Source organism: Gluconacetobacter johannae (genome assembly GCF_014174305.1).
GTDB classification, from domain to species: domain Bacteria; phylum Pseudomonadota; class Alphaproteobacteria; order Acetobacterales; family Acetobacteraceae; genus Gluconacetobacter; species Gluconacetobacter johannae.
Genome location: NZ_JABEQH010000006.1, coordinates 1 through 190,272, shown reverse-complemented (window position 1 = coordinate 190,272; position 190,272 = coordinate 1). Strand labels below are relative to the sequence as shown.

At 68.5% G+C, this 190,272-nt stretch carries 178 protein-coding genes and 1 other RNA gene; 126 read left to right on the top strand and 53 right to left on the bottom strand.

Translation table 11 applies throughout. The annotated features are described in order from the left end of the window. The 9 genes from HLH21_RS06110 to thiD all read left to right on the top strand — a co-directional run. A partial coding sequence (locus tag HLH21_RS06110) for an energy transducer TonB (RefSeq protein WP_182942329.1) occupies window positions 1-678 on the top strand: 678 nt, incomplete at its 5' end. Window positions 679-722: 44 nt separating this feature from the next. After that, on the top strand, window positions 723-2,081 hold the full coding sequence (gene tolB / locus HLH21_RS06105) for a Tol-Pal system beta propeller repeat protein TolB (RefSeq protein ID WP_182942327.1): 1,359 nt from the start codon (window positions 723-725) through the stop codon (window positions 2,079-2,081). Between the two features lie 247 nt (window positions 2,082-2,328). Further along, the gene (pal, locus tag HLH21_RS06100) at window positions 2,329-2,808 is read left to right on the top strand and encodes a peptidoglycan-associated lipoprotein Pal (protein ID WP_182942325.1); all 480 of its coding nucleotides are present in this window, start codon (window positions 2,329-2,331) and stop codon (window positions 2,806-2,808) included. A gap of 150 nt (window positions 2,809-2,958) precedes the next feature. Continuing rightward, window positions 2,959-3,816 (top strand): tol-pal system YbgF family protein, encoded by an 858-nt coding sequence (locus tag HLH21_RS06095; protein WP_246379288.1) that lies wholly within the window; start codon window positions 2,959-2,961, stop codon window positions 3,814-3,816. A 16-nt stretch (window positions 3,817-3,832) separates the two neighbouring features. Then, complete coding sequence (tilS, locus tag HLH21_RS06090; RefSeq protein WP_343065120.1) at window positions 3,833-5,224, top strand: tRNA lysidine(34) synthetase TilS; 1,392 nt, start codon at window positions 3,833-3,835, stop codon at window positions 5,222-5,224. A gap of 137 nt (window positions 5,225-5,361) precedes the next feature. Next, the gene (gene ftsH, locus HLH21_RS06085) at window positions 5,362-7,293 is read left to right on the top strand and encodes an ATP-dependent zinc metalloprotease FtsH (protein ID WP_281375015.1); all 1,932 of its coding nucleotides are present in this window, start codon (window positions 5,362-5,364) and stop codon (window positions 7,291-7,293) included. A gap of 85 nt (window positions 7,294-7,378) precedes the next feature. Continuing rightward, window positions 7,379-8,452 (top strand): dihydropteroate synthase, encoded by a 1,074-nt coding sequence (gene folP, locus HLH21_RS06080; RefSeq protein WP_182942323.1) that lies wholly within the window; start codon window positions 7,379-7,381, stop codon window positions 8,450-8,452. Between the two features lie 7 nt (window positions 8,453-8,459). Then, window positions 8,460-9,818 carry a phosphoglucosamine mutase gene (gene glmM / locus HLH21_RS06075; RefSeq protein WP_182942321.1) on the top strand — a complete coding sequence of 453 codons (1,359 nt, stop codon included), beginning with the start codon at window positions 8,460-8,462 and terminating at the stop codon, window positions 9,816-9,818. Window positions 9,819-9,830: 12 nt separating this feature from the next. Continuing rightward, window positions 9,831-10,634, top strand: a complete 804-nt coding sequence (thiD, locus tag HLH21_RS06070; RefSeq protein ID WP_182942319.1) for a bifunctional hydroxymethylpyrimidine kinase/phosphomethylpyrimidine kinase — start codon at window positions 9,831-9,833, stop codon at window positions 10,632-10,634. Window positions 10,635-10,647: 13 nt separating this feature from the next. Here the strand turns inward: thiD and HLH21_RS06065 are convergent, their stop codons facing one another. After that, window positions 10,648-10,968, bottom strand: a complete 321-nt coding sequence (locus HLH21_RS06065; RefSeq protein WP_182942317.1) for a hypothetical protein — start codon at window positions 10,966-10,968, stop codon at window positions 10,648-10,650. 534 nt (window positions 10,969-11,502) lie between these two features. Between HLH21_RS06065 and HLH21_RS06060 the strand changes: the two genes are divergently transcribed. From HLH21_RS06060 to argE, 8 genes are all read left to right on the top strand, one after another. Next, the gene (locus HLH21_RS06060) at window positions 11,503-12,252 is read left to right on the top strand and encodes a response regulator transcription factor (protein WP_182942315.1); all 750 of its coding nucleotides are present in this window, start codon (window positions 11,503-11,505) and stop codon (window positions 12,250-12,252) included. 405 nt (window positions 12,253-12,657) lie between these two features. Continuing rightward, on the top strand, window positions 12,658-13,953 hold the full coding sequence (locus HLH21_RS06055) for an NAD(P)/FAD-dependent oxidoreductase (RefSeq protein ID WP_182942313.1): 1,296 nt from the start codon (window positions 12,658-12,660) through the stop codon (window positions 13,951-13,953). A gap of 46 nt (window positions 13,954-13,999) precedes the next feature. After that, on the top strand, window positions 14,000-15,526 hold the full coding sequence (gene amaB, locus HLH21_RS06050) for an L-piperidine-6-carboxylate dehydrogenase (RefSeq protein ID WP_182942311.1): 1,527 nt from the start codon (window positions 14,000-14,002) through the stop codon (window positions 15,524-15,526). Window positions 15,527-15,554: 28 nt separating this feature from the next. After that, window positions 15,555-16,460, top strand: a complete 906-nt coding sequence (locus tag HLH21_RS06045; RefSeq protein ID WP_182942309.1) for a delta(1)-pyrroline-2-carboxylate reductase family protein — start codon at window positions 15,555-15,557, stop codon at window positions 16,458-16,460. 5 nt (window positions 16,461-16,465) lie between these two features. Continuing rightward, window positions 16,466-17,323, top strand: a complete 858-nt coding sequence (locus HLH21_RS06040; protein WP_182942307.1) for a DNA/RNA non-specific endonuclease — start codon at window positions 16,466-16,468, stop codon at window positions 17,321-17,323. 6 nt (window positions 17,324-17,329) lie between these two features. Further along, window positions 17,330-17,587: a hypothetical protein gene (locus HLH21_RS06035; RefSeq protein ID WP_182942305.1), complete on the top strand. Its 258-nt coding sequence runs from the start codon at window positions 17,330-17,332 to the stop codon at window positions 17,585-17,587. 160 nt (window positions 17,588-17,747) lie between these two features. Beyond that, the gene (locus HLH21_RS06030; RefSeq protein WP_182942303.1) at window positions 17,748-19,160 is read left to right on the top strand and encodes a purine-cytosine permease family protein; all 1,413 of its coding nucleotides are present in this window, start codon (window positions 17,748-17,750) and stop codon (window positions 19,158-19,160) included. Then, on the top strand, window positions 19,157-20,314 hold the full coding sequence (argE, locus tag HLH21_RS06025; protein ID WP_182942301.1) for an acetylornithine deacetylase: 1,158 nt from the start codon (window positions 19,157-19,159) through the stop codon (window positions 20,312-20,314). The genes HLH21_RS06030 and argE overlap by 4 nt, the downstream gene beginning before the upstream one ends. A 102-nt stretch (window positions 20,315-20,416) precedes the next feature. On the opposite strand, the gene HLH21_RS06020 is transcribed toward argE, so the two are convergent. The 5 genes from HLH21_RS06020 to ada are packed head-to-tail and all read right to left on the bottom strand — an operon-like array spanning window position 20,417 to window position 25,186. Then, a complete protein-coding gene (locus HLH21_RS06020; protein WP_182942299.1) occupies window positions 20,417-21,334 on the bottom strand; it encodes a LysR family transcriptional regulator in 918 nt (305 codons plus the stop codon). Window positions 21,335-21,394: 60 nt separating this feature from the next. Next, the gene (locus HLH21_RS06015) at window positions 21,395-22,693 is read right to left on the bottom strand and encodes an Hsp70 family protein (protein ID WP_182942297.1); all 1,299 of its coding nucleotides are present in this window, start codon (window positions 22,691-22,693) and stop codon (window positions 21,395-21,397) included. A gap of 54 nt (window positions 22,694-22,747) precedes the next feature. Beyond that, window positions 22,748-23,413 carry a DNA oxidative demethylase AlkB gene (gene alkB / locus HLH21_RS06010; RefSeq protein WP_182942295.1) on the bottom strand — a complete coding sequence of 222 codons (666 nt, stop codon included), beginning with the start codon at window positions 23,411-23,413 and terminating at the stop codon, window positions 22,748-22,750. Then, entirely contained in the window at window positions 23,403-24,107 is a 705-nt protein-coding gene (locus HLH21_RS06005; protein ID WP_182942293.1) for a 2OG-Fe(II) oxygenase, read from the bottom strand. The genes alkB and HLH21_RS06005 overlap by 11 nt, the downstream gene beginning before the upstream one ends. Next, a complete protein-coding gene (gene ada, locus HLH21_RS06000; RefSeq protein WP_182942291.1) occupies window positions 24,104-25,186 on the bottom strand; it encodes a bifunctional DNA-binding transcriptional regulator/O6-methylguanine-DNA methyltransferase Ada in 1,083 nt (360 codons plus the stop codon). The genes HLH21_RS06005 and ada overlap by 4 nt, the downstream gene beginning before the upstream one ends. Window positions 25,187-25,420: 234 nt before the next feature. On the opposite strand from ada, the gene HLH21_RS05995 reads away from it, so the two are divergent. Further along, entirely contained in the window at window positions 25,421-26,863 is a 1,443-nt protein-coding gene (locus HLH21_RS05995) for an APC family permease (protein ID WP_182942289.1), read from the top strand. Between the two features lie 29 nt (window positions 26,864-26,892). Here HLH21_RS05995 and nhaA read toward each other — a convergent pair whose 3' ends face one another. After that, window positions 26,893-28,131, bottom strand: a complete 1,239-nt coding sequence (gene nhaA, locus HLH21_RS05990) for a Na+/H+ antiporter NhaA (protein ID WP_182942287.1) — start codon at window positions 28,129-28,131, stop codon at window positions 26,893-26,895. A gap of 233 nt (window positions 28,132-28,364) precedes the next feature. On the opposite strand from nhaA, the gene HLH21_RS05985 reads away from it, so the two are divergent. The 3 genes from HLH21_RS05985 to HLH21_RS05975 all read left to right on the top strand — a co-directional run bounded on the left by HLH21_RS05985 (window position 28,365) and on the right by HLH21_RS05975 (window position 31,570). Further along, window positions 28,365-29,393, top strand: coding sequence for an MYG1 family protein (locus HLH21_RS05985; protein WP_182942285.1), 1,029 nt, complete (start codon window positions 28,365-28,367; stop codon window positions 29,391-29,393). 153 nt (window positions 29,394-29,546) lie between these two features. After that, the gene (locus HLH21_RS05980; RefSeq protein ID WP_182942283.1) at window positions 29,547-30,494 is read left to right on the top strand and encodes a phosphorylase family protein; all 948 of its coding nucleotides are present in this window, start codon (window positions 29,547-29,549) and stop codon (window positions 30,492-30,494) included. Then, window positions 30,491-31,570 (top strand): alpha/beta hydrolase, encoded by a 1,080-nt coding sequence (locus HLH21_RS05975; RefSeq protein ID WP_264811941.1) that lies wholly within the window; start codon window positions 30,491-30,493, stop codon window positions 31,568-31,570. The genes HLH21_RS05980 and HLH21_RS05975 overlap by 4 nt, the downstream gene beginning before the upstream one ends. A gap of 3 nt (window positions 31,571-31,573) precedes the next feature. On the opposite strand, the gene hglS is transcribed toward HLH21_RS05975, so the two are convergent. Both hglS and HLH21_RS05965 read right to left on the bottom strand, forming a co-directional pair. Beyond that, window positions 31,574-32,962 carry a 2-oxoadipate dioxygenase/decarboxylase HglS gene (hglS, locus tag HLH21_RS05970; RefSeq protein WP_182942281.1) on the bottom strand — a complete coding sequence of 463 codons (1,389 nt, stop codon included), beginning with the start codon at window positions 32,960-32,962 and terminating at the stop codon, window positions 31,574-31,576. A gap of 83 nt (window positions 32,963-33,045) precedes the next feature. Next, window positions 33,046-33,966, bottom strand: a complete 921-nt coding sequence (locus HLH21_RS05965; RefSeq protein WP_182942279.1) for a LysR family transcriptional regulator — start codon at window positions 33,964-33,966, stop codon at window positions 33,046-33,048. A 237-nt stretch (window positions 33,967-34,203) separates the two neighbouring features. Here HLH21_RS05965 and HLH21_RS05960 point away from each other — a divergent pair, with 237 nt between their 5' ends. The 7 genes from HLH21_RS05960 to HLH21_RS05930 all read left to right on the top strand — a co-directional run bounded on the left by HLH21_RS05960 (window position 34,204) and on the right by HLH21_RS05930 (window position 42,112). After that, the gene (locus HLH21_RS05960; protein ID WP_182942277.1) at window positions 34,204-34,881 is read left to right on the top strand and encodes a DUF1028 domain-containing protein; all 678 of its coding nucleotides are present in this window, start codon (window positions 34,204-34,206) and stop codon (window positions 34,879-34,881) included. A 121-nt stretch (window positions 34,882-35,002) separates the two neighbouring features. Beyond that, window positions 35,003-35,542, top strand: coding sequence for a flavin reductase family protein (locus HLH21_RS05955; RefSeq protein WP_182942275.1), 540 nt, complete (start codon window positions 35,003-35,005; stop codon window positions 35,540-35,542). A 20-nt stretch (window positions 35,543-35,562) separates the two neighbouring features. Continuing rightward, window positions 35,563-37,020 carry a 4-hydroxyphenylacetate 3-hydroxylase family protein gene (locus HLH21_RS05950; RefSeq protein WP_182942273.1) on the top strand — a complete coding sequence of 486 codons (1,458 nt, stop codon included), beginning with the start codon at window positions 35,563-35,565 and terminating at the stop codon, window positions 37,018-37,020. Between the two features lie 31 nt (window positions 37,021-37,051). Next, on the top strand, window positions 37,052-37,459 hold the full coding sequence (locus tag HLH21_RS05945; protein ID WP_182942271.1) for a RidA family protein: 408 nt from the start codon (window positions 37,052-37,054) through the stop codon (window positions 37,457-37,459). Between the two features lie 142 nt (window positions 37,460-37,601). Beyond that, window positions 37,602-39,722: an FUSC family protein gene (locus HLH21_RS05940; protein WP_182942269.1), complete on the top strand. Its 2,121-nt coding sequence runs from the start codon at window positions 37,602-37,604 to the stop codon at window positions 39,720-39,722. Between the two features lie 288 nt (window positions 39,723-40,010). Then, a complete protein-coding gene (gene dinB, locus HLH21_RS05935) occupies window positions 40,011-41,111 on the top strand; it encodes a DNA polymerase IV (RefSeq protein ID WP_182942267.1) in 1,101 nt (366 codons plus the stop codon). Between the two features lie 74 nt (window positions 41,112-41,185). Then, entirely contained in the window at window positions 41,186-42,112 is a 927-nt protein-coding gene (locus tag HLH21_RS05930) for a 2-hydroxyacid dehydrogenase (protein ID WP_182942265.1), read from the top strand. Window positions 42,113-42,211: 99 nt separating this feature from the next. Here the strand turns inward: HLH21_RS05930 and HLH21_RS05925 are convergent, their stop codons facing one another. Further along, the gene (locus tag HLH21_RS05925; protein ID WP_182942263.1) at window positions 42,212-44,689 is read right to left on the bottom strand and encodes a TonB-dependent receptor; all 2,478 of its coding nucleotides are present in this window, start codon (window positions 44,687-44,689) and stop codon (window positions 42,212-42,214) included. Window positions 44,690-45,162: 473 nt separating this feature from the next. On the opposite strand from HLH21_RS05925, the gene HLH21_RS05920 reads away from it, so the two are divergent. Both HLH21_RS05920 and HLH21_RS05915 read left to right on the top strand, forming a co-directional pair. Beyond that, complete coding sequence (locus tag HLH21_RS05920; RefSeq protein ID WP_182942261.1) at window positions 45,163-47,307, top strand: putative bifunctional diguanylate cyclase/phosphodiesterase; 2,145 nt, start codon at window positions 45,163-45,165, stop codon at window positions 47,305-47,307. 74 nt (window positions 47,308-47,381) lie between these two features. After that, a complete protein-coding gene (locus HLH21_RS05915; protein WP_182942259.1) occupies window positions 47,382-49,940 on the top strand; it encodes an ATP-binding protein in 2,559 nt (852 codons plus the stop codon). 90 nt (window positions 49,941-50,030) lie between these two features. Here HLH21_RS05915 and HLH21_RS05910 read toward each other — a convergent pair whose 3' ends face one another. The 7 genes from HLH21_RS05910 to HLH21_RS05880 form a co-directional block, all read right to left on the bottom strand. Further along, on the bottom strand, window positions 50,031-51,005 hold the full coding sequence (locus tag HLH21_RS05910) for a crotonase/enoyl-CoA hydratase family protein (protein ID WP_246379286.1): 975 nt from the start codon (window positions 51,003-51,005) through the stop codon (window positions 50,031-50,033). 174 nt (window positions 51,006-51,179) lie between these two features. Next, on the bottom strand, window positions 51,180-52,199 hold the full coding sequence (gene galE, locus HLH21_RS05905) for a UDP-glucose 4-epimerase GalE (RefSeq protein ID WP_182942257.1): 1,020 nt from the start codon (window positions 52,197-52,199) through the stop codon (window positions 51,180-51,182). A gap of 15 nt (window positions 52,200-52,214) precedes the next feature. Beyond that, window positions 52,215-53,678, bottom strand: a complete 1,464-nt coding sequence (locus tag HLH21_RS05900) for a mannose-1-phosphate guanylyltransferase/mannose-6-phosphate isomerase (protein WP_182942255.1) — start codon at window positions 53,676-53,678, stop codon at window positions 52,215-52,217. Between the two features lie 282 nt (window positions 53,679-53,960). Then, window positions 53,961-55,067 carry a glycosyltransferase family 4 protein gene (locus HLH21_RS05895; protein ID WP_182942253.1) on the bottom strand — a complete coding sequence of 369 codons (1,107 nt, stop codon included), beginning with the start codon at window positions 55,065-55,067 and terminating at the stop codon, window positions 53,961-53,963. Continuing rightward, window positions 55,000-55,554: a hypothetical protein gene (locus tag HLH21_RS05890; RefSeq protein ID WP_182942251.1), complete on the bottom strand. Its 555-nt coding sequence runs from the start codon at window positions 55,552-55,554 to the stop codon at window positions 55,000-55,002. Before HLH21_RS05890 ends, HLH21_RS05895 begins: the two co-directional genes overlap by 68 nt. A 291-nt stretch (window positions 55,555-55,845) precedes the next feature. After that, the gene (locus HLH21_RS05885) at window positions 55,846-56,256 is read right to left on the bottom strand and encodes a YidB family protein (protein WP_182942249.1); all 411 of its coding nucleotides are present in this window, start codon (window positions 56,254-56,256) and stop codon (window positions 55,846-55,848) included. A gap of 39 nt (window positions 56,257-56,295) precedes the next feature. Next, a complete protein-coding gene (locus tag HLH21_RS05880; protein ID WP_182942247.1) occupies window positions 56,296-56,466 on the bottom strand; it encodes a hypothetical protein in 171 nt (56 codons plus the stop codon). 266 nt (window positions 56,467-56,732) lie between these two features. Between HLH21_RS05880 and HLH21_RS05875 the strand changes: the two genes are divergently transcribed. Continuing rightward, window positions 56,733-57,761 (top strand): lysophospholipid acyltransferase family protein, encoded by a 1,029-nt coding sequence (locus HLH21_RS05875; protein ID WP_182942245.1) that lies wholly within the window; start codon window positions 56,733-56,735, stop codon window positions 57,759-57,761. A gap of 13 nt (window positions 57,762-57,774) precedes the next feature. On the opposite strand, the gene HLH21_RS05870 is transcribed toward HLH21_RS05875, so the two are convergent. After that, on the bottom strand, window positions 57,775-58,011 hold the full coding sequence (locus HLH21_RS05870; RefSeq protein ID WP_182942243.1) for a hypothetical protein: 237 nt from the start codon (window positions 58,009-58,011) through the stop codon (window positions 57,775-57,777). A 254-nt stretch (window positions 58,012-58,265) separates the two neighbouring features. Here HLH21_RS05870 and HLH21_RS05865 point away from each other — a divergent pair, with 254 nt between their 5' ends. The 4 genes from HLH21_RS05865 to HLH21_RS05855 all read left to right on the top strand — a co-directional run bounded on the left by HLH21_RS05865 (window position 58,266) and on the right by HLH21_RS05855 (window position 59,665). Then, complete coding sequence (locus tag HLH21_RS05865) at window positions 58,266-58,634, top strand: hypothetical protein (RefSeq protein ID WP_182942241.1); 369 nt, start codon at window positions 58,266-58,268, stop codon at window positions 58,632-58,634. A 59-nt stretch (window positions 58,635-58,693) separates the two neighbouring features. After that, window positions 58,694-58,870 (top strand): hypothetical protein, encoded by a 177-nt coding sequence (locus HLH21_RS05860; RefSeq protein WP_182942373.1) that lies wholly within the window; start codon window positions 58,694-58,696, stop codon window positions 58,868-58,870. A gap of 141 nt (window positions 58,871-59,011) precedes the next feature. After that, window positions 59,012-59,146, top strand: a complete 135-nt coding sequence (locus HLH21_RS17140; RefSeq protein WP_264811940.1) for a hypothetical protein — start codon at window positions 59,012-59,014, stop codon at window positions 59,144-59,146. A gap of 87 nt (window positions 59,147-59,233) precedes the next feature. Beyond that, window positions 59,234-59,665, top strand: coding sequence for a CHRD domain-containing protein (locus tag HLH21_RS05855; protein WP_182942239.1), 432 nt, complete (start codon window positions 59,234-59,236; stop codon window positions 59,663-59,665). Window positions 59,666-59,726: 61 nt separating this feature from the next. Here the strand turns inward: HLH21_RS05855 and HLH21_RS05850 are convergent, their stop codons facing one another. From HLH21_RS05850 to cobT, 3 genes are all read right to left on the bottom strand, one after another. Continuing rightward, entirely contained in the window at window positions 59,727-59,879 is a 153-nt protein-coding gene (locus HLH21_RS05850) for a hypothetical protein (protein WP_182942237.1), read from the bottom strand. A 120-nt stretch (window positions 59,880-59,999) separates the two neighbouring features. Beyond that, the gene (cobS, locus tag HLH21_RS05845) at window positions 60,000-60,755 is read right to left on the bottom strand and encodes an adenosylcobinamide-GDP ribazoletransferase (RefSeq protein ID WP_182942235.1); all 756 of its coding nucleotides are present in this window, start codon (window positions 60,753-60,755) and stop codon (window positions 60,000-60,002) included. After that, window positions 60,752-61,801, bottom strand: a complete 1,050-nt coding sequence (gene cobT, locus HLH21_RS05840) for a nicotinate-nucleotide--dimethylbenzimidazole phosphoribosyltransferase (RefSeq protein WP_182942233.1) — start codon at window positions 61,799-61,801, stop codon at window positions 60,752-60,754. Before cobT ends, cobS begins: the two co-directional genes overlap by 4 nt. A gap of 51 nt (window positions 61,802-61,852) precedes the next feature. Here cobT and cobU point away from each other — a divergent pair, with 51 nt between their 5' ends. The 3 genes from cobU to fumC all read left to right on the top strand — a co-directional run bounded on the left by cobU (window position 61,853) and on the right by fumC (window position 65,819). Next, on the top strand, window positions 61,853-62,407 hold the full coding sequence (gene cobU / locus HLH21_RS05835) for a bifunctional adenosylcobinamide kinase/adenosylcobinamide-phosphate guanylyltransferase (RefSeq protein WP_182942231.1): 555 nt from the start codon (window positions 61,853-61,855) through the stop codon (window positions 62,405-62,407). 677 nt (window positions 62,408-63,084) lie between these two features. Then, a complete protein-coding gene (locus tag HLH21_RS05830) occupies window positions 63,085-64,131 on the top strand; it encodes a hypothetical protein (RefSeq protein ID WP_182942229.1) in 1,047 nt (348 codons plus the stop codon). Window positions 64,132-64,367: 236 nt separating this feature from the next. Then, a complete protein-coding gene (gene fumC / locus HLH21_RS05825; RefSeq protein WP_182942227.1) occupies window positions 64,368-65,819 on the top strand; it encodes a class II fumarate hydratase in 1,452 nt (483 codons plus the stop codon). A 23-nt stretch (window positions 65,820-65,842) separates the two neighbouring features. On the opposite strand, the gene HLH21_RS05820 is transcribed toward fumC, so the two are convergent. Beyond that, window positions 65,843-67,291 (bottom strand): carbohydrate porin, encoded by a 1,449-nt coding sequence (locus HLH21_RS05820; protein ID WP_182942225.1) that lies wholly within the window; start codon window positions 67,289-67,291, stop codon window positions 65,843-65,845. Window positions 67,292-68,177: 886 nt separating this feature from the next. Here HLH21_RS05820 and HLH21_RS05815 point away from each other — a divergent pair. From HLH21_RS05815 to HLH21_RS05770, 10 genes are all read left to right on the top strand, one after another. Then, window positions 68,178-68,864, top strand: a complete 687-nt coding sequence (locus tag HLH21_RS05815; protein ID WP_246379307.1) for a gluconate 2-dehydrogenase subunit 3 family protein — start codon at window positions 68,178-68,180, stop codon at window positions 68,862-68,864. Window position 68,865: 1 nt separating this feature from the next. Beyond that, window positions 68,866-70,650, top strand: a complete 1,785-nt coding sequence (locus HLH21_RS05810) for a GMC family oxidoreductase (RefSeq protein WP_182942223.1) — start codon at window positions 68,866-68,868, stop codon at window positions 70,648-70,650. Continuing rightward, a complete protein-coding gene (locus HLH21_RS05805; RefSeq protein WP_182942221.1) occupies window positions 70,650-72,002 on the top strand; it encodes a c-type cytochrome in 1,353 nt (450 codons plus the stop codon). The genes HLH21_RS05810 and HLH21_RS05805 overlap by 1 nt, the downstream gene beginning before the upstream one ends. 142 nt (window positions 72,003-72,144) lie before the next feature. Further along, entirely contained in the window at window positions 72,145-72,588 is a 444-nt protein-coding gene (locus HLH21_RS05800; RefSeq protein WP_246379283.1) for a GlcG/HbpS family heme-binding protein, read from the top strand. Between the two features lie 96 nt (window positions 72,589-72,684). Continuing rightward, a complete protein-coding gene (locus HLH21_RS05795) occupies window positions 72,685-73,341 on the top strand; it encodes a sorbitol dehydrogenase family protein (protein WP_182942219.1) in 657 nt (218 codons plus the stop codon). Between the two features lie 3 nt (window positions 73,342-73,344). Next, on the top strand, window positions 73,345-75,003 hold the full coding sequence (locus HLH21_RS17220; RefSeq protein ID WP_182942217.1) for a GMC family oxidoreductase: 1,659 nt from the start codon (window positions 73,345-73,347) through the stop codon (window positions 75,001-75,003). Next, on the top strand, window positions 75,000-76,415 hold the full coding sequence (locus tag HLH21_RS05785) for a cytochrome c (RefSeq protein WP_182942215.1): 1,416 nt from the start codon (window positions 75,000-75,002) through the stop codon (window positions 76,413-76,415). The genes HLH21_RS17220 and HLH21_RS05785 overlap by 4 nt, the downstream gene beginning before the upstream one ends. A 51-nt stretch (window positions 76,416-76,466) precedes the next feature. Beyond that, window positions 76,467-77,654 (top strand): L-dopachrome tautomerase-related protein, encoded by a 1,188-nt coding sequence (locus HLH21_RS05780; protein WP_182942213.1) that lies wholly within the window; start codon window positions 76,467-76,469, stop codon window positions 77,652-77,654. Between the two features lie 61 nt (window positions 77,655-77,715). Beyond that, window positions 77,716-78,792 (top strand): quinone-dependent dihydroorotate dehydrogenase, encoded by a 1,077-nt coding sequence (locus HLH21_RS05775; RefSeq protein WP_373319681.1) that lies wholly within the window; start codon window positions 77,716-77,718, stop codon window positions 78,790-78,792. Next, window positions 78,792-79,646: a TIGR01459 family HAD-type hydrolase gene (locus HLH21_RS05770; RefSeq protein ID WP_182942355.1), complete on the top strand. Its 855-nt coding sequence runs from the start codon at window positions 78,792-78,794 to the stop codon at window positions 79,644-79,646. Before HLH21_RS05775 ends, HLH21_RS05770 begins: the two co-directional genes overlap by 1 nt. Window positions 79,647-79,667: 21 nt before the next feature. On the opposite strand, the gene HLH21_RS05765 is transcribed toward HLH21_RS05770, so the two are convergent. Next, a complete protein-coding gene (locus HLH21_RS05765) occupies window positions 79,668-80,252 on the bottom strand; it encodes a YqgE/AlgH family protein (protein WP_182942211.1) in 585 nt (194 codons plus the stop codon). Window positions 80,253-80,404: 152 nt separating this feature from the next. Between HLH21_RS05765 and HLH21_RS05760 the strand changes: the two genes are divergently transcribed. Genes HLH21_RS05760 through HLH21_RS05750 form a run of 3 tightly spaced genes read left to right on the top strand, consistent with a single transcriptional unit; the run spans window position 80,405 to window position 82,581 of the window. Beyond that, window positions 80,405-81,163: an SDR family NAD(P)-dependent oxidoreductase gene (locus HLH21_RS05760; protein ID WP_182942209.1), complete on the top strand. Its 759-nt coding sequence runs from the start codon at window positions 80,405-80,407 to the stop codon at window positions 81,161-81,163. Between the two features lie 6 nt (window positions 81,164-81,169). Continuing rightward, window positions 81,170-82,120 (top strand): polyphosphate kinase 2 family protein, encoded by a 951-nt coding sequence (locus tag HLH21_RS05755; protein WP_182942207.1) that lies wholly within the window; start codon window positions 81,170-81,172, stop codon window positions 82,118-82,120. After that, window positions 82,120-82,581 carry a DUF3465 domain-containing protein gene (locus HLH21_RS05750; protein ID WP_182942351.1) on the top strand — a complete coding sequence of 154 codons (462 nt, stop codon included), beginning with the start codon at window positions 82,120-82,122 and terminating at the stop codon, window positions 82,579-82,581. The genes HLH21_RS05755 and HLH21_RS05750 overlap by 1 nt, the downstream gene beginning before the upstream one ends. A 102-nt stretch (window positions 82,582-82,683) precedes the next feature. Here the strand turns inward: HLH21_RS05750 and clpA are convergent, their stop codons facing one another. Then, window positions 82,684-85,017, bottom strand: coding sequence for an ATP-dependent Clp protease ATP-binding subunit ClpA (gene clpA / locus HLH21_RS05745; protein ID WP_182942205.1), 2,334 nt, complete (start codon window positions 85,015-85,017; stop codon window positions 82,684-82,686). Window positions 85,018-85,186: 169 nt separating this feature from the next. After that, window positions 85,187-85,585 carry an ATP-dependent Clp protease adapter ClpS gene (gene clpS / locus HLH21_RS05740; RefSeq protein ID WP_182942203.1) on the bottom strand — a complete coding sequence of 133 codons (399 nt, stop codon included), beginning with the start codon at window positions 85,583-85,585 and terminating at the stop codon, window positions 85,187-85,189. Window positions 85,586-85,958: 373 nt separating this feature from the next. Here clpS and HLH21_RS05735 point away from each other — a divergent pair, with 373 nt between their 5' ends. The 3 genes from HLH21_RS05735 (at window position 85,959) to ggt (ending at window position 89,792) form a co-directional block, all read left to right on the top strand. Further along, complete coding sequence (locus HLH21_RS05735; RefSeq protein WP_373319682.1) at window positions 85,959-87,005, top strand: D-alanyl-D-alanine carboxypeptidase family protein; 1,047 nt, start codon at window positions 85,959-85,961, stop codon at window positions 87,003-87,005. A gap of 125 nt (window positions 87,006-87,130) precedes the next feature. Continuing rightward, window positions 87,131-87,940: a type I methionyl aminopeptidase gene (gene map, locus HLH21_RS05730; protein ID WP_182942201.1), complete on the top strand. Its 810-nt coding sequence runs from the start codon at window positions 87,131-87,133 to the stop codon at window positions 87,938-87,940. 46 nt (window positions 87,941-87,986) lie between these two features. Further along, on the top strand, window positions 87,987-89,792 hold the full coding sequence (gene ggt, locus HLH21_RS05725; protein ID WP_246379281.1) for a gamma-glutamyltransferase: 1,806 nt from the start codon (window positions 87,987-87,989) through the stop codon (window positions 89,790-89,792). Window positions 89,793-89,839: 47 nt separating this feature from the next. On the opposite strand, the gene nudC is transcribed toward ggt, so the two are convergent. Beyond that, on the bottom strand, window positions 89,840-90,793 hold the full coding sequence (nudC, locus tag HLH21_RS05720; RefSeq protein ID WP_182942199.1) for an NAD(+) diphosphatase: 954 nt from the start codon (window positions 90,791-90,793) through the stop codon (window positions 89,840-89,842). Window positions 90,794-90,859: 66 nt separating this feature from the next. On the opposite strand from nudC, the gene ffs reads away from it, so the two are divergent. The 7 genes from ffs (at window position 90,860) to HLH21_RS05685 (ending at window position 96,121) form a co-directional block, all read left to right on the top strand. Continuing rightward, window positions 90,860-90,956: signal recognition particle sRNA small type (gene ffs / locus HLH21_RS05715), an RNA gene on the top strand. Window positions 90,957-91,024: 68 nt separating this feature from the next. Beyond that, on the top strand, window positions 91,025-93,061 hold the full coding sequence (locus HLH21_RS05710; RefSeq protein ID WP_182942197.1) for a DNA polymerase III subunit gamma/tau: 2,037 nt from the start codon (window positions 91,025-91,027) through the stop codon (window positions 93,059-93,061). A gap of 13 nt (window positions 93,062-93,074) precedes the next feature. Then, complete coding sequence (locus tag HLH21_RS05705) at window positions 93,075-93,398, top strand: YbaB/EbfC family nucleoid-associated protein (protein ID WP_182942195.1); 324 nt, start codon at window positions 93,075-93,077, stop codon at window positions 93,396-93,398. Between the two features lie 33 nt (window positions 93,399-93,431). Then, window positions 93,432-94,025: a recombination mediator RecR gene (gene recR, locus HLH21_RS05700; protein WP_182942193.1), complete on the top strand. Its 594-nt coding sequence runs from the start codon at window positions 93,432-93,434 to the stop codon at window positions 94,023-94,025. Window positions 94,026-94,032: 7 nt separating this feature from the next. Beyond that, window positions 94,033-94,824, top strand: coding sequence for an SDR family oxidoreductase (locus HLH21_RS05695; protein ID WP_182942191.1), 792 nt, complete (start codon window positions 94,033-94,035; stop codon window positions 94,822-94,824). Between the two features lie 11 nt (window positions 94,825-94,835). Continuing rightward, on the top strand, window positions 94,836-95,237 hold the full coding sequence (gene folB, locus HLH21_RS05690) for a dihydroneopterin aldolase (protein WP_182942189.1): 402 nt from the start codon (window positions 94,836-94,838) through the stop codon (window positions 95,235-95,237). Continuing rightward, complete coding sequence (locus HLH21_RS05685) at window positions 95,234-96,121, top strand: DMT family transporter (protein WP_182942187.1); 888 nt, start codon at window positions 95,234-95,236, stop codon at window positions 96,119-96,121. The genes folB and HLH21_RS05685 overlap by 4 nt, the downstream gene beginning before the upstream one ends. Window positions 96,122-96,164: 43 nt before the next feature. On the opposite strand, the gene HLH21_RS05680 is transcribed toward HLH21_RS05685, so the two are convergent. Further along, window positions 96,165-96,491 (bottom strand): TIGR02300 family protein, encoded by a 327-nt coding sequence (locus tag HLH21_RS05680; protein WP_182942184.1) that lies wholly within the window; start codon window positions 96,489-96,491, stop codon window positions 96,165-96,167. A gap of 185 nt (window positions 96,492-96,676) precedes the next feature. Between HLH21_RS05680 and aroA the strand changes: the two genes are divergently transcribed. The 3 genes from aroA to rpsA all read left to right on the top strand — a co-directional run bounded on the left by aroA (window position 96,677) and on the right by rpsA (window position 100,643). After that, window positions 96,677-98,026, top strand: coding sequence for a 3-phosphoshikimate 1-carboxyvinyltransferase (aroA, locus tag HLH21_RS05675; protein ID WP_182942182.1), 1,350 nt, complete (start codon window positions 96,677-96,679; stop codon window positions 98,024-98,026). Beyond that, entirely contained in the window at window positions 98,023-98,679 is a 657-nt protein-coding gene (cmk, locus tag HLH21_RS05670; RefSeq protein WP_182942180.1) for a (d)CMP kinase, read from the top strand. The genes aroA and cmk overlap by 4 nt, the downstream gene beginning before the upstream one ends. Before the next feature lie 248 nt (window positions 98,680-98,927). After that, the gene (rpsA, locus tag HLH21_RS05665; protein WP_182942178.1) at window positions 98,928-100,643 is read left to right on the top strand and encodes a 30S ribosomal protein S1; all 1,716 of its coding nucleotides are present in this window, start codon (window positions 98,928-98,930) and stop codon (window positions 100,641-100,643) included. 155 nt (window positions 100,644-100,798) lie between these two features. Here the strand turns inward: rpsA and HLH21_RS05660 are convergent, their stop codons facing one another. Both HLH21_RS05660 and HLH21_RS05655 read right to left on the bottom strand, forming a co-directional pair. Next, entirely contained in the window at window positions 100,799-101,590 is a 792-nt protein-coding gene (locus HLH21_RS05660; protein ID WP_246379279.1) for a glycoside hydrolase family 16 protein, read from the bottom strand. A 281-nt stretch (window positions 101,591-101,871) separates the two neighbouring features. Further along, entirely contained in the window at window positions 101,872-104,580 is a 2,709-nt protein-coding gene (locus HLH21_RS05655; protein WP_182942174.1) for a M16 family metallopeptidase, read from the bottom strand. A gap of 147 nt (window positions 104,581-104,727) precedes the next feature. Here HLH21_RS05655 and HLH21_RS05650 point away from each other — a divergent pair, with 147 nt between their 5' ends. The 3 genes from HLH21_RS05650 to HLH21_RS05640 all read left to right on the top strand — a co-directional run bounded on the left by HLH21_RS05650 (window position 104,728) and on the right by HLH21_RS05640 (window position 106,827). After that, window positions 104,728-105,897, top strand: coding sequence for a serine hydrolase domain-containing protein (locus HLH21_RS05650; protein ID WP_220789696.1), 1,170 nt, complete (start codon window positions 104,728-104,730; stop codon window positions 105,895-105,897). Window positions 105,898-106,001: 104 nt separating this feature from the next. Further along, window positions 106,002-106,238 carry a (2Fe-2S)-binding protein gene (locus tag HLH21_RS05645; protein WP_182942172.1) on the top strand — a complete coding sequence of 79 codons (237 nt, stop codon included), beginning with the start codon at window positions 106,002-106,004 and terminating at the stop codon, window positions 106,236-106,238. Window positions 106,239-106,305: 67 nt separating this feature from the next. Then, entirely contained in the window at window positions 106,306-106,827 is a 522-nt protein-coding gene (locus tag HLH21_RS05640) for a hypothetical protein (protein ID WP_182942343.1), read from the top strand. 12 nt (window positions 106,828-106,839) lie between these two features. On the opposite strand, the gene HLH21_RS05635 is transcribed toward HLH21_RS05640, so the two are convergent. Beyond that, complete coding sequence (locus tag HLH21_RS05635) at window positions 106,840-107,010, bottom strand: DUF1674 domain-containing protein (protein ID WP_182942169.1); 171 nt, start codon at window positions 107,008-107,010, stop codon at window positions 106,840-106,842. A gap of 97 nt (window positions 107,011-107,107) precedes the next feature. Here HLH21_RS05635 and HLH21_RS05630 point away from each other — a divergent pair, with 97 nt between their 5' ends. After that, window positions 107,108-108,118 carry a glycosyltransferase gene (locus HLH21_RS05630; RefSeq protein ID WP_182942167.1) on the top strand — a complete coding sequence of 337 codons (1,011 nt, stop codon included), beginning with the start codon at window positions 107,108-107,110 and terminating at the stop codon, window positions 108,116-108,118. A 4-nt stretch (window positions 108,119-108,122) separates the two neighbouring features. Here HLH21_RS05630 and HLH21_RS05625 read toward each other — a convergent pair whose 3' ends face one another. The 8 genes from HLH21_RS05625 to HLH21_RS05590 are packed head-to-tail and all read right to left on the bottom strand — an operon-like array spanning window position 108,123 to window position 113,760. After that, window positions 108,123-108,419 (bottom strand): hypothetical protein, encoded by a 297-nt coding sequence (locus tag HLH21_RS05625; protein WP_182942165.1) that lies wholly within the window; start codon window positions 108,417-108,419, stop codon window positions 108,123-108,125. A gap of 22 nt (window positions 108,420-108,441) precedes the next feature. Beyond that, a complete protein-coding gene (gene ccmI, locus HLH21_RS05620; protein ID WP_182942163.1) occupies window positions 108,442-109,161 on the bottom strand; it encodes a c-type cytochrome biogenesis protein CcmI in 720 nt (239 codons plus the stop codon). A gap of 52 nt (window positions 109,162-109,213) precedes the next feature. Beyond that, complete coding sequence (locus HLH21_RS05615) at window positions 109,214-109,693, bottom strand: cytochrome c-type biogenesis protein (RefSeq protein WP_182942162.1); 480 nt, start codon at window positions 109,691-109,693, stop codon at window positions 109,214-109,216. Further along, complete coding sequence (locus HLH21_RS05610; protein WP_182942161.1) at window positions 109,690-110,274, bottom strand: redoxin domain-containing protein; 585 nt, start codon at window positions 110,272-110,274, stop codon at window positions 109,690-109,692. Before HLH21_RS05610 ends, HLH21_RS05615 begins: the two co-directional genes overlap by 4 nt. Further along, window positions 110,271-112,250 (bottom strand): heme lyase CcmF/NrfE family subunit, encoded by a 1,980-nt coding sequence (locus tag HLH21_RS05605; RefSeq protein ID WP_182942160.1) that lies wholly within the window; start codon window positions 112,248-112,250, stop codon window positions 110,271-110,273. Before HLH21_RS05605 ends, HLH21_RS05610 begins: the two co-directional genes overlap by 4 nt. A gap of 6 nt (window positions 112,251-112,256) precedes the next feature. After that, window positions 112,257-112,787: a cytochrome c maturation protein CcmE gene (gene ccmE, locus HLH21_RS05600; RefSeq protein ID WP_182942159.1), complete on the bottom strand. Its 531-nt coding sequence runs from the start codon at window positions 112,785-112,787 to the stop codon at window positions 112,257-112,259. Further along, on the bottom strand, window positions 112,784-112,945 hold the full coding sequence (locus HLH21_RS05595; protein WP_182942371.1) for a hypothetical protein: 162 nt from the start codon (window positions 112,943-112,945) through the stop codon (window positions 112,784-112,786). Before HLH21_RS05595 ends, ccmE begins: the two co-directional genes overlap by 4 nt. Continuing rightward, entirely contained in the window at window positions 112,942-113,760 is an 819-nt protein-coding gene (locus HLH21_RS05590; RefSeq protein WP_182942157.1) for a heme ABC transporter permease, read from the bottom strand. The genes HLH21_RS05595 and HLH21_RS05590 overlap by 4 nt, the downstream gene beginning before the upstream one ends. A 180-nt stretch (window positions 113,761-113,940) precedes the next feature. Between HLH21_RS05590 and HLH21_RS05585 the strand changes: the two genes are divergently transcribed. Both HLH21_RS05585 and HLH21_RS05580 read left to right on the top strand, forming a co-directional pair. Further along, window positions 113,941-114,234 carry a YciI family protein gene (locus tag HLH21_RS05585; protein WP_182942155.1) on the top strand — a complete coding sequence of 98 codons (294 nt, stop codon included), beginning with the start codon at window positions 113,941-113,943 and terminating at the stop codon, window positions 114,232-114,234. Between the two features lie 5 nt (window positions 114,235-114,239). Continuing rightward, entirely contained in the window at window positions 114,240-114,656 is a 417-nt protein-coding gene (locus HLH21_RS05580) for an EVE domain-containing protein (protein ID WP_182942153.1), read from the top strand. A 7-nt stretch (window positions 114,657-114,663) separates the two neighbouring features. On the opposite strand, the gene HLH21_RS05575 is transcribed toward HLH21_RS05580, so the two are convergent. After that, window positions 114,664-115,158 (bottom strand): hypothetical protein, encoded by a 495-nt coding sequence (locus HLH21_RS05575; RefSeq protein ID WP_182942151.1) that lies wholly within the window; start codon window positions 115,156-115,158, stop codon window positions 114,664-114,666. 290 nt (window positions 115,159-115,448) lie between these two features. Here HLH21_RS05575 and HLH21_RS05570 point away from each other — a divergent pair, with 290 nt between their 5' ends. Continuing rightward, window positions 115,449-116,279 carry an EcsC family protein gene (locus HLH21_RS05570; protein WP_182942149.1) on the top strand — a complete coding sequence of 277 codons (831 nt, stop codon included), beginning with the start codon at window positions 115,449-115,451 and terminating at the stop codon, window positions 116,277-116,279. A gap of 19 nt (window positions 116,280-116,298) precedes the next feature. Here HLH21_RS05570 and HLH21_RS05565 read toward each other — a convergent pair whose 3' ends face one another. Further along, window positions 116,299-116,469, bottom strand: a complete 171-nt coding sequence (locus tag HLH21_RS05565; protein WP_182942147.1) for a hypothetical protein — start codon at window positions 116,467-116,469, stop codon at window positions 116,299-116,301. 15 nt (window positions 116,470-116,484) lie between these two features. Further along, entirely contained in the window at window positions 116,485-117,453 is a 969-nt protein-coding gene (locus tag HLH21_RS05560) for a 2-hydroxyacid dehydrogenase (protein ID WP_182942145.1), read from the bottom strand. Window positions 117,454-117,569: 116 nt separating this feature from the next. Between HLH21_RS05560 and aat the strand changes: the two genes are divergently transcribed. From aat to HLH21_RS05540, 4 genes are all read left to right on the top strand, one after another. Beyond that, window positions 117,570-118,286 (top strand): leucyl/phenylalanyl-tRNA--protein transferase, encoded by a 717-nt coding sequence (gene aat / locus HLH21_RS05555; protein WP_182942143.1) that lies wholly within the window; start codon window positions 117,570-117,572, stop codon window positions 118,284-118,286. A gap of 15 nt (window positions 118,287-118,301) precedes the next feature. Further along, window positions 118,302-119,018 carry a hypothetical protein gene (locus HLH21_RS05550; RefSeq protein WP_373319676.1) on the top strand — a complete coding sequence of 239 codons (717 nt, stop codon included), beginning with the start codon at window positions 118,302-118,304 and terminating at the stop codon, window positions 119,016-119,018. After that, complete coding sequence (locus tag HLH21_RS05545; RefSeq protein ID WP_182942142.1) at window positions 119,015-119,599, top strand: hypothetical protein; 585 nt, start codon at window positions 119,015-119,017, stop codon at window positions 119,597-119,599. The genes HLH21_RS05550 and HLH21_RS05545 overlap by 4 nt, the downstream gene beginning before the upstream one ends. Before the next feature lie 143 nt (window positions 119,600-119,742). Continuing rightward, window positions 119,743-120,108 (top strand): hypothetical protein, encoded by a 366-nt coding sequence (locus HLH21_RS05540; protein ID WP_182942140.1) that lies wholly within the window; start codon window positions 119,743-119,745, stop codon window positions 120,106-120,108. A 20-nt stretch (window positions 120,109-120,128) separates the two neighbouring features. Here HLH21_RS05540 and HLH21_RS05535 read toward each other — a convergent pair whose 3' ends face one another. Both HLH21_RS05535 and HLH21_RS05530 read right to left on the bottom strand, forming a co-directional pair. Continuing rightward, a complete protein-coding gene (locus HLH21_RS05535) occupies window positions 120,129-120,614 on the bottom strand; it encodes a peroxiredoxin (protein ID WP_182942138.1) in 486 nt (161 codons plus the stop codon). A gap of 32 nt (window positions 120,615-120,646) precedes the next feature. After that, complete coding sequence (locus HLH21_RS05530) at window positions 120,647-123,703, bottom strand: bifunctional [glutamine synthetase] adenylyltransferase/[glutamine synthetase]-adenylyl-L-tyrosine phosphorylase (protein WP_182942136.1); 3,057 nt, start codon at window positions 123,701-123,703, stop codon at window positions 120,647-120,649. A gap of 80 nt (window positions 123,704-123,783) precedes the next feature. On the opposite strand from HLH21_RS05530, the gene HLH21_RS05525 reads away from it, so the two are divergent. Continuing rightward, window positions 123,784-127,032, top strand: coding sequence for an AsmA-like C-terminal region-containing protein (locus tag HLH21_RS05525; RefSeq protein ID WP_182942134.1), 3,249 nt, complete (start codon window positions 123,784-123,786; stop codon window positions 127,030-127,032). Here HLH21_RS05525 and HLH21_RS05520 read toward each other — a convergent pair. The 3 genes from HLH21_RS05520 to HLH21_RS05510 form a co-directional block, all read right to left on the bottom strand. Continuing rightward, window positions 126,980-128,188: a GGDEF domain-containing protein gene (locus HLH21_RS05520; protein WP_182942132.1), complete on the bottom strand. Its 1,209-nt coding sequence runs from the start codon at window positions 128,186-128,188 to the stop codon at window positions 126,980-126,982. The two genes, HLH21_RS05525 and HLH21_RS05520, sit on opposite strands and share 53 nt — an antisense overlap. A 71-nt stretch (window positions 128,189-128,259) precedes the next feature. After that, window positions 128,260-129,534, bottom strand: a complete 1,275-nt coding sequence (locus tag HLH21_RS05515; RefSeq protein WP_182942341.1) for an MFS transporter — start codon at window positions 129,532-129,534, stop codon at window positions 128,260-128,262. 150 nt (window positions 129,535-129,684) lie between these two features. Then, window positions 129,685-131,019 (bottom strand): dicarboxylate/amino acid:cation symporter, encoded by a 1,335-nt coding sequence (locus HLH21_RS05510; RefSeq protein ID WP_182942339.1) that lies wholly within the window; start codon window positions 131,017-131,019, stop codon window positions 129,685-129,687. Between the two features lie 219 nt (window positions 131,020-131,238). On the opposite strand from HLH21_RS05510, the gene HLH21_RS05505 reads away from it, so the two are divergent. The 47 genes from HLH21_RS05505 to HLH21_RS05275 all read left to right on the top strand — a co-directional run bounded on the left by HLH21_RS05505 (window position 131,239) and on the right by HLH21_RS05275 (window position 172,766). Continuing rightward, a complete protein-coding gene (locus HLH21_RS05505) occupies window positions 131,239-132,549 on the top strand; it encodes a DNA recombination protein RmuC (RefSeq protein WP_182942130.1) in 1,311 nt (436 codons plus the stop codon). Window positions 132,550-132,600: 51 nt separating this feature from the next. Further along, the gene (locus HLH21_RS05500; protein WP_182942337.1) at window positions 132,601-133,344 is read left to right on the top strand and encodes a response regulator transcription factor; all 744 of its coding nucleotides are present in this window, start codon (window positions 132,601-132,603) and stop codon (window positions 133,342-133,344) included. After that, a complete protein-coding gene (locus HLH21_RS05495; RefSeq protein WP_182942128.1) occupies window positions 133,331-134,728 on the top strand; it encodes a sensor histidine kinase in 1,398 nt (465 codons plus the stop codon). Before HLH21_RS05500 ends, HLH21_RS05495 begins: the two co-directional genes overlap by 14 nt. A gap of 221 nt (window positions 134,729-134,949) precedes the next feature. Beyond that, window positions 134,950-138,120, top strand: a complete 3,171-nt coding sequence (locus HLH21_RS05490; RefSeq protein ID WP_182942125.1) for an efflux RND transporter permease subunit — start codon at window positions 134,950-134,952, stop codon at window positions 138,118-138,120. After that, a complete protein-coding gene (locus HLH21_RS05485; RefSeq protein WP_182942123.1) occupies window positions 138,117-139,400 on the top strand; it encodes an efflux RND transporter periplasmic adaptor subunit in 1,284 nt (427 codons plus the stop codon). The genes HLH21_RS05490 and HLH21_RS05485 overlap by 4 nt, the downstream gene beginning before the upstream one ends. Continuing rightward, window positions 139,397-141,022 carry an efflux transporter outer membrane subunit gene (locus HLH21_RS05480; RefSeq protein WP_182942121.1) on the top strand — a complete coding sequence of 542 codons (1,626 nt, stop codon included), beginning with the start codon at window positions 139,397-139,399 and terminating at the stop codon, window positions 141,020-141,022. The genes HLH21_RS05485 and HLH21_RS05480 overlap by 4 nt, the downstream gene beginning before the upstream one ends. 108 nt (window positions 141,023-141,130) lie before the next feature. Then, the gene (rplK, locus tag HLH21_RS05475; RefSeq protein ID WP_182942119.1) at window positions 141,131-141,565 is read left to right on the top strand and encodes a 50S ribosomal protein L11; all 435 of its coding nucleotides are present in this window, start codon (window positions 141,131-141,133) and stop codon (window positions 141,563-141,565) included. A 4-nt stretch (window positions 141,566-141,569) separates the two neighbouring features. Continuing rightward, the gene (rplA, locus tag HLH21_RS05470; protein ID WP_182942117.1) at window positions 141,570-142,265 is read left to right on the top strand and encodes a 50S ribosomal protein L1; all 696 of its coding nucleotides are present in this window, start codon (window positions 141,570-141,572) and stop codon (window positions 142,263-142,265) included. Between the two features lie 317 nt (window positions 142,266-142,582). Further along, window positions 142,583-143,101, top strand: a complete 519-nt coding sequence (gene rplJ / locus HLH21_RS05465) for a 50S ribosomal protein L10 (RefSeq protein WP_182942115.1) — start codon at window positions 142,583-142,585, stop codon at window positions 143,099-143,101. Window positions 143,102-143,202: 101 nt separating this feature from the next. Further along, entirely contained in the window at window positions 143,203-143,574 is a 372-nt protein-coding gene (gene rplL, locus HLH21_RS05460; protein ID WP_182942113.1) for a 50S ribosomal protein L7/L12, read from the top strand. A 285-nt stretch (window positions 143,575-143,859) separates the two neighbouring features. After that, window positions 143,860-148,035: a DNA-directed RNA polymerase subunit beta gene (rpoB, locus tag HLH21_RS05455; RefSeq protein ID WP_182942111.1), complete on the top strand. Its 4,176-nt coding sequence runs from the start codon at window positions 143,860-143,862 to the stop codon at window positions 148,033-148,035. A gap of 105 nt (window positions 148,036-148,140) precedes the next feature. Further along, window positions 148,141-152,328: a DNA-directed RNA polymerase subunit beta' gene (rpoC, locus tag HLH21_RS05450; RefSeq protein WP_182942109.1), complete on the top strand. Its 4,188-nt coding sequence runs from the start codon at window positions 148,141-148,143 to the stop codon at window positions 152,326-152,328. 437 nt (window positions 152,329-152,765) lie between these two features. After that, the gene (gene rpsL / locus HLH21_RS05445; RefSeq protein ID WP_003621118.1) at window positions 152,766-153,137 is read left to right on the top strand and encodes a 30S ribosomal protein S12; all 372 of its coding nucleotides are present in this window, start codon (window positions 152,766-152,768) and stop codon (window positions 153,135-153,137) included. Between the two features lie 15 nt (window positions 153,138-153,152). Then, a complete protein-coding gene (gene rpsG / locus HLH21_RS05440) occupies window positions 153,153-153,629 on the top strand; it encodes a 30S ribosomal protein S7 (RefSeq protein ID WP_182942107.1) in 477 nt (158 codons plus the stop codon). A gap of 94 nt (window positions 153,630-153,723) precedes the next feature. Continuing rightward, complete coding sequence (tuf, locus tag HLH21_RS05435; RefSeq protein WP_182942105.1) at window positions 153,724-154,914, top strand: elongation factor Tu; 1,191 nt, start codon at window positions 153,724-153,726, stop codon at window positions 154,912-154,914. Window positions 154,915-155,018: 104 nt separating this feature from the next. Further along, window positions 155,019-155,327 (top strand): 30S ribosomal protein S10, encoded by a 309-nt coding sequence (gene rpsJ / locus HLH21_RS05430; RefSeq protein ID WP_007282720.1) that lies wholly within the window; start codon window positions 155,019-155,021, stop codon window positions 155,325-155,327. 10 nt (window positions 155,328-155,337) lie between these two features. Further along, window positions 155,338-156,021 carry a 50S ribosomal protein L3 gene (gene rplC / locus HLH21_RS05425; RefSeq protein ID WP_182942103.1) on the top strand — a complete coding sequence of 228 codons (684 nt, stop codon included), beginning with the start codon at window positions 155,338-155,340 and terminating at the stop codon, window positions 156,019-156,021. A gap of 12 nt (window positions 156,022-156,033) precedes the next feature. After that, window positions 156,034-156,648: a 50S ribosomal protein L4 gene (gene rplD, locus HLH21_RS05420; protein WP_182942101.1), complete on the top strand. Its 615-nt coding sequence runs from the start codon at window positions 156,034-156,036 to the stop codon at window positions 156,646-156,648. A 35-nt stretch (window positions 156,649-156,683) separates the two neighbouring features. Then, entirely contained in the window at window positions 156,684-156,980 is a 297-nt protein-coding gene (locus tag HLH21_RS05415) for a 50S ribosomal protein L23 (RefSeq protein WP_012227954.1), read from the top strand. 16 nt (window positions 156,981-156,996) lie between these two features. Further along, window positions 156,997-157,827 (top strand): 50S ribosomal protein L2, encoded by an 831-nt coding sequence (gene rplB, locus HLH21_RS05410; protein ID WP_182942099.1) that lies wholly within the window; start codon window positions 156,997-156,999, stop codon window positions 157,825-157,827. Between the two features lie 12 nt (window positions 157,828-157,839). Further along, the gene (rpsS, locus tag HLH21_RS05405) at window positions 157,840-158,118 is read left to right on the top strand and encodes a 30S ribosomal protein S19 (protein ID WP_182942097.1); all 279 of its coding nucleotides are present in this window, start codon (window positions 157,840-157,842) and stop codon (window positions 158,116-158,118) included. A 1-nt stretch (window position 158,119) separates the two neighbouring features. Beyond that, window positions 158,120-158,524 carry a 50S ribosomal protein L22 gene (rplV, locus tag HLH21_RS05400; protein ID WP_182942095.1) on the top strand — a complete coding sequence of 135 codons (405 nt, stop codon included), beginning with the start codon at window positions 158,120-158,122 and terminating at the stop codon, window positions 158,522-158,524. 2 nt (window positions 158,525-158,526) lie between these two features. Continuing rightward, on the top strand, window positions 158,527-159,204 hold the full coding sequence (gene rpsC, locus HLH21_RS05395) for a 30S ribosomal protein S3 (protein WP_182942093.1): 678 nt from the start codon (window positions 158,527-158,529) through the stop codon (window positions 159,202-159,204). A 55-nt stretch (window positions 159,205-159,259) separates the two neighbouring features. Further along, window positions 159,260-159,676, top strand: a complete 417-nt coding sequence (gene rplP / locus HLH21_RS05390; protein WP_182942091.1) for a 50S ribosomal protein L16 — start codon at window positions 159,260-159,262, stop codon at window positions 159,674-159,676. A gap of 1 nt (window position 159,677) precedes the next feature. After that, window positions 159,678-159,917, top strand: a complete 240-nt coding sequence (rpmC, locus tag HLH21_RS05385) for a 50S ribosomal protein L29 (RefSeq protein ID WP_182942089.1) — start codon at window positions 159,678-159,680, stop codon at window positions 159,915-159,917. Window positions 159,918-159,930: 13 nt separating this feature from the next. Beyond that, window positions 159,931-160,209: a 30S ribosomal protein S17 gene (rpsQ, locus tag HLH21_RS05380; protein ID WP_182942087.1), complete on the top strand. Its 279-nt coding sequence runs from the start codon at window positions 159,931-159,933 to the stop codon at window positions 160,207-160,209. 14 nt (window positions 160,210-160,223) lie between these two features. Further along, on the top strand, window positions 160,224-160,592 hold the full coding sequence (rplN, locus tag HLH21_RS05375) for a 50S ribosomal protein L14 (protein WP_007399629.1): 369 nt from the start codon (window positions 160,224-160,226) through the stop codon (window positions 160,590-160,592). Continuing rightward, the gene (gene rplX / locus HLH21_RS05370; protein ID WP_182942085.1) at window positions 160,592-160,912 is read left to right on the top strand and encodes a 50S ribosomal protein L24; all 321 of its coding nucleotides are present in this window, start codon (window positions 160,592-160,594) and stop codon (window positions 160,910-160,912) included. Before rplN ends, rplX begins: the two co-directional genes overlap by 1 nt. Before the next feature lie 10 nt (window positions 160,913-160,922). After that, entirely contained in the window at window positions 160,923-161,492 is a 570-nt protein-coding gene (gene rplE / locus HLH21_RS05365) for a 50S ribosomal protein L5 (RefSeq protein WP_182942083.1), read from the top strand. 104 nt (window positions 161,493-161,596) lie between these two features. Continuing rightward, entirely contained in the window at window positions 161,597-161,902 is a 306-nt protein-coding gene (gene rpsN / locus HLH21_RS05360; RefSeq protein WP_182942081.1) for a 30S ribosomal protein S14, read from the top strand. Between the two features lie 12 nt (window positions 161,903-161,914). Further along, entirely contained in the window at window positions 161,915-162,313 is a 399-nt protein-coding gene (gene rpsH / locus HLH21_RS05355) for a 30S ribosomal protein S8 (protein WP_182942079.1), read from the top strand. A gap of 10 nt (window positions 162,314-162,323) precedes the next feature. Then, the gene (gene rplF / locus HLH21_RS05350; RefSeq protein ID WP_182942077.1) at window positions 162,324-162,857 is read left to right on the top strand and encodes a 50S ribosomal protein L6; all 534 of its coding nucleotides are present in this window, start codon (window positions 162,324-162,326) and stop codon (window positions 162,855-162,857) included. Further along, entirely contained in the window at window positions 162,857-163,219 is a 363-nt protein-coding gene (rplR, locus tag HLH21_RS05345) for a 50S ribosomal protein L18 (RefSeq protein WP_182942075.1), read from the top strand. Before rplF ends, rplR begins: the two co-directional genes overlap by 1 nt. 15 nt (window positions 163,220-163,234) lie before the next feature. Next, window positions 163,235-163,810: a 30S ribosomal protein S5 gene (gene rpsE / locus HLH21_RS05340; RefSeq protein WP_182942073.1), complete on the top strand. Its 576-nt coding sequence runs from the start codon at window positions 163,235-163,237 to the stop codon at window positions 163,808-163,810. Further along, the gene (rpmD, locus tag HLH21_RS05335) at window positions 163,803-163,991 is read left to right on the top strand and encodes a 50S ribosomal protein L30 (RefSeq protein WP_182942071.1); all 189 of its coding nucleotides are present in this window, start codon (window positions 163,803-163,805) and stop codon (window positions 163,989-163,991) included. The genes rpsE and rpmD overlap by 8 nt, the downstream gene beginning before the upstream one ends. Window position 163,992: 1 nt before the next feature. Continuing rightward, entirely contained in the window at window positions 163,993-164,481 is a 489-nt protein-coding gene (gene rplO / locus HLH21_RS05330; protein WP_182942069.1) for a 50S ribosomal protein L15, read from the top strand. Between the two features lie 155 nt (window positions 164,482-164,636). Beyond that, window positions 164,637-165,983, top strand: a complete 1,347-nt coding sequence (gene secY / locus HLH21_RS05325) for a preprotein translocase subunit SecY (protein ID WP_182942067.1) — start codon at window positions 164,637-164,639, stop codon at window positions 165,981-165,983. Next, a complete protein-coding gene (locus HLH21_RS05320; RefSeq protein ID WP_182942065.1) occupies window positions 165,980-166,639 on the top strand; it encodes an adenylate kinase in 660 nt (219 codons plus the stop codon). Before secY ends, HLH21_RS05320 begins: the two co-directional genes overlap by 4 nt. Before the next feature lie 230 nt (window positions 166,640-166,869). After that, complete coding sequence (rpsM, locus tag HLH21_RS05315) at window positions 166,870-167,247, top strand: 30S ribosomal protein S13 (protein ID WP_182942063.1); 378 nt, start codon at window positions 166,870-166,872, stop codon at window positions 167,245-167,247. A 90-nt stretch (window positions 167,248-167,337) separates the two neighbouring features. Then, a complete protein-coding gene (gene rpsK, locus HLH21_RS05310; RefSeq protein ID WP_012227919.1) occupies window positions 167,338-167,730 on the top strand; it encodes a 30S ribosomal protein S11 in 393 nt (130 codons plus the stop codon). A gap of 120 nt (window positions 167,731-167,850) precedes the next feature. Then, window positions 167,851-168,870, top strand: coding sequence for a DNA-directed RNA polymerase subunit alpha (locus HLH21_RS05305; RefSeq protein ID WP_182942061.1), 1,020 nt, complete (start codon window positions 167,851-167,853; stop codon window positions 168,868-168,870). Window positions 168,871-168,895: 25 nt separating this feature from the next. Continuing rightward, a complete protein-coding gene (gene rplQ / locus HLH21_RS05300) occupies window positions 168,896-169,321 on the top strand; it encodes a 50S ribosomal protein L17 (protein WP_182942059.1) in 426 nt (141 codons plus the stop codon). A 170-nt stretch (window positions 169,322-169,491) separates the two neighbouring features. Continuing rightward, complete coding sequence (locus HLH21_RS05295; protein ID WP_182942057.1) at window positions 169,492-170,532, top strand: ABC transporter substrate-binding protein; 1,041 nt, start codon at window positions 169,492-169,494, stop codon at window positions 170,530-170,532. Then, window positions 170,529-171,299 carry an ABC transporter permease gene (locus tag HLH21_RS05290; protein ID WP_182942055.1) on the top strand — a complete coding sequence of 257 codons (771 nt, stop codon included), beginning with the start codon at window positions 170,529-170,531 and terminating at the stop codon, window positions 171,297-171,299. The genes HLH21_RS05295 and HLH21_RS05290 overlap by 4 nt, the downstream gene beginning before the upstream one ends. Window positions 171,300-171,338: 39 nt before the next feature. Continuing rightward, a complete protein-coding gene (locus HLH21_RS05285) occupies window positions 171,339-172,109 on the top strand; it encodes an ABC transporter ATP-binding protein (protein ID WP_182942335.1) in 771 nt (256 codons plus the stop codon). A 136-nt stretch (window positions 172,110-172,245) separates the two neighbouring features. Beyond that, on the top strand, window positions 172,246-172,500 hold the full coding sequence (locus tag HLH21_RS05280; protein ID WP_182942053.1) for a CsbD family protein: 255 nt from the start codon (window positions 172,246-172,248) through the stop codon (window positions 172,498-172,500). Between the two features lie 92 nt (window positions 172,501-172,592). Next, entirely contained in the window at window positions 172,593-172,766 is a 174-nt protein-coding gene (locus tag HLH21_RS05275) for a DUF1328 domain-containing protein (RefSeq protein WP_182942051.1), read from the top strand. 96 nt (window positions 172,767-172,862) lie between these two features. On the opposite strand, the gene HLH21_RS05270 is transcribed toward HLH21_RS05275, so the two are convergent. The 4 genes from HLH21_RS05270 to HLH21_RS05255 are packed head-to-tail and all read right to left on the bottom strand — an operon-like array spanning window position 172,863 to window position 182,332. Beyond that, window positions 172,863-174,461, bottom strand: a complete 1,599-nt coding sequence (locus tag HLH21_RS05270; protein ID WP_182942049.1) for an efflux transporter outer membrane subunit — start codon at window positions 174,459-174,461, stop codon at window positions 172,863-172,865. A 5-nt stretch (window positions 174,462-174,466) separates the two neighbouring features. Further along, on the bottom strand, window positions 174,467-177,769 hold the full coding sequence (locus HLH21_RS05265) for an efflux RND transporter permease subunit (protein WP_182942047.1): 3,303 nt from the start codon (window positions 177,767-177,769) through the stop codon (window positions 174,467-174,469). Further along, window positions 177,766-180,948, bottom strand: coding sequence for an efflux RND transporter permease subunit (locus HLH21_RS05260; RefSeq protein WP_182942045.1), 3,183 nt, complete (start codon window positions 180,946-180,948; stop codon window positions 177,766-177,768). Before HLH21_RS05260 ends, HLH21_RS05265 begins: the two co-directional genes overlap by 4 nt. A gap of 46 nt (window positions 180,949-180,994) precedes the next feature. Next, a complete protein-coding gene (locus HLH21_RS05255) occupies window positions 180,995-182,332 on the bottom strand; it encodes an MdtA/MuxA family multidrug efflux RND transporter periplasmic adaptor subunit (RefSeq protein WP_182942043.1) in 1,338 nt (445 codons plus the stop codon). A 288-nt stretch (window positions 182,333-182,620) separates the two neighbouring features. On the opposite strand from HLH21_RS05255, the gene HLH21_RS05250 reads away from it, so the two are divergent. The 3 genes from HLH21_RS05250 to HLH21_RS05240 all read left to right on the top strand — a co-directional run bounded on the left by HLH21_RS05250 (window position 182,621) and on the right by HLH21_RS05240 (window position 184,837). Continuing rightward, window positions 182,621-182,929 carry a CsbD family protein gene (locus HLH21_RS05250; protein ID WP_182942041.1) on the top strand — a complete coding sequence of 103 codons (309 nt, stop codon included), beginning with the start codon at window positions 182,621-182,623 and terminating at the stop codon, window positions 182,927-182,929. A 172-nt stretch (window positions 182,930-183,101) separates the two neighbouring features. Beyond that, the gene (locus tag HLH21_RS05245) at window positions 183,102-183,749 is read left to right on the top strand and encodes a ribonuclease HII (protein ID WP_182942039.1); all 648 of its coding nucleotides are present in this window, start codon (window positions 183,102-183,104) and stop codon (window positions 183,747-183,749) included. 11 nt (window positions 183,750-183,760) lie between these two features. Then, window positions 183,761-184,837: a site-specific DNA-methyltransferase gene (locus HLH21_RS05240; protein ID WP_281375010.1), complete on the top strand. Its 1,077-nt coding sequence runs from the start codon at window positions 183,761-183,763 to the stop codon at window positions 184,835-184,837. Between the two features lie 127 nt (window positions 184,838-184,964). Here HLH21_RS05240 and HLH21_RS05235 read toward each other — a convergent pair whose 3' ends face one another. From HLH21_RS05235 to HLH21_RS05225, 3 genes are all read right to left on the bottom strand, one after another. Then, window positions 184,965-185,579 (bottom strand): ankyrin repeat domain-containing protein, encoded by a 615-nt coding sequence (locus tag HLH21_RS05235; RefSeq protein ID WP_182942037.1) that lies wholly within the window; start codon window positions 185,577-185,579, stop codon window positions 184,965-184,967. A gap of 166 nt (window positions 185,580-185,745) precedes the next feature. Then, window positions 185,746-187,905: a VWA domain-containing protein gene (locus HLH21_RS05230; RefSeq protein WP_182942331.1), complete on the bottom strand. Its 2,160-nt coding sequence runs from the start codon at window positions 187,903-187,905 to the stop codon at window positions 185,746-185,748. A 2-nt stretch (window positions 187,906-187,907) separates the two neighbouring features. Beyond that, the coding region (locus HLH21_RS05225) for a DUF4159 domain-containing protein (protein WP_182942036.1) at window positions 187,908-190,272 on the bottom strand (2,365 nt) is incomplete at its 5' end.

The window sequence follows — 190,272 nt, the reverse complement described above, 5'->3', positions numbered from 1 at the left end:
CCCGTGCCGCCGCCGCCCGAGACGCCGCCCCAGGCGCTGCCCGACGTCCCGGTGCCGCCCAAGGTGGAACAGCCGTCGCCCGACGCCGTGAAGGCGCCGCCGACGCCGCCGTCTCCGCCCGTGCCGTCGCGCGCGGTGGCCCCGCCCTCGCCGCAGCCCGCGCCCAATGCGCTGCCGCAGCCGCCGCAGTTCTCGCACGTCACGCAGCCCAACCCGACGAAGAAGCCGGTGCCGGACACGCATTCGCTGCTGGCGACGCTGGATGCGTTCCGGGCGGACCAGAAGCAGACCCACCCGCCCAAGGCGCGGGCGAATCCGCTGCAGGGCGGTGCGCCCGACGGCGGCGGCCGGCCGGACGGCGACATCACCAGCGCGCTGAACGCCGCCGACCAGAAGGCGATCGGCAATGCGGTGCGCCGCTGTTATTCCGAGGACACGGCGGCCCGCAATTATGCCCAATTCGTGGCCCATCTGGTCGTGACAGTGGATTCGACCGGCATGGCCCGCCTGGTGCAGTTCGCCCCGGATACCCAGGCACGGATGGAGGGCGACCCCTCCTACCGCGCCCTGGCCGAGCGTGCGCGTGCCGCGGTGCTCAGCCCGACCTGCGCGCAACTGCCGGTGCCGAAGAACCTGCTGGGACAGACACGACAACTGAAATTCGTTTTCCGCCCATGAAGAAGCAAGCGATCGCCATGCGGCGAGACCGAGGAGAGAACCCCATGCGTCCGAGTGACATGCCATTGATTTCCGATGCGGATGCATCCCTGCTGGCCACCGCGTTGGGCCGGCGTGGCCTGATCGGCGCCGGCATTGCGGGCGGCATCCTGGCCTCGCCGCTGGCGGCCCTGGCGCAGGGGGCGCCCGGCGCGGCCGAAATCACCGTGGACCAGGCGCGTTCGGAGCCGATTCCCATCGTGATCCCGGCGCTGGGCGGCGATTTCGGGCAGCAGGTCAGCGAGGTGGTGTCGGCCGACCTGGGCAATTGCGGCCTGTTCCGCCCGATCGCCGGGTCGCTGCCCGTGGGCATGCCGGATTTCGCCACCTACAAATCGCTGGGCGCCCGCGCACTGGTCAGCGGGACGGCCAGCAGCAGCGGCGGCGCGCTGCGGGTGGAATTCCGCCTGTGGGACGTGCTGACGGGGACGCAGATCCAGGGCACGGCCTATACGGCGGCGGCGGCCGATGTCCGCAAGATCGCGCATATCATCGCCGACGTGATCTATGAGCGCATGCTGGGCGAGAAGGGCTATTTCAATACCCGCATCGCCTATATCGCGCGGTCGGGCCCGCGCGCGCACCAGACGACGCGCCTGGCGATCATGGACCAGGACGGGGCCAACAGCCATTATCTGTCGGGCGGCCAGTGGCTGACCCTGACGCCGCGCTTCAGCCCGGCCAACGACCAGTTGGCGTTCATGTCGTACGCCAATAATCGCCCACGGGTCTACATGCTCAACCTCGCCACCGGGCGGCAGCAACTGCTGGGCGATTTCGAGGGGATTTCCTTCGCCCCGCGCTTTGCCCCGGACGGACGGTCGGTGGTGCTGTCGGCGACGCGCGGCGGTGGGTCCGACATCTTCACCGTGGACCTGGTGACCCGGGCCAAGCGGCAGCTGACCAGCTCCGGGGCGATCGACACCAGCCCGTGCTACAGCCCGGACGGGTCGCAGGTCGTCTTCAACTCGGATCGCGGGGGCACGCCGCAGCTTTATATCATGAGCGCCGGCGGCGGCGGGGCCAGGCGGATTTCCTATGGCAGCGGCACCTATGGCTCGCCGGTCTGGTCACCGCGCGGCGATGTGATCGCGTTCACCCGCATCGCCAACGGCAGTTTCTCGTTGGGGGTGATGGCGCCGGACGGCACGGGTGAACGGATCATGACGCAGGGCTTTACGGTCGAAAGCCCGTCCTTCTGCCCCAATGGACGGGTCATCGCCTTCTGCCGCCAGACCGCGGCGGGGGCGGGGGGTGCCGGGTTCTCGTCGGGGATCAGCACCATCGACATCACCGGGTTTCACGAACGCGCGATCCCGGTGGGCGGCGCGTCGGATCCGGCCTGGTCGCCGCTGAACGGTTGAATATTTCGGGCCGGAAAGGCGCTCTACTGTGCTTTTCCGGTCGATACGGAAACAAGATGACGGGTATGTGTTCCGGACATCTTGACGATTAATGAGGTCTGGCGTTAACGGGCAACTGGTCTCCAGTGTTCGCAACGTTCTGTCGCCGGGTTGTTGGCAGAACAAAACGAGTGTCGGGACCAGAGACTTTACCCGGCAACTTAATCATATGGTTCCATTAAGGGAACCGATCTCAGGATCAAAAATAATGAGACTGAAGCTTCTTGGTGCGCTTGGCATGGCCGTGCTTCTGGCAGCGTGCTCCGGCGACAACACGGACAAGGGCGCCACGACCGGAACGGGCGCCGCCGCGCAGAGCACCGGCGTCACGCCGGGCAGCGAAGCCGACCTGGTTGCCAATGTCGGTGATCGCGTGTTCTTCGAACTGAACAAGAACAACCTGTCCACCGAGGCTCAGGCGACCCTGGACCGCCAGGCCGCCTGGCTTGCCAAGTATCCGCAGGTGACGATCCAGGTTGCCGGCAACTGCGACGATCGCGGCACCGAGGAATACAACATCGCCCTGGGCGAGCGCCGCGCCAACGCCGCGCGCGACTATCTGGTGGCGAAGGGTGTCGCCGCCTCGCGCATCACCACCATCTCGTACGGCAAGGACCGTCCGACGGCGACCGGCGACGACGAGCAGTCGTGGGCCCAGAACCGTAACGCGATCACGTCCGTTCGCTGATCCGGCCTGCCGGATTTTTTCGGACCCGGATGGAACCGGCCAGGCGCTTATCGCCTGGCCGGTTTTGTTTTAGACAAGGGGCAGGACGCGCGGTGGGGCCTCTGGCCCGCCGTTCGCGAAGTTCTGCCGTCTTGCAAGGGAAATCCGTTCATGGGGTCTGTCGCTTTCCGCCCTTCTTCCTTTCGTGTTTTCCCTCTGGCGGCCGTGGGATTGCTGGCGGGCCTGCGGGTCCTGTCGCCCGTGCAGGCGCTGGCCCAGGATGTGACGAGCCGCGAGGGCATCGCGTTGCAGGACCAGATCATGGACCTGCGCCAGCAGATGTCGCAGCTTCAGTCCGCCGCCGGTCCGGGCGGTGCGCTGCCGCCCCCGGTGGCGCCCGGCGCCGCGCCATCGGCGCCGGTCAATGGCGACCTGACGGCGCAGCTGCTGGACCGGGTCAGCACGCTGGAGCAGGCGGTGCGTGACATGCGCGGGCAGCTGGACCAGCTGACCAACCAGGTGCAGACCCAGAACGCGGCGATGTCGAAGCAGATCGACGACATGAATTTCGCGGCCCAGAACGGGCGTGGCGGGGCCGCGGCACCTTCGGCGGCCCCGGCGCCTGCCGCCCCGAAGCCTGCGAAGCGCACGGTCGAGGCGGTGCTGCAGGACGGCAACGCCGCGCTGCTGCGCCGGGATTACGCCGGCGCGCAGGCCGCGGCCCAGGAGGTGCTGGCCGGCCCGCGCGGTCCGCGCCAGATTGACGCCCAGTTCCTGCTGGCGCAGTCGCTGGCCGGGCAGAAGCAATATCGCCAGTCGGCGGTGGCCTATTACGACACCTATAATCGCGCGCCGCGTTCGGGCCGGGCGCCGGACGCGCTGCTGGGCGTGACGGCGGCCCTGCTGGCGCTGGGCGACAAGGCATCGGCCTGCCAGGCGCTGGACAAGCTGAAAAGCGAATTCCCGTCCCCCGCGCCCAAGGTCCGCACGGCCGAGACAAGCTATCGCACCCGCGCCGGATGCCGCTGACGCCGGCCTGAACGGCGTGGCCGACCCGACCGGCGTCGCCGGTGACGCCACGGGCCAGGTGGTGGACGACGTGCTGTTCGCCCGGGTGATGGCGCGGCTGGGCCCCTGGGTGCCCGACCGCGCGCCCGGCGGGCCGGACGTGCCCCCCGTGGGTATAGCGGTGTCCGGCGGGGCGGACAGCCTGTGCCTGGCGTTTCTCGCGGCGCGCTGGCGGCGCGCGGTGCGGGCGCTGGTGGTCGATCACGGGCTGCGCGCCGAATCGGCGCATGAGGCGCGGCTGACGCTGGAGCGGCTGCGCGACCTGGGCATTCCGGCCGACCTTCTGGTCCTCGACGGGCTGACGCGCGGGCCCGGCCTGGCCGATCGGGCGCGGCGCGCCCGCTATGCCGCCCTGACGCGGGCCTGCCGGCAGGCGGGCATCATCGACCTGCTGCTGGGACATCATGCCGACGACCAGGCGGAAACGATCCTGATCCGCCGGCGCGCCGCCAGCGGCCCCGACGGGCTGGCGGGAATGGCGTGGATCTCGTCCACGGCGGACCTGCGGCTGGTGCGGCCGCTGCTGGGGTTCGGCAAGGCGCGGCTGCGCGCGACGCTGCGCCACGCCGGGCTGGCATGGGTCGAGGATCCGTCGAACGCCGATGTCCGCGCCGAGCGGGCGCGGGTGCGCGCCGCGCTGGCCGGCGCGCCGGACCGCGCCATGCGGGCCTGCCGGTCGGCGGCGGGGGCGGGGCGGGCGCGCATGGCGGCGGACCGCGACCAGGCCGTGGCGCTGGCGGCGCGGGCGGAATATGCGCCGGGGGGGTGGGTGGCGCTGCCGGCCGACCTGCTGTCCCCCCGGGCGCTGTCGTCGGTGCTGCGGATGGTGTCGGGACGCGACTACCCGCCCCCGCGCCGGGCGGTGGACGCGCTGGCGGCCGCCCCCCGGCCCGCGACCCTGGGCGGGGCCTGCCTGCTGCCGGCCGGCCCGGCGCTGCGTCGGGTCGGCCTGGCCTGGCTGGTGGTGCGCGAGGAGGCGGCGATGGACGACGCGGTGCCGGCGCGGGCCGGGGCGTGCTGGGATGGGCGTTTCGTCCTGTGGGCGCCAGGGCGAACCGTGCTGGACGGCGTGACCCTGGGCGCGGCGGGGTCGGTCGCGCGCTGGGCGCCGCCGGGGTGGCGGTCGCGCTGGCCGGCGCGGGCGTGGCGGACGCTGCCGGCCCTGCATCGCGACGGCCGCGTGGTGGCGGTGCCGACGGCCGGAATCTGCCATGCGCCGGAGCTGGCGGGCGTGCGGATCGCGCTGCTACCCGGCGCGATGGCGGCGGAGAGCGGACTGTTCGGGGACCTGCCCGAGGGTGGGGCGGGCGTGGGACCGGGGGGTGAATCTGCCCTCGCGGTGCAAGAAAGACCGGACATGGGGGTGTGAATGTCCCCCGATCGGCCTATGTAGGGTAGAACATTAGGTTGAAAAGGCGTGTGGCCCCTGGTCAGAATGAACGGTCTTGCGTGCTCCGGCACCGTAAGGGGAACCGGGTGGCGCCAGCGTATGGAACAATGGGCAAGATGAACAATTTTGGCCGGAACCTGGCCCTCTGGGTTATCATCATCGTGTTGCTGCTGTTGCTGTTCAACGTCTTCCAGCCCGGAAGCGTGCAGCATGCATCGCAGCAGCTTGCATATTCCGACTTCATCGGGGACGTGAATGGCGGGCGGGTGCGCTCGGTCATCGTGCAGGATCACAATATTTCCGGCACGCTGACGGACGGCACATCGTTCGAGACCTATACGCCGCAGGACCCGACGCTGATCCCCCGCCTGACCGAAAAGGGCGTGGAGGTGGTGGCCAAGCCGCAGGACAGCGATTCCAACCCCTTCCTGCGCTATCTGATTAATTACGCCCCGATTTTGCTGATGTTCGGCGCGTGGATCTTCATCATGCGCCAGATGCAGGCCGGTGGCGGCCGGGCGATGGGCTTCGGCAAGTCGCGCGCACGCATGCTGACGGAAAAGCAGGGGCGGGTGACGTTCGATGACGTCGCCGGCATCGACGAGGCGAAGTCGGAACTGCAGGAAATCGTCGACTTCCTGCGCGACCCGCAGAAATTCACCCGCCTGGGCGGCAAGATCCCCAAGGGCGTGCTGCTGGTCGGCCCGCCGGGCACCGGCAAGACGCTGCTGGCGCGGGCCATCGCGGGCGAGGCGAACGTGCCGTTCTTCACCATCTCGGGCTCGGACTTCGTCGAGATGTTCGTGGGTGTCGGCGCCTCGCGCGTGCGCGACATGTTCGAGCAGGGCAAGAAGGCCGCCCCCTGCATCATCTTCATCGACGAAATCGACGCCGTGGGCCGCCATCGCGGCGCCGGCCTGGGCGGCGGCAACGACGAGCGCGAACAGACCCTGAACCAGATGCTGGTCGAGATGGACGGGTTCGAGAGCAACGAGGGCGTGATCCTGATCGCCGCGACCAACCGCCCCGACGTGCTGGACCCGGCGCTGCTGCGCCCCGGCCGCTTCGACCGGCAGGTGGTGGTGCCCAACCCCGACGTGGTGGGGCGCGAGAAGATCCTGCGCGTGCATATGCGTAAGGTGCCGCTGGCCTCGGACGTCGATCCGAAGGTGATCGCGCGCGGGACGCCGGGCTTCTCGGGCGCGGACCTGGCCAACCTGGTGAACGAGGCCGCGCTGATGGCTGCCCGCCTGGGCAAGCGCACCGTGGCGATGCTGGAGTTCGAGAACGCCAAGGACAAGGTGCTGATGGGCGCCGAGCGCCGCTCGCTGGTCATGAGCGACGACGAGAAGAAGATGACCGCCTATCACGAAGGCGGGCACGCGCTGGTCGCGATCCTGACGCCGGGCGCCGATCCGGTCCACAAGGCCACGATCATTCCGCGCGGCCGCGCGCTGGGCCTGGTCATGAGCCTTCCGGAAGGCGACCGCTATTCCAAGAGCCGCGCCAAATGCCTGGGCGAACTGACCCTGGCCATGGGCGGGCGCGCGGCCGAGGAAATCATCTTCGGGGCCGACAATGTCTCGAACGGGGCGTCGGGCGACATCAAGATGGCGACCGACCTGGCGCGCCGGATGGTGTCCGAATGGGGCATGAGCGACAAGCTGGGCATGATCGCCTATGGCGACAACGGCCAGGAAGTGTTCCTGGGCCACAGCGTGACCCAGAACAAGAACGTGTCGGAAGAAACGGTTCGCGAGATCGACGACGAGATCAAGAGCCTGATCGACGCGGCCTATCTCCGCGCCCGGACGCTGCTGATCGAGCATATCGACGAGCTGCATCGCCTGGCGCAGGCGCTGCTGGAGTACGAGACCCTGTCGGGTGAGGAAATCCGCCAGGTGCTGCGCGGCGAGAAGATCGAGCGGATCGTGGTCGACGACCCGATGCCCGAGAATCGCCGGGCCTCGGTGCCCCCGACCCCGCCGGCGGCGCCGATGCCCTCGCCGGGTGGCGGGGGGCTGGATCCCGCCCCATTGCCGGGCTAGGTTCGCATCTACCTGAATTCGGGAAACAGGCGGGGATCTTCTCCGCCTGTTTTCGTTCCGACGGTACGGTGATGGGGGCAGGGGCATGGATGCTTTTCGGCTGATCGAGCCGATGGGACTGGTCTTCGGGCAGGCGGCGCAGGCGGCGGTGACGGCGGGTTTCGCCCACTGGCTGGTCGGCGGCCCGGCGGCCTTCACGCTGGCGCGGCTGATCGGCGACGGGACGTCCCGCCTGGTGCCGGCGTCCGACATCCCGTCCGACTGGCTGCCGGAACTGGCGCGGATGACCGCGCCCCTGCCGTCGGCGGACCTGCCGGACGGGCCGCAGGTCATGGGCATCCTCAACGTGACCCCCGACAGTTTCAGCGATGGCGGCCGGCATTTCGGCCCCGAGGCCGCGATGCGCGCGGGGATCGCGATGGTGACGGCCGGCGCCGGCCTGCTGGATATCGGCGGCGAGAGCACCCGCCCGGGCTCGGCCGTGGTCACGCCGGACGAGGAATGGGCCCGAATCGCCCCGGTCTTCGCGGAACTGCGAATCCAGACCGACGTGGCCCTGTCGGTCGATACCCGCAATGCGCGCACCATGGCGTCGTCGCTGGGGATGGGGGCCACGCTCATCAACGATGTCTCGGCCCTGATGCATGACCCGTACGCGCTGGCGGTGGTGGCCGATGCGGCCTGTCCGGTGGTGCTGATGCACATGCGCGGCACGCCGCAGACGATGGGCCGCCTGGCGGTCTATGACGACGTGGCGGTCGATGTGGTCCGCGAACTGTCGGCGCGGATCGACGAGGCCGTGGCGGCGGGCATCGCCCGCGACCGGATCATCATCGATCCGGGGATCGGCTTCGCCAAGAACGGGCCGCAGAACGCCGAACTGCTGGCGCGGCTGCCGATCCTGGCGAATCTGGGCTGCCGCGTGCTGCTGGGCACGTCGCGCAAGCGCATGCTGGGCGATCTGGCGCATGTGCCGGTGGCCTCGGAGCGCGATCCGGGCACCCTGGTCAGCAGCCTGCCGGGCCTGGCGCTGGGCAACCCCATCCTGCGCGTGCACAACGTGGCGTCCATGATCCAGGCCGTGCGGGTCTGGCAGGGGCTGTGGACCTGCGATAAGGCTGGGGCAGACCCCGCGACGGCCACGCGTACCCAGGGATAGCCAAGGCATGACCAAGACGAGAAAACTGTTCGGCACCGATGGCATCCGGGGCACCGCCAACCAGGACCCCATGACGGTGGAAATCGCGCAGAAGCTGGGGCAGGCCGCCGGCCTGCGCTTCACGCGCGGGACGCATCGCCACCGGGTCCTGCTGGGCAAGGATACCCGGCTGTCGGGCTACATGATCGAATGCGCCCTGGTGTCCGGCTTCCTGTCCGCCGGCATGGACGTGACCCTGGTCGGGCCGATGCCCACGCCCGCGATCGCCATGCTGACGCGCTCGCTGCGCGCCGACCTGGGCGTCATGATCTCGGCGTCGCACAATCCGTTCGGCGATAACGGGATCAAGCTGTTCGGGCCGGACGGGTTCAAGCTGTCGGACGAGACCGAGGCCGAGATCGAATCCCTGATGCGTTCCGACCTGGCCGGGCAACTGGCCGCGCCCGACCGGATCGGGCGGGCGTCGCGCCTGAACGACGCCGTGGGCCGGTATATCGAGAACGCCAAGGGCTCGTTCCCGCGCGGGCGGCGCCTGGACGGGCTGCGGATCGTGATTGATTGCGCGAACGGCGCGGCCTATCGCGTGGCGCCGACGGCGCTGTGGGAGCTGGGGGCCGAAGTCATCCGCATCGGCTGCGATCCCAACGGCATCAACATCAACGAGAATTGCGGATCGACCCGCCCCGAGGCCCTGTGCGCGGCGGTGGTCGAGCACAAGGCGCATATCGGCATCGCGCTCGACGGTGACGCCGACCGGGTGCTGATCGCCGACGAACAGGGGCGGCTGATCGACGGCGACCAGATCCTGGCGCTGATCGCCCGGTCCTGGGCCCGGCAGGGGCGGCTGGCCACGGCGCAGATCGTCGCCACCGTGATGTCGAACATGGGCCTGGCCCGGTGCCTGGAGGGCATGGGCCTGGAACTGGTGCGTACGGCGGTGGGTGACCGCTATGTCGTCGAGCGCATGCGGGAGCTGGGTGCGAATATCGGCGGCGAGCAGTCCGGCCACATGGTGCTGTCCGACTTCGCCACCACCGGCGACGGGCTGGTGGCGGCCTTGCAGGTGCTGGCCGTGCTGGTCGAGGAGGGCCGCCCGGCCAGCGCGGTCTGCCGCATGTTCACGCCGTTCCCGCAGGTGCTGCGTAATGTCCGTTTCAGGGGCGAAAGCCCCCTGCATGCGCCATCGGTGCAGGAGGCCAGGCGCCAGGCGGAGGCCGAGCTGGGCACGGCGGGCCGCCTGCTGCTGCGCGAAAGCGGGACCGAGCCGCTGGTGCGCGTGATGGCCGAGGCCGAGGATCCGGCGCTGGTGGAGCGGGTCGTCGCCGCCATGTGCACCGCGATCGGCTCGGCCCAGGTCGCGGCGTGACGGGGTAACGCCATGAAAGGGCGCGTTCTCGTCGTTGCCGGCAGCGATTCGGGCGGCGGGGCCGGCATCCAGGCGGATATCAAGGCGGTCACGGCGCTGGGCGGTTTCGCCATGACGGCGGTGACGGCGCTGACGGCGCAGAACACGCTGGGCGTGCAGGACGTCTTCGCCGTGCCGGTCGAATTCGTCACGCGGCAGATGCTTTGCGTTCTGGACGATCTCGGCGTCGATGCGTTCAAGAGCGGCATGCTCGACCGGGCGGACATCATCGGCGCGGTGGCGGGCATCATCCGGGCGCGGCCGGGCATTCCCTATGTGCTCGACCCCGTGATGGTGGCCAAGGGCGGGTCGCGGCTGTTGCAGGATAGCGCGGTCGATACGCTGAAGCGCGACCTGTTGCCGCTGGCCACCCTGCTGACCCCCAACCTGCCCGAGGCCGAGGCCCTGGTCGGCCATCCGATCCGCACGGTCGAGGACATGCGCCGCGCGGCGGTGGAACTGCGCCAGGCCGGGGCGCGGGCCGTGCTGCTGAAGGGCGGCCATCTGGAGGGCGACGTGCTGACCGATGTGCTGGTCAGCGACTCGGGCACCGACCTGTTTTCGGCCGCGCGGCTGCAGACGCGCCATACACATGGAACCGGCTGCACGCTGGCCAGCGCGATCGCCACCGGGTTGGCGCAGGGCATGGGCCTGCGCGATTCGGTGGTGCGGGCGCGCACCTACCTGCGGGCCGCGATCGCGGCGGCGCCCGGTTACGGCGCCGGCGCCGGGCCGCTGGACCACGGGGTGACGATTCGGCCCGACGGGTTGGCGTAGACCTCCGACCTGTCTACCGGCTGGATTTCAGGGGTGTCCCGGCCCCCGAGACGCCCGACATCCTGACGATGACCGGCAGCAGGCGGGAAATATGATGCGGCCGCAGCACGCCCCGGCTGCGTAACCCCTGGATGGCGCGCACCGCCATCCACGCGCATCCCAGTGCGACATGATCGGTGAGGCCGGGCCGGCGATCGGCTGTGGCCCGGCGGGGCCGCATGGCCGGCGGGGACGCGTGGCGCAGCACGCTGCCGCGGCACCACGCCCGCAGGGGAATGGCCGGCGCCGCGCCGCGCGGACGGCGGGGTGGTGCGGGAGCATGGGCGCGATTCATGCGCGCCGGTCCGGCCGCGCGGGGCGCGGGGCGTGCGGAAAAATACAAAAAGCCACGAAACAGGGCCTCCTGCCGCTCAAGCGGTTGCTCGAACCGGGAAGCCCGAAGCCGGTCGGCTGACCGGGCGGGTCAGCAGACGGGCAGGACGGTCAGACCCGGATATGCACACTGCCTGCGAACGGACCCCGCGAACGACATGCGTCGGGCGTGGCCCCCCCGCGAGGCGTTTCTAGATCGGGGGTTCATGATCGTTTCTTGTTTGGGGTGCCGCATCGCGTCCAGTGGCCGCAAGACGACGTTCGGTGGAGGTGGGTATACCGGCTCCCCGGCCCCATTCAAGGAAAAAACGTATCTCGAAACGAAATCGTATTGATGGCGGGGCGGGCTGCTGCCTGCCGGGAGGCAAAAAAATTGATATAACATATGCGTGAAACGGAGGACGATATGGAGAACACGTGTCTCATAAAGATTGTTTCCGGGGAAATGCACACCTATAGGTAGTAATTGTTTCTAAATAAAACCTGTGGTGGTCCCATGCGCGTTTTGCTCGTCGAATATGATGATGACACGGCTGAAGGTACTTCCGGCACATTGCGGTCGATCGGATACGCCGTCGACCATGTCTCCACGGGGGCGGAAGCGGTCGAAATGCTTCGACGATATGACTATGACCTGGCGCTTCTGGAAATGGTCCTGCCGGACATGGAAGGGTACGAGGTCGTGCGGACGATCCGGGCGGCGCGGATCGACACGCCGGCGATGGTCCTGTCCAGCCTGGTTCGGCCGCAGGTCAAGGTAAAGGCGTTTTCCGCCGGGGCGGACGATTACATCACCAAGCCGTACGACCCGACCGAACTGGCGGCGCGGGTGCAGGCGGTGGTCCGGCGATCGAAGGGCTATTGCGAACCGACCTTGCGGGCGGGGCGGCTGAAGCTGTGCCTGGACAGCCGCGAGGTCTCGGTCGACGGGCGGCCGGTGCATCTGACCGGCAAGGAATATCTGATCCTGCAACTGCTGCTGCTGCGAAAGGGCATGGTGCTGACCAAGGATGCCTTCCTCAACCACCTCTATGGCGGCATGGACGAGCCGGAAATGAAGATCATCGACGTCTTCATCTGCAAGCTACGCAAGAAGCTGCATCAGGCCGGGGTCGAGAACCTGATTACGACGGTCTGGGGGCAGGGATATATGCTGAAGGAAGACGCGTCGTCTCGGCCGGTGGTGGTGAAGCCCGTCGCGGCGCCGGCGGCGGCCAGTGGGGCGTCGTCCCTCGGCGCACTCTGATCGCCTGTGTGACGCGGCAGGGTTCGAGGACCCTGCCGGCGTAGCGCGGTGGGGTCCGTGCCGCGCAAAAAAAAAGCAGGGTCCGAAGACCCTGCAAGTGTAACGTGATGATTCGATATGCGATGCCCCCATCGCCCTGTCTGTATGGCAGGGTCGTGGCGGCGCCGACATGATCTGGGTCAAAGATGGATTACAATAACGTAAGAAATGGATTTCAGGGATCGGACCGCCGGTTTCCGGCCGGGCGGCGCGGATCATTCCGGATGGGAATGACCCCCTGACCAAGTAACACTTGAGCGTTGCGGCGGCAGAACGCACACCGGTCCGACGGATGGGCGGCGGATGCGGGGCGGCGGATGATGCTGACGGGAACGAACGGGCGCGGGCTGGCGGGGACGACACGACATGCTGGCTGATCCGCGGTCCCACGGTCTGTGGGAATGCACGGCGCCGGCCGCCCCCGCCACCGTGGCGCTGTCGGGACAGGTCACGACACGGGTGGCCATCGTGGGCGCGGGCTATACCGGCCTGTCCGCCGCGTTGCACCTGGCCTCGGCGGGCGTCGAGGCGGTGGTGCTGGACGGCGCCGAGGTGGGGTTCGGCGGATCGGGGCGCAATGTCGGCCTGGTCAATGCCGGCATGTGGGTCATGCCCGACGACCTGCCGGGCACGCTGGGCGAACCGCATGGCGAACGGCTGCTGTCCCTGCTGGGCAACGCGCCGGCCGAGGTCTTCGACCTGATCGACCGCCACGCCATCGCGTGCGAGGCCGAACGGACCGGCACCCTGCATTGCGCCGACGATGAAAAGGGGCGGCGCGAACTGGGCGAACGCGCCCGGCAATGGCAGGCGCGGGGCGTCGCGGTGCGCGTGCTCGACGGGGCGGAAACCTGTCGCATGACCGGCAGCGTGGCCTATCGGGCCGCCCTGCTGGACCCGCGCGCCGGCACGATCCAGCCGCTGGCCTATGCGCGCGGGCTGGCCGCGGCGGCGATCGCGGCGGGGGCGCGGGTCTTCACGCGTTCGCCGGTTACGGGCTGCATGCAGTCCGGCGCGCGCTACCAGCTGGACCTTCCGGGCGGGCAGGTGCTGGCGGACCAGGTGATCGTGGCGTCGAACGCCTATGGCACCGGCCCGTGGGCCGCCCTGGCGCAGGAACTGACGCCGCTGCCCTATTTCAACTGCGCGACGCCGCCCTTGCCCGACGCGGTGCGGCGGACCATCCTGTCGGGCCGGCAGGGGGCATGGGATACCCGCCGCATCCTGCGCTCGTTCCGCATGGACCAGGCCGGGCGGCTGGTGTTCGGCAGCATCGGCGCGCTGTCCGGCGCGGGGCTGGGCGTGCACCGGGAGTGGGCGCGTCGTTCGGTGGCGCGGATGTTCCCGCAGGTCGGCCCGGTGCGCTTCGAAAGCGAATGGTTCGGCACCATCGGCATGACGGCCGACAACCTGCCGCGCTTCCATCGCCTGGCGCCGGGGATCGTTACCATCTGCGGCTATAACGGGCGGGGCATCGCCCCCGGCACCGTGTTCGGCCGGGTGCTGGCCGATGTGGCGCGCGGCGTCATCGACGATGCCGCCCTGCCGCTGCCGGTGACCGATGTCCAGGCGCCGGGGTTTCGCCGGGCCCGGCAGATCTTCTATGAGACCGGGGCCTGCCTTGCCCATGCGGCGGGGGAGCGGGTGAAGACCCGGCGCTGACCCGTTTTCCGTTCTTTGTGCGACCATGTTTCCGACAGGATATCCGATGCCCGATCTTTCCGCCGAAACCCGATCCCTTCTGGCCTCGCTCGACGTTCCGGCCGACGCGCTGGCCGGCGACATGCCCGTGCGCTCGCCGGTCGATGGGCGCGAGATCGCGCGGGTGGTCGCCGCGACGCCGCAGGGGGCGCATGAGGGCATCGCCGCCGCCCGCGCCGCCTTCCTGGCCTGGCGGCTGGTGCCCGCGCCGCGCCGGGGCGAGCTGGTGCGCCTGCTGGGCGAGGAACTGCGCGCCGGCAAGCAGGCCCTGGGCCGCCTGGTGTCGATCGAGGTCGGCAAGTCGCCCTCCGAAGGGCTGGGCGAGGTCCAGGAGATGATCGACATCTGCGACTTCGCCGTGGGCCTGTCGCGCCAGTTGCACGGCCTGACCATCATGACCGAACGGCCCGAGCACCGCATGATGGAGACATGGCACCCGCTGGGCGTGACGGGGGTGATCTCGGCCTTCAATTTCCCCGTCGCGGTCTGGTCGTGGAACGCGGCGCTGGCGCTGGTCTGCGGCAATTCGGTCGTCTGGAAGCCGTCCGAGAAGACGCCGCTGACCGCCCTGGCCTGCGCGGCCATCTTCCGTCGCGCCGCCGCGCGTTTCGCGGCGTCGGGCAGCGCCGTGCCCGACGGGCTGCTGGTCCTGCTGAACGGCGGGCGCGAGATCGGCGAAATCCTGGTCGATCATCCCGACGTGCCGCTGGTGTCGGCCACGGGATCGACGGCGATGGGCCGCGCGGTCGGCCAGCGCCTGGCCGCCCGCTTCGCCCGCGCCATCCTGGAACTGGGCGGCAACAACGCCGCCATCGTGACGCCCTCGGCCGATCTGGAGCTGACCCTGCGCGGCGTCGCCTTCGCCGCCATGGGCACGGCGGGGCAGCGCTGCACCACGCTGCGCCGCCTGTTCGTGCATGACGGCATCTATGACGGCTTCGTGGCGCGCCTGAAGTCGGCGTACGAATCGGTGACGGTCGGCAGCCCGCTGGACGAGGGCAATCTGGTCGGGCCGCTGATCGACGCGGCGGCGATGGAGCGCATGCAGCAGGCGCTGGATGCGGCGCGCGCCCTGGGCGGCGTCGTGACCGGCGGAAACCGTGAAAAGGCCGGGGAGTTCCCCGATGCGTTCTATGCCCGTCCGGCGCTGGTCGAGATGGCCGGGCAGGCCGGCCCCGTCCTGGACGAGACGTTCGCGCCGATCCTCTACGTCATGAAATACACCGACCTGGACCAGGCGATCGCCGCCCAGAACGCGGTGCCGCAGGGCCTGTCCTCGGCGGTCTTCACCACCGACCTGCGGCAGGCCGAACGCTTCCTGTCGGCGGCCGGGTCCGATTGCGGCATCGCCAACGTCAATATCGGCACCTCGGGGGCCGAGATCGGCGGCGCCTTCGGTGGCGAGAAGGAAACCGGCGGCGGCCGCGAATCCGGTTCGGACGCGTGGAAGGGCTATATGCGCCGGGCGACCAACACCATCAATTACGGCTCCACCCTGCCGCTGGCGCAGGGCGTGTCGTTCGATATCGGGTAAGGCCTGTCCCTGGATCGGAATGTCCGTCATGAACATGTACGATGCAAAGGCGACGGCCGCGCTGCTGCCTTTTGCCGGGCTGATCGAGGCGCTGGAGGCCGCGCTGCCGGCCTATCGCGACGGCGCCATTCTCTGCCCCGAACGGCAGGTGATGCAGGCGCCGGGGGGTGGGGGCGTGCTGCTGTCCATGCCCTGTGCCGGCCCGGACCTGCTGTGCCACAAGCTGGTCACCGTCTATCCCGACAACCCCGCCCAGGGCCTGCCGGCCATCCACGGGCAGGTGACGTGCGGCGACGCGCGGACCGGGCGGTTGCTGTTCACCCTGGACGGCCCGGTGACGACCGGCCGCCGGACGGCGGCGGTGACGCTGGTGGGAATACGCCGGCTGCTGCCCCATGCGCCGCGCCGCATCCTGGTCATCGGCACCGGCGCGCAGGCTGATGCCCATGTCCAGGCGCTGGCCGACACCTGGCCCCAGGCGGCGGTGTTCGTGCAGGGCCGTTCGGTGGCGCGCGAGCGCGCAGTGGCGGAGCGGACCGGCCTGCCGGTCGGCTGCGTGTCGGCCGGCGACGATCCGGGCGAGGTGGATGTGGTGATCCTGGTCACGACGTCGCATGTGCCGCTGTATGATCTGCCGGCGCGGGCCGGCCGCCTGATCGTCGGCGTCGGGGCCTTTCGTCCCAACATGGTGGAAATCGGGGCCGCCACCATCGGCGGCAGCGTGCTGTATGTCGATGATCCGGTGGGCGCGCCGGTCGAGGCCGGAGATTACATCCAGGCCGGCGTGTCGTGGGACCGGGTCCATCCGCTGGTCGATGCGATCGACGGCCCCCCGCCGCCGGCCGACCGGCCGGTGGTGTTCAAGAGCGTGGGGTGCGCTGCGTGGGACCTGGCCGCCTGCCGCGTGGCCCTGCGGCAGATGGGGGCGGGCTGAACCGCGTGTTTTGCCGCCGCCCGCGCGGCCTTCGGATCGGCCTCGCGCTGCTGTGCCTGGCGTTGGCCCCGGATCGTGCGTGGGGGCAGGCGGCAGCGTGCGCGGCGTTCGGTGTCGGTGGTGTCCTGCCGACGCTCGCGCGGCCGGCGCTGGCGGTGCGGACGCATCTGCTGTGCAATCGGGCCTATGCCGTGCTGGCGTCGGGCGTGTCGCGCGGGCCGCTGTGGTCGGCCGAACATCTGACGGCGGCTGCCGTCGAGGCCGCCCGTTCCCTGCCGCGCAGGGGCGTTTTCGCCGCCGATCAGCGCCTGCCGCCGTCCGACCGGGCGGAAATCGAGGATTTTCGCCGTTCGGGCTATGACCGCGGCCATATGGCGCCGTCGGGCGACATGGCCGACGACGCGGCGCAGCAGGAGAGCTTCCTGCTGTCCAACATCGTGCCGCAGGCCGGCGACCTGAACCGGGGCATCTGGGCCGGGATCGAGGAAGCGGTGCGGAACCTGGCCCGGCGGGACGGCGATCTGTACATCGTCACCGGTCCGGCCTTTCACGCGCGCGACCTGTCGCGCATCGGCGGCCATGTGCTGGTGCCGACCTCGACGTGGAAGGCGGTCTATGATCCGGCGCGGAACGGGGCCGGGGTCTATGTCTGCCGCAATCGCGCGGTGCGCCCGACCTGCAACGAGGTGACGGTGGACACGCTGATCCGCGTGGTGGGGGTCGATCCGTTTCCCGCTCTGCCGGATGCGGTGAAGGCGGCGCGCTTCGATCTGCCGCACCCCGATGCCGGCCCGGCGGAGCGCAGGACGCGCCGGCAGATGCGCGAGATCGAACGCCTGTGGCGCAGATGGCTGAAGGGGTAGGGGAACATGACGCGACGCCTGGTGCCGTTCGCCGACGATACGATGTCGGAGACCATCGACGGCATGACGATCGAGAACGGGTGCGATGCCATCGCGTTCTACGGCCGGACCGACCTGACGCGTGACCGGCCGGGGCTGGACCGCGCCCGGCGCCTGCTGGCGGTGCTGCACGCGGTGGTCGCGGTGCTGGAAGCCGACCCCGGCCTGCCGGATGCCGTGCCCGGCCCGAAACCGCCGGACCGGGTGCGTAATCCGTTCGATTGATCGCGGCGCGGCGATTGCCGCATGGATGGTCCGGTCCCCGGCAAAACCGGTCTTGCGCGTCACAATTATGGAGTTGCGCCGGGCCGGCGGCCCGCGCATCTGTTGCGTGGACGGATCGAGTCGTGGAACATGCCGCGGCGCGGCGGAGGGGGCAGGACGGATGGGTCTGACGACAGAGGGTGCCGCGGCCGGCGGGATCGAGACGGGAACGATCTACCGCATCCCGCATGCCCACCGGCATGGCCGGTCGCGCGACCTGTTCACCGTCTGGTTCGGGTCCAACATGATGATGCTGACGGTCGTCACCGGCGCGCTGGCGACGACGGTTTTCCATCTGTCGCCTCTGCTGGGCCTGCTGGCTGTCGTGCTGGGCAATCTGGCGGGCGCCGTCTTCATGGCCCTGCATGCGGCGCAGGGGCCTGGCCTGGGCGTGCCGCAGATGGTGCAGACGCGCGGCCAGTTCGGATCGCTGGGCGCGGTGCCGGTGACCGTGCTGGTGGTGGTGATGTATGTGGGCTTCGCCGCGTCGAACCTGGTGCTGGGCGGCGAGGGGTTGCAGAGCATGGCCCCGGGCCTGGGGCGCGTGCCGGGCATCCTGATTATCGCGGCGCTGGTCGTGCCGCCCGTCATCTGGGGCTACCGGCTGATCCATGCCGCGACCCGGCTGATGACGGTGCTGTGCGGCGGGGCGGTGCTGCTGTCGCTGCTGTGGATCGGCCTGCGGGCCGGCGGGAGGATCGGCTGGACGTCGGGCGGCGCGTCCGTCACCGGCATGCTGGGCGCGTTCTCGGTCGCGGCCCTGTGGCAGATCGCCTATGCGCCGTACGTCTCGGATTATTCGCGCTACATGCCGGCGGATGAACGCGGGATGCGCCTGGCGTTCCATGCCACCTACTGGGGGACGGTGCTGGGGTCGGTCCTGCCGATGGCGCTGGGGGTGGTGCTGGGCGGGCTGGCGCATGGCGCGCCCGTGGTCGCGACGATGTCGGGCCTGCTCGGCCCCGTGGCGATGCCGGTCATGGTGATCCTGTCGGTCGGGATCGCGGCGGCGGATTCGATGAATGTGTATTGCGGCACGCTGTCGTCGCTGACGGTGCTCCAGACCTTCTGGCCGCAGGCCCGTTTCGGGCTGGGCTGGCGGCTGGCGGTGGCGGTGGTCCTGATGGTCGCCGCGCTGCTGATGGCGTTGTTCTTCGCCGGCAGCTTCATGGAAAGCTATACCGAATTCCTGAACCTGCTGATGGCGGTGCTGGTGCCGTGGACCGCGATCAATCTGGTGGATTACTACCTCGTCCGGCACGGCGCCTATGACGTGGACTCGTTCTTCCATGCGGATGGGGGGATCTACGGCTACGTCAACGGCCCGGCGATGGTCTGCTACGCCATCGGGATCGCGGTGCAGGCGCCGTTCCTGTCCAACGCGCTCTACACCGGCCCGCTGGCGCGGGCGATGGGCGGGATCGACCTGTCCTGGCTGGTGGGGCTGGCGGTGACGGCGCCGCTTTATCTGTGGATGGCCGCGCGCGCCGGCCTGAACGACGTGTCGGGCGTCGCGGCCGGGAACGGACCATGAGCCGCACCGTCGATTTCCTGGCCCGTCTGGTGGCCTTCCCCACCATCAGCCGGCAGACCAACCTGCCGCTGCTGGACTGGGTCGAGGGCGAACTGGCAGCGACCGGCGCGCGCATCCGCCGCCTGCCGGGCGACGCGCCGGGGCGCGGCAGCCTGCTGGCCACCATCGGCCCCGAGCGCGACGACGGCATCGTGCTGTCGGCGCACAGCGACGTGGTTCCGGTGGCGGGGCAGGACTGGACGTCCGACCCCTTTGTGCTGACCGAGCGCGACGGCCGGCTGTACGGGCGCGGCAGCAGCGACATGAAGGGGTTCCTGGCCTGCATGCTGACGGCGGCGCATGACGCCGCGCGGCGTCCGGCGCTGGCGCGCCCGCTGCACCTGGCCGTGTCGTATGACGAGGAAATCGGCTGCGTCGGCGTGCGCGCGCTGCTGCGGCAGTTGCGCGATGACGGGTTCCGCGCCGCGGGCTGCGTGGTGGGCGAACCGACCGATCTGCACGTCGCGGTGGGGCACAAGGGCAAGGTCGCGGCGACCATCACCTGCACCGGGCGGGCCGCCCATTCGGCCAACCCCTGGCTGGGCCAGAACGCGATCCTGATGGCGGCCGACATGGTGCGCGCGATCGAGGCCCTGCAACGCGACGTGGAACGCGACGGCGCGCGCGCCGACGGCTATGCCGTGCCGTTCGGCACCGTGCAGGTCGGCATCATCCAGGGCGGCACCGCGCTGAACATCGTGCCGGACCGCTGCCAGGTTGCATTCGAGATGCGCCTGCTGCCCGGCGACGACCCCGCGCCCTATCTGGAGCGGCTGCGTCGGGCGGCGGCCGGCGTCGTCGCGGACCGTGCACCGCTTTCCGGCCCCGGCGGCGAGATCGCGATTGCGGTGGACAACGCCTATCCGGGGCTGGTGCCGGACACCGCATCCGAGATCTGCGCGCTGGGCCTGGCGGCGGCGGGGCGGAACGAGGTCGTCAGCGTCGGTTTCGGGACCGAGGCCGGGTTGTTCCAGGAACAGCTTGGGCTGCCCTGCATCATCTGCGGCCCCGGCTCGATCGACCGGGCGCACAAGCCGGACGAATATGTGACCCGCGCCGAACTGGCGGAGGGGGACCGCTTCCTGGCGCGGGTGATCGACGCGCTGGCGGGGTGATGGTGCCTCGGGGCGCTTTCCCATAGGAAGGTCGGGCTCTGCCCGAACCCGGCAGGGCCTCGGCCCTTGCAAGGGCAACGCCCTTGCCTGCGCCAGTTGGCATCAATCCGTGCCGGGCAGCGGGCGGTTGGCCAGGATCTCGCCGCACAGCGACAGGAAGGCGGCCGTGCGGGGTGTGCGGCGCAGGCCGGCGATCCGCGCGGTGCCGTATTTCAGTTCGCGGTGCGCGCCCTTCAGCGCCAGGTAGGACAACGGCCGCCCGTCCAGCGCCGCGCGGTTGCGGGGGCGGGCGTTGGCCAGGCTGTATCCCACGCCCCGGGCCACCAGGCTGCGGACCACGTCGATGCTCTGGAACCGGCCGGCGACCTGCGGGGTCAGGCCCGCCTGGCTGAACAGCGTCAGGAAATAATCGCGCGACAGCGGCAGGTCCAGCAGCAGGAACGGGTCGGAGGCCAGTTCCGCCAGGGCCACCGTCCGCCGCTTGGCCAGCCGGTGGCTGGCCGACACGAAGGCGAAGGGCGGCAGGGTGGCCAGCGGTTCGAATTCCAGGTCGGCGGGGATGTTCAGGTCGTAGGCCAGGAAGGCGGCGATGTCCCCGTTGCGAAGTTTCTCGATCAGTTCGCCATGATGGCCGGCCACCACCTTCAGCCGTGCGCCGGGGTGGCGGGCCTCGAAGGTCTGGATCAGGTCGGGCACCACCAGCGGATACAGCGTGGTCATGCATCCGACCTCGAGCAGCCCGTCGATCCGTTCGGCGATCGTCGTGCCGGCGGCGTCCAGGTCCTGCGCCTGTTGCAGCAGGACCCGCGCTTCACGCAGGAAGACCTGGCCTTCGGCGGTCAGCGACAGGCCCAGCGCATGGTGGCGGATAAAGAGCGGGATCCGGAACACGTCTTCCAGATGTGCGATGGCGGCCGAGATCGAGGGTTGCGAGATATGCACCAGCCGCGACGCCGTGGTGATCGACCCGCTTTCCGCCGCCGCCACGAAATATTCGATCTGCTTCAGGGTGAATCGCATGGCGGCCTCCGTCCGGCGCGTATCTTTTCCCGCCGAGGCCGGGTTGGCAAATCCGGCGGGTCAGCTTCCGCCCATCAGGGCCAGGCCCTCGGCCACCGACACGAACTCGCCGCCCGTATCGACGCGGTCCGCGCCGAAGCGATCGACGAACAGGGCGCGCACCGCCGGCACGAAGGATGTGCCGCCGGTCAGGAACACCCGGTCGATATCGCCCGCCTGCAGCCCGGCCCGGTCCAGCGCCGCCGATACCGCGTCGTCGAACTGCGCCAGGTCGGGGGCGATCCAGCCTTCGAATTCGGCGCGGGTGATGGTGCGTTCGATGCGGATGTCCTTGTGCGCGAAGCGCAGGATGGTGCTGTCGGCGGTGGACAGCGCGCTTTTCGCGGCCCCCACGGCGCGATACAGCGCCTGGCCCTGCTGGTCCTCGATCAGGCTGGACAGCGCGCGCAGACGGTCCGGTTCCGACGCGGTGCGGGTGACGTCGGCGATGGCGCGCAGCGTCTGCGGCGTCCGCATCAGCGACAGGCGATGCCAGCGCGCCAGGCTGGCGTACCATTCGATGGGCACCGGCAGCGGTTCGCCGCCCATCACGCGATAGGTGGTGTCGCGCCCCAGGCAGGGCGAGACCACGTTGTCGATGATGCGATAATCGAACTGGTCGCCGGCGATGCCGACGCCGGCATGGCCCAGCGGCAGGGCGCGGCGCGTGCCGGCGGGGTCGAAGCGCAGGACCGAGAAATCGCTGGTGCCGCCGCCGAAATCGCCGACCAGGATGGTGGCCGGGGCGTCCAGGCGCTGGGCGAAGCGCCAGCCGGCGGCTTCGGGTTCCAGCGCCACCGCGATGCCGCCGAAGCCGGCTGCCGCGAAGCCGTCGCGCAGGCGCTGTTCGCCGAACGCATCGTCGGGCATCTCGCCGGCGAAGCGGACGGGCCGGCCGACGGTGGCGTGCACCTCGGCCGGGTCGATCCCGACCTCGCGCATCAGGCAGGCCAGGAACTGGCCGACCAGCATTTCCAGGGTCAGCCGGCGGCCCAGCAGCCGCGTCTCGCGGAACGAACCCTGCGCCAGGTACGACTTCATGGACATAATCAGCCGGCTTTCCGCCGGATCGTCCAGATAGGCGTCGATCGCGGCGGGGCCGATGGATTCATGCACCGTCAGGCGGCCGCGCGCCTCCTCCTGCCACAGGCACAGCAGCGTGCGGCAGGTGTCGGCGTCCGGGTGGCCGGGGAAGGAAAAGCGCGCGGTGCGCGTGTGCCCGTCCGGTCCGGCGATGACCACGACGCTGTTGGTCGTGCCGAAATCGATACCGATCCAGGTGCGGTTCCTGAGGGGTGTGTTCGGGGCGGTCGATGACATGGGGGCGTGCATAGGTGCCGCCGCCGCCGATGTCCATCCGGGTCCATCCGGGCGCTATCGCGCCTGCCGGAACGTCAGGTTCAGGCGGACCCGTCCGGTCAGCGGATGGGTTCCGTCGGCCAGCGTATGGATGCCGTGATAGGTGAGGCGCGCCGGGCCGCCCCAGACCACGACGTCGCCATGCTCCAGCGGGACGCGCCGCACCCGGTCGGTCCGCGCGGGTCCGCCCCACAGGAACAGGGCGGGCAGGCCCAGCGACACCGACACGATGGGGCGGCTGAAATCCCGTTCGTTCCTGTCCTGGTGCAGGGTCAGGCGGGTGCCGGGGTCGTAGCGGTTCACCAGGCAGGCATCCGGCCGGAAGCCGGCGAACCCGGCCCGTGCCGCCGCCCGCGCGGCCAGGGCGGCGAAGGAGGGCGGCAGGGCGGGCCAGGGGCGGCCGGTCGCGGGATCGGCCGGCACGTAGCGATAGCCCGCCCGGTCCGACACCCAGCCGGCCTGGCCGCAATTGGTCATGGCGACCGACATCGCGCGTCCGCCCGGTGTGGTCATGCGGCGGAACGGCGCCAGGGCCACGATGTCGTCGATGGCCGCCAGCAGCGTGAGCGCGTCGTCCCGCGCGAAGCCGCCCAGCAGCATCGCCCCGGGGGCCAGCACCTGGTCGCGCAGGGCGGTGAACAGGTCGAACGACGGACCGGGAGGGGCGGGATCAGGCGGCATCGTGGAATATGATCCCCAGCGTGTGGCGGCGGCCGGACCGAACGGTGCCGACGCCGTGGCGCATCGTCACCCTGTAGGGGCCGCGCGCGCCCTGGACCGGGCGGTGGTTGACCGCGAAGATCACTGCGTCGCCCTTGTCGAGCGGCACGACATCGGCGCGGGACTGCCGGCGCGGGCGCTGTTCGGTCAGGATGAAGGCGCCCCCCGTGAAATCGTCGTCCGGGCGCGACAGCAGGATGGCGATTTGCAGAGGGAAGACCTGCGCGCCGTACAGGTCCTGATGCAGGCAATTATAATCGCCCGGCCCGTATCGCAGCAGCAGGGGCGTCGGGCGGTGCTGTCCGGCCGCATGGCAGGTTGCGATAAACTCGGCATGGTGTGCGGGAAAGCGGTCCGTCAGGCCCATGCGGGCGTGCCATGCATTGGCGATGGCGGCCAATGGCGGATAGAGCGTCGTGCGTAATGTCTGCACCAGCGGCGGCAGCGGATAGGCGAAATATCGGTACTCGCCCTGCCCGAACCCGTGCCGTTCCATCACCACCCGCGAGCGAAACCCGTCCGGCCGGTCATACAGGCCGGCGATGGCGTCGGCCTCGGCTGGGGACAGCAGGCCGGGCAGGCAGGCCCAGCCGCGTGAATCCAGCGCGTCGGCGACGCGGGACCAGTCCGGGTGTGGTGCGATGTCGGGCATCATGCCGATGCCTCGCACGCGATCAGGGCGCGCTTGCGGGCCACGCCCCAGCGGTAGCCCGACAGCGACCCGTCCGTGCGGACCACGCGGTGGCAGGGGATGGCGACGGCCAGCGCATTGGCGGCACACGCCCCGGCCACCGCGCGCACCGCCCCCGGCGCGCCGATCTGCCGGGCGATCTGGGCGTAGGTCGCGGTCCGGCCGGGGGGAATGGCGCGCAGTGCGTTCCAGACCCGGTGCTGGAAGGCCGTCCCGCGAATGTCCAGCGGCAGGTCCAGCCCCAGTTGCGGGGCCTCGACAAAGCCCACCACCCGCGCCACCAGCGCGTCATATGCCGCATCGCCGGCGGTCAGTTCCGCGTTGGGAAAGCGGTCCTGCAGATCGCGGGTCAGCGCGTCCGGATCGTCGCCCAGGGTGATGGCGCAGACCCCCTTGTCGCTGCTGGCGACCAGCAGCGCGCCCAGGGCACACTGGCCGATGGCGAAGCGCAGGGTCTGGCCCGCGCCGCCATTGCGCCAGGCGGCGGGCGGCATGCCCAGCAGATCCCCGGCCGCCGCGTAGAACCGGCTGCTGGAGCCGTATCCGGCATCGAAGAGCGCGGCGGTGACCGTCGGCGCGTCCGCCAGGCCCCGGCGCAGGCGCGCGCCGCGCCGGGCCACCGCGTAATCGCGCGGCGTCAGGCCGGTTTCGGCCTTGAACAGCCGGTGGAAATAGGCGGGGCTGAGTCCCGCCGCGCCGGCCAGTTGCTCCAGCGACGGCATGTCCTCGGCCCGGTCGATGGCCCGGCAGGCCCCGGCGACGATCGCCGCGTTGCGCGCCGCGCGGGGCGCGTCGTCCGGCCGGCAGCGCAGGCACGGCCGGAAGCCGGCCGCCCGCGCGTCGGCCGGCGTGTCGTGCAGGCGCACATGGGCCGGCTTTGCGGTGCGCGACGGGCAGGACGGCCGGCAATAGACGCCGGTGGTCGCGACCGAATAGCAGAACAGGCCGTCGGCGGAGGGGTCCCGCGCGACGATCCGCGCCCAGCGCGGGTCGCGCTCGGTCGCCGCGTCGGCCGCCAAAGGGGTGGATGTCTCTGCCGGCATGGTCCTGTTCCTGTCTGCTGGCGTGGTCATGGAATAGATCATGGGGATTCGGCCCTGATCGCGCATCCCGTTTCCTGCGCTCGAATGTCCGGGCACCCTCGATCGGGCTGCCATTCTGCATCCGTATCGACATCCTGCCCGTGGTGCGCTTCTATGGCTGCGACGGATCGGCCGTGTTCATCGGAGCGCCCCGTTGCGTGCCCTTCGTCGCGTCAGGTTCAGGGAGGCAGCACCGTGACAGCCCATACCGCCACCGGCTTCGTCCGGTCCCTGCGCTGGAGCGACGGCGTGATGCTGGCGATCGGCACGCCGGTTACGACCTTCTGCCTGATCGGGCTGGAAATCGGGCCGATCGGGGCGTGGGGCGCGCTGGCAGTCTGGTGCGTCACCAGCCTGATCGCGCTGGTCCAGAACCTGATCTATGCCGAACTGGCGCTGCTGCTGCCCGACCGGTCGGGCGGGATCGGCGTCTTCGCGCACGAGGCCTGGCGGCGATACGCCACCCCGCTGGGGGCGCTGGCCGTCTTCGGCTACTGGGCCGGCTGGTCGGTGACGCTGGCGGTCTGCGGGTTGCAGGTGGGGCGGCTGGTGCAGGCCCAGTGGTTTGCATCGTGGACGGCGACGGTGTCGCTGGGCGGAGGCGCGGTCGGGTTGCCGCATGTCATCGCCGCGGCGATGATCCTGCTGGTCTATGTGCTGAACGTGCGGGGCATTGCCCTGGTGGCCCGCATCAATCGCATCGTCAGCGTGCTGCTGGGCCTGCTGGGCGCGGTCTGCCTGATCGGCCCGTTCTTCGTGGTGCCCATCGACCTGTCGCGCCTGCACTGGCATTTCGGGGGAAGCGGCGGCCTGCCGCTGTGGCAGGCCTTTCTGGTCTGGTCCTTCATCACGTCCTGGACCAGCTACGGCACCGAACTGTGCGCGACGTTCGCGCCCGAATACCACAACCCGCGCGATCACATCCGCTGGGCGCTGGTGGTGTCGTCGCTGATCGTCATCCTGGTCGCGGTGCTCAGTTGCGTGGTGCTGCCGTCGGTGGTGGGGGAACAGGCCATCGGGGACGATCCGATCGGGTTCTATGTCGCCGTCGTCGATCGCATCATCGGCCACGGGCTGACGGGCGTGTTCATCGCGGTGATCTGCCTGGCGCAGTTCGTGACGATGAATTCGGCCATCGCCGGGTCCAGCCGCGCGCTGCACGGCCTGGCCGAACGGGGGCTGACCGTGCGGCAGCTCGATCGGCTGAACGGGCGGGGCGTGCCGGCCCGGGCCATGGTGGTGGATCTGGTGGTCAACATCTTCATCGTGTTCTTCATCGCCAATATCACCGGCATCATCTTCGCCGGGAACATCGGCTACATCCTGTCGGTGATCCTGGCGCTGGGTGGTTTCACGATCCTGCGGCGGCATCGGCCGGACCAGACGCCGGCGATCTGTCGCGGGCGGATCTGGACCGCCATCGCGATCGTGCTGGTGGTCTTCAACCTGGCCATGATCGGGGTCGGATTCCTGAACCCCGCCGCCGCCGGATATGGCGGCCATACGCAACAGGTCGTCGCCGTTGCGATCCTGGTGTGCTCGCTGCTGCTGTTTTTCTACCGGCGGGGCGTCCAGGACAGTGACGGACTGCGCCTGCGCGAGGCCGACGCCCTGCCGCGGCCGGGGATGACGCGGTAAGGCGGACGGGATCGGCGGCTGTGCTGGGACTATGCCTGCCGGCGGCGTCCGCGCACATAGATCGCGCCCCAGCCAAGCCCCGACGCGGCGGCTGTCACCGAGCCCGCGAGAACGCCCAGCTTGGCCGCGCCGAGCAGGTTCGGGTCCTGGAAGGCCAACATGGCGATGAAGATGGACATGGTGAACCCGATGCCCCCCAGCAGCCCGATGAGGCATACGCCACCCCAATCGACGCCCGGCGGCAGGCGGCAGAGGCCAAGACGCACCGTCAGCCAGCTCACGCTCACGATCCCCGAGAATTTTCCTGCAACCAATGCGATGGCGACACCTGCCATGACCCATTGCGGCCCGCCTCGGGACAGGTCGACCCCGGCAACCGTCACGCCGGCATTCGCCAGGGCGAAGAGAGGCATCACCCCGTAGGCCACCCACGGGTGTAACGCGGCCTGTACCCGCACGACAGGAGGAAGCGTCTGTTCACCTGCACGCATGGGCGTGACAGGCGTCATCAGCCCCAGCACCACACCCGCCAGTGTGGGATGGACGCCCGTCGCCAGCAAGCCGGCCCAGACGACCGCGCCCGGCAGCACATAGGCAGAGGCGGAGCCGATACCGATGATGTGCAGGCTTAACACCATGACGACGCCCAGACCCGCGACCGCGAAGCCGCCATATTGCAGTCCGCTGGAATAGAAGAAGGCAATGATGAGCACGGCGACAATGTCGTCGATGATTGCCAGCGCCAGCAGGAAGATGCGGATATTTCCCGGGATGGATTTGCCCAGAAGCGCCAGCACGCCGACGGCGAAGGCGATGTCCGTGGCGGTGGGGACGGCCCAGCCCTGCCTTTGCGGACCGGAGCCGTTGAGGCCAAGATAGAGCAGCGCAGGCACCAGCACGCCGCCCAGCGCCGCCGCGACAGGTAATAAGGCCTGCCGCACGCCCTTCAGCGCCCCTTCATGAACTTCCCGACGTATTTCCATGCCGACGACGAGGAAGAAGACGGTCATCAGCACATCATTGATCCAGAAATGCAGGGGGCGATCGAAGACGAGCCCACCCAGCCGGATCGCAAGAGAGAGCTGCCAGAGGTGATGATAGCTGTCCGCCATCGCTGAATTGGCCCAGGCAAGGGCAAAGGCGGCGGCGGCCAGCAGCACGATGCCGCTGACGGCTTCGACATGCACGAAGCGCTCGAGGGCGGCGAAGGCGCGTTCGGCGATCGTTCGGGCGCGAGGCAGTTTTCGCCTGGGGATGGGGTGGTCCATCGGCGTGCTTTCTCCGCGTGGCGGCCCGACCAACGCACAAGCCTGCCGCGCCGCACCCTGCGGCGGACACCCGCCTGCTTACTACCAAACCGGATCGGGACGTCCAATCACAAGGTGGTCGCAGGGGGCCGGAGCGGGCAGTGTTCCCGACAAAGGGTGTTGTCTGGCCGTAGCCCGTGCGGCATGACGGAGCACGATCGGAAATTCACCCTTGTTTGTCGGCAGGTCCTTATATGTCAGAGCATACCCCCATTGGTCTTGAGAATGGGACCACCCCCGTCAAAGCACTGACTCATTCGGGGAATTTCCATGTCGATGAAACGCTGGGGTATGTCATCCTTCACTATGCCCTCGCGCCGCAGGGCGACCTGCGGGGGCGCGTTCTGGGGGAGGTACCCGTCGATCGGCTTGATTTCACGCGTACGCGCTCGCCGGAGCGCATCAAGGCGGCTGACATCGTGTTCGACGTGGGCGGTGCGTATGAACCGTCCCGGGGACGATATGACCATCATATGAAGGACAAGCCGCTGCGCGAGGACGGCATGCCCTACAGTGCCGCCGGATTGCTGTGGAAGGATTACGGGGTTGCGGCGCTTCGCAATATCCTGACGACGCCGGTGGACGACGAGGGGCTAGCCGCGATCTGGCAGGCCGTCGATCACGCGCTGGTCCTGCCGATCGACCAGGATGACAATGGTGTCGCGAAGATGGGCAAGCTGTCGCTGGCGGACATCGTGTCGGCCTGCGGTCCGGCCTGGGACACCGCCGAGCTTCATGGCCCGGACGAGGCGCGGGCGCGCGAGGCCCAGGGCTTTGCGAATGCCGCCGTGGCCGTTGCATCGCATCTGGTCAATATGGTGGACCGCATGCGGGCCAGCCTGAAGGCGGCGAACCGGGTGATGGCCGCCTATGACGGGGCGGACGACAAGCGCATCCTGGTGATGGACACGGGCATGCCCACCGAGAAGGTGATTTTCGAGCAGCAGCTTCCCGTCGTCTATGTGGTTTCGCCGGCCGGACCCGACCGGTGGAACGTGAAGGCCGTCCCGCCCAAGCGGGGCGATTTCGGGCAGCGGGTCTCGCTGCCGGAAGCGTGGGGCGGCCTGGAACGGGAGGCGCTGGCCGAGGCGTCCGGCGTTGCGGATGCGGTCTTCGCGCATCCGGCCCGCTTCATCTGTGGCGCGGCCAGCAAGGACGGCGCGTTGAAGATGGCGCGGCTGGCGCTGGAGATCGACGCCGCCCTGGAGCGGCCGGGCGTGTGACGACCCATAAGCGACCAGTGTGAGGGGGCCGACCCCTCATGTTGTGTTCATTCGCTAGCCGTCACAAACTGCCTGCCATCAGTCAGCAAGAGGCGATTGTCACGCATGAGGAATTTGCTTTTTGCGGGCCTGGCCGCACTGTGCGCGGGCAGCATGGCGGCGCGGGCGGCGACATCCGACCGCGCGGCGTTCGGGCTTCTGGTTCCCGTGGGGCCGCCCGATTACAAGATGATCTTCGACCAGCTTCAGGACGATCATGTCCAGACGTTTGGTCCTTTTACGTATCATGCCGGGCGTATCCACGGTGTGCCGGTCGTGGTGAGCGTGGCCCCGATGGATGGCCCTCTGATGCGAAGCCTGGCGGCGCAGGAGATGCTCCATCACTATCGGATCGGGGCCTTCCTCTATCCGGGCACGTCGGGGGCGCATCTCGGACCGGAGGCGATGCGTATCGGCGATATCGTCCTGGGTGCGGCGAACGTGAATTTCGGCAATTTTTTCATGTCGAAAAGCGGTGATCTGGTCGGCAATGAATTCGGGCATGAAAAATCGAGCCCGACGCACTACGACGGCCTTTATCTGGACCCGAGCCTGTTGGGGCGCCTCGCCTGCGCGGCGCATCGGGTGGCGACCCACACGACATTGCCCGGCTGGCTGAATCCGCATCAGCCACGCACCACGCCGGATATTTTCTATTACGGCGTGCAGGGCACATCCACCATGTGGCTGGCCAATACGGACTTCATCGAGAAAACCAATCGGATTTTTCACGTCATTGACGAAGACGGCGATTGGTACTCCAACCTTGTGGCGACGATTTACCATGTGCCCTTCATCGAAGTCAGCACGATATCGAACAGCATATTTGCCCTGCCGGAGACGGATCGTGGCATCCCCCAGCCGCCGGACGGGAAAGGCCCGAAAGCCAACGTGACCGCACAGCGGATAAGCAATGCGGTGATCCTTGACCTCATTGCCCATGACGGCCTGGCGATCCTGGCCGAACAGCATGCGACGCCTACCGTATCCCCTTATCCGGCCGGCGTCTTCCAGGACCCCAAACGGCACGATGCCCTGTTTGCTGCTGGGAAGTGCATGTGACGGACGTGCCGCCTGTGGACGGCCGAGGGGGGCGGTGGCGACGGGTGGGGCTGGCGGTGCTGGGGGTGCTGGCCTGCCTGTTCGCGGCGGGGCCGCGTGTGCGGCCGTGGGTGGGGGATGTCGTCCTGCCGGACGTGCCACGCGACCCGGCGGCGCTGGACGCGTGGATTGCGGCGGGGGAGCGCCGGGCGGGGGCGTTGCGGCCGGATACCGAGGCCCGGATCGTCTGGGCCGATCCGGCGCATCCGGCGCGGACGGCCTGCGCCATGGTCTATCTGCATGGCTTCACCGCCAGCCAGGGCGAGGGCTTTCCCGTGCATCGCGACCTGGCGCGGCTGTTCGGCTGCAACCTGTACCTGTCCCGGCTGCCGGGGCATGGGCTGCGCGCGCCCGACGCCATGCGGGGCCTGTCGGCCGCGCGGCTGATGCAGGGCGCGGCCATGGCGCTGGCCGTCGGGCGGGCGATCGGGGACCGGGTGATCGTCATCGGGACTTCGACCGGCGGGGCGCTGGCTGTGGCGCTGGCCGCGCGGCAGCCGCAGGCGGTGTCCGCGCTGGTGCTGTGGTCGCCGCTGGTGCGCGAGCGCGGCAACAGGCTGGACCCGTTGCTGTGGCCGTGGGGCACGCCGCTGATGTGGCTGGTCCATAATCATGGGCAGGACGTGACGCACGAACCCGCCGTGGGGCCGGTCTGGACGGGGGATGTGCATCTGGACGGCTATGTCGCCCTGGCCGAACTGACGCGGGGCGCGATGCGGGACGATCTGTTCCGCCAGGTCACGGCCCCGGTCTTCATGGGATATTACAATCGCGACCCCGACCACCAGGACCCCACCGTGTCGGTGGCGGCGATGCTGCGGATGTATGACCGGCTGGGCACCCCGGCCGCCCTGCGCCGGCGCGTGGATTTTCCGGATGCCGACGCCCATGTCATCGCCTCGCCGCTGCGCTCGCACGCCGCCGCCGCCGTCTGCCGGGCGACGCAGGAGTACCTGCGTGACGTGGTGGGCCTGCCTTATGCGCCGGGGGCCGATCTCGGGCTGTGCGACGCGATCCGTCCGGAGGTCGGCCGGTAGGGGTCAGGCGGCCGCGAGGTCGCTCCGGCCCAGATCGGCCAGGGCCTGGCGCAGGGACGTTACCTGCTGGGTTGTGTAAAGCGCCAGCTCGTCCAGCACCGGGCGGCCCAGCGCCGCCTCGAACGCCGCGCGGGCGTCCGATGGCCGGTACGCCTGCCTGCCGCCGTCGCCCAGGTTGGACTGGAAGATGCCGGCGGCGCTGACCGGCAGGAAATCCTCGTAGACCAGGGGATCGCAGGCCAGGAAGCCGGCGGCGATCAGCCCCTCGACATCCAGGCCGTCGCGCCGTGCCGCGTCCGCCGACAGGCCCGCCGGTGTGGCGGCATAGCGGAAGAAGGCCAGCCCCTGTTGGCGCATTCCGTCCCACGTATCGGGAAATGCCGTGAAGACGTCGCGCAATATCTGGTCGTAGGGCCGCCCGTCGGCGATGGTCCGGGTCTCGGCCAGCAGGCGGTCGTACAGCGCGCGGCCGGCTTCGGTCAGGGCGGCGCCGCGCTGCTCGATCTCGCCGAAGCGCGCGGTGTGGTGGCCGGCGACCGTCGCGCCGTCGGGGGTGGTGAAGGCGATCGCTTCCTCCAGCGCCTTGAAGCTGGTCTGGCGCAGCAGGATCGGGCAGCGGCGCGGCGGCGGGCCCTCGATCGTCTGCTTGGGGGTGATGCCGTGCGCGGGCATCAGCGCCTGCACCTGGTCGATGTCCAGGGTCCGGGGCGTCAGATGGTTGATGTGCGGCCCCTGGAAGCACACCACGTCGGCGATCAGCCGATGGGCGGCGTGCAGCCGGCGGTAGGTGTCGAAATCGACCGTGGCGGCGCTGTGCCAGCGGAAGATCTCCAGCGTCTCACGGACGAACAGCGAGACGTCGTGCTCGTCCAGCGCCTCGCCGGCTTCGTGCCGGGCGACCAGCGCCATCAGGCGGGGGCTGACGATGCGCCGGCGGGCCAGGATGGCGGCGGCGTGGGCGCGCAATGCCGCGTCCTCGATCAGTTCCAGCCGGATCAGCGAGGTGAAGATGCGGAACGGGCAGGCCGCCAGCGCCGCCGCGCCGACCGGGCGGAAGGCGGTGGAATGGACGGGCACGCCCGCCGCCGCCAGGTCGTAATAGCCCACGGGTTCCATGCCCATGACGGCGAAGACCCGGCGGATGTCGGACAGTTCCGCCGCCGTGCCCAGGCGGATCGCGCCGTGCCGCTCGTCGCCCAGGCGCCCGAGTTCGCCGGTGCGGGCCAGGTGCGCGCTCAGGGCCGGATCGTCGTCCAGCACGGCCGCGTTGACGTCGCGCACCAGGTCCAGCAGCGTTCCGTACTGCGGGACCTCGTTGCGATACATCGCGGACATGGCGCGGGAAAAGGCCAGGCGGATCGCGTCGGGGCCGGGGGAACGTGCTGGGGCCATCGTGGGGGGCGTCTCGGCTGCTTCAAACGGCGGTCACGATAGGATCGGGCCGGACGCGCCGCCATCGGCAAATCGTAAACAGGTCATTCCGGTGGGGAATGGGACGCCAGGCGGTCGAGGGCGGTTTCGGCCAGGATCCAGTCGCGGAAGCAGGCCAGCGGGCCGTAATCGGCGCGCTCGGCCGGCCAGACCAGGTAATAGGCGTCGCGTTCCTCGGCCGGGCGGTCGAACAGGACCGCAAGCCGGCCCGCGCGCAGTTCGTCGGCGATCAGGAAGGTGGGCAGCAGGGCCACGCCCAGGCCGGCGGCGCAGGCCTCGGCTACCATGGTGAACTGGTCGAACAGCATGCCGTGGACCAGGTCGAACGCCACGCCCTGCGTGCCCAGCCAGCGTTCCCAGGCGTCGGGGCGCGTCACCAGATGCAGAAGCGGGGCCTTGAGGATGTCGTCCCGGGTGCGGATGTCGAACCGCCGCGCCAGGTCGGGGCTGCAGACCGGGACGGCGGTTTCCCGCCGCAGCAGGTCAGCATGGCAGCCCTGCCAGTCCGGCTGGCCGAAATGGATGGCGGCGTCGAACGATTCCAGGCGGAAATCGAAATAGGACAGGCGGGTGCCCACATTGATGGTGATGCCCGGACAGGCGGCCAGGAAGGCGGGCAGGCGCGGGGCCAGCCAGCGCGCGCCGAAGGTGGGCAGCGTGGCCAGGTTCAGCGTGCCGCCATAGGGGTTGCCGCGCAGGTACAGCGACGCGGTGCTGATGCGCCGCAGGGCCTCGCGGATTTCGCGGGCATAGGATTCGCCGCCGGGCGTCAGGCGGATGGTCTGGCGGTCGCGGGTGAACAGTTCGACGCCCAGCCGGTCTTCCAGCGCCTTGATCTGCCGGCTGACGGCGCTTTGCGTCAGCGACAGTTCGTGGGCGGCGCGGGTGATGCTGCCGGTGCGGGCGGCGGCCTCGAACGCTGTCAGGAGGGAAAGCGAGGGCAGGAAACGTCTGGGCGGGTGCATGCGCGGTCCGTGCGGCGTGACGGTGCGTCCATCTATCGCGTGCCGCCGACGGCGCGCAACCGTGGCGGGCGGCGCGGGCGGGCCCTGGCGCGCCTGCCGGGTTGCTGGGCATCGGCCCCGGCTTTTCCGGGCAACGGGATCGGAAAAACCGGGGCGATCGCGCGGGGATTGTCATGCACAGTTCCCGAAGGTCCGGACAGGCGAGATGGGCATGTCGTCGCCGGGCGGGAGGGTGCCATGACCTTTTCCATCGCGGCGCGATGCGCCAGGACCGGCCAGTTCGGGTCGGCCGTCGTCTCCTCGTCGCCGGCGGTCGCGGCGCGCTGCGCCTGGGCCCGCGCCGGGGTCGGCGCGGTGACGACGCAGAACGTGACCGACCCCAGGCTGGGGCCGGCGGGGCTGGACCTGCTGGCGCGCGGGCTGACGGCCGACGAATGCTGCGCCGTCCTTGCCCGCACCGCGTCCGGCAGCGCCTTCCGGCAACTGACCATCGTCGATCGCCATGGCGGCACGGCCGTCTGGTCGGGCAGCGGCACGCTGGGGCTGTATGGCAGCGCGCGCGGGGTGGATGTGGTGTCGGCGGGCAATCTGCTGGCCGATATCGCGGTGCCCGGCGCGATCGTGCAGGCGTTCGCCGGCAGCGATCCGGCGCTGGAACTGGGCGACCGGCTGCTGCTGGCGTTGCAGGCGGGCCTGGCCGCAGGCGGCGAGGCCGGGCCGGTCCATTCCGCCGGCATGGTGGTCGTGGATCGCGAGGCCTGGCCGCTGACCGACCTGCGGGTGGATTGGGACGAGCGGCCCATCGGACGGCTGGCCGACATCTGGGCGGTCTGGCGGCCGCAGATGTACGATTACGTCGAACGGGCGCTGAACCCCGATGCCGCGCCGTCTTATGGCGTGCCGGGCGACGAATGATCCGGGGGCTGCATCGCGGCGATGCATCTGCATCGGAAAAGACGATGCAGATGGTCTGTATTCATTTCTTTTTGTGAGGTCCGGGATATGGGACCGTCATGATCGGCAACAGGGGTGGCAGATGGCGCAGGACGTGTATGCGGACGACGTGCGGATGGAACAGGCCGAGGCCCGTGCCCTGTTCCTGGAGGCGATGAGCCGGGTGGCGGCGCCCGTGGGCATCGTGGTCACCGACGGGCCGGCGGGCCGCTATGGCATCACGGTCAGTTCGGTCGCCTCGGTCTCGGCCGATCCGCCGATGGTGCTGGCCTGCATCAACCAGCGCAGCCCGATTGCCGGGCCGCTGGCGGCCAACCGGCTTTATACGGTCAACATGCTGTCGCCCGCGCAGGCCGAGATGGCGGAACGCTTCGCCGGCCGTGACGGACGCTACCCGGCCTACGATTTCGGCTGCGGCGCGTGGCATGCCGGCGAACTGGGCGAAATCTGCCTGGAAGATGCGATCGCGACGCTGACCTGCACGCCCGAACAGGTGGTGCAGGCCGGCACGCATGTGATCGTCATCGGCCGGGTGCTGCGTACGGTCGTCCGCGACGACAGCGCGCTTTTGTATTGCCGGCGGGAATTCTGCCGGCCTGTCGGCCTTTCGGCTTCGGCCTGACGAGAAACGAGGACGGTTTCATGATACGCACCGGTCAGGACTACATCGATTCGATCCGCGACGGACGCCGGGTCTGGATGAACGGCGAGCGCGTCGCCGACGTGACGCGGCATCCGATGTTCAGGCCCCTCGTGGACATTCGCGCCCGCATCTACGACATGCAGCACGAGGCCGCGTTCCGCGACCGCATGACGTGCCTGGACGAAAATGGCGTGGCCTCGTCCGTCGCGCTGCAACTGCCGCGCACCCAGGCGGACTGGCAGGCGAAGCGGCTGGCGACCGACACGGTGCTGGACGAGGTGGGCGGCGTGGTCACCCGCGTGGGCGACGAGACGATCGGCGAGATGTGGTCGCTGTATGACGGGCAGGATATCCTGAACGAGGTCGATCCGACCTTCTCGCGCAATATCCGCCATCATGTCGACAAGGCGATCCGCGCCGATCCGTTCCATGTCTCGGCCAATACCGACCCCAAGGGCGACCGGTCCAAGCGGCCGCAGGACCAGGACCCGGACATGCTGCTGCATGTCGTGCGGGAAACCGATGCCGGCATTATCGTGCGCGGCGCGAAATACGAAACCGCCGCCGCCTACGCCAACCAGGCCTTCACCAAGCCGACGATCGCGAACTGGGGCGATGCGGCGCTGTCGGACTATGCGGTGGGGTTCGTCTGCGATTTTTCCTCGCCCAACCTGAAATTCATCTGTCGCACGGGCTTCGCCGGGCGCGCGCCGGCCGAGGATTATCCGCTGTCGAACCGGTATGACGAGGTCGAGGCGCTGGTCATCTTCGACGATGTGCTGATCCCGTGGGAAAACGTGCTGTTCTACCGGCACACCAAGGCCGCGACCTTCATCCGCGCCACCCTGCATCGCTACAGCGCGTTCGCCTTCGTGCAGCGCAACCTGAAGCTGGCGGACATGATGATCGGCACCGCGCTGTTCAACGTGCGCCAGACCGGCCTGGACCGCCAGCAGGCGGTGCAGGAGAAGCTGGCGCGCCTGGCGTGCTATCGCGAAGGCATCAACGCCCATCTGACGGCGGCGATCGCCACCGCCGAGCCCAGCCCCGGCGGCCTGCTGATGCCCAACCAGTCGCTGCTGTTCAGCGGGCGGGTGCTGGCCTGTTCGCAATTGCACGAGATGATGCATCTGGCGCGCGAACTGTGCGGCGGCCAGATCTGCGTCACGCCCGACGCGGCGGCCTTCGCCGACCCCGAGACGGGGCCGTGGCTGGAGAAATTCTACACCATCAACGACCAGTGGGCGGCCACCGACCGCCGCCGCCTGCTGGCCTACGGGCGCGACCTGCTGAATTCGGATTATGCGGGACACCGCCTGACGTTCCAGCTGTTCGCCCAGGCGCCGCCCTTCGCGCATCTGGCGGCGGTGTATCGCAATTTCGACTGGGACAGCCCGCTGTCCTTCGTGCAGCGCTCGGCCGGGCTGGACCCGCGCGTGCTGGACCGCGCATCCTGACCCGCCACGACCGAACGGGGAGTTCGACACGATGATTCACCGGCGCATCCGGCCCTTCAACACGAAGGACACCTATCCCGAGCAGGACCTGGACAACGATCTGTGCCAGGCCGTGGTGGCGGGCAAGACCGTCTATCTGCGCGGCCAGGTGCCGCAGGACCTGGACACGCGGGAGAATGTCGCGGTGGGCGACCCGGTCGGCCAGGCCGAGAAGGTGATGGCCAACATCGCCCTGCTGCTGGACGAGGCCGGGTCCGACCTGTCGCACATCTGCAAGGTGACGGTCTATCTGACCGACATCCGCTATCGCGAGGCGACGTACCGTGTGCTCGGCCGCTGGCTCAAGGGGGTCTTCCCGGTCTTCACCGGACTGGTCGTCGTCGCGCTGGCGCGGCCGGAATGGCTGATCGAGGTGGATGTGATCGCGGAGCTGCCCTGATCGGGCGATCCCGCACCGCGGGGGAATGGACAAGACGGGCGGTTCGCGTCAGTTATAACAACCTGTCTCCCTCCTGGGATTTCCGCACCGTGCCGCGCCTTCCGGATCGTTTCGTACCTTTTGCCCGCGGCCTGGGGCCGTGATGCCGGCACGCGGCGCGATGCGCGACAGGGGGCGGGCGCGCCTGCGCCGGCTGTTCGGCGCGCCCGCGCGGGCGTCGCGCGTGGCCCGCCTGGGGCACTGGCTGGGCATGCGCGCCATCCTGATCGCCCCCGAACAGGTCGGCCTGCGCGAAGGGCTGCGCGCGGCCGTCGCGGTGGGCGTCATGATGGGGCTGGCGACAGGGCTGGGCCAGCCGCTGATGGCGTGGTCGGCCTTCGCCGCCTTCTGGACCTGCCTGGTCGATCCGGGCGGTCCGCGCCGCCCGCGCCTGCGCGCCATGGTCATGTTCGGCGGCATCGGCACCCTGCTGGCGGGGGTGATGTCCTGCGTCGCGGGCATGGGGCTGGCCGTGGCGTTTCCCGTGCTGGCGGCGGTGACCTTCCTGTGCGGCCTGGGCCGGGGGCATGGCGCCGCCGCGACGCAGGTGGGCGTGCTGGCGGCCATCGTGGGGGTGGTCGCGGTCTGTTATCCGATGTCGCCCTCGGGCGCGCTGGCGCTGGCCGGCCTGTTCGCGCTGGGGGCGGGCTGGGCGCTGGCGATTTGTACCCTGGCCTGGCCGGTCGATCCCTATGCCCCGGCGCGGCGGGCCACCGCGGCCCTGCTGCGCGAGGAAGCGGGGATGGCGTACGACCTGCTGGACCGGGCCGATACCGGGCCGGACCTGGCGGGCCGGAGCCGTATCGGCGCCTATCGGCGGGCGATCCGCGCCCGGATCGAACGGACCCGGGGCATGGTGGGCACGATCGGGGCGGAGGAAGGCGGCAGCCCGGTGCGGCGGGCGCTGTCGGCGGGGATCGAGGCCGGGGACCGGGTCTTCGTGGCGCTGATCGCAATGGAGCATGACCTGGCCGCGTCGCACGGGCGCGCCCGCCCGGCGGACCGGCGCGTCCTGCGGCGGATGGTCGTCGCCATCGCCCGCACGCGGCAGCAGGTGCTGCGGGTCGATCCGGACCATGCCCGCATGCGCCGGCTGGCGGCGTCGCTGCGCCGGCAGGCCCGGACGACGCAGGGGGTGGCCGCGCAGGCGCTGGGCGTCTGTGGCGACGCGCTGCGGGACCTGGCGGAGGCCTGGGCGCAGGCGGCAGGGGGGACCGCCGCCCCCCACGCCGAAGCCGGACGGGCCGGGACCGGCCTGCCCGACGCACCGGGGGCGCGGGGGGCGTTGTGGCGGCGGATGATCCTGCCCCATGCGGCGCGTCATGCCGCGCGCCTGTCGGTCGCGGTGGTGGTGGCGTATGGGCTGACCATCCTGCTGGGCCTGCCGTATGCCTATTGGGCGACCATGGCCGTGGTCGTCGTCATGCAGCCGCAGGCCGCGACCACGGGGCCGCGCATGGTCGAACGCATGCTGGGCAGCGTCGCGGGGGGCATCGTGGCGGCCGTTCTCGGCGTGTCGTTGCCCATGCCTGCGACGGTGCTGCTGATCTTTCCGCTGGCGGCCGCGACGATCGCGCTGCGGTCGGTCAATTACACGCTGTTCGTCCTGTTCCTCACGCCGCTGTTCGTGCTGGTGACCGACCTGGGCAGTCCGGGCCATGGCTGGGGGGTGGCGCTGGCCCGGGCGGTGGACAATGTGCTGGGCAGCGTGGTGGGGCTTCTGGGTTGCCTCGTGCTCTGGCCGGAACGGACGGCGGTGCATTTTTCCGCCCGCCTGGCCGAGGCGGTGGCGGCCAACATGCGCTATCTGGCCCTGGTGGCCGATCCGGCGGTGTCGGATATCGCGCGGATCGAGGCGGCCCGGCGCGACGCCGGCGTGGCCAGCACCGCCGCCGAGATTGCGCGCCAGCGCCTGCGCCTGGAAGGGTTGCGCCGCTCGGCGCGCCTGGACAGGGCGGCCGACCTGCTGCTGGCCCTGCGCCAGGTGGCGGGCGGGGCCAGTGTCGCCTGGCTGGAACGGATGTCGGGACAGGCGCCGCAGGATGGCGCCCCGGACGGCCCCCCGGATGGCCGACGCGCGGCGGCCTATGCCGTGATCGGCGCGGCGCTGGCGGCCCGGCTGCGCGGCGAGGGCACGGCCCCGCCGCCGGTCGATAGCGGCGAGCTGTCGCCCGACATCGCCCATCTGCTTCGCGCGGCGGACGCCTATGCGGCGCATGGGTAGCCATACGGGGTGGCGCGGGTAGAATGCGGGGATGCTCCGGCCCATCCCGATGCCGGACGCAGGTACTGAGGAAAGAAGACCAATGGCTGACTGTCCTGTGAAATGTCCCGTGAAATCCCCGTGCGTGAAGGGCATCCTGGCGCTGGGCCTGCTGGTGGCGGTGCTCTGCTTCGTGAAAAAGAAAGTCTGCTGCAAGGGAAAGGCCTGCGCCTGACCGCCTCCGTCCCGGGGATGCCTCCGGGACGGACCTGCCGGTGACACCGGGGCAGCAGGGCATGGCGCAAGGACATGGCGCAGCGTGATTCCGGACCCGCGCCCGTACGGCGGATCCTGCATATCGACATGGATGCGTTCTATGCGTCCGTCGAACAGCGTGACGATCCTGCCCTGCGCGGCCGGCCGGTGGCGGTCGGCGGCAGCCGCCAGCGCGGCGTGGTCGCGGCCGCCAGCTACGAGGCCCGGCGGTTCGGCGTGCGATCGGCCATGCCGTCCGTCACCGCCCGCCGGAAATGTCCCGAACTGGTTTTCGTGCCGCCGCGCTTCGACGTCTATCGGGCGGTTTCGGCGCAGATTCATGCGATTTTCGCGCGCTATACGCCGCTGATCCAGCCGCTGTCGCTGGACGAGGCCTATCTGGACGTGACCCATCCGCTGGTGGATGCGCCGTCGGCCACCGCGATCGCCGAGGCGATCCGGGCCGCCATCCGGGCGGAGACCGGCCTGACGGCGTCGGCCGGTGTGTCCTACAACAAATTCCTGGCCAAGCTGGCGTCGGATTACCGCAAGCCGGACGGGCTGTTCGTCATCACGCCGCGCATGGGGCCGGCCTTCGTCGAATCGCTGCCGATCGAGGCGTTCCACGGAATCGGCCCCGCGACCGCCACCCGCATGCGGGCGCTGGGCATCCGGACCGGGCTGGACCTCCGCCGGCAGGAGCTGGCGCTGCTGGCCCGGCATTTCGGCAAGGCGGCCACCTTCTATCACGGCATCGCCCGGGGCCGGGACGACCGGCCGGTCGATGCCGAGCGTCGCCGCAAATCCATCGGATCGGAACGGACGTTCGACCGCGATATCCACGACTGGGCCGAGGCCGTGGCGGCGCTGGATGACCTGTCCGGGCGGGTCTGGCAGGCGTGCGCCGCGCGCGGGGTGGGCGGCCGCACGGTAACGGTGAAGATCAAATATGCCGATTTCCAGCAGACCGGACGCGCGCGCTCGCTGCCCGCGCCGGTCTCGGCGCAGGCCGAATTGCTGCGTGTGGCGCAGGATCTGCTGCGGCCCGGCTTTCCACCCGACCGGGGGATCCGCCTGCTGGGCGTGACCCTGTCGAACCTTCAGCCAGCGGACGGCGACGCCAGCCCGCAATTCGCACTGGCGCTGCCTGTCTGACATCGGGGGCGATTCTTGCCGGGTACGGGGTGGGCGTCCATAAATCGGGCCTCGCCTTGCAGGAACGCCGCACCATGTCCCTTGTCATCCGAACGTCATCCGCGCGCAGTGCCGCCTGGCGGTCCGCCCTGTCGGCGCTGGCGCCGGATCTGGATGTCCGCATCTGGCCCGACGTGGGCGATCCGGCGGCGGTGACCCACCTGCTGACATGGAAACCCCCGTCCGACCTCATGACGCGCTTTCCCAACCTGCGGGCTGTCTTTTCGGAAGGGGCGGGGGTGGATCAGTTCCTGTCGCTCGGCCTGCCCGACGGCGTCAGCCTGGTGCGGATCGTGGACCCCGCGCTGACGGACATGATGGTCGAATACGGCGTGTGGGCCACGCTGGCGCTGCATCGGCAGGCGCCGGCCTATCGCCGGTCGCAGGCCGCGCATGAATGGCGTCCGCAGGCCCAGCCCCTGGCGCGGGACCGCCGGGTGGGGGTGCTGGGGCTGGGTGTCCTGGGGGCGGCGCTGCTGCGGCGGCTGCATCTGTTCGGCTTCGCCTGCGCGGGATGGAGCCGTGGTGCCCACGCCATCGACGGCGTGACCTGCTTTGCCGGACACGACACCCTGGCCGCGTTCCTGCACCGGACGGACATCCTGATCTGCCTGCTGCCGCTGACCGACGAGACGCGGGGCATCCTGTCCGCCCGTACCTTCGCCGCCCTGCCGCAAGGCGCCGGCGTCATCAATTGCGGGCGCGGCGGCCATGTGGTGGAGGCCGACCTGCTGGCGGCCCTGGAGTCGGGGCATCTGTCCCACGCGATCCTGGATGTGGCGGGGCAGGAACCGCTGCCGGCGGATCATCCGTTCTGGGACCATCCGGGCATTACCCTCACCCCGCATGTGGCCAGCGACACCACGCCGGCCAGCGCCGCCCACCAGTTGGTGGACAATCTGCGCCGGCTGCGGGCCGGGCAGACGCCCGTCGGGCTGGTGGACCGCGGACGGGGATATTAGAGGCGCGTTGCCACGGGCAAAAAAAGAGGGGCCGAACCTGCGTTCGGCCCCGTCCTGGGAAACATCTCCCCCTTCCGGGGAAGGGGGAAGCCGTGCGGATCAGAATTCGACGCGCACGGAACCGAAGAACTGACGCGGCGCGCCGAGTTCGAAGGACTGGGCATCGGACGACAGGTTGAAGCCGTTTTCGCCCATCGTCGCGACATAGGTCTCGTTGGCGAGGTTGTAGACGTTGAAGTCGAAGGTCAGGTTCTGCATGAACCCGAGATGGCGGTTATACTTGCCCATGTTGCCCAGGCGGTAACGCAGGCCCGCGTTGGCCAGCCAGTAGCTGGGAACCTTGAAGGCGCCGTCGTAGCTGAGGTTGCGCTGCGACATGTAGGACGCGTCGATATGCGCCAGCAGGTCGCCCCATTCGTAGGCCAGGCTCGATTTGTACATGAAGCGCGGATAGGCGACGACCTGGCTGCCCGCGATATGGGAAACCACGGGACCAGCCGAGGTGGTTTGCGTGATGTTGTCGTCATAGGTCGAGTGATTGTAGCTGACGCTGTTGAACAGCGAGAGCCCTTCGACCGGTGTCAGCGTCAGGCCGGCATCGACGCCGTTCATCGTCACGCCGCCCACGTTCACCACCGAAAAGAGCGGGTTCACGGGCGGGCCGCTCTGGATAGCCTGCAGACGGTTCTTGTAGTCGACGTGATAGGCGTAGAGCGACGCGCTGAGCAGGCGATGCGTAAAGCGGTATCCCACCGAATAGGCCCAGTCGGTTTCCGGCTTCAGGGTCGGCAAGGCATAGTTGTAAGCCGCCTGCGTCACCGCGAAGGGGGATGCCGCCGTCTTGAACTGCGCCTGCGGGTAGGCGTGCATGTTCTCGGAGACGTCGAAGAACAGTTCATGATGCTGCAGGAAGTGCCAGTCCGCGCTGATATGCGGCAGGAAGGCGGCGGCCGAGGTCAGCGTGCCCGCCGCCGAGGAATCGTTGGTGCCGTAATAGGCGTTGTTGTAATACCCGTCGCCCGCGCGCGACGTGTTGAGCAGCGACTTGAAGCCGAAATGCAGGTCGAGGTTGCGGACCGGATGGTAGGTGTCTTCCACGAACGCGGTGAAGGTGTTGGTGTTGGTGGTCTGCCCGAAGAGTTTCATGAACGGGGTCAGCTTGGAATAATCGCCGATGGTGTAGATCGGATCGCCCTGGCCCAGCAGGGGCTGTTCGTAGCCGACCATGCTCGACACGAACTTGTTGTTCTCGTACCAGACGCCGCCGCTGATGTGGTTATGGGCGATGTCGTAGGTGACGGACGACAGGATGCCGAAACGCTGGATGCCCGGTTCCTTCACCTGTTCGAACATCGGCGCGCCGTTCGGCGAGGGGTAGAACGGGTTGGACCAGGTCAGGTGGCTGGTCTCGCCGTGGCCGTAGACCGTCGTCTTCCAGCGCATGCGATCGGTCAGCTGGAAATCGCCTGTCAGGCCGCCGAAATAGTCGGTAACGGCGGTTGCGCCGTCATAATAGGCGGCGTCGGCCTTGTCGGTGATCTTGCTGAGGCTGGCCGGATAGGCGCACCCGGGCTGGGGTGAGCTGTAGGCGGTGCACAGCGCGGCGGCGTAGGCGGCCTGATAGCCGCTGTATTTTCCGTTATAGTAGTTGTCGATATTGTTTCCGCCGTTCTTCCAGATATCCAGCGAGTAATCCTGGTAGTTGAACTGGGCCAGGTTGCTGTAGTCGAAGAACGCGGAGATGCGGCTGTTTTCGCCGACAGGCTGGACCACCTTCGCGTTGACCTGCTGCATGAACTGGATGCCGCCGCCCTTCCACTTGTCCGTGTCGTTACGCATGTAGGACACGTAGAACTTGGTGCCGGAGCTGTTCAGCTTGCCGCTGTCCAGGCGGATGAAGGTGTGGAACAGGCTGTTGCTGCCGAAGGTCTGGGCCAGCGTCGCGCCCATCTTGTTCTTCGGGTCGGAGGACACATACTCGATCGAGCCGCCCAGATTGTTGGTGCTGGCGACTTCCTCGGCGCCGGCGCCCATCGAGACGTTCAGGCGCTGCACGTTTTCCGAGCTGATGGCCTGGACCGGATTGAGGCCGTTATAGTTGCGATAGACAAGTTCGCCCAGCGGGATGTCGTCCAGCGTCGTGCCGATCTGGTTCTGCATGAAGCCGTGCATGTAGATCTGCGTGGACCAGGTATCGACGCCCTGCGGGTCATCCGACTGGAACATGATGCCCGGTTGGGACGCCAGCACCTTCAGCGGGTTGGTGCCCGGCACCGCCCGCGAGATCATTTCGGAACCGACCGAGATATCGGCGCCCCGCACCAGATGGCGGGCCGTCACGCCGACTTCCTCGGCCGAGGCGGTGCGGGGCAGCGCCGTACGGTGATGGACGACGGGTGCGGCCGGCGCCGTGGCCGCGACCGGGGCGGCGGCGACGGCGGAGGCGGCCGGGCTGGCGGCCGCCTTGGTCGCGGTGTGCCGCGCCTTGTGCGCGGGGGCGGCGAGAGACGCCGCGCCCCCGCCCGAGACAAACATGGTCGTGGCCAGCAACGCCCATGTCACGCTGTTCCGTCTCATTGTGCTCCACGCCCTTCATGTTTTCTGTTCGCATGGTGGACCCTCGGACGACGATCCATTGCTTATATCGTATATGATTATCTTTTTTGTTCCGCAACGATAATGTGCGGTGTTTCTTTTGAGGTTATTCCAACAACTTAATGTGAAATTGGGGGCCGCATCGGCCCTGAACAGCAGGCGGAAAAATATTTCGATACCGGTGTGTCTCTTTTGTGACAGTCGGCATTGTCCGGTCTGCGGGGACGATGGCCGGGCGTGCGGCGGGGCCGGGGCGGAAAAAAGCTTGGCAACCGGGCTGTGTCATGCTCCATGCTGTTGCCCAATGCATTGGGAAACCGGCTGGGCCGATACGATACCGGGCAAGGGGACGGCCCTCGATACGATGACGATGCGTGTGCCGCATTGCGGCGTGGATTCAGGCGTTTGCCATGCCGGGCGGTCCAGCCCAGACTTCCGATCCAGCCGAGGCTTGAATGCGACTTGTTGCCATCGTTGACGACCGTTCCACCAATCGGACGATCTTCGCGCGACTGGCGATGACGCTGGGGTCCGACATCCAGGTCGAGGTTTTCGCGACGCCGATCGAGGCGCTGGACTGGTTCGGCGACGACAATATCCCCGACCTGATCGTAACGGATTACAAGATGCCCCTGATGGACGGGGCGGCCTTCACCGCCCGCATCCGGAGCCTGGGCTGGGGGCAGGACCTGCCCGTCATCGTGGTGACGGCGTATGAGGACCGCGACTACCGCCTCAACGCGCTGGAAGCGGGGGCCACGGATTTCCTGCTCAGCCCCGTCGATCATACCGAATTCCTGACGCGCGCGCGCAACCTGCTGCAGCTCAGCTGGCATCGGCGGCGCACGCGCGTCAGGGCTGTCCAACTGGAACAGGAGCTGGAAAGCAGCCGCCAGGCGCATGCCGAGACCCTGCGGGGCAGTCGCGACAAGCTGCTGCAGGTCATCGACACGGTGCCGGCCATGGTCAGCGCGACGGACGCGAACGGGAACTATATTTTCGCCAACAAGTTTCACGCCAGGGTGCTGGGCGCCCGGCAGGGGCCGGGCAGTGCGGCGTCGCAGCTTCGCGACCGCCAGGTGCTGGAAACCGGGCTGCCGACGGCGCGCTACGAGGAAACCATTGCCGACCGGTACGGGATGGAGCGCGTGCTGCTGACCTCCAAGGTCCCGCTTCACGACGATGCCACCGGGCAGCGCTACGTCCTGACCACCTCGCTGGACATCACCGACCGGAAGAAGGCCGAGTGGGAACTGCACCATCTGGCCTATTACGACCAGCTGACCGGCCTGCCCAGCCGGTCGAAGCTGGAGGTCGAGATGCAGGCGATGGTGGGCCAGCGGCGGGGGGAGGGGTTGCCCTTCGCCTTCCTGTTGCTGGACCTGGACCGTTTCAAGGGCGTCAACGATACCCAGGGCCATACGGTCGGGGACCTGCTGCTGCGTAAGGTCGCCGTCCGGTTGCGGACGGCCCTGCCGCATGCCGCGATCATCGCGCGCCTGGGGGGCGACGAATTCGCGATCGTCCACGACATCGCGGACGCGGCCGCCGCCGCCGAACTGGCCGAACGGATCGTGGGTATCTTCGCCCGCCCGTTTGTCCTGGGCGAGCGGGCGATGAATGTCGGCGCCAGCATCGGCGTGACCCTGTTCCTGGACGACGACGCGACCTTCGAGACGTTGCTCAAGCATGCGGACCTGGCCATGTACAAGGCCAAGAACGAAGGGCGGTGCCGTTACGCGTTTTTCGATGCCGCGATGGAACAGGCGTTTTCCGCGGCGACCGAGCTGGAGCAGGCCCTGGGCAACGCGGTGGGCAACGAGGAATTCGTCCTGCACTACCAGCCGGAGATCGACCTGCGCTCGGGCACCGTCATCGGGGTCGAGGCCCTGATCCGGTGGATGAAGCCGGATGGCGAACTGATCTATCCCGGACGGTTCCTGCCCCTGGCGGAGGAGACGGGTCTGATCGTGCCGATGACCGTCTGGTCCCTGCGCGAGGCCTGTCGCCAGGCGGCGCAGTGGAAATGCGACGGCATGCCGCTGCGCGTGGCGGTCAACCTGTCGGGCGTTCTCTTTCGCCAGCACGATGTCTACCAGCTGGTGACCGACGCCATCGCCGAGACCGGGCTGGACCCCGCGTTTCTGGAGCTGGAGCTGACCGAAACCGCGCTGATCGAAAATCCCGAAGTGGCCAGCCCCCAACTGACGGCCTTGCAGCAGATGGGGGTGTCGATCACCATCGACGATTTCGGTACGGGATATGCGTCCCTGAACTATCTGACGAAACTGCCGATCCGCCGCCTCAAGATCGATTCCGCCTTTATCCGGGAGATCGATTCCTCGTCGGGAAGCCGCACGATCATCAAGGCGATCCTCGCCCTGGGGGAAAATCTGGGAATCAAGGTCATCGCCGAGGGGATCGAGCGGGAGGACCAGCTGCGCTGGCTGGAGGACCAGAATTGCCAGGAGGCGCAGGGCTTCTATTTCGGCCGTCCCGTGTCGCCGGAGCGGCTGCGGGCGGCGATCGACTGTGGGGCCCTGGTGCTGCCGGCCCCGACACCGGCCCTGCCGGATGCGGCCGGCACCCCGGAGAATTGACGCCGGCCCGGCGGCAGGCGACGGGGTTCGTGGAATGCCGGCAGGACAGCGGAACCCTGAAGAAGTGATGGCCCATGTGGGTGCGTAAGATCCTGTCGCGGATGAAGCGCGGCGGGGATGGCGAACATCAGATCGTCCTGAACCGTCTGGCGATCTCGTGCCTCATACAGGCCTACCTGATCGGGTCGTACCTTTACGGAACGCTGACGCTGCACAGGATGCTGGTGCTGTCGGGCGTCTGCGACAGCTTCCTGGCGGGGGGCATCGTGGTCGCGGTGGCCCTGGTGCTGTTTCCGTCCCCGTCGGCGATCCGCCGCATCGGGCAGATGTTCTGGGACTTCATCTTCCTCTCGCTGGGCATGCACCTGGGCGACGTCGCGGTGGTCCCGCTCTATCCGATCTATCTCTGGGCGATCCTGGGGTACGGCTTCCGCTTCGGGCTGGGCTATCTGGCGGGCGCGGCGTGTGTCGGCGCCGCGAGTTTCGCCATCGCCGTCCATGGGCTGACGATGTGGCGGGACACGGGATATCTGTTCGCGGGGCTGGTCGGCGGGCTGCTGATTATTCCGCTTTATTCGGCGTCGCTCATCCGCTTCCTGTCGCAGACCCGGCGACGGGCCGAGGAGGCAAGCCGCGCCAAGACATTGTTCCTGGCCAGCGTCAGCCACGAACTGCGTACGCCGCTCAACGCCGTGATCGGCATGAGCCGCCTGCTGGACGATATGGTGCTGAATGCCGAGCAGCGCGACATGGTGCGTACGATCGGGGAGGCCGGATCGTCGCTGCTGGGCATGATCGAGGATCTTCTCGATTTTTCCCGGATCGAGGAAGGGCGGATGCCCGTCCGCCTGCACCCGTTCGATCTGCTTGCGGTCCTGCGCGAGGTCGAGCGGATCGTCGGCGTCGATGCACGGGCGAAGGGCCTGACGCTGGCCTGCCATGTGACCGCGCGCACGCCGGTCCGGCTGGAGGGGGACGAGCGGCATCTGCGGGACATCCTGCTCAACCTCGCGGGAAATGCCGTCAAGTTCACCGAGCACGGACATGTGGTCATCGCGGTCGACGGGACACCGCTGCGCGACGGCGGCACCAGCCTGCGCGTCGAGGTGTCGGATACCGGGATCGGCATTTCCCCCGCCGCGCAGGCGCGGGTGTTCGAGACCTTCACCCAGGCGGACGACACGGTGATGGACCGTTTCGGCGGCACCGGGCTGGGGCTGGCCATCTGCCGGCAGCTTGTGGACCTGCTGGGCGGCGAGATCGGGGTGTCCAGCGTCGTTGGCGCGGGCAGCGTCTTCTGGTTCGTCATGCCGATGAAGCCGGTCGCCCCGTCGTCCCTGCCCGGATCGCCCGAGCGGCTGCCGGCCGGGCCGTGGCCGGACATCGTGCTGCTGACCAGCCGGGAGGATGGCCAGGCCGGGAGTGTCGCGCGTCTGGCGCGGCATGGCGTCCGGGTGGTGGTCGCCACGACCGGGGCGGCGGCGGCGGCGCTGATGCGTCGGCCGGACTGCCGGTCGGTCCTGCTGACGGACATGACCGCCGGCGACGCATCCGACGCCGACGCATCCGACGCCGACGGGGCGCCGTTCCCGACCATCCTGCTGGACCGGGATGCCGGGGCAGGATTGCCGCCCGAGACCCTGCGTTGCCGGTTCGTCTCGATCCTGTCGCCCGAGGCCGACGATGCCGCGCTATCGTCCGTCCTGACGATCGTGGACGGTCTGCTCCCGCCTCGCGAGGACGGCAGGGTGGTCGATGGGGGGATGGGGGCCGGCGGGGCCGAGCGGTCGCTGAATATTCTTCTGGTCGAGGACAATCCGGTCAACCAGAAGGTGCTGGGCAAGATTCTCGACCGGGCGGGGCACCGGTGGCGGGTCGCCGGCAACGGCGAGGACGCCCTGGACATGCTGGAGCAGGAGCCGTTCGACCTCGTTCTCATGGACATCAACATGCCCGTGATGAACGGGATCGAGGCGACGAAACTCTATCGGTTTTCCGAGGTCGGCGGCGGCCCCGCCCTGCCGATCGTGGCGTTGACGGCCGATGGCACGCCCGAGGCGCGGCAGCGCTGCCGGGACGCGGGCATGAGCGGCTTCCTGCTGAAACCGGTCGAGATCGACGCCCTGCTGGAAACCATCGACGCGCTGGCGCCCCCCGAGGCGGGGCAGAGGCGGCCGAGGCCCGCCGGGATCGACCTCCCCGTCGCGGATATGCCCACGGACCTGCCGGCGGACGAGACCGTCGTCGTTCCGTTTCCGGCGGCGACGATCAACCGGAAGATGGTGCAGGATCTGCAGACGTTGGGCGGCGACCGGTTCCGGGCCGAGGTCATCGGCGAATTCCTGACCGATGCCGATGCCATCATCGACCGGATGGATCGGGCGCTGGAGGCGGGCGACCGGGCCGGCCTGCTGGACGAGGCCCATGCCCTGCGTAGCGCCGCGGGAAATGTCGGGGCGGAACGCCTGGCCGCCCTGTGTCACGAGTGGCGCGGCATCGGCGGCCACGTCGCACCCGACAGGACGCTGGGGCACCTGCACGCCGTCCGGCAGGAGATGGGCAAGGTCCGGGACGCCCTGACGCCCTATACGGTATTGCAGGCCGAGGACGGCAACGCAGGCACGCCGCGATGAGGTTGGCCTCATCGCGGCGCGCTCCGTCGCGCAGGGCGGGCAACGCCCGGCCTGGTCCGCCGATGGTGTCCGTGCCGTCGCCGGTCGGGTTCAGCTCGCGACGCTTTCGACCTGGATGGTCTGGATGCGCCGGTTCTGCGCGTTGACCAGGCGCATCATCTTCCGCAGGTCGGTTTCGGCCAGGCGCAGCGCGGCGTCCACCCAGATGTCGGTGATGTCACGCAGTTCCTGATGGCGGACCGGGTTGACCAGGCGTTTGGTCCGCTGGATCGCTTCATGCGCGTTATAGCGGCGGTCGATGCGCGCCAGGTGGTCGCGCACCGTCGCCTCGCCGTCGCCCGGCTCGGCCAGGATGTCGACGATCCCCATCTCGTGCAGGTCGGTGGCGGTATAGGTCTGGCCGCCCAGGATCATTCTTTCGGCGATCCGTGTGCCGACACGCCGCGTCAGCAGCGTATAGGCGCCCATGCCGGGGAACAGGTTGAACAGGACTTCGGGCAGGCCGAACTTGGCCTGTTTCTCGGCCACGATCAGGTCGCACGACAGGGCGGCCTCGAACCCGCCGCCCAGCGCGTCGCCCTGCACCAGGGCGAGGGTGGTGACAGGGTGGCCGTAGCCGTCGGCGTTCGCGAAGACGACGTCCACGCAGGCGTGGGCATACTGACGCAACCCCTCCCGGTCGCCCCTGGCGATTTTTTCGGCGAACAGGGCCAGGTCGCCGCCCAGGTTGAAGATGCCCGGCACGCGCGACCCCACGACCATGTAGCGGAAGGGCAGGGCGCCCCCGCCTGCCTCGGCCATGTCGTGGATGGAGCGCTGCATGGCGTGCAGGTCGCGCAGCAGGGGTGGAGAAAAGCTGGGGCGGCCGTTGGGGCGCATGAAGCTCCACAACGTGCGGCCGACCGTGTCCAGCGACACCTCGACCGTGGGATGACTGGCCACGGCCGGCTGCCCAGGGCTGGAACGCAGGGCGCCGCCCGACCGTCCGGCGACGGACAGGAGCGGATTCATCGTGGCGACGGCGGCGGCGGCGGAGATGCTCTGGAGGCTGGGCTTCAACGGCATGGTCGGCTCCTGAAGAACGATCGGACGCGGCGCCCCGATGCACCCGATGTGCGAGGTCGCCTGCGTCCGGTCAGGAGCCTAAGCCAAGGCCGGAGGTTTTGAGTCGCGCATTGCCACTCTAGGGATATGAAAATTCCTGAAACTGTTGGTTTCGGTGCCGGAACCGGGAGTCGTTCAGGTGCAGGCGGGTTCGGCCGGCAGGCGGGTCCGGTAGCCCTGGGGGTGGGCCAGGCGCCACCGGTATGCGGTCTCGACGATCTGGTCGAGGTCGGCATAGCGGGGGGTCCATCCGGTTTCGGCCTTCAGCCGGCCGGCGCCGGCGACCAGCCGGGCGGGGTCGCCGGGGCGGCGGGGGGCCAGCCGCCAGGGCACACGCCTGCCGGTCACGCGCTCCACGCTGCGGATGACGTCCATGTTGGAATGGCCGTGACCGTTTCCGACATTATAGACGACGCTGCGGTCGCGGATGACGTCCAGCGCGGCCAGATGGGCCTGTGCGAGGTCCGTGACGTGGATGTAGTCGCGGATGCAGGTGCCGTCGGGCGTGGGGTAGTCGTCGCCGAACAGTTGCAGTTCCGCCCGACGCCCCAGGGCCGCGTCGATGACCAGGGGAATCAGGTGGGTTTCCGGCGTGTGGTCCTCGCCCAGGCGGCCGCCGGGGTCGGCGCCCGCCGCGTTGAAATACCGCAGGCAGGCGCTACGCAGGCCGTGGATCCTGTCCGCCCACAGCAGGGCCCGTTCCACCATATGCTTGCTCTCGCCATAGGGCGATCCGGGGATGATGGGCGTGTCCTCGGTAATCAGCGGGTCCTCGGTCATCCCGAACAGGGCGGCGGTGGATGAAAAGACGAACCGCTTGACGCCATGGCGGACGCAGGCATCGACCAGCGCGAAGCCCAGGCCGGCATTGGCCTGCATGTACATGAACGGGTGCTGCATGCTCTCCCCGACCAGGGAAAGGGCCGCGAAATGCAGCACGCCGTCCCAGGGGCCGTCGGCCAGCACGCTGTCGACCAGGGCGTGGTCCTGCAGGTCGCCCTGGATGAAACGCACCGTTTCGGGTACGGACTCGCGATGCCCGGTCCGCAGATTGTCGAAGACCACCACGTCATGTCCCGCGTCGCGCAGGGCCGCGACTACATGGCTGCCGACGTAGCCAGCCCCGCCCGTAACCAGAAATTTCGATCGCGCCATGGTCCTGTCTTTCGATCAGTTGCGGTTGTAGGTGTCTTCTAGGCGGATGATGTCGTCCTCGCCAAGGTACGAGCCGGTCTGGATCTCGATCAGGACCAGGGGGATCCTGCCCGGGTTTTCCAGCCGGTGGGTGCAATGCTGGGGCAGGTAGATGCTCTGGTTTTCATGCACCGTGATCTGCTCCTCGTCGCGCGTCACCCGGGCGACGCCGCTGACGACGATCCAGTGTTCGGCGCGATGATAATGCTTCTGCAGGGACAGCTTCTCGCCCGGCGTCACGACGATCCGCTTGACCTGGAAACGGCTGTCCTGGATCAGGCTTTCATAGAAGCCCCAGGGCCGGTAGCAGCGATTGTGGGACTGGGCTTCGCGGCGGCCGGCCGATTGCAGGCGGGCGACCATCTTCTTGACGTCCTGCGCCTTGCTCTGCTGCGTGACGAGCACCGCGTCGCGGGTCGCGACCACGACCACGTCCTCGACGCCGACGACGGCGGTCAGGATCTCGTCGGACCGGACGTAGCTGTCGCGTGCGCCCTCGAGGAAGACATTCCCGTGGCTGACATTGCCGTTGTCGTCCTTGTCGCTGATATCCCACAGGGCGTCCCAGCTTCCGACGTCGGTCCAGCCGAAATCGCCGGCGATGACCGCCGCGTGATCGGTATGTTCCATGACCGCGTAATCGAACGAGATATCCGGCGCCGCCGTGAAGGACGGGGTGTCCAGGCGCTGGAACATCAGGTCGCTCACCCGTCGGGCGACGGCCTGGCGGACGGGGGTGAGCACCGCCGGGGCGTAGGTTTCCATCTCGTCCAGAAGGGTCCGGGCGGTGAAGACGAACATGCCCGAATTCCACATATACCTGCCCGATACGATCAGGTCGGCCGCGGTGGCGGCGTCGGGCTTCTCGATGAACGAGGCGACGGTGCTGGCCTCGGGCAGCTTCGCCAGCGGCGTGCCGGCCTCGATATAGCCGTATCCGGTCTCGGGCCGGGTGGGATGCATGCCGAAGACCACGATATGTCCGCGCTGGGCCGCCGCCGCCGCCGCGGGCATCATCCGGGCCATGGCCTCGGGCCGGGTAATCACCGCGTCGGCGGCCATGATCCACAGCACGGCGTCCGGATCGGTTTCCGCGACCAGCAGCGCCGCCGCGGCGATGGCCGGGGCGGAATTGCGCCCGACGGGTTCCAGCACGATCCGCGCGTCCTCGATCCCGGCCGCGCGTAATTGTTCCGCGATCAGGAAGCGATGCTCGTTGTTGCAGATGACGATGGGTGCGTCGAACATCTCGCCGACCCCGCGCAGCGCCGTTTCCTGGAGCATCGTCCGGTCGCCGACCAGCGGCCAGAGCTGCTTGGGATAGCTGGCGCGGGACACCGGCCACAGGCGGCTGCCCGACCCCCCCGACAGGATGACGGGCACGATACGGGTCGTGCTGGGGGCCTTCGTGCCGATCAGCGGGAAGGTGGTTTCCGACATGACGCATGTCCTTCTGTCGTGGAGGGAAGGGGATGGAAAACGAAGATAATGGTCAAGACATGGCGATACCAATGCGGGACAGCCCGATCGGCGGCCCGATCTGCGGGAGGCGGTCCATGACATGACGAACGGGACGTCTCGATCGTTCCGGTGTCCCGTCGGAAAATTTGCATGGTTCCGGCGTAGTCCGGCCGAACCTATCATGGACCGGGAAAGCCGCTCAAATGGAAACCCGGTCGTGTCGAAACGATGGCGACACGTTGGCGTCGTCCCTTGTCCGGATCAATGGAGCACCGCGGCGCGCGCGTCGCCGTGCGGCATGTGCCGGCCGATCACATCCAGCAACTGGCGCGCCGCGTGTTCCCAGGTGAACGAGGCGGCATGGGATCGCCCCGCGCTGCGTAGATGCGCGCGCAGCACCGGGTTTTCGATGACATGCAGGACGGCACGGTCGATTTCGTCCTGGCTGGCCGGATCGAAATATGTCGCCGCCAGGCCGCAGACTTCCTGAAGGGATGGGATCGCCGATGCCGCGACGGGGCATTCGCAGGCCATCGCCTCGATCGGCGGCAGCCCGAACCCTTCGTAAAAGGACGGAAAGACGAAACACAGCGCCGCCTGGTACAGCGCCCGTAATTCGGTGTCGTTGACGCGGCCGATATATTTCGCGGGTACCGGCAGGGACGACGCGGTATCGCTTTCGGAAAAGACGGTGGTGTTCAGGCCGCCCGTCACGACCAGGTCGATCCCCCGCGCGGCCAGCGAACGGGCAAGCTTCGACAGCCCGTGCAGGTTCTTGTGCGGCGCCAGATTGCCCACGGCGAGGACGAAGCGGCCTGGAACGATATGATGTCGCTCCAGGATCGAGGTGTCGGGGGGCGTGGCCAGGATATGGTCCGCGCCTTCGGTGATGACCGAGACACGTTTGTCCGGCAGATGCAGCCGCGCCTGCAATTCGCGTCGCGAAAACTCCGACACGGTGACGAAATGAGTGGCGGTGCGGCGCAGCCCGTGCAGCAGCGCCATGTTCCACAGCCGGAATTTCGTGGAATAGGCCGTCGGATAGCTGAAGATCCCGGCGTCATGGACGACGACGATCTGCGGGCGGCCCAGCAGCGGGGCCGTATTGCCCAGGTTGACCAGGATTCCATCGTCGACATGACGGGGCAGTTCGACCTGTTCCCACAATTGTCCATGCAGGCGGCCGCAATGGGTGGCCGGCAGGTCGGCCTCGGGCTGTGTCAGCTCGCCTGACGGCACCAGGATCCGGGGCATGCCGGCAGGGGTGTGCGCCGAGATCTGGCGCATCTTGCGGGTGATTTCACGGGCGAAACGCTGCACGCCGCTGAGGCGCTGGGTCATGAAACGGCCGTTGACATAGATATTCATGGGCACGTCGTCCTGTCCTGCTGAGGGGAGTGATGCATATTTGTCGTCCATGGGGAGGGCTTTGCGGCGGACAGGCGATGCGGGTCTCGTCCCAGAACGCGTCCCGTCCGGGTCGGCCGATGGCCCGGGAAGGAGATGCGAGGCGGGTGCTGAAAGGGCTGCGGCGTGCAGCAGATGCTGAAATGCGACAGACATGAAATGGATGGCGCAGAAAGGATATGATGAATGACAGGACATCGGCGGCGAAGATGAACAGCGCCGGATGTCCGGCAATCGCCCCGGCGCCAGCAGGCGGCGGGGCGTTCGGTGGAATGGAGGCCTGATCCTGAAAGGCTGCTGATGCTGGAGAAGAGATTTCTGCTGTAATCATCTCTCTGCAATCGAGGGGATTCATAATGGCAACCATTCTGGAATAAGATTTGATCTGTAATTTAAGGAAGTTTATATTTGTGATAAATCTGATGGCATCTATAAAATAGATCTGCATGGACTATTGATTTGAAATCAAAATATCACGAATGAATTTGCATTGTTTCTTATTGTTGTTTTGCAATTGTTGCTTATCACGCAAGGAAACGGAAAGTCCATAAAATGTTCATCCCGCACGGCTTTGTCATGAGCCGCTTCTGCTGTCTGAAACGGATTTGGGGATCGGAAAATCCGGTGGATATGAAATGAAATAATTGAATCGGCACATGGAAGGTCCCCTGTCGCGGCGTGGCGGCAGGGGACCGGCGGGACATCCGTGGATCGGACGAAGATGTCGGTTCGGGCCGGCCTATCGCCGCATCGGGTCCTCGCCGGCGCATCCGGCGTGGCCGAAACGGTTGAAGCGCTTTCCCACGGTATGCTGACGCACCGCGATCGGCAGTTCCTCGGACAGGCGGGCGACCACTTCTTCGCGCGGCAGGGCGGTTTTGCGGGCGATTTCCGCCAGCATGTCGGGCGGCAGCAGCTGCAGCACGGTCGTGACGTCGGTCGGCTCGGGATGGCCGGTCTGGCTCCAGCGCCGCACCACGTCGTACAGGCCGGTATCCGCCGCCTGCCGCATCAGAAACACATAGCCGCGCGCGGGGCCGGTGTCTGAAAGAAAGGCGTCCAGCCATGCATCGAGGCCGATTTCCGTGTGCCATGGTCCAACGGCGGATTTGCCGCGCCTGGGGCCGAAGCGGGGGTGCGTCGTCATCATCTTCGTCCTCCGTTTCTGAAATGAGGGCCTTTCGTACGTTCAGCAGTCCCGTTCGCCGGTCGATCCTCCGGTCGCCAGGGGGTCGCTGGCGGGGAAGGTTTCCTCCAGTCCTTCTTCGAGTTTCTCTTCGGTTGTCGCCTTCTTCTTCTTCGCGGCGTTCTCTGCATCGTCCTGCGTCTTGCCCGCAGGCAGCGTCCTGGTGTCCGACATGATCGACCTCCGAGGATGGACTATGGGATGTCGGTTCAACGCAGCCGGGCCGCCATGTTTTCCCGGTCCCATGTATGTGATGTGGCGTGGTGCGTCCGGGGGGCGGCGTGCGGCCGGATATTTGACATGCCGCCCGATTAGTGATGCATGGCGGCGGTGAGGCGCCGGTCGCTTGGGTTGCGGCGTCGTCCGGGCTATGAATGGCACATGATCCCTGCTTCCTTCCGCGCTCCAGATTCCGCCTGCCTGCCCTGGGGGCGCCCGGCATGACGGCGCGCCGGGCCCAGCGTCGCCGCGCGGCGGCCATTCCCGCGTTGGACGATGACGGGGGCGTGCCCCCTCCGTCCATGAATCCGGGCCGGCGTATGCTGCGCCGTCTGCGCGCGACGGCGCGCCTGCTGGCCATCGCCGTCTGGGTGCCGCTGTCGGTCGGGTTCGAGGCGATCCTGCTTCTGGTGCCGGGCACGGCCAAGATCCGCTGGACCCGCGTGATCTGGGGCGTGCTCTGCCGGCTGCTGTCGCTGGATATCCGCGTGATCGGCAGCCGTGCGGGCTCGGTCGGCGGCGCGCGCGCGCGCGCGCGTGGCGAACGTCCGGTCATTTACGTGTCCAACCATGCCTCGTGGCTGGATGTGCCGGTGCTGGGCACGATCCTGCCGTCCGTGTTCGTGGCCAAGGGCGATATCGGCAACTGGCCGATCATGGGCACCGTCTCGCGGATCGGCCGGACGATTTTCGTCAGCCGCCAGCGCAGCACCACGGGGCGCGAGCGGGACGAGATGGTGGGCCGGCTGATCGGCGGGGACAATCTGGTGCTGTTCCCCGAAGGCACGTCGTCGGACGGGTCGCGGGTATTGCCCTTCATGTCGGCGTTCTTCGCGATCGCGAAGATGCCGGCCCTGCGCAAGGGCATGGATGTCGATCCGCCGATGCTGACCTATGCCCCCGGCATGGCACCGCTGATCCAGCCGGTGTCGCTGGTGTACGACCGGCTGGACGGGCTGAATGTGAATCGTGTCCGCCGGACGGTGTTCTCGTGGTACGGCGACATGGATCTGGCGCCGCATGTCTGGCAACTGGCGCAATGGCGGTCCATGCGGGCGACCGTCCTGCTGCATCCGCCGCTGGATCCGGACGATTTTCCCAGCCGCAAGGCGCTGGCGCAGGCCGCGTGGACGGCGGTCGCCGGAGGGGCGGCGCGCCTGCGCCAGAATGCGGACCCCCTGAACGTCCACGCCATGGCGGCCGAAGGCCGGCCGGCCGAGGCCCGGCCTGCCGTGGTGGCCGCCTCCTGACCGTGGTCCGTCTTCAGCCGCGCCGCGAGGCCGCGCGGCGGTGGGTGCGGGGGTGGTCGGGCCATTCCATCAGGACGTTCTCGACGGCCTGGGGGTCGGTATGTTCGGCCTCGGCGAACAGGGCGTCGGCGCGGGTGTGGTCTCCGTCCTCTTCGGCGCGCAAGGCGGCCTCGGCCAGGCGTCGGGCCTGTTCGTGCTTGTCCGGTCCGGCGTCCGAGGGCGTGTCGTCATCTTCGATAAAGCGGGACATGAATCGTTCTCCTGACCTCGTGCCGCGCGTCGTGGCGAGCCGGGGGCGGCGGGCGCCATGATACGCCGTCTGTGCATGTTCGTCATGCTGCTGCTTGCCGTGGCGATCTGCTGTGTCGCCATCAGCATGGTCGGAGAGATGGGGCGGTTTCTCGCCGATAGCCACCCCTGGTAAGGCGGGTTTGATACGCGGTGGCGAACCGCAGGCGCGTTCGTCCGTTCGCATGCCATCGGACATTCACGGAGCGATGGATCATGCCCACCCCGCGCGCTGACGCCCATGCCCCGCGGCAGGGACTCGCTGCGGCCTGCGCCGCCCTGGCCCTGCCGCTTCTGCTGGCCGCCTGCGGCCAGTCCGGTCCCCCGACGAAGGCGGAGATCCTGCAGGTGGTCCGCACCGCCATGCAGACCGAAAACCAGAAGACGTCCGACCGGACACTGGGCCTGTTCAGCGGACCCTACGACCCGGCGGATCTTGCGATCACCAATGCCGATTGCACGGCCAGGGACAACGGCGTCTACCGCTGTGCCGTGACGGCCGTGACAAAGGCCGGAACGAACACGGCGAACCTTGCATTCAAGAAAGTCGATGGCGTCTGGACGCTGGTGCAGAACGGCGGGTAGGCCGCGCCAGCCGAACTTTTCCGCCTGCCGGACGTTGCGCCCAGATGGGGAGAACGATCATGCAGCAGGTCTTGCGGCCGGTTGGCGCAAAGTCGCTGTGTATTTTCATGGCGATGCTGGTTCTGGCCGGATGCGAGTACGATCATGGTGGCCATCATCACCATGACGATTATGGCCGCGATCATCCTGGCGGATACAATACTGGTGGATATGGCGGTCACGGCGGCGGCTGGTAGGCGTGGCGACGCGCCTGTCGCCCTGGCGAGGATCGCCGGACCGTGGGCGGCGCTGCATAAAAGTCCGTCTCTTGCCATGATTCGGGCACAGGGGACGGTCACTCCTGACGGTGTTGGGTGATCTTCAGCAGGAGAACGGCAATGGTCTATCTGGGAATGATCGGTCTGGTGTCAGGCCTGTTCATCGTTGGCGGTCTGCAGGTCGCGCGGCTTGTCGAAAGCAGGATCGATCCCGAGATGTCGGCATTGAACCGCTCGGCCGGTCTCGACATCTGACCGGGCGCCGGCCGCCGGCCGTACGGGATGGCTTTGCGGCCCTGCGACCGGTGTTGCGTAGCGCCGGTCGATGAGGAGAGATATCCGATGATCCGTTCTTCTGTTTTCGCGGGCGTGGCGCTTGCCGCCGTGGCGGCGGTCGCCGCCCCGGCGACGGCCCGGACCCTGCATGTCATGGGGCAGTTCACGCCATCCGCGGGTGTTACGGGCGCGCCATCCGGCGGCGTGACCGGAATGCTGGATGACAAGCGCAATCTGGTGACCTACCGGTTGAGCTGGAGCGGGTTGAGCGGCCCGGTGACGGCCGCCCATTTCCATGGACCCGCCGATCCGGGCCAGGATGCCGGGGTGATGGTGCCCATCAGCGGGCCGTACGTCAGTCCGCTGCGGGGATCGGTGATGATGACGGCCGATCAGGTGACGGCGTTGCGCGCCGGCCGCGTCTATATCAACCTGCATACCGCCGCCCATCCTGACGGCGAGGCCCGGGCGCAGCTGAAGGTTCAGGACACGCGCTGACCGGCGGATGCCTGGGCGGGGCCTTTTCAGCCTCCGCCCGGCCTTGTCATGATCGACGACGTCAGTGACCCAGCGGAATCATGGGCGACAGCATGATGCTGGCGGCGATGGCGGCCAGCATCAGCAGCACGATCACCACCCCGCCGAGCGTCTGCTTGGTATTGTCCGACAATTTGTGGCCGGTCGGGTGCCCGGCAAAACGTTTACCGAACATGGCGTGTTCTCCCTCACCGGGGCCAGGAATTGCCCCCGTCAGTCTGGATCTGTGCCGGGCGGGATCGGTTGCAAGACGGCGGCCTGGGTATCCTGATTATGTGATGTGAGCCGCGCGCGGTCAGGCGGCGGCCATTATGGTGAGGACGGCGCATTCGGCGATGGAGGCGGTTCCTCCCAGGACGTCGCCCGTCTGGCCGCCGATCTGCCGCCGGGCCAGGCGGGCGATGCCTGCCGCCGATACGGCGGCGGCCACGCAGGCCGCGCCGGCCCGCGCCGGCGTGGGGGGCAGGCATGCCGCCACCAGCGCCGCCACCAGCAGGCCGGCGCCGAGGGCGGGGCGCGGGATCCGGCCCATCGTGCCGGCGATGCCGTCGCCGCGGGCCGGGGGCAGGGCGGCCAGGACCCCTGTCATCGCCGCGCGCGACAGCGTCCCCGCGACGGCCATTGCGGCGATGGGATGCGCCGCCGCCGCCGCCGCCGTCACCCGGAGCAGAAGCGACAGGACCAAGGCCAGGACGCCATAGGCGCCGATGCGGCTGTCGCGCATGATCTCCAGCTTCCGCGCACGATCCCGGCCGCCGCCGAACCCGTCGGCCATGTCGGCCAGGCCGTCCTCATGCAGGCCGCCGGTCAGCAGGATCTGGACCGCCACCGCCCACCCCGCCGCCGGCAGCCGGGGCACACCGGCCAGCGACAGCACGGCCAGGACGCCCCCCCCCACGACGCCGACCCCCAGGCCCGCCAGGGGCCAGGTCCAGACCGAGCGGGCCATGTCGACCGGCCCCGCGCCGCGTGCCAGCCAGCCGACCGGCAGGCGGGTCAGCAGCCCCAGCCCGGCCAGCAGGTCGGCGCGGCGTCGGGCGATCCAGCTCATGTCCGGTCGCTGACCCCGGCCTGGGCGAAGGTCGCCATTCCGGCGTGGCACGCCACGGCGGCGCGCAGCAGGGGCACCGCCAGGGCCGCCCCCGTGGCCTCGCCCAGCCGAAGGTCGAGATCCAGCAGGGGGGAAAGGTTCAGCGCCCGGGCCAGCGCCGCATGCCCGGCCTCGGCGGAGCGATGGGCCAGGGTGGTGTGCGCCAGGCCGGACGGGTCCAGGCGGGCCAGCGGGGCGGCGGCGGCCGTGCAGACGAAACCGTCCAGCAGGACCGGAATGCGCCGATGCCGCGCGGCCAGGACGGCGCCCAGGATCGCCGCCAGTTCCCGGCCGCCCAGGCAGCGGGCGACGGCCAGCGGGTCGTGGCGGGCATCGGCATGGCGGGCCAGGGCCGTGTCGATCACCTGGGCCTTGTGCGCCACCCCGGCCGCATCCAGGCCGGTGCCCCGCCCCGCCCAGTCCTGCCCCGTGCCGCCGAACAGGCCGGCCGCCAGGGCGGCGGCGGCGGTGGTGTTGCCGATCCCCATCTCGCCCAGGCACAGCAGGTCGATGTCGGCCCCGACCGCGTCATGGCCGGCCGAGACCGCAGCGAGGAATGCGCCGTCATCCATCGCCGGCGCCAGGGTGAAATCGGCGGTGGGGGCCAGCCCGGCCATGGGCACGACGCGCAGGCCGGCCCCCGCGACCCGGGCCATCTGGTTGATGGCCGCTCCGCCGGCCGCGAAATTCCCGACCATCTGCGCGGTGACGGCCGCCGGCCAGGGCGAGACCCCCTGGGCGACGACGCCGTGATTGCCGGCGAAGATCACCACCTGCACATGGTCCAGCACCGGGACGGACCGCCCCTGCCACGCGCCAAGCCAGGCGACCAGCGCCTCCAGCCGGCCCAGGCTGCCGGGCGGTTTGGTCAGCGTCGCGTCACGCGCCGCGATGGCCTGCCGGGCCACGTCGTCCGGCGGGGGCAGGCATGTGCAGGCGGCGCGCAGGGCCTCCATCGTCGTGAAGGCGGGGGGGCGGGGCGGTTCGGGGTATTCGGGGGCTTGCATGGCGCATTTTGTGTGGCGTTATGCCGCCCGACGCAAGACGGAGGACGCGGGATGGAACAGGCTGGAGCCGGAGACGATCGGAAACGCGACGCGGAATGCGTGCTGGTGCTGGGCGGCGTCCGTTCGGGCAAGAGCCGTCATGGCGAGGCGATGGTCACCGCCCTGCCGGGGCCGTGGACCTATCTGGCCACCGGACGGGGCTGGGACGATGAAATGCGCCAGCGGATCGCCCGTCATCGCGCGACGCGGATCGCCGGCTGGCGGACGGTGGAGGAGCCGCTCGATCTTCCCGGCGCGCTGGATGCGGCGGCCGACGCGCCGGTGCTGGTGGATTGCCTGACGCTGTGGCTGACGAATTTGATCCTGGACGGACGGGACATCGCCCTGGCCCGGGCCGATCTGCTTGCGGCGTTGCGGCGTCGCCGGGCCCTCAGCGTCCTGGTGGGGAATGAGGTCGGGTTGGGCATCGTCCCGGAAACCGCCCTGGGCCGCCGTTTTCGCGACGAGGCGGGACTGCTGCATCAGGCCGTCGCGCGCGAGGCCACGCGAGTGGTGTTCATGGTCGCGGGCCTGCCCATGACGGTCAAGGAGAGCGGCCCGCGCTGATCGCGCAGGCTGATGGAAACAGGCAGGATCGTGAATCCGGCCGGAGGGGCCGGCATCGGTTTCTGCCACGACCCGGCGACCGCGCCGGCCCATTTCAGGAAAAAAGCATGCCGAGGACAGGGCTTTCCCTTCCGTCGGCCGCGACGCTTCCGATGGTCCGGTCCCCTCCGCGCCATCGAGGAGTACCGACATCCGCGCCGGCCTGTGCGGAGTCCGTGATTCTTGGCGGTGGGGCTGCCCGGTTTCGGAATCGGGCGACAAACCGTGGCCTCCCTGCCGATGGAGGGCGCCGCCGGCCCGGACGTCGCGGGGCGCGGCCCGGCCGGCAGGCCCGGAAGGTCGTTGCGGGGTGACGGCTTATTTTTAAAAACTGTCGATATTATAAAGAGAAAAATATTTTATAACGTTCCCGGAACTCCGCCTCCTGAACGGCTTTTATCGTGCATCAAGAAAAAATGACGATTTATAGTGGCTTTGACTTGACATGCCTGTCGCTAAAGTCGAAATGATGCGAAAGAACGGGTTGTTTTCATGACCTGCTTTCGGGCGGGCGGGAGATCCGGCAGGGCGGGGAACGGAATGGCTTTCCAGGATACCCGTTCGATCGCTGGCGTGTGGGAACGTCGCGTCATTGACCAGAACGATGGAAACCTGGGTCTGCAAGAGGTTGTATCTATATGAGTGATGAGACGAAGACGGCTACCCGCGGTGGTCGTCGCAAGGGGTCGGCGAAGACTGCCTCCGCAACCCCGGTAACGGCCGCGCCGGTCGAGGCCACGGTCGTCGAGACGGCGGCCGCGCCGGTCGAGGCGCCGGCCCGGACCGAGGGCAAGGCCGCCGGGAAGAAGGCGAAGGCTGCTGCGGCCAAGATCGAAATTGCCCCGGTCGCGGTGGAGGCGCCTGCGGAAACGACGGCCGAGGCCAAGCCGGCCAGGCGCACGCGCGCCGCGAAGGCTGTCGCGGCCGAGCCCGCGCCCGAACCCGTTGCCGCGCCGCGGCGGCGTCGGGTCGCCGCGGTGGCCCCGGTCGCTGTCGCCCCGGTTGCCCCCGCCCGCCCCGCGCGGGGCGCAGCCCGTCCCAAGAGTGCGGCGCGTCCGGCCGTCAAGACCCGCGCGGTGGCCGAGGACGTGATGACCACGGCCCGTAAACCCGCCGCCCGATCGGCAGCAGTTGCGGCGCCCGCGCCGCGAAGCGCCCCGGCTGCCCGGGCGACGGTGCGTGCCGCCGTCGCCAAGAACCCGGCGCGTCGGGTCTCGGCCGCTTCGGCCCGCAAGGCCGCTGCCCCGGCGCCCGTCGTGGCCGAAGCCCCGAAGGGGCGTGCCAAGGCAGCCGTAAAGACCGAGGTGAAGGCCCCGAAGGCCAAGGCTGCGAAGGCGCCGGCGACCAAGGTTGCAGCGACCAAGGTTGCAGCGACGAAGGGCGTGGCGGCCAAGCCGGCTGCAAAGGCGACGAAGGCCGCGCCGGTAAAGGCTGCCGCCAAGAAGGCCACGCCGAAAGCCGTGGCGACAAAGGTCGTCGCCACAAAGGCCGTTGCGAAGAAGGCGCCGGCCGCGCGTGTGGCAAAGGCTGCCCCGGCCGCGGTCAAGCCCGTGGCGTCGCGTCGTGCGGCGAAGGGCACGCGCACGGCCGTCGATGCGTGGCGTGAGGCCCGCGAGGCGCGCAAGCAGGTCAGGCTGGCCCGCCTTGCGGCGCTGAAGGCGGGCAAGGGCAACGGCAAGTCCTGATGGCGGCAAAGCTCATGTGACAGTCTGGCCTTTTCGGTCCGACGATGGAAAGGCGGTCCGTCCTGGTGGCGGGCCGCCTTTTTTGTTGTCCGCGCGCGGCGCATGTCGTGACGGATCCGCCTTCCCGTCGCCCGCGTTGAATGGACGACGGGCCATCGGCCCTGGTCGGTTCCGGGCCTGGGTCCACCGATCATCTCGCCAAGCTCGTCGGTGGAAATTGCGTATGGGAGGGCGACATGACGAACGAACCCCGGACCCTGTCCGATCTGCCGATCGGGCTGACGACGACCGGTGAACGGCAGGAGCACGATGCGCTGGGCGCGATCGCGGTTCCCGCCGATCGGTACTGGGGGGCGCAGACCCAGCGCAGCCTGGTCCATTTCTCGATCGGTACCGACCGGATGCCGCAAGAGCTGTGTCGTGCCTACGGAATCGTCAAGAAGGCGGCGGCGCTGGTGAACCTGGCCGATGGTCGCCTGCCGCGCTGGAAGGCCGACGCCATCATCCGCGCGGCGGACGAAGTGGCGGATGGCCGATTGGACGATCATTTTCCTCTATTCGTCTGGCAGACCGGTTCCGGCACCCAGACGAACATGAACGCCAACGAGGTCATCGCCAATCGCGCCATCCAGTTGCTGGGGGGCATGCCGGGCGCGCAGCAGCCGGTCCATCCCAATGATGACGTCAATATGGGCCAGTCCAGCAACGATACTTTTCCGACCGCGATGCATGTGGCGACGCTGCGGGCGGTGGACGAACGCCTGTCGCCGGAACTCGACGCCCTGGCCGGGGTGATCGAGGAACGGTCCGCGCGATGGAGCGATGTGGTGAAGATCGGGCGGACGCATCTGCAGGACGCCGTGCCGCTGACCGTAGGCCAGGAATGGTCGGGCTGGGCCCATCAGATCCGCGATGCGGCCGGCGGTGTGCAGGCGGCGCGGGGCGGCGTGCTGGAACTGGCGGCGGGCGGCACCGCCGTGGGCACGGGGCTGAACGCGCCGGCGGGCTTCGGCCCGGCGATCGCGGCGCGCATCGCCGAGCTGACGGGGGCCGGCTTCGTTACCGCGCCGAACAAGTTCGCGGCTCTTGGCGGCCTGGACGCCATGGTGCGGATGTCGGCGGCGCTGCGTGGCGTCGCGGTGGTGCTGATGAAAATCGCCAACGACATGCGCTGGCTGGGGTCGGGCCCCCGGTGCGGGCTGGCGGAACTGCGCCTGCCCGCCAACGAGCCCGGATCGTCGATCATGCCCGGCAAGGTCAACCCGACCCAGTGCGAGGCCCTGGTCATGATCTGCACCCAGGTGTTCGGCAACGATGCGGCGGTGGCGTTCGCCGGCAGCCAGGGACAGTTCGAGCTGAACGTCATGCGGCCGGTGGTGATTGCGAATGTGCTGCACGCGATCCGCATCCTGGCCGATGGCTGCCGGTCGTTCCGCCGGTATTCGGTCGAAGGCACCGAATTGAACCGCGAGCGCATCCGCCATTATGTCGAAGGCTCGGTGATGCTGGTGACGGCGCTGAGTCCCGTCATCGGGTATGATCGGGCCTCGGCCATCGCGCATGACGCCATGGCGCACGATGTGTCGCTGCGCGACGCCGCCCTGCGGTCCGGCGCGGTCGATGCCGAGACCTTCGATCGGCTGGTCAGGCCGATCGACATGGTCGGGTCCGGCGTCGCGGGCGCCTGAAAGGACCGGTGGGGTTCGGCCCGTCAGAAGATGGAGACGTAGGTCTTGAAGCCCAGCATCGCCGCATCGCGCAGGGCGTGCTGGCCGTTGGGGTTGAAATAATATTGGAAATCGGGCGCGAACGTCACGCCGCGCATGACATGGATGGCGTAGTTGAATTCGATGATCTCGGCATTGGTCTGCACGCCGGTGGCATGGTTGGGCAGGCCGGTCCTGTTCTGGGCCATCAGCAGGGCCTCGGTATTGCGGGTGCCCGGCGCGATGCTGGTGTAGGTGAAGGCCAGGCCGATGCTGTCCATGGGGCGGGCCGGCCAGAACCCGCGATTTTCAAGCGCCCCATACACTTCGAAATCACGGATCGCGGTCCGGGGGTCGTTGTAGATGAAGCCGGCCAGGAAGGTCAGGCCGGCCGCCGGCGAACTGCCTTTGTAATGGATCAGCTTCTGGTCGGTCATCATATAGGTCTGCCAGGAGTGCGGGTTCATCATCGCCGATCCGCCTGCCAGTGCGAACGGCCGGCCATTGACGTTGTAATAATTGTCGGGCCGGGAGACGTCCTCGTACGTGAAGCCGAATTTGTAATGGCCGGGCAGGTTGCCATGGGCGCCGAATTTCGGCTCCCACTGAAGTTCCACCGGCACGACGTAGCCGACGATGTTCGCGCCGTTCAGCTTGAAGCCGGTGCGGTGCTGGATGTTCATGTAGATGCCGTTTTCGGCGAAATACACGCCGGTCTGGATATACATGTCGGGGCGGGGCCGGCCCTTGATGCGGAACGCCCATGTCGAGGCCGGATAGGAACTGTAGAACGTGCTGTCGCTGGCGCCCTTGGGGCGACCGCACATCGAGTTGTTCATGAACTGGCAGAACAGCGGACTGGCGGCGAAATCCGAAAGTTGCGACATGCGGCCTCCGGCGAAATCCAGCCGCCCGCCCAGGATCGTTTCCTCGCCGTAGGCGGAGACGAAATGGACGGCGACGTTGCCGCCGCCGCCATAGATTTCGGAACTATGGGCCAGCCAGTCGCCGAACATGCGGTTGGCGGTGGTGCCATAGCGGCCGACGGTGATGACATGCGTGGAAAAGCCGCGTACGCCCGCCAGCTGCTCCCAGTTGATGTTCAGGTTGACCGAGTACTGCCCGGCATTGCTGGAGCCCTGGCGATAGTTGCCATAGCGGGGGCCACGGGTCGGCGGCGTAATCGCGCCGGCGAATTCGTTCGTATTGTCGAAATGGAACGAGATTCCACGATTTGTCAGCCACGATGTCATTCCGCCCGGATCGGTGAAGACCGATTCCGGTTGGGGCAGGGGGGGGACGGCGCTGGGCGGACCGGGGCGGTACGTGACATGGGGCGCCACGTACGACGCGCCATGGGCGCGGTGGATGTGCAGCTGGGACTCAGGCGCCGGCGGCAGCGCCGTCCTGTCCGGACTGGTCGGGTTTGACGCCGCCGTCGGGTCTGTCGCCATCGGCGATGCGGCCTGGGCCGGCGTAATCGGGGCTGTGGGGGCGGCGTGCGCCACGGGCGTGACGTATGCCCATGCCCAGGCGGAAAGTGCGGACACGGAAAGGGCGGCGAGCGTACGATTCATCATTTCGGGCATGTCACTTGCAGGGACAACGGCGACGGGGGAATATTTTTTGATTTTGTTTATTTCAGAAGGGGGCTTGTCGCCGCTCTTGTCAGTGGGTGTGGGTCATTTTTCACATTCCCCGATAACGAATAACGTTTTTTCGAAATAAAAGATCCCTGGGCGGATAAAGATCATTATGGGGGACGGATGTCCACCGGCTCCGCGACCGGCTTGGGCGGGCAGGTTTTGTTGGTTGATTGTCGGGGTAAGTGACGGAAGATATTGATTATATATATAAAATTCATTCTCGGAATTCTAAAATTAAATTTAATTTTATAAATCCCGGGGCCGATGGCCGGGCATGGTTGCAACGAAATAGGATAACGTTTGTGTGAGAATTTGACGGCGCGTCGCCGTCCATCCGGCGGATGCGCCCGGCTTTTCACCGTTCCCTCACATCCCGCGCACGGGGCGTGTTTGCAAGAGATTTATGATGGATCATGGACTTCTCGTAACGATGTGAATGTTATTTCAATGATCGCGGACATGTGAATCCGGCTTTCCGCGTCCGCCGGTGCGCCCTTGGGGGCGCGACAGACCGGCATTTGGCATGTTGCCACGGACGGGATTTCTGCTCTAGGCAGGCGCAGAAGCGGACACAACCGCGCGATCATCCACTAACAGATGAAAAGCTGTAGGGTTTCTTTGCCTGCCGGGGTGATGGTTTTTTAAAAGAGACGACGCCGCCTGCCGATGTTCCGGAGCCATAGACTTAATGACGATGCCCCCCCCCGACCCGTCTCGCCGGACCTTCATGCAGGGTCTGGCCGGCGCCGCCGCGCTGACCTCGACCGCGCTGCCGGTCCATTCCGCCCGTTCCGCCAGTGAACCGGCCTATTCCCCGACCTTCTTCACCCCGGCGGAATGGGCGTTCGTGCATGCCGCATGCGATCGCCTGATCCCGCAGGACGCGGTCGGTCCGGGCGCGATCGCCCTGGGGGTGCCGGAATTCATCGACCGGCAGATGGCCACGCCATACGCTTTTGGAAAATCGTGGTATATGCAGGCACCTTTCGTTCAGGGTCCGGCCAACCTCGGCTACCAGCTTCCCTATGCGCCGCGCGACATCTATCGCAAGGGCATTGCCGGGGCCGCGGCATTCGTCCAGGCGAAATACGGCAAGGCGTTCCAGGACCTGGATGCCGCCACCCGCGATTCCATCCTGACCGGCTTCGAGACGGGCGACACGCTGTTCGGCGACCTGCCGGCCAAGGTCTTCTTCGCGCAGCTTCTGGGCAACACCATGGAAGGGGCGTTCTCCGACCCCAGCCACGGGGGTAACAAGGGGCTGGGGGGATGGACGACGATCGGCTTCCCGGGCGCGCGGGCCGACTTCATGGATTGGGTCGATCAGTACGGCAAGCCGTATCCTCTCGGCACCGTGTCGATCTCCGGAGAAACAGCCTGATATGGCAAGCATAAAGATGAAACCCGTCGATGCGGTGGTGATCGGCGGCGGATGGGCGGGCTCGATCCTGGCCAAGGAACTGACCGAGGCCGGACAGACCGTCGTCATGCTGGAGCGCGGCGCCGACCGCAGCACGGCCAGCGACGGCGCCTACCCTGGTTCGATCGACGAGCTGGAGGGGAATTTCCGGCACAAGATTTTTCAGAATCTGTCGAAAACTTCAGTTACAATCCGTAATTCGTCCGACCAGACGGCGCTTCCCTATCGCCAGATGGCGGCGTTCCTGCCGGGCGAGGGGGTCGGGGGCGCCGGCCTGCACTGGTCGGGGGTGCATTTTCGCATGCCGCCCGACGATCTGATCCTGCGGACGAAGGTGAAGGAAAAATACGGCGAGAAATTCATCCCCGAGGGGATGAATCTTCAGGACTACGGCGTGACCTATGACGATCTGGAACCGTTCTTCGACAAGGCGGAGAAAGTCTTCGGCACGTCGGGCGAGGCCTATACGGTCAACGGGCAGGTCGTCGGCAAGGGCAACGTCTTCGCCCCGTCGCGGTCCGACCATTTCCCGCTGCCGGCGCTGAAGGATGTCTACGGCGCCAACATGTTCCGCAAGGCCGCCGAGGAGGTGGGGTTCCATCCCTATGCCATGCCGGCGGCCAACGCCTCGGCGCAGTACACCAACCCCTATGGCGTTCAGATGGGGCCATGCAATTTCTGCGGATATTGCAGCGGCTATGCCTGCTACATGTATTCGAAGGCATCGCCCAACGTGAACATCCTGCCGGCGCTGCGCCCCGATCCGAACTTCGAGCTGCGTACCGAAGCGCATGTCCTGCGTGTCGAGCTTGACGGCACGAAGACCAGGGCGACGGGCGTGACCTATCTGGACCGGAACGGGAACGACGTGTTCCAGCCGGCCGAACTGGTGATCGTCAGCGCGTTCCAGTTCCACAATGTGCACCTGATGCTGCTGTCGGGCATCGGCAAGCCGTATGATCCGGTTGCGAACGAAGGCGTCGTGGGGCGCAATTTCGTCTACCAGAACGTGACCACCACCACCGCCTGGTTCGATAAATCGGTTTATACGAACCAGTTTATCGGGACAGGCGGCGGCGGGGTCGCCTTCGACGATTTCAACAGCGAGAATTTCGACCATGGGCCGCTGGGCTTTATCGGCGGGTCGCCGGTCTGGGTGAACCAGGCGGGCATCAAGGGCATCGCCGCCGCCAAGATCGGCGGGCCGCCGGGCACGCCGCACTGGGGCTCGGCCTGGAAGAAGGCTATGGTGGACACCTACCAGCATTCGGTTCGCATGGACGCGCACGGCACCAACATGGCCTATCGCGACGTGTACCTGGACCTGGACCCGACCTGGAAGGACGCGTACGGCATGCCGATGCTGCGTATGACCTTCGACTGGAAGGACAACGACATCCGCATGAACCGGTATGTCGTCAGCCAGATCGCCAAGGTGACGAAGGCCATGGGGGCGCGCGACGTGCATCTGGGCCAGCGCCAGCCGGGCGAGCATTTCGACACGCGCTTCTACCAGACCACGCATCTGGCGGGTGGGGCGGTGATGGGCGACGACCCGAAGACCAGCGCCCTGAACCGGTACCTGCAAAGCTGGGACGTGTCGAACGTGTTCGTCATCGGCGCCAATGCCTTCCCGCAGGGCACCGGCTACAACCCGACCGGCATGGTCGCGGCACTTGCCTACTGGTCGGCGCACCATATTCGCACGACCTACCTCAAGAACCCCGGCCCGCTGGTGCAGCTGTGATGAGACATTTCAAGCGGGGCGTCGCCGCGGCCCTGTTCGGCGGGCTGGGCGTTGCGCTGGCCGGATGGCCGGCCATGCTTCCCCCGGCCCGCGCGCAGGCCCCGGCCGCCGCCGCGCCCGGCCTGGTCGCGCAGGGCGAATATGTCGCGCGTGCGTCCGATTGCGTGGCCTGCCACACGGCGCCGGGCGGTGTGCCCTTCGCCGGCGGCCTGCCCTTTGCCTTGCAGATGGGCACCATCTACGCGCCGAACATCACGCCCGACCCCCAGACCGGCATCGGCCGATATACCGAGGCCGAGTTCGCCCGCGCGGTGCGCGAGGGCGTGCGGCGCGACGGAGCGTCGCTGTATCCGGCGATGCCGTTTCCCTCCTACGCCCGGATGACGGACGCCGACATCCACGCGCTGTATGTCTATTTCATGCAGGGGGTGAAGCCGGTCGCCAGCACGGTGAAGGCCAATAGCCTCCCCTGGCCACTGTCCATGCGCTGGCCGCTGATCGGCTGGCGGATGATGTTCGCGCCGTCGGTCAAGGACGCGCAGGCCAAAAGCGCGCGCCCGTTCGACGACCCGGTCCTGGCCCGTGGCGCCTACCTGGTGGAAGGTCCGGGCCATTGCGGCGCGTGCCACACCCCGCGTGGCATCACCATGCAGGAAGTCGCCCTGACCGGCGCGGACGGAACCCGTTTCCTGTCCGGCGGCGGCGTCATCGACGGGTGGATCCCGACCAGCCTGCGTGGCGAGAACCGCACCGGCCTGGGCCGCTGGAGCGAAGACGATATCGTCGAATTCCTCAAGACCGGCCGCATCCGGCGCGGTTCCGCCTTCGGCGGCATGTCGGACGCGGTGGGGCACGGCACGCAGCATCTGACGGACGAGGACCTGCACGCGATCGCCCGCTATCTGAAGTCGCTGCCGCCCCACGATACGACGCAGACGCCGTGGCGCTATGACGCGACGCTGGCGACGGCGCTGCATGCGGGCGACCTGTCGGCCCGTGGCGCGCGCACCTATGTCGATAACTGCGCGGCCTGTCACCGGACCGACGGACAGGGCTACCCGACCGTGTTCCCGCCGCTGGCGGGCAACCCGGTGGTGATGGACAAGGCGCCGGATTCGCTGATCCACATCGTTCTGACAGGCGATATTCTGCGCGCCACGCACCAGGCGCCGTCCGCCTTCGTCATGCCGGGCTTCGCCACCCGGCTGTCCGACGAGAAAGTGGCTGATGTCGTCAGCTTTATTCGCAAGGCGTGGGGCAACGACGCGGCGCCGGCGACGGCGCAGGACGTGGCCCGCGTACGCAAGGCCCTGCCCAGGACGGAAGGCGACGCGGCAGTGCCGCTGAACTGAGCGGAATGATCCGGACAGCCCGTCCTTTCGCGGGGGCGGGCTGTCCCGTTTTCAGCACGTCTTGCGAAGCCCCCTGGAAATCATGATGAATAAAAAGCATTTTTTAATATCGTTTCTCGCGGGGGCGGCTACGGTCCTGCCCATGATTCGCCAGAACGACGCCGTGGCCCGCGAGGCCGGCACCCTGACGCTGGAGCAGGCCCGCGCCATGGCCCGCGCCGCCGAAGGGAAGGCCGTCGAAAACCACACCTCGGTCGCGGTGACGGTGGTCGATGGCGGCGGACATCCGATTTTGGTGGAGCGGATGGAGGGCGCGCAACTGGCCAGCCTGACCCTGGCCGAGCGCAAGGCCCGCAGCGCCGTCTTCTACAAAAGGCCTTCCAGCGCCTTCGAACAGGCCCTGGCGGGCGGGAAGATGGCCGTGCTGGCCCTGCCCGACGCCATGCCGGCGGCGGGCGGCATTCCCGTTTTGCAGGACGGCCGGCCTGTGGGCGCCATCGGGGTCAGCGGCGGGTCCAACGCCCAGGACGAGATGGCCGCCGAAGCCGGCATGGCGACGCTGCCCGCCGCCCCCGGCCCGAACTAGGCCCCCTTCCGAAATGCCCTGCCGCCCGGCGCATGAATGCCCATCACGCCCGTCGCGCGGCGCACGACACACGGCCTCCGCTGGAGTGACAAGACGATGAGCGACCCTTTACGGACCGGCCCCGATACGGTCGAACCTCCGCCCGGCGTCAGCCGCCGGACCCTGATGATGGCGACGGCGGCGGCCGGCGTATCGACCCTGGCGCCCGACATGCTGGCCCCCGGCCAGGCGGCGGCGCGCGTGCCGAGTGCGGACGAGGCCCGTTTCCTTGCCGTATCCAGGGCCGTGACGGGCCATCAGGACCTGAACCCCGACATCGCGACGCGCCTGTTCGCGGCCATGGTTCGGACTTTCCCTGGTTATGGCGCCAGGATCGAGGCCCTGTCGCACGTGGTCGGGGCCGGCGGCACGCCCGAGGAAATCCTGGCCCGTGCCGAGGAAGCCAATCAGCGGCAGACGATGCTGGGCCTGGTCGCGGCCTGGTTCACCGGGTCGGTGCAGGACAGGACCAATGCGCCGATGGTCGCCTATCACGACGCGCTGATGTACCGGCCCACCCGCGACGCCCTGCCGGTGCCGACCTACTGCTTCGCGGCCCCCGCCTGGTGGACCGAGGCGCCGCCGCCGCTGGGCGTGCCGGTTGCGTCGCCCGTCCCGGTTCCCGCCCCGGCGCCGCCGCCGGTCGGTATCCAGTCCCCGCCGCCGCCGCAGTCGAAGATCCTGCCCACCAAGCCCCCCGCGAAGGAACACTGATCCGTGGCGCATCCCAGTTTTTCCGGTTCCGGCGACGTCACGGCCGATGTCGTCATCGTTGGTTCCGGCGTTGTCGGGGCGGTTATCGCCCACCAGTTGGCCGCGGCCGGACATTCCGTCGTGATGCTGGAAGCCGGATTGCGGCTGAAGCGGTCCGACATCGTCGAGAACTGGCGGAACATGTCGTTCCACAACCGGGTCCATTCGGATTTCCAGGGCCTGTATCCGCAGGCGCCGCTGGCCCCGGCGCCGCTGTACTTCCCCGCGAACGATTATGTCGGGCTCAGTGGGCCGGACGGTTCGGCGTTCCAGCAGGGCTATCTGCGAACTGTCGGCGGCACGACCTGGCACTGGGCCGCGTCCTGCTGGCGGCATCTGCCGGCCGATTTCCGGATGAAGACCAATTACGGCGTCGGCCGTGACTGGGCGATTTCCTACGACGATCTGGAACCCTATTACTGCCGCGCCGAGGAGGCGATGGGCGTTTCCGGCCCGCACGATCCGGACCTGCAATCCCCGCGCGAGCGCAGCCGCCCGTATCCGCGCGACATGATCCCGTTCGGCTATGGCGATCGCCGCGTGGCCGAACTGGTCAACCCGCATGGCTTCCGCCTGGTTCCCATTCCGCAGGGGCGCAGCATCCAGCCGTTCGAGGACCGTCCGTCGTGCTGCGGCAACAACAACTGCCAGCCGATCTGCCCGATCGGCGCGATGTACAACGGCATCCAGCATGTCGTGAAGGCCGAGGATGCCGGCGCGGTGGTGCTGGACCAGGCCGTCGCGTACCGCATCGACACCGACGAGAAAAACCGTGTGACCGCCATCCATTGGTATGACGCGGAGAGGAAATCGCACAAGGCGACGGGCCGTACCTTCGTCCTGGCCTGCAACGGCATCGAGACGCCGCGCCTGCTGCTGCTGGCGGCGAACGAACGCAACCCCACCGGCATCGCCAATTCGTCCGACCAGGTCGGGCGGAACATGATGGACCATTCGGGCGTGCACGCCACGTTCCTGGCCAACGAGCCGCTGTGGTTCGGGCGTGGCCCGGCGCAGAGCAGCTGCATCGTCGGCCCGCGCGACGGCGGGTTCCGCAGCAGCTATTCCGCCAACAAGATGATCCTGAACAATATCAGCCGTGTCGGCCCCGCGACGCAGCAGGCGCTGGAACTGGGCCTGGTCGGGCAGGCGCTGGAAGACGAGATCCGCCGGCGCGCGGCCTGCGGCGTGGATCTGTCGGTCAGTCTGGAGCCGCTGCCCGACCCGGACAACCGCCTGACGTTGAGCAGGACGCGGCGTGATCCGCTGGGCCTGGCCTGCCCGGACATCCATTACGATGTCGGCGAGTACGTTCGCAAAGGCGCGGTTGCCGCCGCCGAGCAGATCAAGCAGGTGGCGGGCCTGCTGGGGGGGACGGAACTGCGCGTCACCACCTCGTTCAACGCCAACAACCATATCATGGGCGGCGCCATCATGGGCAGCGACCCGAAGGATTCGGTGGTCGATGGCGATTGCCGCGCGCATGACCATGCGAACCTGTGGCTGCCCGGCGGCGGCGCCATGCCGTCGGCCAGCGTCGTGAACACGACGTTGAGCATGGTGGCGCTGGGGATCAAGGCCGCCGATTCGATGCAGGCCGATTTCCAGGGAGGCCGGGCATGATCGGCAAGGGTCGGGCCGCCTGGGGCCGATATGTGCTGGGCCCCGCGCTGGGCGTGATGTCGATGACCGGCGTCGCCCTGGCGCAGGATGCGGGCGGAGACGCGGCGCTGGTCGCGCGCGGGCGCTATCTGGCGACCGCCGCCGACTGCGCCGCCTGTCACACCACGCCGCACGGCGGCAGGCCGTTCGCCGGCGGCTATGGCATCGCCTCGCCACTGGGGTCGATCTATGCGGCGAACATCACGCCGTCGAAGGTCGCGGGCATCGGCGCCTATACCGAGGCCCAGTTCGGCCGCGCGGTGCGCGAGGGTATTCGCGGCGATGGCGCGCGCCTCTACCCGGCGATGCCCTACACGTCCTACGCCAGGCTGACGGACGCGGACATCCATGCCCTGTATGTGTATTTCATGCAGGAGGTCCGTCCGGTCGACGAACGGCCGCCGGCGACGCATCTGCCGTTCCCGTTCAACCTGCGTTTCTCGATGATGGTCTGGAACGCGCTGTACCTGGACAATACGCGCTTCGCGCCCGATCCGGCCAAGTCGGCCGAGGTCAATCGCGGGGCGTACCTGGCCATCGGGCTGGGGCATTGCGACACCTGCCATACGCCGCGCAACGTGATGATGGCCGAAATCGGCGGCAAGGAACTGGGCGGTGCGTCGCTGGGGGCCTGGATCGCGCCGAACATCACGCCCGACCCGGTCAGCGGCATCGGCAACTGGAGCAGCGACGATCTGTTCCGCTACCTGAAGACCGGCGACGTCCCCGGCAAGGCCCAGGCGGCCGGCCCGATGGCCGAGGCGATCGAGCACAGCTTCCAGTATCTGACCGATGACGATTTGAAGGCGATCGTGGCCTATGTCCGGCAGGTGCCCGCCCTCCGCGACGCGGCCGACAGCCGGCCGCGCGAGTCCTTCGGCATGGCGTCGGGCCGTGAGGCCGCCCTGCGTGGCGTATCCGGCACGCTGGACAATGGCGAGAAGATCTTCTCCGGCGATTGCGCGGCCTGCCATCAGCCCGGCGGCCAGGGCAGCCGGGACAGCTATTATCCGCAGCTGTTCCACAATACGGCGACCGGGGCCTCGACCCCCGACAACCTGATCGCCGCCATCGTGGAGGGCGTTGACCGGACGGTGGGCGGCCAGCATGTCTTCATGCCCGGCTTTTCGCACGGGTCCTATGTCGATGAACTGTCGGATCAGGATGTCGCCGACGTTGGCAACTATGTGCTGACGCACTTCGGCAACCCGGCGGTGAAGATCTCGGCGGCCGATGTGGCGTCGATCCGCCACGGGGGGCCGAAGCCCTTGCTGGCGCGGGTAGGGGGCTACATCGTGCCGGCGCTGGCGGGGGCGGTGGTCGTGCTGCTGGCGCTGGTCGGGCTGGTGGTGGCCCGGCGGCGCAGGGGCTGATCGCGGGGGCAGGGACGCCCCGTCCCCGCAGGAAGGAAGGATGGAAGCGGAATGAAACGTCGATCGGTTCTGGGCGTCGCGGCGCCGCTGGTGCTGGCCGCCGCCACACGGGCGGCCCGGGCGGCCCCTCCGGCCACGCTGGCCACCAATACCGATCACGGGTTCAATTCCGCGGGCGCCTTCGAGATCGTGGCGGAATTCGACGATCCCGGCCCCTCCGGCGTGGCGCTGACGCCGGGCGGGCGGCTGTTCGTGGGCTTTCCCCGCCACGCCGTCAATCACAAGGGGGCGACCCTGGCCGAGCTGAAGGACGGGACGCTGCATCCCTACCCCGACGCGGCGACCAGCCTGCCCTCGGACCGCCGGCCGGCCGACCGGCTGGTGTCGGTCCATGGCATGACGACCGACAGCCGGGGCCGGCTGTGGATGATCGACGACGGCAAGCTGGCCGGACTGCCGCTGCAACCGGGGGCGGCGAAGATCGTGGGGATCGACCCCGCGACCGACCGGATCTTCGCCAGCATCGTCCTGACCGCGCCGACCCTGCGGCCCGAAAGCCATATGAACGACCTGCGGGTCGATCTGACGCACGGGGCGCAGGGCACGGTGTTCGTGACCGATTCCTCGTTCGGGTCCACGCCCGCGCTGGTCGTGGTCGATATCGCCACCGGGCGGCAGCGCCGGGTGCTGGCCCACCATCCCTCGACGCAGGTCGAGGCTGGATTCATGGCGGTGGTCGAAGGCCGGCCCCTGGCGTTCGATCCGAAACATCCCGCCTTCGTGTCCGGGGGAGCGGACGGCGTCACCCTCAGCCCCGACAGCGCGCTGCTCTATTACTGTCCGCTGACCAGCCGGCGGCTGTACGGCATCCCGACCGCGATCCTGGCCGATTTCACGAAGACCGATGAGGATCTGGCGCAGGCAGTCCGCGACCTGGGCGAAAAGGGCGTGGCGGACGGCCTGGCCACCGACCCGCAAGGCCGGATCTACACCACCAATTTCGAACATGACGCGATCTTCCGGCGCAACACGGACGGCACGTTCGACACCATCGTCCGCGACCCGCGGGTGCTGTCGCCCGATGGCATCTTCGTCTTCGGCCCGCATGTCTATTGCACCCTGGGGCAGTGGAACCGCCTGGCCGGCTTCAATGGCGGCCATGACCTGCGGGCGCCGCCCTACTACCTGATCCGCTGTCCGATCGACGCGGCCGTACCCGTCAGCAGCCAGCCGGCCTGAGCGTCGGGGTTTGTGGGCGGGGCTCTTTCCTTGGCGGGGGATATACGGCAAAAATCCCGCCATGATGGATATTGTGTCGCGCATGATGATGCCGCTGGTGCGGCGGCTCGATCCCGAGGACGCGCATCGCCTCGCCCTGAACGCCCTTCTGCTGGGCCTGGGCGGCGGGGATGGGTCCGGAGGAGATGACCCGGCGCTGGCGGTGCGGGCCATGGGCCTGCGCTTCGCCAACCCGATCGGGATCGCCGCCGGGTTCGACAAGAACGCCCTGGTGGTGCGGCCGCTGGCCCGCGCGGGCTTCGGCTTCGTCGAGGCCGGGACTGTCACCCCGCGCTCGCAGGCCGGAAACCCGCGTCCCCGCCTGTTCCGGCTGGAGGAAGACCGGGCGATCATCAACCGCATGGGCTTCAACAACCAGGGCATCGACCGGTTCGCGGTGCGGATGGCGCGCCTGCATCGCGTGGCGCCGTCCGGCCGTCATGCCGGCGCGCGGGTGCCGGTCGGGGCCAATCTGGGCATCAACAAGGTCGGCGCCGACCCCGATCGCGACTATCCGCTGCTGGTCGGCCGGGTGAAGCACTACGCCGATTATATCGTCATCAACCTGTCCTCGCCCAACACGCCGGGCCTGCGCGACCTGCAGAACGCCGCGCGGCTCCAGACCCTGTTGCAGGCGATCGCCGAGGCGCATCCCGACCGGCCGCCGCTGCTGGTCAAGCTGTCGCCGGACCTGGCGCCGGACGAGATCGGCCCCATCGTCGAGGCCGCGATCGCCGGCGGCGCGCAGGGGCTGACGGTGACCAACACCACCATCTCGCGCCCCGCCGATCTGCGTAGCGTCCATGCCGGGGAATCCGGCGGGCTGTCCGGCCGCCCGCTGCGCGCCCGCGCGATGGAGGTGTTCCGCGAGGTCGCGCGGGCGGCCTCGGGTCGGCTGACGCTGGTGGCCTGCGGCGGCATCGAGACCGGGGCCGACATCGTGGATCGCATCCGGGCGGGGGCCGACCTGATCCAGCTCTACAGCGCCTTCGCCTATGAAGGGCCGTCCATCCTGCGCCGCCTGAAGCGCGAGACCGTGCGGGCCCTGAACGCCGAAGGGTTCGAGACGCTGGCCGACGCGAAGGGAACCGCACGGTGATGCAGACGCTGGACGATTTCGCCCCCCTGGCGGCGCGCTACGACGGCTTTATCGTCGATCTGTGGGGCGTGGTCCACGATGGCGTGGCCCCCTATCCGGGCGCGCCGGACTGCCTTGCCCGGCTGCGCGGGATGGGGCGCCGGGTGGTGCTGCTGTCCAACGCGCCGCGCCGGGTCGACGTGGTGCGCGAGGGCCTGCGCGCCATGGGGGTGGCGGACGACCTGTACGACGGGATCATGACCAGCGGCGAATATACGCGCGGCCTGCTGCATGGCCGGACCGATCCCTGGTTCGCCGGGCTAGGCCGGCGCATGTTCCATATCGGCGCGCCGAAGGATTTCAACCTGTTCGAGGGGCTGGACCTGGAACAGGTGACCGATCCGGCGTCGGCGGATTTCATCCTCAATACCGGCCCGGACCAGGAGCGCGGCGAAAACGATCCCGCGCCCTATCTGCTGGTGCTGGCGGCGTGTGCCGCGCATGGGTTGAAGATGATCTGCGCCAACCCGGACATGGAGGTCATCCGGGGCGGCCGCCGCCTGATCTGTGCCGGGCTGCTGGCCAGCCTGTATGAACAGAAGGGGGGCGAGGTCCGCTGGATCGGCAAGCCGTATCCCGAGGTCTACGGGCCGGTGCTGGACATGCTCGCCATGCCGCGCGGCCGGGTCCTGGCCGTGGGCGACGCGCTGGCCACCGACATGCGCGGCGCGCGGGGGGCCGGGGTGGATGGCTGCTGGGTCCTGGGCGGCATCCATCAGGAAATGATCGGCGATGACGCTGACCTGGCGCGGGCCGAGGCCAGGGCCGCCGGCCTGACGCCGGTTGCGACGGTTCCCGGTTTCCGCTGGTCGTAGCGCCGTTCGGGGGCTTTGCCTTCAGGCGTGCCCGGCGACGATGCTCAGGCGCATGGGGTCCAGATGGATGGCGGCCAGCGCCTGCCGCCATTTGGCGGCGTGATCGCTCCCGAAGACGATCGCATCGCTGGCCGGAGCGGGCAGCCACGCATTCTGGTGGATGATTTGCTCTTCCAGTTCGTCGTCCTGCCAACTGACATGGCCCAGCGCCAGCAGGGCGCGGCGGGGGCCGGCGCCCTCGGCGATGTCCTTCAGCACGTCCAGGCTGGCGGTCAGGATGGTGCTGTCATCCACGGCCAGGCTGCCGTCACCGGTCCAGTCCGCCGAATGCAGGACGAAGCCCCGGCTGCTGTCCGTCGGGCCGCCCACGCAGAGATCGATCCGGCCGCGCGGCGGCACCGGGGCGATGCCCAGTTGTTCGAATACGTCATCCAGCCCCGGCTGCGGCAGTCGGCGATTGACCACCAGGCCCATGGCGCCCTGTCCCGGGACATGCGCGCACAGATAGACGACGCTGCGCGCGAAGGGGCTGTCCGCGAGGGCAGGGGTGGCGACCAGCAGGGATCCGGTCAGGGTATCGGCCGATGTCGGGGGATAGGGGAACATCCCTTCAGATAGAAACGGAACCGCCGGGTTTGGCAACCATTGCGTGCCCGATTTGCGACCTTGCCGGGATTGGCGCTTTAATGCGGGCATGGACAATCGGGTTTCGTGCGCCAGGCGATGCGGCGGGCGGACCAGGACGCAGGAGCAGCGTGATGGTGACGACGGTACTGGTGACGGGGGCAACGGCCGGGTTCGGCAAGGCGATCGCCGAACGGCTGGTGCGGGACGGCTACCGCGTGATCGCGACGGGCCGCCGGCAGGCCCGGCTGGACGAACTGGCGGCCGCGCTGGGGCCGGCCCTGCTGCCGTTCGTGCTGGACATGACCGATTCCGCCGCGGTGGAGGCTCTGCCCGGCAGCCTGCCCGACGGCTGGCGGCAGGTCGATGTCCTGATTAACAATGCCGGCCTTGCGCTGGGCCTGGACAAGGCGCAGCAGGCCTCGGTCGAGGACTGGCAGCGGATGATCGCCACCAACGTGACCGGCCTGGTCGAAATCACGCGCGCGCTGCTGCCGGGCATGGTCGAGCGCAACCGGGGCCACGTCATTTCCATCGGCAGCACGGCGGGCACCTACCCCTATCTGGGGGCGAACGTGTATGGCGCCAGCAAGGCGTTCGTGTCGCAGTTCATGCGGAACCTGCGCTGCGACCTGCTGGGCACGCACGTGCGCGCCACCAATCTGGAGCCCGGCCTGTGCGGCGGCAGCGAATTCAGCAACGTGCGCCTGCGCGACGATGCGAAGGCGGCGGCGGTCTATGAAGGGACGCATCCGATCCAGCCCGAGGACATCGCCGAAACCGTGTCGTGGGTCCTGGGCCTGCCCGCCCATGTGAATATCAACCGCATCGAGATGATGCCGACCTGTCAGGCATCGGCCGGCCTTGCGGTCGTGAAGGGCCTGGGGGACTGATACCCCATGGTGGCACACGCCGACCTGCGGGCGCTGCTGGCCCATTGCCGGGTCGAGAACGGCGAACATTTCGACCCGGCCCACCACCCGGCGCGGACCGCGATCGAGGGGATGAGCAAGGCGGACGGCAAGCATCTGCTGCGCCAGGGGGTCAAGCGCCTGGCCGAACTGCAAGGCCTGCTGTACGCCAACGGGACATGGTCGCTGCTGGTCGCGTTGCAGGCCATGGATGCCGGCGGCAAGGACGGGATGATTAAGCACGTCATGTCCGGGGTGAACCCCCAGGGCGTGACGGTCACCTCGTTCAAGCAGCCGGGGCCGGTGGAACTGGCGCACGACTATCTGTGGCGGGTGCATCTGGCGGCGCCTTCCGGCGGACGGATCGGCATCTTCAACCGCAGCCATTACGAGGAAGTCCTGGTGACGCGGGTGCATCCGGAACTGCTGGTCAGGCAGAAGATCCCGGCGGCGCTGCGTACGTCCGCGATCTGGGACGAACGGTACCGCGACATCCGGCATTTCGAACAGTACCTGTCGGGGCAGGGAACCGTGGTGCTGAAATTCTTCCTCAACGTCTCGAAGGAGGAGCAGCGCAAACGCTTTCTCCAGCGGATCGACGAGGACGACAAGCACTGGAAATTCTCGGCCGGCGACGCGCGCGAGCGCGACTATTGGGATGCGTACCAGCACGCCTATCATGACGCGATCAGGCACACGGCGCGCCCCTGTGCGCCGTGGATCGTCATCCCCGCCGACCGGAAATGGCTGGCGCGGATCCTGGTGGTGGAAACCATCATCCAGGCTCTGGAATCGCTGGACATGACCATTCCCGATCCGGCGCCCGACATCGTCCCGCAGATGGACGGCATCCGCGCGAAGCTGGAGGCCGAGGCGCCGAAGGCCGGGCATCGCGCCCACCCGCACCTGGCGGACGACATCCGGAAAGGGACGACATGATGCGATATATGGCCGGAATCGTGGGGGTGCTGGCCCTGACTGGCGGACTGCTGGCAGGGGCCCCGGCCCACGCACAGGAGGCGATCGGGCCGGCCTGCGACAATCGGCATTTCCTGGCGGTGCAGCAGGGGTTCGAAAGCGGATCGCTGCGCGGCGACCGGCCGGTGCATGTCTGCGGCCGCGTGCTGGCGGTCTCGCGCCCGAAACGGACCCGCAGCGGGTGGCATGGCTATTTCTACGTCGATGTCGGGGCGGGGGTGTCGATTCGCATCGTCTCCGACCTCGACAGGATGGCGGCGCCGCGCTGGCCCTGGGTCGCGAAGGGGGACATGGCCGACGTCGTCGGCCGGTACTATTACGACAATCCGCGCAGCCAGGGCATCGACTGGACCCATCACGGCACCGGCCGCAAATGGGGCATGGAAGGATATGTCGCCGTCAACGGCAGCCGGTACCAGTAATACCGGGCGGCAAAAGGTCGGGCTTTGTCCGAACCCACCAGGGCCACAAGAAAAAGGGCCGCCCGGTGATGCACCGGGCGGCCCTTCCTTCATTGGGACAGATCAGCCCGCGGCTTCGGATTCCCGCTCGCTGCCCTCGTCGCCTTCGGCGGGGGCATCCGGGCTGGATTCGATATATTCGAAATCCAGCGCCCCGTCCTTCAGCGTGATCTTCACCGCGCCACCCTTGACCAGCCGGCCGAACAGCAATTCCTCGGCCAGCGGCTTCTTGATGTGCTCCTGGATCACGCGGCCCAGCGGCCGTGCGCCATAGAGGCGGTCGTATCCGCGCTCGGCCAACCATTCCTTCGCGGCCGACGAGATCTCGATCGTGACGTTGCGGTCGGCAAGCTGCGCTTCCAACTGGAAGACGAATTTCTCGACCACGCGGCCCACGATCTCGGGCGTCAGGTTGGCGAACGGAATGATCGCATCCAGGCGGTTGCGGAATTCCGGCGTGAAGATCCGCTTGATCGCCTCCTCGTCCTCGCCCTCGCGGGAATCGCGGGCGAAGCCGATGGCTTCCTTGTTCAGGTCCGCGGCGCCCGCGTTGGTGGTCATAATCAGCACCACGTTGCGGAAATCCACGGTCTTGCCGTTGTGGTCGGTCAGGCGGCCATGGTCCATGACCTGCAGCAGGACGTTATAGAGGTCGGGATGCGCCTTCTCGATCTCGTCCAGCAGCAGGACGGCATGCGGATGCTGGTCGATGGCGTCGGTCAGCAGCCCACCCTGATCGAAGCCGACATAGCCCGGCGGCGCGCCGATCAGGCGGGAAATCGAATGCCGCTCCATATATTCGGACATGTCGAAGCGGACCAGTTCGATCCCCAGCGTCTTGGCCAGCTGCTTGGCGACCTCGGTCTTGCCGACGCCGGTCGGGCCGGAGAACAGATAGTTGCCGATCGGCTTCTCGGGATCGCGCAGCCCGGCACGCGACAGCTTGATGGCCGCCGTCAGGGCTTCGATCGCCCGGTTCTGGCCGTAGACCATGCCCTTCAGGTCGCGCTCCAGCGTCCGCAGCGTCTCCTTGTCGTCGGACGACACGCTCTTGGGCGGGATGCGGGCGATCTTGGCGACGATGTCCTCGACATCCTTCAGGGTCACGGTCTTGCGGCGCCGGTTCTCGGGCACCAGCATCCGAGAGGCCCCGACCTCGTCGATCACGTCGATCGCCTTGTCGGGCAGCTTGCGGTCGTGGATGTACTTGGCCGCCAGCTCCACCGCGCCGCGAATGGCTTCCTCGGTGTAGCGCACCTTGTGGTGGCGTTCGTAATTGCCCTTCAGGCCGCGCAGGATCTTGACCGCGTCTTCCAGCGTCGGCTCGGCCACGTCGATCTTCTGGAACCGCCGGACCAGCGCGCGGTCCTTCTCGAAATGCTGGCGGTATTCCTTGTAGGTCGTGGAGCCGATGCAGCGCAGCGTGCCCGCCGCCAGCGCCGGCTTCAGCAGGTTCGAGGCATCCATCGCCCCGCCCGAGGTGGCGCCGGCGCCGATCACGGTATGGATCTCGTCGATGAACAGGATGCTGCCCGGGTTGTTGTCCAGCTCGGTCACGACCGCCTTCAGCCGTTCCTCGAAATCGCCGCGATAGCGGGTGCCGGCCAGCAGCGCGCCCATGTCCAGCGAATAGATCGTGGATTTCAGCAGCACTTCGGGCACGTCGCCTTCGACGATGCGCTTGGCCAGCCCCTCGGCAATCGCGGTCTTGCCCACGCCGGGGTCGCCGACATACAGCGGGTTGTTCTTGGTGCGGCGGCACAGGATCTGGATCGTGCGCTCGATTTCCGAGTCGCGGCCGATCAGCGGATCGACCTTCCCGTCCTCGGCCTTGCGGTTGAGGTTGGTGCAATAGGCCGTCAGCGCGTCCTGGTTCTTCTGGCTGCCCTTGCCGCGTTCCTCGCGCTCGCCTTCCGGGCTTTCCGGCGCGCTGCCGGACACCGGGCGCCGCGTCGAGCGGTCGGGGGCCTTCGCGATGCCGTGCGAGATGAAATTGACGGCGTCCAGCCGCGTCATGTCCTGGAGCTGCAGGAAATAGACGGCGTGGCTCTCACGCTCGGCGAACAGGGCGACCAGCACGTTGGAGCCGGTGACTTCGTCGCGGCCGGTCGACTGGACATGGATCGCCGCGCGCTGGATCACGCGCTGGAACGCCGCCGTGGGCTTGGGATCGACCGTCCGGTCGGACGCCAGCCCCGCGAGGTCCTTGTCCAGGAATTCGGTCAGGTCGGACCGCAGCTTGTCCAGATCGACGCCGCAGGCGCGGAAGACCGTGACCGCGTCGCTGTCATCGACCAGCGCCAGCAGAAGGTGTTCCAGCGTCGCATATTCGTGCCGGCGGTCCCCGGCCAGGGTCAGGGCCCGGTGAAGCGTCTGTTCGAGATTGCGTGACAACATGCCAGGACGCTCCTTTTCCAAAAGCGGGCCACGGGCCCGACAGGCTACCGGAAAATCAGGACTATATTTGGTATGTTTCCATCGGAAAGCCAGTGGCAAGAAAAATAAATCGCGTGTCCGTGCGGTAGGGGACGCGCGTCGTCGCCCGGGGGAGGGATTTCCCCGAGGGTCAGTCCTTCTCGATCGTGCATTGCAGCGGGTGCTGGTTCTGCCGGGCGAGATCCATCACCTGCGTGACCTTGGTCTCGGCGACCTCGTAGGTGAAGACGCCGCAGACGCCCACGCCGCGCTTGTGGACGTGCAGCATGATGTCGGTCGCTTCCTCGCGCGACTTCTGGAAAAACCGCTCGAGGACGTGAACGACGAACTCCATCGGCGTGTAGTCGTCGTTCAGCATCAGGACCTTGTACATCGCGGGCTTGCGCGTCTGCGGCCGGGTCCGGACGACGACCCCGATGGTCGGCGAATCGGGGTTGTCGGACTGTCCATCCTGGTCGTTGCCGCCACGCCGCGTCGGGTTGCCGCCATGGGAATGCGGATGATGCCCGGACATGCGGGTGTCGGTCATGGAAGACCCGGCGGGGGAAGATGCAACAACCATGTTCATACCATATTGGAAATACGTGTCGGGTTAAAAGGGCAGGGGGACAAATTAAGCATGTTTTGCGAGCCGGGACGGATCAAAATAGTGGATGTCCCCGCATCGAAGACCGCCGTCGCGCGCATGGATCGTGGCACGAGGTCGAAAAGGCTGCATTTTCTTCCTGTTATCGTTGTTTCCTCTGGACGGGTTCCGAAGATTGACCATAAAGTCGCCGGAAAGATGCGGATCCGGTGACGGGGGAACGGTGGTGGCCGACTGCTCCAGGGGTGATGAGAAGCAGGGCTGGTTCGCCCGTCTGCGCCATGTCGCGTTCCCGCCGGTCGGACGGGGGCGGGCCATTCGGCTGTCGGTCGGCCTTTCGGCGGGCTGGGTGGCGGTGCTGGCCGCAGGCGTGCCCCAGGCCCGCGCCCAGTATGTCGGGCAGGTCAGTTCGATCGTCATGGATGCCCGCACCGGGGCCGTCCTGTCGCAGAGCAATCCGGATCTTCAGCGCTATCCTGCCAGCCTGACCAAGCTGATGACGCTCTACCTGGCTTTCAAGGGCCTGCGGGGCGGGCAGATCTCGCTGGACCAGTCGGTGCCGGTTTCCGCCCACGCGGCCTCGATGGAGCCGTCCAAGCTGGGCCTGGTGCCCGGCAGCTATTTGACGGTCGAGCAGGCGGTGCTGGGGCTGGTCACGAAATCGGCCAACGACGCGGCCTGCGCGCTGGGTGAATTGCTGGGCGGCGGGGACGAAGGCCGCTTTGCCGACGTGATGACCCGCCAGGCGCGCGCCCTGGGCATGACCAGCACGACATTTCGCAACGCGTCCGGCCTGCCGAACGGCGAGCAGGTGACGTCGGCCCGCGACCTGGCGCTGCTGACCCGGCAGATCATCGCCGAATTTCCTGAATATTATCATTATTTCGCGGTGCCGGCCTTCTATTTCCATGGCCGGCAGGTGCCCAATCACGACCCGATGCTGCGGTTCTATCCCGGGGCGGACGGGCTGAAGACCGGCTATACCGCCGACGCCGGGCGTAACCTGGTGACGTCGGCCATTCGCGAGAATGTCCGGTTGATCGGCGTGGTGCTGGGGGCCCGGACGAATCCGCAGCGCAGCGCCATGATGGCCAGCCTGCTGGATGACGGTTTCCGCCAGGAAGGCGTCGCCGACGTGCCGCGTACGCTGGTCCTGGCGCGTGCGCGCAGCCGCCATGGCCGGGCGGCGATCATGCTGGCTGCGGCGGCGCGTTCGGCCAATGCCGGCCCCGAGCAGGTGGCCGAACTTCCGTTGGCGCCGCGTCATCACATGCCGGCGCGGCATGGGCATGTCCCGGCCCATGTCCGCATGGTGGCCGCGGGCCATGCGGTCCGTCACCGGCATGGTCATAATCACGGCTGACCCGACCGGCCCGAAAACCGGCATTGCTGGGGGCATCGCCCTTGCCTTGATCGGGCGACCCGCGCATTTATCCCCCCATGATGATGCCGTTCCGGCGGCTGGATAGGATAGCGAGGGGCATCGACATGGACGGCGACACGGACGCAAGGCGGGTTATTCTTCATACGCCCGAGGATTTCGTCGGCATGCGCGCGGCGGGCCAGCTTGCGGCCCGCACGCTGGACATGATCGTGCCGCACGTCAGGGCCGGGGTCACCACTGACGCCCTCGACCGCCTGATCCACGACTTCATGCTCGATCACGGGGCGACGCCGGCCACGCTGGGCTATCGCGGCTATCCGAAATCCAGCTGCATTTCCCTCAACCATGTCGTCTGCCACGGTATTCCGGGCGAGCGCCAGTTGCAGGACGGCGATATCCTGAACATCGACGTCACCGTGATCCTGGATGGCTGGTTCGGCGACACCAGCCGCATGTACACGGTCGGCCCGGTGCCCCGGAAGGCCGAGAAGCTGATCGACGTGACGTACAAGGCCCTGATGGTGGGGATCGAACAGGTTCGCCCCGGCAACACGCTGGGCGATGTCGGGCACGCCATCCAGACCTTTGCCGAATCCCATCGTTTCTCGGTAGTGCGCGATTTCTGCGGCCACGGCATCGGCCGGACGTTCCATGCCGCGCCGAACGTGCTGCACTACGGGCGGCCCGGCCAGGGGCTGGTGCTGCGGCCGGGCATGTTCTTCACCATCGAACCCATGCTGAACAGCGGCCGCCCGGACGTGAAGGTGCTGGATGACGGCTGGACCGCCGTCACGCGCGACCGTTCGCTGTCGGCCCAGTTCGAGCATATGCTGGGCGTCACCGACGAGGGGTGCGAGATCTTCACCCTTTCGCCGGCCGGCCTCGACAAGCCGCCCTACGACACGGCCGGATGACGGCCACGCCTGTCCGCGCGCACATCACCCGATCGAAAGGAACATAATGCGGTATTCCATCCTGCGACGGCGCCTGGCCGCCTGCATGCTGGCGGGGTCGATGCTGGCCGGCGCGGCACTGCCCGCGATGGCGGCATCGGCGCCGCCCTCGGCGCCCGCGCCGCAGGGCGATGTCCTGACCTTCGGCGGCGGACCGGTCGCGGTGGCCCCGCTGGCCCCGGCCGCGGGGCAGCATGGCATGGTGGTGTCGGCGCAGCATCTGGCGTCCGAGGCCGGGGCGCGGATCCTGGCGCAGGGTGGCAACGCGGTGGATGCGGCGGTGGCGGTGGCGTACGCGCTGGCCGTGGTCTATCCGGCGGCGGGAAATATCGGCGGCGGCGGGTTCATGACCCTGCGTACGCCGGACGGCCGGATGCAGTTCGTCGATTTCCGCGAACATGCGCCGCTGGCGGCGACCGCCACGATGTTCCAGGATGCGAAGGGCAACGTGATTCCGGGCCTGTCGATCACCGGCTGGAAGGCGGTGGGCGTGCCCGGCACCGTGGCGGGGATGGACCTGATCCTGCGTCGCTGGGGGCGGCTGTCGCGCCAGCAGGTCATGGCGCCGGCCATTGCCCTGGCGCGGGATGGTTTCGTCCTGGCCGAGGGCGACATCCAGTTGCTGGACACCTCGACCGCCGATTTCGCGCGGGACGCCGAGGCCCGGAAGATCTTCCTGCGTCCCGACGGCACGCCGCTGGTGGCCGGCGACCGGCTGGTGCAGGCCAATCTGGCCCGGACCCTGTCGCTGATCGCGCGGGAGGGGGCCGATGCCTTCTATCGCGGCCCGATCGCCGACGAGATCCTGCGGGCCGGCCGGGCCGGGGGCGCCATCCTGCAGGCCGCCGATTTCCGCAAATATGCCCCGCGCGTCATGGCGCCGCTGACCTGTTCCTATCGCGGCTATCGCGTCGACACCGCGCCCCCGCCCAGCGGCGGCGGCGTTGCGCTGTGCGAGATCCTGAACATCCTGTCGGGCTACGACATGCATGCGCTGGGGCTGCACAGCGCCCCGGCCGTGCAGCGTGAGGTCGAGGCCATGCGCCATGCGTATGCCGACCGCCAGGACCTGGGCGACCCGGCCTTCGTCCACAACCCGGTCACGCATCTGATCGACCCGGCCTATGCCAAGCAGATCCGCGACGGGATTCCGACCGACCGGGCGGTGGCGTCCGATTCGCTGCGTCCGGGCACGGCGCAGCCGGAAAAGCACGAGACGACCCAGTTCTCGGTCGCGGACGATAAAGGGCTGGCGGTGTCGGTGACCTATACGCTGAACGGCTGGTTCGGCGCCAAGGTCATGGGCGGCGGCACCGGGATCTTCATGAATGACGAGATGGACGATTTCTCGTCGCGTCCCGGCGTGCCCAACATGTTCGGCATCGTCGGCAGCCGCGCCAACGAGATCGCGCCCGGCAAGACGCCGCTGTCGTCCATGTCGCCCACCATCCTGTCGCGCGACGGCAAGGTCGTCATGGTGATCGGCAGCCCCGGCGGGTCGCGGATTCCCACCATCGTGCTGTCCGCGATCCTGGGCGTGGTCGATTACGGGCTGGACATCCAGCAGGCGATCGACCTGCCTCGCCTTCACGAGCAATGGCAGCCCTCGCACGTCGAGGTGGAGCAGGGCGCCCTGACCGACGATGTCACCCGGACCCTGACGCAGGAGGGCTACGAGATCGCCCCCCATGCCCCGTGGGGCGTGGCCGAGGGGATTCTGGTCGGCGGTCCGCGCCTCGGCGAACGGGGAACGGCGCGCTATTACGGCGGTTTCGACCGTCGTCATGCCGGTGGAGCGGCGGTCGGGGAGTAGGCGCAGGGGCTTCGGCCCCTGCCGGGGACGGCGGAACCCCGACCTTTCTAGGGGGCGCCGGTCAGCCAGTCTTCGATCATGCGCCGCGCGATGGTGGTGGACGCCGGCAGGGTGAAGCCCAGGGCGGCATGGTTGCGGATGTCGTCGCGGGTCAGCCATCGGGCTTCGACGATTTCGTCGGGGTCCAGGCGCAGCGTGTCGTCGGTGGCGGTGGCGGTGAAGGCCAGCATCAGCGTGCCCGGATACGGCCAGGGCTGGGACGAGTGATAGCGGATCTCCCCGACCGGGACGCCCGTTTCCTCCAGCACCTCGCGCGCGACGGCTTCCTCGGGCGTTTCGCCGGGTTCGACGAAACCGGCCAGGGCTGACAGCGTACGGCTTTCGGGGCCGAAGCGGACGCCGCGCGCCAGAAGGACACGGTCGCGCCGTTGCACCAGCATGATGACCACCGGGTCGGTGCGGGGGAAATGCAGGTGGCCGGGGTCGGCCGTGCAGACCAGGCGATGGCCGGCCTGGTCGGCCTGGTTGGGCGCGCCGCACGCGCCGCAGAAGCGCGTGGCGTTGCGCCAGTGCACGAGGCCCCGCGCCTGGGCCAGGATGGCCGCCTCGTCCGGCGGCAGCAGGCTGGCCAGCGGGCGCAGTTCGACGAACCGGCCGCGCGCCTGGGGGAACAGCAGTTCCGGCTGGTCCATCAGGCTGAGATCCAGGACAAAGAGCGGGCGTTCGTCCAGGTAGCCCAGGAAGATCCAGTCGGTCCCCTCCAGGAATTCGGGCGTCATCAGCGTCTGGCGCCGGGTGGGCAGTTCGATCCGCGCCCGGTCGTCCGGGTCCCTGACGATCAGGTGCAGCCCGCGCCAGCAGGGCACGAACAGCGTGTCGGCGCCGACGAGATAGGACGCGATTCGCGCCGCGTCCGCGCGATGGTGCGCCGCGCGGTCCACGGGACTGCCGGAATAGAAGTTCCCGCCTCTGCCGGGGGGCGCATAGGGGGTGATGGTCATGGCCTGCCTCTTTTCCTTGTCCTCCCTCTTGTGCCCGACACCCGGTTGCGTGTTAAGAAGGCGTCGGGAGACCGGCTATGGACGGGCGCCTTGCCAACCCGGTCAGGTCCGGAAGGAAGCAGCCGCAGTGAGTTTCGCCCGGGTCATCAGTCCGGTCTCCCACCCCGGGAAACATATCCCCGCCCGCGCCGCCAGGCCGGGCCTGGCGTCGACATCTGCCCGGAAGCCTCAATGACCGCCTCAACGGACCAGGATCGCGCCGAGGCGGACGATCTGCCCGCGCCCCCGCCCGATGACGGCCCCGGCCTGTTCGGCGACGCGCCGGCCGCCGCTGCCGCGCCCGCCGTCCCGGCGACACCCGCTGGCTCGGCGGCCGTTCCCTATCGCGTGCTGGCGCGTAAATACCGGCCGGCCACCCTCGACGATCTGATCGGCCAGGATTCGACGGTGCGGATCCTGCGTAATGCCTTCGCCCTGGGGCGGGTGGCGCATGCCTTCATGCTGACGGGCGTGCGCGGGGTGGGCAAGACCACGACGGCGCGCATCATCGCCCGGGCCCTGAACTGCGTCGGGCCGGATGGCGCCGGCGGCCCGACGGCCGATCCGTGCGGGGTCTGCGCCAATTGCGTCGCCATCCTGGCCGACCGTCACCCCGACGTGCTGGAAATGGACGCGGCGTCGCGCACCGGCGTGGACGACGTGCGCGAAATCATCGAGGCAACGCGATTCCGCCCCATGCAGGGGCGGATGAAGGTCTTCATCATCGATGAGGTCCATATGCTGTCGCGCAACGCCTTCAACGCGTTGCTCAAGACGCTGGAGGAGCCGCCGGCGCAGGTGACGTTCGTCTTCGCCACCACCGAACTACGCAAGGTGCCGGTGACGGTCCTGTCGCGCTGCCAGCGGTTCGACCTGCGTCGCGTGCCGCAGGCCGACCTGGCCGCCCATTTCGGCCGCATCGCGCAGGCCGAAGGCGTCGCCTGCACGCCCGATGCGCTGGCGCTGATCGCGCGGGCGGCGGATGGTTCGGTGCGCGACGGCCTGTCGCTGCTGGACCAGGCCATTGCCCAGGTCGCGCAAGCCCAGGGCGGGGCAGATGTCCCGATCGCGGCCGATCTGGTCAGCGACATGCTGGGCCTGGCCGACCGGGGACGGGTGTTCGACCTGCTGGACGCCGTGCTGGCCGGCCGGCCCGACCAGGCGCTGGCCATCACCGACGAGGCCCATGCCCGGGGCGCCGACCTGGGCGTCATGCTGGGCGACGTGCTGGAACTGGTCCACACGGTCTCGCGCCTCAAGGCGCTGCCGGCGCTGCGGCACAGCGCCGAACTGCCCGAGGCCGAGCGCGCGCGCGGCGGTGCGCTGGCCGACCGCCTGTCCGTGCCGGTGCTGGGGCGGACGTGGCAGATGCTGCTGAAGGGCCTGTCGGAAATCGAGATGGCGCCGGACCGGCGCGAAGCCGCCGAAATGATCCTGATCCGCCTGTGTTACGTGGCCGACCTGCCGCCGCCGGGCGAGCTGGTGCGTCGCCTGACCGGCAAGGACGGCGCGGACGCGGCGGGGCCAATGGCGTCGGGTGCGTCGGCGGCGACGGGTGGACCTGCGGTCGGTGGCGTGGCGATGGGCATGACCCCGGGCGGCGGACCCCAGGGCGGGGTGCCCGTCACGGCGCATGGCGGGTTGCGGATGGTCGCCAACGGCGGGGTGCGCGTGGCCGACCTGTCGCCCGCCGAGCCGCAGGAGCCGATCGCGCCCGAGCCGGAGCCCGAGCCCGCGCCATCCCCACCCACCCTGGCGACATGGCGCGAAGTCGTGGCGTTCGTTTCGGGCAAGGATGCGATGCTGCATGGTCATCTGCGCCATTCCACGCATCTGGTCGCCTTCGTGCCGCCGCGGATCGACCTTCGGGTGGACCGCGCCGGCCTGCCGGGCCTGACCCGCCGGCTGGAGACCCTGCTGCGGCGCGAGACGGATACGGCGTGGGAGGTCCGGTCCTCGACCGGGCAGGGCGCGCCGACGCTGGCCGAGCAGGGGGCGGAAATCATCCAGTTCCACCGCGCGGCGGCCGAGGCCCATCCGCTGGTGCGGGCCATCTTCGCGCGCTTTCCCGATGCCCGCCTGGGCGCCGTGACCGATCATTCCCTTGACGATTACGGCCTGCCGCCTGAAGAGGCGGCATCCGCCGTGCTGGCGCCCGATCTGGAATTCGCGCCCCTCGACGCCGATCTGGTGGATGAGGATGACCTCGACATGAACGACGACAGGTGAGGAGACGACACCGATGAAGAATCTAGCCGGCCTGATGAAGCAGGCGACCCAGATGCAGGCCCGCATGGAGGAAATGCAGACCACGCTGGAAGGCATGACGATCGAGGGCAGCGCCGGGGCCGGCATGGTGCATGTCACCCTCAACGGCAAGGGCGACCTCAAGGCGGTGAAGATCGACCCCAAGCTGGCCGACCCGACGGAAATGGAAATGCTGCAGGACCTGCTGGTCGCCGCCTGCGCCGACGCGCGCAAGCTGCTGGACGAACGCGCGGCCGAGGAAATGAAGAAGGTCACCGGCGGCATGAACCTGCCGGCGGGCCTGAAATTTCCGTTCTGATCCCACGGCGCGGCGGGGCATAGGGGCGGCGGCATGGGCGGAACGGACATCGAACGGCTGATCGCGCTGCTGGCGCGGCTGCCGGGCCTGGGTCCGCGTTCGGCCCGCCGCGCGGCGCTGGCCCTGCTGCGCCAGCCCCAGGCCCGCATGCTGCCGCTGGCCCAGGCCATGGAGCAGGCGGCGCGCGCGGTGAAGACGTGCGGCGGCTGCGGCAACCTGGACACGCGCGACCCCTGCGGCATCTGCGCCGATCCGGCGCGCGATCGCGGGCTGGTCTGCGTGGTCGAGACGGTGGGCGACCTGTGGGCGCTGGAGCGCGCGGGCGTGCATCGCGGCGTCTACCAGGTGCTGGGCGGCACGCTGTCGGCGCTGGCGGGGCTGGGGCCGGACGACTTGAATGTCGGCCCGCTGCTGGCCCGGCTGGAGCAGGGCGGCGTGCGGGAAGTCATCCTGGCCCTCGGCGCCACGGTCGAGGGGGCGACGACCAGCCACTGGCTGCAGGACCGCCTGGCGCGGTTCGACGTGCCCGTCAGCCGCGTCGGGCAGGGCGTGCCGATGGGCGGCGCGCTGGACGTTCTGGATGACGGCACGCTGGCAGCGGCGCTGCTGGCGCGCCGGCCGGCCTGAAGGACGCATGAGCATGTGGCCCATTCCCCCTTCCATTCCCCGCGTCGCCTTCGTGACCGGCGGGGCGATCCGGCTTGGCCGGGCCATGGCGCTGGCGCTGGCGGATGCCGGATTTTCGGTGGCCATCCATTATCGCTCGGACGAGGACGAGGCCCGCCGGACGGTGGCGGACGTCGCCGCCCGGGGCGTGGGCGCCGTCATGCTGCGCGCCGACCTGTCGCACGAGGCCGAGGTCACGCCCCTGCTGGCGCGGGCCGCCGATGCGCTGGGTCCGGTCGGGGTGCTGGTGAACAACGCCAGCACGTTCGAGCGCGACGAGTGGGACGACGCGACCCGCGCCGGCTGGGACATGCATCTGGAGCCCAACCTGCGCGCGCCCTTCGTCCTGATGCAGGATTTCGCCCGCCGTCTGCCCGAGGGGGCCGAGGGCATGGTGCTGAACATGCTGGACGAGCGGGTCTGGTCGCTGACGCCGCATTTCGTCAGCTATACCGTGTCGAAATCGGCATTGTGGACCCTGACGCGCAGCATGGCGCTGGCCCTGGCGCCCCGGCGGATCCGCGTGAACGCGATCGGGCCCGGCCCGGCGCTGCCCAGCCCGCGCCAGTCGGCCGAACAGTTCGCCCGGCAGTGCGCGTCGGTGCCGCTGGGCCACGGGACCTCGCCGGACGAGGTCGCGCGGGCGGCGATGGCGCTGCTGTGCCTGCCGTCGGTGACGGGACAGATGCTGGCCCTGGATGGCGGGCAACACATGCAATGGTCGCCGGCCCTGCGTCCCGGCCTGGTCCCCGAGGAATAAGACACACCGCAATGGCCATCTTTGCCGCCTGGCCGGAACAGCCGCCGCTGCGCCGCGTGTTCCTCAAGGACATGGTGCTCGATGCCAATATCGGCATCTATCCGCATGAACAGGGCGTGACCCAGCGAATCCGGGTCAATATCTCGTTCGGGGTCGTGGACGAGCCGGGGCTGACGGTCGGGCGCGACGACCTGAGCCGTACCGTCTCGTACGAACGCATCGTGCTGATGGTGCGCCGGATCATCGGCGAGGGCCATGTCCGCCTGGTCGAGACGCTGGCCGAGCGGATCGCCATCGGCGTCCTGGCCGACGAGCGGGTGGTGGTCGTGCGCGTGCGTGTCGAGAAGCTGGATATCTTCGACGACCTGGACGCGGTGGGGGTGGAGATCGAACGGCGGCGACCCGCGCCGTGACCGCGGCGATTCTGCTGGGTCTGTCCGCCGCCCTGTTCTACGGCACCGGCGATTTCCTCGCCGGCTTCGCCAGCCGGGCGATCGGCGTCCTGCGTATGATGTTCTGGAGCCAGTTCGCCGTGTCGGTGGGCATGGCCGCCGCGATGGGCGTGGCGGGACTCGGGTCGTGGCGGCCCCTTTATGGCGCGGGCTGGGCGGTGTGGGGGTGGGCGATCGGCTCCACCCTGCTGATCCTGGGGGCGTCGGGCCTGTATTTTCGCGCGTTGCAGGTGGGGCGCTTTTCGGTCGTGACGCCGATCATGGCCTGCTACGGGGTCGTGGCGGCGCTGTGCGCGGCGGCGTTGGGCGAAACCCTGCGCGCATCGGTGCTGCCGGGGGTGATCCTGGCCATCGCCGGCGGCGTGGTGTCGTCGATTCCGGCGGCGGCCGAGGGCGACGACTCCGGCAGGGCGCCTGCCGTCGACGGGGCCAGGGGGGCCTGGCTGGCGGCGCTGTCGGCCGGTTTCTACGGCGCGGGGTTCTGCGTGCAGGGGCGGTTCGTGACCCCGTACCTGGGGGCGCTGGGAACCGTGTGGGCGTTCTATACCGTGGGGATGGTCGCCCTGCTGGCGGTCGCGCTGCTGATGCGGGGCGACATCACCTTTCCGGGGCGGCGCTATGGCGCCGTCACCGCGCTGAACGGCCTGATGTCGGGGCTGGCCTATCTGTCGCTGTCGGTCGCGGCCGGCCTGGGCAGCATCGCCCTGCCGACCGTGCTGTCATCGCTGACCAGCATGGTGACGGTGCTGCAGGCGCGCCTGGTCATTCACGAACCCGTGGCGAGGCACCAGTGGCTGGGCATGGCCGGCGTGCTGGTCGGGCTGGCGGTGCTCAACCTGGGATAGCGTCCTGCCCCGCCGGCCCCGCAAGGGGGGGCGGGGCGGACGGTCAGTTGTCGTTCTCGTCGTTGTCGGTGCTGACGTCGATGTCGGCGCTGATCTCGTCGTCATCGTCGTCGAGGTCGGAGGTATCCTCCATCACGTCGTCGTCGGCATCGGCGTCGTCGGCATCGAGGTCGACGGCCGTATCGGCATCGTCGTCCTTCGGCTTCACCGGGATCGCGGCCGTCGGGTCGGGGGTGCGGCGGATGCGGGGCACGTCCGCGGGTTGCTCGGTGCCGCATTTGGGGCAGACCGCCGGGCTTTTGTTCAGATCGTAGAAACGGGCGCTGCAGGAAACACAGACGCGCTTGGTGCCGAGATTAGGCTGGGCCATCTTGAACCTGTCGATCCTGATATTGTTGGACAAAAAATGCGACGGAGAGCGGCACAAGGCGCAGCCCCATGCCAGCTTGCGGACCGGCTGTCAAACCATGATCGGTCCATGGTCGTCGCTTTGGCTTCTTTTTTGTCGCGTGGGCGATTGACTTCGCCGCCCACAATCCGGAATTGGATGGCCCCATGGATACCGTGCATGCTCCGTCCCCGCGTCCGCTGAACGTTCACGCGCCGGCCGCCCCCCTTTCCGGAGCCGTCACGGTTCCGGGTGACAAGTCGATCAGCCATCGCGCGCTGATGTTCGCGGCGCTGGCCCGCGGCGAGACGCATATTTCCGGCCTGCTGGAAGGCGAGGACGTGCTGCGGACCGCCGACGCGATGCGGGCGCTGGGCGCCACGGTCGTCCGCACCGGCCCCGGCGCCTGGCACGTGACGGGCCGGGGCATCGGCCAGTTGCAGGAACCGGCCGACGTGCTGGACATGGGCAATTCCGGCACGGCGGCGCGCCTGCTGTCGGGCATCCTGGCCAGCCACGGCATCTTTTCGGTGATGACCGGCGACGCCAGCCTGCGCGGCCGCCCGATGAAGCGCGTGACGGACCCGCTGGCGGCCACCGGCGCCACCTTCCTGTCGCGGGCCGGGGGGCGGCTGCCGCTGGCGATTCGGGGCGTCGCCGACCCCGCGCCGCTGACCTATCGCCTGCCCGTCGCCTCGGCGCAGGTGAAATCGGCCGTCCTGCTGGCCGGGCTGAACGCCGCCGGCACCACGCGCGTCGAGGAGCCGGTGGCGACCCGCGACCACACCGAGAACATGCTGCGCCATTTCGGCGCCCACGTGACGGTCGAGCCGCTGGGCGCCGGCGGCCGCACCATCACCCTGGCCGGCCGGCCGGACCTTGTGGCGCGGGACGTGGTGGTGCCGGGCGATCCGTCCTCGGCCGCGTTCGTGCTGGTTGCGGCCCTGGTGGTGCCGGGGTCGGCGGTCACGGTGCGCGGCGTCGGCCTGAACCCGCTGCGGACCGGCCTGTTCACGACCCTGCGCGAGATGGGGGCCGACCTGCGCCTGTCGAACGAACGCATCGAGGGCGGCGAGCCGGTGGGTGACCTGACCGCGATCGCCGGCCCGCTGCATGGGGTGGACGTGCCGGCCGACCGCGCGCCGTCGATGATCGACGAATATCCGGTCCTGGCGGTCGCCGCCGCCCATGCCGCCGGCCCGTCCCGTTTCCGGGGGCTGGAGGAGCTGCGCGTCAAGGAAAGCGACCGCCTGGCCGCGACCGTGGCGCTGCTGGAGCGCAACGGCGTGGCGGTCCAGGTCGTGGGCGACGACATGATCGTCACCGGCACCGGGGGCGCGGTGCCCGGCGGCGGCGTGGTCGAGACCCGCATGGACCACCGTCTGGCCATGAGCGCCACCGTGCTGGGCCTGACGGCGTCGGCGCCGGTGGGCGTGGACGACACGGCCTTCATCGACACCAGCTTCCCCGGCTTCATCGCGCTGATGAATGGCATCGGCGCGGGCCTTGCGCCATGACAAAGGCGCTGGTGATCGCCATCGACGGTCCGGCGGCCGCCGGAAAGGGGACCCTGGCGCGGCGCCTGGCGGCGGCGCTGGGCCTGCCCTACCTGGATACCGGATTGCTGTATCGCGCGGTCGGGCGGCGCATGATTGATGCCGGGCTGGACCCGGCGACCCATCCGGCCGACGAACAGGCGCGGGGGATCAGGCTGGCGGATCTGGACCGTGACGACCTGCGGGTGCCCGAAGTCGATCGGGCCGCCAGCCTGGTTGCGGCCCAGCAGGCGGTGCGGGCGATCCTGGTGGACATCCAGCGCAATTTCGCCGTTGCCGGCGGCGGGGTGCTGGACGGGCGCGATATCGGCACCGTCATTTTCCCCGACGCGACGGTCAAGCTGTTCATCACGGCATCGACCCAGGCGCGGGCGCGCCGGCGCTGGGAACAGATGGCGCCCGACCCCGATGCGCCGGACCGCGCGGCCCGCGTCGCCGAGGTCGCGGCCCAGCTCCAGGCCCGTGACGACGCCGACGCCAGCCGCGCCGCGGCCCCGCTGCGCGCGGCCGACGATGCGGTCTGGATCGACACCGACGACATGACCGCCGACGAGGTGCTGGACGAGGCCCTGCGGATCGTCCGCCGGCGGACGGAAGACCTCAAGACGGGTTGAACGGGTTTTCCGGCTGAAAGGCCGCCCGGCGGGCGGTTTCTGTTGACAGGCCAGGGGCTGAGGGTGTCTGTGCGAGTCCACGCGCCGGAACCCGGTCCTTGGGGGCGGCGCGGTCTGCATCGGCCGTCAGGCGTGCCGCGACAGGGGTCGTGGATAGAGCCGGGCAAGTCGTTCCGTCCACGATCGGCGGCGCGCAAGATTTGCGGTGTTCCGCCCGCGCGGGACCCGATACGGGATTTACGGTACATATGGCTTCAGCCACCTTACAATCCGCCACCGATCATTTCGGCGGTGAGGATTTCGCGACCCTTCTGGACGAGACCCTGGGCCGCGACACCGCCTTCGACGGTTCGGTCGTCACCGGCCGCGTCGTCCGCCTGACCGACGAATTCGCCATCGTCGATGTCGGCCTCAAGAGCGAAGGGCGCGTGGCGCTCAAGGAATTCGGCCTGCCGGGCATGACCCCGGACGTCAAGCCGGGCGACGTGATCGAGCTGTTCGTCGAGCGCTATGAGGACCGTGACGGGTCCATCGTGCTGTCGCGCGAGAAGGCGCGGCGCGAGGAAGCCTGGACGAACCTGGAAAAGGCGTTCGAGGGCAACCAGCGCGTCAACGGCACGATCTACGGCCGGGTGAAGGGTGGCTTCACCGTCGATCTGGGCGGCGCCATGGCGTTCCTGCCGGGCAGCCAGGTCGATATCCGTCCGGTCCGCGACGTCACCCCGCTGATGGGCGTGCCGCAGCCGTTCCAGATTCTGAAGATGGACCGCGCCCGCGGCAACATCGTCGTGTCGCGCCGCGCCGTTCTGGAAGAGACGCGCGCCGAGCAGCGCAGCGAGCTGATCCAGGGCCTGAAGGAAGGCATGATCCTCGACGGCGTGGTCAAGAACATCACCGATTACGGTGCGTTCGTTGACCTGGGCGGCGTTGACGGCTTGCTGCATGTCACCGACATCGCCTGGAAGCGCATCAACCACCCGTCCGAGGCCCTGCAGATCGGCCAGCCGGTCCGCGTGCAGGTCATCCGCTTCAACCCGGATACGCAGCGTATCTCGCTGGGCATGAAGCAGCTCGAGGCCGATCCGTGGGAGAACGTGGCGATCAAGTATCCGCCGGGCGCCCGCTATTCCGGCCGCGTCACCAACATCACCGACTACGGCGCGTTCGTCGAGCTGGAGCCGGGGGTCGAGGGCCTGGTGCACGTCTCCGAGATGTCCTGGACGAAGAAGAACGTCCATCCGGGCAAGATCGTCGCGACCTCGCAGGAAGTCGACGTCATGGTCCTGGATGTGGACAGCGCGAAGCGCCGCATCTCGCTGGGCCTGAAGCAGGTGCAGCGCAACCCGTGGGAGCTGTTCGCCGAAGAGCACAAGATCGGCTCGACGGTCGAGGGCGAGATCCGCAACATCACCGAGTTCGGGCTGTTCGTCGGCCTGTCCGCGGACATCGACGGCATGGTCCACATGTCCGACCTGTCGTGGGACGAGGCGGGCGAGGTCGCCATGGCCCACTACGAGAAGGGTCAGGTCGTCCAGGCCAAGGTGCTGGATGTCGATGTCGAGAAAGAGCGTATCTCGCTGGGCATCAAGCAGCTGCATGAAGATCCGGCCGCCGATGCGCTGGGCAAGGTGCAGAAGGGTGCGGTCGTCACCTGCATCGTGACCGCCGTCCAGGCGAACGGCATCGAGGTCAAGGTTGACGAGGTCCTGACGGGCTTCATCCGCCGGGCCGAGCTGGCGCGCGACAAGGCCGACCAGCGTCCGGAGCGTTTCGCGGTTGGCGAGCGCGTCGATGCGAAGATCGTCTCGGTCGATCGTGCGGCCCGCAAGCTGGCGCTGACGATCCGCGGCCGCGAGGTCGAGGAAGACAAGCAGGCGATCAACGAGTACGGCTCGTCGGACAGCGGCGCTTCGCTGGGCGACATTCTGGGTGCGGCGATCCGTCGTCGCAACGCGGAAGGCTGATCTCGTCCGTCATGGACGAAAAGGGGGCGGTGCCGGTTTCGGCACCGCCTTTTTTTTGGGCCCGCGACGGAGTGTCGGGCCCCCTGAAACCCGCCTGTTATCCCCGATCGGGGTCCAGGGCCTCAGGCCCTGGTGGGTTCGGGCAACGCCCGACCTTAACGCGGGGCACGCGGCGGGGCGCCGGCCACAAGGCAGCGTGCGAACGCCTCGGGATCGGCGGGCTGATAGGCGCGAACGTAATCCACCAGCATGACCGTCGGGTTTGGGGTCTTGTCGATCGGCCACCCCGAACCGAGCGCCAGATTGACCAGGAACATGAACGGCAGCCGATGTTGCGGGGGTGTCGGCGTCTGCCAGTATTCCTTGTGATCGAGATAGAGGCGGATCCAGCGCGGGGTGACCAGCGTGCCGTAGGTATGGAAATCATCGACCAGGGACTTGGGCGGCACGCTGTTCAATTGCGTCGCCCCCCCGTGGGGCTCGGAGGAGCGTCCAGGCCAGACGTGAACCGTGGAATGAAATGCGTCGGTGAACTGGCCGTAATATTCGATGGCATCGACTTCGACGGTCGGGCGCATCCAGTTCGGCGGGGTGCTTTCATTGAGCCATACGCCGGGCCATGTCCCCGGACCGGGGGGCAGCTTCACGCGCGTTTCGAAATAGCCGTACATGGTCGTGAAGCCGTGCCCGTCCTCGTCCGCCGACGCCAGCAGGCCCGAGGTCCAGTGCCCCTGGGCGTCCTTGCGCGCGGTGATGGACAGGGTGCCGTCATGGACCGCGAAGGCCGAGCCCGGACCGGGATCGGTGAAGCGGGCGTCGCCGAAATCGCCGGCCCATGGCGTGTGCGTGATCCAGCGGGCGGCGCCCAGCGTCCAGGCCGACAGGTTCAGCGTGTCGAATTCGTCGTCGAAGACCGGCGCCGCGCCGCACAGCCGCCGCTCGGCCATCGTCGGGGTGGCCTGGGCTGCGGCCGGCGCCAGAGCGGCCAGACATACGAGGGGAAGCAAAAACCTGGAGCAGGTCACGACAGGGCCGACGATCCGCCCCCGTGCCCCTGCGACTGCGTCCGCGCCATCGCAGGACGTTCCGGTATGACATTCGCGCACGGCTCTCCCTCTCCGAAGTCGGGTTCGAGACATGCGTACGGGCCGCGACCCGGCCGCGTCGCGTGTCCGCGACACCTAACTCCGGGCGCGGCGGCGGGTTCCGCGCGGGGCGGGCGGCCCTGTTACCGCGCCGGCCCCTTGACGATTTCCGCCAGGTCATGGGGGCGGATCCATGTGCGGAAGGCGGCCTGCACCGCCGCCGCCGTCATGCCGTAATAGGCGCGCGCCGCCCGGTCCGGCGTATCCAGCGGCAGGCCCAGGTCCACCAGGTGCAGGTCCCCGGCGGCGATCGAATCCAGGCTGGCGCGCTGCAGGGGCAGGCCGCGCAGCAGCGAGGCCTTGGCCAGGGTCAGTTCGTCGTCCGAGACCGGGCTGTCCTGCATCGCCGTGACATCGTGAACGGCGGCGTCACGCGCCTTGCCGACCTTGTCGGGGTCGGCGCCGAACGAAATGCTGTATCCGCCCCGGTTCCGCGACCATGAAAAACGACTGCTGACGGAATAGACATATCCGGTCCTGACCCGCAGGTCCCGGTACAGGCGCGACGAGAAGCCGTCGCCCAGGACCTCGTTGCCCACCGCCAGGGCGAAATGGTCCGGGTGCGCCGCCGTCAGGCCCAGGCTTTCGGCCAGCATCGCGGTGTCCTGCACGCTGGTGTGGTCGGGCACCTGCGTGTGCGACGCGCGGCTGTCGGGCCGTGCCGGCAGGTCGACCGCCGGGGTCGCGCCGCCGGCGGCCGTCCAGGCGCCGAACTCCCGGCCCACCACCTGTTGCGCGCGTTCGGGGGTGATGTCGCCCGCGACCACGATGGTGGTCAGGTCGGGGCGGTAGGCGGCCGCATAGAACGCCCGCACGTCGGCCAGGGTCAGGCGCATGATCTTCTGCGGGTCGGGCTGGCGCAGGCTGGGGTCGTGCGGTGGCGACACCGCGGCCTTGACCGCCCGGCCGAACAGGTAATCCGGCGTCCGCAGCCTGCCGGCCAGTGCCTGGGCCGTCTGCATACGCACGACCTGGAAGGCGCGGTCGGGGAAGGCGGGGTGCAGTTCGTTATCCGCCAGAAGCTGCATGCCGCGCTCGAAATCCGGGGTCAGCACGGCCAGGCCGAAGCCGGGACCGGCGCTTTCGGTGGCGGCGATGTCGTCCAGCGCCTTCTGGAACGCCAGGCGGTCCAGGGTGCGGGTGCCGTAGGTGAACAGGTCCTCGGTGATCGCGGCAATGGCTTCCTGGCCGGCGGGTTCCTGCATGTCGGCGTTCTGCCGCACCATGCCGTAGACATTCACGGTGTGGCCGACATGGGCGGGCTGCACGATCAGGCGCAGCCCGTTGGGATAGGTGAAGACCGAGGGCGGGGTCGCGGCCGGCGGCAGGGACAGGCTGGCCAGCGCCGCGTGCGCCCAGTCGGGCAGGGGGACCGGATGGTCGGGGGGGGTGGCGAAGGATTCCGATCCGCCGAAGCCCTTGCCCGTCACCGGCTTGCCCGAGTCCTCGGGCGTCAGCAGCGCGGTGACCGCCTGGGCGGGATCCAGGATCTGGCGGGCCAGGCGGTTGACGTCGGCCGGCGTCACCGCATTCAGCGTGGCGGCCAGGTCGTCGGGCGAATTCAGCCCCATGACGGCCAGGGCCTGCGACCAGTTTTCGGCCAGTCCGCTGATGCTGTTGGCGGAAAAGCTGAGCTGCGCCAGTTCCTTGCGCCGCGCGGCCTCGACCAGGTCGGCCGGCACGCCCTTGTCGCGGATGGTGGCCAGGATGGCGTTGACCTCGTGCAGCAGCGGGGCGGGGTCCTGCTCCTTGGGGAAGGCGGCGATGGCGATGCCGATTCCGGCATCAGCCTTGGGGGCGAATTCTAAGCCCGCGAACAGCGCCTTGCCCGCCGGCACCAGGTCGTACAACGCCCCGCGCTGGCTGGACAGCACGTCGGACAGGATCTGGGCGGCCGCGTAGTCGCGCGATGTCAGGCCGGGCATGCGCCATGCGACGGTCATCAGCCCGACCGGATAGTCGGTGGGGAAATGCAGCGTCTGCGCCGTCACCGGACCGGGCCGGACCGGCGTCCGTTCAGGCAGCGCGCGGCGCGGGATCTCGCCGAAGGCGGCGCGGACCTGGTCGATGGCGCGGTCGGGGTCGATGTCGCCGGCGATGATGAGGATGGCGTTGTTCGGCGCGTACCATTTTTCATAGAAGCCGCGCAGCAGGGCGGCGTCCGTCTTCTCGAAGGAGGGGCGGGTGCCCAGCGCGTCCTGCTCGTACGGCGTGCCGGCGAACAGGATGGATTGCAGGCGCGACAGGTACTGGTAGCTGGGGCTGGACAGGTCGCGCGAGACCTCCTGCTCGATCGCGCCGCGTTCCTTGTCCCAATCGGCCGCATCCAGGGTCAGCCCCTGCATCCGCAGCGCTTCGACGTGCAGGATCACGCCCAGGTCGTCGGCGGGCGCGGTGTAGAAATACTGGGTGACGTTCTCGGTCGTGTCGGCGTTGTAGCTGCCGCCCAGCCGCGCGCCGATGGCCGCCAGCTGGTCCTTGTCCAGCCCCCTGCTGCCCCGGAACATCATGTGTTCCAGCGCGTGGGCGGTGCCGGGGAAGCCTTTCGGGGCCGCGCTGGAGCCGACCAGGTAGTTGATCTCGGTCGTGACCACGGGGGCCAGCCGGTCGCGCACCACCACCACGCGCAGCCCGTTGGACAGGGTCGCGCGCACCGGGGCGTCCGCGTGCGCGGCCGGCCGGGCCGCCGGCGGGGCGGTATCGAGGTGCGGCATCGTGTCCGCCCGGGCGGGTGCCATGGCCAGCAGGGCGAGGGAGAGGCTGAGGGCGGTGGTGGTCAGGCGGGCGGTCATGATCGCGTGGGAACTCCTGATGACCGCCATAGCCTAGAGAAGGCCGGGCATCCTGGAAACCGCGCACCGGCCGGGGAAACATGTCCTCTTGTTCATGGCGGGCGATGGCGGTTGACTGCTTCCGAACAGCAATAAGGGGGGAAGGCGATGTCCGGGACCATGCCGATCGACGGAATGGCGGAACGGGTCGAACAGGTCGTGCAGGGGGCGGTGGCGCGGGGCCGGCTGGTGGGGGCGGTCGTCCTGGTGGCGGTGGATGGCGCGGTCGTCGTGCGCTGCGCCGCCGGCCTTGCGGACCGCGAAGCCGATGTCCCGATGCGCGCCGACGCCCTGATGCGCCTGGCCTCGTTGACCAAGCCGGTGGTCACGGCGCTGGCCCTGGCGCTGGCGGAACGCGGGCGGCTGGAACTGGGCGACCCGGTAACGCGCTTCCTGCCCGATTTTCGGCCGGCCACCGCGGATGGCGCCGTGCCGGTCATCACGCTGCATCATCTGCTGACCCATATGGCGGGCCTGTCCTATGGCTTTGCCTTTCCCCGCGACGACAATCCGTACGCCCGCGCCGGGGTGTCGGACGGCATCGCCGAGCCGGGCATGACGCTGGCCGACAATCTGGCCCGCCTGGCGTCGGTGCCCCTGATCTTCGCGCCGGGGGAGGGGTGGCAATATTCCCTGGGGCTGGACGTCATGGGCGGCGTGCTGGAACGCGCGGGGGATGCGCCGCTGTCGGAACTGGTGCGACGGTATATCGGCGACCCGCTGGGCTGGACCGAAAGCGGCTTCACCGTCTCCGGGCCGGGCGCGCTGACCGGGGCCTATGCCGATGGGCGTCCCGCCCCGATCGCCATGGGGGAACGCTACGTCATGCCGCGCCTGCTGTCCGACGGCCGCACCAGCGAAATCGTGTTCGCGCCCGACCGGGTGCTGGACCGGGACTCCTACCCCTCGGGCGGGGCGGGCCTGGTCGGCACCGCCGGCGAATTCCTGCGTTTCCTCGAAGCCCTGCGGACGGGCGGCGGCCCGATCCTGTCGCCGGACAGCGCGGCCGCCTTCGGGCGCAATGCGATCGGCGACGTGTCGATGGGGCCGATGAACGTGGGCATGCGCTTCGGCCTGGGCGCCGCGGTGGTGGACGACCCCGAGCGGGTGCGGACGCCGGTTTCGCGGGGCGGATTCACCTGGGGCGGGGTCTACGGCCATCAGTGGATCGTCGATCGCGCCCGGGGGACGACCATCGTGATGATGAGCAACACCGCCCTGGCCGGGATGGCCGGCCCCTATTGCGACGCCGTGCGGAACGCCGTCTACGGCGTCTAGCGCCGCTGGATGTCCAGTCGCATTCGATGCCGAGTTGTTGAGAATGAGATTGCGAACGGTTAGCAACTATGCTTCAAAGAACGGGCACGGAGATGGGACGCGTCATGTTTGTCTGTTCTTGCAACTTGCTGACCGATCGGGATGTGGAAAAGGCAGTGGATGGCGGCGCCACCCGCCCACGGGAAATCTACGCGTCGAAAGGATGCCGGGCGCAGTGCGGGAACTGTGTGCCGGGCATGCTGTGCCTGTTGCGCCGCGCGCTTCAGGCCCGTGAGGGCGGGCTGGCGGGCTCGCTGGGCCTGGGCGAGGGCGCGGCGCTGGAGGGCGCGGCCGCCGGCTAGCTCATTGCGGGGTCGCTCCGCCTTGAAAAGGGGTGCGGTCGCGGGACGGGCTTGATACAAGATGTCCATGTCATTTGGTGATCGCGTCAACCGGTTCGATGCCTGGCTGCTGGACCGAGTCTTTCAACCCTTCGCCGACCGCCTGCCGGAACGGTTGCCGGCGTTGGCGCTGGGCATGAGCTTCCAGTTCGGGGCGATCATGCTGTCGGCGGCGTCGATCGGGGCGATGATCGTGATCGGCCACATGTCCCTCAGCGACGCCATGTTCAACGTGCTGGTCTGGTGCCTGGGGCTGGCGTTCTATACCGGCATCAACCGGGTGCGGCCGATGGTCCGGCCGGGGCATCTCAATCCGCTGCGCGTCATGCTGTCGGGCATGCGGCCGCTTTCGATCCCGTTCGCGTTCTATGCGCTGTACCAGGGCGCCACCGCCCCGCCGCATTTCGAGATCGCGCTGTGGTTCAATTCCCTGGCCAATATCATCTTCGTCGCCGGGATCTATCTGATCTCGTGCGAGGTGCGGCCGCCGGGTCACCGGCAGACCGCCCGCGCGGGGTTCGGCCGCCTGCAGGGCGAAACCGGCCTGTAGGGTGGTGGCCCGTCAGAAATCGATGCAGCGTCCCTTGACGGTCCAGTCGCCATAGCGCGTGGGCCGATCTTCCTTCGGTCCGCCATATTCGGGGGCCTCGGGCGTCGTCGCCGGTGGGGCTTCGGTGGTCTCGGCCGGGCCTTCGGCGGCCGGCTTCTCGGGGCAGGTATCCGTGCTGGTCATGGGCATCACTGTTGACCGGGCGGCGCCGTCAGGCAAGGTCGGATGCCGCCGGAGAACGGGAGTGTGATCTCGGGCATGAGGAGAGGACGGACCGGAATTGAGAATCCTGCATTGCATTTGTACGGAGGGATTCGCCGGTACCGAACGGCATGTCGCCGAACTGGCCGCGTGGCAGGCCACAGAGCATGAGGTGGCGGTCCTGGTCGCCGGGCGGTCGCGCGATCGGCGCACCGGCGGGGACATCGTGCCGCATCTGCGCCCGCCCGTGATGACGGTGCGGGCGTCGCCGCTGGGATACGGCGTGGCGCTGGCGGGGATGATGCGGCGGTTTCGGCCGGACATCGTTCATACGCATCTGGGGCGGGCCAGTGTGCGGGCGCGGCTGCTGGCGCGGGGGCGCGCGCCCCTGGTCGCGACGCTGCATACCCGGTTTTCTCCGCGGGCCTATGGCCGCCATGACGGGTTGCTGTGCATCGCGCAGTGGCAGCGCGAGGAGATTCCGGCCGTCTTTTCCGGGCAGGTCGGGGTGGTCGGCAACTGGACGCTGCCCGGCGCCGTGGGGGTTGACCGGGCGCGGCTGCGCGCCGCGCTGGGGCTGGGCGCGCAGGATTTCGTGTTCGGCACGGCCGCGCGCATGGTGCCGGAGAAGAACCTGGACGTGCTGATCCGCGCCTTCGCCCAGGCGGCGCTGCCGGGAACGCGGCTGGTGCTGTTCGGCGACGGGCCGGAGCGCGCGCGGCTGGAGGCGCTGGCCGGCCCCGGCGTGATTTTCGCGGGATATCGTCCCGACCTGAAGGGTGACCTGCACCTGCTGGACGGGTTCGTCCTGCCGTCGCGGCGCGAGCCGTTCGGCCTTGTGCTGCTGGAGGCGATGGAGGCCGGCCTGCCGGTGCTGGCGACGGCGGCGGGTGGCGTGCCGGACATCCTGGGGGCGGAGTCGCCCGACCTGGTGCCGCCGGACGATGTGGCGGCGATGGCGCGGGGCCTGGCGCGCCTGCGCGGCCAGAGCCCGTGCCGGTGGGACATGGCGCGGTTCCGGCTGGACCGGCAGGGGCCGGCCGTCACCTCGTTCTACGCCGCGTGTCTGGGCGCCGGGACGGGCGGCTAAGGGATCAGCGTGGGGCGCGGGGCGGCATCCACCGGTCGTGGGAATGGCGCGCATGGGCGACGAAGAAGCCCATCAGCGCGCCGATCGCCGCCGCCACTACGGCCAGGGTCAGGCCGGCGCCGACCACGGTGATCGCGGCCGGGCCGGCGACCAGGCCGATGCCGGTGGTCGTCAGGCTTTCCCGGCGCGTGGGGCCATACTGCCGTTCCGCCCCGCATCCGGGACAGACTTCCGCCGTGCGGCGAAGGGTCTGCCGGCAGAACGGGCATTGTTCGACGCTGCTGGGGATGGGTTCCATCATGGGCGGCCTACGATACTCGGACTTATTGATGTTCGGACTGGGCGATGCGCTGTTCGGCCGCCATGCGCCACGGCGCGTCGGCGGGCGCCGCGTCCAGGGCGCGGCGGAACAGTGACGCGGTGTCGGAGGTGACCCGGCCGTCGGCCAGCGTCTGGGCTTCGGCCGTGCGGGCCGCGACCTCGGGATCGAACTGGATGTCGATGGCCTGGCGCCATGCGGCGGCGGCGTCGGCGTAATGGGCGCGCGCGGCCTCGGCCTGGCCCAGCAGCAGGTAGCCACGGTACCGGTTCGGGTCGTCGGCCGGCATGCGCGCCAGGCCGGCGCGCAGTTGCGCCAGCAGTTCGTCGCTGCGGTGGTCCTGCCTGCGGATTTCCGCCAGGCGGGGGGCCAGGGGCTGGGCCGGCAGCGACGGATGGCCACAGGCCAGATACAGCCCCAGGGCCGACAGCGGGACCAGCAGCAGCGCCCCGGCCACGACCGGGCCGGGGATGCCCCGCCCGGCGCCGCGGGCCTCGGCCGCGTCGACGGCCAGCAGGCGGCGCTGGATTTCAAGGGCCGCACCCGCGTGCTCGGTCGGTGCGATCAGCCCATCCTGCATGTCGCGGTCCAGCTCCGCCAGCCGTGCGCGGTGCAGGACGAGCGCGGTCTCGCGCTCGTCGCGCAGGCGGGCCGTGCGCCGGAAGACGGCGATGGCGGGCAGCAGCGCAAGCGTACTCAGCAGGAAGAAGCCAATCCAGATCATCTCGGTCCCAGAATCAGTTCGATGGCCCGCGCGCGCGTTGTCAAACGGATGCTCAGCGCGGTCGGGTCAGGTCGGACAGGCGCGCGCGTTCGGCGTCGGTCAGGGGCGCCGGGGTGGCGGTGCGGGGACGCCGGAAGGACAGGAAGGCCGCCCCCGCACCCACCAGCAGCGCCAGCACCGGCATGACCCACAGCAGCAGCGTGCCGGCCGTCAGCGGGGGACGCAGCCGGATGAAATTGCCGTAGCGCCCGACCATCCAGTCCATGATCTGCCGGTCGGACTCGCCCCTGGCCACATGGTCGCGCACCACGTGGCGCAGGTCGCGGGCCAGGTCGGCGCCGCTGTCCTCGATCGACTCGTTCTGGCAGACCAGGCAGCGCAACTGCGCGCCGATGGCCTCGGCCCGGGCTTCCTGCCGGGGGTCGGGCAGCATTTCCGACGGATCGTCCACCGCCGCCGCCGCCAGCGGGGACAGGCCGGCCAGCAGCGTCAGGACGAACAGGGTGCGGGCGCGCGCGGTACGGGGCGTCATCGCGTCAGGCTCGCGGCCAGGGGCAGCAGCGTGTCGTGGATGGTGTCCTCGCCCAGGGGGGCGGCGGTGTGCCAGCGGATGACCCCTCCCGGCCCGATCAGGAAGGATTCCGGCACGCCCGACACGCCCCAGTCGATCGCGGTCAGGCCGGGCAGGTCGCCGGCGATGCGGGCATAGGGGTTGCCGGCGCGCCGGACGAAGCCCGCCGCATTGTCGGGCTTGTCCTTGTAGGCGATGCCCCAGATGGGCAGCCGGTCCTTCAGCGCGTTCAGCACCGGCATTTCGGCGACGCAGGGGATACACCACGATGCGAAGAAATTCACCAGCACCGGCCGGGTCAGCGCGCGCAGGTCGGCGGCGCCGAACCCCTGGCCGGGCGCCTGGTCCGGCAGGGCGAAGTCGGGGACCGGACGATCGAGCACCGGCACATGGATGTCATGCGGGTCGAACGAGCCCTGCGTCATGCCCGACAGCATGCGCCAGAACCCCACGCCCGCCGCGCCGGCGACGACCAGCGGGGCCGCCATCAGCACCCGGCGGCGGGTGGTCGAAGCAGGGCGGGGGGCAGCGGTATCGCTCATCGCGCGGCCACCAGTCCGGCGAGGCGGGCGCGGCGGGGGGCGCCGACGCGCATCCGCCGGTCGGACAGCGACAATGCCCCGCCCATCGCCATGACAAGGCCGCCCAGCCACATCCAGGGCGCCAGCGGGTTGTAATGCAGGCGCAGGACATAGGTGGGGTCGGCATCCGTGCCGTGCCGGTCGCCCAGCACGCCATACAGGTCGGACAGCAGGTTGGTGTGGATCGCGACCTCGGTCGTCGTCTGGTTCTGGCTGGCGAAGGTCCGTTTGGAGGGATGCAGCACCGTGACCAGGCGGCCGTCGTGCCGGACCTCGATCGTCGCGATCAGCGAGGTATAGTTCGGGCCGGGGGCGGAATGGACGTCGGTCAGGGTCCAGGCGTCGCCGGCCAGCATCTCGGTCTGGCCCACGCGGACCTCGACGATCTTGTGGGCGGCCTGCGACATCGCGGCCAGCCCCAGCACGCTGACGCCCACGCCGGCATGGGCCAGCGCGGCGCCCAGGGCCGCGCGCGGCAGCAGGCGCGCGCGATGCAGGCTCTGGCCCAGCGGCAGGCGGAACAGGCGGATGCGTTCGGCGATGTCGGCGGCGCTGCCGGCGATGACCCACACGGCGAACGTCGCGGCCAGCAGGGGCAGGATGTCGCGGATGCGCCAGGCCGCCAGGGCGAACGCCGCCGCCGTCAGCAGGCCCGCCCACCACAGGCGGCGCAGCACCGGCCAGAACTGCGCGCGCTTCCACGGCATCATCGGCCCGAACCCCATGAAGGCCAGAAGCGGAATGGCCAGCGGGGCGGCGGTGGCGTCGAAGAACGGCTTGCCTACCGAAATGGTCTTGCCGAACAGCAGCGACATGAAGGGCGGATACATCGTGCCCGTCAGCACCACCGCGCAGATCGAGCAGAGCAGGATGTTGTTCAGCACCAGCAGCCCTTCGCGCGACACCGGGGCGAACATGCCGCCCGCGGTCAGCGCCGGCGCACGGATGGCGAACAGCAGCAGCGACCCGCCGATGACCAGCGCCAGCAGGCCCAGGATGAACACGCCGCGCGCGGGGTCGTTGGCGAAGGCATGCACGGAGTTGAGGATGCCCGACCGCACCAGGAACGTGCCCGACAGCGAGAAGGAGAAGGTGCCGATGGCCAGCAGGACCGTCCAGATCTTCAGCGCCTCGCGCTTTTCGACCACGATGGCCGAATGGACCAGCGCCGTGCCCGTCAGCCACGGGATCAGCGAGGCGTTTTCCACCGGGTCCCAGAACCAGTAGCCGCCCCAGCCCAGCACATAGTACGACCACCACGACCCCAGTGCGATGCCGCAGGTCAGGAAGCACCAGGCCGCGACCGCCCACGGGCGGACCCACCGGCCCCAGGCCGCATCGACACGGCCCTCGATCAGGGCGGCGATGGCGAAGGCGAAGGGCACGGCGAAACCGACGTAGCCGGTGTAGAGAATGGGCGGATGGAACGCCAGGCCGGGGTCCTGCAGCAGGGGGTTCATGCCCTGGCCGTCCAGCGGCGCGGGCCAGACCCGGTCGAAGGGGTTCGACGTCGTCAGGCAGAACAGCAGGAAGCCCGCCGACACCCCGCCCAGCACCGCGATGACCCGTGCCCGCAGGGCGGACGGCAGGTTGCGGCCGAACAGCGCCACCGCCCCGCCGCAGACCCCCAGTATGAGCGCCCACAGCAGGATCGAGCCCTCGTGGTTACCCCAGACGCCGGTGATCTTGTACAGCAGCGGCTTGGCGACCGCGCTGTTGGCGGCCACGTTCTGGACCGAGAAATCGTCGCCGATCGCGGCATTGACCAGGCAGGCGAACGACGTCAGAAGCGCCAGCAACTGCCCCACCGCCAGGGCGGGGGCCATCGCCATCAGGCGCGGGTCGCGCCGCTGCGCCCCGATCAGCGGCAGCACGGCCTGCGCGCCGGCCAGGCAGCAGGCCAGGGCCAGCGCGAAATTTCCGAGTTCCGGACTCATGTTCGATCAGCTTCCATGCTGGGGGCTGGCTGCGTCCCTGCGGGCGTCGCGGACCGTCATCGTGTCCCAGCTTGCCGCGTCGGGGGCCTTGCCGTAGCGCGGATCCCACTTGCCGCTGCGGCGCAGGGCCTCGGCGACTTCCTTGGGCATGTAGGTCTCGTCGTGCTTGGCCAGGACCTCGGACGCGTGGAAGGCGCCGTCGGGGCCGGCCGTGCCGATGGCGACGACGCTCTGCCCCTCGCGGAACAGGTCGGGCAGGATGCCTTCGTAGCGGACGGTTACCGCGGCCTGCCCGTCGGTGACGTCGAACAGCGCGACCGGCGTATCCCGCACCGTCTGCCGGCGGACCGAACCCGCGACCACCATGCCGCCCAGGCGGACCGTCCGGTCCGGCGCGGGCGGTTTCGCGCGGATCTGCGACGGGGCCATGAAGAAGACGATGTTGGACGAAAAGGCGTTCAGCGTCAGCGCCGTGGCCGAGCCCAGGCCCATCAGGCACGCGCAGGCCAGCCACAGCCGTCGTGTCTTGCGGGTCATCGGTTCTCCCCTCGTCCGGCCCGGGCCGGGCGGTCGATCGCGGCCAGCCGCGCGCGGGCCCGGCGCAGCCGCAGGGCGGCGGTCGCGCCCAGCAGCACGGCCAGGCCGATGGTCAGGCCGTAGGCGGCGGCGATGTACGGCAGGTGGGTCATGCTCATGCGACGGCCCCGCCGGGAACGTCGCTGTCATGCGCGCTATCGGGTGCCGCGCGCCCGCGTCCGCGCCGCGCCGACAGGGCCGCGCGGATGCGGCTTTCCATCACGGCCGCGCGCAGGCGGGCCACCACGATGGCGGCGAAGCCCAGGGTGAAGCCCAGCGTGCAGACCAGCAGCGGCCACAGCATGGCGGTGGACATGGTCGGCGCGCCGGTCAGGGTGATGCTGTCCGGCTGGTGCAGGGTGTTCCACCACTGCACGCTGAATTTGATGATGGGCAGGTCGACCGCGCCGGCCAGCCCCAGGATGGCGGCGGCGCGATAGCCCCGCTGCGGCTCGTCGAACGCGCGGATCAGCGCGATATGGCCCAGATACAGGAAGAACAGGACCAGGACCGAGGTCAGGCGCGCGTCCCACACCCACCATGTCCCCCACATCGGCTTGCCCCACAGCGACCCGGTGGCCAGGCAGACGGCGGTAATGGCCGCGCCGACCGGCCCGATTTCCACCGCCGCCAGGTCGGCCAGCGGATGGCGCCACACCAGCGACAGCAGCGAGCACACCGCCAGGCCCGCATAGCCCGACGAGGCCAGCCACGCGGCAGGCACATGGACATACATGATCCGCACGCTGTCGCCCTGCTGCCAGTCGGCGGGCGAGAAGAACAGGCCCCACACGATGCCGGCGATGGACAGCGCCAGCGCCGGCCAGGTCAGCCACGGTTGCAGGCGCGCGCCCAGCCGAAGGAAGCGTCCGGGATTGGCGTAACGGTGAAAGACGGCGCCCGTGCGTGCGACCAGGCTGTGGGTAGCGTTCAAGACGGTTCCGATCCCTCCGCGTCGGCGGAAGGCTCCTGGCAAATGCGTCGTCGGGCGACGGAAAGGGCGATCCGCTTTCCGCTCCTACACTATCATGCGAAGAAAGGCACGGCCTCTGCTGCTCATGGCAGATTGTTCACCCGGCGGACCCGCCGGTCATTCTGGACGAGGGTATTCTTCATGCTTTTCGCGATCATCTGCACCGACAAGCCGGGGGCGCTGGACACGCGGCTTGCCACCCGGGCGCAGCATCTGGCCTATCTGTCGGCCTATCAGGACCGGATCGTGCAGGCCGGCCCGCTGCTGAACCTCGACGGCCGGCCCGGCGGCAGCCTGCTGCTGGTGGACGTGGCGGACCGCGCGGCGGCCGAGGGGTTCGCCGCCAGCGACCCCTATGCCCGCGCCGACGTCTTTGAAAGCGTGGTGATCCGGGCGTACCGCCCGGTGTTTCGCGACGGCGCGCTGGTGGAATAGGGGCCATGGCGCACTGGCTGGTGAAGTCCGAACCCGATGCGTTCTCGTGGGACGAACAGGTGGCCCATGGGGTGGAGCCCTGGACGGGCGTCCGCAACCATCAGGCCAAGCGCAACATGATGACCATGAAATGCGGGGACCTGGCGTTTTTCTATCATTCGAACATCGGCAAGGAGATCGTGGGCGTGGTCGAGATCGTCCGCGAGGCCTATCCCGACCCCACGGCCGAGTCGGGGGGGTGGATCTGCGTCGATGTGCGCGCGGTGGGGCCGATGCCCCATCCCGTGACCCTGGCGGCGATCAAGGCCGACCCGGCGCTGGCCGACCTGGCCCTGGTGCGGCAGTCGCGGCTGTCGGTCGTGCCGGTTTCGGACGCGCATTGGGCGCATCTGTGCCGGATGGGCGGCTGGGCGGCGGCCTGACGCCGGGTCAGGGCTGCCCGGCCGCGCCTTCCGCGCCGACCGCGTCCCATCCGCGGCCGGGCTGCCCCGCGTAGGTCGAATAGGTGAACGCCGCGTTATAGGGGGGCGTCACCGGCGCGTTGAATTTGACCGGCACGCCGAAGACGCTGAAATGCGACGGGACGGAATTGGGCTCACGCGGGGTTTGCCGGGCTTCGATCGACGGCAGGCCGGGGCCGCCGACGGCGGTCACGGCGGGGCTGTAGGCCTGGGCGCTGACGTCCTCGTCCTGCACGACCTGGTAGCCGTCGGGCGGCGGCGGGGCCTCGGCGTTCTCCGGGGCGGCCGGCGCGGGCGTGGTATTGCCCAGGGTGGAATGGATCGGGGCCGACAGGGCGTCGTCCGCATGGCGCGGGGCGGGCGGCGCGGCAAGCGCCCCCCCGGCCAGCAGGGTCATGGAGAGCAGCGCGCCGGCCATCAGGCCGGTGCGTCCGGGAAGCCGTGCGGCAATGAATGCGTCCATCGGATCTCTCCTTGCGTTCGGCCTTAGGGAAGGGCGGTGGAGTGTCCCGGTCAACGCGCGGTCTCCTCAGGGCAGGAGTGCGTCGGTCGGGAGGCCGCCCGTGGCCATCGGTCGCCCCATGAACATGGCGGCCCTGCATTTCGACCATATACGGCGTGGCAACGCATTGGCGGGAGGGGTAATATGATGGAAAACACGGGTTCCGTTCCGATTGACGGAGAATTGTGTATCCGCCGACACGCCGCCCGCCCCGGCGGGCGCGGCCGGCGGACTGGTGGGAGGGCATGGGAATGACCACACGAACCGGGGCCGAACTGGCCCCCCTGGTGCTGGACGCTCCGGCGATTGCCGAGCTGCAGCGTGCCCTTGAACAGGTCGAATCGGGACGTGGGGTGCTGGTCCGGCTGGCCGACCTGATGGGCGGGGCGGTCGGGCAGGCGGCGCGGCTGGGCCTGCGGGGCATCGGCATGGCGCCGGGCCTGCAGGCCAAGCTGAAGGGCATTGCGGAAACGGCGGTGTCGCGCGCCTTCGACGTGGCGATCGTGGGCATGCGCGCCCCGGACGACATGCCGGTCGCGCATGTACCGACGCCGCCATGGCGCGGGCCGGCGGTGCAGGCCGCCGTGACCGTGTCGGGTGCGGTGGGCGGATTCGCGGGGCTGGTGGGGCTGGTCCCCGACATCGGATTCACCACGCTGACGATCATGCGCGAGATCGCGCGCATCGCCCGCGAGGAGGGCGAGGACCTGTCGACGCCCGAGGCGCGCCGGGCCTGCCTGGAGGTCTTCGCCCTGCGCGCCTTCCCCGTCGCCGCGACCGACGAGGAAAGCGAACTGGGCTATTTTTCGGCGCGGGCGCTGCTGCGTGGCCGGCCGGTCGTGATGCTGATTTCCGAGGTGGCCTCGCATTACGGCCTGGGCCTGTCGCGCAAGCTGGCGCTGCAGATGATGCCGGTGGCCGGCGCGCTGTGCGGGGCGTCGCTGAACGCCGCGTTCCTGTCCCATTACCGCGCGCTGGCCCGCGCCCATTTCACCATTCGCCGGCTGGAGCGCGAGCATGGGCCGGAGGTGCGCCGCACCGCCGAAACGCTGCGTGCCGGGCTGGTGAACCCGGCATTCTGATCCGCCCGCGCCGGCGGGGTCAGGCCTCGGGGCGCAGCAGGATCCGGAGCGAGACGAAGATGGCGGCCGCCACATAGAACAGGCACAGGATCTGCGCCGCCCGGGCGTAATGGGGGGCGACGAGGGCGGTCAGGACCGCCAGCAGGCCGCCGCCCAGGCAGGCCAGCAGGAAGGTGATGCGGGGCGGCATGGCGGGGCCTCCGGTTCAGGCCGGGACCGGGGTGACGGCCGGCCGGCCGGACAGGACCGCGTCGATATTGTCGAGCGCCAGCATGCCCATGTCGGTCCGGGTCTCGACCGTGGCGCTGCCCATGTGCGGGGTCAGGAACACGTTCGGCAGGGCCAGGAAGCGCCGGTCGGGATGGGGTTCGTTGCGATAGACGTCCAGGCCGGCGGCGGCCAGGTGGCCGTCGGTCAGCGCCGCGATCAGCGCATCCTCGTCCACCAGGCTGCCGCGGGCCGCGTTGACGAAGATCGCCCCCCTGGGCAGCAGGGCCAGCGTTTCGGCGGTGATGATGGGCGTGGCGCCGCCGGGCATGTGCAGGCTCAGGATATCGCAGTGCGGCAGCATGTCGCGGATGTCGGCGAAATAGGTCGCGCCTTCTTCCAGCTCCGGCGCCAGGCGGCGGCGGTTGGAATAGAGGATGTTCATGTCGAATCCACGGGCGCGCCGGGCGACCGCCCGCCCGATCCGCCCCATGCCGATGATGCCCAGCGTCTTGCCGGTGACGCGGACGCCCAGCAGTTCCTCCATCCCCAGGTTCCGGCCCCAGCCGTCGTGCATGATCGACAGGTATTCCGCCCCCCGGCGCGCCGCCGCCAGGATCAGCATGATCGCCAGGTCGGCGTTGCAGTCGGTCAGCACGTCGGGCGTATAGGTCAGCGCCAGGCCGCGCGCGGCGATGGCCGGGCCGTCCAGATGGTCGGTGCCGACGCTGACGGTGGCGATGACGCGCACGCTGTCGGGCAGGGCGGCGACGGTCGCCGCCGAAACCGGGGTGCTGCTGGTCACCATCACCGCATGCGGCCGGAATTCCTGCGCCAGGGCGACCAGTTCGTCGGATGTCAGCTTGTGGTCGGGCTCGGGCGGGGCATCGAAATCCCGTTCGATCCGCCGGGCGACGGCTGTGGGCATGCGCTGGGTGCGAATCAGGCGGGGACGCGTGTCGGGCATTCGGGAACCTCTTTTGACAGATGCGGTTTATCTCGCTCCTTTATCAGGATCGGATTATTGGCGGGACGTGTCCAGCGGTCATGGCGACGCGGCGCCGGGGGGATGGTACGGGACGCATGGGCAAGGGAGACGCAGCCACGATCACGCCCGAGATGATGATCCGGGCCTATTCCATCGGCCTGTTCCCGATGGCGCCGGATGCCGGCGCCACGGAGCTGGACTGGTACGATCCCGACATGCGCGGCATCCTGCCGCTGGACGGGTTCCATGCGCCGCGCCGGCTGTTGCGGACCGTGCTGTCCGAGTCGTTCACGGTCGTGGCCGACCGCGATTTCGCGGCCACGATCCGCGCCTGCGCCGCCCCGGCCCCGGGGCGGGAGAAGACCTGGATCAATGACGAGATCGTCCGCCTGTTCTGCGAGTTGCACGCCATGGGCTATGCCCACAGCGTCGAAAGCTGGCGGGACGGCGAACTGGTGGGCGGGCTGTACGGCGTCGCCATCGGTGGCGCGTTTTTCGGTGAAAGCATGTTCAGCCGGTGCCGCGATGCGTCGAAAGCCGCGCTGGTGGAGCTGGTGGCGCGGCTGCGCGTGGGCGGATACACCCTGCTGGATACGCAGTTCGGGACGGAACATCTTGCGCGCTTCGGGGGCCTGGAAATTCCGTCCTGGCGGTACAAGCAGCGGCTGGCGCAGGCCCTGGCGCATCCGGCGGCCTGGCCGGACGACAGCCATGCCGCCGCCATCCGGCAGGAAATCGTGCGTATGCGCGCCGACGGGCGGCAGGACGACGGCGCCGGGCCGGCCGGGCCGGGCAGAAAACGAACAGAGTGAAAAGGGAGCACGACCATGACCGTTCCATCGACGGGCCGCCGCCGGCCGATATCGGGGCTGGCGATCGCGACGCTGGCGACATCCGGGCTGGCGTTCGCGGCCGCGACGGGGGGCATGGCCCTGCCCGCGCGCGCCCAGGAGGGGGGCGAGGCCGCTGCCGCCCATCCGCCGCTGGCGCCCACGCGCGATGTGCAGGTCGAATACAGCGTGCAGCCCGAGGGCGCGCCGTCGCCCAAGAGCGTGCAGGCCTGGTTCACCGCCAATGGCGGCATGATGCGGCTGGACAGCCCCGAGGGCGCGGGGTCGACCATCCTGGATCGCGCGGCGCGGCAGGTGACGATCGTGCTGAACAGGCAGAAGGTCTATACCCGGCTGGACGCGCAGTACGGCATCCGCAACCCGTTCCTGCTGGACCTGTCGATGCAGTTCACGCGCAAGGGCGCGGCGCAGGTGGCCGGGGTGCCCTGCACGGAATGGGGCGTGGCCTCGGGCCGGGGATCGGCCACCGCCTGCGTGACCGATGACGGCGTGATCCTGCGGGAAGACGGCGTGGATGGCGACGGCATGAAGGGGCGGCTGGAGGCGACGAAAGTGGTCTATGGCCCCATCGCCTCCACGATCTTCCAGCCGCCCGCGGATTACCAGCAGGTGACGCGCCGCCGCGTGGCGCCCTCGCCCGGGATCGGCGGCGGCCAGGCGGTGACTGGCGGCATGGTGCGTTCGGGCGGATGACCGCAGCCCTGCGCGCCCCCCTGGCGGGGGTGCTGGCCGGCGTGTTGAGCGTGGCCTGGGCGGCGCACGCGGCCGACGACGCGCCTTTCGTGACGCCGCAGCACGATGTCGACGTGACCTATGTGATGGCCTCGCCCGATCCGTCGCGGCCGCAGGTGCGCCAGCGCATGCGCTGGTCCGGGCAGCAGCAGCGCCAGCGCGTCGATCCCGAGGGGTCGGCGACGTTCATGGTCACCGATTATCGCACGCGCCTGCTGACGGTCGTGGACATGGCCCATCGGGCCCGCACGACCATCCCCGCGCCGGGGCCGGCGCTGTCGGCGCCCGGCCAGCGGGCGGCGGGCGTCTGGGCGCGGGGGCCGTCGATGGTCGTGGCGGGCCAGCCCTGCATCGTGTGGCACGCCACCGACACCGACGGGCGCGCCAGCGACGTCTGCTACACCGATGACGGGGTCATGCTGCAGGTCGTCCGGGACGGTCGTGTCCTGGTCCAGGCCGACAGCCTGGCGCGGGTGGCGCAGCCCGACCCGGTGTTCGCGATTCCCGACGGGCTGACCGAGGTGCGGGCCGCTCACCCGTAGGGGAAACGCCCCGGATGTTTTGTGACCGGAAAAAGGCGAAGCCGCCCGCAAATCGCCATGTGGGTCATGTTGTCTTGCTGGTGAAGCGGGGGATTGGCCGGGCCTGTGCAGGCCCCCCTCCGCGCAGCGAGAAGGGTTTTGACATGCACAAGATCGCACGTTTCCTGCTGGCGGTTCCGGTCGTGACGGGCTGCCTTGCGGCCGCGGCCCCGGCCGCCCATGCGGATTGGCGGGACCATGGTGGGTGGCGCGATCACGGGTGGCATGACCATGGGTGGCGCGACCGTGGCTGGCATGGCGGCGGCGGTCGCGGATGGGGCGGTCCGGGGCCGGGCTATTATCATCGGGGCTACGGCCCGGGCGGCGCCTTTGTCGGCGGCCTGGTGGGCGGCGCGCTGATCGGCGCGGCCGGCATGGCGATCGCGGAGCAGCAGCAGGCCTATGCCCCGCCGCCGCCTCCGCCGCCCGTTTATGCCGCGCCCTACGGCTACGCCTATCCGGGCTACTGATTTCCCAGGGCGCGCCGGGGTCAGGCGGCCTCGGCCGCCTTCATCACCTCGGCCACATGGCCGGTGACCTTGACCTTGCGCCAGGCCCGCACCAGCCGGCCCTGTGCGTCGATCAGGAAAGTGGCGCGCTCGACGCCCATATAGGTCCGGCCATACAGGGATTTCTCGCCCCAGACGCCATAGGCTTCGGTCACCGTGCCGGTGGTGTCGGAGGCCAGCGGGAAGTCCAGCCCCTGGGCGTCGGCGAATTTGTCGATGGCCTTCATCGCGTCGCGCGAGACGCCGATGACCGGGATCCCGGTGGCGCCCAGGGCGTTGAGCGCTTCCTGGAACCCGCAGGCCTCGGTGGTGCACCCCGGCGTGCTGGCCTTGGGATAGAAATACAGGATGAACGGCCGGCCGCGCATGCCGGCCAGGCTGACATGCCGGTTGCGGCTGGCGGGCATGTCGAAATCCGGCACCGGCGCGCGGGGGGCGGGAAAAATCGGGAGTTCGGTGTCCGGCATGCGTGGTCTCCGTCAAGGGCGGGCCGAATCGTTCAGATCGGGCCGATCAGATGCGTGAAGGCCGCCCGTACCGCCTGGGCGCGGCGATCCATCAGGTCCAGCGCCGCGTCCACGGTGCCGGCCCCGACCACCCGCAGCAGGATCTCGGCCGTGGCGGGCGAGGTCGCTGCGACCGGATCGACGGGTGGGCGTGGCCCGAACAGGATTCTTAGCATGCTCTGCACCGACCGCCAGTCATGATCGGCCTGCGCCAGCAGGCGGGCGCAGGCCGGGTCCAGCTCGCCTTGCCGGGCCAGGCGCCGCAGCGCCACCCGCGTGGACGGATCGCGCGCCGTGGGGGCGCCGGCCACCAGTTGCAGGGCCTGTGCGATGAATTCGACGTCCGTCAGGCCGCCGGGCCGGCGCCGGATATCCCATGGGCCGGTGGAGGGAAGGTCCCGCGCGAGGCGTTCGCGCATCGCCCGCGCGTCCTCCAGGATCGTCCTGCGGGCCTTGGCCGTCCGGGCCTGGGTCGTCCGAGGGGGGCCGTCCAGCGCGACGTTGATGGCCGCGCGGAGGGTGCGGACCAGGGCGGGCGGTCCGGCCACCACCCGCGCGCGGGTCAGGGCCATGCGTTCCCACGTCCAGGCGCTTTCGGCGTGATAGCGTCGAAACGCGGCCAGCGAGACCGCGACCGGCCCCTTGGAACCCGACGGCCGCAGCCGCATATCGACCTCGTACAGCGGCCCTTCCGGCCCCGGCGCGGTCAGCGCGCCGATGAAGGCGTGCGCCAGCCGGACGAAATATTGCCCCACCGGCAGCGGACGCGGCGGCAGGCCGCCATCCCCGGCCGCGCCGCGCCGGGGCAGGACGCTTTCGGTCACGTCGTCCGGATGGTCGAACACCAGCATCAGGTCCAGGTCCGACCCCGGCATCATCTCGCGCGATCCCGCCTTGCCCAGCGCCATGACCGCCATGGCCCCGCCGGGCACGCGCCCGTGTCGCCGGCGGTGTTCGGCCGTCACGGTCTTCAGCAGGCCACGAATCACGGCGTCGGCCATGTCGGTGCGCGCCCGGCTGGCCGGGTCGATGTCCATCCGCCCTTCCAGCCGCGCGCTGGACAGGCGGAATTCCTCGCCCCGCACCAGCCCGCGCAGGATGGGCAGCAACTGCTCGGTCGAGGTGGCGCGGGCGACGTGCTGGCGCACCAGCTGGGGGGCGGACACCTCGCTGCCCCCGTCCTCGTCTTCGGTCGCGCTGTCCAGCAGGCCGTCCAGCGCCGCCGGGGTTTCGGCCAGATGGTCCGCCAGGAAGGGCGAGCCGTCCAGGATGGTCGCGATGCGGTCGATCAGGGCCGGGTTGCGCTCCAGCAGCGACAGGAACTGCACGCCCGCCCATTGCCGGGCGAGCATGGCGTCGAACCGCCGCAGGCAGGTCAGCGGGTCGCGCTGCCGGCTGAAGCGGGCCAGCAGGGCCGGCAACAGCCGCCGCAGCAGGATGTGCGCCCGGTTGGAGCGCAGGGCCCGCAGGCGATTGCCGCTCCATCGTTGCAGCAGGGCCAGGGCGGGAGGGATATCGGCCGGGGCGAAGCCGGCCGCCGCCAGATGGTCGGCCAGGTCCTCGGCCTCGGGGTCGACCGAGGGGCCGGGGCCGCCGGGTTCGGCGAACTGGCCTTCGAAGATCCGGCGCGAGTCCTGCATGATCGGCAGCATCATGGCCGCCAGCGCCCGGCCGCCTGCTTCCTCCATGAACACGGCGAAGGCGTCGAAGGCCTCGCGCGTGGGCGGCAGGCGGTGGGTCTGGTGGTCGGCCTGCATCTGCAACCGATGTTCCGCCCGGCGCAGCATGCGGTAGGTCCGCGCCAGGCTTTCGCCCTCGGCGCGGGGAATCAGGCCCGAGCGCACCAGCCGCCGCAGCGCGCCCAGCGTGGTGGGGTCGCGCAGTTCGGGCTTGCGGCCGCCCCAGACCAGTTGCAGCGCCTGGGCCACGAACTCGACCTCGCGGATGCCGCCCTGGCCCAGTTTAAGGTCGTGGCCCAGCAGCCAGTCGCGGGCCTGTCCGGGGTCGTGGACGGTGTGGTCGGTCAGCTGCGACAGGCCGGCGCGCCCGGCGTTGCGGTGCCGGTCGATGCGCGCCTTCATGTCGTGCAGGTCGTCGATGACCACGAAATCCAGATGGCGGCGCCAGACGAAGGGCTGGATCGCGCGCAGGAAGCGTCGGCCGGCGGCGATGTCGCCGGCGACGGGGCGGGCCTTGGTCATCGCCGCGCGTTCCCAGGTCTGGCCCAGGCTTTCGTAATAGACGATGCCCGCGGGGAAGGGGATGGCGGGCGGCGTCGCCGAGGGGTCGGGGCGCAGGCGCAGGTCGGTGCGAAAGACGTAGCCATCGGCATCGCGCGCTTCCATCAGGCCGACAAGATCGCTAGTCATGCGGATGAAGATCCGGCGCAGATCCTCGTGCCCGGGATGACAGTCCGGATCGTACAGGACGATCAGGTCGATATCCGAGGAGTAGTTCAGTTCCCGCGCGCCGAGCTTTCCCATCGCCAGGACGACGAAGCCGCTGCCGCGCGCGGGGCGATTGGGGTCGCGCAGGACGATCTGCCCCGTATCGTGCGCCGAGCGCAGCAGATGCCTGACGGCGGCATCCAGCGCGCCTTCCGCCAGGCGGCTGAGGGACAGCGTCACCTGCTCCAGCGTCCACAGGCCCCCGATATCCGCCAGCGCGATGGCCAGCGCGGCCTGGCGCTTGGCGGCGCGCAGCGTCGCGGCGATGTCGGCGCGGCTGTCGCGCGGGGTCAGGGACGCCAGATGGTCCAGGATGGCGGCCATCGCGTGGTCCGGCCCGTCGGCCAGCAGGCGGGCGAACGGTTCGGGGTCGCGCCGGACCAGGCCGGCCAAATAGGGGCTGTTGCCGCCCAGGGCCGCCAGCAGGCGCTCCACCCCCGGCGCGCGCAGCCGGTCGGGATCCAGGCCGTGCTCCGTCCAGATCTCGCGCAGGTCCTCCAGCAGCAATGCGGCGCCGCGGGGGTCGGCGGGCTCGGGCCAGGGGCGGTCGGTCCAGGGGCTGTCCGTCCGGGTGGGGGCGGAGGGTGTCGTCGGTGGGGGCATGATCCGTTTTCGGGCTTGGCGGGGGGCATGGCGGTCGGCGGCGCGGTGTTTTCGGCGCTCGGGTGCGTACCGTGAACGGCATGGCGACATCGGGTCAAGGCGCGCCGGCCGGCGGTGGCCGGCGCCGGCGCATCCTGCCGATGGTGGCGGGGGCGGTGGCGGCGCTTCCGGTCGTGGGGCTTGCTGTCCTGGGGCTGCGCCTGTCCATGGGGCCGATGGATGTCACGCCGCTGGCCCGGCTGGCCTTGCCGGCGACGATCGTGCCCGGGGACGCGGGGCGTCCGGCGGCGGCCCGGCTGGACGCGGCGCGGGTGCGGATCGGGTGGGACGTCCTGCATGGGGGGCTGGCCGCGCCGGTCGATCTTTCGGCCGACGGACTGCGCCTGCTGCGGGCCGACGGGGTGGTGGCCGACCGGATCGGGTCCGCGCGGGTGGTGCTGGCCGGCGCGGCGCTGGTCCATGGGCGGGTCGCGCCGCTGACGATCGCGTTGTCCGCGGTGCGCCTGGCGCTGCGGCGGCGGGCCGATGGGTCGGTCGCGCTGGATCTGGGGCCGGCCACGCCGCCGGATGACAAAGGGGGCGGCCTGCCGGTGGACCCGGCGCGGATCGGGCGCCTGACGATCGCGGACGGGGTGGTCACGCTGGCGGACGCACGGGCCGGCGGCTGGCGGCTGGACGGCATCGCGGCGGATGTACGGACGGAATGGATGGCGGGCCATCTGGGGCTGACCGGCCGGGCGTCCGTGGGGATATCGGGGCCGGAGGCGGGCGCGCGCGCCGTGGTGCGGGCGGAGGGGCGGCCCGAGGCCGGCGGGGTCGGCTGGCGCGTCTCGGCGACGCCGGTCGCCCTGTCCGCGTTCGCCGCCTTCGCGCCGGCGCTGTCGGCCATCGACCTGCCGCTTGGCCTGGACGGAACGGTGCATCTGCGCGCCGACGGGCCGGGTTGGACGATGCGCCCCGGCACTGCGGAGCTGCGGCTGGATGCCGGGGCCGGTCGCATCGACAGCGGCCAGGGCGGGTACCTGCTGCTGGAGGGCGGCCACGCGCATCTGTCGGCCACGTTCGCCCCGTCGCCCGCCGGACCGCTGGCCGGGCCGGCCACGGTCCGTCTTGAGGAACTGGTGGCGCAACTGCGGGCGCCGGACCATCCGGACCTGCCGGCCAGCGGCCCGGTGCTGCGGGCCGGCGGCGTGCTGGACGCCGCGTCCCTGACCGGGACGGGGCCGGTGCGGATCGCGCTTTCGGCCGGCATTCCGGCCCTGGATTTCGCCACCCTTGGCCAGTACTGGCCGGCCGGGGCGGCGAAGGGCGCGCGGCTGTGGGTGACGCGCAACATCACGCGCGGCGCGGCGTCCGACCTGCATGTCTCGGTCGGGTTGCAGGGGCGCACCGGCTGGCGCGGGCTACGCCTGGTCGCGCTGGGCGGCGGGCTGAACGGATCGGGGCTGGACGTGCACTGGCTGCGGCCGATCGCGCCGATGCACGGGCTGGATGCCAGCCTGGTCTTCGACGGGCCGGATTCGCTGTCGATCGCCTTCGACCATGGGGTCCAGCTGGTGGAGCGCACCGGCCGCAACGTGGATGCGACCGGCACCGGCCGGGTCGCGGTCGGGCCCGGGCACATGCGTATCGACGGCCTGCTGCTGAAGGACCAGGTCGGCGATATCTCGACGACCCTGCGCGGCAATGCCCGCGATGTGCTGGCCCTGCTGGCCGAACCGCGGCTGCACCTGCTGTCGCGTCATCCGCTGGGCTTCAGCCAGCCGTCGGGGCAGGCGCGGATCGGGCTGCATCTGGCCCTGCCCCTGACGGCCCATGTCAAGGTGGCCGAGATCAGGCTGGACACCCATGCCGACATCACCCGCGTCCATCTGGGCAAGGTGGTGCTGGGACGGGGGCTGGATGACGGACGGCTGGCCATCGACGCCACCACCGAAGGGTTGACCCTGCGGGGGAACGGGCGGCTGGGCGGGGTGCCCGCGACGATTTCCTACAGCATGGATTTCCGGACCGGGCCTGCGGTCCGCACGACCGAAAGCGCGCGGGTGCGGGCCCATATCACGCCCGAGGATGCGGCACGCACCGGCCTGACCTTCGGGCAGCGTTTCGAGGGCAGCGCCGAGCTGGACGTCGCGTACGACCGGTTCCCCGGCGGTGCTGGACGGATCGACCTGAACCTGAACCTGGACGACGCCGCCCTGACCATTCCGGTGTGGCGCAAGGCGCGGGGGCAGGCCGCGCATGCGTCGGTGCGGCTGGGCCTCGACCAGGCGCGTCTTTCGTCGGTCGAGGCCATTCGTGCGACGGGGCCGGAGCTGTCGGTCGAGGGGCGGGCGAACGTGACCGACGGGCAGGCCAGTCGCCTGGTGCTGCGGGGGTTCCGCGTCGGCCGGTCGCGGGGCGACGCCACGGTGGGCATTCCCGCCGGGCCGCGCGACCCGATCCGGGTCGCCATCCATGCGCCGGTGCTCGATCTGTCGCCGTTGCTGGCGTCCGACCCGGCGACGTCGAAGGGCGATACCCCCGCCGGCTATCACATGCCCGAGGCCGCGTCGGGGCGGATCCATGGCCCGCCGGGCCGTCGCTGGGTGATCGACGCCGAAGCCGGCACGCTCTATTACAGCGGCGAGGACGCCCTTCAGGGCGTCCGGGCGTATCTGGAGGATAACGGCGTCCGCCTGACGCGGATGCGGTTCTCGATGGCCGGCCCGTCGCCGGCCACGGCGATCCTGACGCCCGAGGCCGACGGCCGGCATCTGTGGGCCAGCGTGCAGGACCTGGGCCGGATCCTGCGCCAGGTCGGCCTGACGGAGCGGTTCAGCGGTGGTCGGACGACCCTTCAGGGGGTGTTCGACGACCGTCAGCCGTCGGCGCCGTTTTCCGGCATGCTGACGATGGACCCCATCATGATGCATAAGGCGCCCGATGCGGTGCGGCTGGCGAACAATGCCTCGATCTATGGCTGGATGCAGGCGCCGCGCGCGGGGGGCTTCCTGGTCGACCGGGTGTCGCTGCCGCTGACGTTCCGCGATGGCATCCTGTCCATCCACGACGGCCAGGCCGGCAACGCGTCGCTGGGCGTCACGCTGCAGGGGGCGGTGGACCTGGATCGCGGGCGGCTGGACCTGAAGGGCACGATCGTGCCGGCCTTCGCGGTCAACGCCATCCCCGGCCATATGCCCGGCGTCGGGCGGCTGCTCAGTCCCGAGAAGGGGGGCGGGCTGCTGGCGGCGACCTTCGTGGTCAGCGGCGCGATGAACGAGCCCGCGCTGCATGTCAATCCGTTCTCAGTCTTCCTGCCTGGCGTGATGCGGCGGCTGGTGCAGTAGGGCGCGACGCCGGGTCGGGTTTCGCGCCGTATCCGCCCGGAACGGTGGGGTCTTCCGTGGGAGGGCCTTCCACGCGGTTGCGGCCCAGGCGTTTGGCGCGGTAGAGCGCCCAGTCGGCAATCGCCATCTGGTCGCCCAGCGGCAGGTCGGGGGTGGCCGGGGTGGCGAGGCCGGCGCTGACGGTTGCCGCGATGTCGTGGGCCCGCGCCGCCGTGGCGAAGGCGATGCGGACGCGTTCGCCATGGGCGCGCAATGCCTCGGGCGAAAGGCCGCTGAAGGCGGCGGCGAATTCCTCGCCGCCGATCCGGCCGAAGACCACGTCCGCGCCGAGCGTGGCCGTGGCGATCCGGCTGAAATGCCGGATGACGTTGTCGCCGGACGCATGTCCGTAGGTATCGTTGATGCGTTTGAAATGGTCGATATCGAACAGCAGCAGGCCGCGTTGCGGCAGGGTTTCGGCGGCCTGCCAGAAGCCCCGCCGGTTCATCACGCCCGTCATGTCGTCGTGAAGGGCCATGGCCCGCGCCTGAAGGACCGCGCGTTCGGCGACCAGCGTCAGCATGAAGCCCGGCCACAGGATGACGTAGGACATCATCTCGAACGGCATGATCGTCGTGGCGACAGACTGCCAGCGGACCAGTTCGGGGAGGGCCGTCAGGACGCCACGGACGGCGCAGCAGGCGATATGAAAGCTGCCGACGACGATCAGCGCCTGGTGCGATTTCGTTTCCCGCGGGACCCGCAGCAACTGGAGAAGGGGCAGGAAAACCAGCGCGCCGACCAGCACCATCGCGGTTTCGACGCGCAGCTCGAACGATCGGCGAAAGGGCGCGGCCGTGCAGAACGTCAGCCACAGCAGTGGCGCCGCCGCGAGGCCCCAGCGGGAAAGCGGACGGCCGTAAAGCCGCATGACCGATTGCCAGAACAGCGCCAGCGCCAGCAGGACGAGGCTGTCTCCGACCGAAATGGCCACAAGCTCGGGGACCGAAGGGCGCATAATCAGCACGGGCATGCCGATCGCGCCGACAAGTGCCCCCAGGCTGAGCAGGCGCAGGGCGGGTTCGGGATGATACCGGCGGACGATGCCGCAGAGAAAGGCGATGAGAAGGCAGAGAAGCGCTATGGTCGGGCCGGGGGGAAACGCGGAAATGGGCATGCAGGCGAAGGTCCGGACCGTTTGATAACACTATAGCCAATCGGCGTGGGTGGGCCAGCGTTCCATCCGGCTCAGGCCGCGTCCTCGGCCTCGATCCGTGTCCGGCTGTCCAGCAGGAACAGGGCCGTCAGCAGCGAACACAGCGCGCAGGCCGATACGTACCAGTAGAACCACTCCTCGTGCCCCGCCTGCTTGCACCATAGCGCGATATATTCGGCCGTTCCCCCGAACAGCGAGACGGTCAGCGCATAGGGGAAGGCGACGCCCAGCGCGCGGACGCGGGTGGGAAACTGCTCGGCCTTCACCACCGCGTTGATCGAGGTGTACGTCGACACCGCCATCAGCGCCAGCGTGACCAGCGCGAAGGCCGGCAGGATGCCCCGGGCGCCGGACAGCGCGTGCATCAGCGGCACCGTGCCGAACGTGCCCAGCACCCCGAACGCGATCAGCAGCACGCGGCGCCCCACCCGGTCGGACAGTGCGCCGAACGCCGGTTGGGCCAGCGCGAAGACCAGCAGCGCGGTGGCGGACACCAGGGTCGATTGCTCGCGCGACAGGCCGACCGTGTTGACCAGGTATTTCTGCATGTAGATCGTGTAGGTGTAGAACGACACCGTGCCGCCCAGGGTCAGGCCGCAGACCGTCAGGATCTCGCGCCGGTAGCGCGACAGGATTTTCAGGCCGCCTTTCTCGCCGGACGCGCGGGCGCGGGTGAATTGCGCGCTTTCATGCATCGACCGGCGGAACCAGAAGACCGAGACCGACAGCAGGGCGCCGATGCCGAACGGCACGCGCCAGCCCCAGTCGCTGATCTGGGCCGGCGTCAGCAGGACGAACTGCATGACCAGAAGGACGACCAGCGCCAGCAGTTGCCCCATGACCAGCGTCACGTACTGGAAGCTGGAATAGAATCCGCGATGGGCCGCCGGCGCGACCTCGGACAGGTAGGTGGCGCTGGCGCCGTATTCCCCGCCCAGGCTGACCCCCTGGATCAGCCGCGCCACGACCAGGACGATCGGGGCGGCGACCCCGATCCGGTCATAGCCCGGGCAGACGACGATCATCGCCGACCCCGCGCACATCGCCAGGATGGAGACGCTCAGCGCCGTGCGCCGGCCGTAGCGGTCGGCCAGGATGCCCATCAGCCACCCGCCGATCGGCCGCATCAGGAAGCCCACGGCGAAGATCGCGGCGGTGTTGAGCAACTGCGCGGTCATGTCGCCCTGGGGGAAGAAGGCCCGGGCGAAATAGAGCGAAAACGCCGAATAGACGTACCAGTCGTAATATTCGATCAGATTGCCCGACGACCCCGCCACGATGCCGCGCAGGCGCTGCGCCGTCGTCATGAAGGGGGTGTCGGAAAGACTGGGCGTCGGGGCTGAATCCATGGATGCGGTCCGTCTGGGGGGTGCGCCGACGGGGCGCCCCTGTGTCTGTGAAGCGGCGTTGGTCCGAAGGCGCCACGGCGCGCGGGACGGGTGATTTCGTTCCGGGTATCAGACGGATGCCGCTTGTGTCGACCGCGTTATGCCGGCGTTCGGCGGGGGCGTGCGACGGCCCGACAGCGCGTGCGCGAGCATCGGGCCGTCCAGTTCGTTTTCCCAGCGGGCCAGCACGATGGCGGCGACGGCGTTGCCCACGATGTTCGTCAGCGACCGGCATTCGGACATGAAACGGTCCACGCCCAGGATCAGCGCCATGCCGCCGACCGGCACGTCGGGCACCACGGCCAGCGTCGCCGCCAGGGTGATGAAGCCCGCGCCGGTCACCCCCGCCGCGCCCTTGGAACTTATCATCGCCACCAGCAGCAGGGCGACCTGCTGCCCCAGTCCCAGATGCACCCCCGTGGCCTGCGCGATGAACAGGGCGGCGAGCGACATGTAGATGTTGGTGCCGTCGAGGTTGAAGGAATATCCCATCGGCACCACCAGACCCACGACGGAAGGGGCGCATCCGGCGGCCTCCAGCTTCGACATCAGGGTCGGCAGCGCGGATTCCGACGAACTGGTGCCCAGCACGATCAGCAGTTCCTCACGCAGATAGGCCAGCAGCGGCAGGATCCGGAACCCGTTGTAGCGCGCGACGCCGCCCAGGATCACCAGCACGAACAGCGCCGACGTGGCGTAGAACGTGCCCACCAGCAGGGCCAGGTCGATGACCGAGCCGATGCCGAACCGCCCGATGGTGAACGCCATGGCGCCGAAGGCCCCGATGGGGGCGGCCAGCATCACCAGCCGGACGACGCCGAAGACCAGTTCGGTCAACTGGCGGAACAGGTCCAGCACCGCCTGGCCCCGCGCGCCCATGCGCGACAGGCTGATGCTGAACAGGATGGCGATCAGCAGCACCTGGAGGATCTCGCCCGAGGTGAAGGCGCTGACGGTGGTGTCGGGGATGATGTGCAGCACGAACAGGCTGAAGGAATGGTCGTGCGCCTTCGCCGCGTACTCCGCCACCGCGCGGCTGTCCAGCGCGGCCGGATCGACATGCAGGCCGGCCCCCGGACGGACGATATTGGCCACGACCATGCCGACCACCAGCGCCAGGGTCGAGAACGCCAGGAAATACAGCATCGCCTTGCCGGCCAGCCGCCCGGCGCGGCCCAGGTCCGACAGGCCGGCGACGCCCGTCACCACGGTCAGGAAGATGACCGGCGAGATCACCATCTTGACCAGCCGGATGAACCCGTCGCCCAGGGGCTTCATCTGCGCGCCCGTCGCGGGCCAGAAATGGCCCAGCAGGATTCCGGCCACCACGCCGACGATCACCTGGACATACAGGCTGCGATAAAGGGGCTTCGGGGCGTCGTCCGGCGTGCTGGACAGGTGCATGGCGATGGTCTTCCCCTGGGGCGGTCCTGTCGTCCCGCCCCCGTCGGCATGGGGGCGGGGCGGTGGCCCGCTCATGCCGTTCGGCCGTTACACGGCGCGTATCCGACCTTGATAGCATCACGCGGCGGGTTGCCAAAGTGCCGGGGGCGGAGTTTACCCGCCCGGTATCCGCGCCATGGACGGGCGGCGGATCACACCTGCGGGAGAAAGGGGAAGGCGATGCCGGAGGCGTTCGGATCCGGGGCGGCCGGGCTGCAACTGGGGCTGCTGGTCCTGGTCGCCGCCGGGGTGCTGTCGGCGGCCCTGCTGTTGCGTCGTCGCGCGGGTGGCGGCCGTGAGGACGGCGAGGCCGACCTGCTGGCGCGGATGTACGTCATGCTGGAGCGCGAGGGCGCCGCCCGCATGGCCGACGGCGAGGCCCTGCGCGCGCGCCTGACGGACATCGAGCGCGTGCTGGCCGCGCGGCTGGAGCAGGGACGGATGGAGACGGCGGACCGGCTGGGCGCCATCGCGCAATCGGTCGGCCGCGAACTGGCCGAGGCCCGGGTCGGCCAGGCCGAAGCCCTGCGCGACATGGCCGAGGCCAGCGCCCGCCAGACCGAGGCGATCCGCGCCGCCGTCGACGAACGCCTGCACGAGGCCGTGGAGCGCCAGATGCAGACCTCGTTCCAGCGGGTGCTGGAACAGTTCGGCGCGATGCAGAAGGCGATGGGCGAGGTCACGGCGATGACGGCGCAGATCGGCGACCTCAAGCGCCTGTTTTCCAACGTCAAGACGCGCGGCGGCTGGGGCGAGGCGCAGTTGCGCGCCATCCTGGAGGACGTGCTGCCGGCGGGGGCTTACCTGGCCAACTGCCGCCTGCGCGAGGGCAGCGCGGAAGTGGTGGAATTCGCGGTGCGGATGCCGGTCAAGGCGACGACGCCGCCGCTTCTGGCCATCGATTCGAAATTCCCGACCGAGGCGTACGAACGCCTGCTGGACGCGGTGGAGCGGGTGGACCCCCAGGCCGAGCGCGCCGCGCGGCGTGCGCTGGACACCACCCTGCGGATCGAGGCGCGGAAGATCGCGTCGAAATACATCGTCCCGCCGGTGACGGTGGAATTCGCCGTGCTGTATCTGCCCACCGACGGGCTGTATGCCGAGGTGGCGCGCAGCCCCGGGCTGCTGGACGAAATCGGGCGGACCTGCCGGGTGATCGTCATGGGGCCGGGGCTGCTGCCGGCCCTGCTGCGGACGATCCATCTGGGGTATGTTACCCTGGCGCTGGAGGAGCGCACCGACGGCATCGCCCGCCTGCTGGGCGCGACCCGGCAGGAGATGATCAAGATGGACGGCGTGCTGGAAAAGCTGGCGCGCAACGCATCGACCATGTCTTCGTCGATCGACGAGGCCCGGTACAGGACTCGGGCGGTGGCCCGGCAACTGCGTGGCCTGGACGGCATCGGGGCGGTGCCGGAGGACGCCGGATCGTCGGACGCGACGGCCGACCTGCCCCTGGGCGGGGCGGAGGACGGCGCGCCGGGGCGGTGAAACGGAATTTAATGGCGGAGGACAGGGGGTAAGGCCATGTCTGTGCGGACCATGAACGCTTCTTCCAGGTCAGATCAGGACGACGTCGAGACGGAATCGGGCGCCGGCAAGGCGGCCGGACCCCGTGTCCTGCTTGTGGAGGATGACGGCAAGATCGCCCAGGAAGTCGCCGAGGAACTGGAAAGCCGTGGCTTTCGGGTCCAGCACGCGGCGACCGGGCCGGACGGCCTGTCGATCGGCGTCGCGGGGGGATTCGACGTGATGATCGTCGATCGCATGCTGCCCGAGATGGACGGGCTGACCCTGATCGAAACCCTGCGCGAACGGCAGGTCGCCACCCCTGTGCTGGTGCTGTCCGCCCTGTCGGCGGTCGATGACCGGGTCAGCGGGCTGAAGGCCGGCGGCGACGACTACCTGACCAAGCCCTTCGCGATGGAGGAACTGGCCGCGCGGCTGGAGGCGCTGATGCGCCGGCCCAACAACACGCGCGAGACGATGCTGCGCGTGGGCCCGCTGACCATGGACCTGATCGAGCGCACGGTGATCCGCGACGGGGTGGAGATCGAGCTGCTGCCGCGCGAATTCCGGCTGCTGGAATATCTCATGCGGCGGCCGAACCAGGTGCTGACGCGCAACATGCTGCTGGAGGATGTGTGGAATTACCGCTTCATCCCGCAGACTAACCTGGTGGACGTGCATATCGGCAAGCTGCGCCGCAAGATCGACGAGCCCGGCGGGCCGCCGCTGATCCAGAGCATCCGCGGCACGGGGTTCATGCTGCGTGCTTCTGAGTGAAGTCTTCCGGACGGCGACCTTCCGCCTGACGCTGGCGGTGGTCGCGGCCATGATCGGCACGGCGGCGCTGCAGTTCTCGCTGGGCTACAGCCAGACCAAGACGTTCGAGTTCCGGCGGTCGGACGCCCTGCTGCACCGTGAGGCCGACCTGCTGTCGCGTGAAACCGCGCAGGACCTGGAGCACAAGATCCGCGAGCGCGCGACCGACGACCTGCGCGTCGTCATCAACGAGGCCGGGCTGTTCGACATGTCGCATCGCTATGTCGCCGGCGACCTGCGCGTGTGGCCGAAGGGGCTGTACGCCGACGGGCGGGTGCACGAGCTGACGGTCTGGCCGACCGAGGACGCCCCCTATGTCCTGCGTATCCTGGCCATTCCGGTGGGCGGCGAGCGGATTCTGGTGCTTGCGCGCGGGCTGCACATGCTGGACGAACTGCGGCTGATGATGCGGCATTCGCTGCTGGTGTCGATCGTGCCGACGGTGCTGTTCGCGCTGATGACCGGCATCGTGCTCAGCCACCGGGCGCTGGCGCGGGTCACGGTGATGCATGAGGCGATCGACCGCATCATGGAGGGCGACATGCACGAACGCCTGCCCTCGGGGCGCGGGCGGGACGAGATGCAGCGCCTGGCCGGCAGTGTGAACCGCATGCTCGATCGGCTGGAACATCTGATGGACGAAATCCGCGATGTCGGGAACGACATCGCGCATGACCTGCGTACGCCGCTGGCGCGCGTGCGCGCGCGGCTGGATCGCGCCCTGGGCGGCAGGCTGTCGGCCGACGACCTGCGCGCGGTCGTCGGGCGAGCGATCGACGATCTCGACCAATGCTTCTCGATCATAACAGCCCTGCTGCGGATAGGGGAGATCGACAACGCGCGCCGCCGGGTCGGTTTCGCAGTCGTTGAGCTGAACGAGATCGCGGCGGATATCGTCGATCTCTACGAACCGATTGCCGAGGCCAAGCAGATCCGCCTCGACCTTCTGCCCTCCACGGGGCCGGTTCCGGTCTATGGCGACCGCGACCTGCTGATCGAGGTTCTGGCCAACCTTATCGACAACGCCATCAAATTTACCGATCCCGGTGGCGAGGTGACGCTGGCGACGGTGCGGCAGGGCGACGGCGCGCGGCTGGAGATCGCGGATACCGGCATCGGCATCCTGCCGGAGGAACGCCAGGCGGTGCTCAACCGGTTCTATCGTTCGGACAAGAGCCGGCATGTGCCGGGCAGCGGCCTGGGCCTCAGTCTTGTCTCGGCCATCCTGCGGCTGCACAATGCGACTTTGACGATATCCGAGACCAGGAAACAGGATATCCGCCCTGGTGCATTGTTCGGCGTCGTCTTCCCTTCGACTCCACCGACGGCGCCGGCCGCGACCTGATCGGGCGGGCAGGGGCCATCCGGCGCGGCCGGCCGCATTGCCAAAGGCGGTTTCTAAATGGAAATTTCATTGGCTTGTCGCGGAGGCGTGATAACGAGACTGCCGAAGACGCGGGGGAGATCGACGATGCACACACGCGGACAGCTGGGTCCGGTCCCGATACGCACCGGGGCGCCGGCCCCTTCGGGGGGCGCCTGTGCGCGTGACGGTTCGTCCCGCGCATGAATTCCATCGTCGTCACCGCCCTCAAGCGGCCCTACACCTTCGTCGTCCTTTCGATCCTGATCGTGGTCTTCGGCGTCCGGTCCATCGTCCAGACGCCGACGGACGTCTTCCCCAGCATCAAGATTCCGGTCGTCGCGATCGTCTGGGGCTATACCGGCCTGATGCCCGAGGACATGTCAGGCCGCGTGATCTATTATTACGAGCGCGCGCTGACCGCCACGGTCAACAATATCGAGCATATCGAAAGCCAGTCCTATTACGGGCGCGGCATCGTCAAGGTGTTCTTCCAGCCCGGCACGGACACCGCGGTCGCGCAGACGCAGATCACCTCGGTGTCGCAGACGGTCATCAAGCAGATGCCGGCGGGCATGACGCCGCCGCTGGTGCTGACCTACAACGCGTCCTCGGTGCCGGTGCTCACGCTCCAGGTCTCGTCGGATTCGATGACGGCGTCGCAGATCTACGACATGTCGTCCAACCTGATCCGCCCGGCCCTGGTCTCGGTCGCGGGCGCCGCGATCCCCAACCCGTACGGCGGGCAGCCGGGCAATATCATGGTCGATCTCGACCAGGCCAAGCTGCTGGCCCACGGATTGTCGGCCACCGACATCGGCGCCGCCCTGGGGCGGCAGAACATCGTCCTGCCTGCCGGCGACCAGCAGATCGGCGCGTTCGACTTCATGGTGCAGACCAACGCGACCCCGCGTGAAATCGACGCGTTCAACGGCATCCCGGTCAAGCAGGACGGCAATTCGGTCGTGTATCTGCGCGACGTCGCCTGGGTGCACGCGGGCGGGCCGCCGCAGACCAACATGGTGCTGGTCAGGGGGCACCAGGCCGTGCTGATCGTCATCATGAAAAGCGGTGACGCCTCGACGCTGTCGGTGGTCAGCGGGGTCAAGGCGCTGCTGCCGTCGATCGTCCAGACGCTGCCGCCGGGGGTGCAGATCCGGGTCCTGAACGATGCCTCGACCTTCGTGAAGGAGGCCGTGCGCGACGTGGTGCAGGAAATGGGCACGGCCGCCCTGCTGACCAGCCTGGTGGTGCTGTTGTTCCTGGGGTCTTGGCGCTCGACGGTGATTATCGCGACGTCGATCCCGCTGGCGATGCTGTGCTCGGTGATCGGGCTGGGCTGGGCGGGGCAGACCATCAACGTCATGACCCTGGGGGGGCTGGCGCTGGCGGTCGGCATCCTGGTCGATGACGCCACCGTCATGATCGAGAATATCGACGCGCATCTGGAAATGGAAAAGGACCTGGAGACCGCGATCATCGACGCGGCGAACCAGATCGTGATCCCCACCTTCGTCTCGACGCTGTGCATCTGTATCGTGTGGATGCCGCTGTTCCAGCTGACCGGCGTGGCCGGCTGGCTGTTCATGCCGATGGCCGAGGCGATCATCTTCGCCATGATCGCGTCCTTCATCCTGTCGCGCACCCTGGTGCCGACCATGGCGAAATACATGCTGGCGGCCCAGGTGGCGGCCCATGCCGACCCGCACGCGGCCGACCGGCCGCGCGGGTTCTTCGGTCGCTTCCAGCAGGGGTTCGAACGGGGTTTCACCGCGTTCCGCATCGGCTATCGCGACCTGCTGGCGCATCTGGTGGCGACGCGGGGGCGTTTCATTCCGGTGTTTCTGGCCTGCGCGGTCGCCTCGATGGGGCTGATCTTCTTCGTCGGGCAGGATTTCTTCCCCGAGATCAATTCGAACACGCTGGCGATCCACATGCGCGCGCGTCTGGGCACCAAGCTGAACGAGGCCGGCAAGATCTCGATGCTGGTCAGCCAGGATATCTCGCGCCTGCTGCCGGGCCAGGTCGATGACATCGTATCGAACTGCGGCCTGCCGTTCAGCGGCCTGAACCAGGCGTTCATTCCCACGCCCACCGTCGGCACGCAGGACTGCGACCTGACGGTGACGCTGAAGAACGACGAAGCGCCGGTCGCCGAATATCGCGACATCCTGCGGCGCGGGCTGGCCGAGCATTTTCCGGGAACCGAAATCACCTTCATGCCGGCCGACCTGACGGCGAAGATCCTGAATTTCGGTCTGCCCTCGCCGATCGACGTGCAGATATCCGGCCGCAACTTGGCGGATAATTTCGCCTTCGCCCAGCATCTGGCGGCGCGGCTGCGCCATGTGACCGGCATCGCCGACGTCACGGTGCAGGAGCCGATGAACACGCCGACCCTGCGGGTGAATGCGCGACGCACCTACGCGCTGGGCACCGGCCTGACCGAGGCCGACATCGCGAACAACGCGCTGGCCACCCTGTCGGGCAGCGGCCAGGTCTCGCCCACCTACTGGCTGGACCCGGCGACCGGGGTGTCGCATCTGGTCGATATCCAGACGCCGCTGCAATTCCTGCAGACGATGAACGACCTGGAGACCATCCCCATCGATCGCGGCGACGGCAACCCCCGCGGCACCACGCCGCAGATCCTGGGCGGCCTCAGCGACATCGTGCAGACCGGCACGCCGGGCGAGGTGTCCCATTACAACATCATGCCGGTCTTCAACATCTATGCGGCGAACGAAGGGCTGGACCTGGGCACCGTCTCGCGCGAGGTCAACCGCGTGGTGGATGCGGCCCGCCATGACCTGCCCCGGGGCGCCACCCTGGTGGTGCGCGGCCAGGCGGTGACGATGAACAATGCCTACTGGCAGCTCGGCCTGGGCCTGGCGATGTCGGTGCTGCTGGTCTACCTCATCATCGTCGTGAATTTTCAGTCGTGGCTGGACCCGTTCATCATCATCACCGCCCTGCCGGGCGCGCTGGCGGGCATCGCCTGGGCGCTGTTCGTGACGCACACCACGCTGTCGGTGCCGGCGCTGACCGGGGCGATCATGTGCATGGGCACGGCGACCGCGAATTCGATCCTGGTCGTGTCCTTCGCCCGTGAACGGATGGAGGTGCATGGCGACGCCGTCCGTGCCGCCATCGAGGCGGGGTACGAACGTATCCGGCCGGTGCTGATGACGGCGTCGGCGATGATAATCGGCATGCTGCCGATGTCCCTGAGCAATTCGCAGAACGCGCCGCTGGGCCGCGCCGTGATGGGTGGCCTGGCGGTCGCGACGGTTGCGACGCTGCTGTTCGTGCCGTGCGTCTTTGCCCTGCTGCATTCCCGAAAACACCGTACCGCCGAAGGAGAACGTGCATGAGCGGCGTAGGACAGGCCCGCGGGCGCGCAATGTCGGGGCGCGGGAAGCTCCTGGCCGGGGTCGGCGTCGCCATTCTGGTGGTGGTCGTCGGCGGCGGGATCCTGGAGCGGCGGCTGCATGTCGCCGCCCTGCGGCACGATACCGCGGATGCCGCGATTCCACGCGTGCAGCTGATCTCGCCCAGCCACGGGCCCAGCGTCCGGACGCTGGACCTGCCGGGCAACATCTCGGCCTGGTACCAGGCGCCGATCTATGCCCAGGTCTCGGGCTACGTGCACATGTGGTACAAGGATATCGGCGCGGTGGTGAAGGCCGGCGACGTGCTGGCCACGATCGACACGCCGGGGGTGGACGCGCAGTACGCGGCGTCCAAGGCCAATTTCGACGTGGCCATGGCGCGCTACAAGCTGGCGCAGATCACCGCCCGCCGCTGGAAGGCCCTGCAGGGGACCCAGGCGGTGTCGCAGCAGGAAGTAGACGTCCAGGCCGCCAACGCCGAGGCCGAGCAGGCGCAGGTCGAAGCCGCACGGCACCAGGTCTCGCGCTACGCCGCGCTGATCGGCTTCAAGCAGATCGTGGCGCCGTTCGATGGCGTGGTGACGTCGCGCCTGGCCGACGTGGGCGATTATGTGAACGCGGGCGGCGGCGACGTGTCGTCGCGTGGGAACGCCACCGAGCTGTTCAGCGTGGCCGACGTGCACCGGATGCGTATCTTTGTCTCGGTGCCGCAGGATTACGCCGACATCATCAGCCCCAAGCTGATGGCGGACCTGACGGTTCCGCAATATCCCGGCCGCGTCTTCAAGGCGCAGTTCCTGGCCACCGCCGGCGCCTTCAACCTCAGCACCCGCACCGTCACCACCGAGCTGACGGTGGACAACGACCAGCGCGAGCTGTGGCCGGATTCCTACGCCACCGTCCATTTCCGCGCGCCGGGCGATCCGTCCATCCTGATCGTGCCGGAAGGTGCGCTGATCTTCCGCGGCCAGGGCATGCAGGTGGCGCTGGTGGACGAGCATAACCGCATCCGCCTGCAGAATGTCGTCGTCGGCACCAACCTGGGCACCAGCGTGCAGATCCGCAGCGGGCTGAAGGCGACGGACCGGATCGTGAACAACCCGTCCGCCGGCCTTCTGGAAGGGCAGGAGGTCAAGGTGGTGGACCCGACGCCGGGCTACAACACGCCGTCGGACGCCGCGCATCCTGCCGCCCAGAATGACGATACGCGGGCCATGCCCGCCGATGCGGGCGGGTCGGAGGAGGCCGGAGCGCAGCAATGACCAGCTCCGCCCTTTCCCACGCCGCCGCCCGACGTCCGTCCTCCCGCCGCGCGGGATTGCGCGCCTGCGCCCTGGCGCTGCTGGGCGGCCTGGCGTCGTGCGACATGGCGCCGGCCTATCGTCCGACGCACCTGCTGTTTCCCGACGACTGGAAGGGCGACGGCATCATGCGCTTCGCGGCGCCCCAGGACGCCGCGCTGCGCGGCGACTGGTGGACCGCGTTCGGCGACCCCGTGCTGAACCGGCTGGAAGACCAGGCGAATCGCACCAATCCCGATCTTCAGGTCGCCGCCGAGACCTTCACCCAGGCCCGCGACATGGCGGCCGAGGCCCGGGCCGGCCTGTACCCGCAGGTCGCCGGCCAGGCGTCCATGAGCAAGAACAAGGGTTCGGCCCATCGCCTGTGGCGTGGCGCCGGTTCGACCGGCCCGACCTACATGTCGTCCGAACAATATGGCGGCACTGCCTCGTGGGAGCCGGATTTCTGGTCGTCGATCCGCAACCAGGTGCGGATGCGGCGGCAGTTGGCGCAGCAACGCGCCGCCGACTACGCGCTGATGCGGCTCAGCCTGGATGCCGAGTTGGCCAGCGACTACATGGCGTTGCGCGGACTGGACGTGCAGGACGCGGTCTATCGCGACTCGATCCGCACGTACGAACTGGCGGTGCAGATCACGCGGCTGCGTCAGGCCGGGGCGATCGCGGCGGGGCTGGACGTCGCGCGGGCGCAGAACCAGCTTTACGCCACCCAGGCGCAGGATACCGACCTGCTGGCCCGGCGCGCGGTGCTGGAACATGCGATCGCCGTGCTGGTGAACGTCTCGCCATCGGCCTTCCATATCGAACCGGTGGACACCCTGCATTTCCCCGAGATCGCCATACCGGCCGGCGTGCCCTCGACCCTGCTGGAGCGGCGGCCCGACGTCGCGGGGGCCGAGCGCGAGATGGCGCAGGCCAACCGGGCCATCGGCGTGTCGCGGGCGGCGTTCTATCCGCACGTCACCTTCAGCGCCATGACCGGGTTCATGGACAACGGCTTTTCGCTGGCCGACCTGTCCAACAGCATGTACGCCTACGCCGCCCAGGCGGTGCTGCCGCTGTTCCAGGGTGGGCTGCGCCGGGCGGAGCTGCAGCGGACCTGGTCGCAGTACCGCCAGGCCGAGGATAATTATCGCAACGCCGTCCTGTCCGCCTTCCAGGATGTCGAGGACGGGCTGACCCTGACCGGCCGCCTGCGCGTCGAGCAGCAGCAGCAGGAGGAGGCCGTGAAGGCCGCCCTGCGTACCCAGAACATGACCATGACGCTTTATACCGGCGGGCTGACCAACTACCTGGACGTGGTGGTGGCGCAGATCGCCGCCCTGACCGCCCGGATTGCCGAGGTTCAGGTGGAAACCCGGCGCCTGCAGGCCAATGTGACCCTGATCCGCGCGCTGGGCGGCGGCTGGTCGCGCAGCCAGTTGCCGGATGCGAAGTCGATCATGCCGTTCGCGCCGCTGCAATATGACGGATTGCGGACGCCGAAGACAATCGGCGGCATCGCGGCAGGCACCCTGCCGGAACAGTCCGACCTGACCGGCGCCGCCCTGCGCGGGCCGGGGTTGACACCGCCGGGCAAATAGGGTTAGGGACCCGCCTCCTACGGAACGCGGGAGACCGCTGCCGCCGCCCCCGGGCGGCGGGCGGCCGCCTGAACCGCGGTCCGGGTGAAACAGTCAGGAGACCCGGATATGGCCAAGAAGATCGTTGGCTACATCAAGTTGCAAATTCCCGCCGGCAAGGCGAATCCGTCCCCGCCGGTCGGCCCGGCGCTGGGTCAGCGCGGCCTGAACATCATGCAGTTCTGCAAGGAGTTCAACGCCAAGACCCAGGGTCTGGAACCCGGCATGCCGATCCCGGTGGTCATCACCGCGTTCGCCGACCGGACGTTCACGTTCATCACGAAGACCCCGCCGAACACCTACTTCCTCATGAAGGCCGCCAACATCAAGAAGGGCAGCTCGACCGTGGGCAAGTCCGCGGCCGTCGGCAGCGTCACGATGGCGCAGCTGCGCGAGATCGCGGAACAGAAGAAGCAGGACATGAATGCCAACGATCTGGACGGGGCCGTGCGTATGCTGATCGGCTCGGCCCGGGCGATGGGCCTTACGGTGGTGGAGGGCTGATTCCATGGCGAAGAACAAGCGTCTGGCGGCCGTGCGCGCCACGATCGATCGTAACAAGCAGTACAGCCTGGACGAGGCCATCGGCCTGGTGAAGCAGGGCGCGACCGCCAAGTTCGACGAGACGATCGAGATCTCGCTGAACCTGGGCATCGACCCGCGCCATGCCGACCAGATGGTCCGTGGCCTGCTGTCCCTGCCGAACGGCACGGGCAAGACGCTGCGCGTCGGCGTGTTCGCCCGCGGCGCGAAGGCCGAGGAGGCGCTGGCCGCCGGCGCCGATGTCGTCGGCGCCGATGACCTGGCCGAGAAGGTGCAGGCTGGTGAAATCGCGTTCGATCGCTGCATCGCGACCCCGGACATGATGGCCCTGGTCGGTCGCCTGGGCAAGATCCTGGGTCCGCGCGGCCTGATGCCGAACCCCAAGCTCGGCACCGTGACCATGGACGTCAAGGGCGCCGTCACGGCGGCCAAGTCCGGCCAGGTCGAGTACCGCGCCGAAAAGGCCGGCATCATCCATGCCGGCATCGGCAAGGCGTCGTTCGACGGCGACAAGCTGGCCGAGAACATCCGCGCGTTCGTCGATGCGGTGCAGAAGGCCAAGCCGTCGGGCGCCAAGGGCACCTATCTGCGGAAGGCCGCCCTGTCCTCGACCATGGGGGCGGGTATCCGCGTCGACGTGTCCGCCTTCTCGGCGGGCTGATCGCACCAGAGATGACGCCGCGCCCCTGTCCCCAGGGCGCGCGGCGGACAGGAGGCGGGGCGCACTTCCCATTCCATGGGGGCGCGCCCCGGTCTTCCGAACCTGTCCATGACCGGATGTGGCGCATGCCTTGATGGCCCCCGCGGGGGCCGCACACGGAAGACGGGGATTGCCGGATTGGGGCGGATCATCCGCCCGCACTGGTTGTTCCGTTGCACAGGACAGGCGAACCGGAGGGGCGGCCCCGGTGGCCGTGCCTTCCTTGGGTAAACCCGGCCTGCCAGGCCATGTCTGGCGGGTCACGACGGAGACGGGAATTGGACCGTACGGAGAAGCGGGAGTTTGTTGCCTCCCTCGCGGCCGTGTTCGCCGATACGTCCATGGTCGTTGTCACCCGTAATGACGGGCTGACGGTGGCTGATGCGACGGAATTGCGGCGGCGTGTGCGCGCGGCTGGAGCGACTTACAAGGTCGCGAAGAACCGGCTGGCCAACCTCGCCCTGGCAGGGACCCGATTCGAAGGCATCTCGCCGCTGCTGAAGGGGCCGACCGCATTGTCGTGGTCGGCGGATCCTGTGGCGGTGGCCAAGGTGCTTGTCGAGTTCGCCAAGACCAACGAAAAGCTTGTCGTGCTCGGTGGAGCGCTTGGAACCCAGACACTGAATGTGGATGGGATCAAGGCGCTGGCCGAGCTGCCGTCCCTGGATACGCTCCGGGCGCAGCTGGTGGGGCTTATCTCCACGCCGGCCACGCGCATCGCGGGTGTCCTCCAGGCGCCGGCCGGACAGCTTGCGCGGGTTTTCGGGGCCTACGCCAAGAAGGACGAGGCTGCCTGAGCCATATGCGCCCCGCATGCGCGGGGCGATGAAATTCGCACAGTCTCGTGAAATCGGGATTGTGTTGCGCCAATCAGTGTATACATTAGGAAGACCGAATCATGGCCGATCTGACCAAACTCGTTGACGAGCTGTCCGCCCTCACCGTTCTCGAGGCTGCCGAGCTCTCCAAGCTGCTCGAAGAGAAGTGGGGCGTTTCCGCCGCCGCTCCGGTCGCCGTTGCCGCCGCGCCGGCCGCTGCCGCCGCCCCGGCGGAAGAGCAGACCGAATTCACCGTCGTCCTCGCGAAGGCCGGTGACAAGAAGATCAACGTCATCAAGGAAATCCGCACCATCACCGGCCTGGGCCTGAAGGAAGCCAAGGATCTGGTCGAAGGCGCGCCGAAGACCGTGAAGGAAGGCGTGACGAAGGACGAAGCCGAGAAGATCAAGAAGGTTCTTGAAGAGAACGGCGCGTCTGTCGAAGTGAAGTAATCTGCCGGGTTGCCGGCGGCCCCATGTGGGTCGCCGCTCCTGATCTAACCGAGCGAGGGCGGGACACCTGATGGTTCCCGCCCCCTTGGCCGTTCTGGCGCCCTGACCGCGAGGTCTCGGGCGCCTTTGGCGGTAGAGGGCCTATCCTTTGGGGTGGGCAGGTCGCGGGCCGCTGCCGGCCGGCGACCGCACAAGGCGGTATTTGATGGTCCGTTTCCGGTCGCCGCGGTGTTCGCCGCAGGGCGCGGGGATTTGGGGCCGTTGGGGATGGGGGCAGGATAGACGATGAACGCGATTACGAAATCGTTCACGGGACGCAAGCGCATCCGCAAGAGCTTCGGGCGGATACCCGAAATTGCTCCGATGCCCAATCTGATCGATGTGCAGCGCGCCAGCTACGAGGCGTTCCTGCAGATGAACGTGTCCGCCGACAGCCGGACGCAGACCGGCCTGCAGGAAGTGTTCCGTTCGGTTTTCCCGATCAATGACTTCGCCGGCCGCGGCCGGCTCGAGTTCGTCAATTACGAACTCGAGGAACCGAAATACGACGTCGAGGAATGCATCCAGCGCGGCCTGACCTTCGCGGCGCCGCTGAAGGTGGTGCTGCGCCTGATCGTCTGGGACGTGGACGAGGATACGGGTTCGCGCTCGATCCGCGACATCAAGGAGCAGCCGGTCTACATGGGCGACATGCCGCTCATGACCGACAACGGCACCTTCATCATCAACGGCACCGAGCGCGTCATCGTCAGCCAGATGCACCGCAGCCCGGGCGTGTTCTTCGACCACGACAAGGGCAAGACCCATTCGTCGGGCAAGTTCCTGTTCGCCGCCCGCGTCATCCCCTATCGCGGCTCGTGGCTCGATTTCGAATTCGACAGCAAGGACCTGATCTACGTCCGCATCGACCGCAAGCGGAAGCTGCCGGTGACGACGCTTCTGTACGCCCTTGAAGGCGAGGCCTCGGCCGCCGCGCGCGCCGCCAAGCTGGCCGAGGGCGGTGATGTGGATGCGCTGGACATCCAGGGCATGGATGCCGACGAGATCCTGAACTATTTCTACGGCAAGGTCGTCTTCGTGAAGACGTCCAAGGGCTGGGCGCGCCCGTTCGACGCCGAGTCGTTCCGTGGCCTGAAGCTGCTGGAGCCGCTGATCGACGCCGAGACCGGCGAGGTGGTGGCCGAGGCCGACGCCAAGCTGACGGCGCGGATGGTCCGCAAGATCGCGGAGAAGACCAAGGACGTTCTGGTGGGCGCCGCCGGCCTGATCGGCCGCTATGTCGCCTATGACCTGGTCAATCCGGACACCGGCGAGATCTACGCCGAGGCCGGCGAGGAGCTGACCGAGGCGCGTCTGGAGGCCCTGGAGGAAGCCGGCCTCGACCGTCTGCCGACGCTGGCCATCGACGCCTCCAACGGTCCGTGGATCCGCAACACGCTGACGGTCGACAAGAACACGACGCGCGACGATGCGCTGACCGACATCTATCGCGTCATGCGCCCCGGCGAGCCGCCGACCCCCGAGACGGCCGAGGCGATGTTCTCGGGCCTGTTCTTCGACGCCGACCGCTATGACCTGTCCGCCGTCGGCCGCGTGAAGATGAACATGCGCCTGGGCCTGGACGCGCCGGACACCGTCCGCGTCCTGCGTAAGGAAGACATCCTGCGTACCGTCAAGATCATGTGCGAGCTAAAGGACGGGCGCGGCACGATCGACGACATCGACAACCTGGGCAACCGGCGCGTCCGCTCGGTCGGCGAACTGATGGAAAACCAGTATCGCGTCGGCCTGCTGCGGATGGAGCGCGCGATTCGCGAGCGCATGGGCTCGGTCGACATCGACACCGTGATGCCGCATGACCTCATCAACGCGAAGCCGGCCGCGGCCGCGGTGCGCGAGTTCTTCGGTTCGTCGCAGCTCAGCCAGTTCATGGACCAGACCAACCCGCTGTCCGAGGTCACGCACAAGCGCCGCCTTTCGGCCCTCGGGCCGGGCGGCCTGACGCGCGAGCGCGCGGGCTTCGAGGTCCGCGACGTCCATCCGACCCATTATGGCCGCATCTGCCCGATCGAAACGCCGGAAGGCCCGAATATCGGCCTGATTAACTCGCTGGCGACCTATGCGAAGGTCAACAAGTACGGCTTCATCGAGACCCCGTACCGCCTGGTGCGCGACGGTGTCCTGCAGGACGGGTGGAAATACCTGTCCGCGATGGAAGAGGAAAAGCTGATCGTCGCCCAGGCCGACGCCCGGCAGGACACCGACGGCAAGCTGACGGACGAGCTGGTGTCCGTGCGGCGCGGCGGTGACTTCCGCCTGGTCAAGCCGGAGGAGGTCACGGCCTGCGACGTGTCGCCCAAGCAGCTTGTCTCGGTCGCCGCGGCGCTGATCCCGTTCCTGGAGAACGATGACGCCAACCGCGCGCTGATGGGCTCGAACATGCAGCGCCAGGCGGTGCCGCTGGTGCGGTCGGACGCGCCGCTGGTCGGCACGGGCATGGAAGCGGCGGTCGCCCATGACTCCGGCGCCACCATCGTGGCGCGTCGCGGCGGCATCATCGACCAGATCGACGGCGCCCGCATCGTGGTCCGTGCGACCGACGAGGCCGGGGCGACCCAGGGTGTCGATATCTACCGGCTGCGTAAATACATGCGCTCCAACCAGTCCACCTGCATCAACCAGCGTCCGCTGGTGCGCGTGGGCGACCGGGTGCGCGGTGGCGACATCATCGCCGACGGCCCGTCCACCGAACTGGGCGAACTGGCCCTGGGCCGGAACGTGCTGGTCGCGTTCATGCCGTGGAACGGGTACAATTTCGAGGATTCGATCCTGATTTCCGAGCGCATCGCGCGCGATGACGTCTTTACCTCGATCCATATCGAGGAATTCGAGGTCATGGCCCGCGACACCAAGCTGGGCCAGGAGGAAATCACCCGCGACATCCCCAATGTCGGCGAGGAGGCGCTTCGCAACCTCGACGAGGCGGGCATCGTCTATGTCGGCGCCGAGGTGAACCCCGGCGACATCCTGGTCGGCAAGGTGACGCCGAAGGGCGAAAGCCCGATGACGCCGGAAGAGAAGCTGCTGCGCGCGATCTTCGGTGAAAAGGCGTCCGACGTCCGCGATACCTCGCTGAAGCTGCCGCCCGGCACCACGGGCACCATTGTCGATGTGCGCGTCTTCTCGCGTCGCGGCGTCGACAAGGACGAGCGCGCGATGGCGATCGAGCGCGCGGAAATCGAGCGTCTGGCCAAGGATCGCGACGATGAGCGCGCGATTCAGGAGCGGTCGTTCTACAACCGCCTGCGCGAGCGTCTGGTCGGGCAGGTCGCCGGGACCGGCTTCAAGGGCCTGCGCTCGGGCACCGAGATCACCGAGGAGGTGCTGACCGAGCATCCGCGCGGCGCATGGCGGAACATCACCGTTGCTTCCGACGCGGTGATGGTCGAGCTGGAGGTGCTGCGGCGCGAGTTCGACGCGGCGGTGGCCCGGATCCAGGCGCGCTTCGAAAGCAAGGTCGAGAAGCTGCAGCGCGGCGACGAACTGCCGCCGGGCGTGATGAAGATGGTCAAGGTCTTCGTCGCGGTGAAGCGCAAGCTGCAGCCGGGCGACAAGATGGCCGGCCGTCACGGCAACAAGGGTGTCGTCTCGCGCGTCGTGCCGGTCGAGGACATGCCGTTCCTCGAGGACGGCACGCCGGTCGATCTGGTGCTGAACCCGCTGGGCGTGCCGTCGCGCATGAATGTCGGGCAGATCCTGGAGACCCATCTGGGCTGGGCCTGCGCCAACATCGGCCGGGGCATCGGCGAGCTGGTCGATGACTACCAGCGCACCGGCGAAAAGAAGCAGGAGCTGCTGGGCCGCCTGAAGTCGGTCTATGGCGACACGGTATATGACGACGCGATCGTCGACCTGCCGAACGACCAGCTTGTCGAACTGGCGAACAACCTGCGCAAGGGCGTGCCGATCGCGACCCCGGTGTTCGACGGTGCGTCGATCCCGGATATCGAGGCGATGCTGGAAAGCGCCGGGGTGAACAAGTCCGGCCAGTCGCAGCTGATCGACGGCCGCACCGGCGAGCCGTTCGAGCGCCAGACCACGGTCGGCTACATCTACATGCTGAAGCTGCATCACCTGGTCGACGACAAGATCCATGCGCGTTCGATCGGTCCGTACTCGCTGGTGACCCAGCAGCCGCTGGGCGGCAAGGCGCAGTTCGGTGGCCAGCGGTTCGGCGAGATGGAAGTGTGGGCGCTGGAAGCCTACGGCGCGGCCTACACCTTGCAGGAAATGCTGACGGTGAAGTCGGACGACGTGTCCGGCCGCACCAAGGTCTACGAGGCGATCGTGCGCGAGCAGGACGATTTCGAGGCCGGCATTCCCGAGAGCTTCAACGTGCTCATCAAGGAGCTGAAATCGCTCGGCCTGAACGTGGATCTGGAGCAGAGCGGCAATGACTGACGAATTCGTCGGTCGCTCCATTCTCTCTCCGTCTGTTTTCTTCTCAGGGACGGAGGTGGCCGCCAGGGCCGCCTCCTCCCGGTTCCCCCAGGGGGTTTACGGCGCATGAACGAACTCATGAAGATCCTTGGCCAGACCGGCCAGGCCATGACCTTCGACCAGATCAAGATCCAGCTCGCCTCGTCCGAGCAGATCCGGTCCTGGTCCTATGGCGAGATCAAGAAGCCCGAGACCATCAACTACCGCACGTTCAAGCCGGAACGCGATGGCCTGTTCTGTGCGCGGATCTTTGGTCCGATCAAGGATTACGAGTGCCTGTGCGGCAAGTACAAGCGCATGAAGTTCCGCGGCATCGTCTGCGAGAAATGCGGTGTCGAGGTGACGCTGGCCAAGGTCCGGCGCGAGCGCATGGGCCATATCGAACTGGCCAGCCCGGTCGCGCATATCTGGTTCCTGAAGTCGCTGCCCAGCCGCATCGGCCTGATGGTCGACATGACGCTGAAGGATCTGGAAAAGATCCTGTATTTCGAGAGCTACGTCGTTCTCGAACCCGGCACGTCGCCGCTGAAGCAGTACAGCCTGTTGACCGAGGACCAGTACCTCGACGTCATGGACGAGCATGGCGAGGAGGGGATCGAGGTCGGGATCGGCGCCGAGGCGATCAAGAAGGTTCTCGAACGCATCGACTGCAAGGCCGACAAGGAGCGTCTGCGCCAGGAGCTGAAGGACACCACGTCCGAGGCCAAGCGCAAGAAGCTGGTCAAGCGCCTGAAGCTGATCGAGGCGTTCGCCGACAGCGATTCGCGCCCCGAGTGGATGATCATGGACCTGATTCCGGTGATTCCGCCGGAACTGCGTCCGCTGGTTCCGCTGGATGGCGGCCGTTTCGCGACGTCCGACCTGAACGACCTGTACCGCCGCGTCATCAACCGCAACAACCGCCTCAAGCGGCTGATCGAGCTGCGTGCGCCGGACATCATCGTCCGGAACGAGAAGCGCATGCTTCAGGAATCGGTCGATGCGCTGTTCGACAACGGCCGTCGCGGCCGGGCGATCACGGGCGCCAACAAGCGTCCGCTGAAGTCGCTGTCCGACATGCTGAAGGGCAAGCAGGGGCGGTTCCGCCAGAACCTGCTGGGCAAGCGCGTCGATTATTCCGGCCGTTCGGTCATCGTGGTCGGCCCAGAGCTGAAGCTGCACCAGTGCGGCTTGCCGAAGAAGATGGCGCTGGAGCTGTTCAAGCCGTTCATCTATTCGAAGCTGGAAAAATACGGCCACGCCACCACCATCAAGGCCGCGAAGCGGATGGTGGAAAAGGAACGTCCCGAGGTCTGGGACATCCTGGAAGAGGTGATCCGCGAGCATCCGGTGATGCTGAACCGCGCGCCGACCCTGCATCGCCTGGGCATCCAGGCGTTCGAGCCGGTGCTGATCGAAGGCAAGGCGATCCAGCTCCATCCGCTGGTCTGCACCGCCTTCAACGCGGATTTCGACGGCGACCAGATGGCCGTGCACGTTCCGCTGAGCCTCGAGGCGCAGCTGGAAGCGCGCGTGCTGATGATGTCGACGAACAACATCCTCAGCCCCGCGAACGGCAAGCCGATCATCGTGCCGTCCCAGGATATCGTGCTGGGCCTGTACTATCTGAGCCTGGAGACGCCGGAATTCCTGGTGACCCCGGACCGGAACGAATATGACGCCGAAGGCCGCGTCACGGTGACGGGCGCGTCGTCGTTCGCCACCATCGGCGAGGTCGAGTACGCCCTGTCGGCCGGCGCGATCAAGCTGCACGACAAGATCGTCGCGCGCTTCGACACGGTCGATGCCGAGGGCAAGCCGGTGCGCCAGACGGTCGTCACGACGCCGGGCCGCATGCTGATCGCGCAGATCCTGCCGCGCCATCCGGCGATCCCGTTCACGCTGGTCAACAAGCAGCTGACGAAGAAGAACGTCTCGGACGTCATCGACGCCGTCTACCGCCATTGCGGCCAGAAGGAATGCGTCATCTTCTGCGACCGCCTGATGGGCCTGGGCTTCCGCCACGCGGCGAAGGCCGGCATCTCGTTCGGCAAGGATGACATGATTATCCCGGTCGAGAAGAAGGAGCTGGTCGATCGCACCGCGACCGAGGTCAAGGAGTTCGAGCAGCAGTACCAGGACGGGCTGATTACCGCCGGCGAGCGCTACAACAAGGTGGTCGACGCCTGGTCGCGCTGCACCGACGAGGTGCAGGCCGCGATGATGAAGGAGATCTCGCGCCAGGAGGTCGGCAAGGTCACGAACTCGGTGTGGATGATGAGCCACTCCGGCGCCCGTGGGTCGCCGGCCCAGATGAAGCAGCTGGCCGGCATGCGCGGCCTGATGGCTAAGCCGTCGGGCGAGATCATCGAGCAGCCGATCATCGCCAACTTCAAGGAAGGCCTGTCGGTCCTCGACTACTTCACCTCGACCCACGGCGCGCGCAAGGGTCTGGCCGATACCGCGCTGAAGACCGCGAACTCGGGCTACCTGACCCGTCGCCTGGTCGACGTCGCGCAGGACTGCATCATCGTCGAGGAGGATTGCGGGAGCGAACGCGGTCTGACGGTGCGCGCGGTGATGGATGGCGGCGAGATCGTGTCGTCCCTGTCCGAGCGGATTCTCGGCCGCACGGTCGCCGCGGACATCATCGACCCGGCGACGGGCGCGGTGCTGCTGAAGCGCGATTCGCTGATCGAGGAGGCGCAGGCCGAGAAGATCGAGAAGGCGGGCGTCGAAAGCGTGCTGATCCGTTCGGTGCTGACCTGCGAAAGCCGGGTCGGCGTCTGCGGCCTGTGCTACGGCCGCGACCTGGCGCGCGGCACCCCGGTCAATATCGGCGAGGCCGTCGGCGTGATCGCGGCCCAGTCGATCGGCGAGCCGGGCACCCAGCTGACCATGCGTACCTTCCATATCGGCGGTGCGGCGCAGCGTGGCGCCGAGCAGTCGATGGTCGAGGCGTCGCGTGACGGCAAGGTGACGATCAACAACCGCAACGTCGTCCATAACAGCCAGAACGTGCCCATCGTGATGTCGCGTAACTGCGAGATCGTGCTGACGGACGAGAAGGGGACCGAACGCGGACGCTATCGCGTGCCGTACGGCGCCCGTCTGCTGGTGGACGAGGGGGCCTCGGTCACCCGTGCCCAGAAGATGGCCGAGTGGGATCCGTACACCCTGCCGATCATCACCGAGCAGTCGGGAACGGTGGAATATCTCGACCTGATCGACTCCATCACCCTGGTGGAGCGGATGGACGAGGTCACCGGCCTGACCTCGAAGGTGGTCGTCGACTACAAGCAGGCGGCCAAGGGGGTGGACCTGCGTCCGCGCCTGCAGCTGAAGGATGCGAACGGCCACGTCATCAAGCTGTCGAACGGCAATGACGCCCGCTACTTCCTGTCGCCCGACTCGCTGCTGTCGGTCGAGAACGGCGCGCAGGTCAGCGCGGGCGACGTGCTGGCCCGCATCCCGCGCGAAGGCTCGAAGACCCGCGACATCACCGGCGGTCTGCCGCGTGTCGCGGAACTGTTCGAGGCCCGTCGTCCGAAGGATCACGCGATCATCTCGGAGACCGACGGTCGCGTGGAATTCGGCAAGGACTACAAGGCCAAGCGCCGCGTCATCGTGAAGAACGACGAGACCGGCGAGGAGACCGACTACCTGATCCCCAAGGGCAAGCATGTGTCGGTCCAGGAAGGCGATTTCGTCCGCGTGGGCGATCCGCTGGTCGATGGTCCGCGCGTGCCGCATGACATCCTGAAGGTCCTGGGGGTCGAGGCCCTGTCGGACTATCTGGTGAACGAGATCCAGGACGTCTATCGACTGCAGGGCGTGAAGATCAACGACAAGCATATCGAGGTGATCGTCCGCCAGATGCTCCAGAAGGTCGAGATCCTGGAGCCCGGCGACACGACCTACCTGATCGGCGAGACGGTGGATCGGATCGAGTTCGAGACCGAGAACACCAAGCGCCTGAACGCGGGCGAGCGTCCGGCCGGCGCGATGCCGGTCCTGCAGGGCATCACCAAGGCGTCCCTGCAGACGCAGTCGTTCATCTCGGCCGCGTCGTTCCAGGAGACCACCCGCGTGCTGACCGAAGCGGCAACGGCGGGCAAGAAGGACACGCTGAACGGCCTGAAGGAGAACGTGATCGTGGGTCGCCTGATCCCGGCCGGCACGGGCAGCGTGATGAACAAGCTGCGGGCCATTGCGGCCGGCCAGGACCGCCAGCGCATGGCGCAGGCGCGCCCTGCGGTGACGAAGGCGGACTAAGCCGTCCGGAATCGGGAAAAAGGGCCGGGTGGCGACACCCGGCCCTTTTTTTATCCGAGTCCGGACTCGCCCGAATCGGATAGATGTGGGATAGGGCGTCGGCGCCCGCGGATCTGCTGCCGCCGCATGCCGGATATGGCGGTCGAACGGGGGAGCTTCGGCGGAATCTGGCCGCGAATCCCGAGGTACTACTTGACTCCGGGCCGTGCGCCTCGTAGGTTCCGCGCCCTCGGCTAGCCCCGTCTCGCAGGACGTCGTTGGCCGTCGAATGCAGCATGCAGGCATGCGGCGCCGTGGCCCTCAGGGGTCGCCAAGGCCGGATGTTAATATGATGCCCAGGCGAATGATGCTCATTCGATGGGATTTTGTTGTGAACGACAGTCGGCAGCCCGATACGCGGTTGGCCGGCCGAAATTTGTAAGGATCGGGAAAGGCGTATGCCGACCATCAACCAGCTGATCGCCAAAGGCCGCGAGCCCGCAGCCAAGCGCAACAAGGTGCCTGCGCTGCAGGGTTGCCCGCAGAAGCGCGGCGTCTGCACGCGCGTCTACACAACCACACCGAAGAAGCCGAACTCGGCCCTGCGTAAGGTTGCCAAGGTGCGTCTGACGAACGGCTATGAGGTCGTCAGCTACATCCCGGGTGAAGGCCACAACCTGCAGGAGCACAGTGTGGTCCTGATCCGCGGCGGCCGCGTCAAGGATCTTCCGGGCGTGCGCTATCACATCCTGCGTGGCGTTCTGGATACCCAGGGTATCGCCAAGCGTCGTCAGCGTCGCTCGCTCTATGGCGCGAAGCGTCCGAAGTAAAAGGAATAACCAGGCATGAGTCGCCGTCATCGCGCCGTGAAGCGCGAGATTCTTCCCGATCCCAAATTTGGTGACGTCGTCATCACGCGCTTCATGAATGCGCTGATGTACGACGGCAAGAAGTCCACCGCCGAAGGCATCGTCTATGGTGCCCTTGAGGTGATGCGTCGTCGCGGCGGTGCGTCCGCCGACCCTGTGGTGATGTTCCACGGCGCCCTGGACAATGTGAAGCCGGCTGTCGAGGTTCGCTCGCGGCGCGTCGGCGGCGCGACCTACCAGGTGCCCGTCGAGGTGCGTGCCGAGCGCCGTCAGGCGCTGGCCATCCGCTGGCTGATCGACGCCTCGCGCAAGCGCGGCGAGAACACGATGCAGGAGCGCCTGTCCAACGAGCTGCTCGACGCGGTCAACAATCGCGGCGCCGCCGTGAAGAAGCGCGAAGACACGCATCGCATGGCCGAGGCGAACAAGGCGTTCAGCCATTACCGCTGGTAAGGGCTGCTGGTCCGGTTTAAAGACCGGCACGCTTCCGGTTAGGAACATTTCAACCCGACTCCCGGCCCGAACGCCGAGGTAACGGAGACAGACGATGGCAAAGGCTAAATTCGAGCGGACGAAGCCGCACTGCAACATCGGCACGATCGGCCATGTCGACCATGGCAAGACGTCGCTGACCGCTGCGATCACCAAGACGCTGGCGAAGACCGGCGGCGCCACCTTCAAGGCGTACGACCAGATCGACGCCGCGCCGGAAGAGCGCGCGCGCGGCATCACGATCTCGACCGCGCATGTCGAGTACGAGACGGCGAATCGCCACTACGCGCACGTCGACTGCCCCGGTCACGCCGACTACGTGAAGAACATGATCACCGGCGCCGCCCAGATGGACGGCGCGATCCTGGTGGTGTCGGCCGCTGACGGCCCGATGCCGCAGACCCGCGAGCACATCCTGCTGGCCCGCCAGGTCGGCGTTCCGGCGCTGGTCGTGTTCCTGAACAAGGTTGACCAGGTCGACGATCCGGAACTGCTGGAACTGGTCGAGATGGAAGTGCGCGAGCTTCTGTCCGCCTATCAGTTCCCCGGCGACGATATCCCCATCATCAAGGGTTCGGCCCTGGTGACGCTGGAAGACGGCGATCCGGAGATCGGCGAGAACCGCGTGCGCGACCTGATGGATGCGGTTGACGCCTACATTCCGCAGCCGGAGCGTCCGATCGACCGTCCGTTCCTGATGCCGATCGAAGACGTGTTCTCGATCTCGGGCCGCGGCACCGTGGTGACCGGCCGTGTCGAGCGCGGCGTCGTGAACGTCGGTGACGAAATCGAAATCGTCGGTCTGCGTGCGACGCAGAAGACGACGGTGACGGGCGTCGAAATGTTCCGCAAGCTGCTGGATCGCGGCGAGGCCGGCGACAACATCGGCGCGCTGGTGCGTGGCACGAAGCGTGAGGACGTCGAGCGTGGCCAGGTCCTGGCCAAGCCGGGCTCCATCACCCCGCACACCAAGTTCAAGGCCGAGGCCTACATCCTGACGAAGGAAGAGGGTGGCCGTCACACGCCGTTCTTCACCAACTATCGTCCGCAGTTCTACTTCCGTACCACGGACGTGACGGGCGTCGTGCACCTCCCCGAGGGCACGGAAATGGTGATGCCGGGCGACAACATCGCCATGGATGTCGAGCTGATCGCTCCGATCGCCATGGACGAGGGCCTGCGTTTCGCTATCCGCGAGGGTGGCCGCACGGTCGGCGCCGGCGTGGTGGCCACGATCACGGCCTGATCGGGTCTTCACCAGAACTGGCGACCCCGGCCGGAGCGATCCGGCCGGGGTCTCCTTTGGCGGCTCGGGTTCCCCCGAACCAGTAAAGTTGGACTGAACAGACGATGGACAACCAGAACATCCGCATTCGCCTGAAGGCGTACGATCATCGGGTGCTCGATAACAGCACCAAAGAGATCGTCAACACGGCGAAGCGTACGGGTGCGCGGGTTCGGGGTCCTATCCCGCTGCCGACGCATATCGAACGGTTCACCGTGAACCGCTCTCCCCACGTGGACAAGAAAAGCCGCGAGCAGTTCGAGATTCGGACTCATCGCCGGCTGCTCGACATTGTCGAGCCGACCCCGCAGACCGTGGACGCCCTCATGAAGCTCGACCTCGCCGCTGGCGTGGATGTCGAGATCAAACTTTAAGGTCCAGACGATGCGCACCGGATTGATCGCAAAGAAGCTGGGCATGACCCGGCTGTTTAAGGAAGACGGCACCCATGTGCCCGTCACCGTCCTGCATGTGGATAATTTGCAGGTGGTGGACGTCCGTACCCAGGACCGCGACGGCTATACCGCCGTGCAGCTGGGTTTCGGCGATGCCAAGGTGAAGAACGTCTCCAAGCCGAACCGCGGCCATTTTGCCCGTGTGAAGGTTGAACCCAAGAAGAAGCTGGCCGAGTTCCGCGTTGCGGAAGATGCCGTGCTGGAATCGGGCGCCACGCTGTCGGCAGCCCATTTCGTGGTGGGGCAGAAGGTCGACGTGACCTCCACCAGCAAGGGCAAGGGCTTCGCCGGCGCCATGAAGCGCTGGAACTTCGCGGGTCTCGAGGCTACCCACGGCGTGTCCGTCAGCCATCGTTCGCATGGTTCGACCGGTAACCGCCAGGACCCGGGCAAGACCTTCAAGAACAAGAAAATGGCCGGCCATCTCGGGTCCGAGCGCGTGACCACCCTCAACCTTGAGGTGGCGGCGGTGGATGCCGAGAAGAATCTGCTCATGGTCCGTGGCTCGGTGCCCGGCGGAAAGAACGAGCTGGTTCTGGTTCGTGATGCGATCAAGAAGGCCCGTCATGCCGAGGCGCCGTATCCGGCGGCCCTGGTTGCGGCTGCGGGCTGAGGATAGAGGGCAATGGATTACGAGATCAAAACCCTCGACAACGGAAGCGCCGGCACGGCCGTCCTTCCGGACGAGATTTTCGGGGCGACGCCGCGGGCCGATATCATGGCGCGCGTGGTGCACTGGCAGCTGGCCAAGCGCCGCGCCGGCACGCACAAGGTCAAGGGGATGGGCGAAGTCTCCGGCACGACCAAGAAGCCGTACCGCCAGAAAGGCACCGGCAGCGCCCGCCAGGGTTCGCTGCGTGCGCCGCAGTACCGCACCGGTGGCGCCGTTCATGGCCCGGTCGTCCGCGACCATGGCTATGACCTGCCGAAGAAGGTGCGTCGCCTGGGCCTGATTTCCGCGCTGTCGCAGAAGGCCGCGGAAGGCAAGCTGGTGGTGCTGGAAGCCGCGACCGTGTCGGGCAAGACGTCCGAGCTGGCCGCGAAGGTGAAGGCCCTGGGTTGGAAGTCGGCCCTGATCGTGGATGCCACGGTCGAGGAGAATTTCGGCCGCGCCGCCCGCAACCTGCCGAAGATCGACGCGCTGCCGACCATCGGCGCGAACGTCTACGACATCCTCAACCACGATGTGCTGGCGATCACCCGCGCCGGCGTCGAAGGCCTGAAGGAGCGCCTGGCATGACCAACGTGCTCGCAATCCGCAAGAAGGCGGAGCGCATGTCGCGCGAGGCGATGTACGACATCGTCCGCGCGCCGCTGATTACCGAGAAGGCGACCGCGCTTTCCGAGAAGAATCAGGTGGCCTTCAAGGTCGCGATCGACGCCACGAAGCCGGAGATCAAGGTCGCGGTGGAGACGCTGTTCGGCGTGAAGGTCCTGGGCGTGAACACCCTTGTCCAGAAGGGCAAGACGAAGCGCTTCAAGGGCCGTCCCGGCCAGCGTTCGGATGTGAAAAAGGCGTTTGTGCAGCTTGCCGAGGGTCAGTCCATCGACCTGACCGCGAAGCTGGTCTGACGCGGGGTAGCAAGACATGGCACTCAAGCACTTTAACCCGGTCACCCCCAGCCTGCGCGGGACGGTCCTGATCGACCGCAAGGAGCTCTGGAAGGGTAAGCCCGTCAAGGGCCTGACCGAAGGCAAGAACAAGTCCGGCGGACGCAACAACCATGGGCGCACGACGTCGCGCTTCATCGGTGGCGGCCACAAGCAGTCCTATCGTTTCGTCGATTTCAAGCGGCGGAAGTTCGATGTGGCCGGCACGGTCGAGCGTCTGGAATATGACCCGAACCGCACCGCCTTCATCGCGCTGGTGAAGTACGAGGACGGCGAGCTGGCGTACATCCTGGCGCCGCAACGCCTGAAGGTGGGCGACCAGGTGGTGTCCGGCGCGCGCGTCGACATCAAGCCGGGCAACGCGATGCCGCTGTCGGCCATTCCGGTCGGCACGATCGTGCACAACATCGAACTGAAGCAGGGCGCCGGCGGCAAGATGGCGCGGTCGGCGGGCACCTATGCCCAGCTGGTCGGCAAGGATGCCGGCTATGCCCAGATCAAGCTGCAGTCCGGTGAGCTGCGCGTCGTTCGCGGCGAATGCATGGCAACCGTCGGTGCGGTGTCCAATCCGGACAACATGAACCAGCATCTCGGCAAGGCGGGCCGCAACCGCTGGCTGGGTCGTCGTCCGCACAATCGTGGCGTCGTGATGAACCCGGTCGACCATCCGCATGGTGGTGGTGAAGGCCGCACCTCGGGCGGCCGTCATCCGGTCACGCCGTGGGGCAAGCCGACGAAGGGTTACAAGACCAGGGTCAACAAGCGTACGGACAGTCTGATTATCCGTCGCCGGAAGACCGGCAAGTAAGGGGCAAAGAAGATGGCACGTTCCGTCTGGAAGGGCCCGTTCGTGGACGGGTATCTACTGAACAAGGCCGATGCGTCGCGCGCGTCGGGCCGTAACGAAGTGATCAAGATCTGGTCGCGTCGCTCGACAATCCTGCCGCAGTTCGTCGGTCTGACGTTCGGCGTCTATAACGGGCGCAAGTTCCTGCCCGTTCAGGTGTCGGAGAACATGGTCGGGCACAAGTTCGGCGAATTCTCGCCGACTCGTACCTTTACGGGTCACTCCTCGGACAAGAAAGCGAAGCGGGGCTGACATGAGCAAGCCTAAGCATCCCCGCACGCTGGCGGAGACCGAGGCGCAGGCCCTGACGCGCAACATCCGCGTCAGCCCGCGCAAGCTGAACCTGGTCGCCGGCCTGATCCGCAACAAGCCCGCGTCGCAGGCCGTGGCGATCCTGACGTTCTCGAAGCGTCGGATTGCCCACGACGTCAAGAAGACGCTGGAAAGCGCGATCGCCAATGCCGAGAACAACCATCAGCTGGACGTCGACCAGCTGGTGGTGGTCCGGGCCGAGGTCGGCAAGTCGATCGTCATGCGCCGTTTCCATGCGCGTGGCCGTGGCCGTTCGGCGCGCATCGAGAAGTTCTTCAGTCATCTGAAGATCGTCGTGGCCGAGCGCGCGGCAGAGGCTGAGACAACCGAGCAGAAGGCGGCCTGACCATGGGGCACAAAGTCAATCCGATCGGGCTGCGGCTCGGCATCAACCGCACCTGGGACAGCCGTTGGTACGCGGGCGCCGATTATTCGCGCCTGCTGCATGACGACCTGAAGCTGCGTTCGCACCTGCGTCGCAAGCTGTCCGGCGCGGGCGTGTCCCGCGTGGTCATCGAGCGTCCGGCCAAGAAGCCCCGCGTGACGATCTACGCCGCCCGTCCGGGCGTCGTGATCGGCAAGAAGGGCCAGGACATCGACGTGCTACGCAAGGACCTGGCCCGCATGGCCAAGACCGATGTCGCGCTGAACATCGTCGAGATTCGCAAGCCGGAAATCGACGCGACGCTGGTCGCCGAGAACATCGCCCAGCAGCTGGAGCGCCGCGTGGCGTTCCGCCGTGCGATGAAGCGCGCCGTGCAGTCCGCCATGCGTCTGGGCGCCCAGGGCATCCGGATCAATTGCGGCGGCCGTCTGGGCGGCGCCGAGATCGCGCGCGTCGAATGGTACCGCGAGGGTCGGGTTCCGCTGCACACGCTGCGCGCGGACATCGATTACGGCGTGGCCACGGCGAAGACCACCTATGGCACCTGCGGTGTGAAGGTGTGGATCTTCAAGGGCGAGATCCTTGCCCAGGATCCGATGGCGCAGGATCGTCGCGCCGCCGAGCAGGCCCCGCAGCGCTAAGCTGCGGGACTTAGGACCGAGAAGGGCGCCAGGCGGCGCGTGAGGATTTAGAACAATGCTTTCCCCAAAGCGGACCAAGTACCGCAAGGCCCACAAGGGCCGCATTCATGGGCTGGCGAAAGGCGGGACGACGCTGAATTTCGGTGCGTTCGGCCTGAAGGCCCTGGAGCCGGAGCGGGTGACCGCCCGGCAGATCGAAGCTTCCCGCCGGGCCATCACCCGCGCGATGAAGCGTGCCGGTCGCGTGTGGATTCGGATCTTTCCCGATCTTCCCGTCTCGACAAAGCCCGCGGAAGTGCGTATGGGCTCCGGCAAGGGGTCGCCGGAATACTGGGTGGCCCGTGTGAAACCGGGTCGTATCCTGTTCGAGATCGAAGGTGTTCCGCCGGAGCTGGCGCGTGAAGCGCTGGCCCTTGGTGCTGCGAAGCTGCCGATCAAGACCAAATTCGTGACCCGTATCGGAGAGGCGTGAGATGGCAAAGGCAACCAAGCCGGCCGATCTGCGTGCCAAGACCGCCGAGGAACTGGAGACGCTTCTCATCGACCTGAAGCGCGAGCAGTTCAACCTGCGGTTCCAGCGCGCGACTGGCCAGAATGAGGGGCAGGCTCGTGTTCGCACGGTGCGTCGTGAGATTGCCCGCGTGAAGACGATCGCGTCCGAGGCGCTGAAGAAGAATGCTGCCGGCGCCAATGCGTCGGCCGCGAAGTCCTGAAGGGAGACGGGCGATGCCGAGGCGCGTCCTGACCGGACGGGTGACCAGCGACAAGATGGACAAGACGGTCACCGTCCTTGTCGATCGTCGGGTCATTCATCCGCTGTATAAGAAGTTCATTCGTCGCTCCAAGAAGTACGCGGCGCATGATGAGCTGAACGAGTGCAAGATTGGGGACATGGTACGCATTGAAGAATGCAAGCCGATCTCCAAGCGCAAGACCTGGACCGTGGTTGTCCGGAACGGTGCCCAGCTGGGCGCCGCCGACACCGCGTCCGGCGCGCAGGCGTAAGAAGGGCATAGGCTATGATCCATCCCGAGACCAACCTGGACGTCGCCGATAATTCGGGCGCGCGTCAGGTGCAGTGCATCAAGGTGCTGGGCGGTTCCAAGCGGAAGACCGCCTCGGTCGGCGACGTGATCGTCGTGTCCGTCAAGGAAGCGATCCCCCGCGGCAAGGTCAAGAAGGGCGACGTTCACCAGGCGGTGATCGTTCGCACGTCCTACCCGGTGCGTCGCGCCGATGGCAGCGCCATCCGCTTCGACCGTAACGCGGCCGTCCTGATCAACAAGCAGCAGGAGCCGATCGGCACCCGCATCTTCGGGCCGGTTGTGCGTGAACTGCGTGCGCGCAAGTTCATGAAGATCATTTCGCTGGCACCGGAGGTGCTGTGATGGCCGCGCGTATCAAGAAAGGCGACCAGGTCGTCGTGATCACCGGGTCCTCGAAGGGGACCCAGGGCGAGGTCCTGTCGGTCCGCCCCGATGACGGCAAGGCGGTTGTTCGTGGCGTGGCGGTGGCGAAGCGCCACACGCGCCCGAACCGCGCGGGCGAGCAGGGCGGCATCATCGAGAAGGAGATGCCGGTTCACCTGTCGAACCTGAAGCTGGTCGATCCCAAGAGCGGCAAGCCGACGCGCGTCGGCTTCCGGGTTCTGGAAGACGGCCGCAAGGTCCGTGTCGCCAAGGCGACCGGCGAAGTCATCGAAGGCTGAGGAGGCGGGGATGTCTGAAGTGCAAGAGACCCGCCAGGTGGCGCGTCTGCAGAAGCTGTATCAGGACGAGTTGCGCGCGAAGCTGCGCGAGGAGTTCGGCTACAAGAACGTGATGCAGGTTCCGCATCTCGAGAAGATCGTCATCAACATGGGCGTGGGTGAGGCCGCGGGCGACCAGAAGAAGCTGGACACCGCCGTCGCCGAAATGACGCTGATCGCCGGCCAGAAGCCGGTGAAGACCGTCGCGAAGAAGGCCATCGCCGGCTTCAAGATTCGCGAAGGCCTGCCGATCGGCTGTAAGGTCACCCTGCGCCGTACGCGGATGTACGAGTTCCTGGACCGTCTTGTGACCATTGCGCTGCCGCGCGTCCGCGATTTCCGCGGCCTGCCGGCGAACAAGGGTTTCGACGGCCGTGGCAACTTCGCCATGGGTCTGAAGGAACAGATCATCTTCCCGGAAATCGAGTACGACAAGGTCGACGATATCCGTGGGATGGACATCATCTTCGTGACCAGCGCGAAGACCGATGCGGAAGCGAAGGCTCTTCTGAAGGCGTTTGATCTGCCCTTCGCCGCTTAATTGCGGCGTTTGGGGCTTCCGCCAACAGGTCAGAAGACCTATTAGACACGTTGTTTGGAAAACCGTCGGGATGGCCCGACAGGTTCCGGAGGGTAGAACAAGGCATGGCCAAGATCTCCGCCGTTAACCGGAATGCCAAGCGTGCGCGCATGGCAGGACGGGACAAGGCTAAGCGGATTGCGCTCAAGAACATCATCATGGACCGGACGCTTCCGGTCGAGGATCGGTTCGAGGCATCCCTGAAACTCGCAGAGCTTCCCCGCAACGGTTCGCGCGTGCGCGTGCGCCTGCGGTGCAAGCTGACCGGGCGCGCCCGCGCCAACTACAGGAAGTTCGAACTCTGCCGCGTGGCTCTGCGCGACCTGGCCTCCAGCGGTCAGATCCCGGGCATGGTCAAGTCGAGCTGGTAAGGGCAGGGAACGATGTCACTTTCTGATCCTTTGGGTGATATGCTCACCCGGATCCGCAACGCGCAGCGCGCGCGTCATGCGGCCTGCGTGGCGCCGGCGTCAAAGCTGCGCGCCAATGTGCTCGAAGCCCTGCGGCGCGAGGGATATATTCGCGGCTTCGCGCAGGAAGACCTGCGCAAGGGCGTGGCCCAGCTGCGGATCGAGCTGAAGTACCTCGATGGCGAGCCCGTCATCAAGGAGATCCACCGGGTGTCGAAGCCGGGTCGTCGGGTGTACTCGAAGATCAAGGAACTGCCCCGGGTCTATGCCGGCCTCGGTGTGTCGATCCTCTCGACGCCGCGCGGCGTTCTCTCGGATGCGGAAGCCCGCGCTGCCAATGTTGGCGGCGAGGTCCTCTGCCGCGTATTCTGAGGAGGGATACATGTCACGTGTAGGCAAATATCCCGTCGAGATTCCGTCGGGCGTGCAGGTCTCCATCGTCGATGGCGTCTTCGTGGCCAAGGGCAAGCTGGGCGAGCTGAAGCTGCCGCTGTCCAGCCACATCGAAGCCGAAATCGCCGACAGCAAGGTTTCGGTCCGTCCGGTCGGCACCGCCGCCCAGGCGCGGATGATGTGGGGCACGACGCGGGCGCTGGTGGCCAGCATGGTCCAGGGCGTGTCCGTGGGCTTCTCGAAGACCCTCGAGGTGACCGGCACCGGTTACCGCGCGGCGGTCCAGGGCAGCAACCTGGTCATGAACCTCGGCTATTCGCATGACATCGTCTATGCGATCCCGCAGGGCATCAAGATCACGACGCCGCGCCCGACCGCCATCGTGGTCGAGGGCGTGGACAAGCAGCGGGTCGGCCAGGTTGCCCTGGACATCCGCAGCTTCCGCAAGCCCGAGCCCTACAAGGGCAAGGGTGTCCGTTACGACACGGAGACCATCCGTCGCAAGGAAGGCAAGAAGAAGTAATGAGCACGCAGCAGGATCTGCGGGAGCGTCGGCGCCAGCGTCTGCGTTTCCAGCTTCGCCGCAAGGGCGGCGGGCGTCCGCGCCTGTCGGTGTTCCGGTCAGGCAAGAACATCTATGCCCAGGTGATCGACGATGTCGCCGGGCGTACCCTTGCCGCCGCTTCGAGCCTCGACAAGACGCTGCGCGAGCAGCTGAAGAACGGCGCGGACTCGGACGCGGCTGCCGCTGTCGGCAAGCTGGTCGCCGAACGTGCGGTGGCGGCGGGTGTATCGCTGGTCGTCTTCGACCGCGGTTCGTATCTGTATCATGGGCGTATCAAGGCCCTGGCGGAGGCTGCCCGCGAGGGCGGTCTCGCCTTCTGAGGAAGGGGTCACGCAATGGCACGTGAACCGAGGGAAGGCGGCCGGGGCGGCCGCGATCGTGAGCGCGATGGCGACGATCTCGTCGACAAGCTGGTCACGATCAATCGTGTTGCGAAGGTCGTAAAGGGCGGCCGTCGCTTCGCCTTTGCCGCGCTGGTCGTGGTGGGGGACCAGAAGGGTCGTGTCGGCTTCGGCGCCGGCAAGGCCCGTGAGGTCCCCGAGGCGATCCGCAAGGCGACCGACCGCGCCAAGCGCGCGATGATCCGCGTCCCGATGAAGGAGGGCCGTACCCTCCATCACGACGTGGCGGGTCATTTCGGCGCCGGCAAGGTGGTGCTGCGCTCGGCCGACGCCGGCACGGGCATCATCGCCGGTGGTCCGATGCGCGCCGTGTTCGAGAGCCTGGGCATCAACGACGTTGTCGCGAAGTCCCTGGGGACCCGGAACCCGCACAACATGGTCAAGGCGACGTTCGCCGCGCTGGAGCGTTGCGCCAGCCCGCGTTCGGTGGCCAACCGCCGTGGCAAGAAGGTTTCGGACATCCTGGGTCGCCGCGACGCAGGTGCGACGGAGGCTGTCGCCGATGTCTGAGAACAAGGCAACGATCAAGGTCACCCAGGTGGCCTCGGGCAACGGGCGCAAGCCCGGCCAGCAGGCGACGCTGGTCGGGCTGGGCCTGAACAAGATCGGCCGCACCCGGGAACTGGAGGACACCCCTTCGGTTCGCGGCATGATCACCAAGGTGGCCCACCTCGTGAAGGTGGAGGGTTGATATGAACCTGAACGAACTGCGCGATAACGCGGGCTCCCGCTATCGCAAGAAGCGTCTGGGTCGCGGCATCGGGTCCGGCAAGGGCAAGACGTCGGGCAAGGGCGTGAAGGGTCAGAAGGCGCGTGAAGGCGTGTCCCTGAACGGCTTCGAGGGTGGTCAGCTGCCGCTGTATCGCCGTCTTCCGAAGCGCGGCTTCAAGAACATCTTCCGCAAGGTCTACGCCCCGGTGAACCTGGGCGCGCTGGATCGTGCGATCGAGGCCGGCAAGATCGACGGCAGCGTGGTGGTGACCGAGGACGTGCTGCGTAAGGCCGGCCTGGTCGGCAGCGGCAAGTTCGCCGGCGTTCGCCTGCTGGCGAAGGGCGAACTGGCCCGCGCAGTGACCATCGAGGTCGCCGGCGCCTCCGCGACGGCTATCGCCGCGGTCGAAAAGGCGGGCGGGACCGTCCGGACCACGGCGTCCGCCGCCGAGGCGCCTGCCTCCGCGTGACGCGCGCAGGGGTGGATGTCGCCGCCTGGCGCGCCACCCCGCCCGGGGCGTTGTCTCTTGCACCGCAGGGGATCGACCCCTTACACTCTTGTCTGGTTTGTCATGGCAGCGTCCCGTCTCGTGCGGCGACGCTGTTGTTGTGAAAGGACGGGCGCATGGCCTCCGCGGCCGAGCAGCTGGCTGCCAATCTGAACTTCAGCTCATTTGCCAACGCAACCGAACTGAAGAAGCGAATCTGGTTCACCCTGGGGGCGTTGATCGTCTATCGCCTGGGAACCTACATCCCGGTTCCGGGTGTCGACGCAACGGTCATGGGCCAGCTTCTGGCCCGTCACCAGGGCGGCATCCTCGGCATGTTCGACATGTTCACCGGCGGCGCGCTGGGACGCATGACGGTCTTTGCGCTGAACATCATGCCCTATATCAGCGGCTCGATCATCGTGCAGCTGATGTCGGCGGCCATTCCCTCGCTGGAGAACCTCAAGAAGGAAGGCGAGGCGGGCCGGCGCAAGCTGAACGAATACACCCGCTACCTGACGGTCGTAATCGCGCTGTTCCAGGCCTATGGCATCGCGGTGGGGCTGGAGAACATGCACAGCGAGGCGGGCGCCGCGGTGATTTCGCCCGGCCTGTTCTTCATCGTGTCGTGCGTGGTGACGTTGCTGGGCGGGACCATGTTCCTGATGTGGCTGGGCGAGCAGATCACCTCGCGCGGGGTGGGTAACGGCATTTCGCTGATTATCTTCGCGGGTATCGTCGCCAACCTGCCGCATGCGCTGGCCAGCCTGTTCCAGCTTGGGTACACGGGCGCGCTGTCGCCGTTCTTCGTGCTGGTGTTCCTGGTCCTGGCGGCACTGACGATCGCGTTCATCGTGTTCATGGAGCAGGCGCAGCGCCGGGTGGTGATCCAATATCCCAAGCGCCAGGTCGGCCAGCGGATGTTCGGTGGCGACTCGACCCATATGCCGTTGAAGGTGAACACCGCAGGCGTGATCCCGCCGATCTTCGCATCGTCGGTGCTGCTGATCCCGGTGACGATCTCGGGCTTCATGAACGGCAGTTCGATGCCGGGCTGGCTGTCGTTCCTGGGGCAGGAACTGGGCCAGGGGCAGCCGTTGTACATGCTGTTCTATGCGGCGATGATCGTCTTCTTTTCCTATTTCTATGCGGCGGTGACATTCAATCCGCAGGAAACGGCGGATAATCTGCGTAAGCAGAACGGGTTCATTCCCGGCATTCGCCCCGGCGCCAATACAGCGGCCTATTTCGACCGGATCCTGACCCGGCTGACCAGCATCGGCGCGGCCTACCTGGTGGCGGTCTGCCTGCTGCCGCAGGTCCTCATCAGTCATTATAACGTGCCGTTCTATTTCGGCGGGACCAGCCTTATCATCATCGTGTCGGTGACCATTGATACGGTGACGCAGATCCAGTCGCATCTGGTGGCCCATCAGTACCAGGGCCTGATGCGTAAGGCGCGGGGGAAGGGCAAGACGCGATGAATGTGATTTTCCTCGGCCCGCCCGGCGCGGGAAAGGGGACCCAGTCGAAGCGGCTGGAGACCCGCTACGGCATCGCCCAGATCTCGACCGGGGACATGCTCCGGGCGGAGGTCGCGGCCGGAACCGCGATCGGGGCGCAGGCGAGGGCGATCATGGATGCGGGGCAGCTGGTCCCCGACGACGTGATTATTGCCATGCTCGAGTCCCGCATCGAACGGCCCGATTGCGCCAACGGATTCATCCTGGACGGATTCCCCAGGACCGAAGCCCAGGCGGAGGCGCTCGACTCGATGCTGCGCGCGCGGGGCGCGCGAATCGACGTCGTGCTGTTTCTCGAGGTCGATGAGGAGGCCCTGGCCGACCGGGTTGCCGGCCGGTACACCTGCGCGGATTGCGGGGCGGGCTACAATGACCTGTTCAAGAAGCCGAAGGTCGAAAATACCTGCGACGTCTGTGGCGGACATCATTTCGTCCGGCGGGAAGACGACCGGCGCGACACCGTGGCGGCCCGTCTGACGGCCTATCGGCGGCAGACGGCGCCGATCCTGCCCTATTACGAGGCCGAGGGGCGCCTGTATCGTATCGACGGCATGGCCGACATCGACACGGTCACGGCCAAGGTGTTCGAGATCATGGATGGCATCACGAAGAAGTGATCGTTATTCATTGACTCTGAAGGGCGCGCGGGTATATTGCGCGCCCTCAAGGTATCGGCACCCACGACAGGTGGTGTGGGGGTGCCCGAGAAAACGAATCCGATTGATGATGGGGTTGACCGGCGGTGCCGGCACGTTCACGACGCTCCGGCAAACGGCCGGTGGCGTGGAAAGGCCCCGGCGACGATCTTTAGGGCCCGCAGGCGGCGGGTGGACGAGGAGTAAGTGGCGTGGCGCGTATTGCCGGCGTGAACATCCCTACCAACAAGCGGGTGACGATTGGCCTGCGTTATATCTATGGCATCGGCGAGACGAAGGCGGAGGAAATCTGCCGCCGCCTCGACATCCCGGCCGAGCGTCGGGTCAACGAGATGTCCGATGACGAGATCCTGAAGATCCGCGAGCTGATCGACAGCGAATACCGGGTCGAAGGCGACCTGCGTCGCGAAGTCGCGATGAACATCAAGCGTCTGATGGACCTGGGCTGCTACCGCGGCCTGCGCCATCGTCGTGGCCTGCCGGTTCGTGGCCAGCGCACGCACACCAATGCCCGCACCCGCAAGGGCAAGGCGGTTGCGATCGCCGGCAAGAAGAAGGCTACCCGCTAAGCGGCTTTCGCCGCATTCGCGGCCCGTATCGGGCGCCCTTCCGGCGCCGGGTGTGGGCCGCGTCTTTGAACAGACAGGACCAGGAAGACTATGGCGAAGGCTGCTGCTCCGCGTATTCGCAAGAAAGAGCGGAAGAACATTATCTCGGGGGTGGCGCATGTGCTGTCCACCTTCAACAACACGATGATCACGATCTCGGACGCGCAGGGCAATGCGATCGCGTGGTCTTCCGCTGGCGCGCAGGGCTTCAAGGGATCGCGCAAGTCGACCCCGTATGCGGCCCAGGTCGCCGCCGAGGACGCGGGCCGCAAGGCGCGCGAGCACGGGATGGAGACGCTGGAGATCGAAGTGTCGGGTCCGGGGTCGGGGCGCGAGAGCGCGCTGCGCGCCCTGCAGGCCGTCGGCTTCTCGATCACGTCGATTCGCGACATGACGCCGGTGCCGCACAACGGCTGCCGCCCGCGCAAGCGTCGCCGCGTCTGATCTCCGGGTCTGATTTCGTTTTCCGCCCGCGAGTTCGCGGGCGGGGTTGATTGTCATCCGGCGCCTGATTTTCCGGGCGCCATCTGCCTTTGTGCAGATCAGTTTTGAAAGGCCATCACCTTGGTCCTCCAGAAAAACTGGCAATCCCTGATCAAGCCGGAGAAGCTGGAAGTCGAGCCGGGCGGAGAGCCGTCGCGCACGGCCACCGTGGTGGCGGAGCCGCTGGAGCGCGGTTTCGGCATGACGCTCGGCAACGCGATCCGGCGGGTCCTGCTGTCGTCGCTGCAGGGCGCGGCGGTGACGGCCATCCAGATCGACGGCGTTCTGCATGAATTCTCGTCCGTCGCGGGTGTGCGCGAGGACGTCACGGATATCGTGCTGAACATCAAGCAGCTTGCCCTGCGTATGCATGGCGAGGGGCCGAAGCGCATGGTCCTGACGGCCACCGGGCCGGGCGAAGTGCGCGCCGGGCAGATCCAGACCGGTCACGATATCGAGGTGATGAACCCCGACCTCGTGATCTGCACCCTGGACGAGGGCGTGAAGTTCGGGATGGAATTCACGGTGAATCTGGGCAAGGGCTATGTCCCGGCGGCGGCGAACCGCCCCGAGGACGCGCCGATCGGCCTGATTCCCATCGACGCCATCTACTCTCCGGTGCGTCGCGTGTCCTACAAGGTCGAACCGACCCGCGTCGGGCAGGTGACCGACTATGACCGGCTGCTGCTGACGGTCGAGACCAACGGTGCGGTGACGCCCGAGGATTCGGTTGCCCTGGCGGCGCGGATCCTGCAGGACCAGCTGCAGCTGTTCATCAATTTCGACGAGCCGCGTCCGGTCCGCACCGAAGAGCCGCAGGACGATCTGCCGTTCAACCGGAACCTGCTGCGTAAGGTCGACGAACTTGAACTGTCGGTCCGCAGCGCGAACTGCCTGAAGAACGACAATATCGTCTATATCGGCGACCTGGTGCAGAAGACGGAGCAGGAGATGCTCCGCACTCCGAACTTCGGCCGGAAGTCGCTGAACGAGATCAAGGAAGTCCTCACCTCGATGGGGCTGTCCCTTGGTATGAATGTGCCGGCCTGGCCGCCGGAAAATATCGAAGACCTGGCCAAGAGGCTCGACGAGCCGTTCTGAACCGGAAAGACAGGAAGACCTCATCATGCGTCACGGTGTTGCCGGCCGGAAGCTCGGCGTTACCTCGTCCCATCGCCTCGCCATGTTTCGCAACATGGCGGTGGCCCTGATTAAGCACGAGCAGATCACGACGACCCTGCCCAAGGCGAAGGAACTTCGCCCGGTGGTGGAGAAGCTGATCTCGCTCGGCAAGCGGGGCGACCTGCATGCCCGCCGTCAGGCTTACGCGCAGCTCCGTGACGATGTGATCGTCTCCAAGCTGTTCTCGACCGTTGCGGAGCGGTACAAGACCCGCACCGGCGGCTATATCCGCGTCCTCAAGGCGGGCATCCGCCATGGCGATGCGGCCGACATGGCGGTGATCGAACTGGTCGATCGCGATGTCGCGGCCAAGGGCCAGGACAGCGGCCCGAAGCAGAACGTCGAGAGCGAAGACAGCCTCGCGGCCTGACATTTCCCTGCCCGCAGGGAATGATGAAGAACCCGGCCCTGGCGCCGGGTTTTTTATTGTCTTCGCGCCGGGGGGGGGAGCGACAATTGTGCCATCCACCGGGGTCGGTTGACTTTTGCGGCGCATAATATCACTACTCAAAATCGCAAATAAACGATTGTGGTGCTCGGATGATGAAATCCAGGTTTCTCCGCTTTGGGCTGTATCTGCTGGTCGGGCTGCTGGCGGCTATCGGCCCCGCATCGGCGGCGACGGTCATCAGGGTCGGCTATATTCCCGTGCTGGGATCGTCGGCGCTGTTTGTCCTGAATGGCGAGGGATGGGCGCGCGATGCCGGCCTCGACCTGCGTCTGGTGCGCTTCCAGTCCGGCCCGCAGGCGATCCAGGCCCTGGCGTCGGGCAAGATCGATGCCTATGTCGCCGGCGTGCTGCCGCTGCTGCTGGCCCGTGCCCATGGCGCGGATGTGAAGGTCGTGGCTGCCGGCGCGATCGAGGAACTGGAGGTCGTGGCCCGTGGGCAGCTTGCCACCGGGCTGGGGAACGGGGAGGCGGCCGGCCCGGCGGGCGATGCGTTGAAGCAGCGTTTCGATGCTTTCTCGCAGGCCACGGGGCGGAAGCCCAAGATTGCCGCGCAGCCGGTCGGCTCGGTTCCCGACACCCTGTTGCGCTACTGGCTGAAGCAGCGCAACGGTCTGGAGCCGGCCCAGGTGGCGGATATCGTCGGGATTGACATCGACGCGGCGCAGCAGGCCTTCCTGGCCGGCGCCGTCGATGCCGCCGTGCTGCGCGAACCTGCCTTGTCGGTGGTGCGGAACCGCCTGCCCGAATCCCGTGTGCTGGCCAACGGCCACGACATAATGCCGGATCAGCCGGGATCGGTCCTGGCGATCTATCATGGCGATGATCCCGACCGCGTGGCCTGGAAGGAAACGCTGATCGGCCTGTTCATCCGGGCGACCAACCTGCTGGCGTCCCATCCCGAGGATGCGGCTTCTTTCGTGCAGGACGCGCTGGGTGGCGGGATGCTGGACCGGGCGGTGATCCTGCAGGCGCTGAAATCCTCCGGCAGCCATTTCGTGTCCGACCCGTCGACGATCGTGGAGTCGGTGCGTCGCCTGCAGGCGTTCGAGGTCGCCAGCGGCACCTTGCGTAAGGCGGAGCCTGTGGAGGGCCTGTTCGACCTCGACAGCTATCGCCGCGCGCATCCATGAGGAGAGGCACCGGCCGCCGGTCGTGGCGTCGCCCGCTGCTGGGCGCGGTGGGGCTGGTTGCGATGTTCGGGCTCTGGGAGGCATCGGTCCGGATCGGGCTGGTGCCGTCCGGTCTGCTGCCGGCCCCCAGCGACCTGGTCCCCGCCTGGCTGGATGAGGTGCGAGGCGGCTTCTGGCAGGGTGCGATTCGCGACAGCATGACGCACTACCTGCTGGGGCTGGCGATCGGCTCGGTTCTGGGGGGGCTGGCCGGGTTGCTGTGCGGGGCCGTGCCTGTGCTCGATGCGCTGCTGTCCGGGGTGGTTCGGGTGTTGCGGCCGATTCCGGGCTTGGCCTGGGTGCCGTTCGCGATCCTGTGGTTCGGCCTGGATACCGCCGGGGCCACGTTCGTCATCGCGATTTCGGTGTTCTGGATCAATTTCTATGCGGCCCACGGCGCGGTGCAATCCATCGACCGGGACCTGTTCGAGGTCGCGGCGGCGTTCGGGCATGGCGGTTTCGGGGGGCGGCTGTTCAAGGTCGTTCTGCCGGCGGCCATGCCGGGGCTGATGGCCGGGCTGCGGACCGGTCTGGGCCAGGCCTGGATGTCGGTTGTGGCGGCCGAACTGTTCGGCGTGCCGGGAATCGGGGCGCGGATGATGCAGGCCTCAAGCCTGCTGGCCACCGACCTGGTGGTGATCTACATGCTGACGATGGCGCTGCTCTATGCACTGACCGATATGGCGTTCATGCTCGTGCGGAACCGGATTCTGGGCTGGCAGGGGTAGGACAGAGTGTCGAATGGGGAAGGGGTCGCATCTGACGTGATGGTGCGGCTGCGTAATGTCGGCCTGTCGCATGACGGGGCACGCAGCTTTATCCTGCGCGGCGTTGATCTGGAAATCCGGCGGGGCGAGTTCGTGGCGGTGCTGGGACCGTCGGGCGCGGGCAAGTCCACCCTGCTGCGGATCGCGATGAAGTTGATCGCCCCGACCGAGGGGGAGGTGACGCTTGCGCCGGCGGCGACGGCGCAGGGACGGCCGGCGGGACTGGTCTTCCAGGATGCCAAGCTGATGCCGTGGCGGACGGTGCAGCGGAATGTGGAACTGGGGCTGGAAGGGCTGGGCCTGGGGCGCGCCGCGCGTCATGCCCGTGCGCTGGACGCCCTGCGGCTGGTGGGGCTGGCCGAGCAGGCGGGCCGCTGGCCACGGCAGTTGTCGGGCGGCCAGCGGCAGCGTGTCGGCGTCGCCCGCGCCCTGACCGTGGAGCCCGCCCTGCTGCTGATGGACGAGCCGTTCGGCGCGCTGGATGCGATCACCCGCGCCGGCCTGCAGGAGGAACTGCTGCGGATCTGGGCGCAGACGCGCAAGACGGTCCTGTTCGTGACCCATGATATCGACGAGGCCATGATCCTGGCGGATCGGATCATCGTGCTGGCGGGTCATCCGGCTTCGGTCCGGGGGGATCTGGCGGTCGGGCCGAGGCCGCGCGACCGCGGCGCGCCGGCAATGCAGATCCTGGCCGAACGCCTGCGCGCGCTGATCGCGGGCGAGCCGGACCCGGCCGGGGCCGGATACTGGCGCGCCTCGGAGATCTGAAAGGCACCTCCCGCTCTGGCGAGACGCGCGTCGCCGAAGGTGGACAATCGCCGGCGCATCATCATGATTATCCCTATCGAACCCGCACTGGATCTTCCGGCCTGTCCGGTGGCCCGTGCGAACAAGGGAGGCATCAATGGTGGAGAGCGAAAATTTCGAGGCGAAGCTCGAGGACGGAATCGGGCGCGTGCAGGACGGGCTGGGTGGCCTGTTCGGCGACCCGGAGCTGCAACTGAAGGGCAAGGCGCGAATCGTCTGCGCCAAGTCGCGCCGTTGTTGCGCCGAGGTCGGCGACACGGTGCGCGACCTGACGGTGGATCAGCCCCTGCTGGCGCTGGCGGTGGCGTCCGTCATCGGGTTCCTGGCGGCGTTGCTCTGGTCCCGGCGCTGAGGCGAGCGCAACCCGGACCGTCGGAACATGAGGGGAACCCGACGGCGCGCGAGGACGTTTTATAGTCGGTTGGCGCGGATGGAGTATCGATCATGCTGAAGCTGGCATTGTTTTTTCTGGTGATCTCGATCATCGCCGGATTGTTCGGATTCACCGGGATCTCGGCGGCTTCGGCCGGTATCGCGAAGATCCTGTTTTTCATTTTCATCCTGGCCTTCGTGGTTTTCCTGCTGATCGCCTTGCTGACGGCGCGGACGATATTGTGACCGGGACCGGAACGGCCTGAACGAAAAAGGCCCCGGGGTAATCCTGCCCCGGGGCCTTTTTTCATGTACGACGCGGGTCCGCGCAGGGAGGCCAGCCTACTGGTTCTTGTCCTTCTGGATGAAGGACGGCAGGAGGGGATTGTCGGTCTGCAACGAGCCTTTGGAGGGCAGGCGCGCGGCGTTCCAGCCGCCGCCCAGCGCCTGGACCAGATAGACGCTGTCGACCATGCGCTGCTGCTGGATGCTCAGCGCGCTCTCGGCGTTGCCGAGGGCCGTCGTCTCGTTGGTGATGACGGTGGTGTAGATCTGCGTTCCCGCCAGATACTGGTTCATCGAGACCTGGACGGCCTGGTTGGCGTAGTCCAGCGCGATCTGCTGCTGCGCGGCCTGTTGGGCCAGGATACGCAGGTTGGACAGCTGGTCCTCGGTGCCTTGCAGGGCGGTGAGGACCGTCTGGCGATAGCTGGCGACGGCGCTGTCGTACTGGGCGTCGGCCGAATGGACGGCGGCGGTGCGCGACCCGCCGCTGAACAGGGTTTCGGTTGCCGATGCGCCGAGTGACCACACCCGGTTGGCGACGCTCATCAACGACGTCACGGGGTCGCCGCCGCTTTGGGAATAGCTGGCGTTTATCGTGACGTCGGGGAAGAACGCCGCGATGGCGGCGCCGATCTGCGCGTTGTACTGCTCCATCGCGCGTTCGGCGGCGGCGATGTCCGGCCGGCGTTGCAGCAGGTCGGCCGGCACGCCCACCGGAATGGCGGGGATGGTGCGCGTCAGCGCGCCGGGGGTGATGGTCAGGTCGGCGGGCGGACGGCCCATCAGGACCGCGATCGCATGTTCGTACTGCGCGCGCGCGATGCCGGCCTGGATCAGCGAGGCCCGGTTCTGTTCCAGCTGGGTCCGGGCCTGCATCACCGCCGTCGGGTCGGCCGTGCCGGCGTCGAACTGGTTCTGGGCGATCTGCAGGGCCTGGGTGTTGAACTGCACGTAGCGGCGCAGCAGGTCCTGCAGCGAATCCTGGTAGCGCAGGTTGAAATAGGCGACGGCAAGCTGGGTCTGGTAGGACAGGGTGGCGTTGGCCAGGTCGGCGGCGCTGGCCTGCGCCTGGGTCACCTGGCTTTGGATATTGCGGCGGATGCGGCCCCACAGGTCGAGATCCCAGCTGGCCTGCGGACCGATGTTGTAGGAATTGTAGACCGTGCCGGCGTTGGCAAAGCTGTTGCCGCTGGAGGACACGGACGAGCCGCCATGCCCGGCGCGGTTGAAGCCGATGCTGCCGCTGATGGTCGGGAACAACTGCGCGCGCACGCTGTTGATCAGGGCGCGGGCCTGGCGGTAGTTGGCCTCGTACATCCGGACGTTCTGGTTCGAGATCGCGACCTGGGATTCCAGCCTGTCGAGGATCGGATCGTCATAGATCGTCCACCATGCCTCCTTCGGCAGTTCCGCCAGGGCGGGACGGGCGCGCTCCCATCCCGGCGCCGGGGTCAGTTCCTTGAAGTGGGGCGAGGCGATGGCATCGGGGCGATGATAGGACGGCCCGACCATGCAGCCGGCCAGCGCCAGGGGCGCCAGCGCGGCGCCGAGGCCCAGGGAGAGGCGACGGGAGAGGCGGCGGGCGGTCCGGACATGACGGCGAAGGCTGCGCGCGGATGACGGGGACGGCGGGTGGGATGGCAGGGACAGCGTCATCCGGGTCAGGCATCCTGTTGGCTGAGGGGGCGTCGCCGGCCCATCAGGGCGGCGGTCGCGGAGTGGTATCGGGCCCGGCACCAGGCGCCGAAGCGGTCGAGATAGAGATAGACCACCGGGGTGGTGTAGAGCGTCAGCGCCTGGCTGACGAGCAGGCCGCCGACGATGGCGATGCCCAGCGGGCGGCGCAGTTCCGATCCGTAGCCGCTGCCATAGATCAGGGGCATCGCGCCCAGGGCGGCGGCGAGGCTGGTCATCATGATCGGGCGGAAGCGCAGGTGGCAGGCGGTGCGGATGGCGTCGTGGGGCGTCTGGCCGCCGCGTTCGGCCTCGATCGCGAAATCGACCAGCATGATCGCGTTCTTCTTCACGATGCCGATCAGCAGGATCACGCCGATCATGGCGATCAGCGAGAATTCCTCGCCCGCCAGGTCCAGCGCCAGCAGGGCGCCGACACCGGCCGAGGGCAGGGTGGACAGGATCGTCAGCGGATGGACGTAGCTTTCGTACAGGATGCCCAGCGTCATGTAGACCGCCGCCAGCGCCGCCAGGATCAGCAGCGGCTCGTTATTGACGGATTTCTGGAACTGCGCGGCATTGCCGGCGAAGCCGCCATGGATGGTCGGGGGCATGTGCAGGCGGACCATTTCGCTGTTCATGATCCGGACCGCCTGGTCCAGCGACACGCCGGTGGCCAGGTTGAACGAAACCGTCGTGGCCACCGACTGGCCCTGGTGATTGACGGACAGCGCGGTCAGCTGCGGCTGGGTGGTGGCGACGATGCCCAGCGGCACCATCGTCGCGGAATTGGTCGACACCGCCGAGCCGTTGGAGGCCGAGCTGCCCCCGGCGAGGCTGTTGGCGACCTGGTTGCGGAAGGACTGGGCGCTGAGGCTCGCGGCCGTGGTGGCGGTGGCCGTCGTCTTGACGCGGATGGTGTTCGACCGCGTGCCCCCCCCGGCGGTGCCGCCGGTGACGCTGACCCAGACCTGTTTCAGGCTGTTGGGGTCCTGCCAGAAGCGGGGTTCGACCTCCATCACCACGCGGTACTGGTTCAGCGCGTTATGGATGATCGACGCCGCGCGCTGCCCGTAGGCGTCGTAGAGCGTGTTGGAGACCAGCTGGGGCGTGATGTTCACCCGCGCCGAACTGTCGCGGTCCAGGGCGACGTTCAGCGCCGATCCGCCCTGCTGCACGTCCGAGGAGATGTCGGTCAGCTGCGGATGCTTCTGCAGCGCCGCGACCAGCTTGGGGGTCCAGTCGTACAGTTCGCTCGCCGAGTCGGCTTCCAGCGTGTACTGGTAGGACGCGTTGCTCTGCCGGCCGCCGACCCGGATCGCGCCGGGGGCCATGGCGAAGAACCGTGCGCCGACCATGCGGCGCAGGCGCCGGTCGATGCGCGCGATCGTCGTCGTGGTGGGATCGTCGCGGAGCGATTTGTCCTTCAGCACCACGAAGATGTTGGCCTGGTTCGACGACCCGCGTCCGCCCATGAACCCGGTCACGCTGGCCACGTCGCGGTCGGCCAGGACCGCGCGCTGCACCGTGTCGATCTTCTGGGTCATGGCCTGGAACGAGATGGACTGGTCGCCCTGCAGGTGCCCCATCAGCAGGCCGGTGTCGCTGTCGGGGAAGAAGCCCTTGGGCATGTGGACGAACAGGGCCACCATCAGGACGACGGTACAGGGCAGGGACAGCAGGACGATCCGCCGGTGGGCCAGCGCCCAGTCCAGCGAATGCCCGTACCCCGCCTGCATGGCGTGCAGCGCGCGTTCGACCCCGCGCGCGGCAGAATGCCATGGCCGGGCCGACCGGGCGGCGTCGCGCGCGGGTGTGCGGGCGCGCAGCAGCAGCGCCGCCATCATCGGGCTGAGTGTCAGTGACAGGACCATGGACACGATGATCGTCGTCGCCATCGTCATCGCGAATTCGTGGAACAGGCGGCCGGCCACCCCGCCCAGCAGCAGGATCGGCAGGAACACCGCGATCAGCGAGACCGAGATGGAGAAGACGGTGAACGCCACCTCCTGCGCGCCGCGCAGCGTGGCCTCCAGCCGGCCCATGCCGGATTCCAGATGGCGGCTGATATTCTCGATCACTACGATGGCGTCGTCGACCACGAAGCCGGTCGAGACGGTCAGCGCCATCAACGACAGATTGTCCAGCGAATAGCCCAGAAGCTGCATCGCCCCGAATGTCGCGATGATCGAGGTCGGCACGACCACGGCAGGGATCAGCGTCGTGCGGGCCGATTGCAGGAAGGCCAGGACCACCAGCACGACCAGGGCCACGGAAATGACCAGCGTATACTGCGTGTCCTGCAATGCCGCGCGGATGGTGACCGAGCGGTCCAGCACCGTGTGCAACTGGACGCTGGGCGGAAGGGCCGCGCGCAGGGCGGGGATTTCGGCGTTGATCTGGTCGATGGTGTGGATGACGTTCGCCCCGGCCTGGGCGAAGATGATCGCCAGCACGGCGGGCTGGCGGTTGAAATAGCCGGCGTTGCGGACGTCCTCGACCCCGTCATTGACGGTGGCGATGTCGGACAGGCGCACCGGACGGCTGTTGTGGTAGGCGATAATCAGGTCGCGATAGGCCTGCGCGCTGCGGGCCTGGTCGTTGGTGTCCAGCGTGAAGCGCTGGCCGTCCTGGTCGATGAAGCCCTTGGGCGTGTTGGCGTTGGCCGAGGCCAGGGCCGCGCGTACGTCCTCGAACCCGATGCCGAACTTGTAGAGCGGCAGCGGATTCATCTCGACCCGGACGGCGGGCAGGGAACTGCCGCCGACCTCGACCTGGCCGACGCCGCGGACCTGCGACAGATGCTGCTGCAGGACGTTGGTGGTCAGGTCATAAAGTTTCGGCATGGTGCTGGTGGCCGAGGTCAGCGCCAGGATCATGATCGGCGCGCCGTTGGGGTTCGCCTTGAAATAGCTGGGATTCTGGCGCAGTGAACTCGGCAGGTCGGCGCGGGCGGCCTGCAACGCGGCCTCGACATCGCGGGCGGCGCCGTTGATGTCGCGGGTCAGGGCGAATTGCAGGGTGATGCGGGCCTGGTTCTGCGTCGATTGCGACGTCATTTCCGTCAGGTCCGCGATCTGGCCCAGGTGGCGTTCCAGCGGCGCGGCCACCGAACTTGCGACCTCCTCGGGCGATCCGCCCGGTTGCCGGGCCTGGACCTGGATCACCGGGAAATCGACGTTCGGCAGGTCGGACACCGGCAGCGCGCGATAGCCGATGGTCCCCGCGATCAGCAGCGCCACGGTCAGCAGCGTGGTCGCCACCGGCCGCAGGACGAACAGGCGGATCATATGGCCGTCCCCGGCGCGGCGGCATCAGGGCTGCCGGTATCGGGGTTTCCGGCCGAGCCGAAGCGGCGGCGCAGGCGCAGGCTGATGCGGTCCATCAGCAGATAGATGACCGGGGTGGTGAACAGCGTCAGCAACTGGCTGACCAGCAGGCCGCCGACGATGGCGACCCCCAGCGGGCGGCGCAGTTCGGAGCCGGTGCCGCTGCCGATGACCATGGGCAGGGCCCCCAGCATCGCCGCCAGGGTCGTCATCAGGATGGGGCGGAAACGCAAGAGCGCCGCGTGATGGATGGCGTGGAGGGGTTCCATGCCCTCGACCCGCTCGGCCTCCAGCGCGAAGTCGATCATCATGATCGCGTTCTTCTTCACGATGCCGATCAGCAGCACCAGGCCGATGATGCCCATGACGTCCAGGCCAGCCCCGGTGAGCTGCAACGCCAGCAGCGCGCCGATGCCCGCGGACGGCAGGGTGGACAGGATGGTGATGGGGTGGATGAAGCTTTCGTACAGGATGCCCAGCACGATGTAGACGGCGACCAGCGCCGCCAGCACCAGCCACAGCTCGTTGCCCAGGCTGTTGCGGAACGCCGCCGCCGTGCCCTGGAACGAGGTCTGGAAGCTGGCCGGCAGGTGCATCGACTGCTCGACCCGGTCGATCGTGTCGGTGGCGGCGCCCAGCGAATAGCCCGGCGCCACGTTGAACGAGATGGTGGTGGCGGGAAACTGGCCCACATGGGTAATCAGCAGCGGCGCCGTGCTGTGCGTCAGGGTGGTGACGGCGCGCATCGGCACCAGGCCCGAGGTCGGCGACCGGGTCGGGCCGGACGTGCTGGCCCCGGCATTGCCGCTGATGCCCGGCAGGTAGAGCTTGCCGAGCGAGGCGAGGTCCTGCTGGAAGGCCGGATCGGCCTCCATGATGACGCGGTACTGGTTGGACTGCGTATAGATCGTCGAGATCTGGCGCTGCCCGAACGAATCATACAGCACGTTGTCGATGGTCTGCGGTGTGATCGAATAGCGGGCGCCGGTGGTGCGATCCAGGGTCACCTGCGCCACCAGCCCTTCGGCCTGGAGGTCCGAGGTCACGTCGGCCAGGGAGGGTTCGCGCTGCAGCGCCGCGACGAATTTGGGCACCCAGGTGCGGAACTGGTCGTAGTCCGGGTTTTCCAGCAGGAACTGGTACTGCGTGGCCGCGACGGTGGTGTCCAGCGACAGGTCCTGCACGGGCTGGAGGTAGAGGTGCGCGCCGGGGATGTCCGCGACCTCCTGCTGGATGCGGGCGGCGATCTGGCTTGCGGTCCCGGCGCGGTCGTCATGCGGGCGCAGGTTGATGAGGAACCGGCCCTGGTTGAGGGTCATGTTCTGCCCGTCGATGCCGACGAACGACGACAGGCTGACGACGTCGGGGTCCTTCAGGATGCGGTCGCCCAGCTGCTGCTGGCGGGCCTTCATCGCGTCGAACGATGTCGATTGCGCCATGACCGAGATCCCCTGGACCACGCCCGTGTCCTGCACGGGGAAGAAGCCCTTGGGAATGGACCAGGCCAGCACGCCGGTCAGGGCCAGCGTGCCGACGAACACCAGCAGCGTCAGGGGCTGGTGGCGCAGCACCACGGTCAGCGCCCGGCCGTAGGCGGCGATCACGGCCTCGGTCCAGCGCTCGACGGTGGCGGACCAGCCGCGGGCGTTTGGACCGTGCGGCCGTTCGCTGAGCAGCCGGGCGCACATCATCGGCACCAGGGTCAGCGACACGACGGCGGACAGGATGATCGTCACCGACAGGGTGATGGCGAATTCATGGAACAGGCGGCCGACCACGTCGCCCATGAACAGCAGCGGGATCAGCACCGCGATCAGCGAGACGGTCAGCGAGATGATGGTGAAGCCGATTTCGCCCGCGCCCTTGAGGGAGGCGGTCATGCGGTCGTCGCCCATCTCGATGTAGCGGGCGATGTTCTCGATCATGACGATGGCGTCGTCGACGACGAAGCCCGTCGCGATGGTCAGCGACATCAGCGACAAATTGTCCAGCGAGAAGCCCAGCATGTACATCGCCGCCAGGGTGCCGACCAGCGACAGCGGCACTGACAGGCTGGGGATGATGGTCGCGGGCACGTTGCGGAGGAAGACGAAGATGACCGCGACGACCAGCACCATCGCCAGCACCAGTTCGAATTCGACATCGGCGACCGAGGCGCGGATGGTCGTCGTACGGTCGGTCAGCGGCGTGATCGAGATGCCCGGCGGCAGGGCCTTCTGCAATTGCGGCAGGGCGTATTTGATGTTGTCCACGACCGCGATGACGTTGGCCCCGGGCTGGCGCTGCACGTTCAGGACCAGGGCGGGCGTGCGGTTCGCCCAGGCGGCGAGCTGCGTGTTCTCGGGCCCCTGCACGACGGTGGCGACGTCGCGGATGCGGATGGGGCCGCCGTTCTGATAGGCGATCACCTGGTTCATCAACTGCGCGACGCCGCCGATCTGTCCATCGACGCGCAGGGTGGAGGCGCGCTGCGCCCCGTCGAACGTGCCGGTGGGCGAGTTGACGTTGACGTTGGTGATGGTCGTACGCAGCGTATCGAGATCGACGCCGAACGAGGTCAGCTTGGGCACGTTGACGCGGACGCGGATCGCCTTGCGGTTGCCGCCCGACAGCGTGACCAGCCCGACGCCCGAGATCTGGCTGATCTTCTGCGCCAGGCGGGTATCGACGTAATCCTCGACCTCGGTCAGCGGCAGGGTGCGCGAGGTGATGCCCAGGGTCAGCACCGGCGTGTCGGCCGGATTGACCTTGGCATAGATCGGCGGCGCGGGCAGGTCGGTGGGCAGCAGCGAGGCCGCCTGGTTGATCGCGGCCTGGACCTCCTGCTCGGCCACGTCCATCGACATCGTCAGGCCGAAGCGCAGGGTGACGACCGAGGCCCCCCCTGACGATTGCGACGTCATCTGGTCCAGGCCGGGCATCTGGCCGAACTGGGTTTCCAGCGGCGCCGTGATCGACGTCGCCATGACGTCAGGCCCCGCGCCGGGGTAGAAGGTCTGGACGGTGATGGTCGGGTAATCGACCTGCGGCAGGGCCGAGACCGGCAGGAAATGATAGCCCAGCAGCCCCGCCAGCATGATGGCGAGCATCAGCAGCGTGGTGGCGACCGGGCGTTCGATGAACAGGCGGGACGGATTCACGCACGGGTCTCCGGCATGGGAAAACGGGTCGGGCGGCGGGCGAGACTCACGGCTGGCCCTGGCCTGATCCGCCTGAACCGCCCGGGGACGCCGGCGCGCCGTTGGCGCCCGACTGGCCCTGACGGCGTCGCGGATGCGTGTCCGTCGTCTCGGGCGCGGCGCCGTCGGGCGTGGCGGCGGGGACGGTCACCTTCGACCCGGCATGCAGGCGGTCGGTGCCGTCGGTCACCACCGACTCGCCGGCCTTCAGGCCGCTGGTCACGACCACGACGTCGCCATGGGAATGGCCGGTCTTGACGTCGCGGACCTCGACCGTGTCGTCGGGCTTGACGACGTAGGTGAAGGGACCGTTCGGCCCGGTCTGGATGGCGTTCGCCGGCACCAGCAGCACGTTGTGTTCGGTGTTCACCAGCAGATGCGCGTTGACGAACTGGTTGGGGAACAGGGTTTCGTCCTGGTTGGGGAAGATCGAGCGCATGCGTACGGTGCCCGTCGAGGTGTCGATCTGGCTGTCCAGCACGCTGACGGCGCCGTCGGCGATCTTGCGGGTGTTCGTGCTGTCCCAGGCCTCGACAGGCAGGGCGACGCCGGTACGCAGCCGCTCGGCCACGGGGCCGAGTTCGGTTTCCGGCAGGGTGAAGATGACGGAAATCGGCTGCATCTGCGTCAGGATGACCAGGCCGTTGGTCTGCCCGGCGGTCACGTAATTGCCCATGTCGACCTGGCGGATGCCGACGCGGCCATCGACCGGGGCGATGATGTGGCAATAGGTGATCTGCAGCTTCTCGTTGTCGACCAGCGCCTGGTCCTGTTTGACCGTGCCTTCCAGCTGGGCGACCTTGTACTGCTGGTCCACGGCGGTCATGGCGGCGACGCTGTTCTGGCGGATCAGCTTCTGGTAGCGGGCATTGTCGATCCGTGCCTGGTCAAGCTGGGCCTGGTCGGCGGCCAGCTGGCCCTTGTACTGCGCCAGAAGCACCTCGTACGGCCGCGTGTCGATCAGCGCCAGCAGGTCGCCCTGCCGGACGTGCTGGCCCTCGGTGAACAGCACCTTCATCAGGTAGCCGTCGACGCGGGTCTGCACCGTCACGTTGGTGATCGGGACCACGGTGCCCAGTTCGGTCAGTTCGATCGGCATGTCGCCCGCGCGGACCGTGGCCACGGCGACGGGCTGCACGTCCAGCGCCGCGTGGCGGCCGCTGCTTCTCCGGCCACTTTCGCCATGCGGGCGCAGGAAGGCCGCCGCCACCACGCCGGCCACGACCAGCGCCGTGCCCCACAGCAGATACCGGTGACGCGACCCGCTCCGGCGTCCGGCTGCCCGTTCCTCTCCGGGCGCTTCCTGGGCGGGCGGGTCGGGCGGGGCCAGTGTCGGTTTGTCCATCTTAGTCAGGTCTTCCTCGTCCATCTGTGACGTCGGGCGTCGTGCCGCAGTGTTAGCACCTGTGCGGGCAAATGATGTTAAATCCATCGTATAGTCGGTATAAAAATGTAACAGTTCCGCCCGTGCGCCATGATGCTGGCATGCGCCGCCCCGGCGGGGAATACGCCCTGTCACGGATGGCGGAATTGCGGCTGTCGCGATAGCGTTCGTGGCGGAGACGCCACAGGAACCGTCGGCGATCCGTGTCGTTTTGTCCCAAGCGGCATCGTCCCGACAGAGGAGGGAACCATGACAGAACTCAAGAACGACGCTTTCGTCGAGAAGGCCAAGGGCGCGGTCGAGGAAGGCGCCGGCCGCCTGAAGGACGCCGCCGGCGGGCTGACCGGCGACCTGGGCATGCAGGCCGAAGGCAAGGTGGACCAACTGGCCGGCATGGCGCGGCAGGAGTTCGCCGAATTGTACGAGGAAGGCGAAAGCAGGCTGGAGAAGGCGGTGCTGTTCGTCCAGGACCGTCCGCTGATGTCCGTGGGAATCGCCGCGTTCGTCGGCATGCTGCTGGGGCTGATCCTGCTTCCCCGCCGCAAAGCCAAGGGCTGATCCACGCCGCCGAGTCGCACACGGCACGGTTTTTTTCTGTTTGAAAGGACTCGGCGAAGAATCAGCATCTTGCACAACACGGCGTAAAAATGGTTTCCATCCATTCATGACGTGATTCGGCGAGCGAATCGGGCGACAGGCGCACGATTCGCCCCGGTTCGGGATGGGGTGGATGCCGGATTACACGCGCGAGGCGCAGCATGGCGGTCGGGTCGCCGGGGTGGATGAAGTCGGACGCGGTCCGCTGGCCGGGCCGGTGGTCGCGGCGGCGGTGCTGTTCGGCGCGGGTGTGCCGCGGAAGCTGGCCGCCCAGTTGGACGATTCCAAGAAGCTGACGGCGGCGGCGCGGGAACGCGCCTATGTGGCCCTGCACGCCGCGCGTGGCGTGCAGATCGCGGTGGGCGCCGCGTCGGTGGCCGAAATCGCCCGCATCAACATCCTTCAGGCCGCCTTCCTGGCCATGCGGCGGGCGGTGTTGCGCCTGCCCGTCATGCCGGAGCTGGTCCTGGTGGATGGGAACGCCGCGCCCGATTTCGGCTGCCCCGCGCAGTGCGTGGTGGGCGGCGATGGGGAAAGCCTGTCGATCGCAGCGGCGTCGATCGTGGCCAAGGTGGTGCGCGACCGGCTGATGCTGCGTCTGGCGCGGCGCTGGCCCGCCTACGGATGGGACAGCAATGCCGGATACGCCACCGTACAGCATCGCGACGCGCTGTGCCGGGCAGGGATATCGCCCCATCATCGCGGCGGTTTCGGTCTGGTGCGCCAGCTCTCTCTGGAACTGGTTTCCGACGGCGATCCGCTGATGCGGGTGGCGTCATGAGCTGCGCGGTGATGATGGAACTCCCCCTCGACCAGATCCTGCGCGGCGAATGCGTCGAGGTCATGCAGACATTGCCGGACGGCTCGATCGACTGCATCTTCGCCGATCCGCCATACAACCTGCAGTTGCGGGGGGAACTGCGGCGGCCCGACGACAGCGTCGTGGACGGCGTGGACGACGATTGGGACAAATTCTCGGACCTTGCCGAATATGACCGCTTCACCCGCGCCTGGCTGGGCGAGGCGCGGCGGCTGCTGCGTAAGGACGGGACGATCTGGGTGATCGGGTCCTATCACAACATCTTCCGCATCGGCGCCATTCTGCAGGATCTGGGATTCTGGATCCTGAACGACGTGATCTGGCGCAAATCCAACCCGATGCCGAATTTCCGGGGGCGGCGCTTCACCAACGCGCACGAGACCCTGATCTGGGCGGCGCGCGGGCCGGACAGCCGCTATCGCTTCAATTACCAGGCCATGAAGGCGTTGAACGACGACGTGCAGATGCGCTCGGACTGGTACCTGCCGCTATGCACCGGGGGGGAGCGCCTGCGGAACGCGCACGGGCTGAAGCTGCATCCGACGCAGAAGCCCGAGAGCCTGCTGCATCGGGTCCTGATCGCATCAACCAACGTGGACGATATCGTCCTGGACCCGTTCGCGGGGACCGGAACGACCACGGCGATGGCCCGGCGGCTGCGCCGGCGTTATATCGGGATCGAGCGTCATCCCGATTACGCCGAGGCCGCGATCGGGCGTGCCCGGCGCGAACGCCCGGTGCCGCTGGACAGCGTGCTGACCACCCCCGCCCGGCGCGAAACCCCGCGCATTCCCTTCGGTAGCCTGGTCGAGCGCGGCATCCTGCCGGCGGGAACCATCGTCACCGACCGGCAGAAGCGCGTGTCCGCCACCGTGGCGCCCGACGGGACGCTGGTCAGCGGGACGCAGCGCGGGTCGATTCACAAGCTGGGGGCGCTGCTGACCAACGCGCCATCGTGCAATGGCTGGACCTTCTGGCATTTCGATCGTGACGGGACGATGACGCCGCTGGACACGTTGCGGACCGAGGAAATCGCCCAGGGCGCATGAAGGAAGGTCGGGCTCTGCTCGAACCCGGCAAGGGCCGAGGCCCTTGCATCCCATTCATTCATGAAGTCCTGGGTTTTCAAAGGGCAATGCCCTTTGGTAGGTCAAGGGTAACCGCCCTTGCCTTCGGTCAGCTGCCGCCGAAGCCCAGGAAGCCGACTTCGGGCCGCGCCGTGCCCCCGCCCTGGTCGTAGCGCCGGTCGGCGGCCATGACGACGCCCCGGCCGCCCCGGTTGTTGCCGTTGATGGTGATATGGCCGTTGCCGCCGCGCATGGAGATGCCGGAATTGGTGGTCGAGGCGACGGCCATGTGATCGTCGGACAGGGTGCGCATCGACAGCAGCAGGAAGGTGATGTCGTTGCGGTTCAGGTCGATGGCCATGTCCAGCGGCGTCTGGCCCAGGACGTTGTGGCCTTCCATGTCGGCGCCCCGGTTCAGGGCTTCCTTCGCCGCGCCGAGGCTGCCGCGATTGATCGCGTCGAACAGGGATTGGGTCGGGTTCAGGTCGGTGTTGGCGTGGCCGCCGACGTCCTCGTTGGAGACCGCGCCGGGCAGCGCGGCCGGGGGGGCGGCGGCGCGGGCGGCGCGCCGGGCCTCGGCCTGCTTGGCGGCGTCGGCCGCGTCGGCCTCGGCCTGTGCGTCATCCGCATCCTGGGCATGGGCCATGTGCAGGGGGGCGATCATGACCGCGCTGCCGCTGAGCAGGGCGAGGAACAGAAGGCGGATACCGGTTCTGACAATCATTTCTCGTCTCGGTGACAGGGGTCGAATCCGGCCCGTCGGGACGCAGATGTCCGGCGGAAACGGGCCGGGTTGGCCACCGGACGCGGATCCGGCCCTCTTTTCATAATCCAGATCGGCATGCGACGCGATGGAAATCGCATGCCGGCCTTGTGATCGCGGCCTGGCGTCACGCCCGGCCTTCGCGCCACCAGGCCAGCAGCAGGGCCAAACCGGCACCCAGCAGCACCGCCCAGCCGGGCAGCAGGGGCCGGGCGCTGCGTCCGGTCACGATCCGGGCGTCGCGGTGCGGAAAGCCGATCCAGCCCGGACCGGACAACGTGCCCGATGCGGCCAGGCGCAGGTCGGGTGCGGCGGGGTGCGCCGGGTCATCGCCCAGCCAGCGCACCGCGCCGCCGGTCTGCGTGGCCAGGGGGGCCAGCAGGGTGGCGGTGGCGCGCAAATCGGCGAATTCCTGCGGGTCGGTCGTGGCCGGGGCGGCGAAGGCGCGGTGCGTGCCGTCGTCGGCGGTCCAGATCCCCGGCAGGGTCGCGGGCAGCGTGGCCTCGGACAGGCCGGTGCCCGAGGCGCGCAGGGGGATGGATTGCGTGGAACCGTCCGGCGCGGTGACGGTGACTGCGCGCGGGCCGGCGGGGGCCGCGGTGCGGTGGACGACCTGCATCCGGCCGTCCGCGATGGTGGCCGTAAGCTGTTCCTCCTCCAGCTCCGGCTCCTTCATCAGCCAGTGCGAGATCCGGCGCAGCAGTTCCGATTGCGGGCCGCCGCCGCCCTCGCCATGCGACCAGAGCCAGATCTGGTCGGACAGCAGCATGGCGACGCGCCCGCGCTCCACCCGGTCCAGCACCAGCAGGGGGGTATGGTCGGGACCGTCCATCAGGACCTGGCCGTGGGCCGAATCGGCCTTCAGCGTGCGGTACCATGGCCCCCAGTCCGCACCTTGTCCGTCCGCACCCTGTCCGTCCAGGCCCGCGCCGGGCAGGCTGGCGGTCACGGGATGGCGGCGTCCGCCGTCGGTCAGGGCGGGACGGAAGCGCTGTTCCAGCAGGCCGCCCTCGACGGGCACGTGGGCGGGCAGGATCTCGCCCACGGGCGTGTCCTGCAGCGAGCCGGGGCCGAGGAATTCCGGCCCGCCGATCAGCAGCAGGCCGCCGCCGTCGCGCACGTAGTTGGCGATGTTGTCCAGATAGGCGCGCGGCAGGATGGCCCGGTTCTCGAACCCGTCCAGGATGATGAGGTCGAACTGTCCGATCTTCTGCTGGAACAGTTCGCGCACCGGGAAGGCGATCAGCGCGAGGTCGGACAGCGGCGTGCCGTCGTCCTTGTCGGGCGGGCGCAGGATGGTGAAATGCACCAGGTCCACCGACGGATCGGCCTTCAGCAGGCGGCGCCAGACCCGTTCGCCCTGGTTGGGGGTGCCCGACACCAGCAGCACCCGCAGCCGGTCCCGCACGCCGTTGATCCGCACGACGTCCTGGTTGTTCGCGGTCGAGACCTCGCCGGGCAGCGTCGAGGCCGCCAGCCCGACCAGCAGCGGCCCCGGCCGGGTGACCGGCAGCGTGATGTCCTGCGGCACGCCGGTGCGGACCACCTCGTGCAACGGGGCCTCGCCGCCGCGCGACAGGGTCAGCGTGGCGTGGCCGTCGCTGTCCGGGTGGGGGCCCAGGTCGTCGATTTCCACCCGCACGGTCGCGTTCTGGCCGACGATGGCATAGGGCGGAGCCTGAAGGACGCGCAGGCGCCGGTCGGTCTCCTCGCCCCGCCCGGTCAGCAGCACATGCAGCGGCAGGGTCGTGCGGCGTCCGTCGGCGTCGGCGGGGCGCAGATGGTCCGGGATGGTGGCCGGGACGTCGTGGTCCTGCCCGTCGGTCACCAGCACCGCCCCGGCAAGGCGCGCCGGCGGGATGTCGGCGGCCGCCTGGTCCAGGGCGGCGAACAGGCGGGTGCCGTCGCCGTGCCCGTCGCGCACCGTGACCGTGCGGACGGTCAGGCCGGGAACCCGCGCCGCCGCCTGCCGCATCGCCTCGGCTGCCTGGCGGGCCGTGGCCGCGCGTTGCCCGATGGACATCGATGGCGACTGGTCGACCACCAGCAGGGCGGTCTGCGGCAGGGGCTGGCCGGTTTCGCGGATCCGTTCCGGCCCCGCCAGCCACAGCAGCAGCAGCAGCGCCGCCGCCAGCCGCCACAGCGTGCCCCGCGCCCGGCGCGCCAGCCCCGCGATGGCGGCGGCGACGGCCAGGGCGGCCAGGACGTACAGCACCGGCATCGGCACCAGGGGCGCCCATCCCATCATGTGGCCCATCAGGTGGCGTATCATCGGCAGGCCGGGCATCGTCATTCCCCCAGCCGCTTCAGCAGGGCGGGGACATGGACCTGATCCGCCTTGTAATTGCCCGTCAGGGCATAGAGCACGGCGTTCACGCCGAAGCGATAGGCCGTCGTGCGCTGCGTGTCGCCGTCGGGCGTGGTGGCGTAGGGGGTGTCGCCCTGGGCATCCACCGCCCAGGCATGCGCCCAGTCGCTGGCGCCGATGATGACCGGGCTGACCCCGTCATTCGCGCTGTCGCCTTCGCGCGACACCCAGACCGGCAGGCCGCCGTACCGGCCGGGGAAATCGTGCAGCAGGTAGAAGGTGTGGGCCAGCACGTGATGGTCGTCCAGCCGGGTCAGGGGCGGGATATCCAGCCCCTGGGTCATGCGGCGCAGGGCCGCCGCCGTGCCGGGGGCGGGGGCCGCGAAACCGGCGCCGGCCGCGCCCGGCGCGACGGTGGCGGGGTCCACGCCCTGGCTGTCGATCATCAGGATGCCGCCGTGCTGCATGTAGGCGTTCAGCGCGGCGGCCCGCGCCGGATTGACCGTCGCGTCGGGCGTCACCGGCCAGTAGAGCATGGGATAGTACGACAGATCGTCGCGTTCCGGCACGACGCCGTCGGGATGGCCCAGCACGGCCGAGGTCCGGGCGTTGGCGTAGTTCGACAGGCCCTGCAACCCTTCGCGCGAGACCGTGTCCACGTCGTCGTGCCCGGTCAGGATATAGCCCAGCCGGGTTTCCAGCGCCGCGCCCGGCACCGGCGCCCCGCGATCGGGATCGGTCGCGGCCGACAGCGGCCCCGGCAGCGCCGCCATCCCGCACAGCAGCACCAGCAGCAGGCCGCCCCCCAGCCTTTTTCCGCCCAGCCGCCCGCCACGCAGCAGCAGGCTGACCATCGCATCGACGACCAGCAGCAGCAGGGCCGCCGCCACCAGCCACGGGCCGGGCGCGATATCGTGGACCTGCCCGTCGAGATCCGCGACCTGGCCGATGGCGGCCTGCGCCGCGAGCGGCCCCGCCGCATCGCCCACATTCAGCGCGCGCCGCGCGGTGCGCGGGCCATACAACCCGGCCGGATGCGCCGCCGAGGCCGGGGTGGCGCCGAACGCGTCGGCGGGCAGGGCGCGGGCGCCCGGCGGGGGCGGGACCAGGATCGCGTCGCTGTCCAGCGTCATGTAGGGGGCCAGCAGGCTGTGATCCGCCGGGGCCTCGACCCCCGTGGCGCGCTCGGCCAGTCGCCGCAGCATGGCGACGAACAGGCCGGAGAGCGGCAGGTTGGACCAGTCCGCCGTGCCGGTGACGTGGAACAGCACGATCTCGCCCGACCCCAGCGCGGCATGGGTGACCAGCGGCGTGCCGTCCGCCAGGCGCGCCCAGCTATGGTCGTCCAGGTCGGTGGCCGGGCGGGCCAGGACCTGGCGCGAGATGGTCACGTCGGCGGGCACCGCCAGCCCATGGAACGGCGAGGCCGCCGCGAACGGGGCCAGGGGTTGCGGCTTGCCCCACGACATGGCCCCGCCGAGCTGGCGTTCGCCCTCCATCAGCGGGACGGGCAGAAGCGTGTCTTCGAGCTGAGCGGCCGCGGGGGCGGGCGGCGGAGCGTTCGGCGGCGTGTCCGGGGCCTGGGCATCGGTCGGCGTGTCCGGCGCGGTCGCGCGGTTCAGCAGCGGGCCGGCGAAGCGGACCAGCATGCCGCCCTTGCGGACCCACGCGGCCACGGCGCGCCGGGTTTCGGGGTCGCCCAGCGCGCCGTCCGGGGCGATCAGCACCGAAAGCGGACGCGCCAGAAGGGTCGCGACCCGGCCTTCGCGGATCTCGGCGGTGGGCGACAGCGCGCGGCGCAGGTAGAAAAGCGGACCGACCAGCGGCGTATCCGTGCCCCCCACGGACACCAGCCCGACCGGCCGCCTGCGGTCGCCTTCGTCCAGCAGGCGGACCCCGGCCGGGCCGCTCATGTCCTCCAGCACCAGCCGGTCGATCCGGTTACGCAGTTCGGCGGGCATCGCCACCGAGGCGTCGGCATGGTCGTCGCCTGCCGGCAGCGGGACGGGAACCAGCCCCAGGACCCCGCCATCGGCGGTTTCGGCGCGGACGGTCATGCGGCGCGGATGCGGGGACGGCACGGCCGCGACCGCGACGGCCAGCGCCCCATCGGCAGGCGGCGCGGGGCGCAGCACGGCGAGGGTGGGCGTTGGCGCACGCAGGGTACGCACCGGCCCGATGGCGGCCAGCGCGGTGGCGAACGCGCCATCGGACGGGCCGGCCAGGCCGTCCGAGACATAGACCACCGGGCCATGCCAGCCCGTGGCGGCCAGGTCGCGCAGCGCCTGGGCGGCGGCGGCGCGGTCGGTCGGCCAGGGGCGGGCGCGCGCCGTGTCCAGCGCGCCG

Bases quoted from the DNA above. Each gene is read 5' to 3' on its own strand.
- tolB (WP_182942327.1), top strand. From the start codon at position 723: ATGCGTCCGAGTGACATGCCATTGATTTCCGATGCGGATGCATCCCTG.
- pal (WP_182942325.1), top strand. From the start codon at position 2,329: ATGAGACTGAAGCTTCTTGGTGCGCTTGGCATGGCCGTGCTTCTGGCA.
- HLH21_RS06095 (WP_246379288.1), top strand. From the start codon at position 2,959: ATGGGGTCTGTCGCTTTCCGCCCTTCTTCCTTTCGTGTTTTCCCTCTG.
- ftsH (WP_281375015.1), top strand. From the start codon at position 5,362: ATGAACAATTTTGGCCGGAACCTGGCCCTCTGGGTTATCATCATCGTG.
- folP (WP_182942323.1), top strand. From the start codon at position 7,379: ATGGATGCTTTTCGGCTGATCGAGCCGATGGGACTGGTCTTCGGGCAG.
- glmM (WP_182942321.1), top strand. From the start codon at position 8,460: ATGACCAAGACGAGAAAACTGTTCGGCACCGATGGCATCCGGGGCACC.
- thiD (WP_182942319.1), top strand. From the start codon at position 9,831: ATGAAAGGGCGCGTTCTCGTCGTTGCCGGCAGCGATTCGGGCGGCGGG.
- HLH21_RS06065 (WP_182942317.1), bottom strand. From the start codon at position 10,968: ATGAATCGCGCCCATGCTCCCGCACCACCCCGCCGTCCGCGCGGCGCG.
- HLH21_RS06060 (WP_182942315.1), top strand. From the start codon at position 11,503: ATGCGCGTTTTGCTCGTCGAATATGATGATGACACGGCTGAAGGTACT.
- HLH21_RS06055 (WP_182942313.1), top strand. From the start codon at position 12,658: ATGCTGGCTGATCCGCGGTCCCACGGTCTGTGGGAATGCACGGCGCCG.
- amaB (WP_182942311.1), top strand. From the start codon at position 14,000: ATGCCCGATCTTTCCGCCGAAACCCGATCCCTTCTGGCCTCGCTCGAC.
- HLH21_RS06045 (WP_182942309.1), top strand. From the start codon at position 15,555: ATGAACATGTACGATGCAAAGGCGACGGCCGCGCTGCTGCCTTTTGCC.
- HLH21_RS06035 (WP_182942305.1), top strand. From the start codon at position 17,330: ATGACGCGACGCCTGGTGCCGTTCGCCGACGATACGATGTCGGAGACC.
- HLH21_RS06030 (WP_182942303.1), top strand. From the start codon at position 17,748: ATGGGTCTGACGACAGAGGGTGCCGCGGCCGGCGGGATCGAGACGGGA.
- argE (WP_182942301.1), top strand. From the start codon at position 19,157: ATGAGCCGCACCGTCGATTTCCTGGCCCGTCTGGTGGCCTTCCCCACC.
- HLH21_RS06020 (WP_182942299.1), bottom strand. From the start codon at position 21,334: ATGCGATTCACCCTGAAGCAGATCGAATATTTCGTGGCGGCGGCGGAA.
- HLH21_RS06015 (WP_182942297.1), bottom strand. From the start codon at position 22,693: ATGTCATCGACCGCCCCGAACACACCCCTCAGGAACCGCACCTGGATC.
- alkB (WP_182942295.1), bottom strand. From the start codon at position 23,413: ATGCCGCCTGATCCCGCCCCTCCCGGTCCGTCGTTCGACCTGTTCACC.
- HLH21_RS06005 (WP_182942293.1), bottom strand. From the start codon at position 24,107: ATGATGCCCGACATCGCACCACACCCGGACTGGTCCCGCGTCGCCGAC.
- ada (WP_182942291.1), bottom strand. From the start codon at position 25,186: ATGCCGGCAGAGACATCCACCCCTTTGGCGGCCGACGCGGCGACCGAG.
- nhaA (WP_182942287.1), bottom strand. From the start codon at position 28,131: ATGGACCACCCCATCCCCAGGCGAAAACTGCCTCGCGCCCGAACGATC.
- HLH21_RS05985 (WP_182942285.1), top strand. From the start codon at position 28,365: ATGTCAGAGCATACCCCCATTGGTCTTGAGAATGGGACCACCCCCGTC.
- HLH21_RS05980 (WP_182942283.1), top strand. From the start codon at position 29,547: ATGGCGGCGCGGGCGGCGACATCCGACCGCGCGGCGTTCGGGCTTCTG.
- hglS (WP_182942281.1), bottom strand. From the start codon at position 32,962: ATGGCCCCAGCACGTTCCCCCGGCCCCGACGCGATCCGCCTGGCCTTT.
- HLH21_RS05965 (WP_182942279.1), bottom strand. From the start codon at position 33,966: ATGCACCCGCCCAGACGTTTCCTGCCCTCGCTTTCCCTCCTGACAGCG.
- HLH21_RS05960 (WP_182942277.1), top strand. From the start codon at position 34,204: ATGACCTTTTCCATCGCGGCGCGATGCGCCAGGACCGGCCAGTTCGGG.
- HLH21_RS05955 (WP_182942275.1), top strand. From the start codon at position 35,003: ATGGCGCAGGACGTGTATGCGGACGACGTGCGGATGGAACAGGCCGAG.
- HLH21_RS05950 (WP_182942273.1), top strand. From the start codon at position 35,563: ATGATACGCACCGGTCAGGACTACATCGATTCGATCCGCGACGGACGC.
- HLH21_RS05945 (WP_182942271.1), top strand. From the start codon at position 37,052: ATGATTCACCGGCGCATCCGGCCCTTCAACACGAAGGACACCTATCCC.
- HLH21_RS05940 (WP_182942269.1), top strand. From the start codon at position 37,602: ATGCCGGCACGCGGCGCGATGCGCGACAGGGGGCGGGCGCGCCTGCGC.
- dinB (WP_182942267.1), top strand. From the start codon at position 40,011: ATGGCGCAGCGTGATTCCGGACCCGCGCCCGTACGGCGGATCCTGCAT.
- HLH21_RS05930 (WP_182942265.1), top strand. From the start codon at position 41,186: ATGTCCCTTGTCATCCGAACGTCATCCGCGCGCAGTGCCGCCTGGCGG.
- HLH21_RS05925 (WP_182942263.1), bottom strand. From the start codon at position 44,689: ATGAGACGGAACAGCGTGACATGGGCGTTGCTGGCCACGACCATGTTT.
- HLH21_RS05920 (WP_182942261.1), top strand. From the start codon at position 45,163: ATGCGACTTGTTGCCATCGTTGACGACCGTTCCACCAATCGGACGATC.
- HLH21_RS05915 (WP_182942259.1), top strand. From the start codon at position 47,382: ATGTGGGTGCGTAAGATCCTGTCGCGGATGAAGCGCGGCGGGGATGGC.
- HLH21_RS05910 (WP_246379286.1), bottom strand. From the start codon at position 51,005: ATGCCGTTGAAGCCCAGCCTCCAGAGCATCTCCGCCGCCGCCGCCGTC.
- galE (WP_182942257.1), bottom strand. From the start codon at position 52,199: ATGGCGCGATCGAAATTTCTGGTTACGGGCGGGGCTGGCTACGTCGGC.
- HLH21_RS05900 (WP_182942255.1), bottom strand. From the start codon at position 53,678: ATGTCGGAAACCACCTTCCCGCTGATCGGCACGAAGGCCCCCAGCACG.
- HLH21_RS05895 (WP_182942253.1), bottom strand. From the start codon at position 55,067: ATGAATATCTATGTCAACGGCCGTTTCATGACCCAGCGCCTCAGCGGC.
- HLH21_RS05890 (WP_182942251.1), bottom strand. From the start codon at position 55,554: ATGCAGATCTATTTTATAGATGCCATCAGATTTATCACAAATATAAAC.
- HLH21_RS05885 (WP_182942249.1), bottom strand. From the start codon at position 56,256: ATGATGACGACGCACCCCCGCTTCGGCCCCAGGCGCGGCAAATCCGCC.
- HLH21_RS05880 (WP_182942247.1), bottom strand. From the start codon at position 56,466: ATGTCGGACACCAGGACGCTGCCTGCGGGCAAGACGCAGGACGATGCA.
- HLH21_RS05875 (WP_182942245.1), top strand. From the start codon at position 56,733: ATGACGGCGCGCCGGGCCCAGCGTCGCCGCGCGGCGGCCATTCCCGCG.
- HLH21_RS05870 (WP_182942243.1), bottom strand. From the start codon at position 58,011: ATGTCCCGCTTTATCGAAGATGACGACACGCCCTCGGACGCCGGACCG.
- HLH21_RS05865 (WP_182942241.1), top strand. From the start codon at position 58,266: ATGCCCACCCCGCGCGCTGACGCCCATGCCCCGCGGCAGGGACTCGCT.
- HLH21_RS05860 (WP_182942373.1), top strand. From the start codon at position 58,694: ATGCAGCAGGTCTTGCGGCCGGTTGGCGCAAAGTCGCTGTGTATTTTC.
- HLH21_RS17140 (WP_264811940.1), top strand. From the start codon at position 59,012: ATGGTCTATCTGGGAATGATCGGTCTGGTGTCAGGCCTGTTCATCGTT.
- HLH21_RS05855 (WP_182942239.1), top strand. From the start codon at position 59,234: ATGATCCGTTCTTCTGTTTTCGCGGGCGTGGCGCTTGCCGCCGTGGCG.
- HLH21_RS05850 (WP_182942237.1), bottom strand. From the start codon at position 59,879: ATGTTCGGTAAACGTTTTGCCGGGCACCCGACCGGCCACAAATTGTCG.
- cobS (WP_182942235.1), bottom strand. From the start codon at position 60,755: ATGAGCTGGATCGCCCGACGCCGCGCCGACCTGCTGGCCGGGCTGGGG.
- cobT (WP_182942233.1), bottom strand. From the start codon at position 61,801: ATGCAAGCCCCCGAATACCCCGAACCGCCCCGCCCCCCCGCCTTCACG.
- cobU (WP_182942231.1), top strand. From the start codon at position 61,853: ATGGAACAGGCTGGAGCCGGAGACGATCGGAAACGCGACGCGGAATGC.
- HLH21_RS05830 (WP_182942229.1), top strand. From the start codon at position 63,085: ATGAGTGATGAGACGAAGACGGCTACCCGCGGTGGTCGTCGCAAGGGG.
- fumC (WP_182942227.1), top strand. From the start codon at position 64,368: ATGACGAACGAACCCCGGACCCTGTCCGATCTGCCGATCGGGCTGACG.
- HLH21_RS05820 (WP_182942225.1), bottom strand. From the start codon at position 67,291: ATGGCGACAGACCCGACGGCGGCGTCAAACCCGACCAGTCCGGACAGG.
- HLH21_RS05815 (WP_246379307.1), top strand. From the start codon at position 68,178: ATGCCCCCCCCCGACCCGTCTCGCCGGACCTTCATGCAGGGTCTGGCC.
- HLH21_RS05810 (WP_182942223.1), top strand. From the start codon at position 68,866: ATGGCAAGCATAAAGATGAAACCCGTCGATGCGGTGGTGATCGGCGGC.
- HLH21_RS05805 (WP_182942221.1), top strand. From the start codon at position 70,650: ATGAGACATTTCAAGCGGGGCGTCGCCGCGGCCCTGTTCGGCGGGCTG.
- HLH21_RS05800 (WP_246379283.1), top strand. From the start codon at position 72,145: ATGATTCGCCAGAACGACGCCGTGGCCCGCGAGGCCGGCACCCTGACG.
- HLH21_RS05795 (WP_182942219.1), top strand. From the start codon at position 72,685: ATGAGCGACCCTTTACGGACCGGCCCCGATACGGTCGAACCTCCGCCC.
- HLH21_RS05785 (WP_182942215.1), top strand. From the start codon at position 75,000: ATGATCGGCAAGGGTCGGGCCGCCTGGGGCCGATATGTGCTGGGCCCC.
- HLH21_RS05780 (WP_182942213.1), top strand. From the start codon at position 76,467: ATGAAACGTCGATCGGTTCTGGGCGTCGCGGCGCCGCTGGTGCTGGCC.
- HLH21_RS05775 (WP_373319681.1), top strand. From the start codon at position 77,716: ATGATGGATATTGTGTCGCGCATGATGATGCCGCTGGTGCGGCGGCTC.
- HLH21_RS05770 (WP_182942355.1), top strand. From the start codon at position 78,792: ATGCAGACGCTGGACGATTTCGCCCCCCTGGCGGCGCGCTACGACGGC.
- HLH21_RS05765 (WP_182942211.1), bottom strand. From the start codon at position 80,252: ATGTTCCCCTATCCCCCGACATCGGCCGATACCCTGACCGGATCCCTG.
- HLH21_RS05760 (WP_182942209.1), top strand. From the start codon at position 80,405: ATGGTGACGACGGTACTGGTGACGGGGGCAACGGCCGGGTTCGGCAAG.
- HLH21_RS05755 (WP_182942207.1), top strand. From the start codon at position 81,170: ATGGTGGCACACGCCGACCTGCGGGCGCTGCTGGCCCATTGCCGGGTC.
- HLH21_RS05750 (WP_182942351.1), top strand. From the start codon at position 82,120: ATGCGATATATGGCCGGAATCGTGGGGGTGCTGGCCCTGACTGGCGGA.
- clpA (WP_182942205.1), bottom strand. From the start codon at position 85,017: ATGTTGTCACGCAATCTCGAACAGACGCTTCACCGGGCCCTGACCCTG.
- clpS (WP_182942203.1), bottom strand. From the start codon at position 85,585: ATGACCGACACCCGCATGTCCGGGCATCATCCGCATTCCCATGGCGGC.
- map (WP_182942201.1), top strand. From the start codon at position 87,131: ATGGACGGCGACACGGACGCAAGGCGGGTTATTCTTCATACGCCCGAG.
- ggt (WP_246379281.1), top strand. From the start codon at position 87,987: ATGCGGTATTCCATCCTGCGACGGCGCCTGGCCGCCTGCATGCTGGCG.
- nudC (WP_182942199.1), bottom strand. From the start codon at position 90,793: ATGACCATCACCCCCTATGCGCCCCCCGGCAGAGGCGGGAACTTCTAT.
- HLH21_RS05710 (WP_182942197.1), top strand. From the start codon at position 91,025: ATGACCGCCTCAACGGACCAGGATCGCGCCGAGGCGGACGATCTGCCC.
- HLH21_RS05705 (WP_182942195.1), top strand. From the start codon at position 93,075: ATGAAGAATCTAGCCGGCCTGATGAAGCAGGCGACCCAGATGCAGGCC.
- recR (WP_182942193.1), top strand. From the start codon at position 93,432: ATGGGCGGAACGGACATCGAACGGCTGATCGCGCTGCTGGCGCGGCTG.
- HLH21_RS05695 (WP_182942191.1), top strand. From the start codon at position 94,033: ATGAGCATGTGGCCCATTCCCCCTTCCATTCCCCGCGTCGCCTTCGTG.
- folB (WP_182942189.1), top strand. From the start codon at position 94,836: ATGGCCATCTTTGCCGCCTGGCCGGAACAGCCGCCGCTGCGCCGCGTG.
- HLH21_RS05680 (WP_182942184.1), bottom strand. From the start codon at position 96,491: ATGGCCCAGCCTAATCTCGGCACCAAGCGCGTCTGTGTTTCCTGCAGC.
- aroA (WP_182942182.1), top strand. From the start codon at position 96,677: ATGGATACCGTGCATGCTCCGTCCCCGCGTCCGCTGAACGTTCACGCG.
- cmk (WP_182942180.1), top strand. From the start codon at position 98,023: ATGACAAAGGCGCTGGTGATCGCCATCGACGGTCCGGCGGCCGCCGGA.
- rpsA (WP_182942178.1), top strand. From the start codon at position 98,928: ATGGCTTCAGCCACCTTACAATCCGCCACCGATCATTTCGGCGGTGAG.
- HLH21_RS05660 (WP_246379279.1), bottom strand. From the start codon at position 101,590: ATGGCCGAGCGGCGGCTGTGCGGCGCGGCGCCGGTCTTCGACGACGAA.
- HLH21_RS05655 (WP_182942174.1), bottom strand. From the start codon at position 104,580: ATGACCGCCCGCCTGACCACCACCGCCCTCAGCCTCTCCCTCGCCCTG.
- HLH21_RS05650 (WP_220789696.1), top strand. From the start codon at position 104,728: ATGTCCGGGACCATGCCGATCGACGGAATGGCGGAACGGGTCGAACAG.
- HLH21_RS05645 (WP_182942172.1), top strand. From the start codon at position 106,002: ATGTTTGTCTGTTCTTGCAACTTGCTGACCGATCGGGATGTGGAAAAG.
- HLH21_RS05640 (WP_182942343.1), top strand. From the start codon at position 106,306: ATGTCATTTGGTGATCGCGTCAACCGGTTCGATGCCTGGCTGCTGGAC.
- HLH21_RS05635 (WP_182942169.1), bottom strand. From the start codon at position 107,010: ATGACCAGCACGGATACCTGCCCCGAGAAGCCGGCCGCCGAAGGCCCG.
- HLH21_RS05625 (WP_182942165.1), bottom strand. From the start codon at position 108,419: ATGATGGAACCCATCCCCAGCAGCGTCGAACAATGCCCGTTCTGCCGG.
- ccmI (WP_182942163.1), bottom strand. From the start codon at position 109,161: ATGATCTGGATTGGCTTCTTCCTGCTGAGTACGCTTGCGCTGCTGCCC.
- HLH21_RS05615 (WP_182942162.1), bottom strand. From the start codon at position 109,693: ATGACGCCCCGTACCGCGCGCGCCCGCACCCTGTTCGTCCTGACGCTG.
- HLH21_RS05610 (WP_182942161.1), bottom strand. From the start codon at position 110,274: ATGAGCGATACCGCTGCCCCCCGCCCTGCTTCGACCACCCGCCGCCGG.
- HLH21_RS05605 (WP_182942160.1), bottom strand. From the start codon at position 112,250: ATGAGTCCGGAACTCGGAAATTTCGCGCTGGCCCTGGCCTGCTGCCTG.
- ccmE (WP_182942159.1), bottom strand. From the start codon at position 112,787: ATGACCCGCAAGACACGACGGCTGTGGCTGGCCTGCGCGTGCCTGATG.
- HLH21_RS05595 (WP_182942371.1), bottom strand. From the start codon at position 112,945: ATGAGCATGACCCACCTGCCGTACATCGCCGCCGCCTACGGCCTGACC.
- HLH21_RS05585 (WP_182942155.1), top strand. From the start codon at position 113,941: ATGCTTTTCGCGATCATCTGCACCGACAAGCCGGGGGCGCTGGACACG.
- HLH21_RS05580 (WP_182942153.1), top strand. From the start codon at position 114,240: ATGGCGCACTGGCTGGTGAAGTCCGAACCCGATGCGTTCTCGTGGGAC.
- HLH21_RS05575 (WP_182942151.1), bottom strand. From the start codon at position 115,158: ATGGACGCATTCATTGCCGCACGGCTTCCCGGACGCACCGGCCTGATG.
- HLH21_RS05570 (WP_182942149.1), top strand. From the start codon at position 115,449: ATGACCACACGAACCGGGGCCGAACTGGCCCCCCTGGTGCTGGACGCT.
- HLH21_RS05565 (WP_182942147.1), bottom strand. From the start codon at position 116,469: ATGCCGCCCCGCATCACCTTCCTGCTGGCCTGCCTGGGCGGCGGCCTG.
- HLH21_RS05560 (WP_182942145.1), bottom strand. From the start codon at position 117,453: ATGCCCGACACGCGTCCCCGCCTGATTCGCACCCAGCGCATGCCCACA.
- aat (WP_182942143.1), top strand. From the start codon at position 117,570: ATGGGCAAGGGAGACGCAGCCACGATCACGCCCGAGATGATGATCCGG.
- HLH21_RS05550 (WP_373319676.1), top strand. From the start codon at position 118,302: ATGACCGTTCCATCGACGGGCCGCCGCCGGCCGATATCGGGGCTGGCG.
- HLH21_RS05545 (WP_182942142.1), top strand. From the start codon at position 119,015: ATGACCGCAGCCCTGCGCGCCCCCCTGGCGGGGGTGCTGGCCGGCGTG.
- HLH21_RS05540 (WP_182942140.1), top strand. From the start codon at position 119,743: ATGCACAAGATCGCACGTTTCCTGCTGGCGGTTCCGGTCGTGACGGGC.
- HLH21_RS05535 (WP_182942138.1), bottom strand. From the start codon at position 120,614: ATGCCGGACACCGAACTCCCGATTTTTCCCGCCCCCCGCGCGCCGGTG.
- HLH21_RS05530 (WP_182942136.1), bottom strand. From the start codon at position 123,703: ATGCCCCCACCGACGACACCCTCCGCCCCCACCCGGACGGACAGCCCC.
- HLH21_RS05525 (WP_182942134.1), top strand. From the start codon at position 123,784: ATGGCGACATCGGGTCAAGGCGCGCCGGCCGGCGGTGGCCGGCGCCGG.
- HLH21_RS05520 (WP_182942132.1), bottom strand. From the start codon at position 128,188: ATGCCCATTTCCGCGTTTCCCCCCGGCCCGACCATAGCGCTTCTCTGC.
- HLH21_RS05515 (WP_182942341.1), bottom strand. From the start codon at position 129,534: ATGACGACGGCGCAGCGCCTGCGCGGCATCGTGGCGGGGTCGTCGGGC.
- HLH21_RS05510 (WP_182942339.1), bottom strand. From the start codon at position 131,019: ATGCACCTGTCCAGCACGCCGGACGACGCCCCGAAGCCCCTTTATCGC.
- HLH21_RS05505 (WP_182942130.1), top strand. From the start codon at position 131,239: ATGCCGGAGGCGTTCGGATCCGGGGCGGCCGGGCTGCAACTGGGGCTG.
- HLH21_RS05500 (WP_182942337.1), top strand. From the start codon at position 132,601: ATGAACGCTTCTTCCAGGTCAGATCAGGACGACGTCGAGACGGAATCG.
- HLH21_RS05490 (WP_182942125.1), top strand. From the start codon at position 134,950: ATGAATTCCATCGTCGTCACCGCCCTCAAGCGGCCCTACACCTTCGTC.
- HLH21_RS05485 (WP_182942123.1), top strand. From the start codon at position 138,117: ATGAGCGGCGTAGGACAGGCCCGCGGGCGCGCAATGTCGGGGCGCGGG.
- HLH21_RS05480 (WP_182942121.1), top strand. From the start codon at position 139,397: ATGACCAGCTCCGCCCTTTCCCACGCCGCCGCCCGACGTCCGTCCTCC.
- rplK (WP_182942119.1), top strand. From the start codon at position 141,131: ATGGCCAAGAAGATCGTTGGCTACATCAAGTTGCAAATTCCCGCCGGC.
- rplA (WP_182942117.1), top strand. From the start codon at position 141,570: ATGGCGAAGAACAAGCGTCTGGCGGCCGTGCGCGCCACGATCGATCGT.
- rplL (WP_182942113.1), top strand. From the start codon at position 143,203: ATGGCCGATCTGACCAAACTCGTTGACGAGCTGTCCGCCCTCACCGTT.
- rpoB (WP_182942111.1), top strand. From the start codon at position 143,860: ATGAACGCGATTACGAAATCGTTCACGGGACGCAAGCGCATCCGCAAG.
- rpoC (WP_182942109.1), top strand. From the start codon at position 148,141: ATGAACGAACTCATGAAGATCCTTGGCCAGACCGGCCAGGCCATGACC.
- rpsL (WP_003621118.1), top strand. From the start codon at position 152,766: ATGCCGACCATCAACCAGCTGATCGCCAAAGGCCGCGAGCCCGCAGCC.
- rpsG (WP_182942107.1), top strand. From the start codon at position 153,153: ATGAGTCGCCGTCATCGCGCCGTGAAGCGCGAGATTCTTCCCGATCCC.
- tuf (WP_182942105.1), top strand. From the start codon at position 153,724: ATGGCAAAGGCTAAATTCGAGCGGACGAAGCCGCACTGCAACATCGGC.
- rpsJ (WP_007282720.1), top strand. From the start codon at position 155,019: ATGGACAACCAGAACATCCGCATTCGCCTGAAGGCGTACGATCATCGG.
- rplC (WP_182942103.1), top strand. From the start codon at position 155,338: ATGCGCACCGGATTGATCGCAAAGAAGCTGGGCATGACCCGGCTGTTT.
- rplD (WP_182942101.1), top strand. From the start codon at position 156,034: ATGGATTACGAGATCAAAACCCTCGACAACGGAAGCGCCGGCACGGCC.
- HLH21_RS05415 (WP_012227954.1), top strand. From the start codon at position 156,684: ATGTCGCGCGAGGCGATGTACGACATCGTCCGCGCGCCGCTGATTACC.
- rplB (WP_182942099.1), top strand. From the start codon at position 156,997: ATGGCACTCAAGCACTTTAACCCGGTCACCCCCAGCCTGCGCGGGACG.
- rpsS (WP_182942097.1), top strand. From the start codon at position 157,840: ATGGCACGTTCCGTCTGGAAGGGCCCGTTCGTGGACGGGTATCTACTG.
- rplV (WP_182942095.1), top strand. From the start codon at position 158,120: ATGAGCAAGCCTAAGCATCCCCGCACGCTGGCGGAGACCGAGGCGCAG.
- rpsC (WP_182942093.1), top strand. From the start codon at position 158,527: ATGGGGCACAAAGTCAATCCGATCGGGCTGCGGCTCGGCATCAACCGC.
- rplP (WP_182942091.1), top strand. From the start codon at position 159,260: ATGCTTTCCCCAAAGCGGACCAAGTACCGCAAGGCCCACAAGGGCCGC.
- rpmC (WP_182942089.1), top strand. From the start codon at position 159,678: ATGGCAAAGGCAACCAAGCCGGCCGATCTGCGTGCCAAGACCGCCGAG.
- rpsQ (WP_182942087.1), top strand. From the start codon at position 159,931: ATGCCGAGGCGCGTCCTGACCGGACGGGTGACCAGCGACAAGATGGAC.
- rplN (WP_007399629.1), top strand. From the start codon at position 160,224: ATGATCCATCCCGAGACCAACCTGGACGTCGCCGATAATTCGGGCGCG.
- rplX (WP_182942085.1), top strand. From the start codon at position 160,592: ATGGCCGCGCGTATCAAGAAAGGCGACCAGGTCGTCGTGATCACCGGG.
- rplE (WP_182942083.1), top strand. From the start codon at position 160,923: ATGTCTGAAGTGCAAGAGACCCGCCAGGTGGCGCGTCTGCAGAAGCTG.
- rpsN (WP_182942081.1), top strand. From the start codon at position 161,597: ATGGCCAAGATCTCCGCCGTTAACCGGAATGCCAAGCGTGCGCGCATG.
- rpsH (WP_182942079.1), top strand. From the start codon at position 161,915: ATGTCACTTTCTGATCCTTTGGGTGATATGCTCACCCGGATCCGCAAC.
- rplF (WP_182942077.1), top strand. From the start codon at position 162,324: ATGTCACGTGTAGGCAAATATCCCGTCGAGATTCCGTCGGGCGTGCAG.
- rplR (WP_182942075.1), top strand. From the start codon at position 162,857: ATGAGCACGCAGCAGGATCTGCGGGAGCGTCGGCGCCAGCGTCTGCGT.
- rpsE (WP_182942073.1), top strand. From the start codon at position 163,235: ATGGCACGTGAACCGAGGGAAGGCGGCCGGGGCGGCCGCGATCGTGAG.
- rpmD (WP_182942071.1), top strand. From the start codon at position 163,803: ATGTCTGAGAACAAGGCAACGATCAAGGTCACCCAGGTGGCCTCGGGC.
- rplO (WP_182942069.1), top strand. From the start codon at position 163,993: ATGAACCTGAACGAACTGCGCGATAACGCGGGCTCCCGCTATCGCAAG.
- secY (WP_182942067.1), top strand. From the start codon at position 164,637: ATGGCCTCCGCGGCCGAGCAGCTGGCTGCCAATCTGAACTTCAGCTCA.
- HLH21_RS05320 (WP_182942065.1), top strand. From the start codon at position 165,980: ATGAATGTGATTTTCCTCGGCCCGCCCGGCGCGGGAAAGGGGACCCAG.
- rpsK (WP_012227919.1), top strand. From the start codon at position 167,338: ATGGCGAAGGCTGCTGCTCCGCGTATTCGCAAGAAAGAGCGGAAGAAC.
- rplQ (WP_182942059.1), top strand. From the start codon at position 168,896: ATGCGTCACGGTGTTGCCGGCCGGAAGCTCGGCGTTACCTCGTCCCAT.
- HLH21_RS05295 (WP_182942057.1), top strand. From the start codon at position 169,492: ATGATGAAATCCAGGTTTCTCCGCTTTGGGCTGTATCTGCTGGTCGGG.
- HLH21_RS05290 (WP_182942055.1), top strand. From the start codon at position 170,529: ATGAGGAGAGGCACCGGCCGCCGGTCGTGGCGTCGCCCGCTGCTGGGC.
- HLH21_RS05285 (WP_182942335.1), top strand. From the start codon at position 171,339: ATGGTGCGGCTGCGTAATGTCGGCCTGTCGCATGACGGGGCACGCAGC.
- HLH21_RS05280 (WP_182942053.1), top strand. From the start codon at position 172,246: ATGGTGGAGAGCGAAAATTTCGAGGCGAAGCTCGAGGACGGAATCGGG.
- HLH21_RS05275 (WP_182942051.1), top strand. From the start codon at position 172,593: ATGCTGAAGCTGGCATTGTTTTTTCTGGTGATCTCGATCATCGCCGGA.
- HLH21_RS05270 (WP_182942049.1), bottom strand. From the start codon at position 174,461: ATGACGCTGTCCCTGCCATCCCACCCGCCGTCCCCGTCATCCGCGCGC.
- HLH21_RS05265 (WP_182942047.1), bottom strand. From the start codon at position 177,769: ATGATCCGCCTGTTCGTCCTGCGGCCGGTGGCGACCACGCTGCTGACC.
- HLH21_RS05255 (WP_182942043.1), bottom strand. From the start codon at position 182,332: ATGGACAAACCGACACTGGCCCCGCCCGACCCGCCCGCCCAGGAAGCG.
- HLH21_RS05250 (WP_182942041.1), top strand. From the start codon at position 182,621: ATGACAGAACTCAAGAACGACGCTTTCGTCGAGAAGGCCAAGGGCGCG.
- HLH21_RS05245 (WP_182942039.1), top strand. From the start codon at position 183,102: ATGCCGGATTACACGCGCGAGGCGCAGCATGGCGGTCGGGTCGCCGGG.
- HLH21_RS05240 (WP_281375010.1), top strand. From the start codon at position 183,761: ATGATGGAACTCCCCCTCGACCAGATCCTGCGCGGCGAATGCGTCGAG.
- HLH21_RS05235 (WP_182942037.1), bottom strand. From the start codon at position 185,579: ATGATTGTCAGAACCGGTATCCGCCTTCTGTTCCTCGCCCTGCTCAGC.
- HLH21_RS05230 (WP_182942331.1), bottom strand. From the start codon at position 187,905: ATGCCCGGCCTGCCGATGATACGCCACCTGATGGGCCACATGATGGGA.